General features: G+C 69.9%; 180 protein-coding genes and 1 riboswitch. Of the genes, 107 read left to right on the top strand and 73 right to left on the bottom strand.

The genetic code is table 11. From position 1 onward, the window contains the following. The first annotated feature begins 125 nt into the window (after positions 1 to 125). Complete coding sequence (locus TFC3_RS17175) at positions 126 to 1,079, top strand: DUF6879 family protein (protein WP_067500862.1); 954 nt, start codon at positions 126 to 128, stop codon at positions 1,077 to 1,079. Here TFC3_RS17175 and TFC3_RS17170 read toward each other — a convergent pair. The 4 genes from TFC3_RS17170 to TFC3_RS17155 are packed head-to-tail and all read right to left on the bottom strand — an operon-like array spanning position 1,064 to position 5,605. After that, positions 1,064 to 2,038 carry an SCO2522 family protein gene (locus TFC3_RS17170; protein ID WP_236718167.1) on the bottom strand — a complete coding sequence of 325 codons (975 nt, stop codon included), beginning with the start codon at positions 2,036 to 2,038 and terminating at the stop codon, positions 1,064 to 1,066. The two genes, TFC3_RS17175 and TFC3_RS17170, sit on opposite strands and share 16 nt — an antisense overlap. Continuing rightward, positions 2,023 to 2,943 (bottom strand): SCO2523 family variant P-loop protein, encoded by a 921-nt coding sequence (locus tag TFC3_RS17165; RefSeq protein ID WP_067500860.1) that lies wholly within the window; start codon positions 2,941 to 2,943, stop codon positions 2,023 to 2,025. The genes TFC3_RS17170 and TFC3_RS17165 overlap by 16 nt, the downstream gene beginning before the upstream one ends. Position 2,944: 1 nt before the next feature. Then, positions 2,945 to 4,789, bottom strand: coding sequence for an SCO2524 family protein (locus TFC3_RS17160; protein WP_067500859.1), 1,845 nt, complete (start codon positions 4,787 to 4,789; stop codon positions 2,945 to 2,947). 33 nt (positions 4,790 to 4,822) lie between these two features. Next, a complete protein-coding gene (locus TFC3_RS17155) occupies positions 4,823 to 5,605 on the bottom strand; it encodes an SCO2525 family SAM-dependent methyltransferase (protein WP_161952611.1) in 783 nt (260 codons plus the stop codon). A gap of 383 nt (positions 5,606 to 5,988) precedes the next feature. Here TFC3_RS17155 and TFC3_RS17150 point away from each other — a divergent pair, with 383 nt between their 5' ends. From TFC3_RS17150 to TFC3_RS17135, 4 genes are all read left to right on the top strand, one after another. Further along, positions 5,989 to 7,332, top strand: a complete 1,344-nt coding sequence (locus TFC3_RS17150; RefSeq protein WP_067500857.1) for a glycosyl hydrolase family 18 protein — start codon at positions 5,989 to 5,991, stop codon at positions 7,330 to 7,332. Positions 7,333 to 7,660: 328 nt separating this feature from the next. Beyond that, complete coding sequence (locus tag TFC3_RS17145) at positions 7,661 to 8,752, top strand: LLM class flavin-dependent oxidoreductase (protein ID WP_067500855.1); 1,092 nt, start codon at positions 7,661 to 7,663, stop codon at positions 8,750 to 8,752. Continuing rightward, on the top strand, positions 8,749 to 9,372 hold the full coding sequence (locus TFC3_RS17140; RefSeq protein ID WP_067500853.1) for an FMN reductase: 624 nt from the start codon (positions 8,749 to 8,751) through the stop codon (positions 9,370 to 9,372). The genes TFC3_RS17145 and TFC3_RS17140 overlap by 4 nt, the downstream gene beginning before the upstream one ends. 30 nt (positions 9,373 to 9,402) lie before the next feature. Continuing rightward, on the top strand, positions 9,403 to 9,975 hold the full coding sequence (locus TFC3_RS17135) for a histidine phosphatase family protein (protein ID WP_067500850.1): 573 nt from the start codon (positions 9,403 to 9,405) through the stop codon (positions 9,973 to 9,975). 89 nt (positions 9,976 to 10,064) lie between these two features. On the opposite strand, the gene TFC3_RS17130 is transcribed toward TFC3_RS17135, so the two are convergent. Then, entirely contained in the window at positions 10,065 to 11,159 is a 1,095-nt protein-coding gene (locus TFC3_RS17130) for an ROK family transcriptional regulator (RefSeq protein WP_067500847.1), read from the bottom strand. Between the two features lie 46 nt (positions 11,160 to 11,205). On the opposite strand from TFC3_RS17130, the gene TFC3_RS17125 reads away from it, so the two are divergent. Next, positions 11,206 to 12,432 carry an MFS transporter gene (locus TFC3_RS17125; protein WP_067500845.1) on the top strand — a complete coding sequence of 409 codons (1,227 nt, stop codon included), beginning with the start codon at positions 11,206 to 11,208 and terminating at the stop codon, positions 12,430 to 12,432. A 141-nt stretch (positions 12,433 to 12,573) separates the two neighbouring features. On the opposite strand, the gene TFC3_RS17120 is transcribed toward TFC3_RS17125, so the two are convergent. From TFC3_RS17120 to TFC3_RS17105, 4 genes are read right to left on the bottom strand one after another with little or no spacing between them, the layout of a single operon-like run. Then, a complete protein-coding gene (locus TFC3_RS17120; RefSeq protein WP_067500843.1) occupies positions 12,574 to 14,307 on the bottom strand; it encodes an L-lactate permease in 1,734 nt (577 codons plus the stop codon). 57 nt (positions 14,308 to 14,364) lie between these two features. Then, the gene (locus TFC3_RS17115; RefSeq protein ID WP_067500841.1) at positions 14,365 to 15,459 is read right to left on the bottom strand and encodes a glutamate--cysteine ligase; all 1,095 of its coding nucleotides are present in this window, start codon (positions 15,457 to 15,459) and stop codon (positions 14,365 to 14,367) included. Further along, positions 15,456 to 16,397, bottom strand: a complete 942-nt coding sequence (locus TFC3_RS17110) for a class I SAM-dependent methyltransferase (protein WP_067500839.1) — start codon at positions 16,395 to 16,397, stop codon at positions 15,456 to 15,458. The genes TFC3_RS17115 and TFC3_RS17110 overlap by 4 nt, the downstream gene beginning before the upstream one ends. A gap of 32 nt (positions 16,398 to 16,429) precedes the next feature. Further along, positions 16,430 to 18,865 (bottom strand): glycoside hydrolase family 3 C-terminal domain-containing protein, encoded by a 2,436-nt coding sequence (locus tag TFC3_RS17105; protein WP_236718166.1) that lies wholly within the window; start codon positions 18,863 to 18,865, stop codon positions 16,430 to 16,432. Positions 18,866 to 18,936: 71 nt separating this feature from the next. On the opposite strand from TFC3_RS17105, the gene TFC3_RS38545 reads away from it, so the two are divergent. The 3 genes from TFC3_RS38545 (at position 18,937) to TFC3_RS17095 (ending at position 19,833) form a co-directional block, all read left to right on the top strand. Further along, entirely contained in the window at positions 18,937 to 19,188 is a 252-nt protein-coding gene (locus tag TFC3_RS38545) for a LacI family DNA-binding transcriptional regulator (RefSeq protein WP_201787176.1), read from the top strand. After that, positions 19,082 to 19,315 (top strand): hypothetical protein, encoded by a 234-nt coding sequence (locus tag TFC3_RS38755; RefSeq protein WP_067500835.1) that lies wholly within the window; start codon positions 19,082 to 19,084, stop codon positions 19,313 to 19,315. The genes TFC3_RS38545 and TFC3_RS38755 overlap by 107 nt, the downstream gene beginning before the upstream one ends. 83 nt (positions 19,316 to 19,398) lie before the next feature. Then, positions 19,399 to 19,833 carry a hypothetical protein gene (locus tag TFC3_RS17095; RefSeq protein ID WP_067500833.1) on the top strand — a complete coding sequence of 145 codons (435 nt, stop codon included), beginning with the start codon at positions 19,399 to 19,401 and terminating at the stop codon, positions 19,831 to 19,833. 6 nt (positions 19,834 to 19,839) lie between these two features. Here the strand turns inward: TFC3_RS17095 and TFC3_RS17090 are convergent, their stop codons facing one another. Next, complete coding sequence (locus TFC3_RS17090; RefSeq protein WP_067500831.1) at positions 19,840 to 20,448, bottom strand: hypothetical protein; 609 nt, start codon at positions 20,446 to 20,448, stop codon at positions 19,840 to 19,842. Positions 20,449 to 20,605: 157 nt separating this feature from the next. Here TFC3_RS17090 and TFC3_RS17085 point away from each other — a divergent pair, with 157 nt between their 5' ends. The 7 genes from TFC3_RS17085 (at position 20,606) to TFC3_RS17055 (ending at position 28,110) form a co-directional block, all read left to right on the top strand. Then, a complete protein-coding gene (locus tag TFC3_RS17085; protein ID WP_067500829.1) occupies positions 20,606 to 21,994 on the top strand; it encodes an efflux RND transporter periplasmic adaptor subunit in 1,389 nt (462 codons plus the stop codon). A gap of 61 nt (positions 21,995 to 22,055) precedes the next feature. Further along, positions 22,056 to 22,808 (top strand): response regulator transcription factor, encoded by a 753-nt coding sequence (locus TFC3_RS17080; protein ID WP_236718165.1) that lies wholly within the window; start codon positions 22,056 to 22,058, stop codon positions 22,806 to 22,808. Then, complete coding sequence (locus TFC3_RS17075; protein WP_082772113.1) at positions 22,805 to 24,310, top strand: cell wall metabolism sensor histidine kinase WalK; 1,506 nt, start codon at positions 22,805 to 22,807, stop codon at positions 24,308 to 24,310. Before TFC3_RS17080 ends, TFC3_RS17075 begins: the two co-directional genes overlap by 4 nt. 65 nt (positions 24,311 to 24,375) lie before the next feature. Then, positions 24,376 to 25,587: an efflux RND transporter periplasmic adaptor subunit gene (locus TFC3_RS17070; RefSeq protein WP_067500826.1), complete on the top strand. Its 1,212-nt coding sequence runs from the start codon at positions 24,376 to 24,378 to the stop codon at positions 25,585 to 25,587. Beyond that, positions 25,584 to 26,303, top strand: coding sequence for an ABC transporter ATP-binding protein (locus TFC3_RS17065; RefSeq protein ID WP_067500824.1), 720 nt, complete (start codon positions 25,584 to 25,586; stop codon positions 26,301 to 26,303). Before TFC3_RS17070 ends, TFC3_RS17065 begins: the two co-directional genes overlap by 4 nt. Then, the gene (locus TFC3_RS17060) at positions 26,300 to 27,508 is read left to right on the top strand and encodes an ABC transporter permease (RefSeq protein ID WP_067500822.1); all 1,209 of its coding nucleotides are present in this window, start codon (positions 26,300 to 26,302) and stop codon (positions 27,506 to 27,508) included. The genes TFC3_RS17065 and TFC3_RS17060 overlap by 4 nt, the downstream gene beginning before the upstream one ends. An 8-nt stretch (positions 27,509 to 27,516) precedes the next feature. After that, a complete protein-coding gene (locus tag TFC3_RS17055; protein ID WP_067500820.1) occupies positions 27,517 to 28,110 on the top strand; it encodes a hypothetical protein in 594 nt (197 codons plus the stop codon). Between the two features lie 23 nt (positions 28,111 to 28,133). On the opposite strand, the gene TFC3_RS17050 is transcribed toward TFC3_RS17055, so the two are convergent. Then, complete coding sequence (locus TFC3_RS17050; protein ID WP_201787175.1) at positions 28,134 to 28,946, bottom strand: thioesterase family protein; 813 nt, start codon at positions 28,944 to 28,946, stop codon at positions 28,134 to 28,136. Between the two features lie 130 nt (positions 28,947 to 29,076). Here TFC3_RS17050 and TFC3_RS17045 point away from each other — a divergent pair, with 130 nt between their 5' ends. Both TFC3_RS17045 and TFC3_RS17040 read left to right on the top strand, forming a co-directional pair. Beyond that, on the top strand, positions 29,077 to 31,803 hold the full coding sequence (locus TFC3_RS17045) for a LuxR family transcriptional regulator (RefSeq protein ID WP_067500816.1): 2,727 nt from the start codon (positions 29,077 to 29,079) through the stop codon (positions 31,801 to 31,803). A 171-nt stretch (positions 31,804 to 31,974) separates the two neighbouring features. Then, a complete protein-coding gene (locus TFC3_RS17040) occupies positions 31,975 to 32,214 on the top strand; it encodes a hypothetical protein (RefSeq protein WP_067500814.1) in 240 nt (79 codons plus the stop codon). Between the two features lie 96 nt (positions 32,215 to 32,310). Here TFC3_RS17040 and TFC3_RS17035 read toward each other — a convergent pair whose 3' ends face one another. Next, positions 32,311 to 33,318, bottom strand: coding sequence for a TerC family protein (locus tag TFC3_RS17035; protein WP_067500812.1), 1,008 nt, complete (start codon positions 33,316 to 33,318; stop codon positions 32,311 to 32,313). 119 nt (positions 33,319 to 33,437) lie between these two features. Next, positions 33,438 to 34,208, bottom strand: a complete 771-nt coding sequence (locus TFC3_RS17030; RefSeq protein ID WP_173745329.1) for a dioxygenase — start codon at positions 34,206 to 34,208, stop codon at positions 33,438 to 33,440. A 217-nt stretch (positions 34,209 to 34,425) separates the two neighbouring features. On the opposite strand from TFC3_RS17030, the gene TFC3_RS17025 reads away from it, so the two are divergent. Genes TFC3_RS17025 through TFC3_RS17015 form a run of 3 tightly spaced genes read left to right on the top strand, consistent with a single transcriptional unit; the run spans position 34,426 to position 37,151 of the window. Beyond that, entirely contained in the window at positions 34,426 to 35,070 is a 645-nt protein-coding gene (locus TFC3_RS17025; protein WP_067500808.1) for a GPP34 family phosphoprotein, read from the top strand. Positions 35,071 to 35,103: 33 nt separating this feature from the next. Next, positions 35,104 to 36,588, top strand: coding sequence for an APC family permease (locus tag TFC3_RS17020; protein WP_067500806.1), 1,485 nt, complete (start codon positions 35,104 to 35,106; stop codon positions 36,586 to 36,588). Beyond that, the gene (locus TFC3_RS17015; protein WP_236718164.1) at positions 36,585 to 37,151 is read left to right on the top strand and encodes an N-acetyltransferase; all 567 of its coding nucleotides are present in this window, start codon (positions 36,585 to 36,587) and stop codon (positions 37,149 to 37,151) included. The genes TFC3_RS17020 and TFC3_RS17015 overlap by 4 nt, the downstream gene beginning before the upstream one ends. Before the next feature lie 10 nt (positions 37,152 to 37,161). On the opposite strand, the gene TFC3_RS17010 is transcribed toward TFC3_RS17015, so the two are convergent. The 3 genes from TFC3_RS17010 to TFC3_RS17000 all read right to left on the bottom strand — a co-directional run bounded on the left by TFC3_RS17010 (position 37,162) and on the right by TFC3_RS17000 (position 39,830). Next, positions 37,162 to 37,752: a DUF305 domain-containing protein gene (locus TFC3_RS17010; RefSeq protein ID WP_067500802.1), complete on the bottom strand. Its 591-nt coding sequence runs from the start codon at positions 37,750 to 37,752 to the stop codon at positions 37,162 to 37,164. 64 nt (positions 37,753 to 37,816) lie between these two features. Beyond that, a complete protein-coding gene (locus tag TFC3_RS17005) occupies positions 37,817 to 39,082 on the bottom strand; it encodes a primary-amine oxidase (RefSeq protein WP_067500800.1) in 1,266 nt (421 codons plus the stop codon). 16 nt (positions 39,083 to 39,098) lie between these two features. Continuing rightward, positions 39,099 to 39,830, bottom strand: coding sequence for a hypothetical protein (locus TFC3_RS17000; protein WP_067506915.1), 732 nt, complete (start codon positions 39,828 to 39,830; stop codon positions 39,099 to 39,101). Between the two features lie 153 nt (positions 39,831 to 39,983). Between TFC3_RS17000 and iolB the strand changes: the two genes are divergently transcribed. From iolB to TFC3_RS16970, 6 genes are all read left to right on the top strand, one after another. Further along, entirely contained in the window at positions 39,984 to 40,925 is a 942-nt protein-coding gene (gene iolB / locus TFC3_RS16995; protein ID WP_082772111.1) for a 5-deoxy-glucuronate isomerase, read from the top strand. A 72-nt stretch (positions 40,926 to 40,997) separates the two neighbouring features. Then, on the top strand, positions 40,998 to 42,494 hold the full coding sequence (locus TFC3_RS16990) for a CoA-acylating methylmalonate-semialdehyde dehydrogenase (RefSeq protein ID WP_067500798.1): 1,497 nt from the start codon (positions 40,998 to 41,000) through the stop codon (positions 42,492 to 42,494). Positions 42,495 to 42,509: 15 nt separating this feature from the next. Beyond that, positions 42,510 to 43,502: a substrate-binding domain-containing protein gene (locus tag TFC3_RS16985; protein ID WP_067500796.1), complete on the top strand. Its 993-nt coding sequence runs from the start codon at positions 42,510 to 42,512 to the stop codon at positions 43,500 to 43,502. 13 nt (positions 43,503 to 43,515) lie between these two features. Next, positions 43,516 to 44,583 carry an ABC transporter permease gene (locus TFC3_RS16980; RefSeq protein ID WP_067500794.1) on the top strand — a complete coding sequence of 356 codons (1,068 nt, stop codon included), beginning with the start codon at positions 43,516 to 43,518 and terminating at the stop codon, positions 44,581 to 44,583. Continuing rightward, positions 44,580 to 45,359: an ATP-binding cassette domain-containing protein gene (locus tag TFC3_RS16975; protein ID WP_067500792.1), complete on the top strand. Its 780-nt coding sequence runs from the start codon at positions 44,580 to 44,582 to the stop codon at positions 45,357 to 45,359. The genes TFC3_RS16980 and TFC3_RS16975 overlap by 4 nt, the downstream gene beginning before the upstream one ends. Before the next feature lies 1 nt (position 45,360). After that, positions 45,361 to 46,365, top strand: coding sequence for a Gfo/Idh/MocA family protein (locus TFC3_RS16970; protein WP_067500790.1), 1,005 nt, complete (start codon positions 45,361 to 45,363; stop codon positions 46,363 to 46,365). Between the two features lie 111 nt (positions 46,366 to 46,476). Here the strand turns inward: TFC3_RS16970 and TFC3_RS16965 are convergent, their stop codons facing one another. The 3 genes from TFC3_RS16965 to TFC3_RS16955 all read right to left on the bottom strand — a co-directional run bounded on the left by TFC3_RS16965 (position 46,477) and on the right by TFC3_RS16955 (position 49,949). Then, entirely contained in the window at positions 46,477 to 46,920 is a 444-nt protein-coding gene (locus TFC3_RS16965) for a hypothetical protein (protein WP_067500788.1), read from the bottom strand. 333 nt (positions 46,921 to 47,253) lie between these two features. Continuing rightward, complete coding sequence (locus tag TFC3_RS37110) at positions 47,254 to 48,360, bottom strand: serine protease (RefSeq protein ID WP_153040266.1); 1,107 nt, start codon at positions 48,358 to 48,360, stop codon at positions 47,254 to 47,256. A gap of 149 nt (positions 48,361 to 48,509) precedes the next feature. Beyond that, complete coding sequence (locus TFC3_RS16955; RefSeq protein ID WP_067500783.1) at positions 48,510 to 49,949, bottom strand: OmpA family protein; 1,440 nt, start codon at positions 49,947 to 49,949, stop codon at positions 48,510 to 48,512. 42 nt (positions 49,950 to 49,991) lie between these two features. Here TFC3_RS16955 and TFC3_RS37105 point away from each other — a divergent pair, with 42 nt between their 5' ends. Both TFC3_RS37105 and TFC3_RS16945 read left to right on the top strand, forming a co-directional pair. Further along, complete coding sequence (locus TFC3_RS37105; protein ID WP_161952609.1) at positions 49,992 to 50,594, top strand: hypothetical protein; 603 nt, start codon at positions 49,992 to 49,994, stop codon at positions 50,592 to 50,594. Positions 50,595 to 50,604: 10 nt separating this feature from the next. After that, positions 50,605 to 51,936, top strand: a complete 1,332-nt coding sequence (locus TFC3_RS16945; protein ID WP_067500779.1) for a neutral zinc metallopeptidase — start codon at positions 50,605 to 50,607, stop codon at positions 51,934 to 51,936. 47 nt (positions 51,937 to 51,983) lie between these two features. Here the strand turns inward: TFC3_RS16945 and TFC3_RS16940 are convergent, their stop codons facing one another. Genes TFC3_RS16940 through TFC3_RS16930 form a run of 3 tightly spaced genes read right to left on the bottom strand, consistent with a single transcriptional unit; the run spans position 51,984 to position 55,266 of the window. After that, positions 51,984 to 52,955 (bottom strand): ABC transporter ATP-binding protein, encoded by a 972-nt coding sequence (locus tag TFC3_RS16940; RefSeq protein WP_161952608.1) that lies wholly within the window; start codon positions 52,953 to 52,955, stop codon positions 51,984 to 51,986. Then, positions 52,955 to 54,589 (bottom strand): ABC transporter ATP-binding protein, encoded by a 1,635-nt coding sequence (locus tag TFC3_RS16935; protein WP_067500775.1) that lies wholly within the window; start codon positions 54,587 to 54,589, stop codon positions 52,955 to 52,957. The genes TFC3_RS16940 and TFC3_RS16935 overlap by 1 nt, the downstream gene beginning before the upstream one ends. After that, positions 54,586 to 55,266 (bottom strand): hypothetical protein, encoded by a 681-nt coding sequence (locus tag TFC3_RS16930; RefSeq protein ID WP_153040264.1) that lies wholly within the window; start codon positions 55,264 to 55,266, stop codon positions 54,586 to 54,588. Before TFC3_RS16930 ends, TFC3_RS16935 begins: the two co-directional genes overlap by 4 nt. Before the next feature lie 546 nt (positions 55,267 to 55,812). Between TFC3_RS16930 and TFC3_RS16925 the strand changes: the two genes are divergently transcribed. Continuing rightward, positions 55,813 to 55,998, top strand: a complete 186-nt coding sequence (locus tag TFC3_RS16925) for a hypothetical protein (protein ID WP_201787255.1) — start codon at positions 55,813 to 55,815, stop codon at positions 55,996 to 55,998. Here TFC3_RS16925 and TFC3_RS16920 read toward each other — a convergent pair. From TFC3_RS16920 to TFC3_RS16910, 3 genes are all read right to left on the bottom strand, one after another. Continuing rightward, positions 55,995 to 56,666, bottom strand: coding sequence for a DUF6082 family protein (locus TFC3_RS16920; protein ID WP_067500771.1), 672 nt, complete (start codon positions 56,664 to 56,666; stop codon positions 55,995 to 55,997). The genes TFC3_RS16925 and TFC3_RS16920 overlap by 4 nt on opposite strands. 63 nt (positions 56,667 to 56,729) lie before the next feature. Next, positions 56,730 to 57,506 carry an SAM-dependent methyltransferase gene (locus TFC3_RS16915; RefSeq protein WP_067500769.1) on the bottom strand — a complete coding sequence of 259 codons (777 nt, stop codon included), beginning with the start codon at positions 57,504 to 57,506 and terminating at the stop codon, positions 56,730 to 56,732. A 32-nt stretch (positions 57,507 to 57,538) separates the two neighbouring features. Next, positions 57,539 to 58,747 carry an MFS transporter gene (locus TFC3_RS16910; protein WP_067500767.1) on the bottom strand — a complete coding sequence of 403 codons (1,209 nt, stop codon included), beginning with the start codon at positions 58,745 to 58,747 and terminating at the stop codon, positions 57,539 to 57,541. Positions 58,748 to 58,828: 81 nt separating this feature from the next. On the opposite strand from TFC3_RS16910, the gene TFC3_RS16905 reads away from it, so the two are divergent. After that, entirely contained in the window at positions 58,829 to 59,386 is a 558-nt protein-coding gene (locus TFC3_RS16905) for a TetR/AcrR family transcriptional regulator (protein WP_067500765.1), read from the top strand. A gap of 9 nt (positions 59,387 to 59,395) precedes the next feature. Here the strand turns inward: TFC3_RS16905 and paaK are convergent, their stop codons facing one another. Genes paaK through paaI form a run of 3 tightly spaced genes read right to left on the bottom strand, consistent with a single transcriptional unit; the run spans position 59,396 to position 61,688 of the window. Then, on the bottom strand, positions 59,396 to 60,694 hold the full coding sequence (gene paaK, locus TFC3_RS16900; protein WP_067500764.1) for a phenylacetate--CoA ligase PaaK: 1,299 nt from the start codon (positions 60,692 to 60,694) through the stop codon (positions 59,396 to 59,398). Positions 60,695 to 60,696: 2 nt separating this feature from the next. Next, positions 60,697 to 61,287 (bottom strand): TetR/AcrR family transcriptional regulator, encoded by a 591-nt coding sequence (locus TFC3_RS16895; RefSeq protein WP_067500762.1) that lies wholly within the window; start codon positions 61,285 to 61,287, stop codon positions 60,697 to 60,699. Continuing rightward, on the bottom strand, positions 61,284 to 61,688 hold the full coding sequence (gene paaI, locus TFC3_RS16890; protein ID WP_067500760.1) for a hydroxyphenylacetyl-CoA thioesterase PaaI: 405 nt from the start codon (positions 61,686 to 61,688) through the stop codon (positions 61,284 to 61,286). Before paaI ends, TFC3_RS16895 begins: the two co-directional genes overlap by 4 nt. 69 nt (positions 61,689 to 61,757) lie before the next feature. Here paaI and paaN point away from each other — a divergent pair, with 69 nt between their 5' ends. The 6 genes from paaN to paaE all read left to right on the top strand — a co-directional run bounded on the left by paaN (position 61,758) and on the right by paaE (position 67,111). Continuing rightward, the gene (paaN, locus tag TFC3_RS16885) at positions 61,758 to 63,392 is read left to right on the top strand and encodes a phenylacetic acid degradation protein PaaN (RefSeq protein WP_369819681.1); all 1,635 of its coding nucleotides are present in this window, start codon (positions 61,758 to 61,760) and stop codon (positions 63,390 to 63,392) included. Next, positions 63,389 to 64,303: a 1,2-phenylacetyl-CoA epoxidase subunit PaaA gene (gene paaA, locus TFC3_RS16880; RefSeq protein WP_067500758.1), complete on the top strand. Its 915-nt coding sequence runs from the start codon at positions 63,389 to 63,391 to the stop codon at positions 64,301 to 64,303. The genes paaN and paaA overlap by 4 nt, the downstream gene beginning before the upstream one ends. Further along, positions 64,300 to 64,587, top strand: coding sequence for a 1,2-phenylacetyl-CoA epoxidase subunit PaaB (gene paaB, locus TFC3_RS16875; RefSeq protein ID WP_173745328.1), 288 nt, complete (start codon positions 64,300 to 64,302; stop codon positions 64,585 to 64,587). The genes paaA and paaB overlap by 4 nt, the downstream gene beginning before the upstream one ends. 10 nt (positions 64,588 to 64,597) lie before the next feature. Further along, the gene (gene paaC / locus TFC3_RS40185; protein ID WP_082772107.1) at positions 64,598 to 65,485 is read left to right on the top strand and encodes a 1,2-phenylacetyl-CoA epoxidase subunit PaaC; all 888 of its coding nucleotides are present in this window, start codon (positions 64,598 to 64,600) and stop codon (positions 65,483 to 65,485) included. Positions 65,486 to 65,563: 78 nt separating this feature from the next. Further along, positions 65,564 to 66,070: a 1,2-phenylacetyl-CoA epoxidase subunit PaaD gene (paaD, locus tag TFC3_RS16865; RefSeq protein WP_255363769.1), complete on the top strand. Its 507-nt coding sequence runs from the start codon at positions 65,564 to 65,566 to the stop codon at positions 66,068 to 66,070. Continuing rightward, positions 66,071 to 67,111 carry a 1,2-phenylacetyl-CoA epoxidase subunit PaaE gene (gene paaE / locus TFC3_RS16860; RefSeq protein WP_067500756.1) on the top strand — a complete coding sequence of 347 codons (1,041 nt, stop codon included), beginning with the start codon at positions 66,071 to 66,073 and terminating at the stop codon, positions 67,109 to 67,111. It begins immediately after the preceding gene. A gap of 94 nt (positions 67,112 to 67,205) precedes the next feature. On the opposite strand, the gene TFC3_RS16855 is transcribed toward paaE, so the two are convergent. After that, positions 67,206 to 67,511 carry a hypothetical protein gene (locus TFC3_RS16855; RefSeq protein ID WP_067500754.1) on the bottom strand — a complete coding sequence of 102 codons (306 nt, stop codon included), beginning with the start codon at positions 67,509 to 67,511 and terminating at the stop codon, positions 67,206 to 67,208. A gap of 192 nt (positions 67,512 to 67,703) precedes the next feature. Between TFC3_RS16855 and TFC3_RS16850 the strand changes: the two genes are divergently transcribed. Continuing rightward, positions 67,704 to 68,168, top strand: a complete 465-nt coding sequence (locus tag TFC3_RS16850) for a cupin domain-containing protein (protein ID WP_067500752.1) — start codon at positions 67,704 to 67,706, stop codon at positions 68,166 to 68,168. On the opposite strand, the gene TFC3_RS16845 is transcribed toward TFC3_RS16850, so the two are convergent. Continuing rightward, positions 68,165 to 68,770, bottom strand: coding sequence for a TetR family transcriptional regulator (locus TFC3_RS16845; RefSeq protein ID WP_067500750.1), 606 nt, complete (start codon positions 68,768 to 68,770; stop codon positions 68,165 to 68,167). The two genes, TFC3_RS16850 and TFC3_RS16845, sit on opposite strands and share 4 nt — an antisense overlap. Before the next feature lie 100 nt (positions 68,771 to 68,870). On the opposite strand from TFC3_RS16845, the gene TFC3_RS16840 reads away from it, so the two are divergent. From TFC3_RS16840 to TFC3_RS16810, 7 genes are all read left to right on the top strand, one after another. Further along, positions 68,871 to 69,566 (top strand): VOC family protein, encoded by a 696-nt coding sequence (locus TFC3_RS16840; protein WP_067500749.1) that lies wholly within the window; start codon positions 68,871 to 68,873, stop codon positions 69,564 to 69,566. 46 nt (positions 69,567 to 69,612) lie between these two features. Beyond that, a complete protein-coding gene (locus tag TFC3_RS16835) occupies positions 69,613 to 69,816 on the top strand; it encodes a hypothetical protein (protein WP_067500747.1) in 204 nt (67 codons plus the stop codon). Positions 69,817 to 70,136: 320 nt separating this feature from the next. Then, positions 70,137 to 71,765, top strand: a complete 1,629-nt coding sequence (locus tag TFC3_RS39365; RefSeq protein ID WP_236718163.1) for a hypothetical protein — start codon at positions 70,137 to 70,139, stop codon at positions 71,763 to 71,765. A 186-nt stretch (positions 71,766 to 71,951) separates the two neighbouring features. Next, complete coding sequence (locus TFC3_RS16825) at positions 71,952 to 73,607, top strand: GAF domain-containing sensor histidine kinase (protein ID WP_067500745.1); 1,656 nt, start codon at positions 71,952 to 71,954, stop codon at positions 73,605 to 73,607. A gap of 106 nt (positions 73,608 to 73,713) precedes the next feature. Next, positions 73,714 to 74,685 carry a nitroreductase gene (locus tag TFC3_RS16820; protein WP_067506899.1) on the top strand — a complete coding sequence of 324 codons (972 nt, stop codon included), beginning with the start codon at positions 73,714 to 73,716 and terminating at the stop codon, positions 74,683 to 74,685. A 2-nt stretch (positions 74,686 to 74,687) separates the two neighbouring features. Further along, positions 74,688 to 75,611, top strand: a complete 924-nt coding sequence (locus TFC3_RS16815; RefSeq protein ID WP_067500743.1) for a nitroreductase — start codon at positions 74,688 to 74,690, stop codon at positions 75,609 to 75,611. Further along, the gene (locus TFC3_RS16810; protein WP_067500741.1) at positions 75,608 to 76,237 is read left to right on the top strand and encodes a response regulator transcription factor; all 630 of its coding nucleotides are present in this window, start codon (positions 75,608 to 75,610) and stop codon (positions 76,235 to 76,237) included. The genes TFC3_RS16815 and TFC3_RS16810 overlap by 4 nt, the downstream gene beginning before the upstream one ends. Before the next feature lie 218 nt (positions 76,238 to 76,455). Here the strand turns inward: TFC3_RS16810 and TFC3_RS16805 are convergent, their stop codons facing one another. Both TFC3_RS16805 and TFC3_RS16800 read right to left on the bottom strand, forming a co-directional pair. Continuing rightward, positions 76,456 to 77,394, bottom strand: a complete 939-nt coding sequence (locus TFC3_RS16805) for a nucleoside hydrolase (protein ID WP_067500739.1) — start codon at positions 77,392 to 77,394, stop codon at positions 76,456 to 76,458. Next, entirely contained in the window at positions 77,387 to 77,752 is a 366-nt protein-coding gene (locus TFC3_RS16800) for a VOC family protein (RefSeq protein ID WP_067500737.1), read from the bottom strand. Before TFC3_RS16800 ends, TFC3_RS16805 begins: the two co-directional genes overlap by 8 nt. A 65-nt stretch (positions 77,753 to 77,817) precedes the next feature. On the opposite strand from TFC3_RS16800, the gene TFC3_RS16795 reads away from it, so the two are divergent. Continuing rightward, positions 77,818 to 78,774, top strand: a complete 957-nt coding sequence (locus TFC3_RS16795) for a TIGR03885 family FMN-dependent LLM class oxidoreductase (RefSeq protein ID WP_067500735.1) — start codon at positions 77,818 to 77,820, stop codon at positions 78,772 to 78,774. A 151-nt stretch (positions 78,775 to 78,925) separates the two neighbouring features. Here the strand turns inward: TFC3_RS16795 and TFC3_RS16790 are convergent, their stop codons facing one another. Then, positions 78,926 to 80,086, bottom strand: a complete 1,161-nt coding sequence (locus TFC3_RS16790) for a hypothetical protein (protein ID WP_153040262.1) — start codon at positions 80,084 to 80,086, stop codon at positions 78,926 to 78,928. Positions 80,087 to 80,301: 215 nt separating this feature from the next. Between TFC3_RS16790 and TFC3_RS16785 the strand changes: the two genes are divergently transcribed. The 5 genes from TFC3_RS16785 to TFC3_RS16765 all read left to right on the top strand — a co-directional run bounded on the left by TFC3_RS16785 (position 80,302) and on the right by TFC3_RS16765 (position 84,525). Further along, positions 80,302 to 80,739 (top strand): CBS domain-containing protein, encoded by a 438-nt coding sequence (locus tag TFC3_RS16785; protein WP_067500731.1) that lies wholly within the window; start codon positions 80,302 to 80,304, stop codon positions 80,737 to 80,739. A gap of 117 nt (positions 80,740 to 80,856) precedes the next feature. Further along, positions 80,857 to 81,909: an aldo/keto reductase gene (locus TFC3_RS16780; RefSeq protein WP_067500729.1), complete on the top strand. Its 1,053-nt coding sequence runs from the start codon at positions 80,857 to 80,859 to the stop codon at positions 81,907 to 81,909. Between the two features lie 171 nt (positions 81,910 to 82,080). Next, on the top strand, positions 82,081 to 82,692 hold the full coding sequence (locus TFC3_RS16775) for a hypothetical protein (RefSeq protein ID WP_153040261.1): 612 nt from the start codon (positions 82,081 to 82,083) through the stop codon (positions 82,690 to 82,692). A gap of 10 nt (positions 82,693 to 82,702) precedes the next feature. After that, positions 82,703 to 83,200: a polyketide cyclase gene (locus TFC3_RS16770; protein WP_067500725.1), complete on the top strand. Its 498-nt coding sequence runs from the start codon at positions 82,703 to 82,705 to the stop codon at positions 83,198 to 83,200. Between the two features lie 122 nt (positions 83,201 to 83,322). Then, positions 83,323 to 84,525, top strand: coding sequence for a sorbosone dehydrogenase family protein (locus TFC3_RS16765; RefSeq protein ID WP_236718162.1), 1,203 nt, complete (start codon positions 83,323 to 83,325; stop codon positions 84,523 to 84,525). Positions 84,526 to 84,556: 31 nt separating this feature from the next. Here the strand turns inward: TFC3_RS16765 and TFC3_RS16760 are convergent, their stop codons facing one another. Beyond that, on the bottom strand, positions 84,557 to 85,303 hold the full coding sequence (locus TFC3_RS16760) for a helix-turn-helix transcriptional regulator (RefSeq protein WP_067500721.1): 747 nt from the start codon (positions 85,301 to 85,303) through the stop codon (positions 84,557 to 84,559). A 66-nt stretch (positions 85,304 to 85,369) separates the two neighbouring features. Between TFC3_RS16760 and TFC3_RS16755 the strand changes: the two genes are divergently transcribed. From TFC3_RS16755 to TFC3_RS16745, 3 genes are all read left to right on the top strand, one after another. Next, on the top strand, positions 85,370 to 86,434 hold the full coding sequence (locus tag TFC3_RS16755) for a zinc-binding dehydrogenase (protein WP_067506896.1): 1,065 nt from the start codon (positions 85,370 to 85,372) through the stop codon (positions 86,432 to 86,434). A gap of 21 nt (positions 86,435 to 86,455) precedes the next feature. Then, positions 86,456 to 86,752, top strand: a complete 297-nt coding sequence (locus TFC3_RS16750; RefSeq protein ID WP_369819680.1) for a response regulator transcription factor — start codon at positions 86,456 to 86,458, stop codon at positions 86,750 to 86,752. Positions 86,753 to 86,832: 80 nt separating this feature from the next. Beyond that, a complete protein-coding gene (locus tag TFC3_RS16745; protein WP_236718160.1) occupies positions 86,833 to 87,918 on the top strand; it encodes an acyltransferase in 1,086 nt (361 codons plus the stop codon). A gap of 79 nt (positions 87,919 to 87,997) precedes the next feature. Here TFC3_RS16745 and TFC3_RS16740 read toward each other — a convergent pair whose 3' ends face one another. Next, on the bottom strand, positions 87,998 to 88,876 hold the full coding sequence (locus TFC3_RS16740; protein ID WP_067500716.1) for an LLM class F420-dependent oxidoreductase: 879 nt from the start codon (positions 88,874 to 88,876) through the stop codon (positions 87,998 to 88,000). Positions 88,877 to 88,894: 18 nt separating this feature from the next. After that, positions 88,895 to 89,134 (bottom strand): hypothetical protein, encoded by a 240-nt coding sequence (locus TFC3_RS16735; RefSeq protein ID WP_153040260.1) that lies wholly within the window; start codon positions 89,132 to 89,134, stop codon positions 88,895 to 88,897. Positions 89,135 to 89,412: 278 nt separating this feature from the next. Here TFC3_RS16735 and TFC3_RS16730 point away from each other — a divergent pair, with 278 nt between their 5' ends. Continuing rightward, entirely contained in the window at positions 89,413 to 89,982 is a 570-nt protein-coding gene (locus TFC3_RS16730; protein ID WP_067500712.1) for an HDIG domain-containing metalloprotein, read from the top strand. A 105-nt stretch (positions 89,983 to 90,087) separates the two neighbouring features. On the opposite strand, the gene TFC3_RS16725 is transcribed toward TFC3_RS16730, so the two are convergent. Continuing rightward, entirely contained in the window at positions 90,088 to 92,058 is a 1,971-nt protein-coding gene (locus TFC3_RS16725) for a protease pro-enzyme activation domain-containing protein (protein ID WP_082772105.1), read from the bottom strand. Positions 92,059 to 92,145: 87 nt separating this feature from the next. Between TFC3_RS16725 and TFC3_RS16720 the strand changes: the two genes are divergently transcribed. Then, positions 92,146 to 92,961 carry an alpha/beta fold hydrolase gene (locus tag TFC3_RS16720; protein WP_161952607.1) on the top strand — a complete coding sequence of 272 codons (816 nt, stop codon included), beginning with the start codon at positions 92,146 to 92,148 and terminating at the stop codon, positions 92,959 to 92,961. Positions 92,962 to 93,003: 42 nt separating this feature from the next. Here the strand turns inward: TFC3_RS16720 and TFC3_RS16715 are convergent, their stop codons facing one another. Together TFC3_RS16715 and TFC3_RS16710 are read right to left on the bottom strand one after the other, a co-directional pair. Further along, positions 93,004 to 93,339 carry an STAS domain-containing protein gene (locus tag TFC3_RS16715; RefSeq protein WP_067500708.1) on the bottom strand — a complete coding sequence of 112 codons (336 nt, stop codon included), beginning with the start codon at positions 93,337 to 93,339 and terminating at the stop codon, positions 93,004 to 93,006. A gap of 498 nt (positions 93,340 to 93,837) precedes the next feature. Then, on the bottom strand, positions 93,838 to 94,653 hold the full coding sequence (locus TFC3_RS16710) for a helix-turn-helix domain-containing protein (RefSeq protein WP_067500705.1): 816 nt from the start codon (positions 94,651 to 94,653) through the stop codon (positions 93,838 to 93,840). Positions 94,654 to 94,756: 103 nt separating this feature from the next. Here TFC3_RS16710 and TFC3_RS16705 point away from each other — a divergent pair, with 103 nt between their 5' ends. Continuing rightward, positions 94,757 to 95,620: an oxidoreductase gene (locus TFC3_RS16705; protein WP_067506890.1), complete on the top strand. Its 864-nt coding sequence runs from the start codon at positions 94,757 to 94,759 to the stop codon at positions 95,618 to 95,620. 25 nt (positions 95,621 to 95,645) lie between these two features. Here TFC3_RS16705 and TFC3_RS16700 read toward each other — a convergent pair whose 3' ends face one another. Both TFC3_RS16700 and TFC3_RS16695 read right to left on the bottom strand, forming a co-directional pair. Then, positions 95,646 to 97,142 carry a serine/threonine-protein kinase gene (locus TFC3_RS16700; RefSeq protein ID WP_067500703.1) on the bottom strand — a complete coding sequence of 499 codons (1,497 nt, stop codon included), beginning with the start codon at positions 97,140 to 97,142 and terminating at the stop codon, positions 95,646 to 95,648. Positions 97,143 to 97,196: 54 nt separating this feature from the next. Continuing rightward, positions 97,197 to 97,406: a PspC domain-containing protein gene (locus tag TFC3_RS16695; RefSeq protein ID WP_067500701.1), complete on the bottom strand. Its 210-nt coding sequence runs from the start codon at positions 97,404 to 97,406 to the stop codon at positions 97,197 to 97,199. Between the two features lie 128 nt (positions 97,407 to 97,534). On the opposite strand from TFC3_RS16695, the gene TFC3_RS16690 reads away from it, so the two are divergent. Continuing rightward, positions 97,535 to 98,923, top strand: a complete 1,389-nt coding sequence (locus tag TFC3_RS16690) for a S8 family serine peptidase (protein ID WP_161952606.1) — start codon at positions 97,535 to 97,537, stop codon at positions 98,921 to 98,923. On the opposite strand, the gene TFC3_RS16685 is transcribed toward TFC3_RS16690, so the two are convergent. After that, a complete protein-coding gene (locus tag TFC3_RS16685) occupies positions 98,910 to 100,127 on the bottom strand; it encodes an aminotransferase class V-fold PLP-dependent enzyme (RefSeq protein ID WP_067500697.1) in 1,218 nt (405 codons plus the stop codon). The two genes, TFC3_RS16690 and TFC3_RS16685, sit on opposite strands and share 14 nt — an antisense overlap. A gap of 16 nt (positions 100,128 to 100,143) precedes the next feature. Further along, a riboswitch (SAM riboswitch) is annotated at positions 100,144 to 100,259 on the bottom strand. Between the two features lie 21 nt (positions 100,260 to 100,280). Continuing rightward, complete coding sequence (locus TFC3_RS16680) at positions 100,281 to 101,570, bottom strand: M20/M25/M40 family metallo-hydrolase (RefSeq protein WP_067500695.1); 1,290 nt, start codon at positions 101,568 to 101,570, stop codon at positions 100,281 to 100,283. A 132-nt stretch (positions 101,571 to 101,702) separates the two neighbouring features. Between TFC3_RS16680 and TFC3_RS40180 the strand changes: the two genes are divergently transcribed. The 10 genes from TFC3_RS40180 to TFC3_RS16630 all read left to right on the top strand — a co-directional run bounded on the left by TFC3_RS40180 (position 101,703) and on the right by TFC3_RS16630 (position 112,636). Next, positions 101,703 to 102,680, top strand: coding sequence for a methionine ABC transporter ATP-binding protein (locus tag TFC3_RS40180; protein WP_067500693.1), 978 nt, complete (start codon positions 101,703 to 101,705; stop codon positions 102,678 to 102,680). Positions 102,681 to 102,691: 11 nt separating this feature from the next. Further along, positions 102,692 to 103,333: a methionine ABC transporter permease gene (locus TFC3_RS16670; protein ID WP_369819679.1), complete on the top strand. Its 642-nt coding sequence runs from the start codon at positions 102,692 to 102,694 to the stop codon at positions 103,331 to 103,333. A 13-nt stretch (positions 103,334 to 103,346) separates the two neighbouring features. After that, positions 103,347 to 104,159 (top strand): MetQ/NlpA family ABC transporter substrate-binding protein, encoded by an 813-nt coding sequence (locus tag TFC3_RS16665; RefSeq protein ID WP_067500689.1) that lies wholly within the window; start codon positions 103,347 to 103,349, stop codon positions 104,157 to 104,159. Positions 104,160 to 104,356: 197 nt separating this feature from the next. Next, a complete protein-coding gene (locus TFC3_RS16660) occupies positions 104,357 to 105,214 on the top strand; it encodes an ABC transporter permease (protein WP_067500687.1) in 858 nt (285 codons plus the stop codon). A 14-nt stretch (positions 105,215 to 105,228) separates the two neighbouring features. After that, positions 105,229 to 106,257, top strand: a complete 1,029-nt coding sequence (locus TFC3_RS16655) for a glycine betaine ABC transporter substrate-binding protein (protein WP_067500684.1) — start codon at positions 105,229 to 105,231, stop codon at positions 106,255 to 106,257. Beyond that, positions 106,244 to 107,035 carry an ABC transporter ATP-binding protein gene (locus TFC3_RS16650; protein ID WP_067500682.1) on the top strand — a complete coding sequence of 264 codons (792 nt, stop codon included), beginning with the start codon at positions 106,244 to 106,246 and terminating at the stop codon, positions 107,033 to 107,035. The genes TFC3_RS16655 and TFC3_RS16650 overlap by 14 nt, the downstream gene beginning before the upstream one ends. Next, entirely contained in the window at positions 107,032 to 107,895 is an 864-nt protein-coding gene (locus TFC3_RS16645) for a TauD/TfdA family dioxygenase (protein WP_067500680.1), read from the top strand. Before TFC3_RS16650 ends, TFC3_RS16645 begins: the two co-directional genes overlap by 4 nt. Further along, entirely contained in the window at positions 107,888 to 108,805 is a 918-nt protein-coding gene (locus tag TFC3_RS16640; protein ID WP_067500678.1) for a sulfite exporter TauE/SafE family protein, read from the top strand. Before TFC3_RS16645 ends, TFC3_RS16640 begins: the two co-directional genes overlap by 8 nt. Positions 108,806 to 108,877: 72 nt before the next feature. After that, complete coding sequence (locus tag TFC3_RS16635; protein WP_236718403.1) at positions 108,878 to 110,779, top strand: hypothetical protein; 1,902 nt, start codon at positions 108,878 to 108,880, stop codon at positions 110,777 to 110,779. A gap of 168 nt (positions 110,780 to 110,947) precedes the next feature. Beyond that, positions 110,948 to 112,636, top strand: a complete 1,689-nt coding sequence (locus TFC3_RS16630) for a hypothetical protein (RefSeq protein ID WP_369819678.1) — start codon at positions 110,948 to 110,950, stop codon at positions 112,634 to 112,636. Here TFC3_RS16630 and TFC3_RS16625 read toward each other — a convergent pair. Continuing rightward, complete coding sequence (locus TFC3_RS16625; RefSeq protein ID WP_153040259.1) at positions 112,626 to 113,555, bottom strand: DUF6461 domain-containing protein; 930 nt, start codon at positions 113,553 to 113,555, stop codon at positions 112,626 to 112,628. The two genes, TFC3_RS16630 and TFC3_RS16625, sit on opposite strands and share 11 nt — an antisense overlap. Positions 113,556 to 113,647: 92 nt before the next feature. Between TFC3_RS16625 and TFC3_RS16620 the strand changes: the two genes are divergently transcribed. Continuing rightward, positions 113,648 to 115,192, top strand: coding sequence for a serine/threonine-protein kinase (locus TFC3_RS16620; protein WP_067500674.1), 1,545 nt, complete (start codon positions 113,648 to 113,650; stop codon positions 115,190 to 115,192). A gap of 37 nt (positions 115,193 to 115,229) precedes the next feature. Here TFC3_RS16620 and TFC3_RS16615 read toward each other — a convergent pair whose 3' ends face one another. After that, on the bottom strand, positions 115,230 to 116,279 hold the full coding sequence (locus tag TFC3_RS16615; RefSeq protein WP_236718158.1) for a glutamate-cysteine ligase family protein: 1,050 nt from the start codon (positions 116,277 to 116,279) through the stop codon (positions 115,230 to 115,232). Positions 116,280 to 116,412: 133 nt separating this feature from the next. Between TFC3_RS16615 and TFC3_RS16610 the strand changes: the two genes are divergently transcribed. The 7 genes from TFC3_RS16610 to TFC3_RS16580 all read left to right on the top strand — a co-directional run bounded on the left by TFC3_RS16610 (position 116,413) and on the right by TFC3_RS16580 (position 123,677). After that, on the top strand, positions 116,413 to 118,107 hold the full coding sequence (locus TFC3_RS16610) for an ABC transporter substrate-binding protein (protein WP_067500672.1): 1,695 nt from the start codon (positions 116,413 to 116,415) through the stop codon (positions 118,105 to 118,107). Further along, positions 118,104 to 118,994: an ABC transporter permease gene (locus TFC3_RS16605; protein WP_082772103.1), complete on the top strand. Its 891-nt coding sequence runs from the start codon at positions 118,104 to 118,106 to the stop codon at positions 118,992 to 118,994. The genes TFC3_RS16610 and TFC3_RS16605 overlap by 4 nt, the downstream gene beginning before the upstream one ends. Then, positions 118,991 to 119,980, top strand: a complete 990-nt coding sequence (locus TFC3_RS16600; RefSeq protein ID WP_067500670.1) for an ABC transporter permease — start codon at positions 118,991 to 118,993, stop codon at positions 119,978 to 119,980. The genes TFC3_RS16605 and TFC3_RS16600 overlap by 4 nt, the downstream gene beginning before the upstream one ends. Next, positions 119,977 to 121,566 carry an ABC transporter ATP-binding protein gene (locus TFC3_RS16595; RefSeq protein ID WP_067500668.1) on the top strand — a complete coding sequence of 530 codons (1,590 nt, stop codon included), beginning with the start codon at positions 119,977 to 119,979 and terminating at the stop codon, positions 121,564 to 121,566. Before TFC3_RS16600 ends, TFC3_RS16595 begins: the two co-directional genes overlap by 4 nt. A gap of 476 nt (positions 121,567 to 122,042) precedes the next feature. After that, a complete protein-coding gene (locus TFC3_RS38750) occupies positions 122,043 to 122,447 on the top strand; it encodes a hypothetical protein (protein WP_067500666.1) in 405 nt (134 codons plus the stop codon). Between the two features lie 51 nt (positions 122,448 to 122,498). Next, a complete protein-coding gene (locus TFC3_RS16585) occupies positions 122,499 to 123,281 on the top strand; it encodes an isocitrate lyase/phosphoenolpyruvate mutase family protein (RefSeq protein ID WP_067500664.1) in 783 nt (260 codons plus the stop codon). Positions 123,282 to 123,284: 3 nt separating this feature from the next. After that, positions 123,285 to 123,677 carry a DUF1992 domain-containing protein gene (locus TFC3_RS16580; protein WP_067500663.1) on the top strand — a complete coding sequence of 131 codons (393 nt, stop codon included), beginning with the start codon at positions 123,285 to 123,287 and terminating at the stop codon, positions 123,675 to 123,677. On the opposite strand, the gene TFC3_RS16575 is transcribed toward TFC3_RS16580, so the two are convergent. From TFC3_RS16575 to TFC3_RS16565, 3 genes are all read right to left on the bottom strand, one after another. Beyond that, complete coding sequence (locus TFC3_RS16575; protein ID WP_236718157.1) at positions 123,674 to 124,366, bottom strand: mechanosensitive ion channel family protein; 693 nt, start codon at positions 124,364 to 124,366, stop codon at positions 123,674 to 123,676. The two genes, TFC3_RS16580 and TFC3_RS16575, sit on opposite strands and share 4 nt — an antisense overlap. A 25-nt stretch (positions 124,367 to 124,391) precedes the next feature. Continuing rightward, on the bottom strand, positions 124,392 to 125,918 hold the full coding sequence (locus TFC3_RS16570; protein ID WP_067500661.1) for a DUF6114 domain-containing protein: 1,527 nt from the start codon (positions 125,916 to 125,918) through the stop codon (positions 124,392 to 124,394). Positions 125,919 to 125,988: 70 nt separating this feature from the next. Continuing rightward, positions 125,989 to 126,618, bottom strand: coding sequence for a DUF6230 family protein (locus tag TFC3_RS16565; RefSeq protein WP_067500659.1), 630 nt, complete (start codon positions 126,616 to 126,618; stop codon positions 125,989 to 125,991). A gap of 300 nt (positions 126,619 to 126,918) precedes the next feature. Here TFC3_RS16565 and TFC3_RS16560 point away from each other — a divergent pair, with 300 nt between their 5' ends. From TFC3_RS16560 to TFC3_RS16545, 4 genes are all read left to right on the top strand, one after another. Next, positions 126,919 to 128,541 (top strand): ATP-binding protein, encoded by a 1,623-nt coding sequence (locus TFC3_RS16560; RefSeq protein ID WP_067500657.1) that lies wholly within the window; start codon positions 126,919 to 126,921, stop codon positions 128,539 to 128,541. A 1-nt stretch (position 128,542) separates the two neighbouring features. Further along, entirely contained in the window at positions 128,543 to 130,480 is a 1,938-nt protein-coding gene (locus TFC3_RS16555) for an ATP-binding protein (protein WP_067500655.1), read from the top strand. 98 nt (positions 130,481 to 130,578) lie between these two features. Next, a complete protein-coding gene (locus tag TFC3_RS16550) occupies positions 130,579 to 131,100 on the top strand; it encodes a hypothetical protein (RefSeq protein WP_067500653.1) in 522 nt (173 codons plus the stop codon). A 60-nt stretch (positions 131,101 to 131,160) separates the two neighbouring features. Continuing rightward, on the top strand, positions 131,161 to 133,533 hold the full coding sequence (locus TFC3_RS16545) for a glycogen/starch/alpha-glucan phosphorylase (protein WP_236718156.1): 2,373 nt from the start codon (positions 131,161 to 131,163) through the stop codon (positions 133,531 to 133,533). Here the strand turns inward: TFC3_RS16545 and TFC3_RS16540 are convergent. The 4 genes from TFC3_RS16540 to TFC3_RS16525 all read right to left on the bottom strand — a co-directional run bounded on the left by TFC3_RS16540 (position 133,506) and on the right by TFC3_RS16525 (position 139,872). Further along, a complete protein-coding gene (locus TFC3_RS16540) occupies positions 133,506 to 136,163 on the bottom strand; it encodes a hypothetical protein (RefSeq protein ID WP_153040258.1) in 2,658 nt (885 codons plus the stop codon). The two genes, TFC3_RS16545 and TFC3_RS16540, sit on opposite strands and share 28 nt — an antisense overlap. A 384-nt stretch (positions 136,164 to 136,547) precedes the next feature. Beyond that, complete coding sequence (locus TFC3_RS16535; RefSeq protein WP_067500648.1) at positions 136,548 to 137,459, bottom strand: carbohydrate ABC transporter permease; 912 nt, start codon at positions 137,457 to 137,459, stop codon at positions 136,548 to 136,550. Next, entirely contained in the window at positions 137,456 to 138,397 is a 942-nt protein-coding gene (locus tag TFC3_RS16530; protein ID WP_067506871.1) for a carbohydrate ABC transporter permease, read from the bottom strand. Before TFC3_RS16530 ends, TFC3_RS16535 begins: the two co-directional genes overlap by 4 nt. 110 nt (positions 138,398 to 138,507) lie before the next feature. Continuing rightward, positions 138,508 to 139,872 carry an ABC transporter substrate-binding protein gene (locus TFC3_RS16525; protein ID WP_067500646.1) on the bottom strand — a complete coding sequence of 455 codons (1,365 nt, stop codon included), beginning with the start codon at positions 139,870 to 139,872 and terminating at the stop codon, positions 138,508 to 138,510. Between the two features lie 427 nt (positions 139,873 to 140,299). On the opposite strand from TFC3_RS16525, the gene TFC3_RS16520 reads away from it, so the two are divergent. Next, on the top strand, positions 140,300 to 140,626 hold the full coding sequence (locus tag TFC3_RS16520) for a YciI family protein (protein WP_067506867.1): 327 nt from the start codon (positions 140,300 to 140,302) through the stop codon (positions 140,624 to 140,626). A 2-nt stretch (positions 140,627 to 140,628) separates the two neighbouring features. Beyond that, positions 140,629 to 141,870: an RNA polymerase sigma factor gene (locus TFC3_RS16515; RefSeq protein WP_201787254.1), complete on the top strand. Its 1,242-nt coding sequence runs from the start codon at positions 140,629 to 140,631 to the stop codon at positions 141,868 to 141,870. Positions 141,871 to 142,096: 226 nt separating this feature from the next. On the opposite strand, the gene TFC3_RS16510 is transcribed toward TFC3_RS16515, so the two are convergent. Both TFC3_RS16510 and TFC3_RS38540 read right to left on the bottom strand, forming a co-directional pair. Beyond that, the gene (locus TFC3_RS16510) at positions 142,097 to 142,924 is read right to left on the bottom strand and encodes a PfkB family carbohydrate kinase (RefSeq protein ID WP_067500642.1); all 828 of its coding nucleotides are present in this window, start codon (positions 142,922 to 142,924) and stop codon (positions 142,097 to 142,099) included. A gap of 4 nt (positions 142,925 to 142,928) precedes the next feature. Next, positions 142,929 to 143,084: a hypothetical protein gene (locus TFC3_RS38540; protein WP_173745327.1), complete on the bottom strand. Its 156-nt coding sequence runs from the start codon at positions 143,082 to 143,084 to the stop codon at positions 142,929 to 142,931. A 228-nt stretch (positions 143,085 to 143,312) separates the two neighbouring features. Here TFC3_RS38540 and TFC3_RS16505 point away from each other — a divergent pair, with 228 nt between their 5' ends. The 4 genes from TFC3_RS16505 to TFC3_RS16490 all read left to right on the top strand — a co-directional run bounded on the left by TFC3_RS16505 (position 143,313) and on the right by TFC3_RS16490 (position 148,579). Next, positions 143,313 to 144,737, top strand: coding sequence for a GntP family permease (locus TFC3_RS16505; RefSeq protein ID WP_067500640.1), 1,425 nt, complete (start codon positions 143,313 to 143,315; stop codon positions 144,735 to 144,737). 78 nt (positions 144,738 to 144,815) lie between these two features. Next, a complete protein-coding gene (locus TFC3_RS16500) occupies positions 144,816 to 145,760 on the top strand; it encodes a hypothetical protein (RefSeq protein WP_082772102.1) in 945 nt (314 codons plus the stop codon). Between the two features lie 242 nt (positions 145,761 to 146,002). Then, positions 146,003 to 148,138 (top strand): transglycosylase domain-containing protein, encoded by a 2,136-nt coding sequence (locus tag TFC3_RS16495; RefSeq protein WP_067506865.1) that lies wholly within the window; start codon positions 146,003 to 146,005, stop codon positions 148,136 to 148,138. Positions 148,139 to 148,354: 216 nt separating this feature from the next. Beyond that, positions 148,355 to 148,579 (top strand): hypothetical protein, encoded by a 225-nt coding sequence (locus tag TFC3_RS16490; RefSeq protein WP_067500636.1) that lies wholly within the window; start codon positions 148,355 to 148,357, stop codon positions 148,577 to 148,579. A gap of 177 nt (positions 148,580 to 148,756) precedes the next feature. Here TFC3_RS16490 and TFC3_RS16485 read toward each other — a convergent pair whose 3' ends face one another. Then, a complete protein-coding gene (locus TFC3_RS16485; RefSeq protein WP_067500634.1) occupies positions 148,757 to 149,218 on the bottom strand; it encodes a hypothetical protein in 462 nt (153 codons plus the stop codon). A gap of 236 nt (positions 149,219 to 149,454) precedes the next feature. On the opposite strand from TFC3_RS16485, the gene TFC3_RS16480 reads away from it, so the two are divergent. Then, complete coding sequence (locus TFC3_RS16480) at positions 149,455 to 151,791, top strand: beta-glucosidase (RefSeq protein ID WP_067500631.1); 2,337 nt, start codon at positions 149,455 to 149,457, stop codon at positions 151,789 to 151,791. 75 nt (positions 151,792 to 151,866) lie between these two features. On the opposite strand, the gene TFC3_RS40480 is transcribed toward TFC3_RS16480, so the two are convergent. From TFC3_RS40480 to TFC3_RS16460, 4 genes are all read right to left on the bottom strand, one after another. Continuing rightward, positions 151,867 to 153,858: an RNA polymerase sigma factor gene (locus TFC3_RS40480; RefSeq protein ID WP_067500630.1), complete on the bottom strand. Its 1,992-nt coding sequence runs from the start codon at positions 153,856 to 153,858 to the stop codon at positions 151,867 to 151,869. A 65-nt stretch (positions 153,859 to 153,923) separates the two neighbouring features. Further along, positions 153,924 to 154,244, bottom strand: coding sequence for a YciI family protein (locus TFC3_RS16470; protein ID WP_067500627.1), 321 nt, complete (start codon positions 154,242 to 154,244; stop codon positions 153,924 to 153,926). Between the two features lie 142 nt (positions 154,245 to 154,386). Then, complete coding sequence (locus tag TFC3_RS16465; RefSeq protein WP_067500625.1) at positions 154,387 to 155,070, bottom strand: response regulator; 684 nt, start codon at positions 155,068 to 155,070, stop codon at positions 154,387 to 154,389. Beyond that, positions 155,067 to 156,656, bottom strand: coding sequence for a sensor histidine kinase (locus TFC3_RS16460; RefSeq protein ID WP_067500623.1), 1,590 nt, complete (start codon positions 156,654 to 156,656; stop codon positions 155,067 to 155,069). Before TFC3_RS16460 ends, TFC3_RS16465 begins: the two co-directional genes overlap by 4 nt. 101 nt (positions 156,657 to 156,757) lie before the next feature. Here TFC3_RS16460 and TFC3_RS16455 point away from each other — a divergent pair, with 101 nt between their 5' ends. The 3 genes from TFC3_RS16455 to TFC3_RS39345 all read left to right on the top strand — a co-directional run bounded on the left by TFC3_RS16455 (position 156,758) and on the right by TFC3_RS39345 (position 158,925). Further along, positions 156,758 to 158,119, top strand: a complete 1,362-nt coding sequence (locus TFC3_RS16455) for a cation:dicarboxylate symporter family transporter (RefSeq protein WP_173745326.1) — start codon at positions 156,758 to 156,760, stop codon at positions 158,117 to 158,119. A gap of 78 nt (positions 158,120 to 158,197) precedes the next feature. Then, positions 158,198 to 158,752, top strand: a complete 555-nt coding sequence (locus TFC3_RS16450; RefSeq protein WP_067500621.1) for a pyridoxamine 5'-phosphate oxidase family protein — start codon at positions 158,198 to 158,200, stop codon at positions 158,750 to 158,752. A 23-nt stretch (positions 158,753 to 158,775) separates the two neighbouring features. After that, complete coding sequence (locus TFC3_RS39345; protein ID WP_236718155.1) at positions 158,776 to 158,925, top strand: hypothetical protein; 150 nt, start codon at positions 158,776 to 158,778, stop codon at positions 158,923 to 158,925. On the opposite strand, the gene TFC3_RS16445 is transcribed toward TFC3_RS39345, so the two are convergent. From TFC3_RS16445 to TFC3_RS16430, 4 genes are all read right to left on the bottom strand, one after another. Then, positions 158,926 to 159,882 carry a D-2-hydroxyacid dehydrogenase family protein gene (locus TFC3_RS16445; RefSeq protein WP_067500619.1) on the bottom strand — a complete coding sequence of 319 codons (957 nt, stop codon included), beginning with the start codon at positions 159,880 to 159,882 and terminating at the stop codon, positions 158,926 to 158,928. 233 nt (positions 159,883 to 160,115) lie between these two features. Further along, positions 160,116 to 161,021 carry a carbohydrate ABC transporter permease gene (locus TFC3_RS16440; RefSeq protein ID WP_082772100.1) on the bottom strand — a complete coding sequence of 302 codons (906 nt, stop codon included), beginning with the start codon at positions 161,019 to 161,021 and terminating at the stop codon, positions 160,116 to 160,118. Next, on the bottom strand, positions 161,018 to 161,944 hold the full coding sequence (locus tag TFC3_RS16435) for a carbohydrate ABC transporter permease (RefSeq protein WP_236718154.1): 927 nt from the start codon (positions 161,942 to 161,944) through the stop codon (positions 161,018 to 161,020). Before TFC3_RS16435 ends, TFC3_RS16440 begins: the two co-directional genes overlap by 4 nt. Further along, complete coding sequence (locus tag TFC3_RS16430) at positions 161,941 to 163,269, bottom strand: extracellular solute-binding protein (protein ID WP_067500617.1); 1,329 nt, start codon at positions 163,267 to 163,269, stop codon at positions 161,941 to 161,943. Before TFC3_RS16430 ends, TFC3_RS16435 begins: the two co-directional genes overlap by 4 nt. A 500-nt stretch (positions 163,270 to 163,769) precedes the next feature. Between TFC3_RS16430 and TFC3_RS16425 the strand changes: the two genes are divergently transcribed. Beyond that, positions 163,770 to 164,810 carry a hypothetical protein gene (locus TFC3_RS16425; protein WP_067500615.1) on the top strand — a complete coding sequence of 347 codons (1,041 nt, stop codon included), beginning with the start codon at positions 163,770 to 163,772 and terminating at the stop codon, positions 164,808 to 164,810. A 52-nt stretch (positions 164,811 to 164,862) separates the two neighbouring features. Here TFC3_RS16425 and TFC3_RS16420 read toward each other — a convergent pair whose 3' ends face one another. Together TFC3_RS16420 and TFC3_RS16415 are read right to left on the bottom strand one after the other, a co-directional pair. Continuing rightward, positions 164,863 to 166,380 (bottom strand): glycosyltransferase, encoded by a 1,518-nt coding sequence (locus TFC3_RS16420; protein ID WP_067500613.1) that lies wholly within the window; start codon positions 166,378 to 166,380, stop codon positions 164,863 to 164,865. Further along, positions 166,380 to 167,006 carry a hypothetical protein gene (locus TFC3_RS16415; protein WP_067500611.1) on the bottom strand — a complete coding sequence of 209 codons (627 nt, stop codon included), beginning with the start codon at positions 167,004 to 167,006 and terminating at the stop codon, positions 166,380 to 166,382. Before TFC3_RS16415 ends, TFC3_RS16420 begins: the two co-directional genes overlap by 1 nt. A 189-nt stretch (positions 167,007 to 167,195) precedes the next feature. Between TFC3_RS16415 and TFC3_RS38030 the strand changes: the two genes are divergently transcribed. Next, the gene (locus TFC3_RS38030; protein ID WP_161952605.1) at positions 167,196 to 167,363 is read left to right on the top strand and encodes a hypothetical protein; all 168 of its coding nucleotides are present in this window, start codon (positions 167,196 to 167,198) and stop codon (positions 167,361 to 167,363) included. 262 nt (positions 167,364 to 167,625) lie between these two features. On the opposite strand, the gene TFC3_RS16405 is transcribed toward TFC3_RS38030, so the two are convergent. Continuing rightward, the gene (locus tag TFC3_RS16405) at positions 167,626 to 167,904 is read right to left on the bottom strand and encodes an excalibur calcium-binding domain-containing protein (RefSeq protein WP_067500607.1); all 279 of its coding nucleotides are present in this window, start codon (positions 167,902 to 167,904) and stop codon (positions 167,626 to 167,628) included. 68 nt (positions 167,905 to 167,972) lie between these two features. Further along, on the bottom strand, positions 167,973 to 168,968 hold the full coding sequence (locus TFC3_RS16400; protein WP_067500605.1) for a LacI family DNA-binding transcriptional regulator: 996 nt from the start codon (positions 168,966 to 168,968) through the stop codon (positions 167,973 to 167,975). Between the two features lie 127 nt (positions 168,969 to 169,095). Between TFC3_RS16400 and TFC3_RS16395 the strand changes: the two genes are divergently transcribed. From TFC3_RS16395 to TFC3_RS16385, 3 genes are all read left to right on the top strand, one after another. Further along, positions 169,096 to 171,114, top strand: a complete 2,019-nt coding sequence (locus tag TFC3_RS16395) for a neutral/alkaline ceramidase (RefSeq protein WP_067500603.1) — start codon at positions 169,096 to 169,098, stop codon at positions 171,112 to 171,114. Positions 171,115 to 171,205: 91 nt separating this feature from the next. Next, positions 171,206 to 172,975, top strand: coding sequence for a LamG-like jellyroll fold domain-containing protein (locus tag TFC3_RS16390; protein ID WP_236718153.1), 1,770 nt, complete (start codon positions 171,206 to 171,208; stop codon positions 172,973 to 172,975). A gap of 1 nt (position 172,976) precedes the next feature. Then, positions 172,977 to 173,285, top strand: a complete 309-nt coding sequence (locus TFC3_RS16385) for a hypothetical protein (protein ID WP_201787173.1) — start codon at positions 172,977 to 172,979, stop codon at positions 173,283 to 173,285. 6 nt (positions 173,286 to 173,291) lie between these two features. Here TFC3_RS16385 and TFC3_RS16380 read toward each other — a convergent pair whose 3' ends face one another. Then, a complete protein-coding gene (locus tag TFC3_RS16380) occupies positions 173,292 to 174,152 on the bottom strand; it encodes a helix-turn-helix transcriptional regulator (protein ID WP_067500596.1) in 861 nt (286 codons plus the stop codon). 101 nt (positions 174,153 to 174,253) lie between these two features. On the opposite strand from TFC3_RS16380, the gene TFC3_RS16375 reads away from it, so the two are divergent. Further along, positions 174,254 to 175,174, top strand: coding sequence for an oxidoreductase (locus TFC3_RS16375; RefSeq protein WP_067506854.1), 921 nt, complete (start codon positions 174,254 to 174,256; stop codon positions 175,172 to 175,174). 129 nt (positions 175,175 to 175,303) lie between these two features. Here TFC3_RS16375 and TFC3_RS16370 read toward each other — a convergent pair whose 3' ends face one another. After that, positions 175,304 to 176,710 (bottom strand): DHA2 family efflux MFS transporter permease subunit, encoded by a 1,407-nt coding sequence (locus TFC3_RS16370; RefSeq protein ID WP_067500594.1) that lies wholly within the window; start codon positions 176,708 to 176,710, stop codon positions 175,304 to 175,306. Between the two features lie 163 nt (positions 176,711 to 176,873). Between TFC3_RS16370 and TFC3_RS16365 the strand changes: the two genes are divergently transcribed. The 3 genes from TFC3_RS16365 (at position 176,874) to TFC3_RS16355 (ending at position 178,969) form a co-directional block, all read left to right on the top strand. Beyond that, complete coding sequence (locus TFC3_RS16365; RefSeq protein WP_067500592.1) at positions 176,874 to 177,872, top strand: RNA polymerase subunit sigma-70; 999 nt, start codon at positions 176,874 to 176,876, stop codon at positions 177,870 to 177,872. Continuing rightward, positions 177,865 to 178,305 (top strand): DUF6069 family protein, encoded by a 441-nt coding sequence (locus TFC3_RS16360; protein ID WP_067500590.1) that lies wholly within the window; start codon positions 177,865 to 177,867, stop codon positions 178,303 to 178,305. The genes TFC3_RS16365 and TFC3_RS16360 overlap by 8 nt, the downstream gene beginning before the upstream one ends. Positions 178,306 to 178,417: 112 nt before the next feature. Further along, positions 178,418 to 178,969: a TetR/AcrR family transcriptional regulator gene (locus tag TFC3_RS16355; RefSeq protein ID WP_067500588.1), complete on the top strand. Its 552-nt coding sequence runs from the start codon at positions 178,418 to 178,420 to the stop codon at positions 178,967 to 178,969. Here TFC3_RS16355 and folP read toward each other — a convergent pair. Then, on the bottom strand, positions 178,966 to 179,847 hold the full coding sequence (folP, locus tag TFC3_RS16350; protein ID WP_236718152.1) for a dihydropteroate synthase: 882 nt from the start codon (positions 179,845 to 179,847) through the stop codon (positions 178,966 to 178,968). The two genes, TFC3_RS16355 and folP, sit on opposite strands and share 4 nt — an antisense overlap. A 195-nt stretch (positions 179,848 to 180,042) precedes the next feature. Between folP and TFC3_RS16345 the strand changes: the two genes are divergently transcribed. Together TFC3_RS16345 and TFC3_RS16340 are read left to right on the top strand one after the other, a co-directional pair. Further along, positions 180,043 to 181,629: an ABC transporter ATP-binding protein gene (locus tag TFC3_RS16345; RefSeq protein ID WP_201787253.1), complete on the top strand. Its 1,587-nt coding sequence runs from the start codon at positions 180,043 to 180,045 to the stop codon at positions 181,627 to 181,629. Next, positions 181,626 to 183,377, top strand: a complete 1,752-nt coding sequence (locus tag TFC3_RS16340; RefSeq protein WP_067500586.1) for an ABC transporter ATP-binding protein — start codon at positions 181,626 to 181,628, stop codon at positions 183,375 to 183,377. The genes TFC3_RS16345 and TFC3_RS16340 overlap by 4 nt, the downstream gene beginning before the upstream one ends. A gap of 140 nt (positions 183,378 to 183,517) precedes the next feature. On the opposite strand, the gene TFC3_RS16335 is transcribed toward TFC3_RS16340, so the two are convergent. Continuing rightward, entirely contained in the window at positions 183,518 to 184,792 is a 1,275-nt protein-coding gene (locus TFC3_RS16335) for a sulfite oxidase (protein WP_067500584.1), read from the bottom strand. Between the two features lie 215 nt (positions 184,793 to 185,007). Between TFC3_RS16335 and TFC3_RS16330 the strand changes: the two genes are divergently transcribed. From TFC3_RS16330 to TFC3_RS16305, 6 genes are all read left to right on the top strand, one after another. After that, complete coding sequence (locus tag TFC3_RS16330) at positions 185,008 to 185,850, top strand: hypothetical protein (RefSeq protein WP_067506846.1); 843 nt, start codon at positions 185,008 to 185,010, stop codon at positions 185,848 to 185,850. Then, on the top strand, positions 185,847 to 186,266 hold the full coding sequence (locus tag TFC3_RS16325; protein WP_067500582.1) for a phage holin family protein: 420 nt from the start codon (positions 185,847 to 185,849) through the stop codon (positions 186,264 to 186,266). The genes TFC3_RS16330 and TFC3_RS16325 overlap by 4 nt, the downstream gene beginning before the upstream one ends. Further along, complete coding sequence (locus TFC3_RS16320; protein WP_067500580.1) at positions 186,242 to 186,892, top strand: DUF3618 domain-containing protein; 651 nt, start codon at positions 186,242 to 186,244, stop codon at positions 186,890 to 186,892. Before TFC3_RS16325 ends, TFC3_RS16320 begins: the two co-directional genes overlap by 25 nt. 89 nt (positions 186,893 to 186,981) lie before the next feature. Beyond that, the gene (locus tag TFC3_RS16315; RefSeq protein ID WP_067506843.1) at positions 186,982 to 187,938 is read left to right on the top strand and encodes a TIGR03557 family F420-dependent LLM class oxidoreductase; all 957 of its coding nucleotides are present in this window, start codon (positions 186,982 to 186,984) and stop codon (positions 187,936 to 187,938) included. Between the two features lie 512 nt (positions 187,939 to 188,450). Further along, positions 188,451 to 189,725 (top strand): HNH endonuclease signature motif containing protein, encoded by a 1,275-nt coding sequence (locus TFC3_RS16310; protein WP_082772463.1) that lies wholly within the window; start codon positions 188,451 to 188,453, stop codon positions 189,723 to 189,725. An 867-nt stretch (positions 189,726 to 190,592) separates the two neighbouring features. Then, the gene (locus TFC3_RS16305; protein ID WP_153040257.1) at positions 190,593 to 190,916 is read left to right on the top strand and encodes a hypothetical protein; all 324 of its coding nucleotides are present in this window, start codon (positions 190,593 to 190,595) and stop codon (positions 190,914 to 190,916) included. 46 nt (positions 190,917 to 190,962) lie between these two features. Here the strand turns inward: TFC3_RS16305 and TFC3_RS16300 are convergent, their stop codons facing one another. After that, complete coding sequence (locus TFC3_RS16300; RefSeq protein ID WP_067500575.1) at positions 190,963 to 191,559, bottom strand: ISL3 family transposase; 597 nt, start codon at positions 191,557 to 191,559, stop codon at positions 190,963 to 190,965. Between the two features lie 138 nt (positions 191,560 to 191,697). After that, on the bottom strand, positions 191,698 to 192,299 hold a 602-nt coding region (locus TFC3_RS38025; RefSeq protein WP_161952604.1), incomplete at its 5' end, for a hypothetical protein.

Genomic DNA, 192,299 nt, shown 5'->3' with positions numbered 1-192,299 from the left:
CGGCCGACCGGGGGGGGGGGGGCGCGGGAGCCCCGCCCCGCCTCCCCCCGCCAATGGGACACCCTGGTGCACCGCATCCGCGATCAGTTGTCGGCGGGCGCGGTGGCGACGCTGGCCGGCCGGCAATGATGACCGCCATCCGCGTCGCGGCGGACAGCTCCAGTGTCACCCGCAAGGTGCTGGTCACGGTCGTCACCGGCGGCGCCACGTTTGTGATCACCAACGCTTTGAAGCAGACGCCGGCCACCAGCATCACGCTGTCCGTGCTGATCGGCGGGATCGCGCTGCTGATCCGGTTCCTGAGCGACTTCGAGAAGCGGCTCAGCTCCCTGGAACGCATCGAAGGCGAGAGCATCGTGGAGATGCGCCGCCTCATCGACGAGACGTTCCCCCAGATCAGCGCGGCCACCGACCTCTACCGCAAGATCGGCGACTCGGCGCTGGAGCCCGCCGTGATCACCGAGCTGGTGCTGAACTCCACCCGGGTCTCGCGGGAATCGCCGGGCATCGTCCGCGAGTTCGTCCAAACCAAGATCAAGGAGACGTCGCGGCTGCTCAAGCAGATCGTGGAGGGTGGCACGATCACGTACTACGGCGAGGACCGGGAGTGGCTGCTCGGGCTCACCCAGACCGCCACCGAGGGCATCGACGCGATCAGCATAGCCGCGGTCGATCACAACCTCTGGCAGAGTGAGATCGGCCAGCGCTACCTGGACGCCCAGCGCCGAGCCGCCGCGGCGGGCCGCCAGGTGCGACGCATCTTCGTCCTCGACTCGCACGGCATCGCCGAGGATCCCGAGCTGCTCAAGGTGTGCGCCGAGCAGCGCCGCATGGAGATCCAGGTGCGCCTGCTCGCCCGGCCCGATGTCCCGCCGCACCTCAAGGTCCAGGTGCGCGATCTGATCCTGTTCGACGACATCCTGGCGTACGAGACCACACCCACCCCGGACAGCGATCCGCGGAACGCGCAGGTCTCCGAGACCCGCCTCGTGCTGACCCCCGACCGGGTGGACGAGTGCACCCGGCTGTTCAGTGACCTGTGGGCCGCCTCCAGCGAGCCGCACTACATGAACACATAGCGGATCCGGTCGACGAACTCCGCGGGCAGCTCAACGCGTTCGCCCGCCGCGCGGGTCCGGATCAGCGTGTCAACCGCAGCCGGCACCGCCACCTGACCCAGAATCGTGCGGACCGCCACCTCGATCGGCAGGAACCGCGCCGCCAGCACGGAGAACGTCCGGTAGGCACGCAACGGCGCAGCGTCCGCCTGCAACTGAATGACCGGCGGCAACTCCTCCCACGTCGCCGGGACGTCCGGCAGTGACATGGGCTGCGGCTGCGCCACCGGCTCGCCCAGGTGCCGCAGCAAACCGAGCCGCTGCAGTTGCCACACCGCGGCCAGGAACGGGCACGACCACAACCGGCCGTCGCGCCCGTCGCGCCACAACTCGATGTCCAGGAAGATCGAATGGTTGCGCGCCGCACTCTGCCGAGGCGGTTGCCACTGCCGCGGTGCTGCCATGGCCGCGCTGCCCTGGGTCACGGGGGAGCGCTCACCGTTGGTCAGCCAGCCGGTCTGCGAGGCGGGCGGGCGTGATCCGTCGGCACCTTCGGGCGGCTCGCTGACCAGGTGGCCTTGCACCACCGCGGCCAAGTCGATGCCGTCCGCGGTGGCGCAGCCGGATTCCCGGGCGATGTAGTCGATGCGCAGGCCCGCCTCCGCTGCAGCGCCGGCGAGCATGTCGATGACCTTGTCCGGGCTGCTGAACCGGGTGAAGTAGTCATCGATCAGGAAACACGTGCTGATCCGCGGCGTACGCCCGGCCACCTCGTCCGCGGCAGCCGCGCGGGCGGCCTCGGCCCAGGGCGCGACCCGCCGGAACTGGGTCAGCAGGTGCGCCGGACCGGCCTCGAAGTCGTCCATGTACAGGTGGCCCAGCTCGATCGACAGGTGCGACAACGCCACCGAGCGCAGGACCGGCGTCGCGGTCTCCTCGGCGAACACGTCGTAGTCCGGCGCCATCACAGCCCGATCCACGCGTCGTCGTCGGACAGCTTCTTGGCCAGCAGCTCGAACGCGGTGACCGTCTCCTGGTTGGCCGTGCCGTGCAGCAAGACGTCCTCGTTGGACAGCAACTGCTCCTGCCACTGCAGCACCGGGTCGAGCGGGATCTCGCCGAGCAGCACCGACCGGCCCACCCCCATGCTCCCGGCCAGCTCGTGCAGCCGGCTGTCACACCGGTCGAGCCAGGCCAGCTGCTCCGGGCGCAAACCGGCCTGACCTTGCGCGGCCGGGTTGAGCACCGCGGTGCGGATGAACCGGATCGAGCGCCGCAGCGCATCCTGGTCGTGTCCGCGTTTACGCCCGGCGTCGAGCAGCCCGTGCTGCCCGCGCACCAGGCCCGAGGCGGCGAGGATGTGCTGCCGGGTCCACCGATGGAAGACCAGCCAGCGGGCGTTGAGACCGGTCAGCTCGGGGCGGGCCGTCGCGGCCAGCACGATGTCGGTGGCGTACGAGCGTCCGGCGCTGAGGTCGACGATGGCCAGGTCGAACTCGTCGGCCACGCGCAGCAACAGCGACACGCACCGCTGCACCATCTCCGGCGTCGCCTGGAACTCACCGCCGCCCCGGTCGCCGGGCATCAGCACCAGCCGCCCCGCACCGGCCGGACGGCTGCGTAGCACGTCACGCTCGGATTCGCTCCACACATCGATGCGGCCCGGCTCGTCGACCTCACCCAGGAAGTAGGTGTGCAAGCCGTCGCCCGAGTCGACGCCGGCGGTCACGCCCGGCAGGTCGAAGATCGCGCCGGAGGTCGGGCTGCCGAAGTCGAAGTCCAGGTAGACGCAGTCCGAACCGTCGAGCGCCGCCCGGTACGCCACATTGCTGCTGGTCACCGAGCGCCCGGTGCCTCCCTTGTCGGACGTGGCGAAGATCAGCATGTCAGTACGCCCCGGAGTGGGCGCGCCGGGCGGCCGACAACCGGTCGAGCTTGCGCAGCACTTCCTCGGTCACCGCCACGGCCACCCCGGGCCGCTCGCGGCGCACCGTGCGGGCCCGTTCGAGGTCGACGCCGATCTGGTTGAGCTGCTCTCCCAGCGACTGGCCGCTGTAGGTGGAGTTGTTCAGCCGCTCCCGGTCGTACAGGTGCTCCGCCTCGTTGAGCAGGTCCGCCGCGATGTCGGCGAGCAGGTCGCTGCTCAGCGGATCCTCGTTGATGATGCGGGCCGCCGTCACCAGGCAGTCGACCACCCGCTTGGTGAAATACCAGGAGGCATCGGTGAACTTGACGTCGAGCTGCGGATAGGTGCGCCCGGGCTGATCCCACAGCCCCTCGGGCAGCCCGTCGCCGATGATCCGGCCTTCCAGGTGCTTCCACATGTCGTCGGACAGATCCAGCAGCCGGCTGCGTACCGTGCCGTCGTTGAGCAGCCCGGCCACGGTCAGCGTCCGCTTGAGCAACAGCGGAGACAAGTCGGCGACCGTCCAGGACAGCCGCGGGCCACCGGCCGAGTCGCTGCCCTCCAGCGGGAAGCGCAGCCCCGGGTGGTGCACGTCGAGCGCGGACTCGCGCTCGGAGGAACGGCGGGTGATCCGGCTGCGGTTCGCCAGCTCCTCCAGGACGCTACCGACCCGCCGCAGATCGGCGTCCGAGGCCCGGGTGGCGATCATGTTCTGCATGACCATGCCGCCGACCAGCAGGGTGAAGTAGTCGAACTCGATGCCGTCGGTGGTGCGCCACGGCAGGTCCTCCAACGGCCAGCGCCCGCCGCCGAACGTCGCGATGACCGCCCAGTAGGAACGGGTCAGCTCGAACCGCAGTTGCAAAGCCTGCGCGAGCTTGAGCTGAGCCTCGTCGAGCAGGCCCAGCAGCCGGGTGCGTTCGGACGACAGGGCCTGGATCGCGTCGCAAGCCACAGTCGTGAAGTAGAGATAGGGCGCGTTCTGCGCCGCACCGGGACCCTGCGTGCCGACGTCGGAGGTCTCGATCTGCGGCGCCTCCCGCACGATGCCCCACGACCAGCCGCACTCGAACAGCCGGTTGGGCAGGTCGAGCTCGCTGCCCTCGGCCGCACCGGAACCAATGGTGACATCGTCGCGCAGCCGGGCGTTGATCTCGCGCAGCGCCTCGCGCAACTCGTCGACGACCATGCGGGTGGGCCGGCGTTCCTGATTGACCAGGCGGACCAGCTCGCGCCCGAAGTCGTCGTCGGCGGAGAACACGTTGACGGTGAAGCTGCGCAGCAGCCCCACCATGGCCGCGCTGAGGCGCTTGCTGGCCGCCGCCTCCAGCCGGTCGACCTCGCCGAGCAGGGCCGGCCGGGAGACGATCTGGCGGAACACGCGGGTGAAGCCGACCACCGCGAGCATCAGCGTGACGCTGATGGAGAACGAGTCCACCACGTCCAGCCGGCGCTGCTCGTCGGAGATGCCGTTGTCGACGCCACCCGCGCGGAAGTAGGAGCCACCGGAGAACCTCGGGGTGCCGTCCTTGTCGGTGTAGGTGTCGAGGTAGGTGTTGATCGCCTTGATCAGTCGCTGTGGCACCTGGATGTCGTCGCCGAGCCCGCTCAAGGCGTCCAGCACGTCGCGATTGGCGGCGTCGGGATTGTCGAGGCGGAACAGCGGGATCTCGGTTGCCGGCGCGATGATGCACAGCAGTTGCTCGGCGTCGCTGATCGAGTTGGCGCCGTCGCGGCCACCGAACTGCCAGTCACCATCCGGGTAGGACATCCGGATGGTGGCGCGCCAGATGTCGAGAATGCGTTGACGCGGCTGGATCTGCATCGGACTGTCGTCACCTACTCGTCCAGGGGTCCGCTATTTCTTCCGGCGTCCCGTAGCCACGATCATGCCGCCGTAGCCGTCGCGCAGACCGTTGCTCTCGATGGGCCTGATTGACACATCCCGCGCAAGCTCCGAAAGCTGACGCTCGATGTCCTGCTCACCCACCGAGAACGCCGGGAAGGTGATGTTGCCGACCCGGTAGCCGGAGGAGTCCTTCATGAAGGCCGCGGCGAACGGGGCGTGGTTTCTCAGCGAGCCGATGAACGTGCGCAGCGCTCGCTTGAACTCGTCGTCGCGGTTGGTGATCGACTCGGCGACGAAGAACATCGTGCCCATGTCGTACTCGTCCTCGGGCAGGTTGAAGATGTTGCCCTTCTTCACCTGGGCACGCCGGCTCAGCAAGTTGAGCGGGTCCTTGATGGCGCGGTAGTCGTCGCGCCCGTTGGTCATCTCCGACCAGAACTGCCACCACGACTCGTTCGGCTCGGCCTTCTGGCGCTGCAGCCAGTCGCAGTTGGTGGCCGCACGCTCGTACAGCGTGATCTCGGCGGCGAACGGCAGCATGGTCAGGGCGGGGTAGAGGTTCGCCCCGGCGCCCACGTCGATCGCCTTGTGCCGCCACTGATCGGGATAGCGCCGCTTCTGCTCCTGGAAGAAGTCGCTGACGATCTCGATGATGTGCCGGTCGTCGTCGCGCAGGCTGCCATAGTTGTGATCGAAGTAGGCGGCCGAGTCGAACTGGTCCCAGTCGACGCCGTCGTTACTGATCCGCGTCCATACCGCACTGTCGGTATCGGGTGCGGTTGGCTTACTCACGGATTTTCCTCCGAGGATCAGGTCGGTCAACGACGAAGTCCCTGATCGGCGCTCTTCTTCGAGCGTAGGGCCCCGGCGCAGGTGGCGGGTGCGATTTTCACATGACGCACGGCAATCACGCCGGACGTCCGGTGTGGCACATGTTCGGTTGTCTGGATCGCCGAGCGGTGACCACCCGATGGGGGTAAGCCGCACGGTCAGCCTCACGCGCTTGCTGGTGGAGGACAGTACTCAACTCTAGTCATTCGTCAAGTCCGCCGGTCCGGCGCTTGTGGACAGAGCCCCCGCTCGCCGTCCGCTTTCTGTTAAGAACCATTGCCATTCATCGATGTGAACGCCAGGATGAACACAGCATGGCTGGTCATCGATGCGTAGGAGTCGTCATGAGTAACAGGCGTGCCATATTTGCCGTCCTCTCCGGCGCGGCTGTCGCGGTTGTCACCGCTGCGGTCCTTGTGCCCGGGGTCCAGGCTTCCGCGTCCACGACCCCCGTCGCAGCGGCGGCCGTCGCCTGTTCCGCGCCGGCCTGGGCGGAAGGTCCGACATACCCGGCCGGCACCCAGGTCACCTATTCCGGGCATCTCTACTCAGCACTTGTCACTCACACGGCGTACCCGGGCACCGGCTGGAACCCGGCCGCTACCCCCACGCTGTGGAAGGACCTCGGTGCCTGCACCGGCGGAGGCCCGACCGTGCCACCACCGAGCAGCCCACCGCCGACCAGCCCACCGCCGACGAACCCCCCGCCGACGACACCTCCGCCCGGGGGCAGCACCTGTGCGGTGAAGTCCAAGCCCGCCGGCAAGGTGCTGGTCGGCTACTGGGAGAACTGGGACGGCGCCAGCAACGGCGTGCACCCCGGGCTGGGCTGGATCCCGATCACCGACAGCCGCCTGGCGCAGCACGGCTACAACGTCATCAACGCCGCGTTCCCGGTGATCCGCTCCGATGGCACGGTGCTGTGGCAGGACGGCATGGACGCCGGGGTCAAGGTCGCCACCCCGGCGCAGATGTGCCAGGCCAAGGCCGGTGGAGCCACGCTGCTGATGTCGATCGGCGGCGCGGCGGCGGGCATCGACCTCAGCTCGGCGGCGGTGGCGGACCGCTTCGTCGCCACCATCGTGCCGATCCTCAAGCAGTACAACTTCGACGGCATCGACATCGACATCGAAACCGGGCTGACCGGCAGCGGCAGCATCGGTACGCTGTCCACCTCGCAGGCCAATCTGGTCCGCATCATCGACGGCGTGCTGGCGCAGATGCCGTCCAATTTCGGGCTGACCATGGCCCCCGAGACGGCCTACGTGACCGGTGGCAGCGTGACGTACGGGTCGATCTGGGGGTCGTACCTGCCGATCATCAAGAAGTACGCCGACAACGGGCGGCTGTGGTGGCTCAACATGCAGTACTACAACGGGAGCATGTACGGGTGCTCGGGTGACTCGTACGCGGCGGGCACGGTGCAGGGGTTCGTGGCCCAGACCCAGTGCCTCAACAACGGCCTGACGATTCAGGGCGTGACCGTGAGGGTGCCGTACGACAAGCAGGTCCCCGGTCTGCCGGCGCAACCCGGAGCCGGTGGCGGGTACATGACGCCGTCGCTGGTGTCGCAGTCGTGGAACAGTTTGAACGGCAGCCTCAAGGGGCTGATGACGTGGTCGGCCAACTGGGACGGCTCGAAGGGCTGGACCTTCGGCGACAACGTCAAGGCGCTGCAGGGTCGCTGACGGGCGGCTGCCGGAGGCAGGCCCGTACGCAGGCAGACAGCATCTGGAACGCCGGCCGCGACTCGTTGCGCCTCGGCGAACGGTGGAACGGGCGAAGTCCCTCCTCCATCCCCAACGCAGGCGATCGGTGCACCCAGGCGTCGGCGCTGGGGGCGCCGATTGCTGCCGCTTGAGCGGGCCGGGCTTGAGCTGGCCGGACCTGAGCGGTTCGGGGTGTGACCCAGGCTGCCTCGCGCCAAGTCTTTGACTGTGAAATAATTGCGTAGTCAAAGAGGTTGTGCGGGGCAGTCCGGGGCCGGTGGTCCCGACCGGGAGCTCAGGAGCGGTCATGCAGTTCGGCATCTTCACCGTCAGCGACATCACCACCGATCCGACGACCGGACAGGCGCCCAGCGAGGCCGAGCGGATCAAGAACGTTGTCACGATCGCCAAGCACGCCGAGGATGTCGGGCTGGACGTCTTCGCGCTGGGTGAGCACCACAACGAGCCGTTCTTCTCGTCCTCGCCCACCACGACGCTGGCCTACATCGCGGCGCAGACCGAAAAGCTTCTGCTGAGTACGTCCACGACCCTGATCACGACGAACGACCCCGTCAAGATCGCCGAGGACTATGCGATGCTGCAGCACCTCGCGGACGGGCGGGTCGACCTGATGATGGGCCGGGGCAACACCGGACCGGTGTACCCCTGGTTCGGCAAGGACATCCGCGCCGGCATCCCGCTGGCCATCGAGAACTACGCGCTGCTGCACCGCCTCTGGCGCGAGCACGTGGTCGACTGGCAGGGCAAGTTCCGCACCCCGTTGCAGTCGTTCACCTCGACCCCGCGCCCGCTCGACGGCATCCCGCCGTTCGTCTGGCACGGGTCGATCCGCAGCCCCGAGATCGCCGAGCAGGCTGCCTATTACGCAGATGGCTTCTTCGCGAACCACATCTTCTGGCCCGCCTCGCACACCCAGCGGATGATTGCCTTGTACCGCGAGCGCTTCGCCCATTACGGTCACGGCGATCCCGACCAAGCGATCGTCGGCCTCGGCGGGCAGGTGTTCATGCGCAAGAACAGCCAGGACGCGGTGAACGAGTTCCGGCCCTACTTCGACAACGCCCCGGTGTACGGCCACGGCCCGTCGCTGGAGGACTTCACCCGCGAGACGCCGCTGACCGTCGGCAGCCCGCAGCAGGTCAGCGATCGCACCCTGGGCTTCCGCGAGTACGTCGGTGACTACCAACGGCAGCTGTTCCTGCTCGATCATGCGGGCCTCCCGCTCAAGACCGTGCTCGAACAGCTGGATCTGCTGGGCGCTGAGGTCGTACCGGTGCTGCGTAAGGAATTTGCCGCCCTCAAGCCGGCGCATGTGCCGGACGCCCCGACCCACGCCTCCCTGCTCGCCGCCTCGCTGGAAAGGACCCCTGTCGCATGAGTCAGCGTTCCCTCGTGGTGATCACGGCGGGCCTGAGCCAGCCGTCGTCCACCCGCCTGCTCGCCGACCGGCTGGCCGCCGCGGTCACCGCCTCCGCCCTGGCCGAGGTCGATGTCCGCGGGGTCGATGTCCGCGGGGTCGACGTGCGCGTCGTCGAGTTGCGCGACCTGGCCCACGACATCATGAACCACATGCTGACGGGTTTCCCGCCGGCCGCGCTCAAGGAGGCCCTTGATGCGGTGGAGGCTGCCGATGCTCTGATCGCGGTCACGCCGGTGTTCACGGCTTCCTGCAGCGGGCTGTTCAAGTCGTTCTTCGACGTGCTGGACAAGGATGCGCTGGTCGGCAAGCCGGTGCTGCTCGCGGCCACGGCCGGCACGGCCCGGCACTCGCTGGTGCTCGAACACGCGTTGCGGCCGATGTTCGCCTATCTTCGGGCCGTGACGATGCCGACGGCGGTGTTCGCCGCTTCCGAGGACTGGGGTGGCTCGTCGGCGCTGCAGGACCGGATCTCGCGAGGAGCCGAGGAGCTGTCGCGGGAGATCGCGCGCCGCGGGCCGGTGCAGGTGGGGGACCCGTTTGCGCTGAACACCTCGTTCGAGGACCTGCTGGCCGGGTAAGAAATCAGGAACAAGCGCGAAGGGGGCATCATGGGCGAGATCGTGCTCATCCGGCACGGGCAGACCGAGTGGAGTGCGAACGGGCGGCACACCTCGTACACCGAGCTGGATCTGACGGAGATCGGCGAGCAGCAGGCGCGCGAAGCCGGCAAAAGGCTGCAGGGACGCACGTTCGCAGCCGTCATCTCCAGCCCGCGCAGGCGTGCCCTGCGCACCGCCGAACTCGCCGGGCTGAGCGTCACGGAAACCACCGAGGATCTCGCCGAGTGGAACTATGGCGAGTACGAGGGCATCACCACGGCCACCATCCACGAAACGGTGCCGAGCTGGAAGCTGTGGAGCGACGGCGCCCCCGGGGGTGAGTCGCCGGAGCAGGTCGCCGAGCGGCTGGACCGGGTGCTCGCCCATGCCCGGACGCTGCTCGACGGCGGTGACGTGGCGCTGGTGGCGCACGGGCACAGCCTGCGCGTGGCGGGGGCCCGCTGGATCGGGCTGCCGGCCAGCGGGGGAGCGCTGCTCAAGCTGGACACGGCCACGCTGTCGACGCTTGGCTTCGAGCACGGCGAACCCGCCATCGACACCTGGAACGCTGCCTGCTCGTAGCCGCCCCGATTCACGGCGAAGCAGGTGCGCGGCGGCGGTGAGCAGGCACTTGGCCGCAGTGCGCAGGCGCGCGGCGGCGATCAGGCGGGTCACAGCGGTGCCAGGCCGGGGATGCCGTAGCGGGCGTCGAGGACCTGCATCGCCGCACCGGCTGCGATGACGTCTTCGCCGAGGCTGGTGAGGGTGACCTCGACCGTGAGCCAGTCGGCGCGGGGGACCTGGGTGCGGATTGCCTCGGTGACCGCATCCAGGTAGACCTTGCCGTGGCGTAACAGGTCGGCGCCGGCCAGCACCACGTGCGCCAGGTCCAGCGTCTGCAGCAGGTTGACCACGCCCACCCCGAGCACTTCGGCGGCTCGGTGGATGTCGCCGGCTTCGGCCGCACCGTCATGCACTGCTTCAAGACAGCCATGACGTCCGCAGGCGCATTGCGGGCCGTCCAGCGCTACGACGGTGTGACCGAACTCGCCCGCGTTGGTGTGCGATCCGCGATGGGTGGCGCCGCCCAGCCACAACCCCGCGCCGACACCCGACTCGACCATGATCAGCGCCGCGTCGCGCAACGCCGGCCCGCGCCGCCAGGCCTCCGCCGTCACGCCCGCGGTGACGTCCTTGTCGACAAGCACCGGAAGGCCCAGCACCTCTTCGGCGAACTCCGCGAGCGGAACGTCGTGCCAGTGCCGCATGCGGTGCGCGCCGCGAACCGTTCCGGCGGCATGATCCAGTGGCCCGATCATCCCGATGCCGATCCCTGTCAGCTTGCCTGCGAGGTCGTGCCTGGTGTGGACATCGGTGATCATCTCGGCCATCCGGTCGAGCAGTTGCGCCGGGTTGAAATCGGGCGGCAGCGGACTCACGGCCGACTGGATGACCCGACCGGCGAGATCGGTCAGGACCAAGCGGACGGTACGACGGGAGACGTGCGCGCCGATCGCATAGCGGCTCCCGGGCACCAGCTCATAGACCCCCGCGGGCTTGCCGATCGCCGGTCGGCGGACCCCGGCGGGCGCTATGACGCCCTCCTCGACCAGGCGGGCGAGGACCTTGGAAACGGCCTGCGGGGTGAGCCCGGTGGCCTCGGACACGTCGCCGCGCTCGAACGTGCGCCACGTGCGAGCCAAGGCCATGACCAGGGCTTCGTTGTATCCCCGCAGGAATGTCAGATCCGCCGCTGTGCGATGCATGACACCACCTTATGCCTAAGGAAACAGCGTTGCTAAAGTCGGTCGGGTGGAACACCTGAGCCCCCGTCACCGTTGGACCGCGCTGCTCGCCCTCGCCTTGGGCGGGGTGGCGATCGGCCTTACCGAGTTCGTCGCGATGGGTCTGCTGCCCGAGATCGCGCGAGGCCTGCTGCCCAGCGAATACGCCGCCTCGTCGTCCGGCGCCGTCGCCAAAGCCGGCTGGATGATCACGGCCTACGCGCTGGGCGTCGTGGTCGGAGCACCAACGATCGCAGCGCTAACCGCACGCGTGCCGAGGAAGAAGCTCGTCCTCGGTCTCCTCGTTCTGTTCGTCGTCGGCACCATCGGCTCGGCGGTCGCCCCGACGTTCGGCCTGGTGCTGGTCGCGCGGTTCGTGGCTGCCCTGCCGCACGGCGCCTATTTCGGTGCGGCCGGCATGCTCGCGGCCACCCTGATGGGTCCCGGCAAGCAGGCGCGCGGCTTCGCGGCCGTGCTCAGCGGACTCACTGTGGCAAATCTGGCCGGTGTGCCACTGATCACCCGGCTCGGGCAGGCGGCGGGCTGGCGGGCGGCGTACCTGATCATCGGCGGTGTCTTTGTGCTGACACTGCTGGCGGTCGCGCTGATCGTGCCCGAGGTGAAGGCGGCCGAGGGCGGCTCCCCGCGAGCCGAGCTGCAAGCGCTGCGCCGGCCCCGGGTCTGGCTCGTCGCGGCCACCGGAGCGATCGGCTTCGCCGGCTTCTTCGCGGTCGACAGCTACATCGCCCCGGTCACCACCGATGTCACGCACCTCTCGTCCGGCGTCGTGCCCTGGGTCCTGGTCGCGGTCGGGCTCGGCATGACGATCGGTAACGCTCTGGGCGGCACGTTCGCCGACCGCAACCTGCACCGCGCCATGCTGATCGGCTTCACGGCCGTCATCGCGTCGACAATCATCTTCGCCGCCACGGCCGGCAGCATCATCGGCCTATTCGCCGGGGCGTTCCTGATCGGCGCCTCAAGCCTGTTCCTCGGCCCGACCCTGCAGGCCCGCCTGATCGAGGTGGCCCCCGGTGCGCAACTGATGGGCGCGGCGCTCAGCCAGTCCGCGATGAACGTTGCCAACAGCCTGGGCGCTGCGCTGGGGGGCCTGGGCATCGCGTGGGGCCTGGGCTACCTCAGTCCGGCTTGGATCGGGGTGGTGCTGGGCGTTCTCGGGTTGGTGCTGGCCGCGGTCAGCTTCGCCACCGAACGGAAAACGAAGGAGGCCGAACCGGTTCCCGTCCTGCAGTGACGGCGTAGCCGGCGGAAACGCCCACGGCTGCAGCAAGGCTGTGAGTGGAGCCGTGGGGCCGGCGGTCTCGAGGCCCACTTCGAACTCGTGGCGGACGTCGTGACCGTGCCAGAGCGGGAGCGAGCGGGAAGGCGCGAGGGTTCAGGGGACCATCCAGCTGAGCACCGGGGTGGCTTGCAGGGTGACCAGGATGCACATCACCAGGAGCAGGGCGAGGCTCCAGCCCACGACCTTGCGGAAGATGTCGCCTTCGCGCCCGGCCATGCCTACTGCTGAGGCGGCGATTGCCAGGTTCTGGGGGCTGATCATTTTGCCGAGGACGCCGCCGGAGGAGTTGGCGGCTGCCAGCAGGAGCGGGTCCAGGCCGGCTTTGGCCGCGGTTTGCACCTGCAGCGCGCCGAACAGGGCGTTTGCTGAGGTGTCGGAGCCGGTCACGGCCACGCCGATCCACCCCAGGATCGAGGACAGGAAGACGAAGGCGCCGCCGGCTGCGGCCAGGGATTCGCCCAGGGTTGCGGTTTGGCCGCTTTGGTTCATCACGTACGCCAAAGCGAGCACGGCCATCACGGTCACAAGGGCATGGCGCAGTTCAACGTACGTTCTGAGGTAAGCCTTCACCGCCCGCGCAGGACCGACTCGCAGTACCAGCGCCGTCAGAATGCCGGCCAGGATCATCAGCGTACCGGCGGCGGGCAGCCAGCCCAGCGTAAACGTGGTGGAGGACAAGGGTTTGCCGTTGCCACCGAGCACGTGCAGGCCCGGCCAGCCGAACGCAACGGTCCACGGCTCCTCGGCCAGCGCCGCCTTGACCGCGCCGATGTTCACGATCGAGAAGATCGCAATGATGATCAGGTACGGCGCATAGGCGCGCGCTACCTCGGCCGGGGTGTCGCGCTGCTCGGCTGTGAGGACCTGACCGGGTGCGCTGTCCGCCGCGGGTGAGTCCCCGCGGCGCGGCACCATACTGGCCCCGGCAGCAGAGGCGGAGGAAGTGTCCGAGCCGGGAGCCGGCTCGCTCAGCGCGGGAGACTCGACGGGGCGCCAGAAGCGCAGGAGCAGGACCACCGCGGCGGCCGACAGCAGCGCGGCGATGATGTCGGTCAGGGGCACCGAGATGTAGTTCGACGCCGCGAACTGGCTCAAACCGAACACCAAGCCGGCCACGACGGCGGCCGGCCAGGTCTGGCGTACACCGCGGCGGCCGTCGATCACGGCTACCAGGGCCAGGGGGGCCACCACGGCCAGCAGCGGCGTCTGGCGGCCCACCATAGCGCCCAGGGTCTCGGTGGTCAGGCGGGTGTCGTCGCTGACTCCGGACGTGACCGTACCCAGCGTGGTGATGGGCGTGGCCAGGGCACCGAAAGCCACCGGGGCAGTGTTGGCGATCAAAGCCACCGAGGCTGCGCGTACGGGTAGAAAGCCCAGCGCCATCAACATGACAACGGTGACGGCTACCGGGGTCCCGAAGCCGGCCAGCGCCTCCAGCAGCGCGCCGAAGCAGAACGCCACGATGATGGCCTGGATCCGCATGTCCGGGCTGACCCGCTCCATCGAACGCCTGAGCACGTCAAAGTGTCCACTTGACACGGTGAGGTTGTAGACCCAGATGGCGTTGATGACGATCCACAGAATGGGAAAGAAGCCGAACGCCGCGCCTTCGGTGGCCGACAGCAGCGCCTGGCCCACCGGCATGGTGTAGACGGCGATGGCAACGACGAGGGCCACGGCCAGCGAGACGAGCCCGGCCAGCCATGCCCGCATGCGCAGCGCACCCAGCAACAGGAACAGCGTGAGCAGAGGCAGAACCGCGCACAGGGCGGACAGGCCGACGGAATCGGCGATGGGATCGGTCACGATCGTGAACTGGTCGGACATGGTGTGCCATCCAGGTTCCTCGATGATTCCTGGAGGGCAATGTAAACCGTGCGGCTGCTACGGCGATACAGCCAGTTCTCTCAAGAACGCCGCTACACCGGCTGCGGACAAGGTTTCCGGCGGGTCGAGCAGGCGCCGCTGACGGGCCGCCCCGGTACCCTCCGCGCGTACCCGGTCCAGCTCGGCCGTAATGACTTCGAGGTCGCCGAAGGCGGTCAGCGTCGGCGTCACGAACTCGACAAGCTCGTCCACCAGCTCCCACGCGGGTCGCGGCTGCCCGGTGCGTACGTCCAGCAGGGTTCCTTCGAGCCCGGCGTGCGCGGCGTTCCAGTGCGCCGCCTCCAGCACGGTATCGGAAGCCGGGCCCAGCGGACCGGGTGTGGACTGCAGCACCGTCACCAGTGCTCGGATCAGCCCGGCGATGAGCACGGTGTCGGCGGGCGTCGCACACACGTCGGCCACCCGGATCTCGATCGTCGGGTAGGCGGCCGACGGGCGGGCGTACCAGAGGATCATCGAGTCGTCGAGCATGGCCGAGGCCGCCACGAGCGTACGGATGGTCTGCTCGTAGTCCGCAAAGGACTCGAACGCCGGGGTGGGTCCGAGTGCCGGCCACCGCTTGAGCTGCAGCGAGCGCCAACTGGCGTGGCCGGTGTCGACGCCCTGGTACAGCGGCGAGTTCGCGGCGATCGCTTGGATCAACGGCAGCCAGGGGCGCAGCCGGGTGCTGACCAGGATCGCCGTTTCCGGATCGGGCACCCCGACATGCACGTGGCAGCCGCAGACCGCCGCGTCATAGGCGATCGGCCCGTAATGCCGGGTGATGGCGCGGAACCGGGGATCGTCGGCCGGCTCGCGTACCGGCTCAGCCAGCGGCGTGGCACCCACCGCAACCAGCAGGACCCCCGCCTCCGCCGCCGCGTCCGCAGCGGCCGAGCGCATCAGGTCGAGTTCCCGCCGCAGCTCGGCCAGCCCCGAGCATACCGGCGTGACCATCTCCAGCATGCTGTGGCGGAACTCCAGGCGGCTCTGCAGGCGCATCGCATCCGGCAGCGCCCCGAGCGCCTTCTGCACCACCGGCGCATTCTGCCCGGTCTCCGGATCGATGAGCAGATACTCCTCCTCGACCCCCAGGGTGGGCGCCGCGTTCACGAGCGCGTAGCGGTCAGCACCACGACCGCGATCCGTTCGGCGTGTGCATAGGCGTCGCCGTCGAGTTCCTCGTCGTACACGTCGGGGTCCATCTCCCGGTAGTTCCACTGCAGATCGGTGCCGGTCAGCAGCGACGCGATGGACGCCCGCAGGCGGTCCTCGCCGTCGACGATACCGACGCCACTGAACAGCACCAGCGAACCGCCGGGGGCCAGCCGGGTCCGCGCCGCCTCGATGATGCGCAGCGACAAATCGTGGCCGCCGTCGCCGCCGCCGTCGCGGTACCGCCGGCCGGCTGGGTCGATCATGAAGGGCGGGTTGGAGATGATCAGGTCGAACCGGCCGCTGACGTCGTCGAGCAGGTTGCTCAGCCGGGGCTGCACGTTGGGCGTACCGGCCAGCGCGGCGTTGACCGTGGCCAGGCGCAGCGCCGCGGTGTTGATGTCGACGGCGAGAACCTCAGCGTCCGGGATCCGCTTGGCCACGGTGATCGCGCCCGCGCCGGTGCCCGTGCCGATGTCCACCGCCCGCTTGACCGGCCGGGGGCGCTGGGCGAGGCACGCGATCACGGCGTCGGCCATCCGGTAGGTGTCCGGGCCGAAGAACACCGCATCCTCGGCGGTCGTCGGGAAGGCTGAATGCACGAACAGCTCCCCGTCGTACGAGGAGAAGCGCACCGTGCTCCGCCGCAGTTCGCCTTCCTCGGCAAGGGCGCCGGAAGCACTGAGCAGGGCCTCGACGCGCGGGGGCAGCAGGCCGGGCTCGAACGGGCGGCTCCAGCCGAGCACGTCGCGCAGGTTCGTGGCGACAGCGTTCTCCGGGCGGCGGTTGACCCGCTCGTGGGTGGCCGGTGTGACGGTGGTGAACGCGTACCCCAGGCTCTTCAGCTCGGTGCCAAGGGCCTGCAGGGCCGCGGTGGGAGTCTCAGTCGTGAGCACGGCGGCGGTATCCCCACCTCTGCGCGTTGTATTCAGGGAAGTGGCAGCACAGCGCGCACGTCGCCCAGCCCGCGGGCCACGATCAGGGCGCCGCCAGGGCCGACGTTACCCCAGCGGCCGACCTTTTTATCCCACTTTCGCCAGGTGAGGGGGTCGATGGCCACGCGGACCCGGGCCGACGCCCCCGGCGCCACCATGACCTCCCCCCACCCGGCCAGCCGCACCGGATCACCAGCCGGCCCGGCCGGTCCGCCGCCCGGAAAGGGAGCCGGGGAGGCGGGCCGGAAGTAGACCTGCACAACCTCCCGGCCCTCGCGCAAACCGGTGTTGGCAACCGTGACCTCGACGCTGCGACCATCCACCAGCGCGTCGGCATAGTCCCAGGTCGTGTAGCCCAATCCGTGTCCGAACCAGAACGCCGGCGGCGGGGCCAGCCCGGCATCGTGCCCGCGATAACCCGGGAAGCGGCCCTCCTCGTACGCCAGCACACCGTCCACCGGCGTCACCGACCACGCGGGCGACCCGCCGTCCTCGGCCGGGAACGTGGTCACCAGCCGCCCGGCCGGTTCAAGCTCGCCCAGCAGCACCGCTGCGATCGCATGCCCCGCTTCCTGACCGGGCAGCCCGGCCCACAGCACCGCATCCACCCGGTCGCGCCACGGCATGATCACCGGGCTGGCCGCGTTGAGCACGACCACGGTGCGCCGGGCAGCTCCGGCCACCGCCTCGACCAGCGCGTTCTGGGCGCCCGGCAGGTGCAGCGTGCTCTTGTCGACGCCTTCGGTCTCCTGTTCGTCGGTGAAGCCCACGACCACCACGGCAACGTCGGCGTCGGCGGCGGCCCGCACCGCGTCGTCGATGACGTCCACTGTCTCGCGGCGCGCCGGACGTCCGATCAGGCCGAACAGCCCCGCGGCGCTGAACGCGTCGAAGCCGGAGCCGAGCCGGGCGGTGGCTTCGAACAGGGTGCCGGCGCTCACGTCGTACACCTCGGTGGACAGCGGTGGCGCGACCAGCTCGACGCCGAAGTTGCGGCCCGAGGTGGCCAGCGAGAAGCTCTTCTTGATGTCACCGATCCGCACGCACCAGGCGCCCGAGCCGAGCACGCCCAGCTCAGCGGTGCCGTCGCGGGTGATGACGGCGGACAGCACGACGGTGGCGACGGCTTGGTCGTAGGGTTCGTCCAGGCCGGCCGTGGTGGTGGCGTCCGGTGCGTGCCGCCGCTCCAGCTCCGTGCCGTCCCCGGCCAGCAATCGCACCTGTACGCCCGCAGCCCCCACCTGCGGGTCCACCAGAAAGCCTCCCCGCGCCGCAACGGGCCGGGTTCGTACCTCCACCCCGTCCACGACCGTGACCTGCTCACCCAGCCGCTCACGCAGACCTTGCGCGACGCTGACCTGGTACGGCGGTGTGACCTGGGCCGATCCGCCGCCCATGCCGATGGTCTCCAGCGCATGCCGCCCGATCAGCGCAACGTGCTGCGATCGGTTCAGCGGCAGCGTCTGATCGCCGTTGGTCAGCACGGTCATGCCCCGGGCGGCCAGCCGGGTGAGCTGCTCGCGGGACGGCGGCGCCGGCGCCGGGGGATGATCCCCGGTGACCCGATCGGCGAGGTGCAGCAGCCGGGCCACGTGCTCGTCGATGACGTGCTCGTCGATCTCGCCGGCTTCGACCGCGGCCACCAGCGCGTCACCCCAGGGGCCACGCGGACCCGGCATGACCAGGTCGACGCCGCTGTTCGCGGTCGGCCCGGCATGCTTGGCGGCGAACCAGTCCGACATGATCAGGCCCGGGAAGCCCCACTCCTGCTTGACGATGCCGGTGGTGATCGCCGCGTGCTCGCTCATCGCGATCCCGTTCACCGCGTTGTAGGAGGCCATGATCGCCCACGGGTCAGCCTCGGCGACCAGGATCTCGAACGGCAGCAGCGCCACCTCGCGCAACGTGGCCTCGTCGAGCACACAGTCGACCGTGTTGCGTCCGGTCTCGCTGTCGTTGGCGACCAGATGCTTCGGTGCGGCCCCGACCCCCAGCTCCTGCACGGCCTTCACGAGGGCAGCGGCCAGCTTGCCGGTGAGCAGCGGATCCTCCGAGTAGGCCTCGAACAACCGCCCACCCAACGGCGACCGGGGAAGGTTCACATTAGGACCGAGAATCAGCTGTACGTCGCGCGCCCGCGCTTCCCCGGCGAGCACCCGCCCGGCCTCGGCCAGCACGTCCTCGCTCCAGGAGGCGCCCAGCAGCGTCGGGTTGGGCAGCAGCACGGCCACGGGACCGCCGCTGAACACGGCACCGCGCACCCCGGCCGGGCCGTCCGACACCCGGATCGTGGCCAGGCCGATCGGCTGCGAGGCGGCCAGCGTGAACGCCGACGCCCCGGTCAGCAGCGCCACCTTGGCGGACAGCGCGAGGGCCTTGATGCGCTCGGCGGGGCTGGGGATCATGAGTCCTTCGGGGTCTACCGACACGTGTAACTCCTCGCGTCGTCAACCTATGGGTCCACCCCGCACCGCAGCAAGCACCGGGAGGCGCGCCGACGATGACCGGGTTGCCGCGCTCCACGCGCCGGGTGACCAGCGCGGACGTGGCCCGGGTGGCCGGCGTCTCGCGGGCCACGGTGAGCTACGTGCTCAACGACACGCCGCATCAGACGATCTCGGCGGCGACCCGGTCGCGGGTGCCCGGTGTGGCGGCGAGCCTGGGGTACGCGCCGTCGGCGGCCGATCAGCGAGGTCTGGAAGGCCCTCACCCCGGCCGCCGTGCTCGCGTTCACCAGCTTCACCGATCCTGAGTTCGAGGCCATGCACGCAGCGGGTGATCCCCGCGTGCGCATCCTCGCCGAGCCCCGCCTCGGCGGCGTGCGCGACGGCTGCGCCGCGGGGAACCTGCCGCGACCGCACGTGAGTATTGCCACCTGACGTACAGGGTTCGCACACGCGGGGCTCAGGCTGATAGCGAAAGGTAGGGGTGCAGCAAACGACCACGTCGCAGGGAGCCCGACATGCTTGAGCAGCTGAACCGTACCGGGGTGAACCAGATGTTCGCGCCGAACGCCGCGCCGCGCCGCGCCGAACCGGTGGTCGCGGTGCTCGGCTACCACGGCCGCGTCGCCGGTCTGGCCATGCACCTGCCCGGCGGATGGTCGGTGCGCTACGCCACCGCTCTGGACGACGTGCACGCCGGCGACATCGTGCTGATCAGCGGCGCCAGCGAGGCCGACGTGGTCGACGCGCGGGCGATGCTCAGCTCCCGTACCCGGGTGGTGGCGCTGCTCGACGACGACGCCCCGGCCCACCTGGTCGCCGCGGTGCTGACCGCCGGCGCCGACGTGTGCGTGCGAGGCGGCCAGCCCGCGATCCTGGCCGGCCACCTCGTCGCCTGCCGCCGCCGCCAGCTCACCGACCGCTGGGTCGACCTCGAGGCGTCGATCGGCTGAGCCTGCTCACGACGTCGGGGACGGGCTCGCCGCCGGCGCGAGAGCCTGGCACGCCTTCTTGGCCTCGGTGACCGTGGCGTCGGTGGAGGTCAGCGTGCTGAGATCGGTGACGCCGTGGTCCTTCAGGCAGTTCGTGTACGCCGCGTCGAGCCCGTTGCCACCCTGGTTGCCCCGGCCCGCACCCATGCTGGGCCGCAGCGACGCGCACGCCGACTGAGCCTTCTGCCACGTTGCGTCATCGACGTTGCCGGGCTTCTGGAACCCACTGCCGAACCCGCCCCGGCCCGGTCCACCGCTGGGCCGCGTGCCGTCGGGGGCACCGCTGGGCCGGGCACCTCCGGACGGCCAGTTACCGCGCGGGTACCCCGACGCATCGGCCGACGGGCGGTTGCGGGCCATGCCCGAGGGCATCGTGATGGTCACGCCGTTCTGACTCAGGCACTCGGTGTACGCCGCGAAACCGTTCGCGCCGCCCGGCCCGCCACCACCCGGGGTGCCGGAAGCCGAACTGGAGTCATCGGATCCGCCGCACGCAGCGACGGTGAACACCAGCGCCGCGGCCGCGACGAGCAGGCCGGCAATGCGGCGCGGGGTCGATCTCTGGTTCAGCGGCACGGTTTCTCTCCTTGCTTACGCGGATACGACGATCCAGACAAGTCCGCGCACCTCGCTGCAACCTCCGGCCATCCTCGGAATTGGCTATGAGCGCTCCGAGCCAACTTCGAGCCAGGACCGAGCCCACGGCGAGGACAAGGCACAACACTGTGCGCCCATGGGTATCGGCTCGACCGGGATGAACCGGCGCTGGGCATGGGTGGCCGCCGGCATCGTCGTGATCCTGGCGCTGGCCGCCGGGGTGGCGCGTGCCCTCACCGCGGGCGCGGGCGACAAACCCCAGGCGCAGCCCGTAAGCGTGGCGGTCGACAAGGGCGCGGTCACGACCGAGGTGGCCACCACCGGAACGCTGCAACCGGCCCAGACCCGCACCCTCTCGTTCGCAGTCGCCGGAACGGTGGAAAGCGTGAAAGTCCGCGCGGGCTCCACGGTGGGAGCGGGGGACACCCTCGCCACGGTGGACGACACGGACGCGCGGGCGGCGGTCGGCTCGGCCCGCGATGCGCTTACCGAGGCGGAGGACGCGCTGACCTCGGCGCAGGATGCGGCGGCCACACCGGCAACCGGTTGCGTTGCGCCCGCTGCGTACGCCGATCCAGCTCCTGCCGCTTCGGCTACCGGCAGCCCGCGGCCGACGCGGACCGTGACGCCGGTGCCGACGAAGACGAGCGCCACGGCCGCCCCTGAGCCGTCGCGGACCACAGCGCCCTCGCCGACTCCCACGCGGACTTCGACCGGCGGCCAGAACGGCACCCCGGGTGGCAGCCAGACCGGCTCTTCAGGCGGCGGGCAGAACGGCAGCCAGGGTGGGCAAAATGGCGCGCAGAACGGCGGTGGTCAGGGGCAGAGCGGACAAAGCGGCGACAGTGCGGGTGGCACGTGCTCGCAGAGCAGCGGCGCTGGCAATGGCGCCGATGGCAGTGGCGGGGCCCGAAGCGGCGGCGGGGATGCTGTGCTCAGCGCCCAGCAGCGCGTCAACCAGGCGCAGGTGGCCCTTGAGAACGCTGAGGACAACCTCGATGGCGCCACCATCACCGCCCCGATCCGCGGGCGTGTGCTGTCGGTGGCCGGCCAGGTCGGCAGCCAGGTCGGCGCCGGGTCCACCTTCATCAGCCTCGCCGACGTGTACGACATGCAGGTCAGCGCCGACTTCCCCGAAGCCGACGCGGGGGCCCTGGCCGCACGCCAGAAAGCCACCATCGCCCTGGCCAACCGCACCGGCGACGATCTCGGCGCCACCGTCGTGCAGGTCGACCCGGTCGGCACCAGCGACGGCACCATGGTCCGCTACGGCGTCCTGCTCTCCTTCGACGACCCGCCCACCGACCTGCTCGTCGGGCAGAGCGCCGCGGTGCGGGTGACCACCGGCTCCGCCCAGGATGTGCTGCGCGTGCCCAGCACCGCCGTGCACGACGTGGCCGGCACCAGCGGCACCGTGCTCAAGGACGGCGCCCAGCTCACGGTCACCATCGGTCTGCGCGGCGACCAGTACACCGGCATCGCCGCCGGGCTGGTGCAGGGGGACGTGGTGGCCCGGTCGTGGTGAGCCCAGCGGGCGCACACCACATTCAAAGGCAATTCAAAGGTAGCGTTGATAGTTCTTCCGGGTGCATTCCGATTCGCGAGGTTCCGTCGCCCTGTCCGAGCCGCCGTCGTCCCGGCCGGCCCGGGTCCTGGTGGTCGACGACGAGCCCAACATCTCCGCGCTGCTCTCGGCCACGTTGCGCCTGGTCGCCTTTGACGTCCGGGTCGCCGAGTCGGGCCATGGCGCGCTCGTCGTGGTTGAGGATTTCGAGCCGGACCTGGTGGTGCTCGACGTGATGCTGCCCGACCTGGACGGCTTCGAGGTAGCCCGGCGCCTGCGGGCCGCCGGGTGCAGCACGCCGGTGCTGTTCCTCACCGCGCGCGACACCGTCGAGGACCGGGTTGCCGGGCTGACCGCCGGGGCCGACGACTATGTGGCCAAGCCGTTCAGCCTCGAGGAAGTGGTACTGCGGATCCGGGCGATCCTGCGCCGCAGCCAGCCCGAGCTGGACGCGCCGGCGGTGGCCGCCACGCTGCGCTACGCCGACCTGGAGCTGGACGAGGACGCCCACGAGGTACGCCGCGCGGGCCGGTTGATCGACCTGTCGCCGACCGAGTTCAACCTGCTCAAGTACCTGATGATCAACTCCGGCCGGGTGGTCAGCAAGGCGCAGATCCTGGACCGGGTCTGGAAGTACGACTTCGGCGGCGACGGGCGCATCGTCGAGTCCTACGTCTACTACCTGCGGCGCAAGATCGACACGACCGGGCAGCCGCTGATCCACACCGTGCGCGGCGTGGGATACGCGTTGCGGCTGCCTCGCGGCGACGAATGAGAGCAGTCCGGCGCTGGGGCCACTGGACGCTGCGCTCCCGGCTCGTCCTGGTGGTCGCCGCGCTGGCAGCGGTGGCGCTGATGATCGCCAACGTGGCGGGGCTGCTGCTGATCCGTGGCTATCTCGGTGACCGCATCGACGAGCAGCTCACCGGCATGGTCCGGCCGTTCACCAGCGTCAACGCGAACCGCCCGCCGGAGGCCAGCCAGTTCCCCCGCGCCCGGTTCCGGCTCGGCGCCGACCAGGTCATGTACGTCTACACCGCCGCCGGCACCCTTGACCCGCCGCGCAGCTCCACCGCCGACGCCACCCGCCCACCCGTGCAACCGGTTGCCGAGGTGCAGGCGCACGCGCTCACCGGCGAGCCGTACACCGTTGATGCCGTCGACGGCAGCGCGAACTGGCGGCTGCTCGCGGTCACCGACACCGCCTCGGGCAGCGTGGTGGTCATCGGCTCGTCGCTGGTCGAGGTGGAACAAACCGTCGAGCGGCTGGCCGTCATCGACGTCGGCGTCACCCTGCTGGTGCTGGCGTTGCTCGCGGCCGGGGCCGCTTTTGTCGTACGGCTGGGGCTGCGCCCGCTGACCGGGATGGAACAGCTGGCCACCGCCATCTCGGCGGGCAACCTGTCCGGCCGCGTCGCCGACACCGACGCGCACACCGAACCCGGCCGGCTGGGCAACGCGCTCAACCTGATGCTCTCGCGCATCGAAGCCGAGGTGTCCGCCCGCACGGACTCCGAGCAGCGGCTGCGCCAGTTCGTCGCGGACGCCTCGCACGAGTTGCGCACCCCGCTGACCTCGATCCGCGGGTTCGCCGAACTGTACCGGCGCGGCGGGGCACCACCCGGGCCGCAGCTCGACGAGACGATGAGCCGCATCGAGGGCGAGGCCGCCCGGATGAGTGTGCTGGTCGAGGACATGCTGATGCTGGCGCGCCTGGACCAGAAACGCCCGCCGGTGCTGCGCCCGGTGGACCTGCTGGAGATCGCCGCCGACACGATCCGCGACGCGCACGCCCGGGTCCCGGACCGCCCGGTACGACTGGCCGCCCTCGATGACGACAGCGACACCTTCGAACCGCCCACCGTGCTGGGCGACGAGCACGGGCTGCGCCAGGTCGCCACGAACCTGGTGGCCAACGCGTTGCAGCACACCATCAAGCCGGCCACCGTTACGGTCCGCGTGGGCCGGGTGGACCGTTACGTGCCGCGCGCCGAGGTGGTCAGCTCGGGGCGGGGGGCTGTGGACGTACCCCTGGCGGTCCTGGAAGTGTGCGACGACGGCCCGGGCGTTCCCGCTGAGCACGCCCCGCGCGTCTTTGAACGGCTCTATCGGGCGGATTCGTCGCGTACGCGCGGCAAGGGTGGCGGGTCGGGGCTCGGGCTGTCCATCGTGGCGGCGATCGTTGACGGTCACGGCGGGTGGGTCGAACTGGATCCGGCGCGCGGGTCAGGGGCGACGTTCCGGGTGCTGCTGCCCGCCTCGGGTGACCGGCTGTGAGGTTCCGAGGTGGCTCCCAGGTTACGCCGAACCTTCCTTGAGGGGACCTGGTCACAGTGTCCGTCATGCCTGCCCCTCGCCTGGGATCCCTGCGCCGCCCCTCCGTGGCGGTCAACGCCGTCCTCGGTCTCCTGCTCGCCGGTGGCGCGTTCTGGGCGTACGAGACGCTGTCCGGCCCGGACTCCGCGACGCCCGCCGCACCCACTACCCGATCGGTCGCCGTGCAGCAGGGCACCGTGACCGCCTCCGTCTCTGCCGACGGCTCGCTGGAGAGCGCCAGCTCGGCCAGCGCCAGCTTCGTCACCGGCGGCACCGTCACCAGCATCTCGGTGCAGGTCGGCGACAAGGTGAAGAAGGGCCAGGTGCTTGCCAAGGTGGATCCGGCCGCCGCGAACCGCACCCTGGCTGCCGCCGGAGCCGACCTGGACGCCGCGCGCGACTCGCTGACCCGCGCGCAGGACGCCGGCTCGGACACCAGCACCGCGGAGAATGAGGTCACCCAGGCCCAGCTCGCTGTCGACGAGGCCGAGGCAGGGGTGTCCGGGACGACGCTCAAGGCCCCGATGGCGGGCACGGTGGTCGCCGTCAACGGCACGATCGGCAGTTCCTCGGGGGGGTCGTCGTCCGGATCCGGCACCAGCGGCAACGCCGGGGCGCAAACGGGACAAAACGCTCAGACGACGACGGCCAGCGAGGGCTTCATCGACCTCGCGGACCTGACGAAATTGCAGGTCACGGCGGGCTTCGCGGAGGCCGACGCGACCAGGCTCAAGGAGAAGCAGGCGGCCACGGTCACCTGGAACGCGCTCAACAACACCGAGGCCACCGCCAAGGTCGTCGCCGTCGACCCGCAGGCCACCACCAGCAACAACGTGGTCACCTACGGCGTCACGCTCAGCCTCGACAAGGTGCCCACCGGCGCCAAGCCCGGCCAGACCGTGTCGGTCTCGGTGACCACCGGCGAGGTTGCCGGCGCGGTGTACGTCAACTCGGCGGCGCTGACCACGGTCGGTAACCGGCATTCGGTCACCGTCGTCACCGATGGTGTGCCGGAGACCCGCCAGGTCGAAATCGGACTGGAGGGCGACACCGCCACCCAGATCACCTCCGGGGTGACCGCCGGCGAACAGGTGCTGCTCAAGGCCACCAGCACGACGACGGGCACGCAGAACGGCGGCGCGGGCCTGGGCGGCGGCGGTTTCGGCGGCCTGAACGGTGGCGCAGGAGCGCCCGGCGGTGGCGTCCAGGGTGGCGGCGGAACCCGGGGCGGACGATGACGGCACCGGTTCTGGACGTGCGCGAGCTCAAGAAGATCTACGGTACGGGCGAAGCCACCGTGCACGCCCTGCGCGGCGTCAACCTCGTCGTCGAACGCGGCGACTACGTGGCCATCATGGGCTCGTCCGGCTCGGGCAAGTCCACGCTGATGAACATCCTCGGCGCCCTCGACGTGCCCACCTCGGGTCAATACCTGCTCGACGGCGTCGACGTGAGCCGCCTGGCCGATCGCCAGCTCGCCCTGGCCCGCAACAGGCTCATCGGCTTCATCTTTCAAGCCTTCAACCTCATCCCCCGTACGACCGCAGTTGCCAACGTCGAACTTCCGCTCGCCTACGCCGGGGTCAAACCGCGTGAGCGCCGCCGCAGGGCCATGGCCGCCCTGGAGGTCGTCGGGCTGGCCGATCGCGCCAAGCACGAACCCAACCAGCTCTCCGGCGGCCAGCAGCAGCGCGTGGCCGTGGCCCGCGCCCTGGTCACCGAGCCGGCCCTGCTGCTGGCCGACGAACCCACCGGCAACCTCGACACCCGCTCCACCGACGACGTGCTCACAGTGTTCGACCAGCTCAGCGCGGCCGGGAGAACCATCGTGCTGATCACCCACGAACCCGAGGTGGGCGATCGGGCCAAGCGGCTGATCCGGCTTGTCGACGGCAGCATCGTCACCGACCAGCGCCAGGCGCCGGTCCTCGCCACGGGACGGCACCAGGCATGAGCTTCTACGAAGTGGTGCGTTTCGCGCTGCGCGGGTTGTCGGCCAACAAGCTGCGCTCCGCGCTGACCATGCTCGGCATCCTCATCGGCGTGGCGGCGGTGATCCTGCTGGTCGCGGTGGGCAACGGCTCGGCCAAGGCGATCAGCGACCGGATCGAGGCCCTGGGCACCAACACCATCACCGTGCTGAGCAGCGGCCGGGGTGGCTCGACCAGCACCGCGCTCACCCCGGAGATCGCGGACGCCCTGGCCGATCCGGTGCTGGCCCCCGACGTGGCCTCGGTGTCGCCGGTGGTCAGCTCGTCGGCCACGCTGACGTACGAGGGCACCGACCACGACGTGAGCAGCTTCGTCGGCACGACGCCGGGCTGGTTCGCCGCCTCGAACACCCCCGTGGGCACCGGCGCGGCGTTCACCGCCGACGACGAGGCACAGGGCCGCCGGGTGGTGGTCCTCGGGCAGACCGTGGCCGAGGAACTGTTCCCCGGCGTCGACCCACTCGACAAGCAGGTCACCGTGGGCGGCGCGTTGTTCACCGTGGTCGGGGTGCTGCAGCAAAAGAGCTCCACCGGCTTTCAGGACAGCAACGACACCGCCGTTGCCCCGATGTCCGCGGTACGCCAGGTGCTCACCGGCTACGGATCGCTGAACTCGATTCTGGTCGAGGCCACCGACCCCGGCAAGGTCGACGCCGTGCAGTCCGAGGTGTCCACCATCCTCGACCAGCGCCTCGAGGTCAGCGCCACCGGCGCCGCGAGCACCTCCACGCCGTACCGGATCCAGAACGCCTCGCAGTTGCTGGCCACGCAGACCGAGACGGCCGGCACCTTCACCACCCTGCTCGGCGCCGTCGCGGCGATCAGCCTGCTGGTCGGCGGCATCGGCATCACCAACATTATGCTGGTAACGGTCACCGAACGGACCCGCGAGATCGGCATCCGCAAGGCCCTCGGAGCGCCCCGGCGGGTCATCCTCACCCAGTTCCTCATCGAGGCCACGCTGCTCAGCGTGCTCGGCGGGGCGCTCGGGGTGGCCGCCGCGCTGATCGGCAGCAGCTTCGAGATCGTCGGGGTGAAACCGGTGATCGTGCCCAGCTCGGTCGGGCTCGCCCTGGGCGTGTCCATCGCCATCGGACTGTTCTTCGGCGGCCTGCCCGCCAGCCGCGCGGCCCGGCTGCGCCCCATCGACGCGCTGCGCTACGAGTGAGGACCCCCATGAACGACGACACCGCGGTCCTGCCCCCGGTCGGCGACGCCCCGCAGGACGATCTCGCGGCCGAGCTGGCCAAGGCGGCACCCCGCAAGTGGTGGAGCAAGACGACCATCGGCCTGGGCGCGGCGGTGCTGCTGTGCGGCGGCTTCGTCGGCGGCCTGCAGGTGCAGAAGCACTACGGCACCAGCCAGAGCACGGCCGCGCGTCCCGGTGGCGGCACCGGCGGCACGGGCCGTGGCAATTTCGGCGGCGGCTACTACGGCGGCCAGAACGCGGGCGGCCAGAACGCGGGCGGCCAGAACGCGGGCGGCCAGAACCCCGGCGGCGGCGCGATGCCTGGAGCGGCGGCCCCCGGTGCCTCCGCCGCCGCCGGTTCCACCACGGGCAAGGTCAAGCTGGTCGACGGCAGCACGGTGTACGTCGAGACCTCCGACGGCACCGTCGTGACCGTCAAGACCAGCGGCAGCACCGCCGTGGAGACCGCCACCAAGGGCAAGCTCAAGGATCTCAAGGCCGGCGACTCGGTCAGCGTGCAAGGCTCGGCGGGCACCGACGGCACCGTCACCGCATCGGCAGTGACCAAGAGCAAGAATTAGGGCGCCTGCCGCCCATCGGCTGGTCAGCCCGTCCGCACGGGAGACCGATGAAATGCCTGAAGCTGCCGGACGGTGAGGATCTGCTCGGCGCGCCCGACCGGGCCGTGCACGTCGTGCAGGGTGGAGCTGGTCAGCCCCTGACCGTCCGCGCCGAAGATCACCTCGGTGTCCAGGCCGGTCCAGCGTCCGCGCGGCTGGCGGTGCAGGTGGATCGTGAGGTCGAGGTTGGGGAACATCCACTCCATGGGTGACTCGCGCACCGCGATGCCGTTTGCCGTGTCGATCAGCTTGACCCACTCGGCAAGCTCGCCGGCCTGCTCGCCGGCCACCAGGCTGGTGTCCGTGCCGATCCACACCGTGCCGCGCCCGGGGACAGACGCGACGACCGGCCGCAGGGCGATGGAGGCGATGTAGCCGCCACCCCAGACATCGCCAAGCGAATACGTGCCCAGCTGCTCCGGGTCCGGCAGCGGCTCGGGAGCGCCCCCGGCCACCGCGGCGGTGTCAGTGCGACCCATCCGCCACACCCGGGCCCGGACCGCGGCGCGTCCCCGGGTCACCACCACGGCCTCCAGCAGCTCGATCGTGCGGCCCGGCCGGATGACCTGCACGGTCAGCTCGAACTCGTCGGCCACCTTGAGCACGCCGAGGATGTCCATGCTGATCCGCCCGGTCACCAGCTCGTCACCGCCGCGCGCGGCCACCAGCCGGTCCACCTCGTGCACGATCAGCCCGGTCATCGGGGCGATGTGCTGCTCGTCGAGGGCCCAGGCACCCCCGGTCAGCTCGGTGGGCTGGAACGTGTGCGGGCCGGTGCGCCGGAAGTAACTCGTCACCAGCCGAGCGTAGCCACGATCCATACCGGGGCACGTATGGGCATTCTCGTATGCGAAGTCGTTGATGGATGGGCCCGGCTTTTTCTACGCTTCATAGTGTTCCATCCATGTTCACTTGGGGAGTCCAGTTGTGACGCTGTTCGGAAGGGCGTCGCTGCGGTCCGCGATCGAGGCGCGGCTGTGCTCCGGCGGCGGGGTCGCGTTGCGTGGATCCGAGGGCATCGGCAAGAGCGCGCTGCTCGATGCGGTTGCCGACGCGGCGTGCGCGCGGGGCGAATTGGTCGTGCGGTTGCGGCCGGTCGAGAGCGAGAAGCTGCTGCCGTACGCCGGAATCGCCGATCTTGTGGCCCAGCTCCCCGACGCCGCCGTCGCAGCCCTGCCCCCCGCCCACCGCGCGGCCCTGACCGGTCTGCGCCGCGGCAGCACCCCGCGCGCCGGAGCCCCCGCCCTGGCCCGCCGGCTCGTGCTCCCCGGCCTGCTCGCTTTCTGCACCCGCACCGCGCCCGTGCTGCTGATCCTCGATGACACCCAGTGGCTCGACACCGAGTCGGCCAACCTGATCGCGTTCGCCATGCGCCGCCGCCCGGGCCAGCGGGTGCGGGTGGTCGCCGCGCAGCGCTACCCCGGCGACACCGGTCCGCACCGGGCGGCCCGGCTGTGCCCGGCCCCGGTCACCGACCTGCTGGTGGCGCCGCTGGACGCCGACGACCTCACCGCCATGCTGGAAGCCCGGGGTCTGCCGTGCCGCACGGCCACCCGGTTGCACGAGGCGAGCGGCGGCAACCCGTTCCTCGCGCTCACCCTGGGCAGCGCGGTCGCTCCCGGCCCGCCCTGGCGCCCGTCACCGCTGCCCGAGCCGGTACGAGCCCTGCTGCGTCGCCGCCTGGCCGCCCTGCCACCCTCGGTCACCGCAACCCTGCTGGTCGCCGCGCTGGCCACCGAGCCGCTGGTCACGACCCTGGTGCGCGCCGGATACGAGGACGCCGCCCGCGATCTGCGCGCGGCCGCCACTGCCGGGGTGGTGGAGCTGGACGGCGACGCGATCCGGTTCACCCCGCCAGCGCTGGCCGCCGTGCTGGCCGAGGACGCCGGCGCGGCGCGGCGGGCCGGGGTGCACGATGCTCTGGCCGACGCGGCGCTTGACGAGACTGTGGCCGTACGGCATCGGGCTCTGCGCAGTGGCCGTCCCGACGCCGACGTGGCGCGTGATCTGGTCGCCGCGGCCGAGCGGGCGCTGGGGCGCAGTGCCGGGCGCACCGCCGCCGAGCTGTACCTGCTGGCGGCCGACCGGTGCCCGCGCAGCCTGGCCGCCGACCGCTTCGCATGGCTGATCGCCGCGGCCGGGACGGGGGCGACCGCGGGGGCGCCGGATATCGCCGGGCGGGCCGCCGAGGCCGTGATCGCTGCGGTGGACGCGCCGGCGGACTACCGGGTCCGGGCGCGGGTGGTGCTGCTGGACCTGGCCGGGCAGGCGCTGGCCGACATGGGGGAGACCTTCGCGGCGGCGCTGCATGAGGCATCGAAGGATCCGGCGTTGCTGGCGCCGGTGTTGCTGCGCCACACGTGGGCCGCGTTTCTGACCGGGGCCGCGGACACGGCGGCGTCGCGGGCTGCTGCCTCGGCGGGCGCGGCACGCACGGCCGGGGACACGGCGACCGAGGCCATGGCGCTCAGCGCGCTGGCGCAGGTGCAGCGGTTACGAGGGGAACCGGTGTGGGCCCGTACGTTGAGCCGCGCGCTGGCCCTGCCCGCCCCTCTGATTCCGGGCTGGCTGCACCTGAGCCCACGCTATGCGGCCGCCCGGTTCGCCATGATGGACGATCGGCTCGACGAGGCCCGCGCGGAGCTGCTCGTGCTGCTGGCGGTCGCCGAGCAGGACCGCACCGGCGAGGCGCTGGTCGAGGTGCTGCGCAGTCTGTCCGAAGTGGCCACCCGCGCCGGGCGCTGCCACGACGCCCTCGGGTACGCCCACCGCGCCGTGGCCGCCGCCGCCCGAGCCGGCCTGAGCCCGGGCCCGACCTGGTACACCGCCGCGGTTGCCGAGCTGGCCGGAGGCAGCCTCGCCGCCGCTGCCGGGTACGCCCGCCGCGGGGTGCGCGCCTCGGAGCAGGAGGGCGACGGGCTCTACCTGAGCCGCAACCTGCACGCGCTCGGCCAGGCCGAGCTGCGCGCCGGGGATGCGCGGGCCGGGGTGGCTGCGCTGCGCCGGTTGCAGGTGCTGGGCGGGGCCGGCGACCCGATGATCGTGCGCTGGCAGGGGGATCTGGCTGCCGGGCTGGCCACGCTGGGTGAGCATGCCGAGGCGGTCGCCACGCTGGCCGAGGCGCGCCGCACGGCCGAGCGGCTGGGGGCCGGTCCTGCGCTGGACGGCTATCTGGACCGGGCCGCCGCGATGGTGCTGTCCGAGAGCGGCGAACCCGATTCGGCAGTGCGGCTGTCGGAGTCGGCCGCGCATCGCTTCGAGGTCCTGCACCAGCCGCTCGAACAGGCGCACGCGCTGCTCGTCCAAGGTGGAGCCGAGCGTCGGCGGCGGCGGTATGCGGCGGCTCGCATGGCGATCGGGGCGGCTCTGGCAATTTTCCTCGCGGCGGACGCGAAGCCGTGGATGGAGCAGACCGAGCGCGCGCTGGCTCGTACGGAGGGAACCAGCGCGCCCCCGGCGGACCTGGGCCTGACCGGCACCGAGGCCCGCATCGCGGGGCTCGTGCGCGATGGCGCGAGCAACCGGGAGATCGCGGCCCGGATGTTCCTCAGCGTGAAGACCGTGGAGGCCACGCTGACCAGGGTTTACCGCAAGATGGGGGTGCGTTCGCGGACCCAGTTGCTGCAGCGGCTACCTGAACGATCCCTCGATTAAGCTCCGCTGTGGCGTCAAACACCAAGGGCCCTGAGCAGCGCAAATGCCGTTGATCGTGATCGGCGCTACAAGGGTTTAACCTGCGCGATTTGGCGGCGGTACGTGGCGCGGGAAGTCTTGAGGTCGAAGGCGATCACGCCCTCGACGACTACTCAGCGTCAGGAGAGCACCATGCCGCTCAAGACCCTCATCAAGGACGTTCAAGTGACCCTGGCCCACCGCCGCACCGAGCGCCGCGCCCACCGTCAGTTGTGCGTGGAACTCGCGGCGTTTCAGACGCCCGCCGAACGCGCCGAGCTCGACCTGATCCTCAGCCGGCACTCCTCGCAGGACACCCGGCAGATCCGCGACATCCTCAACGCCCAGGACTATGAGCGCCAGCGCACCTGGCCGGCCAATTATCCGGGCTGACCTCAGGCCTCAGCGGACCAGAACCTCAGCGGACCAGAACAACGCGGCCCCGGCGCCTTGCCGGGGCCGCGTTGCGTGCGGGATCTCCTCGCGGGTCTAGCGTTGCTCGGTTTCCTCGCGGGACGGCGCCGCGCGCAGGCTGCCGGCATGCGCCTTGGCCTTCGGGTCGTTGCGCGTCTTCATCAGGCTGGCGACGGTGGTGATGGCCAGCACCACCACGATGACGCCGAGCGAGACCGGGGTGCTGATCTGCGGCGCGGCGTGCCAGATGTCCTCGTGCAGCCAGTGCAGCACCAGCTTCGCGCCGATGAACGCCAGGATCAGCGACAACCCGGTGGACAGGTACACCAGCCGGTCCAGCAGACCCTTGACCAGGAAGAACAACGCCCGAAGGCCGAGCAGGGCAAAGGCGTTGGCGACGAAGACGATGTACGCCTGCTCGGTCACCCCGAACACCGCGGGGATCGAGTCGAGCGCGAACAGCAGGTCGGAGCTGCCGATCGCGATCAGCGTGATGAACAGCGGGGTGGCCATCCGCTTGCCGTCGATGCGGGCGAACAGCTTGCCGCCGACGTACTCGTCGGTCACCGGGAACAGCCGCTTGCTGGCCTTGACCAGTGCGTTGTCGTCGACGCTGGGATCTTCCTCGCGGTGGCGGAAAAGCTGCACCGCGGTGTAGATCAGCAGCAGGCCGAAGATCAGGAACATGAACGAGAACAGCGACAGCAGCGTCGCCCCGAGCGCGATGAAGATGACCCGCAGCACCAGCGCGATGATGATGCCGAAGGTGAGCACCTCCTGCTGGTACTTCTCGGGCACCGCGAACGTGCTCATGATGATCACGAAGACGAAGAGATTGTCGACCGACAGGCTCTTCTCGACGATGTAGCCGGCGAAGTACTCGGTGCCGTAGTCCCAGCCGGCGACCTGGGCGAACACCACGCCGAAGAGGACGGCGACGGCGATGTAGAAGACCGACCAGGCGGTGGCCTCACGGAACCCGACGGCGTGCGGGCGCAGCACGCCGAGGGTCAGGTCGAGGGCGAGCAGGGCGACGATGACCCCAATGGTCAGCGTCCAGCCGAGCGCGGTGACCTCAAGCATCAGGGGAGAACCTCCGGCGTCGTCAGAACAGGCTTGGGGAGCTCTTGGGTACCCCTAGAATCGCTGGTCAGACTGGGAGAATCCTGAAAAGCCCCGGATGAGCGGTGTTTTGTCCCGGCTCAGGCGGCCACGAACGAGCGTTTCGACAAACCCATCCAGAAGCCCTCGATCGGCTGGTCGGCGGGCTGTCCGGGGTTGCTGGAGGCCCCCAGCGTCAGAAACATCGGCGCGAAATGCTCGATGGTCGGGTGGGCGTACGGCATCCCGGGGGCGAGGCGGCGGAAGTCGGCCAGCTCGTCGACGGCGCCACGCGACAGTGCCTCGGCGGCCCAGTGGTCGAACTCCCGCGACCAGCCGGGGGCCTTGGCGTCCTCGCTCCAGTCGCGCAGGAACGGCAGCCCGTGCGTGGTGAAGCCGGAGCCGACGATCAGGATGCCCTCGTCGCGCAGTGGGGCCAGCCGGCGCCCGAGGTCGAGCAGGCGATCGGGCTCCAGGGTGGGCAGCGACATCTGCAGCACCGGGATGCCGGCATCGGGATACATCACCGACAGCGGGACGTACGCGCCGTGGTCGAGGCCGCGGTTGGTGCGCACGACGTGCTCGGTGCCGGGCATCAGCTTCTCGACCCGGGCGGCCAGTTCGGGGGCGCCGGGGGCGCGGTACTGCACCTCGTAGTAGCGCTGGGCGAAGCCGCCGAAGTCGTAGACCAGCGGCACGGTCTCGGTGGCGCCGAGCATCAGCGGCGCGGACTCCCAGTGCGCCGAGGCCATCAGGATCGCCCTGGGCCGGGGCAGATCCGCGGCGAGCTGCTGCAACTGGGCCACCCACGCAGGGTTGTCGACCAGCGGCGGGGCGCCGTGGCTGAGGAACAGGGCGGGCAGCGCGCTCATGATGCCTCCGTTGAGCCTTCAACTAACTGGGCTCCACCGTACGCCCATCTACTTGATGCGTCAACTAAACCTTTCCTTAGCCTCTGACTACTAGGCGTTGCGCTAGTAGTCACGGGACTGCCACACTACGCGGTGTCCCTACGGGCGCTGCCGTCCGTACGGAAGGTGGCCCCGTGCTGTCCGCATCCGTTTTCGACCGCTTGTTTGGAGGGTCCTCGTGCTCATCGCACAGGTACCGCTCGCCGACGACCTCTACCTGGCCGCCCACGACACCGTGCGCGGCCGTTGTGTGCTGACGCCCGCCACGCTCGGGCTCGGCCTGTCCTCGGCCGTGCTCGCCGAACTCATCCTGTTGCGCCGCCTCGACCTGCGCGACGAGCGGCTGGTCGTGCTCGACGACCGCCCGCCGCCCGACCTGGCCACCACCGCCGTGCTCGGCCAGCTCGTCCGCGAGCAGCGCCGCGGGGTGCGCGACTGGATCGCCTACCTGTCCACCGGCGTCGCGGCCGATCTGATCTCGCGCCGACTCACCCGGGCCGGGCTGGTGCAGCGCATCGCCACCCGCGGCCTGTTCGGCACCCGGCTGCGCTACGTGCCCGCCGACACGGTCGTCACCGGCCGCCCCGGCAGCCGCATCCGGGTCGCCGCCGAGCGCCGCGAACTGCTCGGCGTCCCCGATCTCGTGCTGGCCGGGCTGGTCTTCGCCACCGGCCTGGACCAGCACGTCCTGGTCGCGCTCGACCCCCGCGGGCGCGACCACCTCTTCGACCAGCTGCGCCGGCGCCTGCCGGAGCCGCTGCACCTGCTCGTCGGCCACGCCGAAGCGGCAGTGGGCGACGCTGTCATGGCCCGCCGGGCCTGATCACCCCTCCTCCGACAGCAAGGAGCACCCCTCATGCCCTACACCACCTCGGCCGGCAGCGCCCGGCTCTGCACCGCCCTGGCCCGCGACCGCCTCGGCGTACCCGCTGTCGTGTTCTTCGTGATGTCCGCCGCCGCACCGCTGACCGTGGTTGCCGGGGTAATCCCGACCGGCCTGGCCGTCACCGGGCTCACCGCCGTGGCCATCGCGTTCCTGACCGTCGCGCTGGTGCTGGCCCTGTTCTCGGTCGGCTACGTCGCCATGGCCCGCCACATCGCCAACGCGGGGGCGTTCTACGCCTACATCTCGCGCGGGCTCGGCCGCCCGTTCGGCGTCGGCGCGGCCTGGGTCGCGCTGGCGGCCTACAACAGCTTCCAGGTCGCCTCGTACGGCGGGTTCGGCGCGATCGCGGCGCCGCTGCTGACCGGCTGGTTCGGCATCGACCTGCCCTGGTGGCTCATCGCGCTCGCCGCCTGGCTGCTGGTCGCCGTGCTCGGCGTACGCGACGTCGCGGTCAACGGCAAGGTCCTGGCCACGCTGCTGGTCGCCGAGATCGTGCTGGTCGTGGTGTTCAGCGTCGCCGACCTGTTCACCGGCGGCTTCCACGCCTCGGCGGCGCCGCTCAACCCGGCCGGGCTCACCGGCACCGGCGCCGGGGCCCTGCTGGTCATGGCCGTGACCGGGTTCGTCGGCTTCGAGCAGTCGGTGGTGTTCAGCGAGGAATCGCGCGACCCCCGGCGTACGGTCCCGCGTGCCACCTACATCGCCATCACCCTGATCGCCGTCCTCTACGCCTTCTCGGCCTGGGCGATGATCTCGGCCGCCGGACCCGACGTGACCGAGCGCGCCGCGGTGACCGGACCCGAGCTGTTCTTCCTGCTCGCCGCCGACCGCCTGGGCAGCACCGCCGTCCATCTCGGACACGCGCTGTTCCTGACCTCCCTGATCGCCGCGATGATCTCGTTCCACAACATCATCGCCCGCTACACGTTCTCGCTCGGGCGCGAGGGTGTGCTGCCGCGCGCGTTCGGGCGTACCGTGCCGGGCACCGGTGCGCCCAAGAACGGCTCGCTCGCCCAGTCCGCGTTCGGGCTGCTGGTGATCCTGGCGTACGCGCTGCTGGGCTGGGATCCGGTGGTGCAGCTGTTCTTCTGGGGTGGCTCCACGGGCGGGCTCGGCGTGTTGCTGCTGCTCACGGTGACCTCGGCGGCGGTGCTCGGGTACTTCGCCAATGAGCCGGCCGGGGAGAACCTGTGGCGGCGCGTGGTGGCACCGTTCACCGCCACGGCCCTGCTGATCGTGGTCACCACGCTGGCCATCACCAACATCGCCACGCTGTTCGGGGTGCTGCCCGGGTCCCGGCCGACGTGGGTCGTGCCGCTGGCGTATGCCATCTTCGCCGCGGCCGGGGCCATCTGGGCGCTGACGCTGCGCCGGACCCGGCCCAGCGTCTACGAGGGCATCGGCTGGGGTGCGCGTAGCCGCCGGTTCCGGCTCGACGGCGGTGACCAGTGGTGATCCGTCTGGCCCACGCTGGCGAGCGCCGGGCGGTCGCCGAACTCATCGGGATCGCCTTCGACGACCTCGAACAAAATCACGCGCTGGTGCCCGACGAGAAGGACCGGCTGCCGGTGATGACCAACTTCTTCGACCTGGCCTCGGCCGCCGCCACTATCGACATCATCCCGGGGCCGCTGGGGGAGCCGGCTGCGGCCGCTGTGTGGTTCGACCGGACCACCCCGGAAACAGCCGATTCCTCGTACGATCGAAGCCTCGCCGCCCTGGCCGGTCCTTACCTTGCGGCCTTCCAGGATCTGCACCGCATCCTCGGCAGGCACCACCCGCTGGAGCCGCACTGGCATCTCGCGTTCCTGGCGGTCCACCCGCACCACCGCCGTGCCGGACTGGGCACCGCACTGCTGCAGCACAGGCATGCCCGGCTCACCCTGCCGGCGTATCTGGAGGCGACGAACGCGGACAACATCCGCCTGTACCGCCGCCTCGGCTACCACCACCTGACGCCGTTCAAGGTTGCTCTGCCCGGCGGCACCCCGTTCTACCGCATGTGGCGCGACGCCTGATCGGCACGCGTCACAGCAGGGCTCTCATGGCGTCGTTTTCGGCGGTCTGCTCGTTGACCACATGCTTGGCGACGCCATGGGTGAACTCGTTGCCCTCGTTTCGCAGCAACGAGGTGGCCATGGTGATGGCGCCGTTGTGGTGCTCGATCATCTGAGTCAGGTAGAGCTTTCCCGCTTCGGGGAACGCGGCCCGATCCAGCCGGTGCAGTTGGCCGGCGGACATCATGCCGTGTCCCGCCCCGCCGTGCAGCTTCTGGACGGCGGGGTCGCCCGGGTCGACCGCCGGGTAGCCCCACGCCTGCAGCCACGCGTTCATCTCGTCGATCTCGCGTTGCTGGTCGTGGGCCACGAAATCGGCGATGTTGGCGATCCGCTCGGGGGCGCCCGGCTTGGCCAGCAACGCCTTGCTCATCGACACGGCCTGCGCGTGGTGCACGATCATCATCTGCGCGAACGTGACGTCCAAGGCGGTCGGTGCGTCCGTGGTGGTGGCCGCGACCGGGGCCGGCTGCGGCTCGCCCTTGTCGTGGCCGGCGGCGAGGGTGACGGCGGCAGCGGTGACCGCCAGCACGAGGGCGACGGCGGCTCGGCGTAACTGCATGGTGTCCTTCCCGGCGTTCCGGCCCGGCGGAACGGGTCCACCGGGCCGGCGCTGCGATGCTGGCTCAGCGAGGCTGGCCGTTCTGGCTGGTGCGCCCGTCCGGGGTGAGCGGGTTCATGTTCGTCGCGTCGCGCGGGGTCAGGTCGAAACCCTGCCAGTGCAGCGGCATCGGGCTCTGGTCCTCGTCGCGCGGGACGTGGTGGAAGCCCACCCGGACCCACATGACCGGGTCCTTGAGGGTTTCCTTGTCCTTGGCGAAGTCGATGATCGTCTTCTTGGTGGCGCACTGCGGGTCGGCGTTGCCGCTGGCGTACTTCTCGCACGCGTGGCTCTGCGTGAAGGTGACGTCCGGCGTGGTCTCCGGGTGCCCCTCGTACTTGTCGTCGGCGCCCACCGACAGCTCGTACGACCGCTTGTGCCCGTCGGTGTTCTTGCTGGTGTCGCTGACCACGCGCCACCAGCGCCGGTTGGCCCGGTTGAACGAGCCCTCCTTGGCGATGTCGGTCTTCGTGGTCTTCAGTTTCGCGGTGGCCGGGCCGCGACCGTCGGGCTTGGTGTCGTACTGCTCGACCTTGTCCTTGTTCTTGCCGTCGATGTTGAAGTCGACCCGCCAGAAGGCGCTGTGGTAGTGCATCGACGCGTAGTCGCGGGCGTTCTTGCCGATCGGCCAGCCCCGGCTGGAGTTGACGTAGTCGCCCGGTGAGAGGTCACCGGTGGCGCCGAGACGGGCCGAGATCTGCCCGTCGTCATGCAGGCGGTACTCGGTCACGTACTCGTACCAGCCGACCTTGCTGATCGAACGCAGCACCAGGTCGTGCCCGAGCTTGTTGTAGACCTTCTCGCGGCCCTGGGCGTCCCAGTCGTGCGAGCGGTACGCCAGGCCACTCGGCTCGGCGCTGACGCACAGGATCTTGCGCCGGCGCGGCGTGGCGGCGCCGTCGGAGCCGGTGCGCGCCGAGCCGCCCTTGCAGTCGTCGCCGGTGAGCGTCTCGAGGAACCCACCGCCGAAGCCGTAGTCGGTGATGTCGTTGTACTCGGTCTCACCGGAGTCGTAGGGCACGTTGAGCTGGGCCAGCCGGATCGAGTCAAGCACCAGCAACTGCTGCGGGTAGCGCTTGTACGACACCGCTACCTTCTCCAGCACCAGCCCGGCCTGCGGCTGCATGCGCCAGCACAGTTGCCAGGTCGTGCCGTTGGGCAGCGTTTCCTTGACCTGGTTGGACCCGGCGCAGGCGGCCGCGGGGGCCTTGGCGTGGGCCGGTGTCCCGGTGAGCATCAGGCCGGCGAGCGCGAGAACAGCGCCCCCGGCGGCAATCTTGCGGTAGTTCATGGCGGTGCGGTCCCGTCTACTTGAGGCGGGCGACCGTACGCCCGGACAGATCGATCACGAGGTCGTTGGCGTCGATGAAGGTGCCGTCCTTGCTCTGCACGACCAGCTGCAAGCAGCGGTGCTTGCCGCACTGCTTGGTGGCGGCGTCGGCCGGGCGTGCCTTGAACACGTGCGCGGTGACGGTGAGGCCGTCCTTGCCGGCCAGCGTCTTGCCGGTGGCCTGCTGGTACGCCGACTTGAGCTCGGCGGCCAGCGGGTCGGCCATCAGCAGATCGAGGGCGGTCTGCACCTCGCGGTCCGAGGCGGGCAGCTGCATCCCGGCGGCGGAGTAGGACCCGGCGACCTTGCCCGTGCGCAGATCCACCACCTGCTTGACCAGCTTGTCGGTCTTGTAGTCGTAGAAGTAGACATCCGCGGTGCGGGCGTCGCCCTCCTCGGCCAGCTCGATTGACAGGTATTCCGGCCCGGCCGCGCCGGTCACGTCCGTCGACTTGCGCGCCAGCTCCGGGGTCAGCGCCGCGGCCCGCGCCTTGCCGACCTCATCGGTGGTCAGCGGGTCGGCACCGGTGCCCGCCGCGGCTTCCGGGCCGGGCTGCGGGTCGGACACCCGCGGCGCGTCGGCCGCCGCGGCCGTGCTCGGCGCCGGGTTCGGGGCCGCGTTGGCCTGCCAGGACGCCACCCCGAAAGCGGTGAGGGCACTGGCCGTGGCGATCCCCAGACCCCAGGCCCATCTTCTTCGTCGTTGCATGGCCAGGATCGTGACGCCTTGGCTGTGCAATCCCTGTGAAAACGACTATCACCGATATCGACACAGCGGTACGCCGGGCCCCGTGCTTGACCTGAGAGCAGCGGCGTTATTACATCGAAACAAATCTCCGGCGCCGTAGGGCGGTGCTCCGTGATGGATGTTCGTGAGTTGATCGAAACGCGCGCCGACCGGCCGTACGCCATCGCGGCAGCGGCTGTGAGCTTGCATCTCAAGCGCGGGGCAAGTGGGTCCGGCCCGTTCGATGTGGTGGTGACCCCGGAAAGCGCCGGGTGGACGTACAGCGGGCTTCGGGTCCTTGACATGGGCATCGGTGAGCGGGTCAGTTTCCACACCGGGGATTCCGAGACGCTGGTGCTGCCGCTGTCCGGTGGCTGCGACGTGACCTGCGACGACGAGCGGCTCACGCTGACCGGGCGGCGTTCGGTGTTCAGCCGGGTGACCGATTTCGCCTACCTGCCGGTGCAGTCCTCGGTAACCCTGCGCGCGGGTAACGGCGGCCGGTTCGCACTGCCCGCCGCCCGCGCCGAGCGCAAGCTGCCGTTCCGCTACGGCCCGGCCGAGTCGGTGCCGGTGGAGCTGCGCGGGTCGGGGCAGGCCAGCCGGCAGGTGAACAACTTCTGCACCCCGGAATCGTTCGAGGCGCACCGGCTGATCGCGGTCGAGGTGCTCACGCCGGGCGGCAACTGGTCGTCGTACCCGCCGCACAAGCACGACGATCCGCAGGCCGGGGAGACGGCGCTGGAGGAGGTCTACTACTTCGAGGTGGCCGGGTCACCCTCGGGTGTGGCAGGGGCGGGCTACCAGCGGGTGTACGGCTACCCGGGCCGCGAGATCGACGTGTGCACGCCGGTGCGGGCCGGCGACGTGGTGCTCATCCCGTACGGGTGGCACGGGCCCTCGATGGCCGCGCCGGGCTACGACCTGTACTACCTCAATGTCATGGCCGGGCCCGGGGAACGCCGCTGGCTGTTCTCCGACGACCCGGCGCACGCGTGGATCCGCGACTCGTGGGCGCACCAGGAGATGGACTCCCGGCTGCCGATGACCTCGGCGCGGGAGCGGAGACGAGCGTGAGGCCGGGCGGCACGCTCGCAGTATGAGGCGCAGAAACGCCAGCAGCGGACGTACCTCTGAAAGGGTTGGCTCATGTCTTTCATCGAGCACTGGATCGCCGGGCGGCTGACCGCGGGCGGTGCGACGCGCAGCGGGGATGTGTTCAATCCGGCAACCGGGCAGCGTCAGCACGAGGTGGCGCTGGCCGATCCGGGCGATGTCGAAGCGGCGGTGGCGGCGGCCAGGGAAGCGTTCGTCTCGTGGAGTCAATCGTCGCTCAGTGCGCGGACCAAGGTGTTGTTCGCCTTCCGTGAGCTGGTGAACGCGAACGTCGACCGGCTGGCCGAGATCGTCTCGGACGAGCACGGCAAGGTGCTCAGCGACGCGGCCGGGGAGGTGCAGCGCGGCCTGGAGGTCATCGAGTTCGCGTGCGGGCTTCCGCAGCTGCTCAAGGGCGAGTATTCCGACCAGGCCTCCACCGGCGTGGACGTGTTCAGCTTCCGCGAGCCGCTCGGGGTGTGCGCGGGCATCACCCCGTTCAACTTCCCCGTCATGGTGCCCATGTGGATGTACCCGGTCGCCATTGCGTGCGGTAACACCTTCGTGCTCAAGCCCAGCGAGCGCGACCCGTCGGCCTCGAACTTCATCGCCGAGCTGTGGCGCAAGGCGGGGCTGCCGGACGGCGTCTTCAACGTGGTGCACGGCGATCGGGTGGCCGTCGACGCGCTGCTGCAGCACCCGGATGTGGCGGCCGTCTCGTTCGTAGGGTCCACGCCGATCGCCCGCTACATCCACCAGCAGGCGTCGGCGGCGGGCAAGCGGGTGCAGGCGCTCGGCGGGGCCAAGAACCACGCCATCGTGCTGCCCGATGCCGACCTCGACTTCGCCGCGAACCACCTCTCGGCCGCGGCATTCGGCTCGGCCGGGGAGCGCTGCATGGCGATCTCGGCGGCGGTTGCGGTGGGTGGCGCCGGTGACCCGCTGATGGAGCTGGTCACGCGCAAGGCGGGTGAGGTGGTGGTCGGTCCGGGCCGCGATCCGCGCAGCGAGATGGGCCCGGTGGTCACGGCGGCGGCCCGCGAGCGGATCGAGAGTTTGATCGGTACGGGCGAAGCGCAAGGAGCCAAAGTCCTGCTCGACGGCCGGGGGCTGCGCGTTGCCGGGTACGAGGACGGCTTCTTCGTCGGCCCGACAGTGCTCGACCAGGTCGCCCCGGCCATGGACGTCTACACCGAGGAGATCTTCGGCCCGGTGCTGTCGGTGGTGCGCGCCGGCACCGTCGAAGCAGCGATCGAGCTGATCAACGCCAACCCGTACGGCAACGGCACCGCCATCTTCACCAGCAGCGGCGAGGCGGCCCGGACCTTCCAGCGCGGCGTCAAAGTTGGCATGATCGGCATCAACGTGCCCATTCCGGTGCCGATGGCGTACTACTCCTTCGGTGGCTGGAAGGACTCGCTCTTCGGCGACCGGCACATCCACGGGCCCGAGGGGATCTCCTTCTATACCCGAGGCAAGGTTGTCACCTCTCGCTGGCCGCAGGTCGCAGCCGCCCCCGATGCTTCCTTACACTTCCCGACGGCAAGTTGATCACTGGAGGCATGCATGACTTTCATCCGAGCTGGCCGGTTCGTCGCGCTGGCGGCCGTGGTGGCCCTGTCCGCGACCGCGTGCAGCAGCGGTGGCCGGGACAAGTCCGACGACAGCGACGGCGGCGGTGGCGGCAACGCCCCGGGCAGCTCCGGCTACACGATCGCCTTCGTGACGCACGAGACCCCCGGTGACGCGTTCTGGGACAAGGTGCGCGCCGGGGCCGAGCAGGCCGCGAAGGACGAGGGCGTCACGCTCAAGTACTCCAACGACCCGGACGCGGCCAAGCAAGCAGTACTGATCCAGAACGCCGTGGACTCCAAGGTCAACGGCATCGCGACCACCCTGGTGACCCCGAACGCGCTGGCCGGGGCGGTCAAGACGGCCACCGAGGCCAAGATCCCGGTGGTCGGGCTGAACGCCGGCATCGAGCAGTACAAGCAGCTCGGCGCGCTGATGTACTTCGGCTCCGACGAGACCCTAGCCGGTGAGTCGGCGGGCGAGAAGATCGCCGCGGGCGGGGCCAAGCACCCGCTGTGCGTGATCCACCAGCAGGGTTCGGTGTCGCTCGAAGCGCGCTGCGCGGGTCTCAGAAGCAAGGTCCCCGGCACCGAGAACTTGCAGGTCAACGGGGCTGATGACGCCGCGGTGACCTCGACGCTGCAAGCCAAGCTGGCCCAGGACAAGTCGATCGACTACGTGCTGACGCTCAACTCGCAGGTGGCCCTGGACACCATCAAGGCCCAGGAGCAGGCCGGTACGTCGGCCAAGGTCGCCACGTTCGACCTGGACCAGCAGGTGGCGCAGAACGTGCAGGATGGCAAGATCGAGTTCTCGGTGGACCAGCAGCCGTACGCGCAGGGTTACCTCGCGGTCAGCTCGCTCTACCTGTACCTCAAGAACGGCAACGACATCGGCGGCGGTCGCCCGGTTCTGACCGGCCCGTCGTTCGTCGACAAGGCCAACATCGCCACGATCCTGCCGTTCACCAAGAACAACACGCGCTGATCAGGAGCCTGACATGAGCCACAGCGTGCGGGCGGCGCCGCCCGTCCCGGCGTCGCCCGAGCAACCGGTGCGCCCGCGCAGCAGCATCGGCAACCGCCTGCTGGTGCGCCCCGAGGTGGGTGCGCTGGTAGCGGCCCTGGTCATCTTCGTGTTCTTCCTGGCCGCGGCGCCGGCGTTCCGCTCGGCGGAGTCGTTCTTCACGGTGCTCTACCAGGCGTCGACGATCGGCATCGTGGCCGTGGGCGTGGGCCTGCTGATGATCGGCGGTGAGTTCGACCTGTCGGCCGGCGTGATCACCACGTCGGCGGGGCTGGTCTCCTCGATGTTCTGCTGGTGGTTCGGCGTCAACCTGTGGATCGGCGCGCTGCTGTCGCTGATCTTCTGCCTGTTCGTCGGCTTCGTGAACGGCTGGCTGGTGATGCGCACCGGCATCCCCAGCTTCCTGATCACGCTGGGCACGTTCTTCGTGCTGCAGGGCGCCAACCTGGGCGTGACGAAGCTGGTCACCGGCTCGGTCACCAGCCCGGACATCAGCGGGATCGACGGCTACGACTCGCTGGGCGCGATCTTCAGCTCCAGCTTCAAGGCCGGGCCGGTGACGGTGTGGATCACGGTCATCTGGTGGGTGTTGTTCGTCGCTGTGGCCACGTGGATCCTGACCCGGGCGCGGGTGGGTAACTGGGTGTACGCAGTGGGCGGGGCGCCGGACAGCGCGCGGGCTGTGGGCGTACCGGTTGTTCGTACCAAAATCGGGCTGTTCATGGCAGTGTCGTTTCTGGGGTGGTTCGTCGGCATGCACACGCTGTTCCGCTTCAACACGCTGCAGGCGGGCAACGGCGTGGGCAACGAGTTCCTCTACATCATCGCCGCGGTGGTCGGCGGCACGCTGCTGACCGGCGGCTTCGGCAACGCCGCGGGCGTGGCGATCGGCGCGTTCATCTTCGGCATGACCAACCTGGGCATCGTGTACGCCGGCTGGGACCCCAACTGGTTCAAGGCCTTCCTGGGCGTGATGCTGCTGCTCGCGGTGCTGGTCAACCTGTACATCAAGAAGATGGCCACGGCCCGGAGGACGGCATGACGCTCATCGAGATGTCCGGCGTGGGCAAGAGCTACGGTGCCGTGAGCGCGTTGCACGACGTCAGCCTCAGCGTCCACGCCGGCGAGGTGACCTGCGTGCTGGGCGACAACGGCGCCGGCAAGTCCACCCTGATCAAAATCATGTCCGGCCTGCACCCGCACAGCTGCGGGGTCATGACCGTGGACGGCTCGCCGGCCACCTTTGCCTCCCCGCGCGAGGCCCTGGATCGCGGCATCGCAACGGTCTACCAGGACCTGGCCGTGGTGCCGCTCATGGAGGTCTGGCGCAACTTCTTCCTCGGCGCCGAGCTGACCGCGGGCACGTTCCCGCTGTCCGGGTTTCTCTCCGGCATGAAGATCAAGGACATGAAACGGATCGCCGACGAAGAGTTGCGCAAGATGGGGATCATCGTCAACGACATCAACCAGCCCATCGGTACGCTCTCAGGTGGCCAGCGCCAATGCGTGGCCATCGCCCGCGCGGTCTATTTCGGTGCCCGCGTCCTGATCCTCGACGAGCCAACCGCCGCGCTGGGTGTCAAGCAGTCGGGAGTGGTCCTCAAATACGTGGCGGCCGCGCGCGACGCCGGTCTCGGGGTCGTCTTCATCACCCACAACCCGCACCACGCGTACCTGGTCGGTGACCACTTCATCATCCTCAAACTGGGAGCCGCCGTGCTCGACAAGCCCCGCGCCGAGGTCACCCTCGACGAGCTGACCACCCAGATGGCCGGCGGCGAGGAACTGGCCGAGCTGTCGCACGAGCTGGGGCGCTGACGTGGTCGTACGGGTGGGGTTGATCGGCACCGGCATGATCGGCCAGGACCACTTGCGCCGGCTCACCCGCGTGCTGGCCGGCGCGAGCGTCACCGCGGTCAGCGACGTGGACGTGGACCTGGCCGAGCGGGTGGCCGAGGGGCTGCCCGGCGCGACGGTGCATGTGACCGGCGAGGAGCTGATCGCCCACCCGCAGGTGGACGCCGTGGTCGTTTGCTCCTGGGGACCCACCCACGAGCAGTACGTGCTGGCGTGCATCGCCGCAGGCAAGCCGGTGTTCTGCGAGAAGCCGCTGGCCACCACGCAGGAAGCCTGCCGCCGCATCGTCGAGGCGGAAGCTGCTCACGGTTCGCGGCTGGTCCAGGTCGGCTACATGCGCCGGTACGACCCCGCCTACCAGTCGTTGCAAGCCGCAGTCGACAGCGGGCAGATCGGAACCCCGCTGATGATGCACTGCGCGCACCGCAACGCGGGGGTGCCCGGCTTCTACGACAAGGAAAGCATCATCACCGACACCGCGGTCCACGAGATCGACATGGTCCGCTGGCTGTTCGGCTCGGAGATCGTAGCGGCGCAGGTCTTCAAGCCCCGCCGCAACCGCAACGGCGGTGACCTGCAGGACCCCCTGCTCCTCCTGCTGGAAACCGCCGATGGCGCCCTGATCGACATCGAGCTGTCGGTGAACATCCGCTACGGCTACGACATCCGCGGCGAAGTGGTGGGCGAGAACGGAACGGCGACGCTGAGCTCCCCGGTGCCGGTAACCGTGCGAGCCGACGGGCGAACCAGCACCCCGGTACCCCTTGACTGGCGCGAACGATTCGCCCGGGCCTACGACATCGAGCTGCAGGAGTGGCTCGACTCGGTGGCCGGTGGGGTGGCTGAAGGGCCGAGCGCTTGGGATGGGTACGCGGCGGCTGTGGTGTCGGACGCTGCGGTGGCTGCGTTGCGGACGGGGGAGCGGGTTGAGGTTTCTCTGATGGATCGGCCGGGGTTGTACAGCTGAGGTCGCGGGTGGCTGTTGTGACGGGCGGCGGGCGGGCGGCGCCCCTTGCCCGCCGCTGATCCAGCATGCGCCTGGTCGCCTGGTGCGGTGGCTTGACTGACTGCTGGGCGCTCAAGCATTGCCGGTGGGGTGGGCTTGGCGGTCGTCGCGGTGGGGCTCGTCCCGATCGGCTTGGGCGCGCTCGCGATGTAAGCTGGCCCGCCGGCGGTGGACCTCCGGGTCACCCATCCCGGCTTCCACAGCGTCGTCGTGCAGCGCAGCGGCCGAGTCGTGCACGTCAGCGCTGACCCGCAGGGCCTTTGCCGCGTGCTCGGCCGAGCTTCTGGCCGACTCCCCGGACTCGCGGGCAAGGTCCTCGGCATGCAACGCCTGCTGACTGGTCGACCCTGTCATCCTGGTGTCCGGCTGGTCAGCAAGGTCCTGAGCCCGGCGAAGCTCCGCAAGCCGCTCAGCCGCCTCCCGGGCTCGCCGCCCGGCCCGATCGGCCCGCTCATGAGACTGCTGAGCCTGGCGCTCATGGTGCCGGCTGATCGACTGTTCATCCGACTCTGCCATAACTGCACCCTTTCCCCCGCCGCCGGTGATTCAACACCTGTTCTCCCACGCGGGACGCCCCAGCAGACCTCGTTGGAGTCAGGCTGCTGCACAGGCCGAGCCGACGCCTTGCGCTCCGGCGTCCAATACTCCTCCGCCGACGCCGACGCCGACGCCGACGCCGACGCCGGGACGGTCGAGGTGTTCACCGGCCCGCCCGCATTGCCGTCAGGGTCCCCGCCGGAGCACGAGCCCCCCGCCAGCCGCAGCGCCACCGGCACGCCCACGGCGATCACCACCACGACCGCCGCCACCACGGGCAACCACCGCCCTCGCATGCAGCGCCCCCGGCCCCTACTTGTCCTTGACCAGGTTGAACAGGCTGCCGGCGGTGTCGTCGCTGAAGTACGGCGACTGCCATTTGTACACCTTGCTCTGGTCGCCGTCGCGCCAGAACTGCCAGCTGCTGACGCCGTTCACGTACGCCCAGTTGCGGACGCCATACTCGTCCAGCCAGGGGCCGCCGCTGGCGCCGCCGGTCATGGTGCACTCCAGCATCGGGAAGCCACCGTCATCCGCGGTGGCGCCGGGGCAGGTGATCAGCTTGGTGCCGTTGTACGGTGCAGCCGACGGGTAACCCAGCATGGTCTCCGCGCGGTTGTAGCCGGAGCCCCAGCGGATGCCCTGCCCACCGACCACGTCAACGATGTGCTTGCCATCCTTGTCCTGCATCACCGCGGCGGCCACATCGTACGAGCGGTTCGCGTCGTTGATCCAGCCGGTCTTGGTCCACAGCGACTGGGCCGTCCACGTTCCGTACGGCGAACCGTTGTGGTAGGCCGGTTCGAAGATCCAGCGGCTGACGTCGAACCAGGTCCGCCCCGATCCGCCGCCGTGCACGCAGTGGCCGGCGGTGAACACGATGCGCTTGCCGTTGCTGTTGATGGTGCTGCCCGAACAGGACCGGTTCTCGCCCTTGTCGTCGACGAAGAAGATCCGCCCGGTCATGCTGTCCGTGGTCGCATCGAGCGTCCGGATCCCCGACGGCCCCACCCCGGCGAAGCTCCCGGACGTCCCGGCACGCGGCCGCGCCCCGGCAACCGCCGAGCCCCCGCGCGAAGCCGGCGACGAGGGCGAAGCCGAAAAGGCTGAAGAAGCCGAGGGCAGGTCAGCAGGCGTAGCCGAAGCCTTGCGAGCAGCCGTCCAATAGTCCTCAGCCACCGCAGCCCGAGCCCGCAGAACCGCCGGCGACCCCGCGTTCCCCGCAGCCACAGCGGCGGCCCGTTCAACAACACCCCCGCCGGTGGAAACGGGAGCCGAGGAGGCCGCAGCATCCGCCGCGGAAGCCACAACAGCAGCCACAGCAGCCGGGTCCAGGGCAGCTTGAGCCGGCCCGGACACCACTGAGCCCGCGAGCACAGCAGCCAGGGTGGAGATCGAAACACGCCTGAGCAAGGTCATCCAACGTCCATTCCGCGCGCCCGGAGGCGGTGAAGCAAGAGGCAGCAAGGGCCGGTGCCTTGGAGCGTGCCCTGGCACCACCCGACAGCCTCGATCACCGCCGGGCGTTCCACAATGGCCGCATTGACAGTGCTGGATCGGCTGTACGGTCAGCTCACCGGCACGTCGGTGAGCCGTAATCGGTCGGGGACGTCGATCGCCACGGTGCTGACCTCCGCCGGGGGTGCCGGGAACCACAGGGACAGCTTCTGGCTGCTGCCCTCCGGGATTGCCTGGTTGAGCAGCCGGTCGCACAGGCAGCGGTGATCGCCCGGCTCGCGTTCGTAGTCCAGCGGCAGCACCGCCGTGTCACCGGCGAGCAGGCGGACACCGGCAGCGCCGTACTTGGCGTACGGGTCGAACTCGTTTCTGGCGGTGAAGACGCTCTGGCCGAGGAAGTCGAGGATTGTCGCGTCGCCGCCCATCGCGGTGGCGATCAGGTCCACCTGCAGGAATGCGCCGCGCTGGATGGCTGTGCCGACGCTGAAGCCGACCGTGCCCCGGTTCAGCGGCAGCTTCACCGACAGCGGGGACTTGCCCTGCACCCCCTTGGTCCTGGGCAGCGGCACGTCCTTGGTCTGCCGCTTCGGGGTGCCCTTGAACGCGATGGTGACCCGGCGGTTGCGGGCGCGGCTGGCCGCGTCGGTGTTCGGGACGACGGGCTGGGTCTCGCCCCTGGCCGCCACTGTCGTCGGCCATTGGACTTTCGGTAGCTTCAGCGCCTTCGCCACGGCTTCGGCTCGCTGCTGCGACAGGGTCTGGTTGTGCTCGGTGGTGCCGGAGTCGTCGGTGTGCCCGGTGACCGTGAGCGGGCCCGATCCGGCCGCCTTGATGTCGGCGACCGCGGCGGCGATCGTCTTGCTGGCCTGCCCGGTCAACTGCGCGCTGTCCAGCTTGAACAGCACGTCGGTGTCGAGGTCGAGATCCACCCCGTCGCGGCCCTGCCGGGTGCGCAAACCGACATCGAGGCGTTCGGTGTACGCGTCCAGGTCCGCCACCAGCGAAGCAGCCGACCCGAGGCCCAGGTCGTCCGGTGCGGGACCGGCCATGACCGGCACGTCGGCGAACACCCCGGCGTACGGCAGCATCACCGACAGCTTGTCCACCTCGGCCGGCACCCCCGTGAACGCCGCCCGCAGCGCCTTGGTCTCGCCCTGATTGGCGCGCACCCGGCTGGAGCAGGCGCAGCTCGTGCCGTCCTCGGCCGCCAGGTAGACCCGGCGATGCTCGGTGTCCACCAGCCGCACACCGTCGAACGTGGTGGTGCCAGACGCCGAGAAGGGCCGGCTGATCTGCACCGGCCCGGCACTGTCGAGCCGGGTGCCGGCGGTGAACACGACCGTGTCACCCGTGCGGATGAGCGGCCCGACGTTCATGGTCAGCAGGTCGCCCGCCGCGTCCACCTGCCGCGTCTGCACCGGCGCAGAGGCTGCGGGGGTGGCCGGAGCAGCGGCAGCCGAGCTGGCCTGTGCACGCGGGGGGTTCGGCTTGTCGTCGGAGCAGCCGGCCAGGAGGGCGACGGCCACAGCCACAGTGATCAGGCGCCTCATCGAACCTCCAGAACTGTCATACCCGGGCGGCAGGATCACCGCATGGATCGGATGCGAGCACAGCAGATTCTCCGGACAGTCCTGGATCGAGTGCAAATCGCCGCGGCGTCGCCTGTGGATAACCGGCTGGTGGGCACCGGAGCTGCGCTTCTGCAGGGCGTGTCGCTGCCGGTGGGGGATCTGGACATCCTGGTGGCGCAGCGCTGCGACGTCGATCGGTGCGCCGCTGCGCTGGCCGATTTCGCCTGCTTGCACCCGCCGCACTGGCTGGCCGGGGCGCAGCAGTACTACGCCGAGTTCGTGGTGTCCGGCGAACGGGTGGGCTTCAGCACTGTCGAGTGGCCGACCCCCTTCGCCACGGTCGAGTGCGCGGGCAGCGGTCCCTGGCAGCACTGGGTTCCGGTCACCGTCGGCGATCATGAGGTACGAGCGGTTCGCCTCGAATTACGCCTGGTCTCCGAGCTGCTGCGCGAGCGCCCCGACCGCTACGAACCGCTGCTCGACCACCTCATCGGCACCGGGCTGGACGACGCCCTGCTCCTGCAGGCCATGGCCGACCGGGAGGTCCCCGAGCCGCTGCGCGAGCACGTGACGCGGCGGATCACTGGGCATCGGCGTACGCATATCTCCCAGGTCCCGGGGTAGGCACCGGCCCGTGACGAGAGTGATCCGAGGATGCCTGGCGGGGGCCCTGCTCTTCGCCCTGTCAGGCTGCACAGTGATATCCGGTTCCAGCGAGTCCGGTTCGGGCGAGCCGGGAACCGGCGGGGGCCGCGCCGCCACCGCCTCGCAGGGTGAGGTCATCACGCCCGCGCTCAAGGATGTCGAGCGCTTCTGGACCTCGGCATACCCGCAGCTCAGCGGCGGTAAGGCATTCCAGGCGGTGCGGGGCGGCTACCACCCGTACACCCGAAGTGATCCACCGCCGGCGTGCGGGGACCAGCCCGGGGAGTATCAGCCAAACGCCTTCTACTGCCCGGACGGCGACTTCATCGCCTGGGATGCCGAGGTGCTGATCCCGCAGCTGCAGGAGAATTTCGGGTCGTTGCTGGCCGGGGTCGTGGTCGCCCACGAGTACGGCCACGCCGTTCAAACGCGCCTCGGTCTCGGTGACCAGCCGACCGTCGTGCTGGAGCAGCAGGCCGACTGTTTCGCCGGTGCCTGGACGGCCGACGTGCTGGCCGGGCGCTCGGATGCGTTCAAGGACGTCACGCCCGAGCAGCTCGACAGCACGGTTGCTGGTCTGCTGCAGCTACGCGATCAGCCGGGCACCTCGGCGGAGAACCCGCAGGCCCACGGCAACGCCTTCGACCGGATCCGGGCGCTGCAGGACGGCGTCGAGAAGGGCGCCACCACCTGCGCCGCCTACCGTGCGGACACCATTCCGGTCACCGAGGTGCAGTTCTCCGACCCGCAGGACGCGGCCAGCGGCGGTGACCTGCCGTACGGCCAAGCCGTCAACGACCTCGCCGCCGACGCGCAGAGCTACTGGTCGCGCACGTACCCGCAGCTCGCGGAGCAGCCGTGGACGACCTTGCCGGTCGAGCCGTTCAACGGCTCGGCCCCGCAGTGCGACACCCCGGACGCCACAGCCGGCGGCTCGGCGTTCTACTGCCGCGACGGTGACTTCGTGGCGTTCGACAACCGGCGGCTCGGCCCGGCGCTGTACCAGGCCATCGGCGACAACGCGGTTGGCATGCTGCTGGGTGGGCTGTTCGCCCGCGCCGCGCAGGATCGGCGTGGGGCCGGCACGAGCGGGCAGCAGGGCCAGCTCGCGGTTGACTGCCTGAGCGGCTCCTGGACCAACGAGCTGCTCACCCGTGAACCCGGGCAGGGCCTGACGCTGTCGCCGGGCGACCTCGACGAGGCTGTGGCGGCGCTGCTGGCCTTCGGCCGGGCCGGTGACAACTCCGGGGCTGGTGCCTTCCAGCGCATCGCCTCCTACCGCGACGGGGTTCTCCAAGGCCTGAGCGCCTGTCAGTCGTGACCGGCACGCCCGGATGCTCCCAGGCATCCGGGCGTGTCCCCCCGATGTCACACCTGCTCGCGGAGTGGACCCGAGGCCCGCAAGTCGCGTGAGCACACCTGCCGGACCCGCCGCCACCGCGACGGCATGCCCGAGCTGTCGCGCAGCCCGACGATCACCGCCTGCATCGGCGCCACCGCCAGCGTGAGCGCCAGCAGCACCGCGACCAGCTCACCCACGGTCACCGCGCGGTGGGCGCCGAGGAACGCGCCCGTCATGATCAGCGCCGCGGTCACCGCGCCGATGCCGAGTTCCTGCAGTCCGTCGCTGCCCGCCTCACGCCGGATCAGGCGCACCTCCTGACGGGTACGATCACTGGCCGCTGTTTCCGCCCGTTCCTGAGCCCGCCGTCGGTCCTCGTACGCCCGGAATTCCCGCGCCCGCAGCACCAGCCGCACAATCGCGTCCTTGAGTTCGCGCTCGCGGCGGCGCACAGCTTGCACCGCCCCCCGGGTGCGCCGCCACTGCAGGCTCTGCACGAAGATGATCGTGCCCATGCTCACCACGGTCAGCAGGGCGACCTCCCACGAGTACACCGCTGTCACCCCGGCGGCCACGAGCAGGCGGCCGCTGTTGAGCACCAGCCCGGGACCGCTGAAGCGCACGTAGTGGCTCACCCGGTCGATGTCCGCGACCGCTCGCCGGATCCGGGCGGTGCGCCTCGGTTGCGGCGGCGTGGCGGGGTGCTCAAGCATGGCGGTGAACGCTTGCGTACGTACCGTGTGAAGCAGTTTTTCGGTCCGGCGCACGAGCCGGGACTCCAGCAGATAGGCGCACCACGTCGCGGTCAGCAGCCCTGCTGTGCCGATGCCGGCGGCCACGAGCACGAGACCGGCTCGGGGCTCCCCGCCGACGCTGTGATCGACCACTTGCTGCAGCGTGATCGGCATGACTGCGGTGCCGGCCGCCGCCACCAGCGCCAGGGCCGCCGTGCCGCTCTGCCACAAGGGACCCTGCCGGAAGACACGAAAGCGACTCATCATGCGGTTCCCGTCTCGGTCAGCGAAATGTTGGTGCGATGGGCGCCCCGGCGGGAGGTGCGGCGCGTCTCCAGGTAGGCCGAGCTGTCGGCCAGGCGGTCCAATTTGCCGCAGGCGGGGACCGCGGAGAATGCTGCAGCGGTGGCGTGAACCAGCTCCGGACGGGCCGGTTCGGCTTGCTCCCCGGCGGCCCCGTCGCACAGTCTTTCGATCCGGCTCAGCCCGAGCAGGCCGGTGGGCAGTTCCGCGATGACCGCGCCGATCGCAACGACCGGGGCCGGCAGCAGGCCGAGGAGAACGACTGCACTGACCAGACAGGCAATGCCGCCGGCCAGGGGACGACTTCCGGCGAGCGTGATCGCGAGCAGCATGCTGGCCACGGGCAGGGCACAGAACAGCGAGATGAACGCGGTACGTCGCCGGCGCAGCTTGATCATCACCGCGCACAGCTCGTCGGAGACGCCAGCGAAGATCGCGACTTGATCGGCGCCCGGCGTGTCGCGTCCCGGTGTGCTCGCGCGTTCGGTCAGGCCGAACACTTCCTTGCGCAGCGCGCGCGCCCGTTCGGCATGAGGTCCGACCGAGCGCAGGTAGGCGTTGCCGAGCGCGGCCAGCACGACCACCGTCACCGTTCCGATCGCCGCGAGCCACCAGCCGAGATGGGCCAGCGCGACCAGCACCGCGACGATCTTCACGGTGCTGCCGAGGGCATGCGGCAGGGGGGCCAGCGGTCGCCAGACCTTCTCGGCCGAGCGTTCCGCAGTGGCGATCAGATCCTGCGGCTGGTGGTCGGCGTGCCAGGCCACCGGCGCTTCGACGTACTTGTCGACCACCCGGCGCTGCTGGGCGTCCTGCAACCGCCGGCGCAGCATCATGGCACCCAGGCGGGTCGCGAACACCCCGCCCGCGCGCACGGCGAACAGGAAGAAGAACGCGGCGGCCAGCAGCCCGGCCATCCGGGTGTCCACCTGCCCGGTGCGCATCGCCGGGAGCCAGAGCCGGTCCACGATGGCCGGGATCAGCAGCACGACCAGAACCGGGATCAGCCGGTACGCCACAGCCGCGGCGGTGGCGATCGTGAAGACCCCCGGTTCGCGTCGCACCGCTTCGGCCAGCACCCGCCCGCTCTCGGTCAGCGCGGGAGCGCCGCCCGGCCCCACGCGCAGGGGCCGGGCGGCGTACGCATCCGGGTCACGGCCACCGGCAAGGCCCTCGCCGTGGGGCTTGCCGACGGTGTTCTGGTGCAGCACGGCCAGCGTGCGGCGGGCGAGCCCGAGCGCCTCGGGCGTGAGCCGCTCGGGGGCCGCGCCGGTGCGGACCAATTCGCGCAGCGCGTGCAGGGCCTGCTCGCGGTGCTCGGGGTCGGTGGCCACCACGGCCATGCGGCGGATACCGGCCTTCTGCTCGTGCGCCGAGGAGCTGGTCATCTCGCTCAGCGCGGTCAGATAGGCGACGTAGTTGACGTCGTCGGCGCGATGTGCGGCCATGGCAACCGCGCGGGCGGCCGAGGCCGCTGGAGCAAGCCGCCGGAGGCGGTTCCACCCGCGGGAACGCGCAATGGAGCTGTTGATGAGGTCCCGGGTGCCGACGCTGTCAGGCGGCTGGCGCTTCTTCATGTCATCCTCGTTCGTCATTCATGATTCCGATCTCGGAGTTTGCTCAGAAATCGTGTCAGTTTGCCCTCGACGGCCCGGGGCGTCTGGCCGAGTGCCGCAGCGATCTCGGCATAGGTGAAGCGCTGCACGCGCATCCGGAGAATGTCGCAGATCTCCTCGTCGCTGCAATTTGTCCATTCCCAGATCAGTCGCTTTATCTGGTCCTCGCTCAGCGATACGGCATTGTCCTCGGGCTCGTCGCTCAGGGCGACGGACGGCTGGCGCGGGTCATAGTCGGGACGCCATTCCCGGCGCGCTTTGCTGGTGACCAGCACGCAGGTGCCGACGAAATAGTCGGCCATGCTGCCGCCGCCGGCCGGGTTCCAGCCCTTCCCGGCAAGCGCGCGTTGCTCGAACAACCGCAGGGCATGCGCGACGATCAGGTCCGCCAGGCCGCCGATGGCGGTGTCGGAGCGCAGAAAATCGCGGGCGAGCGGGCGTCCGGCCCTGGCGCTGCGGGCGTGGATCCACCCGGTACGGATGAAGCTGGACACCGTTGTCAGGCCGATGCGGGCCAGCTCGGTCCGTACGATATCGGCGTGTAATCCGGTGAATTTTGATTCCACAAGCGTTTTCCAGAGTTCCTCCTCCCCGGCATTGCGATCACGAATGATGCCCGGTACATCCGGTAGCGGAATGTTCGGCGGCCGGCTCACCGGGCGGCTCCGCGCCGCAGGTCCTTCCCCGCAGGGGTGCGGGAAATGGTCGTGGTTCGCCTCACGTGCGCGGTTGCGCCGGCCCGTATCGAGTCCGGGGGCCACGCTGATTCTGATCTTTCCATGGGTCAAAAACCTTCGGTGGTCTGGAAGACAGCGACACGAACGAAGCTGTTCAGGGCGCCTGAAAAGAAGATCGAAATCGCACGCGGTCGGTGCCGCGGGCGGGCCTGGCGCCTTGTGGGGGCCGGGGCACGCGAGGGACGCTGTCGCGTCATGCAAGCCATAGGCGGGGTCCGGAGCAAAACCCCCCGCCGGTACGCCCGCAAGTGCACTGAATCACTTCTGATCGCCGGCGCGGGGCCGGTGGGCCGCGATCGCGCCTATCAGCCGGTCGAACAGATCATCGCTGCTGCCGCGGCCCGGCCGCCGTCCGGGTCATCGGCCGGCGGCGGCCGCATCAATCGAGGATGGAACCTGATGCTGGACAACACAGTAACGGTCGTGCGGCGCCTCGGTGCGTCGCCGCGCACCCGAGGGTGCTCAATGGAATGGAACTGCCCGGACATCTTCGAGCTCAGCGACGGGCAGTTCGCCGTCATCGGAGCCGACCGCAGCGAGGAGCTCCAGGCCCTGCTGCCGGCGGACGCCGGTTGCGGGGAGGACGAGAGCATCGTCGTCATTCCCCGGGCAGTGCTGCTCAGCGCCCGCGCGGACATCCCTCGCCGCTAAGCGGACCCGGCGGCGGGGTGGTCGAACTCCTGGCACACCTCGTCGCCGATCTGCGCGATCCGCCAGTGCTCGGTGCCGGGCTTCTGGGTCTGCCGGCGCACCGCGGCCCCCTCCCGCCAATAGGCGCGCATGAGGTCGCTGGCGAACAGGTAGCGCAGCGAATCACGGATCTGGTCGTCGGTGTAGCCGGCCATCACCATGGACAGCGTCGAGTGCTGGAAGACCAGGTTGGCGTACGCCATCTGGCGCTGGCGGTGCGGGTCGCTGCCGTTGCGGAACTCGGGCCACACCTGGGCCAGCGACGGGTCGTCCAGGCTCATCTTGAGCAGCTCGACGTGCAGCATCCGCATGCCCGCGTCCGCGCTGCGCCGCAGCTCGTCACGGGAGCGCTCGGCGACGCCGCGTTGCATGCGCAGCTCGTCGCGCTGGAACGACAGCTCCTTCATCTGGATCCAGAGCGTGATGATCAGCGCCACGAACGCCAGGCCGGACACGACCGTGCTGAGCACCCCGAACGACTGCCCGACATCGGCCCAGCGCCGCCAGCCGGCCGAGTCCTGCACCGGCGCCATGATCGCGACGGCCACCGTGCCGAGCCCGAGCAGCGCCGCGATCAGCACAAGGCCGGCGAGCAGGGCGCCCGCGGCCAGGACGTACCTGTTTCGCATAGTCACCGACTAAACGCTGAGAGTCATATCGACTGTCATCGTAGTGGCTGCGGGCAACGGCGGTCAGCGCACGCGCGCGACTGCCGCGTACATGGCCACCTGGTCGGCGGGCGGGGGAGTGTCCTCGCAGCGCCATTCCCCCAGCGGTACGACGCCCGGCTCGACCAGCTCGAGACCGTCGAACAGCGCGATGATCTCGTCACGGGTTCGCAGCCGGCCCGCACCGTGCTTCCCCGAGTTGATCTCCTCGGCCGCCTCTGGCGACAGGTAGTCGCTGGTGGCGTGCGAGATCACCACGTAGCTGCCCGGCGGTAAGGCACCGGTCAGCCGGCGCACGATCGCGTACAGGTCGTCGTCCTCGGGGATGAAGTGCAGGATGGCCAGCAGCAGCACCGCCACCGGCTCGGTGAAGTCGAGGTCTGCGCTGTCCAGGATCGTGGCGGTGTCGCGCAGGTCGGCGTCCACGTAGGTGGTGGCGCCGGCTGGGGAGCTGGTCAGCAGGGCGCGGGCGTGCACCAGCACCAGCGGATCATTGTCGACATAGACGATGCGCGAGGTGGGATCGAGGCGCTGGGCCACCTCGTGGGTGTTGTCCGCGGTGGGCAGCCCGGTGCCGATGTCGAGGAACTGCCGCACGCCCGCGGTGGCCGACAGGTAGCTCACCGCCCGCTTGAGGAAGCGCCGGTTCTCCACCACCGCCGTGCGGATGGCCGGGAACTTGGCCGCGATCACGTCGCCGGACGCGCGGTCGGCGGCGAAGTTGTCCTTGCCGCCCAGCCAGTAGTCGTAGCGGCGGGCCGGGTGGGCGACGGTGGTGTCGATCGACGGCGGGAGATCCATCGGCACATCCTAGAAGTCCCGGCCACGTGGGGCTACTTCGAGCTGGTCGTCGCCTCGAGCGGCTGTTGCTGTGCGGCCGGGGCCGGCATGCGGTGCAGCTTGGACGCCAGCACCGCGGCGATCGCGAGCAGGGCAAGCACGGCGATCATGGCGTTGCGCAGGCCGTAGTGGTCGCCGAGGAAGCCCAGCGCGGGCGGCCCGACCAGGAAGGCGACGTAGCCGGCTGTGGCCACCAGCGACACCCGGGCGGCCGGGTCCTCGCCGGAGTCACCCGCGGCCGACAGCGCGACCGGGAAGCCGAGGGCGGCGCCAAGACCCCAGAGCAGCACGGCGGCGGCCGCGACGACCTGGCTGTCGACCACCACGACCAGGGCGACGCCGATGCCGCCGATGACCGCGCTGGCGGCCAGCACCCGGGCTCGGCCGTAACGGTCGAGGAAGCGGTCGCCGGTGAAGCGCCCGAGCGTCATGGCGGCGGCGAACACGACGTAGACCGCCGAGCCCCAGGCGGCGTCGAACCCGTGCCCGTCGACCATGATCAGCGGCAGCCAGTCGTTCGCAGCGCCCTCGGCGAGCGCCATGGCCAGCACGATCAGCCCGATGACCAGCAGCAGCGGGTCGCGCCAGACCCGCCGGGCGGGCCCGGTGGAGCGCTCGGCCGAGGTGACCCGGCCCAGACCGGCGGGCAGGCGTCGTACGGCCAGCAGCGCCACCGGAATGCTGATCAACCCCACGACCAGCAGGTGCCAGGAGGCGGGGAACGCCACGGCGGTCAGCGTCATCCCGGCGGCGGCCCCGGCGACCGTGCCGAGGCTGAAGAACCCGTGCATGGCCGGCAGCACCGGGCGGGCGATGAGGCGTTCGACGTCGGCGCCCTCGACGTTCATGGCGACCTCGCCGCTGCCCATGCCCAGGCCGAACAGGAACAGCCCGGCCGCCACGAGCAGGCTCTGTGACAGGGCGGTGCCGAGTCCGATGACCGGGGTGCTGAGCGCGGTGATGAGGATCCCGGCGGTGACGATCGGGCGGGTGCCGAAGCGGGCCACCAGCGCCCCGGAGCCCAGGATGCCGAGCATCGAGCCGGCCGACAGCCCGAACAGCACCAGGCCCATCTCGGCAGTGGACGCGCCGAGCTGGTCGCGGATGTCCGGCGTGCGGGTCACCCACGACGAGATACCCAGGCCGGGCAGGAAGAACAGTGCGAACAGCGCGGCTCTGCGGCGGCTGACGATCCGGTCCATGTCTCCTCCTCAAGTGCGTACGACCGTACACACTTGGTGGCGTCGTTACCATGGGTCCAGCCGCAGAGGGAGGTAGCTCACGTGGGTGGCACCCGGCGCGTCGCCAATGACCCGCTGCGCAGGCAGCGCATCCTCGACGCGGCCCTGGCCGTCATCGCCGAGCGTGGGGTGCACGGCACCTCGCACCGGGGCATCGCCGCCGAGGCCGGGGTCCCGCTCGGCTCGCTGACGTACTACTTCGACAGCCTCGACGCGATCTTCGAACAGGCCTTCCAGCAGCTTGCCGACTCGATGTCCGAGCACTACCGCACGGCGTTGACGCAGGCCGGCGACGTGGCCGAGGCCTGCCTGGCGGTCACCGACCTGATCTGCGGCGACCAGTACGCCTCGGCCCGCGAACTCACGCTGCTGCACGAGATGTATGCCTACGCCAACCACAGCAAGGCGGTCGCCGAGACCTGTGCCCAGTGGCTCGGGCGCAGCCGGGCGAGCCTGTCGCAGCATTTCCCGGACCGGGCGGCGCGGGCCATCGACGCGCTCATCGAGGGCTGGCCGATGCACCAGGCCTGGGAGCACGAACCGCTGGACCGCGAGCTGGTCCGCGCCACGATCACCGCCATCGCGCAGCGCTTCGCCTGAACCCCGCGCTCAGCGATTGTCGACGATGCGGCGCATCTTGCCCAGCGAGCGTTCCACCCCGTCGGGCTCGATGACCTGCACGCTCACGCTCACCCCGATCGTCTCCTTGATCAGCCCGGCCAGCGCTGCGCCGGCGGCTTCGGCCGCCGACGGCGACACCCCGGACCGGCGTTCCACCCGGACGGTCAGTTCGTCCAGGCGCGACGGGCGGGTCAGCACACATTGGAAATGCGGGGCCAGTGCGGGCGTACGCAAAACAAGTTCTTCGATGTGGGTGGGGAAGAGGTTGACGCCACGAACGATAAGCATGTCGTCGGTGCGGCCGGCTATCTTCTCGATGCGGCGCATGGGACGGGCAGTGCCGGGCAGCAACCGGGTCAGATCGCGCGTGCGATAGCGAATGACCGGCATCGCCTCCTTGGTCAGCGAGGTGAGCACCAATTCCCCGAGCGTGCCGCCGGCAACCGGAGAACCGGTCAGCGGGTCGATGATCTCGGGGTAGAAATGGTCCTCCCAGACGTGCAATCCGTCCTTGGTCTCCACGCATTCACACGCCACTCCGGGTCCCATCACTTCCGACAGGCCGTAGATGTCAATGGCGTGCAGATCCAACTGCCCTTCGATCTCGGTACGAAGATCCTCCGTCCACGGCTCGGCCCCGAACACACCCACCTGCAGCGTCGTCGATCGCGGGTCCACGCCCTGGCGGCGCATCTCGTCGAGGATGGCCAGCATGTAGCTGGGCGTGACCATGATGACGTCGGGTTCGAAGTCGGTGATCAACCGGACCTGACGCTCGGTCATGCCACCCGACACCGGGATCACCGTGCAGCCCAGCTCCTCGGCGCCGTAATGCGCCCCCAGCCCGCCGGTGAACAGCCCGTAGCCGTACGCCACATGCACCCGATCGCCGCGGCGTCCACCCGCGGCCCGCAGTGACCGGGCCATCAGCCGCGCCCAGGTGCGCAGGTCACCCTTGGTGTAGCCGACCACCGTGGGCTGTCCGGTGGTCCCGGACGACGCGTGCAGCCGGGCGATCCGGTGGCGCGGCTCGGCGAACATGCCGAACGGGTAATGGGCTCTGAGCACCGCCTTGTCGGTGAACGGGAACTTGGCCAGATCGTCCAGCGATCGCAGGTCACCGGGGTGGGCGCCGTGCTCGTCGAACAGCGCGCGGTACGCCGGCACGTGCGTGTAGGCGTGCGAGACGGACCATCGCAGGCGGGACAGCTGCAGCTCTCGCAGCTCCGGGATCGAGGCCCGCTCGATCGGGTCCAGGTCCTGCGGCGAAGGGGTCCGGTCCTGCATGCTCAGCTCCTGACAGAGAGTCCTTCGAAAGCCAGTGCCACCACCGTCGTTGCCATCTCGCCCGCGTTGCCGCGTCCGGGGCTGTACCACTCGACCAGCGAGTTCACCATCCCGAAGAGCAGGCGCGCGGCCGTTGCCGGATCCACGTCCGGGCGGATTGCGCCCTCGGCTTGCGCCGCCTTGACCAGCACAGTCACCTCGTGGTCGAACGCGCGGCGGCGGTGCAGGGCCTCCTGCTCGATTTCGCTGTTGCCGCGCACCCTCAGCAGCAGGGTCACCGACGGTAGCCGCGACGCGAGCACCAGCACGCTGAGCCGGATCAGCGTCTCCAGCCGCTCCAGCGCGCTCACACCGCTCAGCTCACGCACCTGGGTCAGCGCCTCATCGAGACCGTCGAGCGCGTGACCGACCGCCCTCCGCAGCAACTCCTGCTTGCTGCGGACGTGGTGGTAGACGCTCGACTTGGTGATGCCGAGGCTGCGGGCCAGGTCATCCATGCTGGTGGCGTCGTAGCCGCGCTCGTTGAACAGCCGCACGGCCGCCGCCAGCACCGCTTCCTGATCATGGCCCGGCCGGCCCCGGCGGGTGGTCACGAGGGCCGCCCCGGGCTGATCGTGCGGCTGCGGCCCCGGAATTCGGCAATGACCGCGCCGTCGTGGGTCACCGTCACGTCGTAGATCCCGCTGCGACCATTGACAGATCGTTCCTTCGCGTACGCCCACAGCTCGTCACCTTCGCCGCTGGGCCGCAGAAACGTGACGTCGGCACCGGCCGCCACGGTAACCGGGCCGTGGCTGTTGCAGGCGCAGGCGAACGCGGTGTCGGCGAGCAGGTACACGTACCCGCCGTGGGTCATGCCATGGCCGTTGACCATCGCCGCGGTGACCCTCATGCGCACCTCAGCAGCGCCGTCACCAGCGGAAACAAGCTCAATGCCGAGGGCCTGGGAGGCCGTGTCGCGCTCGAACATCTCGTGTGCCGAAGTGTGCGTCATGGTGTCCAGCTCTTGATTAACCGACCGAACGGACGGTAGACAGTGGTGACAGCCAATCGCAAAGGAGCGCTGGTGACAACCCCCGCCGAGTTCTACGACAGGCACCGCGAGCTGCTCGACCGGGCGATCGATGCGGCCGCCGCGCGCGACTACTGGTCGGCGTACCCGGAATCGCCGAGCAGATCCGTCTACGGCGAGCAGGCCGCACCGGCGGGCAAACAGGCCTTCCAAGCGCTGCTCGGCAGAGAGTTCCCGATTGAGGTGCCGGGCGCGCGGACGACGGTTTCGAGCGAGCTTTCGCCGTACGGAATCGAGCTTGACGTCCGTTACCCGCAGGGCGACCCGGCCGCCTTGATCGCCGCCGCCCGCGCCGCGACACCGCAATGGCGGGCCCTCGAGCCGCAGGAGCGCGCCGGAGTCGCCGCCGAGATTCTGCAGCGGTTGAATGCGCGTATCTACGAGCTCGCGCACGCCGTTCAGCACACCTGCGGGCAAGCCTTTGTCATGGCTTTCCAAGCCGGTGGCGCACACGCGCAGGATCGCGGGCTGGAAGCCGTGGCCGTTGCGCTTGCCGAAACCACCCGGATTCCGGCGACGGCGAGCGGGTCGAAACCGCAGCGCGGCGGCGATCCGTTGCGGCTGGAAAAGACCAGCACCGCCGTGGGCCGCGGAGTCGCGCTGGTCATCGGCTGCAACACGTTCCCCACCTGGAACAGCTATCCGGGCCTCTTCGCCAGCCTGGTCACCGGCAATCCGGTCATCGTCAAACCGCATCCCGGCGCCGTGCTGCCGCTCGCCATCACCGTGCAGATCGCCCGCGACGTGCTCACCGAGGCCGGGCTCGATCCGAACCTGGTCACCCTCGCGGTCGAACAACGCGGCGAGGGCATCGCGGCCACCCTGGCCACCCATCCGGAGGTGCGCATCATCGATTTCACCGGGTCCAGCGAATTCGGTTCATGGCTCGAAGCCAATGCGCGCCAAGCCGTCGTCTACACCGAGAAGGCCGGCCTCAACACGGTCATCGTCGATTCCACCGACGACTACAAGGGCCTGCTGCGCAACCTGGCTTTCTCGTTGTCGCTCTACAGCGGCCAGATGTGCACCACCCCCCAGAACATCTTCCTTCCCGGTACGGGCATAGCCACCGATCTCGGCCCGAAAAGCCCCGCCGAATTCGGTGCCGACCTCGGCGCCGCGCTCGACAAACTGCTCGGTGATCCGCAACGCGCGGCCGGTACCCTGGGCGAAATTGTCAACGACGGGGTCCGCGCCCGCATCGCCGAAGCGGGTGACCTACCCGGCGTGCTGCGCTCGGCTCTGCCCATGGTGATCCGCGCTGCACCCAGCGACGAGAAGACGTTCACCCGGGAATGGTTCGGTCCCATCTCGTTCCTGATCACCACCACGTCCACCGCGCACAGCCTGGAACTGTTCCGCGACACCGTCCGCCAGCACGGCGCCCTGACCGCTTTGGTGCATTCGACATCACCTGAGGTGCTCGCCGACGCGCGAGAAGCCGCGCTGGATGCCGGTGTGCATCTGTCGGAGAACCTCACCGGCGGCGTCTTCGTCAACCAGACGGCGGCTTTCAGCGATCTGCACGGCACGGGAGCCAACCCGGCGGCTACCGCCTCGCTGTCCGACGCCGCGTTCGTGACCGGCCGGTTCTTCACGCTGCAATCGCGCAGGCACACCTCATGAGCACTTTCGAGGAGACGATCGCGCGCGATCAGCGGGTGGAACCGGGCGACGAGATGCCCGAGGCGTACCGCAAAACCATGATCCGGCAGATCGCCCAGCACGCGCATTCGGAAATCATCGGCATGCAACCCGAGGGCGAATGGATCACCCGGGCACCCTCGCTGCGGCGCAAAGCCATTCTGCTGGCCAAGGTGCAGGACGAAGCCGGGCACGGGCTCTATCTGTATTCGGCGGCCGAGACGCTCGGCGCGGACCGCGGCGATCTGACCCGCCGGCTGATCGAGGGGCGGCAGAAATACTCATCGATCTTCAACTACCCGACCCTGTCGTTCGCCGACGTGGGCGTGATCGGCTGGCTCGTGGACGGCGCGGCAATCTGCAATCAGGTGCCGTTGTGCCGCAGTTCGTTCGGGCCGTACGCGCGAGCCATGATCCGTATCTGCAAGGAGGAATCGTTTCATCAGCGACAGGGCTATGAACTGCTGATGACCATGATGGGCGGCACCCCGGCGCAGCGAGACATGGTGCAGGACGCGGTCAACCGCTGGTGGTGGCCGTCGCTGATGATGTTCGGCCCGCCCGACGACGCCTCGCCCAACTCGGCGCAATCCATGGCGTGGAAGATCAAGCGCCACAGCAACGACGAATTGCGGCAACGATTTGTGGACATGAGCGTGCCGCAAGCCGAGGCTTTGGGTGTCACGCTGCCCGATCCCGAGCTGGCCTGGAATGCCGGCCGCGAGCACTACGACTTCGGCACCCCGGACTGGGATGAGCTCAAACGCGTCATCTCCGGCGACGGACCCTGCAATGCCGAGCGGATCGCCCGGCGGCGGCAGGCTGACGACGATGGTGCCTGGGTGCGCGAAGCCGCCCAGGCCTTTGCTGCGAAAAGGGTGCCGGCACCATGATCAACCACGAGTGGCCGTTGTTCGAAGTTTTCGTGCGGGCCAAGCGCGGGCTCAACCACGTGCACGTCGGCTCCCTGCGCGCGGCCGACCACGAGATGGCTCTGCACCATGCCCGTGATCTGTACACGCGGCGCAACGAGGGCGTGAGCATCTGGGTGGTGCGATCCGACCAGGTGGCCTCGTCGAGCGCCGAGGACAAGCAAGCCTTTTTCGAGCCGAGCGGGGACAAGGTCTACCGGCACCCGACCTACTACACCATTCCCGGCTCCGTGCCGCATATCTGAGACGGACGGCATGGCTGACGCATACGAATCGCTAACCGACCACGAGGACGATGCGCGGTGGGCGTACGGCACCGGCTTCTCCGATCCGCTGGCCGGCGTCGACACCACCGTGCCATCCGGCATCGACCACGAGGATCTGGCTGCCTATTGCCTGATGCTGGGCGACGACGCGCTGATCATGTCGCACCGCCTCCAGCAATGGGTAACCCGCGCGCCTGAGACAGAGGACGAACTGGCCATCGCCAACATCGCCCTCGACCTGCTGGGCCAGGCCCGGTTGCTGCTCAGCCGCGCAGCCTTCGTATCCGGTTCGGGCGACGAGGACTCCCTGGCCTACCTGCGCCCGGCTTCGCAGTTCCGCAACGTCAACCTGGCCGCCCGAGCGGATGCTGATTTCGCCCACCTGGTGGCCCGGTTGCTGATGTTCTCGTCGTGGCGGCTGGCGCTGTTCGACCGGTTGACGGGGGCGGCTGATCCGGTGCTGTCGGCGATTGCGGCCAAAGGCGTGAAGGAATTGACGTACCACCGCGATTATGCGGCTCAGTGGGTCTTGCGGCTGGGGGACGGGACTGAGATTTCGCGCGGGCGGATGCGGGCTGCGGTGGGGGATCTACTGGGCGGGTCGCTGGTCGATGAGTTGTTTGCGGTGCATGAGGTTGAGGAACGGCTGGCGGGGGTTGCGGTATCCCCGGGGGGTGTGAAGGAGGAAGTGCTGTCGGTTTGGGGGCAGGTGATGCGGGCGGCGACCCTTGCTGAGGGGGTGGGCACGACTGCGCCGGCGGGGGGCCGGCCCCCCCCGGGCCCCCCGCCCCCCCCCCCCGGCGGGGGTGGGCACGACTGCGCCGGCGGGGCCTTCGCCCGTGCGGGCTCGGCCTTTCCCCGCGCCGGCTGGGCGTGACGGCGTGCATGGCGCTGAGCTGGGCGAGATCCTGGATGAGCTGCAGAGCGTCGCCCGGCAGACGCCCGGGGGCACGTGGTGACGAGCGCCGCCGCCTCCACCGCCGCGACCGTGGCCGCCGGGGTGGCGGATCCCGAGATGCCGATGCTGACGCTGGGCGATCTGGGGATTCTTCGCGGCGTGGACGAGGAGCCTGGCCGGGTGATTGTCACCATCACCCCCACATACTCGGGATGCCCGGCCATGCAGACGATCCGTGACGACCTGACCGTTGCTCTACGTGCGGCCGGTTACCGCGAGGTCGAGGTGCGTACCGTTCTCACTCCCGCCTGGACCACCGACTGGATCACCGCCGACGGCCACGACAAGCTGGCCGCCGCGGGGATCTCCCCGCCCGGTCCGGCTCCCCGGCGTGCCGCGGGGCCCGTTCCGCTCACCTTGGTTCCCCGGGCGTCGGCCATTTCCTGCCCCCGTTGTGGTAGCCCGGAAACCGAGACGATCACCCCGTTCAGTGCCACCGCTTGCCGGTCGTTGCACCGCTGCACGGTGTGCCTTGAGCCGTTCGAGCATGTCAAGGAGATCTGAGTGGTTGCCTATCACGGGCTGCGGGTGGCGGCGGTCGAACGGTTGTGCGCCGATGCCGTTGCCGTGACGTTCGCGGTGCCGCCGGAGCTTGCCGGACAGTTCGCGTTCCGGCCCGGACAATCGTTGACCGTGCGGCGCAATGACGAGCGGCGGACCTACTCCATCAGCGCGCCTTTCGGATCCTTGCCGAGAATTGGGGTACGGGAGGTGCCGGGCGGCCTGGTGTCGTCATGGCTTGTGCATCAGGTGCGGCCGGGCGACGTGGTCGAGGTGGCCCCGCCGAGCGGCTCGTTCACGCCTGACCTCGAGCGGGGTGGGCGGCACGTGCTGATCGCCGCCGGCTCCGGGATAACCCCCGTGCTGTCCATCGCGGCATCATTGTTGCGCCATCCGACAAGCCAAGTCTCCATTCTGTACGGCAACCGGCGCGCCGAAACCGTCATGTTCGCCGAGGACCTGGCCGACCTCAAGGACGCCTACTCGGATCGGCTGGAACTGGTGCACGTATTGTCGCGGGAGGCTCGGGAAACCGAACTGCTGAGCGGGCGACTCGACGCGGAGAAGCTGCGCACGTTGCTACCGTTGCTCATCGATGTCGACGGGGTCGATCACTGGTGGCTGTGCGGGCCGTACGGGATGGTCAGCGATGCCGTGGCGGTGCTGGGATCGTACGGAACAAGCGATGATCGCATTCACCGGGAACTCTTCTGGGTCGATGAAGCACCCCCGGAATTGATCCGCGACGAGCGGCAGAGCGACGGAACGCCGACCGAGGTGACGGTGGTGCTCGACGGGCGGGCGACCACGATCGCGGTGGCCGCCGGGCAGACCATCCTGGAAGGAGCGCAGCGCTCCCGGCCGGATCTGCCGTTCGCTTGCAAGGGCGGCGTGTGTGGAACGTGCCGGGCGAAGGTGACCGAGGGTGAGGTACGGATGCGGCGCAACTTCGCTCTGGAAGCGGGCGAGGTGGCGCAGGGTTATGTGCTGACCTGTCAAGCGATCCCCGAGACGGTGAAGGTCATCGCGGACTTCGACGTCTGAGCAAGCCGCGCGCAGGACGGCTTACGGGCCGGACGTGGAACGGCTTACCGGCCGGCGCGGGGGGACGACTTGCAAGCCAGCGGGTGGGGGCGGCTTACAAGCGGGCGCGGTGGGCGAGTTCTGCCGCGTCCGGGGGCGTCGTCGGGTAGACCTCAGCCTCGAAGAATCGGGCGAACGGCAGGGTGGCCAAGGTCGCCGCTGCCTCCCTTTCGTCTGCGGCGATGACCTCGACGAACGTTGCTCCGCGGGCCGGCGAGATGTAGTGCGCGCCCACTTTTCCCTCGGAGCGGAGAACCTCGAGCTGCTTCTGCTCGTCCTCTCGCAGGGCGTTGAACTCCTCGACGTTTGTGCCGGCGCGGAGAGTGGCGAACACCATGAACGTGGCGGTGGGGTTCGGCATGGCTTTGCCTTTCGATGACGGTTGAGCAGGGGGGAGTGTTGTGATGTCCCGCTGCGACATCATGCTAGCGATGTCGCGGTGGGACGTCAACGCCCGGTAGTTTGATGTCTCGTAGCGACATCGGTGGTAGCGTCATGTCTCGGCGCGACATATTGGTGGGCGCCCGTCGAACCCCCTGCAAGGAGGCTTTTCATGGCTGCAGTGTCGATCGTCCGACCCGGCGAGGGCGAGCTCATCGCCAGCAATGGGCCGTCGCAGATCCGCATCCTGGAAGATGGCAGCAACACCGGTCACCGGCTGGGAATCGGCGAAATCACCCTTCAGCCGCACACTCCCGGCCCGTTTCAGCACCGCCACGCCCAGCACGACGAAGGCTTCTACGTGCTTTCGGGCGAGGTGCGATTCACGATCGGCCAGGACAACTACGACGCCGGGACGGGCACCTGGGTCATCGTTCCGCCGGGGGCACCGCACACTTTCGCCAATTCCGGGGACGAGCCGGCGGTCATGCTGTCCACGTTCACGCCCGACCTGTACGTGCAGTATTTCCGCGACCTCAAGGAAATGGTCGAGTCGGGACAAGCGGTAACGCCGGAAACCATGACGCCGCTCTGGCAGCGGTACGCCACCGAGATCTCTGCCGAGTTCCAGCCCTAAGCAGGCTTCTTCCGGGCCCTGCGAACCGCGGACGCAGGAGCCGCGGAGACAATCGTGGCGAGCAGCGACATCACGGCTTCGGTTCGGGCGGGTAGGCCGAGGTCGCCGGTGCTTTCCAGCCACTGCCGATAGGCGGTACGAAAGATATGGCTCCCGGTGGTGGCTGCGATTTCGGCGATGTCCGGGTCGACTCCGCGGTCCAGGAGGGCGTCGCGGAAACCGTCGGCCATCTGCCGTTGTTTGATCAAGTCCCGTTCGAGCAGCCTGGGGTTCGAGGCGATCAGCTGATCTCGCCGGCGCAGCGATTCGCGGGATCCGAGTTGCTCCCAGTCGTAACCGGCCAACGTCCGCGTCACCGCCCGCAACGGCTGCGCTATGTCAGCGGTTCGGCGGAGTTCCTGGATCAGGGCCTCGTTGAGCGCGTCTGCGTCGGCGAAGAGGACTTCTTCCTTGTCGGGGAAGTAGCGGAAGAAAGTCCTTGTCGTCACGCGGGCGCGGTCGGCGATCTGGACGGCGCTGGTTTGCTCGAAGCCTTGCTCGTCGAACAGTTCCATTGCGGCTTTTCGCATCCGCTCTTCACTGCCGTGTTCCCACCGGGGCATGGTGGGAGACTACCCGTCCTGATGACCCGTCGTGACAACACGGACGCCCGGCGCTGATTATTGCCTTGTGGGCAGACGTGTCTCTGCCTAGCGTGCGGTCATGGTTGCGCAATTGTTGAGTGTCACCTTCGCGGCGCAGGATCCCCGTGATGTGGCGCGGTTCTGGGGCGAACTGCTCGGGCGAGATGTTGCCGAGGATGCGCGCAGTGTGGTCGTACCCGGTGAGGAAGGTCAGGTTGGTCTTCGATTTTTTTCGAATGCCGCGCCCAAGGCCGGGCCGAACCGCCTGCATCTGCATGTGACCAGCGACAGCCTCGCCGACCAGCAGCAGAAGGTGGCCGCGGCCCTGAAGCTCGGCGCCAGCCATCTCGATGTGGGGCAGCGTCCCGAGGAGGGTCACATCGTGCTGGCCGATCCCGGCGGCAACGAGTTCTGCGTGATCGAACCGCACAACAACTTCCTCGCCGGCTGCGGGCTGCTCGGCGAGGTTGCCTGCGATGGTACGCGCGCGGTTGGTCTGTTCTGGGCCGAGGTGCTGGGCTGGCCCTTGGTCTGGGATCAGGACGAGGAAACCGCGATCCAATCCCCGCAAGGAGGTACGAAGATCGCGTGGGGAGGCCCACCGCTGGAACCCAAGCGCGGGCGCAACCGGCAGCACTTCGACCTCGCGGCCACCGGTGATCGGCAGGACCAGATCGATTGGCTGGTCAGGCTGGGTGCCACCTGCCTGAACGCCGATGCGGGCGGTGCCGTTGAGCTGGCCGATCCGGACGGCAACGAGTTCTGCCTCTGGTGAGCAGCGAAGATACGATCAATTTGCAGTGGCCGTGAAAAATTAGTCAGTGCCCATCGTGGTGACGGGTTTTGTGCGCGCCGGGTGCATGAAGTTGCCGGTCGGCGAAGGGATGACGGCAATGAGGATCCGGAAGGTCTTGATGATGGCCGCGGTGGGCGTGGTGGGTGCGGCCTGCCTGGCGGTAGCTCCGCTGACGTTCGCCCGGTGCGCTGCCGCTGCAACGTCGTTCGTGGCCGGCCGATTGGGCTGACGGCGCGGCCTTCACGGTCGGCGGGTTGGGTTGACGGCCCGCCGGGGTCTTGCCCCGGACGCGATGATGACCGATGCTGGCTGCAGATCGCGCGGAAAAATGTGGCGCGGCTCTGAACCTCCGGCATCATCCGTTCGGGGGATCCCCGCGGTTCGCCGGAGATCACATATTTCTTCTTTAATTCGGGCCTAAGAATGGCCTAAGAATCCGGCCGGAAATGGCTTTTCCTCTTTCGCTCTCTTACCGTCTGGGAGCCAGCTCGCCCGGCGGCCGAAAAGGTTGCTGACGATGAGCGCGAGACTACAGAAGAGGTATCACCCATGCGAAGGTCTTCCCGCCGGGCCGCTACCCGTCGCGGTCCCGACCGTCGTGTCATCGCCGCCGCTGCGGTGCTCGTGGCGTTCGGTGGAGTCGTCGGCATCACCCAGATCTCCAACGCCGGCGAAACCACGATGGCGGCCTGCTCCTCGCCCGCGCCCGGCAGGACAGCCGGAGCCAAGTCGGCTAGCGATCCCAAGGTCGGCACGTACACCGACAAGGACGGCGACGTGCAGCACAAGGGCGACGGCCAGCTCGCCAAGGGGGAGCAGGCGCCCGAGCCCGAGCCGGCCGGCGAGTGCAAGGACGGCGCCACGGTCAAGAAGACCGTCAACGGGCTCGAGATCCTTACCGACACCTGCGAGGGCAGCCAGTTCCAGCCGCACGACGGCTTCCAGAACGGCGACCGCTGTGTGTCCACCGAATTCGGCGAGGTCAGCGTGGCTGCGAAGAACCCGTCGCTGCTGATCACCGAGTTCCCCGAACAGGTCAGCGTCGGGCAGCCCTTCACCCTCAAGGTGAGCACGCGCAACCTGGTCCGCGACCGGTTCCTGGCGGCCGGGCAGGGCGGCTACTACGTGGAGAGCTCGGTGCTCACCGCGGAGGGCCTGACCCGCGGCCACTTCCACACCGCATGCCGGATGCTGGCCAGCACCTCCGAGGCCGTCGACCCCTCGCCGGTGCCGGCGTTCTTCGTGGCGACCGAGGACGGCAAGGGCAACGCGGTGCCGGACACCGTGACGATCCAGGTGCCGGGCCTGCCCCAGGAGGGCATCGCCCAATGTGCGTCGTGGGCCGGTGACGGATCCCACCGGGTGCCGATGATGCAGCGCGCCAACGAAACACCTGCCATCGATGCGGTACGGGTAAAGGTCGGCGCCGCAGCCGGAGGCGACAACAACGACGGCAACGGTGACGACAACGGCGCCGGCGGCAACAACGGCGGCGGCAACAACGGCGGCGGCAACAACGGCGGTGGCAACAACGGCGATAACGAGAACGGCAACGGTGGCGGTGACAACGGGGATGGCGGGACTGCTCAACCCGAGCCCGGGGCCAGCAGCGACGCGCCGCAGACCGAGACCGGCACCACGCCGCCCAAGGCGCCGACCGTGAGCCTTCCGCCGGCCGGGAAGCCCGGCGATCAGGCCACCGGTCAGGCCCCGGAGCCGGTGAAGACGACCGCCGCCCCCAAGCCCGCGAAGACCGGGGACGCCGAGTCGGCCTCTGAGAACAAGGGCGACGCAGACAAGGGCGACGCAGACAAGGGCGACGCAGACAAGGACGACGCGGGCAAGGACGACGCGGGCAAGAGCGACGCGGGCAAGAGCGATGAGCCGGCTGCCGAGGACGAGGACGCCAAGGCCCAGAACGTCACGGGGAAGAAGGCGTCGCCGAAGCCGAGCAAGACCACCGCTGCTGCGGCTACCTCGGACGACGATGAGGACACCGGTGCGCCGGACGCTACTCAGGCAACTGTCAAGGATGTGGCAGCTACGCCCGTACCGGAGAACAAGCTTGCTCTGACCGGTGCGAACGTCATGGCAGTCACCCTGGGTGGCGCCGTGCTGATTCTGGCCGGGCTGCTGGTCCTCAGCGCCACCCGGCGGCGCCGGGCCGGCGGGCAGTAACCGGCCCAGACCTTGGCCGGGACGCCTCCACCGTCCCGGCCAAGGTCCAGCGGTCGCGGGCTGTCGGCTCCAGCTTGATGGTCAGCGTCGTGGCGGTGACGCCGGCATGCGCCGACCCCAGGCGTCGGAGCGGTTCCGGCCGCCGGCCCGGACGGGGTTGAGTTCCCTGATCGCTACGATCGCTCCATGAACGAGCCTCCCTCGCTGGGACTGAGCCCGTTGTCACGGGTACGGCTGGACGAGTTGCTGCAGGAGATGCTCGACCGGGTCGGTGACGTGGTGGCCAGCCGGGAACGGCTGCGGGCGCTGCTGGACGCGGTCGTCGGCATCGGTTCCGACCTTGACCTGCGCAGCACGCTGCAGCGCATCGTCGAGGCCGCCTGCGCGCTGGCCGGGGCCCGGTACGGCGCACTTGGGGTGCTCGGCCCGGACCGCGTCGAGCTGTCCGACTTCATCACCCACGGTATCGATCCGGCGGCGCACGCCCGCATCGGCGATCTGCCTCACGGCCGGGGTGTGCTGGGGCTGCTGATCACCCATCCGGAGCCGGTGCGCCTGCCGGACATCACCCAGCACCCCGACTCGTACGGCTTCCCACCGGGCCATCCACCGATGCACAGCTTCCTCGGCGTTCCGGTGCGCACCCGGGACCTGATCTTCGGCAACCTGTACCTGGCCGAGAAGCAGGGCGCCGACGAGTTCACCGACGATGACGAGGAGATCGTGGTGGCGCTCGCGGCGGCGGCCGGCGTAGCCATCGAGAACGCCCGGCTGTTCGCGCTCGCCCAGCGCCGCGAACGCTGGCTGGCCGCGGCCGCTGAGATCACCTCGGTGCTGCTCGGTACGGTCCGCCGTCAGGAGGCGTTGCAGCTCATTGCGCGCCGCGCCCGGGAGATCACCGAGGCGGAACTGGTGCTCGTGCTGCTGGCCGCTGGTGACGAGGCCGGGCGCTACCGCATCGAGGTCGCCGACGGCTCGCCCGCCCTGGCCGGCCGCGAGATCGCCATCGACGTGGACGCGCTGCTCGGCGGCGAGGCCGGGCTGGACCGGGTGGGTGACTGGCCCGGTCCGGTTCCTGCCGGGCCGGTGATGGCGGCCCCACTGACGGGCACCGACCCGCCGCAGGGCCTGGTCATCGTGGCCGGGGCGGCCGCGGGTGGCACCGACGACGCCACGATGCTGTCGAGTTTCGCCGGCCAGGCCGCGCTGGCCCTGCAACGTGCCCGGGCGCAGGAGGAGCGTGAGCTGCTCGCCGTGCTCGAGGATCGCGAACGTATCGCCCGTGACCTGCACGACGTGGTGATCCAGCGGTTGTTCGCCACCGGGATGCAGCTACAGGCCGTGGCGCCGCACGCGGTGCGGCCCGAGGCGGCCCAGCGGATCAACGCGGCGGTGGATGACCTGGACGCCACAATCCGCGACATCCGCCGGTCGATCTTCGAGCTGCGGGCGCCGGTGGGCGCGCAGTTGCGCACGGAGCTGGGCACTGCGGTTGACAAGGCCGCCGCCATCCTCGGTTTCCGGCCCACGCTCGACGTCTCCGGGCCGGTGGACAGCGCGGTGCCCGAGGATGTGGTCCCGGAGTTGCTTGCCGTTCTGCGCGAAGCCCTGTCCAATGCGGCACGGCATGCCCAAGCTTCAGCGGTACGGGTGACAGTGCGCGCGGCCGACGGGTCGGTGCTGATCCGGGTCGAGGACAACGGCATCGGCACCGATCCTGCAGCGGCCCGGGGCGGTCTGGTGAACATGGGGGAGCGGGCCCGCGACCTGGGGGGCTCGTGCCGGATCACCCCGGCTGCGGGCGGCGGCACCGTGCTGACCTGGCGCGTCCCGCTGGGCTGAGCGGCTTGTCCGGTGACCAGGTCCTGGCAAGTCGGGACTTTCGGCCCTGACTGTGCCGGGCGGGACGGGAGACGGTGGTCAGGTGAACGACCTGGAGGTTTCCCCGATGACCACTCCGTCCGGCGCGCTGGCTGACGCGGCGCGGACCGCGCTGAAAGCCCCGTCGGTGTTCAACACCCAGCCGTGGCGCTGGCACATCGACGGCGACACGATGACGCTGCGCGCCGAGCGCGACCGGGCGCTGCCCGCCACCGACCCCGACGGGCGGTTGTTGCTGCTCAGCTGCGGTGCCGCGCTGCACCACGCGCGGGTGGCGCTGGCCGCCGCCGGGTGGCACGCGATGGTGGAGCGGCTGCCCGACCCGGCCGACCCGGAGCTGCTGGCGCGCCTGACGTTCACCGGCGCGCGTCCGGCTGACGCGCAGGCCGAGCGGGTGGCTGCTGCGGTGGGGCTGCGCCGGACCGACCGGCGTTCGTACGGGGACCGGCCGGTCACCGAGGCCCAGCTGACCGCGCTGCGCCGGGTCGTCGAGGCCGAGGGTGCGTACCTGCACACGGTGAGCCGCGACCAGGTGCCGATGCTGGCCATCTCGACCGAGCTCGCCGGTGCCGCCGAGCAGCGTGACCCGCGCTACCGCGAGGAGCTGGAGCACTGGACGCACCGGCCCGCCGAAGCCGGTGACGGGGTGCCTTTGAACACTGCGGTTGAGCCGGTGCTGCGCCGGGTGCCGGTGCGCGACTACGCCCAGGACGGCGTCGCCGGGCTGCAGGCCGGTGCGGGCTACGACGCCGGCGCCGAGTACGTGATCCTGTTCGGCCTGACCGACCGCCCGGCCGACTTCCTGCGCGGCGGTGAGGCGTTGTCCGCGCTGCTGCTCGCGGCAACCGCCGACGGGCTGGCCACCGAGCCGATCAGCGACAGCGTCGAGGTGGCGTGGCCCCGGCACCTGCTGCGCGGGCTGCTGTCGGACATCGGCGAGCCGTACGTGGCGGTGCGGGTGGGCTACCCGCTGGACAGCGCGGACCTGCCGCCGGTTCCGCGCCGCGCCGACGCCATCAGCATCCGGACGGACAGCTGATCATGGCCGGCTACACGGTCGACGACCTGCGCCTCGCGGTGGCTGCTGCGGTCCGGGCGCCCTCGCTGCACAACTCGCAGCCGTGGCGTTTCCGGCTGGCCGGGGGAGCGATCGAGGTGCTGGCCGACCGGTCGCGTCAATTGGCGATCGCGGACACCGCCGGCTGGGCGGTGCGGATGGCGTGCGGTGCGGCGACGTTCAACGCGCGGATGGCGTTGGCGGCGGCTGGCGTGCCGGCGGTGGCCGAGCTGCGGCCGTACCGGGAAACAATCGCCAGACTGACTCCCGCGGCGCCGCGCCGGCCCACCTGTGCCGAAGAGGAATTGGCCTCGGCGATCGCGCGGAGGTTCAGCAACCGCAAGCCGTTCTTCAGCGATCCGGTGCCTTCGCAGTCCCGCGTGCGGCTGATCGAGGCGGCCCGGACGGAGTCGGCAAGGCTGGAATTGATCATCGGTACGGCGGCGCTGGCCGCTTTCGGTGAGATCGCGGGCAGCGCCGATCGGGTGTTGCGGCGTAATCCCGGTTACCAGGCCGAGATGGCTACGTGGGCGCAGGTGGGCGTGCCGATCCCCGCCGGCGCTTTGCTGCCGCAGCGCCACTACATCGACCGCGACTGGGACCCTGAGCCGCTCGTGGCGATTCTGGGTACCCCTGGTGACCTGCCGGTCGACCAGGTTGTGGCCGGGCAGGCGCTGCAGCGGGTGCTGCTCACCGCGACTGCCGAGGGGCTGGCCAGCTCGATGATCTCTCAGCCTGTTGAGGTACCCGCGGCGCGTGAGCGGCTGCAACGTTCGCTGCGGGTGGGCGTGCCTCAGATCGCTCTGCGCTTGGGTTACGGCCAGCCGGGTCGGCCTGCAGCGCGCCGCCCGGTGGCCGAGGTGAGCTTCGTTGACTCCGGGCTCGTTGCGGGTAGGAAGGACACATGATCCGCGTCTACTTGCTCGACGACCATGAGGTGGTCCGCCGCGGCCTGGCCGAGCTGCTGCACGCCGCCGGCGACATCGAGGTGATCGGCGAGTCCGGTTCGGCCCAGGAAGCCGCGCGCCGCATCCCCGCGCTGCGCCCCGACGTGGCCGTGCTCGACGCGCGGCTGCCCGATGGCAACGGCATCGACGTGTGCCGCGACGTGCGAGCCGTCGACTCCACGATCAAGGGCCTGATCCTGACCTCGTACGAGGACGACGAGGCCCTGTTCGCGGCGATCATGGCCGGCGCGTCAGGCTACGTCCTCAAGCAGATCCGCGGCACCGACCTGGTGGACGCGGTCCGCCGGATCGCCGCCGGCCAGTCGCTGCTCGACCCGGCCGTGACGCAGCGCGTGCTCGAACGCATCCGTAACGGCGTCGAGCAGCCCCGCGAGCTGGCCGCGCTGACCGACCAGGAACGCCGCATCCTGGAGTACGTGGCCGAGGGCCTGACCAACCGCGAGATCGCCGGGAAGATGTTCCTGGCCGAGAAGACCGTCAAGAACTACGTGTCGAGCCTGCTGGCCAAGCTGGGCCTGGAACGCAGGACGCAGGCGGCGGTGCTCGCGACCCGTTTGCTCTCCTGACCCCGGCATATCTGCGGGGAGGCCGGGCTGGGCGGTCGACCGCACCGCAGAGGCGGGTCAGCCCGGTCGATACGGCAGGACCGAATCGGCAGAGCCGACGTCGACACGATCCGCCGGCGACGAGCGCCGTCACCACCAGAGAAGACCTGCGTTCCTGGTGCGGCTCGGGGCTGCACGGATGCAACGCCCGCCAATCGCGGGCTGCTCCGGGGGATGCCTCAACCCGGCGGTGTCTCAGGTCCGTTGCCTGCGGCGAGCGTACGAATGATCGGTCCTGCGCCGGCCGTAAGCGTGAGCACCACGCGGGTCTTGGGAGTCACCGTCTCGTCCTCGATCAGCTTGCCGCGGTGCTCGTCGAGATCCACCCGCAGACCCACCTCCGGCGCATCGGCCGGTTCCAAGGCCCCGGTCAGCACCCCCGCGGCGAGGGCGTCATGCTGCGGCACCTCTCGCACACCCAGCGACGGCTCGTAGAAGTCGAAGTAGCCACCCAGCATGTCGGCCAGCGCAATGGTCAGCGGGCTGCCGTGCGTGCGCAGCGCTTCATGGTCGGCGACGGTGAGCCGGTGCTGCAGCGTCACGTCGAGCGGCACCAGGGTCACCGGCCACGCCGCCGCCAGCACCTCGGCGGCCGCGTCCGGATCGTTGGCGATGTTGGCCTCGGCGTGCCCGGTGATGTTGCCCGGCACCCGCACCGCGCCACCCATGATCGTGACGTCCCGCACCAGCGACGGCAGCTTCGGCTCGCGGCGCAGCGCCAGCGCCAGATTGGTCAGCGGCCCGGTCGCCAGAATTCGCAACGTGCCGGGCCGCGCCCGCGCCAGCGTGATCAGCAGGTCCGCCGCGCTGACCGGCACCGGGTCGGTCTTGGAACGCGGCAGCACAGCCCCGCCGATGCCGTTCCCGCCGTGCACCCGGCTGGCTCCACCGGCGAACGTGCCCCGCAGTGGGTGCAGTGCGCCAACCGCCACCGGTACGGCGGACAGCCCGCCGAGCGCGAGCACGTCGAGGGTGTTACGTGCCGCCTGCGCGGCGCCGGTGTTGCCGCTGACCGTGCCGACGCCGAGCAGTTCCACGGCCGGACTGTGCAGCAGCAGCGCGATGGCCATGGCGTCGTCCACGCCGGTGTCGCAGTCGAGGTAGAGGGCGTCAGCCACGGGGCTCTCTCCTGGTCAGACAGTAGGTGCCGGCGGCCGGGTCTCGCATCACGATCCACTCGGGGAAGTCGGCGATGAAGGTGACACCGAGCGCTTCATGCCGGCGACGCTCCTCATCGGCGTCCACGCAGTCCAGGTCGAGATGAGCGCTGCTGCCGCCCTCGCCGTCGTCGTCAAGGCGTTGCAGCAGGATCTGCACGGGGATGCCGGTCGGGTGCTTGAGCCGGTGGAACTCCGGTGGTGAAGGCTGCAACTCCCACCCGGTCAGCCGCGCCCAGAAGCTCACTTCGGCGTCGTACTCTGCGGCCGGTATGTCCAGGCAAACCTGGTCGATGAACGCGTAAGCCCACCGGATCATCCGTCCAACCTAGTGGACGGGGCAACCCGATTGCGGTGACCAGTCAGCGGGTAGGTACGCAGCGCATGACGGACTACGGAATCCATTGTTCCCATGAGCAGATCCGGCCCGCCGAGCTCCTGAATGCCGTGATCGCCGCCGAGCGCGCCGGGTTCGATGCCGCGATGTGCTCCGATCACTTCTCGCCGTGGAGCGAACGGCAGGGACAGTCCGCTTTTGCCTGGTCGTGGCTGGGTGCCGCGCTGCAGGCCACGAATCTGAGCTTCGGCGTGGTCAACGCCCCCGGCCAGCGCTACCACCCGGCGATCATCGCCCAGGCCATCGGCACGCTTGCCAGCATGTACCCGGGCCGGTTCTGGGCGGCGCTGGGCAGCGGTGAGTACAGCAACGAGCACATCACCGGTAAGCCGTGGCCGCGCAAAGAGATGCGCAACGCCCGCCTGCTGGAAAGCGTCGAGGTGATCCGTGATCTGCTGGCCGGCAAGGAGGTGACGCGCGACGGCCTGGTCACCGTGGACCGCGCCCGGCTCTGGACCCGCCCGGACGAGCCCCCGCCGCTGATCGGTGCCGCGGTCAGCGAGAAGACGGCGAAGTGGTGCGCCTCCTGGGCCGACGGGCTCGTCACGGTGAACGCCCCGGAGCAGAAGCTGCGCGACATGATCGCCGCCTACCGTGACAACGGCGGCCGCGGACCGGTCTGCCTGCAGGTCCACCTGAGCTGGGCGCCCACCATCGAGGAGGCCGAGCGCATCGCGTACGACCAATGGCGCACCAACGTCTTCCCGCCGCCGGTGTGCTGGGACCTCGAACTCGCCGAGCACTTCGACGTCGTCGGGCAGGACGTGCCCCTGGAGAGGGTCCGGGAAGTCGTCAACATCTCGGCCGATCCCGACCAGCACATCGAATGGCTGCGCGGCTATGCGGCGCTCGGCTTCGATCGCATCTACTTGCACCATGTCGGTCAGGACCTCACTGGGTTCATCGAGACGTTCGGCGCCAAGGTGTTGCCCGCACTGCGATGAGCCGGTCTGGTTACCGCGCGCTGCGGCCGTCAGCCAGGGGGATATCGCCACTGTGAAGCCCGCCGCTGGCGTGTCCGCAAGCCGGCGTGATATCGGGGAAGCTGGCGGCCACAGCGAGCGGAACGGGCGCACCGGCGAGAGCGAAATCCGATCAGACCGGGCGGGACAGGTTGTAGGTGCCCTGGGCCACTCCTCGGCTGTCGAACAGTTCGATGTGGTGGATCTCGGCGATGTGGGGGAAGCGGGGGTCTCCAGTGGGTGGTGCACCGATGCTGACCGGGCTTGGGCCTGCGACGGTGGTGATTTCGTCGGTGTCCGGTGGGGCGAGGTGTACGCCTCGTTCGCGGGGCGGGTCCCATTCCGGGGGGAGTTCGGTCAGGGCGGCGCGGAACTTGGCCGGGTCGGAGCGCAGGGAGGGGTCCAGCGGGCCGAGATGGTCGGCGAGGGCCTGCGCCAGGCCGGGTGTGTCCAGCAGATCGGCGCAGGTGGGCAGCGTGGCGATGCGGTACGTCGCCTGGTGCTCCGGGCCCTGGTCGGCCAGGAAGAACACGAGTCGCTCCAGGAACCCGGGCTTCGGCGTGTCCTGCAGGGTGATCGGTACGCTGTCGAAGCGCCAGCCGTGCCCGCGCAGCTCGTCGACCAGCCGTTCCCGGGCCTCCTCGGCGGCCGGGTCGGCCAGCAGGGCCGCTGTTGCGGTGCGCACCGCTCGGCGAGCCAGGACGTCACCGAGCGCCGTGCCGGCCAGGACGTCCTGGGTGACGAAGCGGTTGACCTGCACCATGCGTCGCAGCGGCTCGGGGGAGCCGGTGCGGGATGACACCGCGGTCAGCAGTTCAGCGCGGCGGGTCGACGCGTCCAGGGCCCCGGTTGACCAGTGCCCGGCCAGGTCGAGGTCCTCGTGCTCGGGGGCGTAGGGGTCGTCGGCCAGCATGATGGACGGTTCGGTGGCCCGGGGGCCGTCCGGGCCGTCAGCCACCGAGACGGTGATGTCGGCGAGCGGGCGGACCGGGGCGAGCAGCAACTGCTCCCGGACCCGGCGTAGTTGCTTTCCCGTGACAGCAGTGAGGACGTACGGCCAGAGCAAGAAGTTGATCTGTTCTCCCAGCACCAGCGGCGCCCAGTCCGCGGTTGAGTCCTTGAGCACGTCGCTGGCGTCCTCGGGGGCGATCTCGCCGGTGATCCAGAAGTCGTGGGTGACGTCCTTGGCGCTGCGGCTGATGCTGCGGTGCACGAGCAGCCAACCGCCGGTGCGGCCATGAGGCAGCCAGACATAGCGCGTCGTCACTGTTCTTGGCCCGCTGCGCGCGCTCATCCGGCCTCCTTCGGGCGGTCGCTCATCCGGGAGACACTCTAGGGCTCCCCAGGCGGCGCAGAGTACTGCAGAACTCCCCGGATGCAGCCGGAATGTTCGTGATCTGACCCGAAGGGGTGCGCCGGGGCCGACGCGTCATACGGTGACATCGGTGAATACTGCAGCAAGGGGAACCACTTCCGGCACGCAACGAGGCGTTCGAGGGAGAGTTCGAGATGCGCATCAGTGATGTCCTGAAGGACAAGGGCGGCGAGGTCGTCACCGTTCCGCCCGCCATGATCGTGCAGGATCTGCTCACCACGCTGGCCGAGCACGGCATCGGGGCCGCGGTAGTCTCCACCGGCGCGAACTCGGTGGACGGCATCGTCAGCGAGCGGGACATCGTGCGGGCCTTGGCCGCCCGCGGTGCCGGCGTGCTGACCGAGCCGGTGTCCGCCATCGCCACCACCCGGGTGCACACTGTGCCCCCGGACGCGGACATCGCCGAGGTCGAGCGGCTGATGACCGAGAGGCGCTTCCGGCATGTGCCAGTGGTGCTCGGCAACCGGCTGACCGGCATCGTCAGCATCGGTGACGTGGTGAAGAAACGGATCACCGAGCTCGAGGTCGAGGCCACAGCGCTGTCCGGCTACATCACCGGCGAAAGAAGCTGAATCCGCGGCGAAAGAGGCTGGACCGGCCGGGAAACGGGCAGCGGGGAGGGACGGCGGCCAGCGGGCGGGGGAAGCTGAAGCAGCGGGCAGCGCCGCTGACGGGGTTAGGTTGGGGGCATGGAATATCGCCAGCTTGGCCGGTCCGGCCTCAGAGTTTCCGTTCTCACCATGGGCACCATGACCTTCGGCGGCAAGGGTAATTTCGCCATGGTCGGCTCCACCGACGTAGCCGAGGCGCGCCGGCAGGTGGACCAGTGCCTGAACGCGGGCATCAACCTCATCGACACCGCCGACGTCTACTCCGAGGGGCTCTCCGAGGAGATCGTCGGCGAGGTGCTCGAAGGCCGCCGCGACGACGTGCTCGTGGCCACCAAGGTACGCATGACGATGGGGCCGGGCCCCAACGACGCCGGGCTGTCGCGTCACCACATCATCGCCGGCTGCGAGGCCAGCCTGCGCCGCTTGCGCACCGACCACATCGACCTCTACCAGGTGCACGAGTGGGACGGTCAGACCCCGCTGGACGAGACCCTGGACGCGCTCGACACGCTGGTCAAGCAGGGCAAGGTCCGCTATGTCGGCGCTTCGAACTACGCCGGCTGGCAACTGCTCAAGGCTCTGGGCACGGCCGACCGCACCGGCGCACCCCGCTTCGTCAGCCAGCAGATCTACTACTCGCTGCAGGCCCGCGACGCTGAGTACGAACTCATCCCCGCCGCCGTCGATCAGGGCCTCGGTGTGCTGGTCTGGAGCCCGCTCGCCGGTGGCCTGCTGTCCGGCAAATACCGGCGCAACCAGCAGCCCCCGGCCGGCTCCCGTCAGCTCTCGGAGTGGAACGAGCCGCCGGTGTACGACCAGGACAAGCTCTACGACACCGTCGAAGTGCTCGTCTCCATCGGCCAGGACCGGGGCGTTTCCGCGGCTCAGGTCGCCCTGGCATACCTGCTGGGCCGTCCGGCCGTGACCACGCTGGTGATCGGCGCCCGCACTGCCGAGCAGTTGACCGACAACCTCGCGGCGGCCGAGCTCAAGCTCAGCGACGAGGAACGCCAGCGCCTCGACGAGGTGAGCGCGCCGGCCCTGCTGTACCCGTACTGGCATCAGGCCCGCACGGCCGGCGACCGGCTGTCCCCGGCCGATCTGACGCTGCTCGGCCCGCACCTGGGCTGAGCACGGGACATCGCAGGAGGCGGCGTTTGTTCGTACCCGTTGGAAAGGCGACCTGCGCGTCGGCGAACCCAGCAAGAAAACCAGCGTCGAGGACTTCCACGCCGTAGCAGTCGAGGGTGACGGGCCCACGGTCGCCCTCGGGTCGCCTCGATTTCCCGTACTCTCGCCGCCGTGGTTGAACTCATGGTCTATGCCGGCGCTGCGGCGCCGGACGCGCCCGGCACCCGCACCGGTGGCGTTCCGCTGGTGCCTGCGAACTTCGAGTGGCCGTGCTGCGCGACCTGTGACGGGCCGATGCAGTTCCTGGCCCAGGTCGAGCACGTGCGTCCCGAGCCTGCCCTGCTGTCCATCTTCATGTGCCAGAACGATCCCGGCCTGTGCGAGGAGTGGGACGCCAAGCTCGGCGGCAACAAGGCGTTCGTGTTCCCGGCCGGGCCCGTGCGCGCCGCGCAGGTGCCGGGGGAGGGCGACACGTCGCTGGGTGAGGTGTCCGCTGTCGACGTCCGCGAGGTTGACGGCTCGGACTACTGGAGTGCCCGGACCAAGTGGACCGAGGCGGCGGGCGGGCCGGGGCGTGTGGTGCTCGGACAGTTGGGCGGGCAGCCGGCGTGGTTGCAGGACGACGAGACGCCTGCGTGCGAGAAATGTGCCACGCCGATGACGTTCGTCGTCCAGTTGGAAGAGGGCCACAACCATCGGACGTCGGCGAACTTCGGGGGTGGGTGCGGCTACGGGTTCCGCTGCGAGACCTGCGACAACGCTGCATTTCTCTGGCAGCAGTAGGAGCGGGCTTGTGATCGGGGACCGGTGGGGAGTCACGGATGCTGAGGTGTCGCGGGTCTATCCGTGCGATGAACTGGTCGTCCGGCCGGCGGTGCAGGCCTGGCGGGGCGTGAGCGTGCAGGCACCGGCCACGGTGGTGTGGCGCTGGGTCACACAGGTGCGGCTGGCCCCGTACTCCTATGACCTGATCGACAATCTCGGGCGCCGCTCACCTCGGCGGCTCGTGGATCTGCCGGAACCACGAACCGGGGAACCGTTCACTGCCGTGGGCGGGCGGCGGGTGGGCGAGATAGTTTCGGTCGATCCGGGAAAACAGCTGACGGGCGCGATCATGGGAGCTTTCATGTCGTACGTGCTGGTGCCCGAGGCCGCGGCCTCGACGCGTCTGCTGCTCAAAGTGGTCATGCGGACCAACCGCTGGCTGGGCGCCGCGCTGTCCGTGGGCGACCTGGTGATGGCGCGCCGGCAACTGCTCACCTTCAAGCGCCTCGCGGAGATGCCCTCATGAGGACGATCGCCCGTGCAATGGCCGCCGTCAGTTCGGCGCTCGCTGTCGTGGCGTGCTCCTCGTCCCCACCTTCGCCGGCTGCCGCCCCCGCCCCTGCGTCGTCCTCCTTGACTGCCACAACCGTGAAGACCCTTCCGGGCACCAACACAGCTCCCTTCGACCAGGACCGTCACCTGCAAGCCCCACCAGGCTGGACAGTAACCGTCTGGGCTCGGGTTCCCGGTGCCCGGCTCCTCGCGTGGACCCCCGACGGCCGCCTGCTCGTGTCACGGCCCAAGTCCGGTGACGTGGTCGAACTGGTCCCCGGCCAGGGCGACGCCGCCCCGGCTCAGCACACCCTGGTGTCCGGGCTCAACCAGCCGCACGGGCTCGCCTTCGAGCCCGGCGCCACCGAGCCCGGCGCCGTCAAGCTGTTCGTGGCCGAGAGCGATCAGGTCGATTCGTTCACCTACCAGGCCGGAGCCGTGTCGGACAAGCAAGTGGTGGTCGACGGGTTGCCCGACGCCAAAAGCCCGGAACTGCACGGCGCCTACGCCCACGCCCTCAAGAGCGTGACCGCCGGCCCGGACGGCGCGTTGTACGTGTCGATCGGTTCCACCGGCAACATCTCCGCCGAGGATCGCGAAGCCGGCCCGCAGCGCGCTGCCATCCTGCGGGTGCCCCCGGGCGGCGGCGAGGCCTCGGTGTTCGCGCGCGGAGTTCGCAACGGCACCGGCCTCGCCGTGGACCCGTCCGGCGCGGTGTGGACGGCGGTCAACAACCGCGACAACATCGGCTACCCGCATGAGGGCGACGACCACGGCAAGGTGGTGCAGTCGTACGTCAACGACCACCCCCTCGAACCCCTGGCCAAGCTCACCCAGGGCCGCGACCTCGGCTGGCCGTACTGCAACCCCGACCCCGACCTCAACGCCGGCGACCGCGCCTACACCCAGCGCCCGTTCCTGCGCGACGTGCAGACCAACGCCGACGGCAGCAAGCTGAACTGCGCCACGCTGCCCCCGATCGAACAAGGCATGGGCGCGCACTCGGCCCCGCTCGGACTCAGCTTCGCCACCTCACCTGGGCTGGCGGGACAGTACGGGCCGGGAGCACTGGTCGGCATCCACGGCTCTTGGAACCGCAACCCACCGCGCGCGCCGGAGGTGTCGTTCTTCGCCTGGCGCGACGGGACCCTCGGGCCGCAGCAGACGTTGCTGACCGGCTTCCAACTGGACAACGGGTCGCGGTGGGGCCGGCCGGTCATGGCGGTGCAAGGACCGGACAAGGCGCTGTACGTCAGCGACGACCTGGCGGGGGCGGTGTACCGGGTCGCCATGCGGTGACGGCGGCGGCTCGGGGCGTGGCCGGTTTTGTTCAGGCTGCTGGCGTGTAGATGACGACGGTTTCGTCGGGGTGGTCGGCGACGAGCAGTGACGTGTACTGGAAGGTGATCACTCCGCGCCGGGGGTGGCGGAGGCGTTTGGTGCCGGATCGGGCCGTGGCGATGTCGTAGCGGGGCCACCACTGGCGGACTTCCGGGCTGGCGGCGTGCAGGTCCTCGATGAGCCGGCTGAAGACGCCCTTGTCGCGTACCGCTGTGGCGCGCAGGCGGGCCAGCAGGCTCTGCGCGACCGGTTCCCAGTCGACCAGCACCTGCTTGGCTCCGGGGTGGGTGAACATCCAGCGGGCCAGGTTCGCGCCGGTGTGCAGGCCGGCGAGGAGCTCGGTCACGGCGTCGTTGCAGGCCAGCAGGTCGAACGTCGCCCCGGTCACGTACGCCGGATTTTCGCCGAGCAGCGAGGGCAGCGCCGCGACGCCCGGGTCGGCGGTCTCCTGCATCGGTGGCGGCGTGGTGGTGCCGGCCAACTGCTGCAGGTGGTCGCGTTCCGGGCCGCTCAGTTGCAGCGTGCCGGCGATGGCGTTGAGCACCTGCTCCGACGGGCGCACGTCGCGGCCCTGTTCCAGGTAGGTGTACCAGGTGGCGCTCACCCCGGCGAGCATGGCGACTTCCTCGCGGCGCAGCCCGGGAGTGCGGCGGCGCCCGGTCATCGGCAGGCCGGCGTCGGCCGGGGTCAGCCGTTCGCGCCGGCTCCGGAGAAACGCCGCTAGTTCGGTTTTCATGGCACCTTCAATACCAGAATAAAGCGGCTCTGGATACCAGGCTGAACTGCGGGCAGGCTGGTGATCATGAGAGCTTGGATGCTGCACGAGACGGGTGGCGGGCTGCACGCCACCGACGTTCCCGAACCGGTGCTGCGAGGCGGTAGCGCGATCGTCGATGTGCTGGCGGTGCACGTACCGGCGTACACGAAAACTCTGACGACGGGGGTTCGCGGTGACATTCCGGTGCCCGCGGTGCTCGGTCCGGTCGCCATCGCTCGGGTGCGCGAGGTGGCGGAGGATGTCTTCAACGTGCGCTCCGGCGACATCGTGGTCGATCACGGGTTGCTGCGCACGGGAGACCTCAGCGATCCGCAGGAATGCCTGGTCGGGTGGACGGGCATCGGTGGGCGCGGGGAGAACACCGCGCAGATCACGGCCATGCGGAAGCTCTGGCGGCACGGGACGCTTGCGCAGCGTGCGTTGTGCGCCAAGGAGACCTTGGTACGCCTGCCCGGCGCGGAAACCCATGGCCGTCTCGAGCAGGTGGCGTTCCTGCCGTGGCTGAGCATCGCCGCCGAGGGACTGCAACAGCCCGGCGGCACAGTGCTGATCCTGGGCGCTACCGGTCAGCTGGGCACGGCCGCCGTTCTGGTCGCGTTGGCCAGGGGCGCTGCGCGGGTGATCGTTGCGGGGCGCAACCGGGCGGCCCTGCAACGGCTGGCCGGGTGGGACTCGCGGGTGGTGCCGGTCGCCATGACCGGGGACAGGGGCACTGACGCGGCGGCGCTGCGGCATGCGGGGGAGCCGGATCTGGTGCTGGATGCGCTCGGTGCCACCCCGGACACGAGCTTCACGCTGGCCGGGTTCGACAGCCTGCGCCCCGGCGGCACGATGACGTTGATCGGCGGGGTGCGGCACGACCTGCTTCTACCGTACGGGGAAATCATGCGTCGTCGTCTCACGATCCGTGGCTCCTGGATGGCTCGGGGTGAGACCGTCCTCGGCGTCTGGCAGCTGATCCGGGCCGGGCTGATCGATCTCGGACGCCTCGACGCGGTGGTCGCCGGCTTCGCGGATCCGGCAGCGGCGCTCGATCTGGCCGAGCGCACCGCGAGTCCCGGATTTGTCGTGGTTCAACCGCTCCCGTGAAGCAACCTCCGGAGGGCTCGGATACGTGTTCACCGTGCCGATCAACCGAGCATCGCAAGGAGTTCCACCATGGCCTCACCCACGCCGATCCGGGACGGGGACGTGTCGATGCCGGGGCTGGACGGGCTCACCGTCTGTCATGCTATCCACCGCTCTGCCGCCACCTGGGACATTCCGGTGCTGATACTGAGCGCCAGGGCCCGGCCGTACGACATCGACCTGCGATTCGCTATCGGTGCTGACGACTACCTGACCAAGCCGTTCAGCCCCGCTGAGCTGGTCCAACGGGTGGAAAGCCCGTTGGAGGCCGCGATCTAGCCGAACGGTTGGTCGCTACGCGCACAAGATCCGTTACGGTCGGCCGGTTGCAATGTCGTTACCATGCGGGGAGTAATCGGGTGGCTAGTGCACGGGACGGCTACTTCGACACGCTGCGCGCTGTCGCGATTGTGCGCGTGGTGGCGTACCACGCGTTTCACTATGCCGTTCTCGCCCTGGTCTTTCCGTCCATGGGCGTGATGTTCGCGCTCGGCGGCTCGCTGATGGCCAGCTCGCTCGACCGCAAACCCGGCCCCGAGGTGGTGCGCAGCCGCTTACGCCGGTTGCTGCCCGCGCTCTGGCTGATGGGTCTGGTCCTGGTCCCGCTGATGCTCATCGCCGGCTGGGGACACCGGCCGCCGTGGCCCGGCCTGCTGCTCTGGGTCGTGCCGCTGGCCACCCCACCGGCCGGGCACGGCTTCGGCGACGTGGGTGCCGAGGGCGCGGGCGTGCTCTGGTACCTGGCGACGTACCTCTGGCTTGTCCTGCTCTCGCCTCTGCTCCTGCGCCTCTACCGCCGCCGGCGGCTGCTGACCGTCGGGCTGCCCCTGCTCGCCCTCGCGATCCTGCACAACGCACCGCTGGCCACCGGCAACAACGCCGAGCAGATTTTCGGGTACGTCCTCACGTTCCTGCCCTGCTGGCTCCTCGGCTTCGCCCACCGCGACGGTGACCTGAAAGCCCTGCACCCCGCGCTTGTGGCAGCCCTGGCCGTGACCTGCACCGTGCCAAGCATCGCCTGGGTTGTCGACCACCCCGGCCCCGGCGGCCTCGACCTGGTGCCGTTCCCCCTCGCCCACGCCCTGTACTCCATGGGCTTCGTCCTGGCCCTGCTGCGCCTCACCCCGCCCATGGGCTGGCTGGCCCGCCTGCCCCTGATCCAACGCATGGTCGCCGCGCTCAACAACCGAGCCGTCACCATCTACCTCTGGCACAACGTGATGATCACAGCGGCCATCCTCGCCGGCGACCGCCTCGGCTTGTGGCACCGCGGGTTGCTGACGTACGTGACCTTCACCGCGATGGCGCTGGCTCTGCTGGCTGGGGCTGTGCTGGCGTTCGGGTGGGTGGAGGACCTGGCGGCACGGCGGTCGCCTCGGCTGCGGCCCTGGCCGGTGCGACAGGTTCCGGCTCCGCGGCACGCCCTCAGCCGGGTCGGTAGCTGACGGCCTGACCGGCCGCCGCGGCCCGCGCGGCAGAGCGGCCCGCGTTGATACGCGGGCCGCGGCATTACCCGGGGGACGCTCAGCTGAACTGAGGAATGACCTCGGCGGCGAAGCGCTGCAGGGGCTCATGGTCGTAAGCCACCCGCGGGATGTACAGGATGAAGTAGTCGGCCCCGGCTTCGAGCGCCGCTTCCACGCGCCCGGCGTTTTCGGCCGATGACGCGGCCGGGTCGAGGTTCATGGACGTGGACTTGATGATGCGGTCGTAGTCGCGGTCGAGGGCTTCGCAGTGGCCCTTGAGCACTGCCAGTTTGTGGCGGATCACCTCGGGGTCACTGCCGCCGACGTTGCAGGCGTCCGCGTACTGGGCGACCAGCTTGAGCGTCACCTTCTCGCCACCGCCGCCCAGCCAGAAGGAAGGGTGGGGCTTGCGGACGCCCTTGGGCTCGTTGATCGGGCCGTCGATGGAGTAGTGCTTTCCCTGAAAAACGGGGCGTTCCTCGGTCCACATCTTGTGCACGATTTGCACCGCTTCGCGGAATTCGCTCATGCGCTGCGGTACGTCTCGCCACTCGTAGCCGTAGGCCTTCCACTCGTGCTCGTACCAGCCGGCGCCCAGGCCCGCGTACAGCCGGCCGTGACTGGCCACGTCAACGGTGGAGGCGATTTTGGCGTACAGGGAGGGCTGGCGGTAGCCGTTGCAGCCGACCATCTGGCCGATGTTGACCCGGGTGGTGTCGCGGGCGAGGGTGGAGGTCACCGTCCAGCACTCGAACGTTGAGTTGATTGTCGGCTCGGGGACGGTGTGGAAGTGGTCGTACACCCACACCGAGTCCCACGGCCCAGCGTCGGCCAGCTTGGCCACCGCCGTCATCGCCTCGTACTGCTCGATCGGGTCGGCGATCTCGGCTAGGTCGGTCTGCCAGCCCTGCGGGACGAAAACTCCGAACTTGGTCATGGGACGAACCTACCCGCCTCAAGTGCGCCGGTTGCGGCGCAGGGCCCCCAGGCTGCGGGCCCGGACCAGGGCCTGGCGGCGCCCGATGTCGCGGCCGTCCGAGGTGGTCTCGACTCCATCCACTTCGTACCAGTTGTCCTCGTCGTAGCGCACCGGGCTGGTCCAGTCCACGCGCTCGACGCGCATCCACAGCGGACCGGCGCCGAAGCGGTAGTCCGACTCGGCGAAACAGCTCACCGGGCCACGATTACGGTCCATTCGTACTCCTGCTGTGTATGACTGCGCCGCGGTACGGCGCATCGCTTGTCGTTCAGCATCTCGCTCTGGGTAACCGCTGTGCAAGCTCTCCTGCACGTGCAGATGCACACGGGTGCGCGCAAAGGAAAGATCGGCTGCCGGTTACGCGCCAATCGGCCGATACCCAACGCCGTTCGGCCACCGCCAGGAACGGAGCCGCACACCCGGCTTGCCGCTGATTCAAGCGGACGCCAGCCGGGGTTCACGCGTTGTTAATCTGAGCGGCTCACCATCCGCTGATGAGCGTCCAAACCCGGGCATTCCTCACCGCGGCCCAGCAGCTCGCCTCCGACTACCTCGGCGCGATGGGCAACCGGTGGCGGCACACGCAAGGCGTCGCGGAACGAGCCGGTGAACTCGCGGATGCGCTGGGCCTGGACCACGACACGCTGGTCGCGGCGGCGTGGCTGCACGACATCGGGTACGCCGCGCCGCTCAAGGTCACCGGCTTCCACCCCCTCGACGGTGCGGATCATTTGACGGCGCACGGGTGGCCGTTGTCGGTGGCGGCGCGCGTGGCGCATCATTCAGGGGCGCGGTACGTCGCGGCGGCGCGAGGTTTGCGGGAACGGCTGCTGGCTTCGTACCCCTATGAGGAGAACGTGCTCTCCGACGCCTTGACCTATGCCGACCAGACCGTCGGCCCGGACGGCGGCCGGGTGACAGCGACGGAGCGGCACGAGGAAATGCTGCTGCGCCACGGCCCGGAGTCGGTCAACGCGCAGGTCGATCACTTGCGTGGCCCGTTCCTGGCGGCGGTGGCCGAGCGGATGGAGGCCGCGCTGCGGCGGTCTCGTATCGCGTCCTGAGACTGGACATTTCAGTGAGGGGCTTGCGTGCGGGCCGGCTGCGTGACCCTCGGTGGCCGGCGCCACCGGGGATCATCGACGTACCCGCGGTCCTGGAACCGCCCGTTACCAGCGACCGGGAACGGCCGCGAAGAACTTCTCACCCGGTACGCCCACGCCAGTTTCGGCGTCGTAGCCCGGGGTGCTGTGGATGGTGCTGGTCTGCACGTCGACCTGGCGGAGCAGGTACGTGCGGCCCTCGGTAGCGTCGACCGAGTTCACGAAGTTGGCGCGGGCTTCGTACACCTGCTTCTTCGGGGCCTTGATGTCGTTGAGGGCCGGTGTGCCGAGTTCGGCGTAGTACAGCGGGTTCACGAAGCCCAAAGCGTGGTGGGCCTTCTGGTTCGCGATCGCCTGGATGCCGGCCAGCAGCGGGGACGCCAAGCTGGTGCCACCGATGCGGTACTCGTCGTAGTAGGTGCCGTCCGGGAACTTCTGGGTCTGCCCGACCCGGAAGCCGGTGTTGGGGTCGCCCGGCATGGCGATGTCGGGGGTGGTGCGCGCCGGGGTTGAGCCGAAGTACTTGGAAATCGACGCCGGCACCTTTCCCCTCTGATAGAACGGCTGCGCGAACAGCACGCTGGTGCCGCCGCCACCGCCGGAGCTGTACGCCGACGGGCCCCACGCGCCATCGGTCAGGTTCTGGTACGCGTTCTGCCAGCCGTGCTCCCAGGCCCGCTCGCCGCGCTTGTCGATGCCGACGCTCGTGCCGCCGACCGCCGTGACGAATGGCAGGTCGGACGGGAAGTCCACGGTCTTGGCCGGCAGGTTGGTGCCACCGGCGGTCTCGTCGCCGGCGTCGCCGCTGGAGAAGTCGACGGTGATGCCGGTCAGCGCCGCCTCCAGCGAGAACAGGCTGTAGAACTCGACCGTTTCCTCGCCGAGCAGGTTGATGTCGTCGGTGCTGTTGCCCCACGAGTTGGTGATGATGTCGGCGACGTGGTTGTCGATGGTTTCGGCCCATGCCTCGTCGAGCCCGGTGACGCAGTCGCTGCCGCCCACGTACACGATCTTGGCGCCGGGGGCCATGCTGTGCACGGCCTCGATGTCCAGGGTCTCCTCGCCGTACCAGCCGGTGGCGTCGCAGTCCTCGGTGTAGCCGTAGCCGTCGGCAGGCGGGGTGATCTGGGAGAACTGACCGCGCTTGAAGGCCGGCAGACCGTACCTCTTGTTGTACTTCTGCAGGTCCTGCACGATCGTCGGCGACGCGTAGGCATCGGTCACCGCCACGGTGACGCCCCTGCCGTCCAGACCCTTCTTGATCTGGCCGGTGGCGCCGTACGCCTTCTGGTACTGCTTGGGCGTGTAACCGCAGACCACGTACGGCGCCCTCTTGCCGTCCGGGGCCTCGGGCAGGGTGGTGGCGATCTTCTCACCGTAGTACGACGAGCACGGCGTGCCCGCCCGGAAGCCGTCCCCGGGCGGGGGCAGTGTTTCGCCGGGCTCCTTGAGCAGCGCGCCCTGGTCGATGCCGACCACGCCGTGCACCAGCCCGGTCACCACGGCGGGCGCGTTCTCGGGCAGCGACAGGTCGGTGCTGTTCGCGTGGACCGTCTTGCCCTCGTAGGTGTAGTCGCGCACGGTGGTGCCGAACGTCTTGTTGATCTGGGCGGTGGTGCCGGACGCCTCGACGTACAGGCCGCCGGCGAGGGTGTCGCGCACCGTCAGGCCCTGACCGGCGAGCCAGGAGGTCACCGACTTCACGTCGGCCGCGGCCGGGGCGTAGCTGGCGGTGAACTGGCTGCTGCTCAGGTACTTGCCGTAGCTCGCGCTGGCCGGGTCGCTCAGGGCGGCGAGCTTCGACTCTGCTCCGGCCTTGTCGCGCATGGCGAGCAGCAGGCCGAACTGGATGGTGCCGGCCGACGCCGGGGCGCCGGCATCCTTGGCCCGCGCCAGCCACTGCGGCTTGGTGCCGCTCAGCGTGTGCCGCCCGGGTCGCGCCGCCTGAGCCGGTGACGCGCCGAGGACCGAAGCGGCGGCCGCGCCCACGGCGACGACGGCCGTGATCCGGTACCTCAGGGTTGAGGGGATCAACATTCAGATGTCTCCCTGGGTGAATGAAAAGCTGTATTCCACACCCAACTCCTGTCGATGCCGCCGGTCAAGATCTGGCAGACTTCCTGCGTGCCCACTGCGAGAACCAACGGCATCGAGATGGCGTACGAGACCACGGGCGACCCGTCCGGCCGGCCCCTGCTCCTGATCATGGGGCTGGGAGCGCAGCTGGTCGACTGGCCCCTGCCCTTCGTGGAGCTGCTCGCCGAGCGCGGCTTCCAGGTGATCCGCTTCGACAACCGGGATTCGGGACTTTCCACGGCCCTCGATGATTGGGGCGTACCCGATATCCCCGCCTTGCTGCGCGGTGACCGAAGCTCCGCGCCCTATGTGATGGGCGATTTCGCGGCGGACACGGCCGGCCTGCTCGACGCCCTCGGGGTGGACCGGGTGCACGTGGTGGGGGCCTCGCTGGGCGGCATGATCGCGCAGCAACTGACCATCGATCACCCGCAGCGCGTGGCGAGCCTGTGCTCGATCATGTCCATGACCGGCGACCGCACCGTGGGCCGAGCGACCCCGCAGGCCGCGGCGATGCTGGGCCGCCCGGCCGCCACGGACCGCGAGCGGGCCATCGCCGGCGCGGTCGCTGTCTCCCGGGTGATCGGCTCACCGGGCTTCCCGGCCGCCGAGCAGGAGCTGCTGCGCCGGGCCGCGGCCAAGTACGACCGTTCCTACCGCCCGCAGGGCACAATGCGGCAGTACGCGGCGATCCTGGCGTCCCCGGACCGCACGACCGAGCTGGGCGGGATCACCGTGCCGGCGCTGGTGATCCACGGCGAGGACGATCCGCTGATCGGGGTCGACGGCGGGCGGGCCACGGCGGCGGCGATCCCGGGAGCGAAGCTGCTGACCATCGCCGGCATGGGCCACGATCTGCCGTAGGAACTGTGGCCGGTGATCGTGGACGCCATCGAGCAGAACGCGCTACTCGCTGCCGGCCGGTAGGCCGAAAACGTCGGCTAGGCCTGTCACGTTGATGGCCTTGCGAACCGGGCCCGACGGGTTGACCAGCGTCAGCGTGACACCGAGGGCGGCGGCGCTGTTGCGTGCGCTGACCAGCGCGCCCAGGGCGTACGAGTCGATGAAGCCGAGCTGGCTGACGTCGACGTGCAGGTAGCGGCAGCCGGTGCCCTCGGCCGCGGCGGCGAGGCTGTCGCGCACCTCGTCGGCGCTGTCCAGGTCGAGCTCGCCCGCGAGCGATGCGACCAGCAGCCCGTCGGTGGTGACCGCCTCGTAATCGACCAACGTGTTCCCTGACATCTGCCCGAGGATAGCCGCGGCTATCAAGATCGGCTCACTGGGCGGCCCCGAACGGGTTAACTGATGAGGCAGACGACGCCGATGAAGGCCAAGGCTACGCAGACAGGCTGCGGGACGGTCAGCAGGAGGCCGCCGGCGAGAGCGGCTCACCGGGTGCACCTGGTGCTGACGTCATCACACCGCGGGCGGCTGGGCAGGCAGAACCTCGTCGAGATGGGGGAGGACGTGCTGCTGCCACGCCTGCTCGTGGCCGCGGGCCATGGCCTCGTCGTAGAACCCGGAATGGGTCACCCGCAACCGGGTGCCGGCCAGCGGTGTCCATTGTGCAACGCTAGTGCACCAGGACGATTCTGCCACGGGCGTGCGGCCGCGGCCTGCACCGCGACCGCGCCCGTGCCACCCGCCGCGCCCTGCGCCGGCACGGTCTGCCCGGCCTCGACGGCGAGCCGGTCGAGCACCCGCACGGCCGTCTCGACGCTGCCCGCCGCCCCGCCCGGCTCAGACGGCGGCCAGCGAGGCCAGCAGCTCCAGCGAGCGGGCCGACTCCGAGCCCGGCTCGGCGTGATAGATCGCCAGGATCTGGCCGCCGCTGGCGCTCAGGGGCAGCTTTTCGCGCCGCAGGTCGAGCTCGCCGACCAGCGGGTGGCGCAACCGGAACCTGCCCCCGGCCAGCGCGGTCACGTCGTGGCGCGCCCACAGCCTCCGGAACAGCTCGCTGGCCAGCGACAGCTCGCCGACGAGCTGGACCGTGCGCGGGTCGGCCGCATCGTTGCCCAGCGCGGCGCGGAACCCGGCTACCATGCCGCCGACCGCCTGCTCCCAGTCGACGAACAGGTCCTGCTCGTCGGGGTCGAGGAAGATCGCGCGCAGCCGGTTGCTGCCGGGTTTGTTGTTCGGCGACACCGCGATGGCCAGCCGGTTGGCGGCGAGCACGTCGAAGCGGCGGCTCTCCACGAACGCCGGCAGGTTGATCGTGTCGAGTAGCTGGCGGATGCCGGCCGGCACCACCTCGCGCCGGGGCCGACGCGGCGTCGAGGGCTGCGCGGCGGAGAGGCTGAGCAGGTACTGGGTGGCCACCGCGTCGAGCCGGAACACCCGGGCGAGGGCCTCGAGGACCTGCGGGGACGGGTTGCGGTCGCGGCCCTGTTCGAGGCGCAGGTAGTAGTCGGCGCTGATCCCGGCGAGGGTGGCGACCTCCTCGCGGCGCAGCCCCGGGGTGCGGCGTACACCACGTACCGGCAGGCCCGCATCCGACGGGTCGACCAGCGCGCGCCGGGCGCGCAGGTATTCCCCGAGCGGGTTCGGCCTGGTCACCCGGCAATCTTAGGAGAACCGGGTGCCGCGCATCCTGGTCCTGTCACACCCAGGGTGGGCAGGGCCCTGGCCGCCTGCCGGGTCCGGCGGCATCGTGGTGGTCATGACAGAGAACCTTCCGGGCGGGACGTACCGGCTCGCCGGCCTCACGGTCACCCGCTTCGGCTACGGCGCCATGCAGCTGGCCGGCCCGGGCGTGTTCGGCCCGCCGCGCGACCGCGCGGCTGCCGTGGCCGTGTTACGTGCCGCGGTCGAGCTGGGGATAACCCACATCGATACCGCCGACTTCTACGGCCCGCACGTCACCAACGAGATCATCCGCGAGGCGCTCGCGCCGTACCCGGCCGGGTTGCACATCGTCACCAAGGTCGGTGCCCGCCGCGACGAACAGGGTGGCTGGCCGCACGCGCGCACCCCGGCCGAGCTGGTGCAGCAGGTGCACGACAACCTGCAACGCCTGGGCCTCGACACCCTCGACGTGGTCAATTTGCGCGTCGGCGGCTTCGACGCGCCCGAGCCGGGCTCGATCGCCGAACAGTTCGGGGCGCTCGCCGAGCTGCGCGAGCGCGGGCTGATCCGGCACTTGGGCCTTAGCACGGTGAACGCCGGCCAGCTCGCCGAGGCCCAGCGGATCGCACCGGTGGTGTGCGTGCAGAACTTCTACAACATCGCCAACCGGCGCGACGACGACTTGGTCGGCAGCACGGCCGAGCAGGGCATCGCGTACGTGCCGTACTTCCCGCTCGGCGGCTTCTCCCCGGTGCAGTCGGACACCCTGCACTCGGTGGCCAAGCGGCTGGAGACGACGCCGATGTCCGTCGCGCTGGCCTGGCTGCTGCAGCGCTCACCCAACATTTTGCTGATCCCCGGCACCTCGTCCGTCGAGCATCTGCGGGAGAACATCGCCGGGGCCGCGCTGAAGCTGCCCGCCGAGGCGCTGGCCGAGCTGAACGCGATCGCCGGCTGAGCAGACCGGCGCCATCGCCCGAGGATCAGACCGGGCCGCGGTCGACGAAGCTGAAGCTGAGGCCCGGTTCGCCGTCGCCGAGCTCCTCGACGTACACCTTGCGCTCGGTCTCGTCCCATTGCACGACGCCGTAGGAGCCACTGGCGATGAAATAGGTCGCCCGGCCCTTGTCGTCCTTGCCGCCGGCCTTGTCGATCTGGAACAGCGTGGCCTTCGACACCGCGCAGGTCGTTGCGACCAGTTCCCCGGGGCCGTCGGGATCCAGCCGTACGCCCAGACAGCGTTCGGCGTTGTCCGGGCCGGGCAGCACCGACTTGATGAGGTAGTCGACGCCGCTGGGCACGAGCGTGAAGAACGCCTCCTGCCCGGTGCCGTCCGACGCCACCGCCTCGCCGTCCAGGGGCAGCTCGAGGTCGCGATCAATTTCGGACATGTGCAACAGCGTGTGCCGCGTGCCGGCCAGGATCGTGCCCTTCGACGGCATCGCCACCGGCGCAGGGGAGGCCGAGGAGCTGGCGGTGGGGGAGTCGCCGCGGTGGGCTGTGGCCAGGATGATCGCGGCGCCGATGCCCAGCGCGGCCAGCACGGCGGTGACCGAGATGAGCACCCGGCGGCGGTTGCGGGCCGGGCGCGACGGCTGGCCGGCGGCCGGCGGCGTGCCGGTCGGCGCCGGCGGGGTCTGCGTGCCGGTCGGCGCCGGCGGGGTCTGCACGGCGAGCAGGGCGTCGAGCAGTTCCCGCGCGGTGGGCCGGTCGGCGGCGCGTTTGGCCAGCGCGCGGGCGACGAGATCACGCAGCGGTCCGTCCAGCCCCGTGAGGTCGGGCGGCTGGGTGAGGATGCGCATGGCCGTCGCGGGCGCCGACTCCCCGGCGAAGGGGGTACGTCCGGTCGCCGCATACATCACGACCGCGCCCCAGGCGAAGATGTCGGCCGGGAAGCCCACGATCGTGCGGGCGTCGGGCTCGAAGCGCTCGGGAGCCATGTAGGCCACCGTGCCGACCATGTGGTTGGTGGCGGTGTGCTGGCTGGTCAGCTCGAGCGGCTGGGCGATGCCGAAGTCGATGACCTTGACACCGCCCAGGGCGAACAGCACATTGCCGGGCTTGAGATCGCGGTGAATGACCCCGGCGCCGTGGATGGCGGTCAGCGCGGTGGCGATGCCGACCGCCACGCTCTGCAGCGCCGCCCCGGTCATCGGGCCCTTGTCTCGGACCACGGTGGCCAGGCTGGGACCGTCGACGTACTCGACCACCAGGTACGGCGGGTCGTGGTCCGGGTCCGCGCCGAGCACCTCCGCGGTGGAGAACGGCGGGACCTGCTTGGCCCGGTTCACCTCGCTGCGAAAGCGCCTGCGGTATTCGTCCTCGGTGGCGAACTCGGCCCGGACGACCTTGATGGCCACCTGGTGCCCCTGGGCGTCCTGGCCCAGGAACACCGTGCCCATGCCGCCCTCACCGAGGCGACCCAGCACCTCGTAGCCGCCGAGCCGGCGCGGGTCGCCGGGGCGCAGCGGCCGGCTCATCGGTCCTCACCTCAAACCTCGACGAAAGTTCGAGTGGGACCTTACCGGTGACGATCAAGCGCTCGGCATGAGGATCCACAGCAGCGGATACACCAGTAGCTGACTGCCGGGGATGATGAACAGGATCAGCATGAACAGCAGGCGGGCGACCCACGGGTCGAGACCGAAGCGGCGGGCCAGACCCGCGCACACACCGCCGAGCACGCGACCCTCGCGGGGGCGGACCAGGCCTTGACGGGTCATGGACCCGGAGAACGTGTTCATGTCATCAATGGTGGCTTCGCAACCGCCCGGCAACCATCGGGAAGAGCCCTGACCCGGCCCTGAGATCAAACCCTCAGGTGGGCCCGCGCCGCTGCCGATAACCAGGCGTGCTCATTGGGGGAGGTAGCGTGAGGGTCCGTACCCGTTCGTGGGTTTTCGTGCCGGTTCTGGCCGTGGCCGGGCTGGCTGCCGGCACCCCGGTGCTGGCCGCGCCGGGCGACGGGGCGCAGATCACCACGGTGGCGCGGGTGATCGACGCGAGCGGGCGGCCGAGCTTTGTCGAGGTCGAGGCGCGCACGGTGGCCGAGGAGCGCCGCCGCGCGGCGAGTCTGCCGGGCAGCGTCGGCTATGCGAGCGAGGCGCCGGTGCGCATCGCGGCGGCCCCGGACGACCCGGAACGGCCCCAGCAGTGGTCGCTCGACCTGCTGCGCGGCAACGACCTGCCCGCAGTGGACCTGAGCAACCAGTTGATCGCGGTGGTGGACACCGGTGTCGACGCGGGGCACGAGGACTTCGCCGCCGGTCAGGTGCGCTGCGACCTGGGCACCGACCTGGTCGGCGACGCGCTCGACCCGGCGCAGAACGGCTGCGCCGACCCGCAGGGGCACGGCACGCACGTGGCGGGCATCGCGGGCGCGGTGAGCAACAACGCCAAGGGCGTGGCCAGCATCGCGTCGGGCGTGCAGATTCTTCCGGTACGAGCCCTGGGCGCGAACGGTGCGGGCACGTCGACGGCCATCGCCGACGGCATCGTCTACGCGGTCGACCACGGCGCCACGGTGATCAACGTGTCGGCGGCGGGCGACTACTCGGCGGTGTACGACACCGCGGTGGCCTACGCGAGCCAGCGCGACGTGCCGGTGGTCGTGGCCGTGGGCAACAACGGCGACGACGGTGACCAGACGATGTGGCCGGCCGCGTCACCCGGTGCAATCGGGGTTGGGGCGCTGCAGCAGGACGGGGCGGTGGCTTCGTACTCCAACGCCAGCGGCACCGCCGATGTCACGGCACCCGGCAGCGACATCGACGGTTTGGATGCGGGCTCCGGCGGCTACGTCCACAAGAGCGGTACGTCGATGGCGTCCCCGCTGGTCGCCGCGTCCGTGGCGTTGTACAAGACCAAGCACGACACGGCGACCACGGTGCAGGTGACGCAGGCGCTGACCTCGACGGCCGGGCCGAACGGCGCGGTCAACCCGTACGCGATGCTGACCGGCGCGACGCCCACGGTGACCCTGTCGGCTCTGAAGGTCGCCAAGCGCGCCCGCATCACCGTGAACGTCGCGGCGTTCGAACCGGGCACCACGCTCACCGTCACCGAGACGTACCGCTACGCCAGGAAGAGCGTGTTCATCAGCAAGACCGTGGCGCTGGGCACCGCCCGGGTGAGCCGCGCCGGCACCGCTACGCGGATGGTGACGCCGGTGCAGCCGGCCAAGTCGGGAACCCTCACCGTGCGCGGTACGGGAGCCGACGGTCAGAAGATCGCCGTCTCCAGCACCATCAAAGTCGGCTGAGGGCACCGATCAAGCGGTCCACGTCCTGGTCGGTGGTGCCCAGTCCGAAACTGATCCGCAGCAGGCTGTCCGGCGCGGTCGCGCATTGCTCGACGGCGGCTGAGCCGGTGAGGCGCCGGACCAGCGGGTGCGCGCAGAACTGCCCGGCGCGTACCCCGATGCCGTGCTGTTGCGCCAGTGTCGCCGCCAGCGTAACCGGGTCGTGGCCGGGCAGGGCGAGCGAGACGATGCCGACGCGCGGGTGATCGGGGCCGAAGATGCTGACCTCGCCCGGCAGCCCTGAGCGCAGGCGTTCCAGCAGGTCCTGCTCGCGCTCGTGCAGCGCGTCGCGGTCGGTCCTGAGCAGCGCCGCGCACACCGCGCCGATGGTCACCGCGCCGAGCAGGTTGGGGGTGCCGCCCTCGTGGCGCGCCGGGCCGGTTTTCCACACCACGTCGCCCGGCTGCCCGCCGACGCTCGCGCTGGCCCCGCCGCCGGCCAGGTAGGGCGGGGCGGCGTCGAGCCAGTCGCTGCGCCCGGCCAGCACTCCGGCGCCGAACGGGGCGTACAGCTTGTGCCCGGAGAAGGCGAGGTAATCGGCGCCGAGGCCGGTGAGATCCACGGCGGCGTGCGGGGCCAACTGGGCGGCGTCGACGAGCACGCGGGCGCCGTGCGCGTGGGCCACGTCGGCGATGCGGCGCACCGGCCACACTTCCCCGGTCACGTTGCTGGCGCCGGTGACAGCCACAAGCACAGGGCCTTCGACGGTACGGACACAGCGCTCCACCGCCGCCACTGCCTCGTCCGCCGAGCCCGGCAGGGGCAGGCGGATCTGGCGGGGCCACGGGAGCAGGTTCGCGTGGTGCTCGCCCTCGAACACGATTGTCGTGGTGCCCTCGGGCAGACAGCGGGCCAGCAGGTTCAAGGCGTCCGTGGTGTTGCGGGTGAACACGACCTGGTCGCCCGGGCGCACCCCCACGAACTCGCCCACCAGGTCGCGGGCGCGCTCGTACTCCAGCGTCGAGGTCTCGGCGCGCAGGCCGGTGCCGCGGTGCACGCTGCCGGCGTAGGGCAGGATCGCGGTCGCCGCCTCGTAGGCCGCCCGCACCGCCGGGGCCGAAGCCGCGTAGTCGAAGTGCGCGAACCGTACCCGCTCGCCGCCGGGGAGCGTGGTGGTCAGGTCGTCGCCGACCACGGACAGGTCGGTACACAGGGCCAGGGTCATCAGGATCCTCCGCGGAGTCTCGCGCTTGCCCTCGCCTGTTGACGCAGGGCCCGGTCCTCACCCGGGGCACCCCATCGCGGACGCAAGGGTTGCCGGCCAGCAAGCCGGGGCTACACGCTGGCACTCATGACCGCTGCCGACGGTAGCAGAGGATCAGCACGAGCGCAGCAACCGGTCGAGAACGCGGGTGCCGAAGCGCAGCGCGTCCACCGGTACGCGCTCGTCGACGCCGTGGAACAGCGCGGTGAAGTCCAGTTCCGGGGGTAGTCGCAGGGGTGCGAAGCCGAGGTGGCGGATGCCGAGACGGGCGAACGACTTTGCGTCCGTACCGGCGGGAAGCATGTAGGGAATCAAGCGTGCCCTTGGATCCTCGGCCGCGATGGCCGCACCCATGGCTGCGACCAGGTCGCCGTCGAACGTTGTCTGCACGGCGGGCAGGCTGCTCCATTCGATCTCGATGTCCGGCCCCAGCACGCGGGCGAGTTCGGTGCGGAACGCCTCGTCGCGCCCGGGTAGCGTGCGTGCGTCCACCTCGGCCCGCGCGATCGAGGGCACCACATTGGACTTGTAGCCGGCGTTGACAATGGTGACCGTTGCGGTGTCGCGCAGCGTGGCCTCGATCAGCCGGGACAGATGACCGAGTTTGCCCACCGTGGCCTCGGGATCGGCGGGGTCGAACGGCAGCCCCGAACCTTCGAGGAACTCGCGCACCGGCTGGGTGAGGATCAGCGGGAAGCGATGTTCGCCGAGCCGGGTCAGCGCCGCCGCCAGGGTGGCGATCGGGTTGTCGGTGTGCAGCAGTGAGCCGTGCCCGGCGGTGCCCCGTGCGGCCAGGCGCACCCACATCGAGCCCTTCTCGGCCGTCTCCACCAGGTAGGCGCGCGGCCCGTCACCGAGCTGCACCGAGAACCCGCCGACCTCGCTGACCGCCTCGGTAACGCCGTCGAACAGGTCCCGGCGGTGCTCGACCAGCCACTGCGCGCCCGCCACGCCGCCGGCTTCCTCGTCGGCCAGGAACGCGAACACCAGGTCGCGAGGCGGCACCACACCGGTGCGCCGGAAGTGCCGGGCCACGGCCAGCATCATCGCCAGCATGCCCTTCATGTCCACGGCCCCGCGTCCCCACACGTAACCGTCACGGATCTCGCCCGAGAACGGGTGCACCGACCAATCGGCCGGATCCGCCGGTACGACGTCAAGGTGGCCGTGCACCAGCAGCGCCCCGCGCGCCGGGTCGGCCCCGGCCACCCGCACCACCACGTTGCCGCGTCCGGGTGCACCGGATTCCACGTAGTGGGGGGCGTATCCGGCCTCGGCGAGCTTGGCGGCCACGTACTCGGCGCCGGCCCGCTCGGGTCCCGGTCCGCCGTACGTGCCGGGGTTTGTCGTGTCGATCGCAATCAGCTCGCTGGCGAGCGTCGCAACCTCGTCCTCGGGGTTCATGCAATCCCCTTCCGGCGCCCATGGTCAGGCGTGCTGATCGGTGATGGTCGTTACACCGGCGCGCGCTGCCCGGCGTCGTCGCGCTAGGGTCACATATCCAAAACCTATAGGTTGAGTAGGAGATTGGGCGTTGTGATCACGGTCAGCGGTCTGCGTAAGACCTACCATGCCCGCCGGCGCGAGGTCGTCGCCGTCAACGACGTGGACCTCGAGGTGCGCCCTGGGGAGATCTTCGGTGTGCTCGGGCGCAGCGGCGCCGGCAAGAGCACCCTGCTGCGCTGCGTCAACCTGCTGGAACGCCCCGACGCGGGCACGGTGCTGGTCGATGGGGTGGAGCTGACCGCGCTCAGCGACCGCAAGCTGCGGGCCGCCCGGCGCCGGGTCGGCATGATCCACCAGCATTTCGCCCTGCTGTCCTCGCGCACGGTGGCCGGCAACGTCGCGTTCCCGCTGGAAGTGGCCGGGGTGCCGCGGACCCAGCGGTCCGCGCGCGTCGCCGAGCTGCTCGAGCTTGTCGGGTTGTCCGACCGCGCCGGGGCCTACCCGGCGCAGCTGTCCGGCGGGCAGAAGCAGCGCGTCGGCATTGCCCGGGCGCTGGCCGCCGAACCGACCGTGCTGCTGTCCGACGAGGCCACCTCGGCGCTCGACCCGGACACCACCCGCTCCATCCTGGACCTGCTGCTCGACCTCAACCGCCGGCTCGGGCTGACCATCCTGCTGATCACCCACGAGATGGACGTGGTGAAACGGGTCTGCCACGCGGCCGCCGTGATGCGCGAGGGCCGGTTCACCGAGTCCGGCCCGGTCAGCGAGCTGCTGCTCACCGAGGGCTCCGAGCTCGCCGCCGGACTGTTCCCGCTGCCCGCCGTGCAGACCCGGCAGGGCGAGACGGCGTTCGACGTGACCGTGAGCGGGCCGGCGGCCGACGAGCCACTGCTGTCCGAGCTGGTCCGCGAGCTGGGCGTCGACATCCGGCTGCTCGGCGGCGGGGTGGAAACCCTGGCGGCCACCCGGGCCGGGCGGCTGCGGCTGGCCGTCGCCGGGCGCGGCGAGGACGCTGCCGGATTCCTGCGCCGGCGCGGCGCACTCGTCACGGAGGTGACCCGATGACCTGGTCCGACATCAGCGACCTGCTCTGGGAAGGCTTCCAGGAAACCGCGTGGATGGTCGGATTGTCCGCCGTGCTGACCGCGGTCGGCGGGCTGCTGCTCGGGGTGCTGCTCGTGCTCACCGCGCGTGGCGGGCTGCTGGCCGCGCCCCCGCTCAACGCCCTGCTCGGCCTGGTGGTCAACGTCGGCCGCTCGCTGCCGTTCATCATTCTGCTGGTCGCGGTCATCCCGTTCACCCGGGCCGTGGTCGGCACCACCATCGGCACCACCGCCGCAATCGTGCCGCTGACCATCGGCGCGATCCCGTTCTACGCCCGCATCGTCGAGACCGCGCTGCGCGAGGTACCCGCCGACGTGGTCAGCGCCGCGATCGCCATGGGGTCCTCGCGCCGGCAGATCGTCGGCAAGGTGCTGCTGCGTGAGGCCCGCCCCGCGCTGGTCGCCGGGCTCACCATCACGGTGATCGCGCTGGTCGGCTACTCGGCGATGGCCGGCGTGGTCGGCGGCGGCGGGCTCGGTGATCTGGCCATCCGCTACGGCTACCAGCGCTTCGAAACCGAGGTCATGATCGCCACCGTGGTGGTGCTCGTGGTGTTCGTGCAACTCATCCAGATGCTGGGCGACGTGGTCGTCCGGCGCCTGTCCCACCGATAGAAAGGCATTTGCCATGCTCCGCCGCTCACTGCTCGCCGCCGTGCTGGTCCTCGGCCTCACCGCCGCCGGGTGTGGCTCCAGCGACGAGTCCTCGTCGGCCTCCGGCACCCTCAAGGTCGGTGTCAGCCCCGTCCCGCATGGTGAGATCCTGACGTACGTCAAGGACAACCTCGCCGCCAAGGAAGGGCTCAAGCTGGACATCGTCGAGTTCAACGACTACGTGCAGCCCAATGTGGCCCTTCAGGAGAAGCAGCTCGACGCCAACTACTTCCAGCACATCCCGTACCTCGACGAGGAGGTAGCGGCCAAGGGCTACAAGTTCACCCCGCTCAAGCCGGTGCACATCGAGCCGCTCGGGTTGTACTCCAAGACGGTCAAGTCGATCGCCGAGATCCCGGCCGGCGGCACCATCGGCATCCCCAACGACCCGTCGAACTCGGGCCGGGCGCTGGCGCTGCTGGCCAAGAACGGGCTCATCACGCTCAAGGACGGCGTCGGGGTCAAGGCCACCGAGAAGGACATCACCGGCAACCCGAAGAACCTGAAGTTCTCCGCGCTCGAGGCCGCCCAGCTACCGCGCAGCCTGGAGGACACCGCCGCGTCGATCGTCAACGGCAACTACGCCATCCAGACCGGGCTCAGCCCGGCCAAGGACGCGCTGGCGCTCGAGGACGGCAAGGACAACCCGTACGCCAACCTCGTGGTGGTGCGCACCGGCGAGGAGAACGACCCGCGGATCACCAAGCTGGAGACGCTGCTGCACTCGCCCGAGGTGAAGAAGTTCATCGAGGACAAGTATCAGGGCTCGGTGCTCGCCGCTTTCTGATCCTCGCCGGCCAGGCCCGCTCCCCGGTCCGGGGGCGGGCCGCTGTAATACTTTTTAACCGATGGACTCGGTAGGATTAAAATCGCGTCCACCAGGCGGGACGAGGATCACGGGGGATTGCCGAAAAGTCGATCGGCAGGGTAGGAAATGGGGGCGGCATCGCATCGATGCCCCCGACTTCGACCCTGAGGTGATCTGTGAGCATTTCCGCGCCCGCGCGACCCGCGGCGGAACCCGTCGTCGGTGGCCCGCGCGTCACCCGGGGAAACTCCGGCAACCGGCGGCGGCGTGTGCTGCTGCGGGTCGTCGCGCTGGTCGTGCTGTACGTGCTGTGGGAGATCACCGCGCGGATCATGCAGAACCCCGCCTTCATCCCTGCGCCCGGCGCGGTGTGGCACCAGCTGATCGTCACCTCGACCACCCACGACGGCGTGCGCGGCTACAGCGGCCACCTGCTCATCGAGCACCTCGGGGTCAGCCTGCGCCGCATCCTCATCGGCTCGGTCGTCGGCATCGCCGCCGGCCTGCTGATCGGTGTGGTCATGGGCTCGGTCAGCTGGATCCGGGTGGTGGCCGAGCCGGTGGTGACCTTCGTGCGGGCACTGCCTCCGCTGGCCTACTTCAGCCTGTTCATCATCTGGTTCGGCATCGACGAGACGCCCAAGCTGTGGCTGCTGTCGATCGCTGCGCTGCCCCCGGTCGACGTGGCCACCGCCGCGGCCGTCTACTCCGCCCCCACCGGCCTGGTCGAAGCGGCGCGGGCGCTGGGCGCCAGCCGCGGGCAGGCCATCCGCGACGTGGTGCTGCCCAACGCGCTGCCGGAGATCTTTACCGGCATCCGCCTCGCGGTCGGCGTCGCCTACTCCTCGGTGGTCGCCGCCGAGACCATCAACGGCGTACCCGGCATCGGCGGGCTCATCCGCGACGCCCAGCGCTACTCCCAGACCGACGTGGTCGTGCTCGGACTGTTCGCCATCGGCCTCTCCGGCCTGCTCATCGACGCCCTGCTGCGGACGGCCGAAACTCGGCTGATCCCGTGGCGCGGCCGTAGTTAAAAGGGAAACCGCACATGAAGAGAACCCTGTCCGTCCTTGGCGCCGCGCTCCTGCTCGCGGTTGGCGCGTGCGGCAACGGTGCCGCCGGCGGCGGCGCCAACCCGGACAAGAAGACGATCCGGATCGCGTACCAGGCGTTCCCGAGCGGTGACCTGATCGTCAAGAACCAGGGACTGCTCGAGAAGGCGCTACCCGACTACCAGATCACCTGGACCAAGTTCGACTCCGGCGCGAGTATCAACACCGCGTTCGTAGCCAAGAGCGTCGACTTCGCGGCCATCGGCTCCAGCCCGGTCGCCCGCGGGCTGTCCGCGCCGCTGAACATCCCCTACCAGGTGGCGTTCGTGCTCGACGTGGCCGGCGACAACGAGGCGCTGGTGGCCCGCAACGGCTCCGGGGTCACCGACGTGGCCGGCCTCAAGGGCAAGAAGGTCGCCACCTCGTTCGCGTCGACGTCGCACTACAGCCTGCTGGCCGCGCTCAAGCAGGCCGGGCTGGCCGAGAAGGACCTGACCATCGTCGACCTGGAACCACAGGACATCCAGGCCGCGTGGGCGCGCGGTGACCTCGACGCCGCCTACACCTGGCTGCCGGTGCTCGACACCATCAAGAAGGACGGCAAGGTCCTGATCAGCAGCCGCGAGCTGGCCACGGCGGGCAAGCCGACGCTGGACCTCGGTGTGGTGTCCACCCCGTTCGCCGAGGCCCACCCCGACGCGGTCGACGCCTGGCGCAAGGTCGAGGCGCAGGCCCTCGACGTCATCGCGAACGACAAGCCCAGCGCGGCCAAGGCCGTGGGCCAGGAACTCAACCTGAGCCCCGAGGAGGCTCAGCACCAGCTCGACCAGGGCGTGTTCCTCAAGCCCTCCGACCTGTCCACCGACGAGTGGCTGGGCACCGAGACCAAGGTCGGCAAGATCGCCGACAACCTGCTCAGCGCCGCCCAGTTCCTCAAGGACCAGCAGAAGATCGACGCCGTCCCGGACCTCGCAACCGTGCAGAAGGGCGTCTATGTGAAGGGCCTGCCCGGTGTCCTCGGCTGACGCGGCGATCACCCTCGAGGGCGTCCGGCACTCGTACGGCGACGTCACCGCGGTCGGCCCGGTCGACCTGAGCGTGCCCACCGGGGAGTTCCTGGTGCTGGTCGGCGCGTCCGGCTGTGGCAAGAGCACGCTGCTGCGCCTGATTGCCGGGTTCGAGAGCCCCACCGAGGGCTCGGTGCTCACCGTCGGCAAGGCACCCGTGCCGGGCCGGGGCGCCGGGCTGGTGTTCCAGCAGCCGCGGCTGTTCCCGTGGAAGACCGTGGGCGGCAACGTCGAGCTGGCGCTCAAGTACGCGGGGCTGCCCACCGACCGGGTCGACGAGCTGCTGGCCGGAGTCGGCCTGCACGACGTCGCGCACCGGCGTACCTGGCAGATCTCCGGCGGTCAGCAGCAGCGCGTGGCCATCGCGCGGGCCCTGGCCGTGGAGAACCCGTTGCTGCTGCTGGACGAGCCGTTCGCCGCGCTCGACGCGCTGACCCGCGAGCGGCTGCAGGAGGACCTGCGCCGGGTGAGCGCGGAGTCCGGCCGTACCTGCGTGTTCGTCACCCACAGCGTTGACGAGGCGGTCTTCCTCGGCAGCCGGGTGGTCGTGCTGACCGCCCGGCCGGGCCGGATCGCCCTCGACCTCAAGGTCGGCCTGCCGCGCACCGGGCTCGCCCCGGACGAACTGCGCGGCCTGCCGGAGTACGCCGCTCTGCGCTCGCAGATCGGTCACGCCGTCCGTGCGGCGGCATCAGCACCATCGGCGCCATATGTTCCGGAAGGAGTCACCTCGTGACCGCAGCTCTCGTCGACCTCAAGCTCGAGCCGCTCGGCCCCCACTTCGGGTCGATCGTGCACGGCATCGACCTGGCCACCGCGAGCGACGAGGAGGTCGCCGCCGTGCGCGCTGCCCTCGTCGAGCGCAAGGTGTTGTTCTTCCGCGACCAGCCGCTGACCGACGACGACCACGTCGGCCTCGGCCGGCGCATCGGCGAGCTGACCGCCTCGCACCCGGTGGTCGGCGGCGTCGACGCGGCCCACCCCGAGGTGTACGCGCTGGACAGCACCGACAATGGCTTCGCCGACGTGTGGCACACCGACGTCACCTTCATGCGCCGCCCCCCACTGGGCTCGATCCTGCGCCCGGTGGTCCTGCCGCCCACCGGCGGCGACACCAACTGGGCCGACGCTCAGCTGGCGTACGAGTCGCTGCACCCGCGCGTTCAGAAGCTCATCGACGGCCTGACCGCGGTGCACGACGGTACCCGCGAGTTCGGCTACTACCTGGCGCAGCGCCGCGGCGGGCAGGGCAACGAGTGGGACGGCGAGATCGTCACCAAGCTCGACCCGATCGAGCACCCGGTGGTGCGCGTGCACCCCGAGACCGGGCGCAAGGGCATCTTCGTCAACCCGGGCTTCACCTCGCACATCGTCGGCGTCTCGGAGTTCGAGAGCCGCTCGATCCTGGACCTGCTCTACGCCCACCTCACCAAGCCCGAGCACATCGTGCGGCACCGCTGGCGCCTCGGTGACGTGGCCATGTGGGACAACCGCAGCACCCTGCACTACGCCAACCGTGACTACGGGACCGACCGGCGGGTGATGCACCGGATCACCCTGCGCGGGGACCTCCCCGCGGGTCCGGCTGATGCGTAGGTTGCTGCTCCTCGCCCTGGTCGGGTTGGGCGCCCAACTCGTCGACGGCAGTCTGGGGATGGCGTACGGCGTCACCTCCACGACTCTGCTGCTGGCGATCGGCACCAACCCGGCCGCGGCGTCGGCCACTGTGCACCTGGCGGAGATCGGCACCACGCTCATGTCAGGTTTGTCGCACTGGCGGTTCGGCAACGTGGACTGGCGGGTGGTGCTCAAGATCGGCCTGCCCGGCGCGGTGGGCGCGTTCGCCGGTGCCACCTTCTTGTCCGGGCTGGACACCGGGACCGCAGCCCCGCTGATGTCGGTGATCCTGCTGATCCTGGGCCTGTACGTCTTCATCCGCTTCACCTGGCAGGGTCTGCCGCAGGCCGCCCTGGACAAGCCGCTGCGCAAACGGTTCCTGGCCCCACTCGGGCTGGTGGCCGGGTTCGTCGACGCCACCGGCGGCGGTGGCTGGGGACCGGTCGGCACCCCGGCCATCCTGGCCAGCGGGCGCCTCGAACCGCGCAAGACGATCGGATCCATCGACACCAGCGAGTTCATCGTCGCCGTCGCGGCCAGCATCGGTTTCTTCGTGGGCCTCGGGGGCGAGGACATCGACGTCACCTGGGTGCTCGCCCTGCTGGCCGGTGGGGTGATCGCGGCCCCGGTCGCGGCGTGGCTGGTGCGCCACATCCCGCCGCGGGTGCTCGGCTCGGCGGTGGGCGGCGTGATCATCCTGACCAACGTCCGCACGCTGCTCAGGAGCGACTGGATCGACGCGTCCGGCGGCGTGCGTTACGGCGTCTACGCGGTGATCTATCTGGCCTGGGCGGGCGCCATCGCCTACTCGATCCGCGAGTACCGCAGGGAAGAACGAGAGCGGCGTGCCGAGGAGCGGCCCAGCGCGGTTAACCACCGTAAAGCGTGAACCACCCACCCGTACACCCGGTAAGGATGGTATTTCGCGGGTTTACACCTGTATAACCCGTCCGTGGGTGAAATGCGGGAATACCGCAGCGTGGCGGTCAGAGGCGTCGAGTCCGAGCCGGCGACCGGCGCCAGAGCCGGCTCTGCCCCCGGCAGCCGGACCGGCGCCGCGCCCGTCCGAGCGGAACAGGACGCGCTGGGCCCGGCGGAACGGGACGCTGCCGGCCGGGCGGAGAACGATGCGCCCGGCCCGGCAGCAGAGAGTGGGCCCCTGGCGGACGGGGAGGCCGGGCCCGCTCGGCGCCGGTGGCGGCCGGGACGCGCCGAGCTGGCGGTGGCGGCCGCGTACGTGAGCCTGGCCGTGATCGTGGTGGGCCGGTTCCTCGCCGACCCACAGGGCCGGATCACCACCCAGGTGCCCGCCGATCACACCTGGTTCGAGTGGCTGCTCTCGCACGGCGCGTACACCGTGCGGCACCTCGGCAACCCGCTGTTCTCGGCCCGGCAGAACGTGCCCGACGGCGTGAACATGATGGCCAACACCTCGGTGCTGGGCGTCACGATCCCGCTGGCGCCGTTGACCATGCTGGCCGGGCCGAGGATCACCTACTTGATCTGGCTGGCCGGGGCGATGGTGGCGACGTCGGCGACCACGTGCTGGGTGCTGCGCCGCTATGTGGTTCGCTCGCGGACGGCGGCGGCGGTGGCCGGGGCGTTCGCCGGGTTCGCGCCCGGGGTGGTGCACCACGCGAACGGTCAGCCCAACTTCGTGTCGAACTTCCTGCTCCCGCTGATCGTGGCGCGTGCGGTCCGGCTGGGACGCGACGGCAGATGGGCTCGTGACGGAATTCTTCTCGCGTTGCTGGTGACCTGGCAGTTGTTCCTCAACGAGGAGATGTTGCTGGTCACGGCCTTGGCGTGTGCGGTGATCGTGCTGGTGCGCCTGCCCAAGCGGCGAGCGGACTTCCTGCGAGGGCTGGCAGTGACGGCTGCGGGGGCCGCGGTGCTGTGTGCGTACCCCTTGTGGTTTCAGTTCGCCGGTCCTGGCTCTTTCCGGGGTGTGCCGATGTTCAACACCTGGGGTGAGGATCCGCTGACCTATCTGACGTTCCCGCGCGACAGCCTGGCCGGGGACGCCTCCAGCGAGACGGTGGTGGGGCTCATCGAGCAGAACAGCTGGTTCGGCTGGCCCCTCACGCTGGTCGCGGTGCTGCTCGCGGTGCTGACCTGGCGGCTGGCCGTGACCCGGGTGGCCGTGACCGTGGCCCTCGTCTTCGGCCTGCTGGCCCTGGGTCCCCGCCTGCGCTTCGCCGGTCACCTCACCGGCGTGCCCGGCCCGCTGGCCTTCCTGGAGGAGGCGGTGCCGGTGCTCGACATGATGATGCCGAGCCGGCTGACCACAGCGGTCGCGGGCGCGTTCACCGTGCTGCTGGCCGTCGGCTGGGACCGGTACGGACGCCGCCGCACGCTGCGCCGCACGGTGATCGCGGCGGCGCTGATCCCGCTCATCCCCACCCCCGTGCCGGCCAAGGCGCAGCGCCAGCCCCCGGTGTTCATCACCTCGGGAGCCTGGCGCAGCTACGTGCCGCCGGGTGGCACCATGCTGCCGCTGCCCGTGCCCAGCAACTGGCTCGGCCGGGACACGCTGTCGTGGAGTGCGTCAGAACGCCACGAGTTCGCGGTGCCCGAGGGGTACTTCCTGGGTCCAGGTCCGCAGGGTGAGGGGCAGATGGGCCCGGCGACGGTGTCAGTGACCAGCCGGTTGACCGTCGCGGCGCTCAGCGACGGCAAGGTGCCGGTCGTGAGCCCGGCCGATGAGCAGGCCGTCTGCGCCGACCTGAGCCGCTGGCACACCTCCGTCGTGGTGATGCGCGCCGACCTCGGCTCGCCTGCCCTCTCGAAGCTCGCCGAGCAGTTGTACGGCCCGCCCACCCGGGTCGGCGACGTTGACGTGTGGCAACCGGCGCACTGTTGATCCTGCTCACGAAGCAACCTTTTCGAGCCCGGCTCGCGTTATGGGGGTGTGATCAACAAGCACAGCCCTCTGGTGGGCGAATTGCGGGCGTACGTGGCTGCGACGCCGCCCTTACCGGTCGGCGTGATCGAGGAGAAGGTGCAGGCGGCAGTGCTCGCGGGCGGCCGGATGCTGCGGTGGCGTCTGGTACGTACCGACCTGGCGGTGCTGGCCGGCTATGTCACCCTGGCGCTCGTGGTGATCGGCCGCTACCTCGGGGATCCCAACGGCCGCGTCTCCAGCCACCTGCCCACCGATCACACCTGGTTCGAGTGGCTGCTCTCGCACGGCGCGTACACCGTGCGGCACCTCGGCAACCCGCTGTTCTCGGCGCAGCAGAACGTGCCCGACGGCGTGAACATGATGGCCAACACCTCGGTGCTGGGCGTCACGATCCCGCTGGCGCCGTTGACCATGCTGGCCGGGCCGCGGGTGATGTACCTGGTGTGGCTGGCCGGGGCGATGGCAGCGACGGCGGCGACAACCTACTGGGTGCTGCGCCGCTATGTGGTTCGCTCGCCAATGGCCGCCGCGGTGGCGGGAGCGTTCGCCGGGTTCGCGCCCGGGGTGGTGCACCACGCGAACGGTCAGCCCAACTTCGTGTCGAACTTCCTGCTCCCGCTGATCGTGGCCGGCGCTGCCCGGCTCGGGTGTGCCGGTCGCTGGATGCGTGACGGGCTGGTTCTGGGGCTGCTGGTGACCTGGCAGTTGTTCATCAACGAGGAGATGTTGCTGGTCACTGCCCTGGCTTGTGCGGTGATCGTGCTGGTGCGCCTGCCGAAGCGGCGAGCGGATTTCCTGCGGGCGTTGGCGGTTACGGCTGGGGTGGCGGGGGTGCTGTGTGCGTACCCCTTGTGGTTTCAGTTCGCCGGTCCTGGCTCTTTCCGGGGTGTGCCGATGTTCAACACCTGGGGTGAGGACCCGCTGGCGTGGCTGACGTTCCCGCGCGACAGCCTGGCCGGGGATGCGGCGAGCGAGGCGGTTGTCGGGCGGACCGAGCAGAACAGCTGGTTCGGGTGGCCGCTCGTGCTGGCCGTGATCCTGCTGGGCGTGCTGACCTGGCGGCAGATGGTGACCCGGATCGCTCTCGTGGTGACCCTCGTGTTCGCCGTGCTGTCGCTGGGCCAGGAGATCCGCTTCGCCGGCCAGCTCACCGGGGTGCCGGGCCCGCTGGCGTTCCTCGAGGAAGCGGTGCCGGTGCTCGACATGATGATGCCGAGCCGGCTGACGTACGCGGTGGCCGGCGCGTTCGCTGTGCTGCTCGCGATCGGCTGGGACCGGCGGGGCCGCGACCGCCCGGTGCGCCGGATCCTGATCGCGGCAGCGCTGATCCCGCTCATTCCCACCCCGGTGCCGGCGATGCCCGAGCAACGGCCGCCCACGTTCATCACGTCCGGGGCGTGGCACAGCTATGTGCCGCCGGGCCGGGCCATGCTGCCGTTGCCGCTGCCGAGCAACTGGGTGGGCCGCGACACGCTGAGCTGGAGTGCCTGGGCGCAGCACGAGTTCGCCGTGCCCGAGGGCTACTTCCTGGGTCCCGGACCCGGCGGTGCCGGTCAGATGGGCCCGGCGACCGTGTCGGCCACCACCACGATGGCCGTCGAGGCGATACGTACCCAGCAGGTCCCGGCCGTGACCGCTGAGCAGCGCCGCGCCGCGTGTGCCGATGTGCGCCGGTGGGACGTGTCGGCCGTGGTGATGCGCGCTGATCTGAAATCAACGGCGCTGCGCGGGCTGGCCGATCAGTTGTACGGGCTGCCCACCCAGGTGCAGGACGTGCTGGTGTGGCAGCCGGCTCAGTGCGCGATCATGCGGTGAGCTTTGCCAGTACGGCGGCGCGCTCGTCCGGATTCAACGGGCGCAACGCCGCCCGCAGCGCCACATCGGGGTCCGGATCGAGCACGCCGCGCAACGCCGTGGTGAAATCGCCGTAGGTCAGCGGGTCCGCCAGCCACTCCCGGGCCCGCCGCCCCAACGCCGACTCCGGATTCACCGGCCCAAAGACAGAGCCCGCCTCACCTGGCTCCGATCCACCTGCATCGGAATCCAGGTCCAGATCGGAAATATCCATTTCGATGGCGAGGCGGTGGAGAAGCGAGACCGCGGTCTGGCGCTTGTCGGCGGGGGAGGCGTCCACCGGCGTGCGCAGGCGAAGCAGATCCCCGGGCCGAACCCCGCCAACAAACCAAGGCTCAAGAACAGCAGACATCCGCGGTACGTCCAAAGCCCCCGCCGGCACTCGCACATTGGTCAGCCGCTGAGCCAGCACCAGCGCCTTGGCCTCGGCGTCGCGCCACGAATCGTCGTCCTCGCTGTCCGGCTCCCGCAGGTTCAGCGCGTGCATCAGGTGGTCCAGCAGGTTCGGCTCGGCACCCCAGGTCAGCTCGGGTGACGGGTACGCCGGGTCGAAGGCGACCTCGGTGCGACCGCTGCGGGCGTAGGTAAATCGTGGGGTTGCCTTGTCGTCTCGCAGCAGCGATATCGCCTCGGTCTCGCGCGAGACCGCCTCCAGCAGGACATGATCGCCGCCCGCACGGCCACCGGGCTCGATGACCAGCGTCCAGGCTCCCAGCGGCAAGGCAGCGGCGTGCGTGCCCGGCTCGCGCACTTCGAGGGTGTCCGGGTAGGCGCCCATGCGCCGCAGCGCCGCCTGCTCGTCGACCCCCTTCACCCAGGTCAGGGTGAACGCCGGGCCGAACTCGGCCACGCGCTTGCGGGCGTAGTCCAGATCATCCACGCGCAGAAGCATAACCGCGGGTCGCAGGGCCGGCGCTGCGCCAATTCCCGGGACAAGTTCCATACCGGCGTGGCTGGGGTATATCGGCGGGCATGAGTGCCGGGCCGATCGAGGTAGCCGGGCGTTACCGGCTCGGGGACGAGCTGGGCGCCGGCGGGATGGGCCGGGTCTGGAAGGCGCGCGACGAGCTGCTGCAACGCGATGTGGCGGTCAAGGAGATCGTGCTGCCCCACGACTTGGTTGCCGCCGAGCGCGACGCCGTGCACCGGCGCATGGTGCAGGAGGCGCGGGCGGCGGCCCGGCTCAGCCACCGCAACGTGGTCCAGGTCTTCGACGTGGTGGAGAACGACGACCACGCGTGGATCGTCATGGAGTACGTAGAGTCGCGCTCGCTGCAGGAAGTGATCAGCGAGGACGGCCCCCTCGAACCGCGCTGGGCTGCGCTGCTGGGTCTGGAGGTGCTCGACGCGCTGGAGGCCGCGCACCGCGCCGGGGTGCGTCACCGCGACGTCAAGCCCGCGAACGTGCTGCTGGGCACCGACGGGCGCATCGTGCTCACCGACTTCGGCATCGCCTCGATCGAGGGTGACAGCGTGGTCACCACCAGCTCGGAGCTGGTGCTGGGCTCCCCGCAGTACATGTCACCCGAGCGGGCCCGCGACGGCACCGCCGAACCGGCTTCCGACCTGTGGTCGCTGGGCGCCACCCTGTACGCGGCGGTGGAGGGCCGGCCGCCGTACCAGAAGGGCACGGCGATCGGCACGCTGACCGCGCTGGCCGCCGACGAACCGGCCCCGCCGCAGCAGGCCGGGGCGCTCAGGCCGGTGCTGGACGGGTTGCTGCGCAAGGACCCGGCCCAGCGGATCGACGCGGCGGAGACCCGGCGCCGGCTGCGGGCCGTGGTGACCCCGCCCGCACCGGCGCGCTCCCGGCTTACCCCCTTGATTGCGGCCGGAGCCACCGCGGCGGTGCTGGCCGCCGGGGGAGCGGTTGCCTTCGTCACGCTGTCGCCTGACGGCAGACCGCAGAACAAGGCGGTGCCACCGCCCGTAGCTACTGCCACCACCACGACGCCGGCGCCGGCTCCCTCCTCCTCCTCCTCCTCCTCCACGCCGCCGCCGACGACCCAGCCAACGGTCAAGCCGACAACCGCGAAGCCCGAGGCGAGCAGCAGTCTGCCCAAGCTGCCGTCGGGCTGGCGGGACTACCGGGATCCGACCGGGTTCGCCCTGTACGTGCCCGAGGGCTGGACGCGGACCAAGGAGGAGGGCACCACCGCCAAGGGCATGATCTACTTCCGCGACGGCAAGGGCCACGTGCTCGGCATCGACCAGACAACCAAGCCGCAGTGGGACCCGGTGGCCGATTGGGAGGGCAAGTCCGACGCGCGGGTCGGCAGCGGCGACTTCCCGGCGTACCGGAAAATCAAGATCGCCGAGGTCAAGTACTTCGTCAAGGCGGCCGACTGGGAATACTCCTTTGTCTCCGGCGGCACCCGGCGCCACGTCAACAACCGCGGGGTGATCACCTCGAACAAGCAGGCCTACGGCATCTACTGGTCGACCCGCGAGAGCGACTGGGCCGACGGCCAGAGCGACCTCAAGCTGATCTTCGCCAGCTTCCGGCCGAAGAAGTAGTCCGTGCGCCATCCCGGCCCTCGCCGCCCTCAACCCTTCAATGCGGGGCGGCCGCGCGGTCCAGCACGTCGTCGGCCGGGCAGCGCCCGCGCATCACGTAGCGGTCGGTGAACGCCGCGACCGCGTCGCGCACCTCACGCGAGATCCCTTGCCGGGTCAGGCCCTCGTACGCCGCCACGAAACACAGCCGCGCCGCCCGAGCGAGCACCGGGTCGCTGAGCCCCTCGCGCGCCGCCCGCTCCCACAGCCGATGCTGACCGGCCAGCGCCGCCGTGGCGTTGAGCGCCTGCACCGCCGCCCGGGGTTCGTCGAGCAACGCCGTGATCACCGCGGCCGGCACCCGCCAGCCCGCCCCCGGCTGACGGTCGGCGACGTCGATCTCCAGATGCCCGCGCGCGGCGATCGGCGGGCGGACCGTGGCCGTGTGGCGCATCAGGTCCTCGCAGGTGGGCCGGTCGGCGGCGCGGGTCCAGGCGCGGAAGGTGATCGCGGTGCCGGCCACCGGGGCGTCGAGCACGGTGTCCGCCCAGTCCGAGCGCGGATCGCCCAGCACCGGGTTCAGCGCGCGCAGCGCCTGGCGCGTCGACCGCCAGCCGGTCGGCCGCCCGCGCCGCAGCGGCGAGTTCGCGAACGCCGCCGCCAGCACCGGGGCCAGCGCGTGAGCCAGCGTCCACCGGCGCCGCAGCCCCAGCAGGCCGTCCTCGTCGAGCCCGGTCTCCAGGCTGACCCGCACCCCGGCGGTCCCGGCCAGTGCGGGGGATTCGTCGGCGGCCTCCGACAGCACTGCCAGGTCGTGACCGGCGAGCAGCGGCAAGGGCAGCGGCAGATCTTCACCCATCCGGATGAGCGCCACGTCCAGACCCGGCGATGGCGGCCCGCTGACCACGGCCACGCGCGCCGAGTGCGCCGCCAGGTAACCATGGCGCAACGGTGAGACACCCTCGGTCAGCGTGGACACCAGCGGGGCGGGCAACCCCGGGCTGGCCAGCAGCAGGTCCACCTCGACGCCCACGAAACCGGGCCGTGCGGGGGCGAACGCGGCGTCTTCGAGCAGCGTACGGGCCTTGTTCTCGGTCAGCGTGAGCATGGGTTTTCCTCGCGTCGATGCGGCCGGATGGTAAACCCTACCAAACCAATAGGCCATGGGGGGATGCTGGATCATGGTCGATCCGCTGAGTAGGGTGAGCATCGGTCATCACCGATACGACCCGAGGACAGTCATGCGCAGAACCCTGCCGATAACGTTCGCCCTCACCCTGCTGGCCGGTGCGCTCGCGGCGTGCCAAGGCGGCGGCAACGAGACCTCGACCGCGGCCTTCGACCCGGCCACCTGCCAGGGCGGCACGCTGCCGGTGCTCAACCAGAGCGGCATCACCCACCTCGACCCGGCGCGGCTGTACACCTCCGGCGGGGGCAACATCCCGTCGCTGCTGTTCCGCACGCTGACCACCCGCAACCGCCAGGCCGGGGAAGCCGGCGCCAAGCCCGCACCCGACCTGGCCACCGACCTGGGCACGCCCTCGGACGGCGCGAAGACGTGGACGTACAAGCTGCGCAGCGACATCTTCTTCGAGGACGGCTCGCCGATCACCGCGGGCGACGTGAAGTACGGCATCGAGCGCTCGTTCGCCCCCGAGCTGCCCGGCGGCGCGCCGTACCTGCGCGACTGGCTGACCGGTGCGGCGGACTACCAGGGGCCGTACAAGCAGCCCGAGGGCATCACGAGCATCGAGACGCCCGACGACAAGACGATCATCTTCAAGCTGAGCAAGCCCGAGGGTGACTTCCCGTACCTGGCCACGGCGACGCAGTTCGCGCCGGTGCCCAAGGCCAAGGACAAGGGCGCGGACTACGAGAAGCACCCGGTCTCCTCCGGGCCGTACATGGTCGAGAGCTACGAGCCCAAGAAGACCCTGAATCTGGTACGCAACCCGCACTGGAGCCGCACCTCGGACACCCTGCGCTACGCGTGCCCGGACCGCATCGAGGTCACCGCGGGGCTCGACTCGGCCGTGATCAACCAGCGGTTGCAGGCCGGTGCCGGAGCCGACGCGAACGCGACCACCACCGACGCCAACGTAGGCCCCGAACAGCTCGCCCAGCTCGGCAACGGCGGGCCGCTGGACAAGCAGGTGGCACGGGGTGAGTTCCCGTCGACCACGTACCTGGCTTTCAACACGAGCAAGAAACCGTTCGATGACGAGCGGGTACGGCAGGCTTTGTCGTACGCCATCAATCGCACCTCGGTTGTCAATGCCCTGGGTGGCAGCGCGGTGGCCGGACCGTCGACCACGTTCCTGCCCCCGCAGAAGGCGCTGGGCTACACGCCCTACGACTACTTCCCGGCCGGCGACGCGGGCAACGCGGCCAAGGCCAAGGAACTGCTCGCCGCGGCCGGGCAGAGCAACCTGAGCATCGAGTTGTCGCACGGGAACGACGACTCCGAGGGCATCGGTCCCAAGGTCGCCGCCGCCGTGCAGGATGCCTTCAAGCAGGCCGGCGTCACCGTCACGCTCAACGCCATCGAGACCGCCACCTACCGCGACGTGATCGGCAAGCCCGCCACCCAGCCCGCCCTGGCGCTGAGCACGTGGGGTGCCGACTGGCCCTCCGGCGGCCCGTTCCTCATCCCGATCTTCGACGGCCGGCAGATCATCACCGCGGGTGGCAACTTCAACCTCGCGCAGTACAACGACCCGGCGGTCAACAGCGAGATCGACGCCATCAACGCGCTCACGGACCCGGCCGCCGCGCAGGCCCGCTGGGGGGCGCTGGACGCCAAGCTCGGCAAGCTCGCGCTGGTCATCCCGCTGACCCACGAGAAGGACGTCAACCTGTTCGGCAGGAACGTCAAGAACGCCGTGCCGGACGGCTGGCGCGGGCAGTACGACCTGTCGAGGGTCTCCGTCAAGTGACCCTGCTGCGCCGTCTGTTCGATGACCGCGCCTTCGCCACCGGCGCGGTCATCGCGGGCATCATGATCCTCATCGCAGTCTTCGCGCCGCTGCTCACCAAGCTCGCCGGGCAGGACCCCACGACGTTCCACAACGAGCTGCTCGACTCCGCCCGCGGCGGCGTGCCGATCGGCCGGTTCGGCGGCATCAGCGGTGAGCACTGGCTCGGCGTCGAACCGGGCACCGGCCGCGACCTGTTCGCCCGTGTGGTCTATGGCGCTCGGGTCTCGCTCGGCGTCGCCTTGTCAGCGCTGGCACTGCAACTGCTCATCGGCGTGGGTGTCGGCGTCGCGGCGGGGCTCGGCGGCCGGTACGCCGACGCCGCGCTCAGCCGCCTCACCGACCTGACCCTGGCGTTCCCCAGCCTGGTGCTGGCGATCGCGCTGCTGGCCATCGTCCCGCAGAACTGGCCGCGCCCGCTGCTGCTGGCCGTGGTCATCGCGCTGCTGCAATGGGGTGGCACCGCGCGCATCACCCGCGGCGAGACCCTGTCGCTCAAGACCCGCGACTACGTGGCCGCCGCCCAGGTCTCCGGGGCCGGCCCGTGGCGGGTGGCCCGCCGCGAGATCCTGCCCGGCCTGGCCGCGCCCGTGCTCACCTACGCCGCGCTGGTGCTGCCCAGCAACATGATCACCGAAGCCGGCCTGTCCTTCCTCGGCGTCGGCGTGCGCCCACCCACCCCGTCCTGGGGTCAGATGCTGTCCAGTGCGACCACCTGGTTCCGCGCCGACCCCATGTACGTGTTCCTGCCCGGCGGGCTGCTGTTTCTCACCCTGCTGGCGTTCATGCTCGTCGCCAACGGCGTGCGCCGCGTGATCGACCCCCGGCAGAGTGAGGTCCTGCGATGATCGGCTACGTCCTGCGCCGCGTCGCCGGTGCCCTGCTCGTGCTCTTCGGCCTGTCCGTCATCGTGTACGCGCTGTTCTACCTCGCCCCGCGCGACCCGGCCGTGCTCACCTGCGGCAAGGGCTGCACCCCGGAACGCCTGGCCCAGGTGCACGCCGCCATGGGCCTCGACGAGTCCCCGGTCGCCCAGTACGGCCACTTCCTGCAGGGCCTGGTCGCCGGGCGTGACTTCCCGGCCGGCCCCGACGTGCGGCACTGCCCGGCGCCGTGTCTGGGCTACTCCTTCGAAACCGACCAGCCGGTGACCAAGCTGCTCGCCGATCGGCTGCCCGTGTCGGCCTCGCTGGCCATCGGCGCCGAAATCCTGTCGCTGGCCATCGGCATCGGCGCCGGGCTGCTCTCGGGCCTGCGCCGCTTCCGCTTCCTCGACCGCGTGGTCAACGGCCTGATCCTGGCCGGTTACGCGGTGCCGGTCTTCCTGATCGGGCTGTTCCTCTTGCTGCTGTTCTGCGTCCGCCTGCAATGGCTGCCGTTCCCGCAGTACGTGCCGCTGACCACCGATCCACTGGCCTGGGCCCAGAACCTGCTGCTGCCCTGGACAGCCCTGGCCGTGATCCAATCCGCCGGGTACGCGCGCCTCACCCGGGCCGGGGTGCAGCAGACGCTCGCCGAGGACTACGTGCGCACCGCCCGGGCGTACGGCCTGCCCGAACGACGCATCATCCGCAGCCGCGCCCTGCGGGGAGCGCTGGTTCCCCTGGTCACGCTGACCGCTATCGACCTGGCCGCCATCATGGCCAGCGCGGTGCTCACCGAGACCATGTTCGGTCTGCCCGGTGTCGGTCAGCTACTGGTCGGGGCGGTCAACCAGATCGACCTCCCGGTGGTCGTCGGCGTCACCCTGCTGACCGGTTTCCTGGTCGTGGTGGCCAACGCCATCGCCGACCTGCTCTATGCGGCCATCGACCCGAGAGTCCAGATCAGATGACCCTGCTGTCGGTACGAGACCTGTGCATCACCTTCGGCGACACCCCCGCGGTCGACGGGCTGTCCTTCGACCTCGAGCCGGGGGGCGCCCTGGGCATCGTGGGGGAATCCGGCTCGGGCAAGAGCGCCACCGCGCTGGCCCTGCTCGGTCTGCACACCCGGGCCACCATCGACGGCACGATCGCATTCGACGGCCTGGACATCACCAAGGCAACCGATGACCGGCTCCGAGCGATCCGCGGCGCCGGCATTGCCATGGTGTTCCAGGAGCCGCTCACCGCCCTGAGCCCGTTCCACCGCGTAGGCGACCAGATCGCCGAGGTGTACCGCCTGCACACCGGCGCATCCAAGAAGGAAGCGAGGGCCCGCGCGATCGAGGTCCTCGCTCAGGTCCACATTCCCGATCCCGAGCGCCGCGCTGATGCGTACCCCCATCAGTTCTCCGGCGGCATGCGCCAGCGCGCCTTGATCGCGATGGCCCTGTCCTGCCGCCCCCGGCTGATCGTCGCCGACGAACCCACCACCGCGCTGGACGTGACGGTGCAGGCGCAGATCCTGGACCTGCTCGACGAGGTCCGCACCACCACCGGCACGGCCCTGCTGCTGATCAGCCACGACCTGGGTGTCGTAGCCGGCGCCACCGACGATGTGATCGTCATGCGCGCAGGCGTGGCCGTCGAGTCCGGGCCCACCGATCAGGTGCTGGTGACGCCGCGGGAGCCGTACACCCGCGAATTGCTGGCCGCCAGCCCCCAGCCGTCTGCCGCCCGCCCGATCTCCTCCCCGCCGTTGCTGCGGGTTGCCGAGGTCCGCAAGCACTTCCCGCAGACCCGCCGCCGAGGCTTGCGCCGCTTGGAGCCGGTCAAGGCGGTCGACGGCATCACCCTGGACGTCCGCGCCGGCGAAACCCTGGGCATCGTGGGGGAGAGCGGTACCGGCAAGACCACCCTGGCCCGCATGATGGTCGGCCTGATCCCACCCACATCCGGCTCGATCACCTTCGACGGCGTTCCGATCACCCGGCGCCGTGGCCGCTCGGTGCAGATGGTCTTCCAGGACCCGCTGTCCTCGCTCAACCCCCGGCGCACCATCGGGGAGAGCATCGCCGATCCGCTGCGGCTGCAAGGGATGACAGCCCCGAGGATCAAGGTCGAGGAGCTGCTCGTACGGGTGGGGCTGAGCCGGTCGCTGTACTCCCGCTACCCCCACCAGCTGTCCGGCGGCATGCGTCAGCGCGTCGGCATCGCCCGGGCCCTGGCCCCGGACCCCCGGCTGATCGTGTGCGACGAGCCGGTGTCATCACTGGATGTGACCACGCAGGCCCAGGTGCTGGCCCTGCTGGAGGACATCCGCCGCGAACGCGGGCTGACCATGGTGTTCGTGACCCACGACCTGGCGGTGCTGCGGCAGATCGCGGACCGGGTGGCGGTGCTGCACTCGGGACGGGTGGTGGAGCTGGGCGACGTGGCCCAGGTGTGGGAGCAGCCGCAGCACGCTTATACGAAAGAGCTGCTGGCCGCGGTGCCGGTGGCGGATCCGGTGGAGGCGCGCAGGAGGCGGGCTGAGCGGCGGTCTGTGGCTCGGTGAGGGCTCTTTGAGCTGGTGCAGGGGTGCATGACCTGCACCAGCGGGAGTTGCACCCCGTCGTCGATGGAGATGACCAGACACCACCGCCGAGGCCAATATCGCCCGGCTGCGCGGCCGGCTCGACGGTCCATTGCGGCCGCACGTGAAGACAACGAAATCGCTCGACATCGCGCGTCTTCTTCATCCGGAGCAGCCCGGTCCGATTACGGTGTCCACGCCGCAGGCAAGCTCAAGGACCGGCTCACGCTTCTGGTGGACAGCGTCGAACAAGCCGAAGCGGTGGCCGCGGTGGGAATGCGGGCGCTTGTTGAAATTGACTGTGACGGCCACCGGGGCGGATTGCTGCCGGATGACCCCGACTGCTCAACGTCGCCGCGGCGCTCAGGGACCCTGCCGGCATTCTCGTGCACGCGGGGGAATCCTATTTTGCCTGCACCCCGCAAGCACTGGAAGCGGCCGCGGAGAAGGAGCGCGCGGTGGCTGTGGGCGCCGCCGAGACATTGCGGAAGAGGGTGGTCGTCACCGTCATCGGCCACCGGCCGGAGCGCGGCTGGATCATGACCGACGGCGGCTGGATGGCCACCTCGCGCGACCGCGGCACATCCCGCCAGCCCATGGACCAGGGCTACGGGCTCGTGACGGCGCTGGACGGCACACCGTACCCGGATCTGCTCATGCGCGACGCCTCGCAGGAGCATGGCACTCTCGCCCTGCGGGACGGCAGCACAGAGCCCTTGCCCGGCCTGCCGGTCGGCGCCCGCGTGCGGATCCTGCCCAACCACGCTTGCGCCACGACGGCCCAGCATGACGGATACCACGTGCGCGCTTCGACCGGTTCTGCGGTGATCGAGGGGTATTGGCCGCGCATCCGGGGGTGGTAGGAGCGGAACTCTTCGTTGAGGACCGAAGCCTGATCTGCCTACGGTGACGGTATGGCCGATTTTTTTGCCTTGCACCGCGCCGGCGACCCGCTCGTGCTGCCCAACGCCTGGGACGTCGCCTCCGCGGCAATTCTGGTCTCGGCCGGCTTCGCGGCGGTCGGCACCACCAGCCTGGGTGTGGCCGCCGCGCACGGGCTGCCCGACGCTCAGGGCCTCGGGCGGGCCGAGACGATCGCGCTGGTCCGCCGGCTCGCGCCGCTGCCCGTGCTGCTCACCGTGGACATCGAGGGCGGCTTCGGTGGCGACCCGGACGACGTGGCGGATCTGTGCGCCGAACTCGCCGAGGCGGGCGCGGCCGGGGTCAACATCGAGGACGGGCGCGCCGACGGCTCGATGGTCCCGGTGGCTGCGCACGCCGAGCTGATCAGCGCGGTGAAAGCGCAGGTGCCGGGGCTGTTCGTGAACGCGCGCACGGACACCCACTGGCTCGCCGACGGGGAACCGCCGCCGCTGCACGTGACCCTGTCACGGCTGGAGACCTATGTGGCGGCGGGCGCGGACGGGGTGTTCGTCCCGGGGCTCAACGGCGCCGACCGGATCCGCACGGTGGCCCGCGAGATCGAGGCGCCGCTCAACGTCCTGCTGCTGCCGGGGATGACCGTGCCGCGGCTGGCCGATCTGGGGGTGGCCCGGGTGAGCACCGGCTCGCTACTGTTCCGGGCGGCGCTGGACGCGGCGGTCACCCTCGCCCGAGCGGTGGTGCGCGGCGAGCCGGCGCCCGGTGGGCTGCCCGGTTACCACCAGATCAACGGGCTGGCGCCCGATGGAGACTGAGTCATGGCGTACTGGTACGAATCGCACATCGACCGCAAGATCCGGGAGGCCCAGGAGCAGGGGCAGTTCGACGATCTGCCCGGCACCGGCAAGCCGCTGAGCGACCACGGCCAGGAGTACACCGAGGACTGGTGGGTTCAGGACTGGCTGCGCCGTGAGGGGGCGAGCGCCGGGGCGCTGCCACCCACCCTGGCCGTGCGCCGCGAGGCCGAGGACCTGCAGGAAACCATCGACAAACGGCACACCGAGCAAGAGGTACGCTCCTACGTCGCAGCCTTGAACGAGCAACTGCGCAAGGCTCGCGCCGGGCTGCTCGACGGCCCGCCGGTGCTCCTGCCCCCGCTCGACGCCGACAAGGTGGTACGCGGCTGGCGGGAACGCCGCCGGCGCTCCTAAGCGACGGCTGCTGCAGCGGCCCCGGCCGGCGGCGGGGAGTCCGGTGCGGCCGGCTCCTGCTCGGGTTCCGGGTCGGACTCGACCGGCGCGGGTCCGACGGCCGAACCCATGAGCACCGAGTTGGGGATGTTGAGCGGGCCGTCCTCGGTGTCCAGCACGGTGTAGAGCAGCCCGGCGGAGACGATCACCCCGGTCAGCAGGCCGTTGATCGCCCCCGACATGACCCGGATCTGCTGACCCGGCACGTACGGGCGGGCGAACATCAGCACCAGGCCTGCGAACAGGTTGCCCAGCACCGGCTGCGCGGCCAGGCCCAGGATGACGCCGGTGACCGCGCCGCCGACCAGGAAACGTTCGAGCCCGACGCCCACCATGTCCAGCACGGTGAACAGGGTGAGCAGGTAACCGCCGAGCAGCGTCATCAGCCGCAGCGGGCTGGCCGCCGAGGTGCCCGCGCGGGCCAGCGAGACCCGGTGCACCTCGCGGGCGGCGGTGCGGCTGGCGATGAACCCGGCGACGGCGATGACCAGCGCGCAGCCGTAGGCGATCAGCCGTGAGCGCAGTGACGGGGAGGTGACCCCACCGACCTGAGTGCCGGTGATCAACGCGGCGAGGGCGAGCAGGCCGAAGGCCACGGCCTTGCGGAAGTCCGGTCGTACGTGCTGCTCCAGCAACCGCAGTGAGTTCACGCCCGCACTGTAGTGCCCACCCGGGTCATGCCTTTTCGGAGAGGTCCAGCGGGTCCGCGTTCAGCGCGTCGCAGCGGATGAATGCCAGGTCGATGCGCACATCGGTGAACCACAGCACCGGCAAGGTCAGCGGCGGCGGCTGCTGCGGGGTGAACGTCACCGGGATCACGCCGAACAACTTGCCCTGCATCTTCGGGGTGTAGAAGCGCACGGTGCCGTCGGTGACCAGCTTCTTGCTGGTGATCAGCGTGGTGTGCGCCCCGGCCTCGGCAACGCTGAGCTTGAACGGCTCGTTCACCGCCTTGTTCATGCTGAACTTCAACGCCGCCATGGTGCCGGTTGCCGTCCGCAGGTCGACCACCCCGTCGTAGGTGGAGTCGTACAGGGTGAGCTTGTCGGTTTCGAGGACTGCGGGTTTGACCGCGACCATCGGTACGTCGTCGGCGCCGGCCTGCTTGAACACCCGCGGGCCGAGGCAGGGGATGCCATCGGTGCCGGCCGAGGGGGACGGCTGGGCGGACGGCGGTGACGACGGCGGCTGGACCGAGGACGACGGCTGCCCGGCGGACGGCGCGGTCGACGGCGCGGTCGACGGCGGTGCCGAAGGCTCGGACGGAACCGGCGCGGCGGAGACGGAGGGGGACGGGCCGGCGGAGGCCGGGGATGACGGGCCGGGGCCCTCGATGATGCCGGTGACGCCGTCAACGAGGTCGTGCAGGCCATCGGCCAGGGATCCTGCGGAGGTGCCGGGGCTTGCGTCGCCCTCCTCGGCGTCATCGGACGAGTCCGGCGGGGAAGGGGTGGGCGAGGTGGTGCGCGGCGCCGCGTTCGGGTTCTTGGCCGCCGGGGTCTTGTGGGTGACCTTGGGGGAGGCCAGTTTCCTGGCCCGGGGCGGCGCGGCGCCGGCCGAGCGCGACGGCAGCCCCTCCGGGCACTTCTCGTCGGCGCTGGCCGGAACCCGGGCGCCGGCCAGCAGCACCGCAGCGGTCACCGCGAGCGGCACGAACACCAGCACGAAGGCCTTACGGTGCACCGGTTTTGCGGTCTTGATCTCCTGCGTGTCGCCGACGCCCGGCTGCAGACCGGGAACGATCTCCGGGGACGACTGCTGGGGAGCGCCGTAGGGCAGGTGCGAGGCGACCGGCTTGTCGCTGTCGTGACTGGCGTCAGCGGCGGCGGCCGGGGCCGTGGGCGGGGGAGTGCGGCGTGGCGCCCAGGCCAGCACCAGCGCACCGCCGAGGATGCCGAGCAGCATGCCGAGCACGAAGCCGCCGAAGTTGAGCCCGATCAGCGAGTACACAGCGGTCAGCAGGCCGAGGATGCCGTAGAACAGCCGTTGCGCGGGCGTCACCCAGGTCAGCACCCCACTGAGCACCAGCAGCACCGGCAGCAGGTACGACAGGAAGCCCTCGGGCCCGAAGTGCACTTCGAGGTCGCCGATCGTCTGGTTGGCGCTGGCGAACAGCTCCAGACCCGCGAGCAGCAGCAGGAGCCCGCCCCAGAACGGCCGGGTGCGCCGCCACCGGCGGAAGCCCGCCCAGGTGATCTTCACGTACGTCCTTTCCGTGGACCGCACGCGCAGCGGCCCGCAACCTTGCCGGGCTGCGGGCCGCACGCGTGCATCAGAAGCACTCCGCGGGCTGGCCGTTCGAGCCCGGCAGGTTGATCTTGAGGTTGAGCCCGTTGAGGGTGAACGTGCCGGCGGTCGTGGACACCGCCGTCTGGCGCAGGCCGTCGATGACGACGTGGTCGGCTTCCTGACCGAACATGCCGGCCTCGCCGTGCGCCGCCTTGCCACCCTTGCCCAGCGTGGAGGCGTCCTGACCGATGTTGATGTTGGTGAACGTGGCATCACCGCTGAGCTCGCTGACGCCGATCAGCAGGTCGGTGGCGCTGGCGGGCTTGCCGGCCTCGCGCCCGGCCCGGATGGTCAGCGACACCGGGGCACCGGGTACGCGTACCGATTGGCACAGGTTGGTCAGGTCCCCGCTCTTGATGCCGGAGATGGCGACCGGGATCTGCTTGCCGTCGACGGTCTCCACGGTGCCGCCGTACTGCGAGAAGCCGGTGCCGTCGAGCTGGTCGGCGGAGATCTTGAACGACTTGCCGGACACCGCGAACGAGGCCGCGAACGCCCCGTTGGCCATCCCGATGACCAGGCCGGCGATCACCGCCCCGGGTACCGCCGTGGCTACCGCGAAGCGGCGCCAGTTCGTGCGACCGTACGCCGGATCGCCTTGCTCTTGCTCCACCGATTTTCCTCCCGGCTCTGCGCCGGCGCGCGACAGCGGCGGCGATGTGCGGGAAATGTTGCTCCTACCCGCCAGTAGGAACAAGGGCCTGCGCTACCGGCCGGTAACGTTCCCGAAACAAGATCGAACTACCCAGCGTTACATCGGCGCTTGGCAATTCTGGCATAGTGCGGATTTCGCCTGGCAAGCCACCGTGTGACGATCACCACAAGTGGTCGTCGGTCGAAGGTAACGAATGGATAACGACCTTCAGGGAGCTCACAGGTTCAGATTGGGGCGCACCGTGCCGAAATAGGTCATGTGGATGAGCGGGAGGCAGAGCGACTCGCGGCGCTGCATGAGTACCACCTGCTCGACGCGCCTGCCGACGACGAACTCGCGGCCGTGGTGCGGGTCGCCGCGATGGTGGCCGGGGTGCCCACCGCGACGCTGAACCTGATCGACGAGAAGCGCCAGTGCCAGTTGACGACCACCGGGTTCGACGGCGGCATCTCGGCGCGCTCGGATTCCATGTGCGCGATCCGGTTCGAGAGCGGCAAGGTGGCCTACACCCGCGATGCGAGCCAGGACCCCACGTACCAGGCCAACCCGTGGGTGACCGGGCTGCTCGCCGACGTGCGCTTCTACGCCTCCGCGCCGCTGATCACACCCAAGGGCCACGCGCTGGGCACGCTGTGCGTGTTCGACTCGCAGCCGCGTGAGCTCAGCGACGGGCAGATCGAGCGGCTCAAAGATCTGGCGCAGGTGATCCTCGCGTTGTTCGAGCGCCGCCGGCAGTCGCGGATCAACGCCCGGCTCTTCCTCGAGGCCGACGCGCGCCAGCAGTTCACCGACGCGGTGCTGGAGACCATCGACGTGGCTGTGGCCGCCGCCGACCCCTCCGGGCACCTCACCCTGTTCAACCGGGCCAGCCGCGACTGGCACGGCCTCGACGCCGACCCCTCGATCGATCCGGGCGACTTCTCCAGCCGCTACCGGCTGTTTCGCACCGACGGGACCACGCCGCTGCCGGAGGACGAGATTCCGCTGCTGCGCGCGCTGCGGGGCGGCACCGTACGCAACGCCGAGATGATCATTCAGCCGCAGGGGCGCCGCCCGGTGCACGTGGTGGCCGACGGGCGCGCGCTGACCGGGGCGGACGGGCAGGCGCTGGGCGCGGTGGTCGCGATGACCGACGTGAGTGCGGACCGCCAGCGCCGCGAGGCCCTGGAGCGGGCCCTGATCGAGCTGCGCCGCTCGAACCAGGAACTCGAGCAGTTCGCCGGCGTGGTCAGCCACGACCTCGCCGCCCCGCTGGCCGTGATCAGCGGATACCTGGAGCTGCTTGCCGACAACTACCGCGACGACCTGGACGATCAGGCGCTCAAGTGGATCTCCTCGGCCGGGCGTGCGGTGGGCCGGGTGCAGGGCCTGATCGAGGCGCTGCTGGACTACGCGCGGGCCGGTTCCACGCCGTGCCGCCGGGCCAAGGCCGACCTCGGTGAGGTGGCCGACCAGGCGCTGATGGACCTGCGGGACACCGTGCGCGACGCCGGGGCCGAGGTCAGCGTCGCGTCCGGGCTGCCGGTTCTCGCGGTGGACCCGACGCTGATCCGCCAGCTACTGCAGAACCTCATCGGCAACGCGGTCAAGTACCGCCATCCCGGCCGCCCGTGCCGCATCAGCGTGGCGGCCGAGGCGACCACCGGCGGCTGGCTGGTCACGGTCACCGACAACGGCATCGGCATCCCCAAGCCGGAGCGTCAGCGGGTGTTCGACATGTTCACCCAGATCGACGGCGACCAGCCCGGCTACGGCGTCGGACTGTCGACCTGCCAGCGCATCGTGGAACGCCACGGCGGCCGGATCTGGGCCACCGAGGCGCCCGGCGGCGGTACCACCGTCGCCTTCACCGTCCCCGACGCCCCGGTGTCGGAGGCATGAGGTGGGCTCGGTTGGGCGCCGGCTGCACGCCGGTTTCGTCGTCCTGATCCTGCTGTTCCTCGGCTACGTCGTCACCCAGGTGGTGGCCGGCGACCGCATGCAGGAACGCCGGACCGCGCGGGCGCAGCGCCTGGAGGAAGCGCACGACGCCAACGTCGCGGCGCTGCAGCACATGACCGACGCAGAGACCGGGGTGCGGGGGTTCCAGCTGACCGGGCACAAGGACTTCCTGGAGCCGTACGACAAAGGCCGCGTCGGCGCGTTCACCGCCTTCGACCGGGTGGCCACCCAGAGCTCCGATCCCGAGGTGCTGCGGCTGCTCAAGCAGGAACGCACGGCGGCGTCGCAATGGCTGTACTCCTACGCCACCCCGATCGTCAACGCCGGGGTGGCCGACCCGGAGTACCCGCTGACCCGCCGCGGCAAGGACCTGTTCGACCGCATCCGCGCCGACAACGCCGCCGTCGACAACGCCATCCAGGCCCTGCAGACGCGCACCGCCGCCGCCGGCCGCCGCGAGCAGCGCCTGTCCGAGGTGATGTTCGAATCACTGGGCGTCCTCCTGCTCGTCGCGACCATGCTGCTGGCCCTGTGGAGCCGCCGGATGCTGCTGGCGCCGCTGGACCACATCCGGCGCACCCTGCAGCGCCTCGCCGCGGGCGAGTTGTCGGCGCGCGCGGTGCCCGCCGGGCCAGCCGAACTTCGCTCGGTGATCGGCACCCTCAACCACCTGGCCGCCGAGACCGAGCGCCTGCACACCGCCGACCGGGCCCGGCTGCTGCGCACCGACCTGCGCCAGGCCGTGGCCGTCGCGCTGCGCGACGCGGGTGACCCGGGTGCGACGGGGCGGCGGGTGGCGGCCATGATCGGTGAGGCGCTCGGGGCCGGCGCGGTGCACGGGCGGGTCAGCCTGGACGCCACGCGCAGCCTGAGTGCGCGCTGGCCACAGACGGTGCCGTCGCTGTCCGAGCGTACCGTCCACGATGTTCTTGCCGGCGAACCCGGCACCTTCCAGATCGTGCCGCACGTGCAGGGCGCGGTCGCAGTGCCCCTGCCCGGTGATAGCGAATGCCCGCCGGGGCTGCTGTACGTGGCCCGCCACGACGACCGGCCGTGGAGCGACGACGACCGCCGCCTGCTGGTCACGCTGGCCCGCGAGATCGACCACGCCGTGCGCCAGCGCCGCCTGCACGACCGCCAGACCCGGCTGATCGGCGAGCTGCGTGCCCTCGACGAGCGCAAGGACGTGTTCGTGTCGACCGTGACGCACGAGCTGCGCACCCCGCTGACCAGCATCCTGGGCTACACCGAGATGCTCAGCGACGGCGACGGCGGCGAACTGAGCGCGATGCAGCAGCGCGGCGTATCGGCGATCCTGCGCAACGCCCACCGCCTGCAAGCCACGGTTGCCGACCTGCTGCTGCTGGACAAGGCCAGCGGCACCATCGGCCGGAGCCCGCTGGCCGAGCCGGTGCCGGTGGACCTGGCCGCCGTGGTGACCGCCCTGCACACCGAGTTCGTGCCGGTGGCCGAGGGCCGCGACATAACCCTGACCGGCAGCACCGCACCGGCCTGGGTGCTCGGCGACCCCCGCCGCCTGGAACGAGCCCTGCGCAACCTGTTCGACAACGCGATGAAGTTCACCGGCGCGGGCGGGCACGCCACCTACCGCGTGGCCGTGGACGCCGGCAAGGCGGTGCTCACGGTCACCGACACCGGCATCGGCATCCCGCCCGGCGATCTGTCCGGGCTGTTCACCCCGTTCCACCGGGCCGGCAACGCGATGGACCAGGCGGTGCAGGGCCCCGGGCTGGGCCTGGCGATCGTGCGCACCATCATGACGGAGCACGGCGGCACGGTCACCGCGCAATCCCAGCTCGACCAGGGCAGCACGTTCACGGTGATGCTGCCGCTCATCGCCGTCCCGGTAACCGCCTGAGCCAGCTTCCCCCGCAACCGTCGTGCACCCGGGATCGCACCCGTCTTGCACTCAGCGGGGCGCAGCGTAGGCACTCCCCGAACCGAGGAGTTACGCCCATGCGCCGGACCGTTGTCGCCGCGCTCACCGCGGCTGCGATCGCCGTGCCCGCCCTGACCACCGCCGCGTTCGCCTCGGCTCCCCCGGCCGCCGTCGCGTCGCAGCACAGCTCGCACGGCACCAAGAACAAGGCGGCGAAGTTCACGGCTTCCGGGCAGGTCACGGCGGTGGATGCCACGAGCGTCACCCTGTACGTCCGCAGCGGCACCAAGAACGTGCGCAAGCAGACCATCACCGTGTCGGTTGCGGATGACGCGTCCGTGCGGGTCAACGGGCGCCGGGGCACCGTGGCCGACATCGCTGCCGGGTACAAGATCGACTTGACCGGCCGCAGCACCGCCGATGGCTGGATCGCCTCGCGGGTTGCCGCCTCCGGCAAGGTGAAGGTCAAGCCCACCCCGAGCGTCAAGCCGACCCCATCGGTCAAGCCGTCGCCGTCCGTCGAGCCGTCGCCGTCCGTCGAGCCCGAGCACTCAGACGAGCCGGAGACCGAGCACAGCTCCGAGCCCAGCGACGACTGAAACGATGCGTTCATCGGGAAGGATCCCGCGCGTTGCGGACTTCGGGTGTTTACTGGCGGCGTGACGGACACGGCTGAGCGGTTCGAACGGGACCTGCTGCGCAACCTCGCCCATCAGCGGGGCACCACCCGCGAGTCGGCCAGTGCGCAGGACATCTACCAGGCCCTCGCGTTCACCGTGCGGGACCGGCTGGTGGACCGGTTCATGAGCACGGCTGCCCGGCACTACGAGGCCAACCCGCGGTTCGTCTACTACCTGTCGGCCGAGTACATGCTGGGCCGCCAGCTCCCGCAGAACCTGGTGTACGCGGGGCTGCTCGACGACGCCCGGGCGGCGCTGGAGAAGCTCGGAGCCGACGCGGAAACGCTGGAGAACCTGGACGTGGAGCCGGGGCTGGGCAACGGCGGGCTGGGCCGGCTGGCGGCCTGCCTGCTCGACGCCATGGCCGCCGCCGACGTGCCCGCGGTCGGCTACGGCATCCGCTACGACTTCGGCATCTTCAAGCAGACCTTCGCGGACGGTGCACAGGTCGAGGGGCCGGACGACTGGGCGTTCTACGGCAACCCGTGGGAGTTCCCGAACCCGGACGACCAGGTGCCGGTCGGCTTTTACGGCCACGTGGAGGACGGCCTGTGGGCGCCGGGGGAGCTGGTGCTCGGCGAGCCCAGCCACATGCTCGTGCCCGGCTACGGCACCGGCACCGTCAACCTGATCCGGCTCTGGCGCGCCCGGTCCAGCCGCGCCTCGTTCGACCTGTCCCGCTTCGGCGCCGGCCAGTACGCCGAGGCGGTGGCGGGCATTGTCGAGTCGGAGAACATCAGCAAGGTGCTGTACCCCGACGACAGCACCGAGCGGGGCCGCGAGCTGCGCCTCAAACAGCAGTATTTCCTGGTGGCCTGCTCGCTGCGCGACATCGTGCGCCGCTATCGGCTGCGCAACACCGGCTGGGACGCCTTCGCCGACAAGGTGACCATCCAGCTCAACGACACCCACCCGGTGCTGGCGATCGCCGAGCTGATGCGCATGCTGGTGGACGAGGAACAACTCGGCTGGGAGCGTGCGTGGGAGACCGTGCGCGCCACCTTCGCGTACACGTGTCACACGCTTCTGCCCGAAGCCCTGGAGACGTGGCCCGTCACGCTGTTCGAACGGCTGCTGCCCCGGCACCTTGAGATCATCTACCTGATCAACCACCATTTTCTGCAGGAGGTGGCCGAGCGTTACCCCGGTGACGCCGGCAAGCTGCGCGAGCTCTCGATCATCCAGGAGGAACCCGAACGCCGGGTCCGGATGGCGCACCTCGCGGTCGTGGGCAGCCGCGCGGTGAACGGGGTCGCCGAGCTGCACTCGAAGCTGCTCGCCGGGACAACCCTGCGACCGCTGGCCGAGCTGTGGCCCGACCGCTTCCACAACGTCACCAACGGGGTGTCGCCGCGCCGCTTCCTGCTGCTCGCCAACCCGAGGCTCGGCGCTCTGATCACCAGACGGGTCAGGAGCGATTCCTGGCTGACCCGCCTCGACCAGCTCAGCGAGCTGGAACCGGCCGCCGACGACGCAAGCTTCTGCGAGAGCTGGCGCGAGGCCAAGCGGGCCAACAAGAAAGACCTCGCCCGGTACGCCCGCGCGTGCACCGGCGTGCTGCTGGACCCCGACGCCATGGCCGACGTGATGATCAAACGGTTCCACGAGTACAAGCGCCAGCTCCTGCGCGTGCTGCACGTCATCACGATCGCCAACCGGGTCCGGCGCGGCGACACGGGCGCGCTGGTGCCACGCTCGGTTGTCTTCGGCGGCAAGGCAGCCCCGGCCTACCACGCGGCCAAGCGCATCATGCACCTGGCCAACACGGTCGCCGACCTGGTCAACCGGGACGCCGCGATCAGTTCGTACGTCAAAGTGGTGTTCCTGCCCAACTACAACGTCAGCAACGCCGAGCTGATCATCCCGGCGGCCGACCTGTCCGAGCAGATCTCGCTGGCCGGCAAGGAAGCCTCGGGCACCAGCAACATGAAGCTCGCGCTCAACGGCGCGGTGACCATCGGCACCCTGGACGGTGCGAACGTGGAGATCCGCGAGCGTGTCGGCGCTGACAACTTCTTCCTGTTCGGCCTGGACGTCGACCAGGTCGCCGTGGTGCGCGCGGCGGGCTACCGGCCCCGCGACTACTACGAACGCGACGACGAACTGCGCGAGGCCGTCGACTTCGTGGCCGCCGGCGAGCTGTCCGAGATCGCCGACGACCTGCTCAACCGCGACGAATACCTGACACTGGCCGACTACCGCGCCTACGTGGACTGCCAGGACGAGGTGGCGCGGGCCTGGCAGGACCGCGACCGGTGGACCCGCAGGTCGATCCTCAACACCGCCCGCAGCGGTTTCTTCTCCGCCGACCGCACCATCGCCGACTACCGCCGCGAGATCTGGAAGGTCTGACGCGCCGAACGGGCCCACAGCGCGGGCCATCCATCGGTGGTGGGCAGCCATGACGACGGCAGGATCAGCCCGTGCGCGGCGATCCGGTCCCAGAAGCCATCGGGTACTCCGCCCAGCTCAATCGCGTCCGGCCACGCCCCCTGCCACATCTCGTCCCGCAGCGACGAGACGGGATAACCGGGCAGCCGGACCCGGCGGCGGGCCGCGATGGCGGTGACGGGTGCGCCGCCGGGCAGCCCGCCCCACGAGGTCACGGCCAGGGCGGCGGCGCGCAGCAACGGGCCGTGCGGGTGGGCGGCGGCCAGGGCGGGGTCGTCGGCTCGCAGCAGGGTGCCGAGGGCCGCGCGGACCCGGAGAGCCACCAGGTGGGCGGTGCGGGCCGCGCCCACCTCGGGCAGGCGGGCGAGTTTGCGCAGGGCGGCGGGCAGGGGTTCGTCGTGCAGCAGCGGGGCGAGCTTGGGACGTACCGGATCAGGCTTGTCCGCAATCGCGGCCGCAAGGGGCCGATGCGCCGTCGCCACCCACAACCGCTGGGCCGTCCGCGGATCGCGCAAAGCCGCCCGCACGCCGCGCTCGATCGTGGCGGGAGCCGCCCGGCGCAACGCCACCAGAGCCGCAGCGGTCGCCGGCGCCTCGATCAGGGCGCTCAACGCCGGATCCACCCGCACGTCGATCTCACCCCACTCGACCGCAAGCTGAGGTTTGCGCCGGCGCGACTGCGGCGGTTGCGGCGTGCTGTCCTCGTCCAGCTCCTTTTCCGGTACGTCCAAAGCTCGCACCCAGTCCCGGACCGCCTGCGCCAGCGCCGGGTCGGCATCGGCGTTGAACCGCGCCTTCAGCTCCTCCAGCCGCCAGCCCTTCCCGGTAGCCCGCAGACAAGCGTTCGCCAGGATCGCGTCGTCGGCACCGCGCAACGCGAGCAGACCGATGTCCCCGCGCATGGCCCGCTTGACGTAGTACTCACCGCTGATGCAGTTGCCCATGTATCCGGCCCACGCCGCCAGATCGGTCGCCTTCCGGGCCACCTCGATGCGCGCGTCCGAGCCCGGCAGCACCGTCTCGTCCGCGCGCTGCAGCACCTCGGCCACCGTGAACGCCTCGATCTGCGCCTCGGCCGCGGCGGCACCGGCCTGCAGCCCGCCGACCAGGCCGGCCCAGGTCCGCGGCTTACCCGGCACCGTGCCGCCGATCTCCGCCAGCTGGGCGGCCCGCGCGGCCAGCAGCGCCACCGATTCCGGCACTCTCGCTTGCAGCTCGGTCTGCCCGGCGATCGTGTCCGGGTGGTGCTCGATGTCCGCCTGGTCGCGCCCCCGCAGCTGCGCGGTGGCGTCGGCCAGTTCGGCCAGCCACAGCAGATCGCCCATTCTCTCGACGTCCGCCGGTTCGTGTCCCTCAACGCGCCGGGCAAGGTCCTCGCGCGGCCAGGTCAGTGCCCGCTGCGGCTCGAAGTAGCCGACCTTCTCGCGCCACTGCTTGAGATTCTGCGCGCGCATCGCCTGCAGCACCTCGACGGCGTCGACGAAGCCGCGGTACTGCCAGCCGTCCAGCACGTTGGCGGCATGGTCGAACGCGACGACCGCATAGATCAGGGCCGCACGCAGGCGATTGCCGATGAACAGCTCTTTGCGCGGCTTCTCCACGAGTTCGCGCACATAGTTGCCGGGCCGGGCCGGATGAAGACCCTCGGTCAGCCGGGCCGAGTCGCCGTACTCCCGCTTGCTCATCAACGCGGCGGCCGCCTCCAGCTCGTGCCGGTGCTTCTCCACCGCCGCCACGGCCCCCAGATCGATCGCGCTGACTGCCACACGGGCGAGCACGGTTGCGGCCTGCGCGTCGTACAGCGCGCGCAGGACCCGGCCCTCCCAGAACAGCCGCGGGGGAGCCCAGAGCGCTGCCTGCCCGACCGTCGCGTCCTTGCCGAGCGCGCGTTGGGCCAGCAGATCCTCGTACCGCTCGCGGCGATCCTGTAGCTGCTCCGCGAACTCCTCCGGGCCCTGCGACCGGTGCAGCCGCTTGACCCGCTGCCGTCGCTGCAACGCCTCGCACACGTCCTGCCACAGATCTTTCAGCAGGCTCAACCGCCGCCGCGGGGGCAACGGCCGCAGCACCCGCGCGAGATGGTCACCCACGATCGAGGCGAAGCCCTCCGGAAAAGGATCAACGCCTGCGGGGGTACGAACACGAAGCAGTTCCACCAGTTGCTCGGGTCCCAGCAGATCACTGGCCGCCACCGCAAACCGCAGCTCCGGCCACCGGCCAGCCTCGATCGCGTCCAGCGTGGCAGCCCCGAGCGGCTTGGTCGCATCAGGACCGAACAACGCCACCAGCAACGCCGCGGGCGGCCCCAGCTTTCCCGCGAACTCGGGCACCGCCAGCGCAGCGAGCACCGCGTCGCGGCGGTCGCCCGTACCTCCGTCGATGCGCCCCGACTGGAACCCACCACCCAGGTCCGCCCCCGCGCCCGCGGCAACCACCCCACCGCCGGCGACCAGACGAGCGAGCGCGGCCAGCGCGGCTACCTGTTCCCGCTCGGCGGCGCCGGCCGGTCCGACAGCCACCGGGGCGCCCGCCACTCGCGGCCCGGAGGCGAAAACCCACTCCGATGCCCGCGGCGCGACCCTGACTCTCACCCGTCAAGGATCACCACCGTGTCCAACGGTTTTCGCGCGGGCCGGCCACCACTGGACCTCCCCGGGCCGCGAACCGCTCCAGCTCGACGAACCCCACCGTGATGGCCGGGCGCATCGAGCGACGGTGGACGTGCGAGGGAAAGGGGATGGTCGGCACCTGGAGGCATACCTGTCAGCTTGTTGAGGTTGCCGCTGCGGCTGGCGGTCCGACAGGGGCCTTCTTGTCGACTTCAAGGGCCGTGACCGACCGGTCCTCGCCTCCGAGCCGACAACTTCCAGATACGTCCCCGAGGCCAACCCATGCCATGGGAACCGTGCGAGGACTGGCAGACAAACGACCCGCCGTCCCGAGGGACAGCGGGTCGCCTTGGTAGCTCCGGCCGGTCAGCCCTTGACGCCACCCGCGAGCAGGCCGCGGACGAAGTAGCGCTGCAGCAGCAGGAAGATGGTCACCGGGACCAGGATGGACACGAACGCCCCCGCCGACAGCAGGTGCCAGGCCGTGCCGCGGGTGCCGCTCAGGTTGGCCAGGGCCACCGTGATCGGCGCTACCTTGTCCCCGCCGCCGGCGAAGGTCAGCGCCACCAGCAGGTCGTTCCACACCCAGAGGAACTGGAAGATGCCGAACGCGGCCAGGGCCGGGCGCAGCAGCGGCAGCAGCACGCGGAAGAAGATCGCCACGTGCCCGGCGCCGTCGACCCGGGCCGCTTCCAGCAGTGACGACGGGATTTCGCGCATGAAGTTGTGCAGCAGGTAGATGGCCAGCGGCAGACCGAAGATGGAGTGCGACAGCCAGATGGTCCAGAACGTGTTGGCCAGGCCCGCGTCCACGTACAGGGTGAGCAGCGGGATCAGGGTCACCTGCAACGGGACGATCTGAAGGGCGAAGATCACCAGGAACAGGATGTTGCGGCCCGGGAACTTGATCCAGGCGAACGCGTACGCCGCGATGGTGGCCAGCGTGAGCGGGATCAGCACCGACGGGATCGTGATGACCAGGGAGTTGACGAAATACGCCCCCAGCCCGGCGCCCTCGTCGGCGTCGAGCACCGCCTTGTAGTTGTCCATCGTCAGCGTCGGGTTGCTGAAGAACGTCCACCAGCCCGTCGTCTTGATCGCGCGCTCCGGGCGGAACGACGAGACGAGCAGGCCGAACGTCGGCAGCGTCCACAGGATGGCGATGACGACCGCCGCGAGCGAGGCCCACGGCGAGGTGAGCTTGCGCTTGGCGAACGACGCCGTGGATTCGCCGACGGGTACCGGCAGCGGGGTGGCCGGCGGAGCTGAGGTGGTCATAGCGCCTCCGAGTTGCGGAGCTGCCGGATGTTGTAGACGACGATCGGGATGACCAGGATGAACAGCAGGGTGGCCAGGGCCGCGCCGAGGCCCTGGTTGTCGCTGCGGAAGCTCTGGCTGTAGAACTCGTTGGCGATGACGCTGGTGTTGAACTGCCCGCCGGTGGCCGTACGAACAATGTCGAAGACCTTGAGCGTGCCGATTGCGATGGTCGTCAGCACGACCACCACGGCCGGGCGGATCGCCGGCAGCGTGACGAAGCGGAACATGCCCCACGGGGTCACGCCGTCGAGGCGGGCGGCCTCGACGATGTCGTCCGGGATCGCCTTGATGGCCGCCGAGAGCACCGTCATCGCGAAGCCGGCCTGGATCCAGATCATGATGACGATCAGCAGGAACGTGTTCAGCGGCGAGGTGACCAGCCACTGCTGGGGGCTGCCGCCGAGCCAGACCAGCACCTGGTTGAGCAGGCCGATCTGTTTCACGTTGCCCTGGTCGGGGCGGTACTCGTAGACGAACTTCCAGATGATCGACGCGCCCACGAACGAGATGGCCATGGGCAGGAAGATCAGCGCCTTGGCGGCCGATTCGAAGCGCGACTTGTCGACCAGGATGGCGTAGAGCAGGCCCACGCCGGTGGCCACGAACGGGGTGACGAGCACCCAGAACACCGTGTTGCGCAGCACCGTCAGCTGGTCGCCGTCGGTGAAGATGGTCTTGTAGTTGTCGAGCCCGATGAACGCGTCGCCGGCGGCGTTGAAGAACGACTCCCAGATCGTGCGCAGCCCGGGGTAGACCAGCCCGACCGCGAGCAGCAGCAGCGTCGGGAGCAGATAGATGTAGGCCGTCCAGCGGTCGGTCCGGCGCCCCCGGACCAGCGTGGCGATGAACAGCATCAGCCCCACGACCGCGGCGAAGAGCAGGATCGCGGCGATCATCAGCCCGATCTTGCCGGCGTTGCTTTCTGCGGTTAACACGCGACCCGTACCTCCTTGGGGGAGAAAGGGGGCCGGCCACCTGCGGCGGCCGGCCCCGGGATGGTCCTAGCTCACTTGGGCCACGCGTTCTCGACGTTGTCGACAGTGGTCTTGGTGTCCTGGCCGGTCACCCAGCTGGTCAGCTGCTTGAAGATCACGTTCGAGCCGATCGCGGCCGGCATCTGGTCCGAGCCGTCGAAGCGGAACACCGTGCTCGGGTTCTGCAGCAGCTCGGCCGACAGCTTGTCGATCGGGTTGCTCACCTTGTTGATGTCCAGGCCCTTGTTGGCCGAGATCCAGCCCTGCGAGGCCCCGGCCTTGATGTTCGCCCAGGTGTCGGTGGACAGGTAGGTCTGGAACGCCTTGACCTCGGGACGGTCGGCGAACGCCAGGTTGAACTCGCCGCCACCGAGCACCGGCTTGGTGGTGGCGTCCTGACCGGGCAGGTAGAACGCGAAGACGTCGCCGTCCTCGGCCACCTTGGTGTCCTTCGGGAAGTTCGCCGCGTAGAAGCTCGCCATGCGGTGCAGCGAGCAGGTGCCGTCGAGGATCGGCAGGCCGGCGTCCTGGAACGTGGTGGTGGCGATGCTCTTGACGTCACCGAGACCGCCGTTGACGTACGCCGGGTTCTTCACGTACCCGCCGACCGCGTCGAGCGCGGCGGTGGACTCGGGGCCGTTGAAGGGGATCTCGTGCTTGACCCACTTGTCGTAGGTCTCCGGACCGGACATCCGGAGCATGAAGTCCTCCATCCAGTCGGTGAGCGGCCAGCCGGTCGCCTCACCGCTGCTGATGCCCACGCACCACGGCTTCTTCTTGTCCGCGACCATCTTGTCGGTCAGCGTCTTGAGGTCGGCCAGCGTGGTCGGCACCTGGTAGCCGGCGTCCTTGAACTCGCTCGGCGAGTACCAGACCAGCGACTTCACGCTCGCACCCGACGGCGCGGCGTAGAACTTGCCGTCGACCGTGCCGTACGCCTTCCAGTCCTTGCTCCAGAACTTGTCCACGTTCGCGGACACCTCGGCCGGGGCCTCGACCGCCTTGCCCGTGGCGACCAGCTGCTTGAGCAGGCCGGGCTGCGGGACGATGGCGAGGTCCGGCGGGTTGCCGGCCTTCGCGCGCACCAGGATCTGCGTCTCGAAGGACTTGTCGCCCTCGTAACTGATCTTGACGCCGGTGCAGTCCTCGAAGGGCTTGTACGAATCCTTGTAGGCCTTGTCCTCAGGCGTCACGATGCCGGTGTAGACCGATACCGTCTTGCCCTTGAGGTCGCCGTACGAGCTGAATTGCGAGCAGTCGATGGACTGCGTCGCGGTGTCCGAGTCGTCATCCGAGTCGCTGCTGCCGCCGCAGGCCGCCACGCTCAGCACGAGCCCGACTCCCACGGTGCCCGCGAGCGCGCCGCGCAGGCGACGGCTCTTCGCAAGACCGAACATGCCTCTCCCTATGTCACATCACGCCGGGGCGTGACTACGCCGTCACTGTCTCCGGTTTCCCCGGGAGTCAGTCAAGAGTGAGGCGACGTGTTTCGCAATGTTTCCGAATGATCAACCAAGTAACGATTCGGCACCGGAAGCCCGCTTCACCTGCGCCAGCGACCCCGTTCTGCGGGGTAAGTCCTGGTCGGACCACACTTCTCAACGGTTGTGATCGATGCGGTGACGTTGCTGACGCCGCAAGATCTTTCATAACGGACCGTGTGGGAGCGCTTCCGCAGCGCCCTCAACGGCAAGACTTGTGCGCAACGGGAAGCGTGGTTGCTCGACAAAATTCTGCCGGTCCTGTCGGATCGGAGGGGCGGCGTTCGTTGCCAGGGTGAGCGGCGCCAAGGGGGCGCCGGCGAAACCGCGGGAGATGTCCGAGATGCAATATCTGGTCACCGTCATCGCAGAAGAGGCCAACCACGCCGGCAGCGCCGAGGAGATGGCCGCCATCGACGTGTTCAACGACCGGCTGCAGGCCGAGGGTCACTGGGTCTTCGCCGGGGGTCTCGCGGGCCCCAGCAACGCCACCGTGATCGACAACCGCGACGGTGCCGCGCTGGTCACCGACGGGCCCTTCGTGGAGTCGAAGGAGTTCATGGCCGGCTTCTGGGTGCTGCAGGCGCCGGATCTCGACGTGGCGCTGCGGCTGGGCACCGAGGCCTCGCGGGCCTGCAACCGCAAGATCGAGGTGCGGCCGTTCCTGTGAGCGTGGACGTGCCCGGCGCGCTCACGCGTGCCCACCGCGACGAGTGGGCGCGCGTGGTCGCCGCCCTGGCCAAGCGCTTCGGCGATCTCGACGTGGCTGAGGAGGCGGCGGCCGAGGCGTTCGCCACCGCCGTCGAACGCTGGCCGGAGCAGGGGGTGCCGCCCAACCCCGGTGCCTGGCTGACCACCGCGGCCACCCGCAAGGCGATCGACCGGCTGCGCCGGGAGACCAAACGCGACGACAAGCACCGGGAGGCGCAGATGGTGCTCGGCGACGAGCCGCCCGGTGACCAGGGTGTCATCGACGACGACCGGCTGCGGCTGATCTTCACCTGCTGCCATCCGGCGCTGGCCCCCGAGAGCCGGGTAGCACTCACGTTGCGCCTGGTCGGCGGGTTGAGCATGCCGGAGATCGCGCGCGCCTTCCTGGTCCAGGAAAGCGCCATGGGCCAGCGCATCACCCGGGCCAAGGCCAAGATCAAGGCAGCGCGCATCCCGTACCGGGTGCCCCGGGCGCAGGACCTGCCGGCGCGGGTGTCCGGGGTGCTGGCCGTGCTGTTCCTGATCTTCAACGAGGGCTATCTGCCGACCGGCTCGCACAGCGGCCCGGATCGCCACGAGCTGACCGCCGAGGCGATCCGGCTCACCCGCCTGCTGCGGGCCCTGCTCCCGTACGACGGGGAGGTGGCCGGGTTGCTGGCGTTGATGCTGCTCACCGAGGCCCGCCACGCCGCCCGGATCTCCGCCGGCGGCGAGCTGATCACCCTCGACGAGCAGGACCGCGGCCGCTGGGACGCCACGCTGATCGCCGAGGGGCACGCTCTGATCCGCGAACGGCTGGCCACCGGCGAACCCCCGGGCCGCTATCAGGTGCTCGCCGCCATCAACGCCGTGCACACCAGCGCCCACCACATCGACGCCACCGACTGGTCGCAGATCGTCGCCCTCTACGACCGGCTGGTCCGCCTGGACGCCTCACCGGTGGTCGCGCTCAACCGGGCCATCGCAATCGCCGAGCTGGACGGCCCCGAGGTGGCCCTGGCCGCCGTCGAGCGGCTCGCGACCCCGCTGGCCGGCTACCACGCCTTCCACGCCACACGCGCCGACCTGCTGCGCCGGCTGGGTCGCACCGAGCAGTCCCGCGCGGCCTACGACCAGGCCATCGCGCTGACCGGCAACACCGCCCAGACCGCCGTCCTGACCCGCCGCCGTGACCGCCTGACCGGCGAGGCCCCAGCAGGATGAGCAGTTATCGGGTAAGAGGCCGGTGGGCAGAGCGCGCCACGGCCCGCGGCTCGGTGGCCGCTTGGTGCAGCATGCCGCCCAGCGTGACGTCATAGCCGAGGAGGAACAGACCGGGGCGGGCTCACCGCCGTGCACCAGCGGCACCGGCGCTGTGCGGGCCTTGCAGACCGGTTTCCTTCAAGGGGCCGGTGCCGGCTACCTCCGGCCCCGGCCCGCCGTGGGGGAGCTATTCGCGGCGGGTGGGTAGGTGCTGCAGCCAGGTGCGGGGGCCGCGGTGCTGGACGCGCACGGCTGCGACGCTCACGGCGTACCGTAAGGCTTCCTGCAGGGGTTTGCCTTGCGCGACCGCGACGACCAGCGCGCCATGGAACGCATCGCCGGCGCCTGCTGTGTCGGCGGCCGGCACCTCGGGCACGGGTATGGTTCCGGTCTCGGCCCCCGACCACCATCGCACCGGATCCGGTCCGTGCGTGACAGCTCCACGATGGACCCCCATGGCCCGCAGATCGCGGGGGGCCCGGAAGGCCGACGAACACGCCGCCACACTCGCCATCGTCAGCAACTGCTCGAAAACCGGCCGCCAGCTTCCCGCGTCCAGCACCAGAGGCTTCCCGCTGCGGGCCGCGGCCAAGGCCAGCGCGGGATGATGCCCGTCGGCCAGCACGGCGTCGACCTGCGAAAAATCCAGTCCATCCGGTACGTCCACAGCAGCCCCGGCAGCGTTACGGCTGACGATCGTGCGCTGGCCCGTGGACTCCAGCACGGTAACCGCCGAGACAGGTGGCGGCTCGATGCGCTGCGCCGCTGCGTCGATGATGTGAACGCCGTAGGCGCTCACGTCCGCGCGGATCAGGTCGCCGAGCGGGTGGGCGCCGATCGCGGTGAGCAGCGTGACCTCTGCTCCCAGCACCGCCGCGGTGATGGCGGCGTTGGTGGCCGGGCCGCCCGCCGCCACCTCGGTGGACAGCGCCTCGGCCTTCTCGTCGACGCCGGGTACCCGGTCCACCCGCTGGATCAGGTCCAGCGTGGCCAGCCCGGCGCAGACGAGGCGCACCTTGTCAGTCGGCCAGGTTGGAGAAGAACACGCCGATGTTGCGGAACACCTGCGCGATCCCGTCGCCGATGCCCTGCGCGGTGTCCGCCGCGGGGCCCGGGCTCGTGCCGATGTAGAAGATGACCAGGAACAGCGCGATCCAGCCCACAGCCTTCTTCATGATCCACCCCCCTCTCCCGCCTCCGGTCGTGCGTGGCCCTGTGATCGTGGCACACGCGAGCACGTCTCACCTGCTGACACGCGCTTTTGCGGGCCGACCGGACCGGGCCACGGCTGGAACCCGCGCTCTGCACGGCACGCACGAGATCGTCTTACCACCGGCCGCGAGAACCCGGCTGCGATGACCCGGCCGGGATTGAGGTTCCCCCGAACGGGGTACGGCCCGCCCATGACAGCGCTAGCCGCACCTGTTCTGGCCGCGGACGCGATCACCGACGCCGGAACCAGTCAGCTCGTTCTCGCCGCGGTGCTGGGCATCGCCATCGTTGTTCTGCTCATCGCCTGGGCCAAGTGGCATCCCTTCCTCGCTCTGATCATCGGCGCGGGGGCGCTCGGGATCATCGCCGGAGCCGCACCCGGCGACACCATCGACTCGTTCACCGCCGGCGTCGGCACCACCGTCGGCAACGTCGGCCTGCTCATCGCGCTCGGCTCGATGATCGGGGCGCTGCTCGCCGAGTCCGGCGGCGCCGACGGCATCGTGAACACCATCGTGCGCAAGTTCACCGGCAACGCCCTGCCGTGGGCGATGGCCGGGGTGGCCGCGCTGATCGGCCTGCCGCTGTTCTTCGAGGTGGGCGTCGTGCTGCTGGTGCCGATCGTGCTGCTGGTGGCCCAGCGCACCCGGGGCTCGCTGCTGAAGATCGGCATCCCGGCGCTGGCCGGGCTCTCGGTGCTGCACGGGCTGGTCCCGCCGCATCCCGGCCCGCTGGTGGCGGTCTCCAGCCTCAACGCCGACCTGGGGCTGACCCTGGCGTTCGGCCTCATCTGCGCGATCCCGACGGTGATCATCGCCGGGCCGGTGTTCGGCACGTTCATCGCCAAGCGGGTCGACGTTCCAGCGCCTGCACGCGTCGCGACGAGTGCCGCCGCCGAACCGGACAACCCGGATGCTGAGCGGGACGCCGGGGGACGGGATGCGCGGCGGATTCCGAGCTTCTGGGCGGCAGTTCTGACCGTACTGGTGCCTATTGTCCTGATGCTTCTGCGGGCGATCGCCGAACTCACCATGGATGAGGGCACCCGCGTGCGCACGGTGTTCGAGGTGCTCGGCGAGCCGGTCGTGGCGTTGCTGTTCGGGCTGCTGCTGGCGATGTGGACGCTGGGCAAGCGGGCCGGCTTCGACCGGGCGCAGACCTCCTCGGTGATCGGCGGGTCGCTGCCCCCGATCGCCGGCATTCTGCTCATCGTGGCCGCCGGCGGTGGCTTCAAGCAGGTGCTGGTCGACGCGGGGGTGGGCACGGTCGTCGCCGACGCGGCCAAGGACGCCAACATCTCGGCCCTGCTGCTCGGCTTCCTTGTGGCGGTCGGCATCCGGGTGGCCACCGGGTCGGCCACCGTCGCGACGATCACCGCGGCCGGCATCGTGGCCCCGCTCGCCGGCACCCTGGAAAAGCCTGAGGTGGCGCTGCTCGCGCTGGCCATCGGCTGTGGCTCGCTGTTCTTCTCGCACGTCAACGACGCCGGTTTCTGGCTGGTCAAGGAGTACTTCGGGATGACGGTGGGCCAGACCATCAAGACCTGGTCGGTCATGGAGACCATCATCAGCGTGGTCGGTTTCGCCTGTGTGATGCTGCTTGACGTGTTTGTCTAGCCCGCGCTTGTCCCGATGTGACGTTGCTGACCTGCGGATTCTCAAGATCGTCACAGGTTCGTGGCAAACACTGGGAACATGCGCAGACGGACTCTGGTGCTCGCGATCGCGAGCTTGGCGGGCGGCGGGACCCTGGCCGCCTGCACGGCGGAGACCGACATCGGGATGACCGGCGGCAGCACCGCCTCGGCGTCGGCCACCCCGATCCTCGCCTCGACGAGTTCTTCGTCGCTGGCGCCACAAACGATCACGGCCGCGTACACGCCGCCGCCGGGAACCGCCCCGGCCCAGACGTACGCGGTGGACAAGAAGGTGTTCTCGTTCAGCCGCGGCGACCGGACGCTGCCCACCACAGTCTGGTACCCGGCCGCGGCGGGCCGTTTTCCTCTGGTGCTGTTCAGCCACGGCTTGACGTCGCAGCCCGGCGATTACGAGGCGATGCTGACCCGGTGGGCCCAGGCCGGGTTCGTCGTGGCCGGGCCGACCTATCCCAACACCTGGTACGGCGCCGAGAACTTCGACGCCAACGACATCGTCAACCAGCCCCAGGATGGCTCGCGCGTGATCGACCTGCTGCTCAGCTCGGCGGGCACGGTGACCACGGCCATCGACCCCAACCGGATCGCTGCCGCCGGGCACTCGGCGGGCGGCATCACCACCACCGGGCTGTTCAGCGCCCACCGCGACGAGCGGCTCAAGGCCGGCCTGGTGTTCGCCGGCACCGACTTCCAAGGCGTACCGTTCACCGGCCCCGCCGCCGCGATGCTGTTCGTGCACGGGCGCAAGGACACCACTGTCACCTACCGGGCCGGGCATGCGGTCTACGCAGCGGTGCCCTGGTCGCGGGCCATGCTGTCGATCACCGACGGCGGGCACGTCACCGAAAGCACGGACTTCGAGGCCACCACCCGAACCACCACGGAGTTCCTGCGGTACGTCCTCTACGGCGACTCTGACGCGAAGGCGCGCATGGCCGCGGCGGCTGCTGTGGGTGACGTAGCTACTCTGGAGAGTCAACTGTGAGGGCGTACCGGTGTGAGATGTGCCGCACGCCCGCCCCGGCCGGTGCCGCCCCCCGAGGCGGAGGGACAGGAGTAGGAACGCGCCGCCCGGGGCATAAGCGACCCGGCCCGGATCTTCTGCGTGCCTGCTCACCCTGCGTGCGGGAGGTTGGCTGAGAAATCGCTGTAATCCCGCCCGACATGTAGGCAAATGGGGTGACCCTCGAAAGGTGGTGCTGGATCTCCGTGGCTAACGTTGACCGGGTGACTTTCTGGACCCGAAAACGCGACCGCTCCCTGTTTGCCAACTCCGGATCCCTGGTGATCTGCGGGTTGCTCGCCGGTGTGGTGGTGGCGGCCGCGTCGTTCCCGGCGGTTGCGATGTCGGGGCTGGCGGCCAAGGCCGGCTCGGAGAGTTTCGCGGAGCTGCCCAGCGAGCTGGAGCAGCAGTCGGCGCCGCAGGTGTCACGGATCTTCGCCTCGGACGGCAAGACCCAGATCGCGGTCATGTACGACGAGTTCCGCAGCGATGTGCCGCTGACCGAGATCTCCAAGAACATGCAGGACGCGATCGTGGCGGCCGAGGACCACCAGTTCTACGAGCACAACGGCGTCGACCTCAAAGGCGTCGCGCGGGCGTTCGTGAACAACAAGCAGGGCGGGGCGCAGCAGGGTGCCTCCACGCTGACCATGCAGTACGTCCGCATGACGCTGGCCTACACCGCCAAGACGCCCAGCGAGGCGATCGCGGCGACCAAGGACACCCCGGAACGCAAGCTCACCGAGATGAAGTACGCCATGCAGGTGGAGAAGGAGCTGAGCAAGCAGCAGATCCTGGAGCGCTACCTGAACATGGCCCCGTTCGGCAACAGCGCCTACGGCGTGTACGCCGGTGCCCAGGTCTACTTCAAGAAGAAGCCCAAGGACCTGACCGTCGCCGAGGCGGCGCTGCTGGCCGGCATGGTCAAGGCGCCCACCGCGTTCGACCCGACCACCGCCAGCGGCTACCCGCAGGCCCTGGACCGGCGCAACTACATCATCGACAACATGCTCAGCCTCGGCAAGATCACCGCCGAGCAGGCCGCGACCGCCAAGAAGGTCAAGCTGGGCCGCACCGCCAACCACCCCGGCAACGGCTGCACCCAGGTGGCCAAGAACAACTGGGGCTTCTTCTGCGACTACGTCTACCGGTGGTGGCTCAGCCAGGACACCTTCGGCGCCAACTCCTACGAACGGGAGCGCCAGCTCAAGTCCGGCGGCTACCGCATCGTGACGTCGCTGGACATCAAGGCCCAGGCCTCGGCTCGCAAGGAGATCACCGACGCCACCAGTGACAACAGCCGCAACGCGTTGCTGCTGGCCGCGGTGCAGCCCGGCACCGGCCGGGTGCAGGCGCTGGCCGCCAACCGCAAGTACAGCCTGGACCTGACCAAGAACAAGCCCAACTCCAACCCCGACCTCGCCGAGAACGGCGTCAAGGGCACCTACCCGAACACCACGAACCCGCTGATGACCGGCGGCGGCGACATCACCGGCTACCAGGCCGGCTCGGTGTTCAAGATGTTCACCATGGTCGCCGCGCTGGAGAACGGCTTCGGCCTCGACCACTCGATCAACTCCCCGGCGACCTACAAGTCGCAGTACGTGATCGACCCCAGCTCACCCTCGGCCTGCGCCGGCACCCACTTCTGGTGCCCCAAGAACGCCTCGGCCAGCGAGCAGGGCACCTTCAACATGTGGACCGGGTTCGGCAAGTCCGTGAACACCTACTTCGTACCCCTGGAAGAGCAGGTCGGCGCGGACAAGGTCGTCGACGTGGCCAAGCGCTTCGGGATCCAGTTTCGCGCTGCCTCCGACGCCAGGCTGGTAGCCGACGACGCCACCGCCAGCACCTTCGGCGCCTTCACCCTCGGCGTCACCTCCTCGACGCCGCTGGACATCGCCAACGCCTACGCCACCCTGGCCGGCGACGGCATGTACTGCACCCCCACCCCGATCCAGCGCATCACCGCGGCCGACGGCAGCAAGATCGACGCTGGTCAGCCCTCCTGCAAGCGCGTGACCACCAAGGACGTCGCCCGCCAGGCCCTCGACGCGGCCCGGTGCCCGGTCGGTGACCAAGCCCAGCTCGGTAGCTGCAACGGTTCCACGGCGCCGCAGGTCCACAACGCTGTCGGGCACCCGGTGTTCGGCAAGACCGGCACCACCGACGCCGACAAGACCGCAGCGCTCGTGGTCGGCACCCGCGACACCGTTGTGGCCGGGTATCTCGTGAACCCCGACTGGTCCAACCACTACGACAAGATGGATCACGGGATCGTGAACCCGGTTGTGTGGAAGACCGTGGCTGACTACATGGAAGGCCGGGCGGTCGAGGAGTTCAAGAAACCCGGCGAGTAGGTCGTTGATCTGCTGGCTGCGCGCTGTGCCGTCCAGCGGGCGGTTGTCGGCGAGGTGCTCGTCAACGGAGAACATTGCCTCCGACGTGACCATCTCGACAAGCACCGGCGACAGCCGATCCGAGCAGCGGGCCCAGCCGTCCCCGGTCTTCAGCACGACCGGGGGATCGTCCTGGCCGAGCGCTGCGGTCAGCGTCTGAACGAACGTCCAGCACTGATGGCGGTCGCCTGCCCACAGGTTGCCGAGCTCCTCGAGCACACCACGCTCATCGTCGCGGCTTTGGTGTGCCTGGCTGCGCGGCGGGCTGGGGTCAACGAGGTGGTGCTGCTCGTCGCTTGGCTGCTGGTGGCGTCGACGCTTCGGTGGGCGCGGAACCGGGGTGCGCTTGCTCGGTGGGTCGCTCAGTGGCAGCGGCCCGGCGTACCGCAGCATCGACCCTGATGGTCTGATCGGGGGCGGCCCGCCGTCTTTGCGCTGACTGGGGTAGCAACGTCGCGGGCGCCCTTCTTGTCGACCGGACTGACGGGGACGCCTGATCATCGACAGCTACTGCGAGATGGCCCCTAAGGTCGTAGCCGCGCGAGCCGCGCAACCCGCGCGCCTTCAACCGCACGAGAATCAGGTGTCGTAGCAGCCGTCCCACGGCGGGTCGAAGCCCAAGTCGTCGGGCACCAACTCCGCGTGATCCTCGCCGTCGTATTCCTGCGACTGGTCGACCAGTCCGAAGGTGTGGCCCTCGAACTCGACGTGAAACAGCTTGATGGCGATGTCGCCGAAGATGGGCCCGGGCAGCGCCTTGACCCACTCGTCGAGGCGTGCCTGGGCGAGGGCGGTCGAGCCCTGCTCGTTCTCGCTCGTGCCGGCACACCAGATCTGGGAGCCGGTGTGGGCGCCGTCCGGGTTGAAACGGTGCAGCACGGCGTACCAGCGTTTATGTCTGTACCAGTCGTCGGATGCGCCGGCACCGTCCTCAAGGGTGGCAGTGACGGAGCCGAAGAACTGCCCGCCGTCGTAGGTGCCGATTGAGCTGGTGCGGTAGTCCGGCTCGTACGAGATCGGGACGCGCTCGGGAATCGCCATGATCGTGATGCTGGGACAAGGGTACGACAATGATGCGATGCGGATCGAGCTGGTTACCGGGGACATCAAGACCGCCGATCGGCTACGGACAGAAGCTGCACGCGGCTGACGGGCGAGGCTTGCGTTCCATCGAAGAACCGGGAGAGACTGCCCCTGCATCCGGAAAATCTTCGGAAGTTTCGGCGCCGGGCCGGTCGGATGGCGGGGCCCGGAGCGTACCCCCGCAGGAGGATCCCATGACCGCGCTGCACCCGGCTTGGACCGACCACGCCCTGACCCCCGATCGGCGCGCCGAGGCTCTGCTGGCGGCCATGACGCTGAAGGAGAAGATCGCCCAGTTGGGCAGCGTGTGGCCCGGCTTCGGCATGGAGAGCACCGGCGACGTCGCCCCGATGCAGGAAGTGTTCGCCGCCGGTAATCGCCCGCTCCGCACTGCGGTGGCCAATGGCATCGGGCATCTGACCCGCCCGTTCGGCACCCGGCCGGTCACGGCGGAGCAGGGTCGGCAGCGGGTTGTCGAGCTGCAGGAAGCGGTTGTTGCGGGGTCACGGCTGAAAGTTCCGGCGATGGTGCATGAGGAGTGCCTGACCGGGTTCACGACGCTCGGGGCGACGGTGTTTCCGGCGTCGCTGGCCTGGGCGGCCACCTTCGACGCCGCCCTGGTCGAGCGGATGGCGGCGGCGATCGGGGCGGACATGCGAGCGGTAGGCGTGCATCAGGGGCTGTCACCGGTGCTCGACGTGGTGCGGGACTACCGGTGGGGGCGCGTCGAGGAAACCCTGGGCGAGGACCCGTACCTGGTGGCGACGCTCGGCGCGGCATACGTCAGCGGTCTGGAGGAGAACGGCATTGTCGCCACGCTGAAACATTTCGCGGGCTACTCGGCGTCGCGGGCGGCGAGGAACCACGCACCGGTGCCGATGGGACCCCGCGAGCTGCGCGAGATCATACTGCCGCCGTTCGAAACGGCGATCCGGGTGGGTGGGGCGCGGTCGGTGATGAACTCGTACGCCGAGATCGACGGTGTTCCGGTCGGCGCGGATGCCACGGTGCTGACCGGGGTGCTGCGTGACGAGTGGGGTTTCGAGGGCGTGGTGGTGTCCGACTATTGGTCCGTCCCGTTCCTGCAGACCATGCACCGGGTGGCGGGCAGCCCGGGGGAGGCGGGGGCGCTTGCGTTGCGGGCCGGCATCGATGTCGAGTTGCCGGATGCCATCTGTTACGGCGATGAGCTTGTTGAGCGGGTGCGCGCTGGGGACGTACCGGAGGAATTGGTTGATCGTGCGGTCCGGCGGGTGTTGCGGCAGAAGGCGGAACTGGGTCTGCTGGATCCGCACTGGACGCCGCAGGATTCCGTCGCGGCTGGCCAGGGCATCGATCTGGACCGGCCCGCTAACCGGGAGATCGCCCGTGAGCTGGCCGAGCGTTCGGTGATCCTGCTGGCCAACGAGGGTGACGTCCTGCCGCTGACGATGGGGAGCCGGCCGCGGCGCCTTGCGGTGATCGGGCCGTGCGCGGACGATGCGCAGGCGTTCATGGGCTGCTACTCCTACCCGAACCATGTGCTCGGTGACTACCCGGAGTACGGCCTGGGCGTGGAAGCTGACTCGCTGTGGTCGGCGCTGCAGCGGGAACTGCCCGATGACGAGTTCGTGCTGGAGACCGGGTGCCCGATCCGCGACGAGGATCGGTCGGGATTTGCCGCCGCGGTTGCCGCCGCCGCCGCAGCCGACGTGTGCATCGCGGTGGTGGGGGACCGGGCCGGGTTGTTCGGGCGCGGAACTTCCGGGGAGGGCTGCGATGTTCCGGACCTGAGCCTGCCGGGGGTGCAGGGCGACCTGGTCACCGAACTGCTCGGCGCGGGCACGCCGGTGGTGCTGGTCGTGGTGTCGGGACGGCCGTACGCGCTGGGCACCTACGAGCAGGCGGCGGCGCTCGTACAGGCGTTCATGCCGGGCGAGGAGGGCGGCGCGGCGATCGCGGGCGTGCTGTCCGGGCGGATCAACCCGAGCGGCAAGCTGCCCGTGCAGGTGCCGCGACTGCCGGGCGGCCAGCCGGGTACCTATCTGCAGCCGCCGCTCGGGGCTTTCAGCGAGGGCGTCAGCAACCTCGACCCGACGCCGATGTTCGGCTTCGGGCACGGGCTGTCCTACACGACGTACTCCTATGAGAACCTGCAGATCGACAAAACCGAGATTCCGACGGACGGTACGGTCACGATCTCCGTTCACGTGCGCAACACCGGCCCGCGCGACGGCGCTGAAGTCGTCCAGCTGTACCTGCACGACGTTCAGGCCGAGGTGACCCGGCCGCTGCGCCAGCTCGCCGGGTATGCCCGGGTGCCGCTGGCCGCCGGGGCCGCAGCGCAGGTGACGTTCACGTTGCACGCCGACCGGACCGCGTACGTGGGCCGTGACCTGCTGCGCGTGGTCGAACCGGGCGAGATCGAGTTGTTCGCCGGGCCGTCGGTGACCGAGCTGCCGTGCCGTGCCACGATCCGGCTCACCGGTGACCGCCGGGTGGCCGGGCCGGGCCGGGTGCTGACGACTGCGGTGGTGGTGGAAGTACGCTGACGTGGCAAGCTGTCCGGCGACTCGATCCGGGTGCCCTTTCTCCACCCGGGTCATCGGCACCCCGGAACTGCCGGGTCAGACCAGCTGACGCAAGGTGAGCCCGGTGGCCTGCTTGAACAGGTACTCGGCGCGCTCATAGGAGAGCCGCCCGCGCCCGGTGTCCGGGCACACGTCGCCCGGCTGCCGGGGTCGTCCGGGACCGGGCCGTCGCTCGGCCAGAAACAGCGGCCCGCGGGTGCGCTCCCCGATCAGCTCAGGCAGCAGCCGAGCGGTCCTGGAGCGCCAGGTGATGCCGGAGAGCGCTTGCCGGTCGTCGAGGTCGAGGTCGTCGAGGTCGAGGGCAAGCGCTGCGGCGGCTCCGGCGCCGGACTCGTGCAGCAGGGTCCAGAGGGTCCGCTCGCGCAGCGGATGGTTCGGCTGCTGCAGGAGATCTGAGACCTCGGCGGGGGCCATCGCCGGGGTTCGGCCGCGCCTGCGGGCCTTGCGGTTCCTGCCAGCGAGCGGGGGTGAGGTTCTTTGAGCGGCGGCCGCGGGAAATGGGGCTGGCGCGCGGCGGTCCGGGTCTGGCGCTGGGGCTCGGCGGTTCAGGGCGGCGGCCAGGTGCGGGGCGGACGCCGATTCGGCGAAAGACCGGACCGCGGCAAGGTGCCTGTTCCACGTTGCTGCCGCGCATGCGTCCCACGCGATGGCGAAGGCTCGGGCAACCTGCTGCGGGGTAAGCTCACGCACCTCGGCCCGCTCACCCAGAATGCGGCGCAGGCGATGCCAGGTCTGACGGTACGCCCACAGCGTTCCCCCGCTCAGTTCCGCCCGTCCCAGAAACGCCTCCACCGAAGCCCCCAGCAGCAGCCCGCCGGCGGCACCGTCCTCAAGGGAACCGGCCCGCTGCAGCAGGAACGCGCTCTGCGCCGCGTTGGCCGTCAGCGCCGCCGCCCGTTCGAACTCCCGCCGCGCCTCAGCGGGCCGGCCGCACCGCGCCAGTAGATCGCCCCGTACGGCGGGCAGCAGGTGGTAGTCGATCAGCCGCGGGTCGTCCGCGACCGTGTCGGCGATGGCGAGCCCTTCCTCGGGTCCGCGCGCCATGGCGACGGCGACCGCGCGGTTGAGCTGCACGACCGGGGTGGGCAGCAGTCGTACCAGGGCGTCGTAAAGCGCGGCGATTCCCACCCAGTCGGTCGCTTCGGCGGTCCTTGCCTGCGCGTGCGTGACCGCAATGGCCGCCTGCAGCAGGTACGGACCGGGTGGCCCGCCGAGTTCACGGGCCCGCAGCATCGCGGTGAACCCCCGGCGGATCAGCAGCGGATCCCAGCGCCCCCGGTTCTGCTCGGCCAGCGGCACCGGCTCTCCCGCCGGCCCGGTGCGCGCGGCGGCCCGTGACTCCTGAATCTCCATCAGCGCCACCAGCCCGTGCACTTCGGGCTCCTGCGGCATGAGCGTGGCCAGCAATCGGCCCAGCCGTAACGCCTCAAGCGTCAACGCCGGCCGCAGCAGGTCGTCGCCGGACGTGGCCGAGTACCCCTCGTTGAAGATGAGGTAGATGACCTCGAGGACGGCCGAGAGCCGACCGGCCAGTTCCTCGCGCCCGGGCAGCTCGAACGGCACTCCCGCTTCGGCCAGGGTTCGCTTCGCCGTCGCGCACCGCCGGGCAACCCGGGCCTCGGTGCTCAGCAGAGCTCGGGCGATCTCGGCGGTGGTCAGCCCGCCAACCACCTGCAACGTCAACGCGACGCGGGCGCGCGAAGCGAGTACCGGGTGGCACGACAGGAACATCAGCCGCAGCTCGTCGTCGCTGTGCGCCTCGATGGGCGCGGTGGTGGACAGGTCCCGGCCGATGCTGTCCTGTGCGCGTTCCTCGACGGCGGCGCGACGCAGGTGGTCGGCGGCGCGCCGCTTGGCCACAGTCATGAGCCAGGCGCCAGGATTGTCGGGTACGCCGGTGCCAGGCCACTGTTGCAGCGCGGCTACCAAGGCGTCCTGCGCAAGCTCTTCAGCCAGGCCGACGTCACGCACCATCCGCATCAACGCGCCAATGATGCGAGCCGACTCCCCCCGCCAGACCGCTCCCACAGCTCCAGCCGCGTCCGAAGCGCCGCCACCCGAGGCGGCGGCGCTTGCGGACCCGGCGGACGACGTCACGGCCCGAAGACCTGCTGAAGCACGCTCTCCCCGTCACCCACGATCCGGCGGAAGCGGCGGCCCAGTTCGATCGCCTCTTCCTGGGAACGCACCTCCACCAGGGCGAACCCCGCCACAGCCTCCTTGGCCTCGGTGAACGGCCCGTCCGTCACGGTGATCTCGTCGCCGGCCGAGCGGATCACCACCCCCGTGGGGGCCAGGCCGCCGGTGGCCAGCAGCACCCCGGAGGCCGTCATCTCCTCGATGAACTTGGCCATCTCGGCGTACAGGGCCTCGTCCGGCTCGTCCCCGCCCTTGGTCGTCATCAGGTAGCGCATCGCAGTTCTCCTTCTCCCGTGAACGTCGGCTTGCCTCCGGACGTCGAGCCAGCGATGTGACAGGTAATGGCCACGTTACCTGTCACACGGTGGGAACAAGGCCCAGATGCAAGCTCAGGGTGACCGGTCCGGTACAAGACAGTCAGGCCGGCCGGTATTCGACTTCCGGCCGGCCGGGGCTGCCGTACCGCGAAATCCGCAGCACCCGCCCCGCCTCGGCCAGGTGCTCCAGGTAGCGCCGGGCCGTCACCCGCGACGTCCCGATCCGCCCGGCCAGCTCGCCGGCCGACAGACCACTGTCGGCCGGCAACGAGCGCAGCGCCGTGACCACCAGGTCAAGGGTGTGCTCGTCGAGGCCTTTGGGCAGGCTGTCGTGCGGGGAACTGCGCAGCGTCGCGAAGGCCCGGTCGATCTCGTGCTGCGCGGCGATCTCCCCGCTTCCCGGTAGCTGGCTGCGATAGCGGGCGTAGCGGTCCAGCTTGTCGCGGAACGCGGCGAACGTGAACGGCTTCAGCAGGTAGTGGGTCACTCCCAGCGCCACCGCCTGGCGCACGGTTCCCACATCGCGGGCCGAGGTGACCGCCAGGACATCGGTGCCGCTTCCGGCCGCCCGCAACGCCCGGGCCACCTCCAGACCGTGGCGATCGGGCAGGTTCAGGTCGAGCAGCACCAGATCCACCTCGCCGGTCCGCAGCACCGCCATCGCATCACGAGCCGTGTGCGCAACCCCGACAACCGAGAAGCCCGGGACCTTTTCCGTGTACGTCCGGTGCGCCTCGGCAATCAACGGCTCGTCGTCCACCACGAGCACCCGGATGTTCTTCACAGCGGCATCGCAGCGGGCACCGGGATGCGGACGGTCAGCACCGCACCCCGCTGATCCGAGCCGGAGGTGAGCGCGTAGCTCCCGCCGTACCTCTGCGCCACCTGCCGGACCAGCGACAAGCCGACGCCGTGCCCGGGACCCTGCTTGGTCGACCATCCCCGGCGGAACGCCGCGGCGGCCTGCTCCGGCGTCAGACCGGGACCGGTGTCGCTCACCTCGACCAGCACCTCGTTCTCCTCCTGACGCACCAGCACCCGCACCCGCCGCGGCGCCTCCACCAGGGCCACCGCCTCCAGCGCGTTGTCCACCGCGTTGCCGACCACCGTCAGCAGGTCCCGGCTCGGCACCCGGTCCCCGGCCAGGCGCGACTCCGGCGCCACCGTCAGTTCCACGCCACGCTCGCTGGCCTGCGCCGATTTACCCAGCAGCAACGCCGCCAGGGCCGGCTCCTCGACCGCGCCCACCACCTGGTCGGTGAGCTGCTGCGCGAGCGCCAACTCGGCGGTGGCCAGCTCGATCGCCTCCTCGGCCCGGCCCAGTTCCACCATGGTCAGCACCGTGTGCAACCGGTTGGCCGCCTCGTGCGCCTGGGCCTGCAGGGCCGCGGTCAGGCCGCGCACCGAATCCAGCTCTCCGGTCAGGGCTTGCAGCTCGGTATGGTCACGCAGGGTCAGCACCGTGCCCAGTGCCCGCCCCTCGAACCGCGTCTCGCGCTGACTGGCCACCAGCACCCGCTCCCCGGCCAGCACGGGCTCATCGACGGTGGGCCGCCGCGAGGCGATCAGCGCCGCGGCCTCCGCGGGCAGGTCCAGGCCGTCCGCCGGGCCATCCAGAACAGCATCATCCGGTACGCCCAGAAGTCGCCGGCCCTCGTCGTTCATCAACGCCACCTTGCCGTCGCGGTCGACAACGACCAGGCCCTCGCGCACCGAGTGCAGGACCGCGTCGTAGTACTCGTACATCCGGGTGATCTCCGCCGGGCCGAGGCCGTGGGTCTGGCGTCGCAGCCGGCGGCTGAGCAGCCACGCGCCGGTGCCGGCCAGCAGCAGCGCGATGATCGTGGCGATGGCGACGGCGGGCACCTGGCGCAGCAGACCGGCGTTGATGGCCTGGGTGGTGATGCCGACCGAGACCAACCCGATGATGGTGCCGTTCTGGGCGCGAACGGGGACCACTGTTCGTACCGAATCGCCAAGACTGCCTTTGAATTGCTGAATCACCACGCCGCCGGCCAGCGCCTTGTCGACCGAGCCGGCAAATTTCTGGCCGATCAGCTCGGGCGTCGGGTGGGTGTAGCGAGTGCGGTCCGGGCTCATCACCACGATGAAGTCGGTGGCGGTGGCCTTGCGGGTGGCCTCGGCGTAGGGCTGCAGCACCGCCGAGGGGTCAGCGCTGCGCAGCGCGTCGGCGGTCGCGGGGGAGCGAGCGATGGTCTCGGCGACCGCTGTCACCTCCTGCACCGCGGCGGCCCGCGCGTCGCGGCGGGCCAGCAGGATCGTCCCGGCCGTGCCCGCGCCCACCAGCAGCGTCACGACCAGCACCTGCAGAGCGAACAGTTGCCGCGCGATGCTCCAGTGTCCGGTCATCTCCCGCTCCTGTTTCGCCCGGGGCAGCACCGCGTTTCGCAGCGGTGAACAGAATGAACGTAATGGTGCTTGCCGATGAGACCCAGACCACAGTCTGCGGCATGGCACTGGAGACCACCGCCCCGGCTCGGCGGGACCGCACGCACCTGCTGTACCTGGCGGTGATCGGTGCTGTCCTGCTCGGCATCGCCGTCGGCTTTCTGTTCCCGGATTTCGCCAAGGAGCTGAAGCCGATCGGCACCGGCTTCGTCAACCTGATCAAGATGATGATCAGCCCGGTCATCTTCTGCACGATCGTGCTCGGCGTCGGCTCGGTGCGCAAGGCGGCCCAGGTCGGCAAGGTCGGCGGCCTTGCGCTGGGCTACTTCCTGCTGATGTCCACGGTCGCGCTGGCCATCGGCCTGGTCGTCGGCAACCTCATCCACCCCGGCTCGGGGCTGCACCTGACCCCTGAGGCCGCAGCGGCCGGGCAGAAGCAGGTCGGCGACACCGCCGGCGAAGGCACCGCCGCGTTCCTGCTCGGCATCATCCCCACCACGCTGGTCTCCTCGCTGACCCAGGGTCAGGTGCTGCAGGCGCTGCTGGTGGCGCTGCTGGTCGGCTTTGCCGTGCAGACCATGGGACCGCGCGGCGAGCCGATCCTGCGGGCGGTCGGGCTGTTCCAGCGCCTGGTGTTCAAGATCCTCGCCATGATCATGTGGCTGGCCCCGATCGGCGCGTTCGGCGCGATCGCGGCGGTGGTCGGGGAGACCGGCGTCGACGCGCTCAAGAGCCTGGCCCAGATCATGCTCGGCTTCTACCTGACCTGCGCAATCTTCGTGTTCGTCATCCTGGCCGCGCTGCTCTGGTTCTTCGCCCGGATCAACCTGTTCGCGATGCTGAAGTACCTGGGCCGCGAGTTCCTGCTGATCCTGTCGACTTCGTCGTCGGAGTCGGCCCTGCCCCGGCTCATCGCCAAGATGGAACACTTCGGCGTGGCCAAGCCGGTCGTCGGCATCACCGTGCCGACCGGCTACTCGTTCAACCTCGACGGCACCGCGATCTACCTGACCATGGCCTCGCTGTTCATCGCCCAGGCCATGGACCAGCCGCTGAACATCGGCGAGCAGATCTCGCTGCTGGCCTTCATGATCATCGCCTCGAAGGGGGCCGCCGGGGTCACCGGTGCGGGCCTGGCCACCCTGGCCGGCGGGCTGCAGAGCCACCGCCCGGAGCTGCTGGACGGCGTCGGGCTGATCGTGGGCATCGACCGGTTCATGTCCGAGGCCCGCGCGCTGACCAACTTCGCCGGCAACGCGGTGGCCACGGTGCTGGTTGGCTCCTGGACCGGGCAGTTCGACCGGGACAAGGCACTGCAGGTTCTGGCGGGCAACGACCCGTTCCCGGAGAACACCATGCTCGACGACGACCACCACCACGAGGAGCCGGCCGCGGCCGATACCGAGCCTGCTCCGGTCAAGTAACCGCTGAGCCACCACCCCGTCGCGAGGCCCCTCGGCGACGGGGTGGCTCCAGCTGCGCCCTGCGGGAAGACTGGCACCATGAAACTGCATGAGGCGATCACCGGTCGGCTGCGCTTGTTCATCGAAGCGCAGCCGATGTTCTTCGTGGCCACCGCCCCGGCCGGCCCCGAGGGGCACGTCAACCTCTCACCCAAGGGCATGCACGGCACCTTCCGCGTGCTCGACGAGCACCGGGTGGCCTACCTGGACTATCACGGCAGCGGTGCCGAAACCGCCGCACACCTGGCCGACAACGGCCGCATCACGGTGATGTTCTGCGCGTTCACCGGCCCGCCCAACATCGTCCGGCTGCACGGCAAGGGCCGGATGGTGGCGCTGACCGACCCCGGCTGGCCCGAGGCGCTGGCCCTGTTCCCCGACCCGCCGGACGTGCACGGCGCTCGGTCCGTGGTGTTCATCGACGTCGACCGGGTCAGCGACTCGTGCGGCTACTCGGTGCCGCTGATGGCGTACGAGGGGGATCGGGACACCCTGGTGCGCTGGAGCGAACGCAAGTCGCCGCAGGACCTCGCCACGTACCGCCGCACCAAGAACAGCGAAAGCATCGACGGGCTGCCCGCGTTCAACGGCTGAGCCGGCCCCCCGAGCTGCGTACGTTGTCCGTGGCCGGGACGGGCTACCTGCACGGATGGGACGTGTCCGCGCCGCCCGGCAACGAGTCGCTGACCATCGTGCACGATCGCGCCATCACCGGCGCGCAGGCGCTGGGCACGCGCAGCAAGGCCGTGGCCAGCAAGGCGGCCTGATCAGTCGAGCACCCGCAGCGGCGTGCCGTCGCGCCAGGCCACGATGTCCTCGACGGCCTGCCCGAACATGGTGCGGTAGGCGCCCTCGGTCACGTAGCCCAGGTGCGGCAGCAGCACCGTGTTCGGCGCGCCGCGCAGCGGGTCACCTTGCGGCAGCGGCTCGGTGTCGTACACGTCCAGCCCGGCGCCCGCGAGCCTGCCCGTGGTCAGCGCGGTGACCAGGGCGGTTTCGTCGACGATGGGCCCGCGCGAGGTGTTGATCAGCACCGCCGAGGGTTTCATCGCCGCGAGTTCGTCCGCGCCGACCAGCCCGGTGGTCCGCTCGCCGAGCTTCAGGTGGATGCTCAGCACGTCGCTGGTGGCGAACAGCTCGTCCTTGGGCACCCGGGTCACGTCCACCTCGGCGGCGCGTTCGGGAGTGAGGTGCTCGCTCCACGCGATGACCCGCATGTCGAAGGCCTGGCCGATGCGGGCGACCTGGGTGCCGAGCCGGCCCAGCCCGAGCAGGCCCAGCGTGCTGCCGGCCAGATCGGAGCCGATGGTGGTCTGCCACAGGCCGTCGCGCAGCGCCCGATCCTCGGTGGTCAGGTGCCGGCGCACGGCCAGGATCAACGCCCAGGTCAGCTCGGCGGTGTTCGAGCTCTTGGCCGAACCGCCCATCGTGGTGCCGCAGACGGTGACCCCGTGCGCCGTGGCTGCTGCCAGGTCGATCGCGGCGTTGAGCATGCCGGTGGTCACCAGCAGCCGCAGCTCGGGCAGCCGGTCGAACAGCTCGGCCGGGAACGCCGTCCGTTCGCGCATCGCCACCACGACCTCGGCGCCGCTCAGTGCCGCGGCCACCTCGTTCAGCCCGCCGAGATGCTCGTGCAGCACCACCACCTCGGCCCCGGCGATCGTGTCGAAAGCCCCGAACGTGCGCGCCACCCGCTGATAGTCATCCAGCACCACGATTTTCATGCCCCTACGGTACGGACACAGCCCCCGTTCCCGCGAAGAACTCCGGGCCCGCGGCCGCGCAGCCGATGACGAGCGCCATGACGTCTGCTTGCCGAGGTCGAGCACCTTCGCCGAGACGGTGATCGTGGCCGAGCGCACCGGGCCGCCGCCCACGGTGTAGAGGGCGTAGGTGTGCGTCTCGGTGCTGGCGACCTCGCCGCTGCACGAGAGGAATCCCTGCGAAACCCTGAGCGCTACTTGCTGAAGCCCGCGGTCAGGCCGCTCAGCAACTGGCGCCGGCCGATGGCGTACAGGATGACGATCGGGATGGTGGTCAGCACGACGGAGGCGGCCACCGCCGGCACGTTGACGCCGAACTGGCCCTGGAATGTCCACAGGGCCAGCGGGATGGTCCGCTGATCCGGGCTCTGGGTCAGGATCAGCGGGAGCAGGAAGCCGTTCCAGATGCCCAGCCCGTTGTAGATCATCACGGTGGCCAGCGCCGGGCGGGTCAGTGGGAAGGCCAGGTGCCACAGCGTGCCCCACTCGGTCGCGCCGTCCACGCGCATGCTTTCGAACAGTTCGCGGGGTACGTCGCGGACGAAATTGGACAGGACGAGCACCGACAACGGGATGGCGAAGGCGATCGAGGGCAGGATGATCGCGGCCAGGGTGTCGTACATGCGCAGCCGGATGATGATCAGGTAGACCGGGATGATGGTGGCCTGCAGCGGCACAGCCAGCCCCATCAGGAACAGCGAGTTGGCCCAGCGCAGGAACCGGCTGCGCCCGCCGGCCCGCACGATCGCGTACGCCGCCATGAAGGAGATCAGCGTGGCCGGCAGCACCGCCCCGGCCGTCACGATGGCGCTGTTGACGAAGTAGCGCACGAAGCCCGACTCGACGACCAGCTTGTAGTTGCCGAAGGTCGGGTCGCTCGGGGGCACCAGCGGGTTCTGGATGAAGTAGGTGCCGCGCGTCTTGAGGCTGGTGATGACGATCCAGTAGATCGGCACCATGATCAGCACGAGCCAGATCCACGCCGCTGCGCCGCCGAACCAGTTGCGCCCACGGACCCGGCGGCCGGCCGGGGTGGTGGCATCCGCGGTGACGACGGGGGTGCGGTGGCCGCCCCGGGTGAGAGTGGAGGCCACCGTCATACTCCTTCGAGTTGGCTGTCGTCGGGTTTGCCCCCGCCGAGGCGGCGCAGCAGCAGCGCCAGGCCGAGGCCGATGAGCACCAGGATCACCGCGATCACGCTGGCCGGGCCCATCAGGGTGGCCTGGAAGCCGCGCTGGTACATGTCCACGGCCAGCATCCGGGTGGCGTCGGCCGGGCCGCCGGCGGTCAGCACGAAGATCAGGTCGAAGAAGGTCAGCGAGCCGACCACCATCAGCGTCGACGAGGTGATGATCGTGTACCTGAGCTGGGGGAGGGTGATGCTGAAGAACTGCCGGATCCGCCCGGCGCCGTCGAGCTGCGCGGCCTCGTACAGCGAATCCGGGATCTGCCGCACTCCGCCCTGATAGATCAGGGCATGGAACGGAACGTACTGCCACGACACCACCGCGACGACCACGCCGACCGCGAGGTGGCCCTTGCCCAGCCAGTCCTGCTGCAGCACGGCGAGCTGCAAGCCGTTACCCAGCCCGAAGTTGGGGTCGAGCAGCGCCTTGAACGTGATGGCGATCGCGGCCGAGCTGAGCAGCAGCGGGATGAAGTACAGCACCGCGAGCAGCTCACGGTAGCGCTGCCGGCCGGCCAGGAACACGCCGATGAGCAGGCTCAGCGGGGTCTGCACGAGCCAGGACAACGCCATGATCAGGAAGGTGACCCCGATGGCGTGCGGCAGTTGCGGATCGGTCAGCACCGCACGCCAGCTGTTCAGCCCGGAGGGGGTGATGTCGCGGATGCCGTCCCAGGAGGTGAAGCTGAGCGCGAGCACGCCGAGCAGCGGCACCACGGCGAAGGCGACGAACATCGCCAGCGCGGGCGCCGCCATCCAGGCGACCGGGCCGCTGCGCCCGCCCGATCCGGAAGTGCCCGGCTCGGCCCGTACGGCCGGCGCAGCGAACGTGCTCACTTGCCGATCGTTCCGTTCATGGTCTGGATGAACTGGTCGGGGCCGATGGAGAGCTGGAAGAACTTGGCGATCGTGTCCAGCAGGGTCTCCGCGGCGGTCGGGGTCAGCGCCTGGTCCCAGGACTGCGCGAACACCTTGGCCCCGGAGGCCGTGTCGTAGATGAACTTGAGGAACGCGGCGTCCGTGGAGGCGGCCAGCTTGGCTTCGGTGCCCTTGACGATGGGCACCGCGCCGGAGTCGATCCACTGCTGGATCTCGGTGTCGTCGAGCACCCCGCTCTGGAAGAACTTCTTCGCCGTGGCCTTCTGCTCGGCGCTGGCCTTGGCGGAGATCGACAGGTACTGCCCGGCGTTGCCGACGGTGTCACTCGGGTCGCCCTTGCCCCCCTCGACCGGCGGGAAGGTCAAGTAGCCGAGCTTGCCGCCCGAGACGAAGTCCCCGCCGTCAGTGTTCATACTCTGGTACGTCCACGACCCGTGCAGCATCATCGCGGCCTTGCCGGTGAACAGCAGCGCCTGGTCGGCGTTGGTGTCCGCGGCGATCGACGAGAAGCCCTTGACGAAGCCGTCGGCGCGGATGAGGTCCTGCATCTTGGTCAGCGCTTCCTTGGCTGCGGGGTGCGACCAGGCTTCCTTCTCGCCCTCGAACGCCGCCTGGAACACCTCGGAGCCGCCGATGCGGTCGAACAGGAACTCCAGCCACATCATGTTGGTCCAGCGCGACTGCCCGCCCAGCGAGAACGGTGCGATCTTCTTGGTGTTGAACACCTGGACCAGGTTCATGATGTCGGCCCAGGACTGCGGCGGCTGCGCCCCGGCCTTGTCGAAGACTTCCTTGTTGTAGAACAGCACGATGGGCTGCACGGTCTCGGCCGGCATCGCGTAGATCTTGTTGTCGATGGTGGCCGGGCCGAACGACGCCGGGAACAGCCGGTCCTTGACCGCGGCGTTCTCCGTGAACCAGGACGTCAGGTCCTCGACTTGCCCGGCCTCGACGTAGCTCTTGAGCCCGCCGCCACCCCAGCCCCAGATGATCGTCGGTGCCTGCCCGGCACCGAGCGCGGTCTTGATCTTCGCCTTGTAGGCGTCGTTGGGGAACGCCGCCGAGGTGATCTTGTTGTCGTTGGCTTTGCCGAAGCGGTCGACGGCGCCGGCCCGGATGTTCTCCTGTGGCTGTCCACTGAGGAACCAGTAGTCCGCCGCTCCGGCGTCGCCGCTGCCGGGTCCGCTGGGCCCCGAGCTGCCGCACGCCGCGAGGGTGGCGGCGGCGCTGGTGCCCGCGACAAGGCTGAGGAACGAGCGGCGGGACAGGGGGGAGGGATTCACGTGTGTCTCCACTCATTGAGTGCTGACTTCGCTGAAAGTTTCGGAACCCATGCGTAAGTTATCGAGAGGTTTCGTCAAGGTAGATTTCGTCGAACACGCTGTCAAGGGGTGCGACCGCGTTCTGGCAGCACAGGTGGAATCGCTCCCAACTGCGGTGGGCGGCTCGGAAGGTACGTCTGGAACTTTCAGAGGCTCGCGCTGCTACCGCGTGTCATCGGCCGGGATAGCCAGGCCCCATGCCGCCGGCGCCCCGGCTCCGGCGCTGGCCGCCGGATCCACCACGACGATCGGAATGCGCAGCCGGGCCGCCCGCCCTCCGGAATTTCCGATCTTCTCCCGGAGCCGAGGTGCAATATCGACGATCGTCTAGGTAATGGGCCCGGGGGGCTCACCCGTTTGGCCGGATGGCATGCACGAGTTCTTCGCCCCGTGGACACGTACCCGCCGTCAACGATCTTCTAAATTTCGATCGGTCCATCTCTTTGACAGCGGGAGAACACATGTCCGTCAAGGGCAGAATCGCGGCCGTCCTCGGCGCAGTGCTCGGCTTCGCCGGCGTTGTCGCGCCGGCACCGGCGCACGCGGCGGTGAGCCGGGCCCAGCTCGCACTGCGCTGGGCACCCATCCACTACCAGGACGTCGACGCCACGGGCAGCCACGCGCTGGGCGGCAAGTCCGACTACCTGACCGCTGTCGACTACGACGGCGACCTCAACGGGCGCAACAACTGGGACCGCGCGCCGGCCGGCGACGTGTCGTTCGCGGCCAACGTGTACTACTCGGTGGTGGAGACCGGCAGCCATTGGTTCATCACGTACTTCTTCTTCCACCCGCGCGACTGGGTCGACCACCCGTTCTTCGAGACCGAGCATGAGAACGACGGCGAGGGCCTCACCCTCGCGGTCGAGAAGGACGGCACCGACTACGGCAAGCTGCGCTCGATGGTGACGGTGGCGCACACCGACTTCTACTCGTACACCCCGGCGGGTAGCACCTGGACCAACGGCAAGGAGAGCATCGACGGCACCGTGCAGCTGCAGTCCTCGCCGCACGACTCGTTCCAGCACCCGGTGACCGCGCAGCAGCCGCAGGGTCACGGGCTCAAGGCCTACCCGCAGTACACCATCAACGGCGACGGCATCATCTACTACCCGTCGACCACCGCGGAGACGCCGGCCAGCGGCAACGACCGCGACGTGCAGTACGCCCTGATCGATATCTTCGCCGACGGCGGACTGTGGGCGCAGCGCAACAACCCCAGCCTGTTCGCCTCGCTCGGCACGTTTGCCGGAGACGCCAGCGGTGACTGCGGCAAGGGTACGTACTCCTGCGGCACCAACTCGGCGAACGCGCCGTGGGGCTGGGACGACGGCAACGACGTGCCCGGACGCGGCGAGATCGCCACCGACCCGGCAAAACTGTCGGTCGAGTACTTCACCGTGCCGGGCACGCTGGCGCGCTCGTACTCCTACAACCCGTACTCCAGCGCCGCCGCGGCGCTCAAGGAAGCCGACCGGGTCGCCCCGCGCGTGGTCGACTGATCCACTGCTGGAGCTGCCCGGCCGATCAGGCCCGATCGGCCGGGCACGCTGCTCAGACGGCGAAACCGCGGTGCCGGCGGACCAGCTTGCGCGCCATGAACACGGTCTGGGCGATGGTGGCGATGTAGAGCACCGGCCAGCCCAGCGACAGGATCGCCGACTGCACGCCCAGGCTCTGCTGGCTCCAGGCGTAGATCGCACCGCCGGTGATGGCCAGCAGGACGACCAAGGGCATCACGTACGCCGAGCCTTTGCCCTTCTCGGCGTTGGCCTGCGCGGCCCAGTTGTCCTTGTCGGTCTGGGCCAGGAACTGTGCCCACGCGGAGACGAAGTGCCCCATCCGGACCCACATGTAGATCTCGGCGGGCAAGGCCAGGGCGGCGTACAGGATGTCCGAAGCGCTCTTGTCCTTCATTGCCAGGGCCAGGCGCAGGTTCAGCAGGGCTGCGACGGCCGGGGGGATCAGCCAGATCGGGTTGAACACGAACGCGTGGATCGACAGCGCGGCCACCAGCAGCAGCAGGAAGCCCAGCCGCGAGGCGATGTTGAAGCCCATGGAGATGTTCTCGTACCAGCGCAGCCGCAGGTTGGGGTGCAGGGGCTGACCCTTGTTGTCGCCGCGCTGGCCGGGCCAGAACAGGTCGATGGCGCCGAAGTTCCACTTGACCTGCTGACCGTGCAACGCTCGCAGGTTGGTCATCGGGCCGACGTACGCGCGGGCCGTGGCACTGATCTTCGTGCTGAAACCGGCGTCCTTGATCTGCAGCGAGAGCTTGCTGTCCTCGACCTCGCTGTCGCGCACCCACGGCGCCTGCTGGTGGTGGCGGACCATCACCATCTCCAGCGCGCGGATGCTGAACAGGCTGCACTGCCCGCCGAGCACCGCCATGTTGCGCCCGCGCAGCAGGTTGTCCATGTTGAACGCGCCGAACTGCGCGCGCTGCCCGGCGATCAGGAAGCGGGCCATCAACCCCTTGTAGCGGCTCTTGTCGATGCTGTAGATGGCGCTGAGCCCGCCGATGCGCGGGTCGTCGGTCATCTCCAGCTCGAGGCGCTCCACGGCGTCGCGGGCCAGCGTCGTGTCGCCGTCCACGCCCAGGATGTAGTCGAACCCGCGGGACAGGAAGTAGCCGTAGTTGAGTGCGCCGACCTTCTTGTCCGGGTTGACGCCCATGTCATGTACGTGCACCGTCGTGACAAAGTCCTCGCCTTTGACGGTACGGATGTGGCGACCTTCGAACGTACGGGCAATCTCGGGGGTGTCGTCGTCGGTGTTGTTGATGATGACGTGCACGACGTCGGGCAGCCGGGTCTGCGCCAGGATGCTGCGCAGCACGTCGGCGATCGTTTCCTGCTCGTTGTAGCAGGGGATGATGCAGCTGATGGTGGCGTTGCGCGGGGTGGCGTTGGTGGCCGCGGCCGCGATCTCGCCGACCACCGTCTCCACGGCTTCGAGCTCGGCCAGTTGCGGCACGGCTGGCGGCAGCGCGAGCGGGCCCGCCTTGGCGCTGCGCGGCACCAGGATCTGGCGGTCGGTGGCCCGGCGCAGTCCGGGGCTGGAATCGGTCATCAACTGGCACCATTCGTGAGCAGCGGCAGGGTCAGGGTGTCGAGCGCGGTGGAGCGGTAGAAGCTGTTCGAGTCCGGCTCGGTTTCGACCAGCAGGTCCAGCCGCACCGTGAGCGTGAGCTTCGTGGCCCCCGCCGTGGCGGCAGGCAGCGTCACCACCGTGTCGTAGGGGTACGGCGGCGTCACGTCGAACTTGCCGCTGTCGGTGGCCGCCACGGCCCGCTTCGTGCCGTCATCCTGGGTGACCTGGAACGTGCTCACGCTCATCCGGTGGGTGTTGTCGGCATCCTCGATGTGCGCGGCAACATTGATGGTCTTCGTCGACGCGGCGGTGTACAGCTTCGCGTTGTCGCCCGTCCAGTACGTCAGCTGGACGGTGAAGTTGCCCTGCTTGAGCCGGTGCGTCACCGTGCCGGTGTCCAGCGGGCCACTGGGGCGCACCGGGGGCTTGACGCTTGCGCTGACACTCGGGCTCGGGGTGGGACTCTTGGTGGAGGTGCCGCCGAGCAGCGGTTTGCTGCTGCTGGTGAGCTCGGTGAGGCTGCTGCAGCCGGTCAGGCCGGCGCCGAGCACGGCGACTGCCGTGCCGACTGCCACAGCTCGGGGGACGCGAAAGGTACGTTTCATACGGCGTGTCCTGTGGTTCGGTACGGCCAGGGGGTCGCAGAGTTTGTCGGCGCCCACCGGCGGCAGTTGAGGGTTTCTGCTCCCCGGCTGCAACGCAGAAGTGACCGGGCAGCGCCGGGGGCGCCCGGCAGCTAGGGTCGGCCGCGTGCGCCCGGCAAGGGCATCGTCATCGTCCGCGACCGGGAGCCGATGATCGTGCAGCAGATCCGCAACGAACCGGACAAGGGCTGGGACGGCATCCTGGCCACGCGGGGACAGCAGTCGACCCTGACGCTCTCGCACAGCAACGCCGAGCACGACGGCTTCAGGGATGCACTCGGCTGGGGCGAGGTATGCCCCGGCAGCCCGAGCGCCTGATCGGCGGCAGCGCCCGTTGGTGACCACCGACCTGGTCGAGTACATCAAGCGGTTCGAGGCCGGCGGCTATCCGTGGTCACGGTGCTGGAGTCGCGCAGGCTCGAGGCGGCCGCGGGGATGATCCGGCGGCAGCTTTCCGGCATGGGGCTTGTCGAGGAGGTACGGACCAGCGCCATCGAATACACCATGAGCGACGTCGGCTACTCGTGCGCCAAGTGGCTGCGGTCGCTCGACGATGACGCCGGCCGTACCCGTTGAGCAGCTAGCGCTTCTCGCAGGCGATGCCGTCCTTGTCGCGGTCCAGCTTGCTCTTGTTCGCGTTGTAGAGCGCCGTGTCGACCTTGAACGTCGTGACCGGCTTCGACGAGCCGGACACCTTGTCCTTGGCGCCCTTGCGGCCCACGCCGTGCTTGTACTTCTTGTTCAGCTCGGTGCAGTTCTTGAACTTCTTGGGAGCAGCCTCGGCGGGGCCGGCGACCACACCGAAGCCGCCCCCGGCCAGAAGGCCGGCGAGGACGACGCTGGCGAGCTTGCGAGTCATGAAGAACCCTTCGAACGGCGAAGCGGGCCGCAGGTGTCGGCCCGCACCCGTACCTGACGGACAGCAGATCAGGTACGCGGGGGCGCGGTGCTGTCCCGTACCACTAATTCCGTCGACAGCTCGACACGCGGCGCCTCGATCTCCGCTCCCTGGGCCAGCCGCAGCGCCGTTCGCGCCGCCAGCCCGCCCATCTCGGCCAGCGGCTGCCGGACCGTGGTCAGCGGCGGCGACGCCCACCGGGCCTCCGGCAGATCGTCGAAGCCGACCACGCTCAGGTCGTCCGGTACCCGCAACCCCTTGTGCCGCGCGGCTTCATAGACACCTAGAGCCATCGTGTCGCTGGAGGCGAACACCGCGGTGGGTGGCGTCTCCAGCTCCAGCAGCGACATGCCGCCGGTGTAACCCGATTCGTACATGAAGTCGCCCTCGCGGATCAGCGCCGGATCCGATGATTCCAGGCCGGCGCGGTAGCCGTCGAGGCGGGCGCGGCTGCACAGCAGTTGCTTGGGTCCTGCGATGAAGCCGATGCGGCGGTGGCCCAGCGAGGTCAGGTGCTGGGTTGCCGACAGGCCGCCTGCCCAGTTGGTGGCGCCGATGGTGGGGATGTCCAGGGGGGCGCCGCCGGCCGGGTCGACCACCACGACCGGGATGTTGAGGCGCTGCAGTTCGGCGTACACCGGGGTGGTCAGGTCCGAGGTTACGAAGATGACGCCGTCGGACTGGCGGGCGTACAGGTTCTGCAGCCATTGCCGGGTCGCAGCCGAGCGGCGGTGCACGGCGGAGACGACGGTGCCGACGCCGGCGGCGTGCATGACGTCCTCGACGCCGCGGATCAGCTCGACCGCCCAGGGGCTGTCCAGGTCGTTGAAGACCAGGTCGACCAGGGCGGCCCGGCCGGGCCGCTGGCGTGACGCCCGGCGGCGGTATCCGTGCTGTTTGAGCAGCTTCTCGACCAGTTCGCGGGTCTGCGGGGCCACGTCGGCGCGGCCGTTGAGCACGCGGGAGACGGTGGGGACGGAGACACCGGCCTCACTTGCGATCGCGGCGATGGTCACGCGGGCCACGGGCTGCTCCTCGGGCGGCGTCGTAACTTTCGGAGGTTGATGCCGGAAGTATTTCACAGCTTCTGCGGGCAAACGTGAAACCTATTAGCATCTGCCGTACGTCATCGACCTTCGTCATTGTCCGGAGGTGCTCTTGTCCCCCCACCGCCTCATCGCCTGTCTTGCCACCGCCACCCTCACCTTGATGCCCGCCCCAGCGCAAGCCGCCCCGCAAGCGAGCAGTTACCGCGTCGGAGTCGGGATCGGGGACATGACCGGGGAGCCCGCGGAGGTCGGCATGCTCGGTTACGCCGATCCTGCTCAGACCACATCCGGCCTCGCATCCCGCCAGTGGGCGCGAGCCTTCGTGGTCGCCGATGCCACCGATCACCGAGTCGCCTTCGTCAGCACCGAGGCCGACTTCGTCACCCAGGCCGTACAAGTGGAGGTCCTCAAACGGCTCAAGGCCAAGCACGGCACCGCGTACACGGATCAGAATCTGACGTTGACCGCGACCCACACGCATTCCGGGCCCGGCGGATTCGACGAGTACACCCTCTACAACCTGACCACGCTCGGTTTCGAGGCGCCGGTTTTCGAGGCAATGGTGTCGGGCATTGTGCGCGCGGTCGACGCCGCCGATGCCAACCTCAAACCCGGCAAGGTCAAATTCGCCGAGGGTACGCTCACGGGTGCCAATGTGAACCGGTCGCTCGCGGCGTTCACCAACAACCCAGCCGCCGACAGAGCCAGGTTCCCGAACGCGGTGGACACCCGGATGAGCGTGCTGCGTTTCGAGCAGAACGGCACCCCGGTCGGCATGCTCGACTTCTTCGCCACCCACGGCACCTCGATGACCCCGTCCAACCATCTGATCAGTGCCGACAACAAGGGGTACGCGAGCCACGCCATCGAATCCGGCGTGCACCACGTCACGTGGGCGGATCGGGGTGACTTCGTCGCCGCTTTCGCGCAGACCAATGCCGGGGACATGTCGCCGAACCTGCGGGACGGTGGTGCCAAGGGACCGACCGGCAACGAGTTCGAGAACACCCGCATCATCGGTCAGTTGCAGGCCGGCAAGGCGCAGGAATTGTTTGCGAACGCCACCGAGGAACTGAGCGGGCCGATCGACGCACGCGGCCGGTACGTCGACTTCTCCAACGTTCAGGTGGCCGGCGCGTACACGCCGGACGGCCAGCCGCACCGCACCTGCCCGGGCGCGCTGGGCCAGAACTTCACCGCCGGCGCCGAGGACGGTCCCGGCCCGCCGATCGTCGACGAGGGGGACCTCAACACCAACCCGTTGCTGCTGGTCGCGGGCATCGTGGTGAACCCGACCCCCGCCTGGGTGCGCGCGTGCCAGGCACCCAAGGACGTCTTCCTCGGCACCGGCAGCCAGAACCCGCCCTGGACCCCGCAGATCATGCCGTTGCAGATCCTGCGCATCGGCCAATTGGCGCTGACGACCGCCCCGGGCGAGTTCACCATCGTCAGCGGGCAACGCGTGCGTGACGCCGTGAACGCGCAACTGAACGGCGTCGCCACCCACCAGATCCTGGCCGGATACGCCAACGCGTACGCAGGCTATGTCGCCACCCCCGAGGAATACGACCTGCAGCACTACGAGGGCGCGGCAACACATTTCGGCCGCTACACCCAATCGGCGTACGCGCAGGAGTTGGCGAAACTCGCTGCCGCCTTGCGCGACGGCCAGCCCACGCCGAGCACCGCCCAGCCGCCCGCCTTGCCGCAGAACCGGATCAGCGTGCGACCCGGCGTTGTCCTGGACACCCCGCCGCTGGGCAAGCAGTTCGGCAGCGTCATCACCCAGCCCGCCGCCACCTATTCCCGCGGCGCCGAGGTGCAGGTCGATTTCGTCACCGGGCACCCCAACAACAACCTGCGCAACGAAGGCACGTTCCTCGAGGTGCAACGCCAGACCGGAACCACGTGGAGCACGGTTTCCACGGATTCGGAATGGCAGACGATCTACCGCTGGAAGCGTGAATACCTGGGCGTGTCGACCGCGCAGGTCACGTGGAGCATTCCGCGCACCGCCGAGCCCGGAACGTACCGGATCATCCACCATGGCGATGCGAAGAGCCTGACCGGATCGATAACCCCCTTCACCGGTACGAGCAGAGCCTTCCAAGTCACCCCGTGACCCAAACAGCGCCGGCCCGTTGGAACCGGGTGTGCGCAGAGATCGAGTTCGCCTGAAGTCCCCCGTCCGCCGGGCGGTCATCCTCTCCGTGGTGACCGCCCTGCTCGGCGCCGGGGGAGTGGCCCTGGCCGGGGTCATGTCCGGCACCCCGGCCCCGGCGCCGTCGTTCAACGGCCCGGTGTTCGCCGTCGCCCACGCCGGTGACACGGTGTACGTGGGTGGCTCGTTCACCGGCGCGGTGATCAGCGGCAAGACGGTGACGCGCTCGCGGCTGGCGGCGTTCGACGCCCGCACCGGCAAGCTGCTCGACTGGAATCCCGGCGCCGACGCAACCGTGCGCGCGCTGGCCACCGACGGCGGCACGGTCTACGCCGCCGGGGACTTCGGCAAGGTCGCCGACCTGTCGCGCGACGCGATCGCGGCCATCGACGCCACCACCGGCGTGGCCGGTCCGCTCAAGCACGCCGTGCTGGGCCGGCCCAACGCGCTCGCGGTGGGTAACGGCCGGCTCTACGTCGGCGGCCGGATCACCTCGGTGGACAACGCACCCCGCGCGAACCTCGCCGCGTTCAGCACCAGCACCGGCGCCCTGGACAACTGGGCACCCACGACCGACGACACCGTCAACGCGCTCGCCGTGCGGGGGAGCCGGGTCTACCTCGGTGGTGGTTTCCACAAGACCAACGGGGTCAGCTCGACGCTGCGGCTGACGGCGGTCGATGGTGCTTCGGGCGTACTGTACAGGGACTTCTTGCCCAAGCCGGTGTCGCAGGTGTTCGCGCTCTCGACGGACGCCGACGGGGTCCATGCCGCCCTCGGCGGGCAGGGCGGACGGGCCGTGGCCTACACGTTCGCCGGTCAGGCGCGTTGGACCCGGGTGTTCGACGGTGACGCCCAGGCGATCGCCACCATCGACGGCATCACCTACGTCGGCGGTCACTTCGACAAGGCCTGCACCACCACGAACAACGGCGCGAAGGGTACGTGCACCGACGGCTCGGTCCCGCGGGTCAAACTCGCCGCCGTGGACCAGACCGGCAACCTGACCGGCTGGGCGCCGCAGGCCAACGGCGTGGCCGGGGTGCGGGCCATGGACGGCAACCTGGACTCCGGCCTGCTCAGCGTCGGCGGCGACTTCACCACCATCGGTGACACCACTCAGAAGCGCTACGCAGCGTTCGGTACCATCGTCACCGAGAGCGCGCTGCCGCCCGCACCGCCGTCACCGGTCGTGGCCTCCTACAACTTCGACTCCACGGTCGCCGACGCCAGCTACGACGACGGCTCGGGCAACGGCAACACGCTGCGGGTATCCGGGGTCAACAACGGCACGCTCAAGCCGGTCCCGCACGGGCGCGGCCAGGCCGTCTCCTTCCCGCCCAAGTGCAGAGGCGCCGACTGCCCGCGCGTGGTGTTGCAGGCCAAGGACAGCCCCGCGCTCAACCCGGGCAGCCGGGTCCTGCGTTTCGGTGCGTCGGTGCTGCTGTCCCCGGCCGAGACGTCGTCGGGCGAGAACATCCTGCAGAAGGGCTACTCCACCGCCGGCGGGCAGTACAAGCTGCAGGCCGACGGGGTGTCCGGCAAGCCGAGCTGCGTGTTCAGCGACAAGGACGCCACCAAGATCTACGTGGCCAAGGCCGGCGCGTCCATCTCCGACGGCTCCTGGCACACGGTTGAGTGCCGCCGCGCCGGTGCCACGGTCACCATCCTGGTCGACGGCAGGACCGAGGGCAGCACCACCATCCCGGCCGGCCTGTCGGTGATCACCACCCAGCCGCTGAGCCTGGGCGGCAAGGGCACCAGCGAGAACAACGACCAGTTCCACGGCAGCCTCGACGACGCCTGGGTGAGCATCTCCTAGTGTGCGGCCTCGATTCCGAGCCCGCCAAGGGCGGGTACGAGCCGGGCTCAGCCTGGACGGCCCGATGCTGTCGCAGCCGCCGGCCACCGTGTACGGCGACACCCAGTGGCTGATGCCGCAACTGGCCCGGATCGCCGGGATGGGTGAGGACTGGCTGCACGACTGGATCGGCGACTTCAACCCGGCCCGGGCGGTACGGATCCAGCAGGCGTATCCGCTCGCCTTCTTCGACCTGCACCTGCGCGGGCAGCGGCAGCGGTTGCTCGAAGGCCCGAGCGCGGCGTTCCGGGAGGTGGAGTTCGTCTCCTGAGCCGGTTCAGCGCCGCGCGGATCGGGTGGCGTGCAGGGCGGCCAGCAGGTGCAGGCGGTCCGCGTCGGGGCTGCCCGGTTCGGTGGTGAAGACCAGCATGACCGGACCCGGGTTGCCCGGCAGCGGATAGGTGTCCCAGTCCAGGCTGATGTCGCCGACCTCGGGGACGCGGAAGGTTTTGGTGCCGGTGACCGAGGTGCGCACGTCGTGGCGGGACCACAAGCGGCGAAACTCGGGGCTGCGGATGCTCAGCTCGCCGACGATCGCGGTGGCGCGGGGATGGGTGGGGTCGGTGGCTACCGCGGCGCGCAGCATGCCGATGTAGTCCAGGGCCTGCTGCTCCCAGCCGGGGCAGGTGCGCTCGGCGGTGCGGGTGTCGTCGAACAGCAGCAGGAGCATGTTGAGCCGCTGCGGCGGGTAGCCGGTCGGGTCACCGAGCAGTGCCTCGGTCAGCGGGTTCCAGGCGAGCAGGTCGAGGTGCCGGCCGAGCACCAGCGCCGGGGTGTCCAGGACCTGCAGCAGCCGGTGCGTGCCGGCGGGCACCTGCTCCGCGCCCCGGTCGGGCCGCTGCGGCAGGGGCCGGCGGGCGGCGTGGGCCAGGGCGAACAGGTGGCGGCGTTCGTCGCCGTCCAGGTCGAGCGCCCCGGCGATGGCATCGAGGACGTCGTCGGACGGGCGTACCTCCCGGCCTTGTTCCATCCGCTGGTAGTAGTCGGTGCTCAGCCCGGCCAGCAGAGCAAGTTCCTCACGCCGCAGCCCGGTGACCTTGCGCCGGCCGCCGGGCTCGAGACCCACGTCCTGCGGGCGCAGGCGGTTGCGGCGGGCGCGCAGGAAATCGCCGAGCTCGCGGGCGTACGGATGAATCATGTTCCTAGTCTGCCGCCTGCCGGGAGCGGCAAGGTAGGTCCGGCAAACCTAGGCAACCGGGTACGACGGAACCGGTGCCCGGCGATCCTAACGTGCTCGGCATGACTGCATGGACCACCGATTGCATTCCCCGCCAAACCGGGCGGACCGCCGTGGTAACCGGCGCGAACTCCGGGCTTGGCCTGGTCACCGCCACCGAGCTGGCCCGCCACGGCGCGCATGTCGTGCTCGCGGTGCGCAACGTCGCCGCGGGGGAGCAGGCCGCTCGCCGGATCGCGGGCAGCGTCGAGGTACGCCGGCTCGATCTGGCCTCGCTCGACGACGTCCGCCGTTTCGCCGCCGGGCTGCCCCGCGTCGACCTGCTGGTGAACAACGCCGGCGTGGTGCTGCTCGGCCCGCGCCGCACCTCCGTGGACGGCTTCGAGCTGCAGTTCGCCACCAACCTGCTTGGCCATTTCGCGCTGACCGGCCTGCTGCTCAGCAGGCTCGCGGCCGGGCGCGAACCGCGGGTGGTCAACCTCAGTTCGATCACCCACAAGAACGCGCATCTGGACTTCGGCGATCTGATGTCCGAGCGCAGCTATCGGGCGCCTGCCGCGTACGGCCGGTCCAAGCTGGCCACCACGGTCTTCGGCCTCGAACTCGACCGCCGGCTGCGTGCGGCCGGGTCGCCGATCGTCAGCACGCTGGCCCACCCCGGTTTGACCCGCACCAACCTGACCCCGCGGGCCTGGGAGCACCGGGCCCGCCTGGGCCGGATGATCGCGCGGATCGGGTTGATCGCGACGCAGCCGGTGGAGCAGGGCGCGCTGCCGCAGTTGCGCGCCGCGACCGACCCTGAGGTGCGAGGTGGTCAGTTCTTCGGGCCGGCCGGGCTGTGGGAGACCGGGGGGCGGGTGACTGAGGCACGACTCAGCCGGGAAGCCGCCGACCCGGCTGTCGGGCAGCGGCTCTGGGCAGCGGCCGAGGAGCTGACCGGCGTCAGCTACCTCCCGGTGCCGGCCGCCGACCGGCCCTCATGACAGCTGCCCGAACAGCGCACCGGGGTGGGAGAACGCCTCGGCGCGGTGGTGGCGCACCTTGTCGAGCAGGATCTGGGCGGCGGCCAGCCGGATGCGCACGGCCCGAAGCTGTCAGCGGGGCATGACAATTCAACGGCGCCGGGGCAGCCAGAGCCCGATCAGCGCCCCGGCCGCGATGATCAGCGCGCCGGCGATCACCGCGGGGCGGAGGCCGTCCACGAACGACTGCGGGCTGGTGTAGCCGCCGTTGGAGGTGAAGATCGAGGCGAGCGCGGCCACGCCCACGGCCACGCCGAGCTCGCGGATCGTGTTGTTGGCTCCGGACGCGACACCGCGTTGTTGTTCGCTGACGCTGGCCAAAGCCATGGTGCTGATCGGCGCGAAGGTCAGACCCATGCCGATGCCGGCCAGCGCGAACGCCACGACCAGGTCGCCGTAGCTTGCCGTGGCGGTGGTGGCCAGCCCGATCCAGAGCACGCCGGCGGCCAGCGAGACCTGGCCGGCCACGATCAGGGTGCGCAGCCCGATCCGGTCGGCGAAGATGCCGGCCAGCGGGGCGATGATCATGGGGGCGGCGGTCCAGGGCAGCGTTCGTACCCCGGCTTCCAGGGGGCTCAGACCCTGCACCACCTGGAAGAACTGGGCCAGCAGGAAGACCGAGCCGAAAGCCCCGGCCGAGAACGTCAGCGTGACCAGGCTGACCAGGCTGAAGCCCCGCGAGCGGAACAGCGTCAGCGGCAGCATCGGGGTGGTGTTGCGCTGCTGCCAGGCCAGGAACGCGATGAGCAGGCCGCCGCCGGCGATGAGCATGCCCAGCACCCGTGCCGAGGTCCAGCCGTGGCCGGGTCCGTCGACGATGCCCCAGACCAGCAGCAGCATGCCCGCGGCGGCCAGCACCAGGCCGAGCGGGTCGAGCTTGCGGGCACCGCCGCGCGATTCGCTGAGGATCGTCACCGCGAGCACCACGGCGACCACGCCCACCGGCACGTTGAGCCAGAAGATGAACGACCAGTGCAAACCTTCGACGACCGCGCCGCCCACCACCGGTCCTACCGCGACCCCCAGCCCGCTGATGCCACCCCAGATGCCCACCGCGGCGCTCCGGAGGCGGTCGGGCACGGCTTGCGCCAGCAGCGTCAAGGACAAGGGCGCAACGGCTGCACCACCGAGACCTTGTACGGCCCGGGCGGCGGTGAGCATCCACGGCTCGGTGGCCAGCGCCGCCGCAGCCGAGGCGAGCGTGAAGACGATGAGCCCCCCGATGTACAGCCGGCGCCGCCCGAGCCGGTCACCCAGGGCGGCGGCGGTGAGCAGGAAGGCGGCGAAGGGCAGCGTGTACGCGTTCACGAACCATTGCAGGTCGGTGAGCGAAGCCCCCAGTTCGGACTTGATGACCGGCAACGCCGTGGTCACCACGAGGTTGTCCAGGGTGACCATGAAAGTCGGGATGCCGACTGCCGCGATGACCGCGGCGAGGGGGCGGGGTGTGCGGGTCTTCGGCGCCGCCGGGGCTGGTGGGGTGGCGAGCGTGGTCATGGTGGGAACTCCGGTCCGGGTTGGTTGTTATTCGCTGATAACCAGGAATGTAGTTATCGACTGATAACTTGTCAACCGATCCGTGGCGAACCGGTGCCTGATGAGTTTTGGCGGCCGGAGCCGTCATACCTGCGACGGCATCGCCAAGGCGGAAGGATGAGCGATGAGCACGGATCTGTGGCTGAGGGAGCTGGGCGTGGATGACGGGGGTACGTCCGGCGAGCCGGCGTTCACCGGGCTGGCCGAACGGCACCGGCGGGAGCTGCACGTGCACTGCTACCGGATACTCGGATCGTTCGAGGATGCCGAGGACGCCGTTCAGGAGACGTTCCTGCGGGCCTGGCGGCGCCGGGAGACCTTCGCGGGCCGATCGAGCATGCGGGCCTGGCTGTACCGGATCGCCACCAACACCTGCCTGGACCTGCTCGCCAAGCGCCGCCCCGAACCCGCGAGCGGTGGGGAAGTGCGGTGGCTGCAGCCCTACCCCGACCGGCTGCTCGACGAGGTACCGGCGGGTGCCGCGGACGAGCCGGAAGCTGTAGCGGTTGCGCGCGAGACGATCGAGCTGGCGTACCTGGTCGCCGTGCAGCACCTGGCACCGCGCTCGCGGGCCGTGCTGATCCTGCGCGACGTGCTCGGCTGGCCCGCCAAGGACGTCGCGGACCTGCTCGGGGACTCCGTCAACTCGGTGAACAGTGCCTTGCAGCGCGCCCGCGCCGGCATGCGCGACCATCTGCCCGCCGAACGCCAGGAGTGGGCCGGTGACAACGGCGACGCCGCAACCCGTGAGCTGGTACGCCGCTACACCGAGGCGAGCGTGGCCACCGACGTCGACAGCCTGGCCACGCTGCTGCGCGACGACGTCCGCTTCGCCATGCCCCCCACTCCCGGGCTGACCGTGGGCCGTGACGCTGTGGTGAGCAACTGGCTCGAGGACGGCTTCGAGAGCATGAGCCGGATGCGCGCCGTGCTCACCTCGGCGAACCGGCAGCCCGCCGTCGCCTTCTACCTGTGGAATGAGCCGGAGGGCGCCTACCTGCCGCTCACCGTCGACGTGCTGCGCATCAGCGGCGGAACGATCACCGAAATCGTCACCTTCTCCGACGAGCGGTTCGCACAGTTCGACCTGCCCGCCCGCCTGCCGGCCGGTACCCATGAGTGAGACCGGAGTTGTCAACGAACCGGCATCGGGCCGCGCCCGGCCCCCCTGTGGCAGGCTCGCCGTCGCCGGTTTGATCGCCACGCTGGTGGCGATGGTGGCCACCACCGGGGCTGCGGCGCTGGCCAAGGCCGCCGGGGCCGGCTTCGGGATCCCCGACGGTGCCGAGTCGATCCCGCTGCCCGGCTTCGCCGTGGTGACCGGCTTCTGCTGCCTTGCGGGCACGGCCATCGCTCTCGCCCTGCTGCGCTGGAGCGATCGCCCGGCCCAGCGCTTTGTGGGGACGGCGGTGCCGCTGACCGTGCTGTCGCTGATCCCGCCCTTGCTCAGCGGCGGAAACGCGGTCACGATTGTGGCGTTGGTGGGCCTGCACCTCGTCTCGGCGGCGGTGATGATCCCTGCCCTGGCCCGCAACCTGCGTACCCGCAGCACCTGAGGAGACCCGAGGGCACCGCGCGGTCGGGTGTTCGGCCGGCTCGACCATGTGGTGTGCAAAGCCGGATGCGACAACCTCAAGCCTTTATGTCATTGACTGATAAACTGCGGGGATGGCTAGGACTCGTCTCACCGCTGAGGAGCGGCAGGAGCAGCTGGTTCAGGCGGCGGTTACGGTGTTCAGCGCGGGCGGGTATGCCGGTGCCACCACCGATCAGGTCGCGCGGCTGGCCGGGGTTTCCCAGCCGTACGTGATCCGGCTGTTCGGGACCAAGCAGGAGCTGTTCCTGACCGCGGTGCGGCACGCGGCGGATCGCATCGAGGAATACTTCGAGCGCGCCGCTCAGGAAGCTCCCACTTTGGAGTCGCTGGGGCGCGCTTACCAGGAGCTGCTGGCCGAGCGCGAGTTGATCACCTGCTTGTTGCACGGGTTCGCGGCGGCTTCGGACCCGGCGATCGGGCCGGTGGTGCGCGAGTGCTTCGGCCGGATCTACCAGAGTGTCCGGCGGCTCACCGGGGTGCCGGTCGAGGAGGCACGGGCCTTCATCTCGTACGGGATGATGCTGACCGTGCTCGGCGCGATGCGCGTTGCCGGACCCGACGCCGTGGCCCAGGAGCCCTGGATGCGTGAGCTGCTGGCCCATGACGAAGAAAAACCTGCCTAGATGTTGTGCTGCAGGTACGCGGGCGCCCGGTAACCCAGCATCGCCTCGGTCATGCGCACGGCCTCCACCGCGGCGCGCACGTCGTGGACCCGGACGATCCGCGCGCCGCGCAGGATCCAGAAGACCACCGCGGCCAGGGTGCCGCTCAGGCGCTCGCGTTGCGGGGCGTCGAGCACCTCGCCGATGAAGTCCTTGTTGCTCACCGCGGCCAGCAACGGGTAGCCGAGGCCGGCGATGTCGGGCAGGCGCCGGCTCAGTTCCAGGGTGTGCCCGGTGTTCTTGTTCAGGTCCGGGCCGGGATCGATGATGAGCTGCTCCGGGCGTACCCCATGATCCAGCGCCACCTGCACCCGGGCCCGCAGGAAGTCACCCACCTCGGCCACGACGTCGCCGTACCGCGGGCTGGGATGCAGGGTCCGCGGGGCCGCCAAGCTGTGCGTGATCACCAGGGCGGCATCCGTGCCGGCCACCGCGTCGGCCATGGCCACATCGCGCAGACCGCTCGTGTCGTTGATGACCCCGGCCCCGGCTTTGATCACCTCCCGGGCCACCTCGGGCCGGTAGGTGTCCACGGAGACCACCGTGAGGCCCTGCGCCGCCTGCACCACCGGCAGCACGCGGTCGAGTTCCTCCTCGATCGACACCGGCGGGCCCGGGGCGAACGGCACCCCGCCGATGTCGATCCAATCGGCGCCCGCAGCGGCCGCGGCCTGCACCGCCTCGGTGGCCTTGCCCAACGCGAACGTGCGGCCCCGATCGTGAAAAGAGTCGGGGGTCCGGTTGACGATCGCCATCACCGCAACGCGCCGGGAGAAGTCGTACGATCGCCCGCCGATGATCCGGTGGGCGTCGATCAGCGGCGGTTCGTAGTGGCTCACGCGGCGAGACTACCCGGGCCCTGAGGTGCGGTATTGGGGGCTTCCCGACATTGATCGCCGCGCAATAGGGTGCAAGGCGTGACGGAGACGGGACTCGCAGTTGCCGATGTACGGGACCCGGTGCGCTACCTCTGGTGGCTCGTGCGCTGCCAGAAGCGGCGGGTCGCGGCGGGGGCGGTGATCGGGTCCGCGTGGATGGCCGGGCTCACGCTGTCACCGTACCTTTTGTCGCAAGCGGTTGATCGTGGCCTGCAGCACCGCGACCTTCCCGTGCTCGCGGTCTGGGTGGGTCTGCTCTTCGTCGCCGGCGGTCTCAACGCGACGCTGGCCACCCTGCGGCACCGCACAATGACCCGGATCCGGCTCGACGGCGCCTTCCGGACCCTGCGGGCCGTACTCGCCCACGCCTCCCGGCTCGGATCGGCGATGCCGCGGCGGCTGGGAGCCGGAGAAGTAGTCACCATCGGGGTAGCCGATGTGTGGGTGCTGGCCCAGGCGCTGACCGTCACCGGGCCGGGACTGGGCGCGCTGCTGGCGTACGGCATCGTCGCTGTTCTCCTCATGGAGATCTCCCCGCTGCTGGCCGTTGTGGTCCTGGCCGGAGTGCCCGTCCTGGGTCTCGCCGTGGGGCCGATGCTGCGCAGTTTGCAGCACGCTGGTTCGCGCTACCGCGAACGTCAGGGTGCGCTCGCGGACCGGCTGGTCGATGTGGTCGGCGGGCTGAAGGTTCTCAACGGCCTCGGCGGCAAGGACACGTTCGCGTTGCGCTACCGCCACGAGTCGCAGCAGGTGGCCCGCGACGGCTACCGGGTCGGGGCGGTGACCAGCTGGATTCAGGCGCTCGGGGCCGGGCTGCCGGCGATGTTCCTGGCCGCGGTGATCTGGCTGGCTGCCCGGATGGCCGCGCAGGGCACGATCACCGCCGGGGAACTCGTCGCGGTCTGGGGATACTCGGCGATGCTGGTGGTGCCGGTCGCGTTCCTCATCGAGGGCGGCTTCGACATCGGGCATGCGCTGGTGGCGGGGCGCCGCATCCTCACGTTCCTGCGGCTGCCGGTGGACATTGCTTCCAGCATCGAGCCTTGCGGGTACGAAGCGCTGCACGACCCGGCCTCCGGGGTGCACGTGGTGCCCGGCTCGTTCACCGCGGTCGCCGCGGCCAGCACGGCCGACGCGGCGGCGGTGGTCGACCGGCTCGGCGGGTACGGGCCCACCGACGCGCTCTGGGGCGACAGCCGGGTCGACTCGCTGGCCGTGCGCGAGCGCATCCTGGTCGCCGAGCCCGAGGCGTACCTGTTCGGCGGCACGCTCGCCGACGTCGTGGCCGGCCGGCACGCCCCCGACGCGGCGGCGGTGCAGCGGGCGTTGCACGTGGCCGCCGCCGATGACCTGGCCGACGGGTTGCCCTCGCCGATCGCCGACGGGGGCCGCAACCTCTCCGGCGGGCAACGCCAGCGGATCCGGCTGGCCCGCGCGGTGTTCGCCGACCCGGACGTGCTGCTGGCCGTGGACCCGACGTCTGCGGTGGACGCGCACACCGAGGCGGCGATCGCGGAACGGTTGCCGGCGGCGCGCTCCGGTCGTACCACGGTGATCACCACGACGTCGCCGGCCCTGCTGGAACGCGCCGACATCGTGCACTTCCTGGTGGGCGGGCGGGTGCTGGCCACCGGGCACCACCACGGGCTGCTCGGCACCGAACCCGGCTACCGCGACCTGGTGCACCGGGGTTCGGCGGCGGCTGCCCCGCAGGAGGATGCGGCTTCCAGGGCCGGCTGGTGACCCCGCTGCCGATAGCCGGGCGAGCCCGGGTGCGCCGCGCAGCCCTGGGCCTGCTTCGCGCCGACCGCGGTGCGGTGGTGGCGATGGTGCTGCTCAACGCGGTGGCCGCGATCGCCGGGCTGGCCGGGCCGTGGCTGCTCGGGACCATCGTCGACGCGGTGGCGGCCGGGCAGGCCACGGTGCACACCGTTGACCGGCTCGCGCTGGCCCTCGGGTTGTGCACGCTGGCGCAGCTGGTGCTGGCCCGCACCGCGCTGATGGTGGGCTACCGCTTCGGGGAGCGCACTGCGGCCCGGGTCCGCGAGAGCTTCCTGGACCGGGTGCTGGCGCTACCGCCCGTGCTGGCCGAGCGGGTGCCGGCCGGTGATCTGGCGGCCCGCGGCACGGCCGACGTCAATGCGGTTGCCACCACGCTGCGTGATGCGGTTCCCGAGGTGCTGATCGCCGCCTGCCAGGCCGTGTTCGTGCTGGTCGCGGTGTTTCTGGTGGACCCGCGTCTCGGTGTGATCGGGGTGGCCGGGCTGTCCGGGATCACCGTGGCCACCCGCTGGTACCTGCGCCGGGCGCGGCGGGCCTATCTCGACGAGGGGGCGGCCGGTTCCGCGCTCGCCGATCAGCTGACGGCGGCGGTGGCGGGTGCTCGTACCGTGGAGGCCCTGGGGTTGCAGGAACGCCGCGCGGCCGTGGACCGTGACGTGCTCTCCTGCGCCTGGCGCACCCGCCTGCGGACCTTGTTCCTGCGCAGTGTGTTCTACCCGTCGGTCGACGTGTCCTATGTAGTGCCGGTGGCCGGCGTGCTGCTGGCCGGGGGAGCGCTGCACAGCCACAACCAGATCACGCTGGGCGACGTAGCGGCGGCCGCGCTTTATCTGCGCCAGCTTGCGGTGCCGCTCGACGCCATTCTCATCTGGCTGGAACAGCTGCAGGCCAGCGGCGCCTCGTTCGCCCGCCTTGAAGGCCTGACCGCCCTGCCCGCCGCGTCCCGCGCCACCTTCGTGCCCGCCCCGGCCGGCGACCGGATCGAGGTGCGCGACGTTCGCTACAGCTACGACGGCGGGCGCGACGTGCTGCGGGGCGTTGATCTGACGGTACGACCAGGAGAGCGCTTGGCCCTGGTGGGCCCCTCCGGCGCGGGCAAATCCACGCTGGGCCGGCTGCTCGCCGGAGTTGACCGGCCGCGCTCGGGGACGGTGACCGCTGGGGGAGTACCGGTTGCCTCGCTGCCCGCGGATGTGCTGCGCCGTCAGGTTGTGCTGGTCACCCAGGAACATCACATCTTCCGCGACACCCTGCGCATCAACCTGACCCTTGCCACCTCTTCTGCCTCTTCCTCCTGTTCCGCCTTTTCCGATGACCTGCTGTGGTCGGCGCTGGCTGTGGTCGGGGCTACCTGGGCGGTGGATCTGCCGCACGGACTGGACACGCCGCTCGGTGACCGGGGCCTTGACGGTGCGCAGGCCCAGCAGGTGGCCCTGGCCCGGGTGGTGCTGGCCGACCCGCACACCGTGGTGCTGGACGAGGCCACGGCCCTGCTCGACCCGGCCAAGGCCCGGGCGGCGGAGCAGGCGCTGGCGGCGGTGCTGCACTCCCGCACGGTGATCGCCATCGCGCACCGGCTGCAAACCGCGCACGACGCCGACCGGGTGGCGGTGATGGAGGCCGGGCGGGTGGTGGAGCTGGGAACGCACAACGAGTTGGTCGCGGCTGGCGGGGCCTATGCGGCTTTGTGGCGGACATGGCATGGGTAGGCAGGGTGTTCGCGCCGCCTCGTCGTGACAAGAAGACGCATCCCGGCCGGACTGTCGCAGCGCAGCACCCTGGCCCGCCTCGCGCTGGGAGTGCGATTCGATGCCGGAGAAATCACCGGGTGGCGGACCACGGCGTCGCTTCAGGCGGCGACCACCGGGTGGCGGACCACGGCGTCGAAGAGGTAGCCGAGTTCGTTGTAGGCCGCCACGTCGGGCTGGGTGTTGCCACGCACGTCGGTGGCCCGGGCCAGCAGCTCGTGCGCACCCGCCGCCGGCAGCCAATCCAGCTCCCAGCGCTGCCAGGCCGCTCCCTCGCCGGCGCCCACCGGCCTCGCCCGGCGCCAGCGGGTGCCGCCGTCCGTACTGACCTCGACGTGCTTGATGGCCCCGCTCGCCGACCAGGACCGGCCCGTCAGACGCACCCGCCGGCCCGCCGGGAGCTGAGCATTGCGGTCCAGCTCGAACGCGCTTTTGATGACCTGCCGGTTGAACGGCCGGCCATCGACGGGGTAGCCGGGCCCGAACAGGCGGTAGAACTGCGTGTTCCAGGGCGAGAACAGCGGCTCGTCGGCGACCTCGATGCGGCCCAGCCACTTGATCGAGGAGATGCCGATCCAGTACGGCACGATCAGGCGAGCGGGGGCGCCATGGTCCGGGGGCAGGGGAGAACCGTTCATCTCGTACGCGACCAGCACGTCGGTCAGCGCCTTGAGCAGCGGCAACGGGCGTCGTACCGGGCCGAGGTCCACCCCGCCGGTCACGTAGTGCGGGTCGAGGCCGCTGGGCATCAGATCGACGGCGTTGCGGCCGAGCCCGGCGTGGTGCAGCAGGGTGGACAGGCGCACCCCGCGCCAGCGGGCCACTCCGATCGCGCCGAGCTGCCAGGCGGTGCCCGACACGGTTTGGCCCTGCTGGGAGGTGAAGAAGCTGCGGCCGTTGCCCGCGCACTCCACCGCGGTGGTCATGGTCACCGAGGGAAAACGGCGCAGCTCGTCGTACGAGTAGAAGACCGGTCCTCGCCGTAGCCCGGCGCCGGTGAGCTCGAGGCGCCAGGTGTCGCGGTCGATGATCGGGGTGGACGTGTGATTGCGGACGAAGAAGCGGTCGACCGGCACGAGATGGCCCTGCCCGGCCATCGCTGACCAGCGCATCTCCGCATTGGAGCCGAACACGGTGAACAGCTCCGGCGGCAGCGGCTTGACGATCGGCCCGGCCGCTTGCACTGGGCTTGCCGGCGGGGCGCTCGCCTGCCCTGCCGCCTGCTTGATGATCGGTGGCGTGGAGCTTGCTTGCGCGGCGGGGCCCGCGACACCCGCCGCGGCGGTGAGTTTGAGCAGGTCACGGCGCGAGAAGCCGCGGGCCGATCCGGCAAGCCAGTCGTGCAGGCGGCCCAGGTCGTAGCCGAATTCGTCCATCGCCCTCGCTCCTGTGTGTACCGTCGGTGATCTGGAAGCATAGTAAACCCATCAATGGAATGGGAAAACCGGGCAACCTCACTGGATTCCCCGGTACACGCGATCTATGCAGGGAAAATTGGCCTGTTTGCAGTCGCGGAAAGAGGTATGCGCGGCTCGGTGAGGGGGTAGTGAACCTGCGCAACGCCAACGGACGAACGATCATGGAGGTAGCCATGAGTGACCCGTACACGGGCACACGTGCACCGGACGGCACCCCGGGCTACGGCGAGGTGCCGGTCGAACCCGCCGTGGAGACCTACCCGGCTCAGACTTACACCACAGAGGCCTACCCGGTGGAGACCTATTCCACGGGCATTACGACCACCGGCGACTCGAGTTCCGCGCAGGGCGCCAAGGAGCAGGCAAAGCAGGCCGCGGGCGAGAGTGCCCACGCTGCCGGCCAGGCCGCCAGCGAGGTCAAGGACACCGCCAAGGAGCAGGTGCAGCGCGTCGCCGGCGAGGCGAAGCAGCAGGCCCGCAGCGTGGTTTCCGACGTGCGCGACCGGGTGAGCACCGAGGCCAAGTCGCAGAGCGACCGGCTCTCCGGCAGCATCCGCGAGGTCGCCGGCCAGCTCGACGAGATGCGCGGCGACCGGCAGGGCTCGCCGGCCGCGACGGTCGTCTCGCGGGTCGCCGACGGTGGGCGTCAGCTCGCCGACTACCTGGACCAGAACGGCCCGGAAGGCGTGCTGCGCGAGGTCCAGGACTTCGCCCGCCGTCGCCCCGGGGCCTTCCTTGCGACCGCGCTGGCCGCCGGGTTCGTGGTCGGCCGCCTCGGCAAAGGTGTGCTGAAGGCTGACGACACCACGTCGTCCTCGGTCAAGCCCTCGACCGACTCGTACACGAGCGGCACCGGCACGACCACCGCCACCACTACCACCACGCAGACCGCCTACACCGAGCCGGTGTACACGGACCCGGCAGTGGGCTACACCGCCACCGGCACCGAGTACGCCTCGACCGGCACCGGCACCCCCGTCGTCGTGGAAGAGGACTACCCGGGCGGCCTGCGATGACGGCGCCCTATGCCGGTCAGGACCGCACCGAAGAGGTCGAGCAGACCTCCGTCGGTGAGATGATCGGCAACATCAGCAACGACCTGTCGCAGTTGTTCCGCCAGGAGGTGGAACTCGCCAAGGCCGAACTCAAGCAGGAGGCCGGCAAGGCGGGCAAGGCGGCCGGGATGCTCGGCGGTGCGGCGTTCGCCGGCTACCTCACCGTCATTCTGCTCAGCTTCGCGCTCGTGGCCGCCCTGGCCAACGTCATGGACTGGGGCTGGGCCGCGCTCATCGTCGCGGTGATCTGGGGGATCGTCGGTGCGGTCCTCTACGCCAACGGCCGCAAGAAGCTCAAGACCGTGGACCCCATGCCCCGGCGCACCGTAGACACGCTCAAGGAGGACGCGCAATGGCTGAAGAACCCGACCGGCTGAGGCAGGACATCGAGAACACGCGCGCCTCGCTGACGCGTGACGTCGACCTGCTGGCGGAAAAGACCAGCCCCAAGCAGGTCGCGCGCCGGCGCTGGAGTTCGGTGAAGGAGAAAGTCATGGGCAGCACGGAGCAGGCCCGGCACGCCACGTCCGACACCGCCCACTCGGCGGCCGGCACGGTGCAGGACAAGGCCTCGCAGCTTGGTTCGCAGATCGGTGACAAGGCCTCCGACCTGGGCAGCACGGTCCAGGAGAAGGCGCACGACGCGGCTGAGGCCGTCAAGGGCGCGCCGGCGGCGGTCACCCAGCAGACGCAAGGCAATCCGCTCGCGGCGGGCATCATCGCCTTCGGCATCGGCATGCTCACCGCCACGCTGCTTCCGGTCACCGAGGCCGAGAAGCGCGCCGGCGAGCAGATCAAGGAACGCAGCGGCGACCTGACCGAGAAGGCCAAGGAAATCGCCAACGAGGTCAAGGATGACCTGTCGGGCACCGTTCAGGAGGCTGCCAGCAACCTGAAGGAGACCGCTCAGGACGCCGCACAGCAGACCAAGCAGCAGGCGCAGTCCTCGGCACAGGACGCCAAGGAGCAGAGCAAGCAGGCGGTCAGCAACGCCCGCTCCTGACGTACGGCATTCTCAACGCCGGGCCCGCTCTCCCGCAGAGCGGCCCGGCGTTTGCTGTACCCCTGCCGGGGAACCCCATCGCCATGACCTTGAAGTTCGGATACAAGCTGGCCGCCGAGGGTTTCGGCCCCAAGGAACTCATCGAGCAGGCGGTAGCCGCGGAGCGCGCCGGGTTCGACTTCGTCGAGATCAGCGACCATTATCATCCGTGGCTCGACGTGCAGGGCCACTCTCCGTTCGCGTGGACCGTCCTGGGTGCCATCGCCGCCAAGACCAGCACCATTGGCCTGGCCACCGGTGTCACCTGCCCCACGGTGCGCTACCACCCGGCGATCATCGCCCAGGCCGCGGCCACCCTCGCGATCACCTCTGACAACCGCTTCACCCTGGGCATCGGCGCGGGCGAGCGCCTCAACGAACACGTCGTCGGCCAAGGCTTCCCCAGCGTGCGCGGCCGGCACGAGCGACTGCGTGAGGCGCTGGAGATCATCAAGCTGCTGTGGCAGGGCGGCTACCAGTCGTACGAGGGCAAGCACCTGCAGCTCGAAGATGCCCGCGTCTTCGACCTGCCGGACCAGCTCCCCGTCATCGCCGTAGCCGCCGGTGGCAAGAACGCCGCCGCCATGGCCGCCGAACTGGCCGACGGACTGTTCGCCACGGAGCCCCGAGCCGACCTGGTAGAAAGCTACCGGGCAGCGGGCGGCACCGGCCCCCGCTACGCCGAGGTACCCATGGCCTGGGCGCCGACGGCCGAAGCGGGCATCAAGGAGGCGTACAAGACCACCCGCTGGGCCCTGACCGGCTGGAAGGTCATGAGCGAACTCCCCAACCCGGCCAACTTCGAAGCCGCCTCCCAGACCGTACGCGAGGAGGACGTTGCCGAGAAGTTCGCCCACGGCCCCGATCCCGAGGCGTACGTGGAGGCCGTGAAGCCGTACCTGGAAGCGGGCTTCGACCACATCGTGCTGCAGAATGCGGGACCGGATCCGGAAGGCTTCATCGACTTCTTCCAGAAGGATCTTGCGGATAAGTTGCGGGCGCTCTGATTTCTGCAGTGTCGTTCTGGTTGCCGCGGTCACCGCATCTTTGTCGGGCGTCGTGTTGCGTGCCGGCTGAGATCGCCGGGGCCGGCTCGGTCTTACGGGGTGAAGGTGGCGCTGTCGCCCTGATCGCTGGCTGAGGTGGGGCGGCCGCTGCGTCCTTCTGGTGGAGATTGGCGATGCCCGTTGCCCGCTGTCCGACTGGCCGACGTTGGGCGGACCGCTTCCTCTTGGTGGGCGCGGGGTGCGTACTCATTCTGCTGCCTGACGAGTGCCCCGCCGCTCCACATTGCTGACCTGTGGTTACCCCTTTCCCGCAAGGGGTTGGCCGGCTGAAGGCCCAAGACATCCCCGATCCGTCTCACCCTCATCCCGATGTGGCTTCCTGAACTGCGGCTCTACCACGCCAAAAGCCTGAGCCGCCACCCCTCCAGCGGCGAAATGCCCCTTTCGCAGATGACGCGATCCGGCCGATCTCAATGCCGGCCCAGTCGTACACCTGTGCCAATGTGGGCGGCATGGTGATGATCGTGGAGCGCTTGAGCAAGGACGTGGCGGAACTCGCCGGCGTCGCGCTCTGGCCCCTGTCCGATGCCGAGGTTGTGCAGTCGTTGACGGCGTTGCACCGGGCCGGGCAGGCGCTGCTGGCTGTGCAGCTGCAGCTGATCCACCAGGCCGAGATCCGGGGCCTGCCGGCTGAACAGCGTTTCCGGACAATGACATCCTATTTGCGTACGGTGCTGTCGATGGACCCGTCGCCGGCCCGCGAGCTGGCTGAACAGTCCCGGCTGCTCGACAGCCGGCCGGATGTGGCACAGGCGGTCGTCGACGGGCACGCCGACATCCGGCAGGCGGCGGTGATCGCGTCGGCGGTCGAGCAGATCCCCGAAACCATCGCCGCTGTCGACGGCACCCTGTCGTCGCGGGAGATCGCGGACAAGGCCGAACGGATGCTGATCGGCATGGCCGGCGACTTCCCGGCGTACCAACTGCGCCAGCTCGGGCAGCGCATCCTCGACCACGTCGCCCCCGAGATCGCCGAGCGTGCCGAGGAAGTCGCACTTCAGCAGCGCGAAGCCCGCACCCGCAACCAGCGCGGTTTCACCCTGTCCTCACCCGTCGACGGCCTGGTTCGTCTCAGTGGTGCACTCAGCGCCGAGGACGCCATGATCATCAACACGGCCCTGCAACCCCTGTGCTGTCCCGCCAAGGGCGACGACCGCACGGTGGCGCAGCTACGCGCCGACGCCCTGGTTGAGGTGTGCCGCCTCGCGATGCGCACCGGTGACCTGCCGGTGCACGGTGGCGAGCCGCCCCAGCTGGCCGTCACCACAGCCTTCGACACCCTGGCCGGGCAGATGCGAGCCGGCACGCTGGACAGCGGAGAACGGATTTCGGCCGAAACAGTACGCCGGCTGGCCTGCGACGCCCGCATCCTGCCCCTCGTACTGGGCAGCGCCGGCCAGATTCTCAACGCCGGCCGCCGCCAGCGCGCAGCATCCGGACCCTTGCGCCAAGCCGTCCTGGTACGCGACGGCGGATGCGCCTTCCCCGGTTGTGACCGCCCGCGGCGCTGGGCAGATCTCCATCACGTCATCCACTGGTCAAGAGGAGGCACCACCGACGCACTCAACCTCGTCGCGCTCTGCGGCTTTCACCACCGTGTCATCCACGACCCGAGCTCGGGTTGGCGGGTCCGAATGGGAGCGGACCAAATCCCCGACTTCTTCGCCCCGCCCTGGCTGGATCCCGAGCAGAAACCCCAACGAAACAGACTCCGCTCCAGCGCTTAAGAACCGCTGGCCCGCCTTCTTCAAGCCAGGGCAGTGCTCAACAATTCTTTGGCTCCGCGGCTAAGTTCGTCTTCATCGCCGGGTACGCGATGCAGCGCCCGGTGCTTGCCGCTACGTTGCGACCGGCCGGGATCGCGGTGTCCTCCAACCCACCTGTGGGTCCGAGCCGGGCTACCACTCACGCGGAGCGCTTCTCAAATACAGCGCAGCGTCTCGTCTCGAAGCGTCTTGGCTCGCTCCCGAAAGTCGCGCGTGCAGCGTCTCGCCCGTGTGGCGGTGCAGCGTCTCGCCCGTGTGGCGGTGCAGCGTCTCGCCCGTGTGGCGGTGCAGCGTCTCGCCCGTGTGATGGTGCAGCGTCTCGCCAGTTTCGGCGGTGCAGCGTTTCGCCCGTGTCGCGGTACAGGTTTCGCCTGCTTTGCGGTGGCGGTTTCGCCAGTCTCGCGGTGCAGCGTTTCGCTCGCTTCGCGGAGCAGGGCCTTGGCCTCTCGCGGCCCGCTTCTCGCTGCCCAGCGTTTCGCGCGCGGCGTTTTGTGGCGCTTCACCTTGCGGCGCCTCGATGCCGACCTGCTGATCCGATCCCTGACCTGCGCGCCGGCTCAGCCACGCCGTACCCGGAATCGTTGTTACCTGACTTGGTTGCCGCAGTCCCGGCAGGCCTCCTGCCTCGGCCTCCTGCCTCGGCCGGCGCACTGATCTTGGACCGTGGATGATCGGCTTCTTCGGCGGTTGCGGACTGAGCACGCCCGGGCGCTGCATCTGTGATGCCCATCCGTGCCGCGCGGTTGGTTTTGTTCGCGAGTTTGGGGTTCTGTCCCACCAAGTGTGGAGGTGCCGCACAGCCGACTAGGCCAGGGCATACTGCTGATCATGGGGATCAGCGTGCGAGTCGTTGAGTACTCCGGAAAGCTCGTCTCGGAGATTGCTGGCGAGTGTGACGTGAAGGCCATCTGTCAGGCTGCGTCATCAAATCCGGCTCAATACCCGCTCTTGGCCGGGGTGGACGCGTACGACGATACGACGTTCAACCCGCGTCAGACGGCCATGCTGATCGCCGAGTTGGAGAGACTGACGGCCACCGTGGATTTCTTGCATTTGAGCGACAGCATCGCGCCGCTGATCACTTTGGCCGAGCTGCTCCTGCCAGCTCCGCGTCGACCACACCATAGGCGACTGGTCTTCAGCGGGGACTAACAAGCAGGCAGTGATCGCCTGCGACTCCTTCTGGCGGTAGTCACGGTCAAGGTGTCAGCAGCACTCGTTTCCGGAGCAGGTCGAAGCCGGCTCGACCGTACATCTGCCGCTTCAGCATCTTGATCCGGTTGACGTTGTCTTCCACCGGTCCCGAACTATGCGGCAGGGTGAGGCCAGCGGTGACAGCGTCCAAGTCGCTGGTCAAGCCGCTGGCAAAGCTGGTGATGCCGGGCAATCCCGCCTGTTGGGCCGCGGCGATCCATTCGCCGAGCCGGTCGCCATGCAGGCTTGTCAGCATGTGGGCGAACGAGCGCACCAGGTCGGCGGCGGTGGCCAGTTCCGGGCACCGTTGGAGGATGGCTCGAAGCCGGTCGGCGTCACGCTCGACAAGATGATCAGGATGGCGACAGATCCATCCGGTCACCTCGCGGACCGACGGAGGCTTGGCGATCTTGCTGAGGTCTGGGCGGGTGCGGTGCTGCTCGACGAAGGCACGGACGATGCCGTACTTGCCGCTGAAGCCCTGCGCGGTGATCTCGCGGTGCAGGCTGGCGGCCTTGAGGCGACCCTCGGCAATGCGCCGCAGCAGGTGCGGCTTAAACGGGTCGAGGCTGCTCGGACGTGGCTTGTGCCCGACGACCATCTCTTGCCAGGTAGCGGCACGCGCATATCGGGAAACGGTGTTGTGGCAGTCGCCTGCCGTAGGAGCCGGTTCAGGCGCTCTCGCTCTGCCGAGGGCCCTCACGGCGGGCGGTGAGGAAGGTGACGGTCATGGTCGACCTCACCGCGGGCCGGCGAGGAAGCTGACGCGATCTTGGTCGACCTCGTACGCGAGTATTGGGTAGTTGTCGCCGCCCTCGGCGAGCATTGCCACTCGTTTGTTCAGGGCTTGCCCGAGCCGGCGGAGGAAACCGCAGAACTCGTTCAGCCGGTCCTGTCCCTGCAGTTCGGACAGGTTTACGTCGCCAAGAATGTAGTCGGGTTGACCGGGGCGGAAGGTCACCTCCATGTCGGGCACGGGCCAGACCGGCAGGCATCTCAGCCAGTCATCCGGGTTGCGAGCGAACAGGTCGGCCGCTGCCGGGGGCACTTCGCTGCGGACGTCGCGGTGTTCGTACTCGCATGGCCAGCCGCTTGTTCGGATCAGCGTGAGCATTGCTTGCCAGTGGTCGAGTGTGGTGCCGCAGATGAGCAGGTCGGGTGTGCTGCCGTTCCCGGCCGGGTTGAACCACTCCTTGACGTCGGCCCACTGTAGATCGCGCGTGTCGCCATTCCGTCGGAGAGATCGTTTCCGGTCGCGGCGGCGCTCATGCTGCTGGGGCCGCGATGCCTGGGATGGAGTAACGGCATTCTGCGTTCGTCCCGCGCCATACTCCGCTGGGG

It is taken from the genome of Actinoplanes sp. TFC3, from assembly GCF_001553785.1.
Classification (GTDB): Bacteria; Actinomycetota; Actinomycetes; order Mycobacteriales; family Micromonosporaceae; genus Actinoplanes.
The sequence above is the reverse complement of the archived record's forward strand: the minus strand, read 5'-3'. Positions and strand labels throughout refer to the sequence as shown.

Excerpts from the sequence above, each read along its gene's own strand:
- TFC3_RS16840 (WP_067500749.1), top strand. The coding sequence starts at position 68,871 with ATGGTTGCGCAATTGTTGAGTGTCACCTTCGCGGCGCAGGATCCCCGT.
- TFC3_RS16755 (WP_067506896.1), top strand. The coding sequence starts at position 85,370 with ATGAGAGCTTGGATGCTGCACGAGACGGGTGGCGGGCTGCACGCCACC.
- TFC3_RS16940 (WP_161952608.1), bottom strand. The coding sequence starts at position 52,955 with ATGAGTCGCTTTCGTGTCTTCCGGCAGGGTCCCTTGTGGCAGAGCGGC.
- TFC3_RS16695 (WP_067500701.1), bottom strand. The coding sequence starts at position 97,406 with ATGAACACGTTCTCCGGGTCCATGACCCGTCAAGGCCTGGTCCGCCCC.
- TFC3_RS16445 (WP_067500619.1), bottom strand. The coding sequence starts at position 159,882 with ATGAAAATCGTGGTGCTGGATGACTATCAGCGGGTGGCGCGCACGTTC.
- TFC3_RS16780 (WP_067500729.1), top strand. The coding sequence starts at position 80,857 with ATGGAATATCGCCAGCTTGGCCGGTCCGGCCTCAGAGTTTCCGTTCTC.
- paaI (WP_067500760.1), bottom strand. The coding sequence starts at position 61,688 with ATGACGCACACTTCGGCACACGAGATGTTCGAGCGCGACACGGCCTCC.
- TFC3_RS16335 (WP_067500584.1), bottom strand. The coding sequence starts at position 184,792 with ATGGACGAATTCGGCTACGACCTGGGCCGCCTGCACGACTGGCTTGCC.
- TFC3_RS16415 (WP_067500611.1), bottom strand. The coding sequence starts at position 167,006 with ATGAAACGTACCTTTCGCGTCCCCCGAGCTGTGGCAGTCGGCACGGCA.
- TFC3_RS16740 (WP_067500716.1), bottom strand. The coding sequence starts at position 88,876 with ATGACCAAGTTCGGAGTTTTCGTCCCGCAGGGCTGGCAGACCGACCTA.
- TFC3_RS16380 (WP_067500596.1), bottom strand. The coding sequence starts at position 174,152 with ATGATTCATCCGTACGCCCGCGAGCTCGGCGATTTCCTGCGCGCCCGC.
- TFC3_RS16300 (WP_067500575.1), bottom strand. The coding sequence starts at position 191,559 with ATGGTCGTCGGGCACAAGCCACGTCCGAGCAGCCTCGACCCGTTTAAG.
- TFC3_RS37105 (WP_161952609.1), top strand. The coding sequence starts at position 49,992 with ATGGATCGGATGCGAGCACAGCAGATTCTCCGGACAGTCCTGGATCGA.
- TFC3_RS17120 (WP_067500843.1), bottom strand. The coding sequence starts at position 14,307 with ATGTCCGACCAGTTCACGATCGTGACCGATCCCATCGCCGATTCCGTC.
- TFC3_RS16915 (WP_067500769.1), bottom strand. The coding sequence starts at position 57,506 with ATGGATCTCCCGCCGTCGATCGACACCACCGTCGCCCACCCGGCCCGC.
- TFC3_RS16535 (WP_067500648.1), bottom strand. The coding sequence starts at position 137,459 with ATGACCACCTCAGCTCCGCCGGCCACCCCGCTGCCGGTACCCGTCGGC.
- TFC3_RS17060 (WP_067500822.1), top strand. The coding sequence starts at position 26,300 with ATGAGCTTCTACGAAGTGGTGCGTTTCGCGCTGCGCGGGTTGTCGGCC.
- TFC3_RS16935 (WP_067500775.1), bottom strand. The coding sequence starts at position 54,589 with ATGACGAACGAGGATGACATGAAGAAGCGCCAGCCGCCTGACAGCGTC.
- TFC3_RS16615 (WP_236718158.1), bottom strand. The coding sequence starts at position 116,279 with ATGCTCACGCTGACCGAGAACAAGGCCCGTACGCTGCTCGAAGACGCC.
- TFC3_RS16310 (WP_082772463.1), top strand. The coding sequence starts at position 188,451 with ATGGTGATGATCGTGGAGCGCTTGAGCAAGGACGTGGCGGAACTCGCC.
- TFC3_RS16620 (WP_067500674.1), top strand. The coding sequence starts at position 113,648 with ATGAGTGCCGGGCCGATCGAGGTAGCCGGGCGTTACCGGCTCGGGGAC.
- TFC3_RS16815 (WP_067500743.1), top strand. The coding sequence starts at position 74,688 with ATGGCCGGCTACACGGTCGACGACCTGCGCCTCGCGGTGGCTGCTGCG.
- TFC3_RS16440 (WP_082772100.1), bottom strand. The coding sequence starts at position 161,021 with ATGACGGTGGCCTCCACTCTCACCCGGGGCGGCCACCGCACCCCCGTC.
- TFC3_RS16610 (WP_067500672.1), top strand. The coding sequence starts at position 116,413 with ATGCGCAGAACCCTGCCGATAACGTTCGCCCTCACCCTGCTGGCCGGT.
- TFC3_RS17160 (WP_067500859.1), bottom strand. The coding sequence starts at position 4,789 with ATGCAGATCCAGCCGCGTCAACGCATTCTCGACATCTGGCGCGCCACC.
- TFC3_RS17165 (WP_067500860.1), bottom strand. The coding sequence starts at position 2,943 with ATGCTGATCTTCGCCACGTCCGACAAGGGAGGCACCGGGCGCTCGGTG.
- TFC3_RS16845 (WP_067500750.1), bottom strand. The coding sequence starts at position 68,770 with ATGCCCCGGTGGGAACACGGCAGTGAAGAGCGGATGCGAAAAGCCGCA.
- TFC3_RS16990 (WP_067500798.1), top strand. The coding sequence starts at position 40,998 with ATGTCTTTCATCGAGCACTGGATCGCCGGGCGGCTGACCGCGGGCGGT.
- TFC3_RS16635 (WP_236718403.1), top strand. The coding sequence starts at position 108,878 with ATGCGGGAATACCGCAGCGTGGCGGTCAGAGGCGTCGAGTCCGAGCCG.
- TFC3_RS16795 (WP_067500735.1), top strand. The coding sequence starts at position 77,818 with ATGACGGACTACGGAATCCATTGTTCCCATGAGCAGATCCGGCCCGCC.
- TFC3_RS16375 (WP_067506854.1), top strand. The coding sequence starts at position 174,254 with ATGACTGCATGGACCACCGATTGCATTCCCCGCCAAACCGGGCGGACC.
- TFC3_RS16730 (WP_067500712.1), top strand. The coding sequence starts at position 89,413 with ATGAGCGTCCAAACCCGGGCATTCCTCACCGCGGCCCAGCAGCTCGCC.
- TFC3_RS16585 (WP_067500664.1), top strand. The coding sequence starts at position 122,499 with ATGGCCGATTTTTTTGCCTTGCACCGCGCCGGCGACCCGCTCGTGCTG.
- TFC3_RS16420 (WP_067500613.1), bottom strand. The coding sequence starts at position 166,380 with ATGACCGATTCCAGCCCCGGACTGCGCCGGGCCACCGACCGCCAGATC.
- TFC3_RS16530 (WP_067506871.1), bottom strand. The coding sequence starts at position 138,397 with ATGATCGCCGCGATCCTGCTCTTCGCCGCGGTCGTGGGGCTGATGCTG.
- TFC3_RS16500 (WP_082772102.1), top strand. The coding sequence starts at position 144,816 with ATGCGCAGACGGACTCTGGTGCTCGCGATCGCGAGCTTGGCGGGCGGC.
- TFC3_RS17055 (WP_067500820.1), top strand. The coding sequence starts at position 27,517 with ATGAACGACGACACCGCGGTCCTGCCCCCGGTCGGCGACGCCCCGCAG.
- iolB (WP_082772111.1), top strand. The coding sequence starts at position 39,984 with ATGGATGTTCGTGAGTTGATCGAAACGCGCGCCGACCGGCCGTACGCC.
- TFC3_RS16580 (WP_067500663.1), top strand. The coding sequence starts at position 123,285 with ATGGCGTACTGGTACGAATCGCACATCGACCGCAAGATCCGGGAGGCC.
- TFC3_RS16785 (WP_067500731.1), top strand. The coding sequence starts at position 80,302 with ATGCGCATCAGTGATGTCCTGAAGGACAAGGGCGGCGAGGTCGTCACC.
- paaC (WP_082772107.1), top strand. The coding sequence starts at position 64,598 with ATGGCTGACGCATACGAATCGCTAACCGACCACGAGGACGATGCGCGG.
- paaK (WP_067500764.1), bottom strand. The coding sequence starts at position 60,694 with ATGCAGGACCGGACCCCTTCGCCGCAGGACCTGGACCCGATCGAGCGG.
- paaB (WP_173745328.1), top strand. The coding sequence starts at position 64,300 with ATGATCAACCACGAGTGGCCGTTGTTCGAAGTTTTCGTGCGGGCCAAG.
- TFC3_RS16705 (WP_067506890.1), top strand. The coding sequence starts at position 94,757 with ATGACAGAGAACCTTCCGGGCGGGACGTACCGGCTCGCCGGCCTCACG.
- TFC3_RS17145 (WP_067500855.1), top strand. The coding sequence starts at position 7,661 with ATGCAGTTCGGCATCTTCACCGTCAGCGACATCACCACCGATCCGACG.
- TFC3_RS16305 (WP_153040257.1), top strand. The coding sequence starts at position 190,593 with ATGGGGATCAGCGTGCGAGTCGTTGAGTACTCCGGAAAGCTCGTCTCG.
- TFC3_RS17095 (WP_067500833.1), top strand. The coding sequence starts at position 19,399 with ATGCTTGAGCAGCTGAACCGTACCGGGGTGAACCAGATGTTCGCGCCG.
- TFC3_RS16525 (WP_067500646.1), bottom strand. The coding sequence starts at position 139,872 with ATGTTCGGTCTTGCGAAGAGCCGTCGCCTGCGCGGCGCGCTCGCGGGC.
- TFC3_RS17035 (WP_067500812.1), bottom strand. The coding sequence starts at position 33,318 with ATGCTTGAGGTCACCGCGCTCGGCTGGACGCTGACCATTGGGGTCATC.
- TFC3_RS16800 (WP_067500737.1), bottom strand. The coding sequence starts at position 77,752 with ATGATCCGGTGGGCTTACGCGTTCATCGACCAGGTTTGCCTGGACATA.
- TFC3_RS17075 (WP_082772113.1), top strand. The coding sequence starts at position 22,805 with ATGAGAGCAGTCCGGCGCTGGGGCCACTGGACGCTGCGCTCCCGGCTC.
- TFC3_RS16685 (WP_067500697.1), bottom strand. The coding sequence starts at position 100,127 with ATGACCCTGGCCCTGTGTACCGACCTGTCCGTGGTCGGCGACGACCTG.
- TFC3_RS16405 (WP_067500607.1), bottom strand. The coding sequence starts at position 167,904 with ATGACTCGCAAGCTCGCCAGCGTCGTCCTCGCCGGCCTTCTGGCCGGG.
- paaA (WP_067500758.1), top strand. The coding sequence starts at position 63,389 with ATGAGCACTTTCGAGGAGACGATCGCGCGCGATCAGCGGGTGGAACCG.
- TFC3_RS16715 (WP_067500708.1), bottom strand. The coding sequence starts at position 93,339 with ATGTCAGGGAACACGTTGGTCGATTACGAGGCGGTCACCACCGACGGG.
- TFC3_RS16640 (WP_067500678.1), top strand. The coding sequence starts at position 107,888 with ATGCGTAGGTTGCTGCTCCTCGCCCTGGTCGGGTTGGGCGCCCAACTC.
- TFC3_RS16370 (WP_067500594.1), bottom strand. The coding sequence starts at position 176,710 with ATGACCACGCTCGCCACCCCACCAGCCCCGGCGGCGCCGAAGACCCGC.
- TFC3_RS16855 (WP_067500754.1), bottom strand. The coding sequence starts at position 67,511 with ATGCCGAACCCCACCGCCACGTTCATGGTGTTCGCCACTCTCCGCGCC.
- TFC3_RS17040 (WP_067500814.1), top strand. The coding sequence starts at position 31,975 with ATGCCGCTCAAGACCCTCATCAAGGACGTTCAAGTGACCCTGGCCCAC.
- TFC3_RS16325 (WP_067500582.1), top strand. The coding sequence starts at position 185,847 with ATGACGGCGCCCTATGCCGGTCAGGACCGCACCGAAGAGGTCGAGCAG.
- TFC3_RS16450 (WP_067500621.1), top strand. The coding sequence starts at position 158,198 with ATGAAACTGCATGAGGCGATCACCGGTCGGCTGCGCTTGTTCATCGAA.
- TFC3_RS16600 (WP_067500670.1), top strand. The coding sequence starts at position 118,991 with ATGATCGGCTACGTCCTGCGCCGCGTCGCCGGTGCCCTGCTCGTGCTC.
- TFC3_RS16665 (WP_067500689.1), top strand. The coding sequence starts at position 103,347 with ATGCTCCGCCGCTCACTGCTCGCCGCCGTGCTGGTCCTCGGCCTCACC.
- TFC3_RS17010 (WP_067500802.1), bottom strand. The coding sequence starts at position 37,752 with ATGCAGTTACGCCGAGCCGCCGTCGCCCTCGTGCTGGCGGTCACCGCT.
- TFC3_RS17140 (WP_067500853.1), top strand. The coding sequence starts at position 8,749 with ATGAGTCAGCGTTCCCTCGTGGTGATCACGGCGGGCCTGAGCCAGCCG.
- TFC3_RS16825 (WP_067500745.1), top strand. The coding sequence starts at position 71,952 with ATGAACGAGCCTCCCTCGCTGGGACTGAGCCCGTTGTCACGGGTACGG.
- TFC3_RS17070 (WP_067500826.1), top strand. The coding sequence starts at position 24,376 with ATGCCTGCCCCTCGCCTGGGATCCCTGCGCCGCCCCTCCGTGGCGGTC.
- TFC3_RS16850 (WP_067500752.1), top strand. The coding sequence starts at position 67,704 with ATGGCTGCAGTGTCGATCGTCCGACCCGGCGAGGGCGAGCTCATCGCC.
- TFC3_RS16485 (WP_067500634.1), bottom strand. The coding sequence starts at position 149,218 with ATGGCGATTCCCGAGCGCGTCCCGATCTCGTACGAGCCGGACTACCGC.
- TFC3_RS16975 (WP_067500792.1), top strand. The coding sequence starts at position 44,580 with ATGACGCTCATCGAGATGTCCGGCGTGGGCAAGAGCTACGGTGCCGTG.
- TFC3_RS16925 (WP_201787255.1), top strand. The coding sequence starts at position 55,813 with ATGGAATGGAACTGCCCGGACATCTTCGAGCTCAGCGACGGGCAGTTC.
- TFC3_RS16320 (WP_067500580.1), top strand. The coding sequence starts at position 186,242 with ATGGCTGAAGAACCCGACCGGCTGAGGCAGGACATCGAGAACACGCGC.
- TFC3_RS16985 (WP_067500796.1), top strand. The coding sequence starts at position 42,510 with ATGACTTTCATCCGAGCTGGCCGGTTCGTCGCGCTGGCGGCCGTGGTG.
- TFC3_RS17135 (WP_067500850.1), top strand. The coding sequence starts at position 9,403 with ATGGGCGAGATCGTGCTCATCCGGCACGGGCAGACCGAGTGGAGTGCG.
- TFC3_RS17000 (WP_067506915.1), bottom strand. The coding sequence starts at position 39,830 with ATGCAACGACGAAGAAGATGGGCCTGGGGTCTGGGGATCGCCACGGCC.
- TFC3_RS16820 (WP_067506899.1), top strand. The coding sequence starts at position 73,714 with ATGACCACTCCGTCCGGCGCGCTGGCTGACGCGGCGCGGACCGCGCTG.
- TFC3_RS17085 (WP_067500829.1), top strand. The coding sequence starts at position 20,606 with ATGGGTATCGGCTCGACCGGGATGAACCGGCGCTGGGCATGGGTGGCC.
- TFC3_RS16790 (WP_153040262.1), bottom strand. The coding sequence starts at position 80,086 with ATGAGCGCGCGCAGCGGGCCAAGAACAGTGACGACGCGCTATGTCTGG.
- TFC3_RS16655 (WP_067500684.1), top strand. The coding sequence starts at position 105,229 with ATGAAGAGAACCCTGTCCGTCCTTGGCGCCGCGCTCCTGCTCGCGGTT.
- TFC3_RS17005 (WP_067500800.1), bottom strand. The coding sequence starts at position 39,082 with ATGAACTACCGCAAGATTGCCGCCGGGGGCGCTGTTCTCGCGCTCGCC.
- TFC3_RS16965 (WP_067500788.1), bottom strand. The coding sequence starts at position 46,920 with ATGGCAGAGTCGGATGAACAGTCGATCAGCCGGCACCATGAGCGCCAG.
- TFC3_RS17175 (WP_067500862.1), top strand. The coding sequence starts at position 126 with ATGATGACCGCCATCCGCGTCGCGGCGGACAGCTCCAGTGTCACCCGC.
- TFC3_RS16360 (WP_067500590.1), top strand. The coding sequence starts at position 177,865 with ATGAGTGAGACCGGAGTTGTCAACGAACCGGCATCGGGCCGCGCCCGG.
- TFC3_RS16470 (WP_067500627.1), bottom strand. The coding sequence starts at position 154,244 with ATGCGCTACCTGATGACGACCAAGGGCGGGGACGAGCCGGACGAGGCC.
- TFC3_RS38030 (WP_161952605.1), top strand. The coding sequence starts at position 167,196 with ATGATCGTGCAGCAGATCCGCAACGAACCGGACAAGGGCTGGGACGGC.
- TFC3_RS16980 (WP_067500794.1), top strand. The coding sequence starts at position 43,516 with ATGAGCCACAGCGTGCGGGCGGCGCCGCCCGTCCCGGCGTCGCCCGAG.
- TFC3_RS16910 (WP_067500767.1), bottom strand. The coding sequence starts at position 58,747 with ATGGACCGGATCGTCAGCCGCCGCAGAGCCGCGCTGTTCGCACTGTTC.
- TFC3_RS16810 (WP_067500741.1), top strand. The coding sequence starts at position 75,608 with ATGATCCGCGTCTACTTGCTCGACGACCATGAGGTGGTCCGCCGCGGC.
- TFC3_RS16425 (WP_067500615.1), top strand. The coding sequence starts at position 163,770 with ATGTCCGTCAAGGGCAGAATCGCGGCCGTCCTCGGCGCAGTGCTCGGC.
- TFC3_RS37110 (WP_153040266.1), bottom strand. The coding sequence starts at position 48,360 with ATGACCTTGCTCAGGCGTGTTTCGATCTCCACCCTGGCTGCTGTGCTC.
- TFC3_RS16920 (WP_067500771.1), bottom strand. The coding sequence starts at position 56,666 with ATGCGAAACAGGTACGTCCTGGCCGCGGGCGCCCTGCTCGCCGGCCTT.
- TFC3_RS17065 (WP_067500824.1), top strand. The coding sequence starts at position 25,584 with ATGACGGCACCGGTTCTGGACGTGCGCGAGCTCAAGAAGATCTACGGT.
- TFC3_RS16455 (WP_173745326.1), top strand. The coding sequence starts at position 156,758 with ATGGCACTGGAGACCACCGCCCCGGCTCGGCGGGACCGCACGCACCTG.
- TFC3_RS16595 (WP_067500668.1), top strand. The coding sequence starts at position 119,977 with ATGACCCTGCTGTCGGTACGAGACCTGTGCATCACCTTCGGCGACACC.
- TFC3_RS38545 (WP_201787176.1), top strand. The coding sequence starts at position 18,937 with ATGACCGGGTTGCCGCGCTCCACGCGCCGGGTGACCAGCGCGGACGTG.
- TFC3_RS17150 (WP_067500857.1), top strand. The coding sequence starts at position 5,989 with ATGAGTAACAGGCGTGCCATATTTGCCGTCCTCTCCGGCGCGGCTGTC.
- TFC3_RS17130 (WP_067500847.1), bottom strand. The coding sequence starts at position 11,159 with ATGCATCGCACAGCGGCGGATCTGACATTCCTGCGGGGATACAACGAA.
- TFC3_RS16680 (WP_067500695.1), bottom strand. The coding sequence starts at position 101,570 with ATGAACCCCGAGGACGAGGTTGCGACGCTCGCCAGCGAGCTGATTGCG.
- TFC3_RS16330 (WP_067506846.1), top strand. The coding sequence starts at position 185,008 with ATGAGTGACCCGTACACGGGCACACGTGCACCGGACGGCACCCCGGGC.
- TFC3_RS39365 (WP_236718163.1), top strand. The coding sequence starts at position 70,137 with ATGCGAAGGTCTTCCCGCCGGGCCGCTACCCGTCGCGGTCCCGACCGT.
- TFC3_RS16550 (WP_067500653.1), top strand. The coding sequence starts at position 130,579 with ATGCGCCGGACCGTTGTCGCCGCGCTCACCGCGGCTGCGATCGCCGTG.
- TFC3_RS16345 (WP_201787253.1), top strand. The coding sequence starts at position 180,043 with ATGGCCGGGCTCACGCTGTCACCGTACCTTTTGTCGCAAGCGGTTGAT.
- TFC3_RS16760 (WP_067500721.1), bottom strand. The coding sequence starts at position 85,303 with ATGAAAACCGAACTAGCGGCGTTTCTCCGGAGCCGGCGCGAACGGCTG.
- TFC3_RS16490 (WP_067500636.1), top strand. The coding sequence starts at position 148,355 with ATGGCGGTCGCCTGCCCACAGGTTGCCGAGCTCCTCGAGCACACCACG.
- TFC3_RS16735 (WP_153040260.1), bottom strand. The coding sequence starts at position 89,134 with ATGGACCGTAATCGTGGCCCGGTGAGCTGTTTCGCCGAGTCGGACTAC.
- TFC3_RS17020 (WP_067500806.1), top strand. The coding sequence starts at position 35,104 with ATGCCCTACACCACCTCGGCCGGCAGCGCCCGGCTCTGCACCGCCCTG.
- TFC3_RS16355 (WP_067500588.1), top strand. The coding sequence starts at position 178,418 with ATGGCTAGGACTCGTCTCACCGCTGAGGAGCGGCAGGAGCAGCTGGTT.
- TFC3_RS16630 (WP_369819678.1), top strand. The coding sequence starts at position 110,948 with ATGCTGCGGTGGCGTCTGGTACGTACCGACCTGGCGGTGCTGGCCGGC.
- TFC3_RS16700 (WP_067500703.1), bottom strand. The coding sequence starts at position 97,142 with ATGAGCCGGCCGCTGCGCCCCGGCGACCCGCGCCGGCTCGGCGGCTAC.
- TFC3_RS16955 (WP_067500783.1), bottom strand. The coding sequence starts at position 49,949 with ATGAGGCGCCTGATCACTGTGGCTGTGGCCGTCGCCCTCCTGGCCGGC.
- TFC3_RS16520 (WP_067506867.1), top strand. The coding sequence starts at position 140,300 with ATGCAATATCTGGTCACCGTCATCGCAGAAGAGGCCAACCACGCCGGC.
- TFC3_RS16505 (WP_067500640.1), top strand. The coding sequence starts at position 143,313 with ATGACAGCGCTAGCCGCACCTGTTCTGGCCGCGGACGCGATCACCGAC.
- TFC3_RS17030 (WP_173745329.1), bottom strand. The coding sequence starts at position 34,208 with ATGAGCGCGCTGCCCGCCCTGTTCCTCAGCCACGGCGCCCCGCCGCTG.
- TFC3_RS16725 (WP_082772105.1), bottom strand. The coding sequence starts at position 92,058 with ATGTTGATCCCCTCAACCCTGAGGTACCGGATCACGGCCGTCGTCGCC.
- TFC3_RS38540 (WP_173745327.1), bottom strand. The coding sequence starts at position 143,084 with ATGAAGAAGGCTGTGGGCTGGATCGCGCTGTTCCTGGTCATCTTCTAC.
- TFC3_RS16365 (WP_067500592.1), top strand. The coding sequence starts at position 176,874 with ATGAGCACGGATCTGTGGCTGAGGGAGCTGGGCGTGGATGACGGGGGT.
- TFC3_RS16460 (WP_067500623.1), bottom strand. The coding sequence starts at position 156,656 with ATGACCGGACACTGGAGCATCGCGCGGCAACTGTTCGCTCTGCAGGTG.
- TFC3_RS16480 (WP_067500631.1), top strand. The coding sequence starts at position 149,455 with ATGACCGCGCTGCACCCGGCTTGGACCGACCACGCCCTGACCCCCGAT.